Here is a 228580-nt window from a genome sequence, read left to right on the forward strand (position 1 = left end):
GAAACCATCGAGGTGGCTGTTCCAGTGCGCGAGGCGTATGAGCAGTGGTGGCTGTTTGAATCCTTTCCGCAGTTCATGTCGGGCGTTCAGTCGGTAAGGCGGGTCAGTGACAGGATCACGCACTGGGTGACGAACATCGGCGGGGCGGAACGGGAATTCGATGCAGAAATAGTGGAAGACCGCCCGGACGAGCGGATGGCGTGGCGCAGCACCGACGGCATCACGCACGCTGGTGCCGTGGCATTCACGCAGCTGGGCCCCCGCACCACGCGCGTCTGGGCCCGGTTGGAATGGTCGCCGGAAAACCTGGCAGAGAAGGTCGGGGCAGCCCTGGGCTTTGACAACATGCAGGTTCGGGCAGACCTGCTCCGGTTTAAGGAATTCATCGAATCCCGCCCCGCCGGCACCGACGCCTAGCAAGGAACGCTAAACGGCCCTGCAGGACAGTGGCGGCCGGCTCGGAGGGTTCCGGGGTTGGGTCGGACCGGCAGCGAACCGGGATTTGAAGCTGCCGATTACCGCCCGCATTGAGCACAGCCGGCTAGCGGATCGACTCGCCGGAATCTGATCGCCGATGGGCCCAGCAGCGCGCCCGTGAGCATCACCGGTCCGTTCCTCCTAACGCGCTGCTGACCGTCATCCGGCATTGCTGGACAGGTGGCAGGGCAAAGCCGACAATGAGGTTGACGTCCCGATCCTCGTTCAGGGCGGGCACGGCCGGAACGGGAAGACCCAGTGCTGGGGAGATCTTATGCGATGGACATGGTTGGGAGTGTTCGTGGCTCTTACCATCATTGGCAGCGCGTACATGGTTGGCGCGTCGGCCAGTGCTCTGGGTGACCGCGCAGCTCCTGTAGCGGAAGTTTCCTCAGCCTACGGTGTACGGCTGCAGCAGCCTTCTCCTACGGAGGCCCCCACGGGCGTGACCCCGGCGCCGACAGGAACAGCAACACCTACCGAATCCTCGCCTCCTGTACCCGGCAACACTGGCACGCAGCAGCAACCCGATGGTGGTATTGCGCCGCTGTTAATCGCGGGCATTCTGCTTCTTGTTGTTCTGCTCATCGTTTCGTATTTGTGGAGACGGCGGGGCAAAGTCCGTGACCTATGACAGCAAGCTACCTACCGTCCGCGATTGACATGTGATGTGGCCTTGGTGCAGATGAGATCAGGAAGGCGCCGCTCCTGGCTCTTTGGTTTGGCTTGTGACCATCGCGGATGGATACGGCGAGGAGCCATTCGCAGCCTCCAGTTGACCGTAGAAGTGACGGAGCGGCCGTGGGCGGCGATCCCGACCGGCTCCCGCGCGTAACGGGGGAGTCTGAGGAATGCGATAGGCCGCGGACATCTGCCCCTAGCGTCCTCACCACGTTTTGCGGGGACGGCGAGGGCCAGCAGCACGCTGAAGGTGGCAAGCCGGCAGAGGTACATCAAGAGGGCCACAGCGAGAGCCCTGCAAAGGCCAGGTTGTAAACCAAAGGTGGAGGACTCGGACGTTGAGAACCCCATGGAGAGGCAGACACCTAGGAAGGCCTCGACTGCGCCTTCGGTGGGCAGCGGTGGCCTAGGTGTACTGCCCAGGCAGGTTGGTTAAGCGGCTGATGGGCGTGTGGCCTCCGATTGCGGTGTGGGGCCTGTGGTGATTGTAGTGGTGCAGGCAGGCAGGCAGGCAGGCATGCAGGGAGGGCGTTTCTGCGGGCTGATTCAGTGGCGTAGAAGCGTTTGAAGGCCCATCCGTCGGCCAGTGTGCGGTGGAACCGTTCGATCTTGCCGTTGGTTTGCGGACGGTAGGGTCGGGTCTTCTTGGCCTTGATGTTCAGCTCCCGGCAGGTGTCCCGCCAGAGGTTCGATTTGTACGCTGATCCGTTGTCGGAAAGGACTCGCTCGACGGTGACGCCGCGCGCGGCGAACCAGGATACTGCCCTTTTCAAAACGGAGGCTGCGGTGGCCGCTGTTTCGTCATCATGGATCTCGGCGTAGGCGACGCGTGAGTGGTCGTCCACGACGGTGTGCACGTAGGCGGTGCCGATCAGCGGGTTACGGTGGTTGCTTCGCGGCTTTGCCGGAGTCGTAGCGCGGTTCCTCTTGCCTTCCTGCCGGCCAACGTAGCGCCAGCCGCCACCGTCCGGGATGTTGCCGAGCTTCTTCACATCGACGTGGATCATCGCCCCGGGTTTGTCGTGTTCGTAGCGGCGGATGACTTCCCCAGTGCGCTTATCCACGTAATGCAGCCGGTTCAGCCGGCACCGGACCAGGACCGCGTGGACCGTGGAGGCAGGCATGGCCAGCTTCGCTCCAATCGCGACAGGCCCCAGCCTTTGCTTCCAGCGCAGGTGCACGACCTTGCGAACCAGATGCGGCGGAGTCCGGTTCGCCACCCGGTGCGGGCTTGAGGATCGGTCCGTCATGCCGGCTGGGCCCATCGCGGCATACCTGGCTGCCCACCGTTTGGCGGTGGGCCAGGAGCAATTGAACTGATCGGCAGCCCGGGACACCGGCCAGCCGTGATCAACGACGAGCCGCGCGACGCGTAACCGTTGGCGTGGAGTCAAAGCAGCATTAGCGTGGGACATTGAGGACCTCCTGGTCGCTTCAGCGGTTGTCTAAGCAACTCCACTGTGCAACCGGAGGTCCTCACCCATGAGTCACGACTCCAGCGAGTCATCACATTCACCCAACCAACGTCCCTGGGCAGTACACCTAGGGAGTCTTCGCCAGCCGTCCATCACTTGGGACGCAGCCTGTTTAGCCTCCATCAGGTCGGCTAGGGGTGGGCGTGTTCCCCGGCGGAACACCATGCCTGGGGGCAGTCCCTCCACGGTCACATGGGATGCCGACACATCGAGCGTGACGCGTGCCCCGCCCACCGGCAGGTTGGTGGTGTGCATGCTTCCCCACCTTTCGGGCAATGCGGGATCGATCCAGAGTACGCCCAAGGGGACGTCGGGCTCGTAGCGCAGGAGGCTGCGTACCAGCATCACGGGTGTCGCCGAGGCCCATGCCTGGGGTGAGCAAGCAGTTGGATAGGGGAGGGGCTGGGGGCAATCCGAACGGCTGAATCCGCAGAACAGTTCGGGCAGCCGGTTGTCGGTGTATTCGGCGGCTTCCATCAGTGAGGTGGACAGCTGCCGCGCTTCCTTCACGAAGCCGTACCGCATGAGACCTGCGACTATGAGCGCATTGTCGTGAGGCCAGACAGAGCCGTTGTGGTAGCTGACCGGGTTATACGCCCCCATGTCCGTTGCCAGGGTGCGCACGCCCCAGCCGCTGAACATTTCCGCGGACATCAGCCGGCGGGCAACTTGTTGTGCCTTATCCTCGTCCACGATGCCTGACCACAGGCAATGGCCCATGTTGGAGGCGCACGCGTCGACGGGCCGCTTATCCCGGTCGAGTGCGATTGCGTAGTACCCGCGGTCCGGCATCCAGAACTGTTCGTTGAACTGTTTTTTCAGCTGTTCCGCACGTTCCCGGAGGTCCTTGCCGAGAGCCTCGTCACCGGCGTCGTAGGCAATCCAGGCCCGTGCCATGTAGGCGCTGTAGACATAGCCTTGAACCTCGCAGAGCGCAATGGGCGGCTCGGCAAGCCTGCCATCGGCGAAGCTGATCCCGTCCCAGGAGTCCTTCCAGCCCTGGTTGGCGAGGCCCTGGTCGGTGAGGCGCTTGTACTCAACGAAGCCGTCGCCGTCGCGGTCTCCGTAGTCCCGGATCCACTTAAGGGCACGGTCTGCATGGGGTACCAGCGCTGCGATGTCGTGGGCAGCAAGTCCCCAGCGGCTTGCTTCGCCGAGCAGGGTGACGAACAGGGGAGTGGCGTCGGCAGTGCCGTAGTAGGCTGATCTGCCGCCGAGGGCCAGGCTCGTTCCGACGTCGAGCCGCACCTCGTGCAGAATTCGGCCGGGTTGCTCTTCGGTCAGCGGATCCACTTTCGTGCCTTGCCGGTCGGCCAGCGTCTGCAGAGTGCCCAACGCCAGTGTTGCGTCGACGGGCAGGACCATAAAGGAGGACAGAAGGGAGTCCCGCCCGAACAGTGCCATGAACCATGGTGCGCCGGCGGCGACGACCATGCGGTCGGGATGGTCGGGGTCAACGATGCGCAGGGCCCCGATGTCGTCGTGGCTGCGCAGGAGGCTTCGTTCTACGGTTGGATTGCCCACACGGGGAAGTGGAATATGTGCATCCCATGCTTTCTGGCGCCGCTCCTGTGCTGAGATCATCTCGGCTGAGAGGACGAGGGTCGGCAGGCCCGCGTCGACTTCGGTTTCAGCTGTCAGCGGCAGCACGGTCGCCCGGGCACTCCACTTTCCGTGCGCCGGGACGATCATGTGCAGGAGGAGACCTTCCTCGCTGGCTTCGGCGTCGCGCATCCGCACGACGATTCCTTTCCGTGTTTCCTGCCATGCCGCTTCTATCGTCACGGACCCGGCTCTCGTCCGCCGGGTCTGTTCCCACAGTCGGTGGAACCGGCCCTCTTTGACTTCGAAAAGGTCCGCGAAGTCGGCGTCCACGGCCAAGGCGATCTCGCAGGAGGCGGGCTGCAGGGAATAGTTGTGAATTGTGATGTCTTCCACGATGCCGTTTCCCAGCTCGCGGTTCCGCTCGACCGTCAGCGGGGTGTCGGTGAGTCCATCGCTCCGCGCTGCCCTCCCCATGTACGTGCCCTGGTAGGGCGAAGGGGTCCACGCTCCCAGTGGCTCCACAGGCTGTCCATTTACGGTGAGCGACCATCGTGACACGATCCTGGTGTCCCGCTGGAAAACGCCGTGAGGATGATGGGGGAAGATGTCACCGTTCTGCAGCGATATACAGAAGGATGATCCTGCCACCAACGTCAGGGCTCCCTGCCCGATCGGCCCGGCCGCGTTGTCTGCATTCCATCCAGCCATCTCAGGCTCCTTGCGAAGACGCCACACCAACCTGAGCCGAATCTACGCCCATCGCAGAACGCCTGCCAGATGGGGGCCCAAGCGCTGTGGTCAGAGCGGGCTGTTCGTGACGATGAAGGAACCAGGGGGAAAAGGATAGAGCCGAATCCATTCGTGTTCATGATCACGCGGCTGTATTCGGGGGCGCTTCCGGGCCGTAGCCGGGCGCAGCCCCCTGCCGAGACATGATCGAGCTGGCGCACGGAATAGGGGCAGTACTGTTCGCCAAAGGCATCGAAAACCACGAAGAACTGACCGCCGTCACACGAGCGGGCATGGCCGCCCGGACAGGGCTACCTGCTCGGCTGGCCCTCCCTGCATTCTCTGGGCTGGAGCATTCCGGTGGGAAGCAGGACAAAAAACCCGGCCTGCTTGCCACAGGAAAATTCCAAGGCTCTTGCACCCATGGTCAAACGCCCGCCTCGAGCACCATGGGCCAGGAACTGCGGCCCGAGTGATGCCGGGCCTCTCTGGCACAAGGAGTTGATATGGGCGCGGTCGGGGTGTGGCTTTGTATGAACAGCGAGAATGCCGAGGCCATCCGGTTTCATGAGAAGAGCGGCTTCGAGCGCGTCGGCATCAAGACGTTTACGTTAGGCAACCCTGGTGAACACGAATTCGTCAAGGAGTACTCCCTGCAGCCAGCGCCGCAGCCGCTCGCTCCGGCGCGGCGTCGTAGGGGTGCCGTCGAGACTAAAAGCGGAGGGCTGCAGTGGCGAGTCCGATGAGAGTCGCATGCTCCCCGTCCTGCGCTTCATGTTCCAGCTGAATGGTGCGGCTCCGGTGTGCTGTGGCCGTGACTCTGAACTCCGCCCCGCCGGCCCGGACAGTATCGCCCACCTGTACATGCTGCAGTTGGGGTGGGGCGTCTTGCTGGTTCTCGGCAAGCATGGCGTGCAGTCCTGGTCGTGATGCCGGGTGCGGTGCAAGTGGCTGCCATCGGTTCCGGTACCGGCGGAAACGGTCCCCCCGGCCACCTGCGTGGCCGGGGGCCGCCGGGCGGGATGTGCCGTGCGCTGCTGCTGCATGTGCGCTATCAAGGCGCGGTGGCGCGTGTAGTTATACCAACCGCCCAATAGGCAGCGTTAGCGTGTAACGGCCATCCCGTCCCGGTCTGTTAGGCGCCGATCTGCTGCTGGCCGCCCTTGGTCTCGATTTCGATCTTGCGCGGAGCTGCCTGGGCTGCCACCGGGATCCGGAGCGTCAGGACGCCCGCGTCGTAATTGGCTTTGACGTTCTCCGTTTCCAGTGCGTCACCGAGGACCAGCTGCCGGCTAAAAACGCCGCGGGGCCGCTCGGACGCAAGGAGTTCGGTGCCCTCGCCCACGGGTGCCTTCCGTTCAGCTCGAACGGTCAGGGCATTCTGTTCCACGCCCAGATCGATCGAATCGACCTCCACGCCGGGCAGATCAAACGCGACGACATATTCATCACCTTCCCGCCAGGCGTCCATCGGCATCGCTGCCGGACGGGCCACGGTGCCCAGGACCTGCTCGGCGAGACGGTCCAGCTGGCGGAACGGATCTAACATCAACATGACATACCTCCTCGGTCAACGATGACCGGATCTATATCCGCTGACATAGATCTATATAGCACCGGTCACTTGGTGTGACAAGAGGTTTTCCCTCGTCGGAATCGGTTTTCCCGGAAAATTTGGGGCTGCGCAGAAGGTGACGTGGTCCCCTTCTTCAGCGCGCTGTAGGCGACGGGCCCCTCTTCCTCGATCACGTCATACCCAGTCGCGCTGCCGTCGAAGTGGCGCCAAGCGCACGTTCCAGACCGAGGACAGTCTGTTCCGCACCGGTCTCCGCCGAGCGGGGCTGCCTGTCTGCAGCTGGCAGTGAGCTGCCACGTCCATAGGGCTTTCCTCTCCTGATCTGTCAGGGCGCGCCGTACAACACTTGGCACGCGGGGAGCGCTGTTCCCGCTCGGCTGCGTGAATGCGTAGTCGCCCTGGTGGAAAGACGGGTACCTGCCACTGATGCTTGGGATACCGCCGATGCAATTCGCAGAGGGGGAACTCCAGAATCCCGCCCTCGGGCTGCCCTGACAGCGCTTAGCGTTCCCCCCATTACTCCCAGCCCAGCCATTCAATTGCCTCCTGTGTTATTTCGGGGGGAACCGCATGGCCGCCCCGGAACTCCCGGTAGGTGACGTTGTAGCCCTCTCTGTTTAGGAGCGGCACCAACCGGCGGCTGGTGCGGTCAATGGGCAGGACGTTGTCCCGGTCTCCGTGGGAAACGAAAATGTGGGGTCTGCCGGTCCGAAGCGCGGGAGGGATAAACCCGGGGGAGAAGGCAATGATCTTGGCAAAGAGGCCGCCGTTCGCCAGGCCCAGCCCCAACGCGTAGGAAGCTCCATCGGAGAACCCGCCGATCGCGATACGGTTCGGGTCAACGAAGACCAGTTGGAAGATCTGTTCAAGCGCCCGGTTTATCGCCTTGACGTCGGTGCCGAATACGCCGCGGACACCGTCCCAGGTTGAGGTTCTGGACGAGGGTGCGGCAAGGACGAGTCTGTGTTCTTCGGCATAGCCGGACAGCAGCCCCAGCCCTCCTGCCGCATCGCCTCCCGCTCCGTGAAGCAAGAGAGTAAGCGGTGCCGGCCGTCCTTGGCGCAACGCTGCGGGCACGTAGAGCAGGGTGTCCCGTGCCCGTTCAATACCTAGGTCATACTGTCCCGGGGCAGGTGCAGGGCCTGGTTCCTTGCCTGGCGCCGCGGTCAAGGCAGCGAGATTCCATGAGGCTTGCAACGGGAGGATCCATGGTTACTTGGGGGCAACGGTGAGGGCAGCCGCCGTTGGTGCAGCTACCCTCCCGAGATGGTTGGCAGGGCAACAGGCCTCTAATAGAAGGAAATGAGCTCTACAAGTTCTCCGACCCGGTCTTCCGGGTAGTTCCGGGCGATGTCGGCCTGACTGATGATGCCAATCAGGTCGTGGCCGTCGATGACGGGCAGCCGGCGGACCTGGTGCTCTCCCATGGTCCTGATTGCTTCCTCGATTGAGTCATCGGCGCCAATGGTGACCGGCTTGCCCTGCCCAAAGTCCCCCGCCTTGGCCGTGCGTGGATCGCCGCCTTCGGCGAAGCATTTGATGACGATGTCGCGGTCCGTGATCATGCCCTTGAGCCTGTTGTCCTCCCCGCAGATCGGCAGGGCGCCGACGTCCAGCTCTTTCATCTTCCGGGCCGCGGCTTCCAGGCTTTCATTTTCACCGACGCATTCGACGCCGCCGGTCATGATTTCACGTGCTGTCGTCATGGCGCTCTCCTCAAACTGGATGGCTGGTTCCGGACCGCGCCCGTGCCGCTGTCCTCTTTTGGCTCGGGCACGCCTTAACGCTAAGTATGCTGAGCGTCGGTGTCCAGAGCAGGAACGATGGCCGCCTTGGGCCAGCTGGCGACACGCGGGATGCCGTCCGCAACATCGTCACACCCCCGGAGGAGCACGGATGCATGACAGCTCCAACGGTGGAAGTGGCTATCCACGAACTGATGGATCTCGCCGGGAATCTTGTCTACGGACTGCTTTCGGAGCGGGGCCTGCTCGGTGACGGGCTGGACGTCGAGGAGTACACGGGGATCCATTCCTGGGTGGAGGGCCTCACCCGCTATACCGTCGTGCACTCCAGGACCGTGGCGGTGCTTTTCGATGACACACGCCTGGTGGATGCCATCCCGTTCCACCACGACCTGCTTGGCGCCGACGATCCGAAGAGCTTCTTCACCCTTCCGGAGTCGCGGCATCCCGATTAAGCTCCACAGTTGAACGGCTACCGAAAGGGCTAACAGATGGGCGCGTGGGGCTTTTTGCCTTTCGAGAATGATGATGCACTGGACTGGCTAGATGAGCTCGAGACCGGGGGTGCTGAGGTGGTGCGGGGTGCGCTGACGAACGCGTGCACTGGTTATCTGGAAGCACCAGAGGGCAGCGTCGCAGTTGCCGCTGCTGAAATCACCTCGGCCTGCCAAGGAAGCCCGCTAGACGATCTGCCGGAAAACGTGGCGTCATGGGTCACTGCTCACGGCGCGGAGCTTGGTCCCGAGGATGTGGAGCTCGCGCTGCAGGCGATTGCACGGGTAACCGGGGATGAATCGGAGTTGGCCGAGCTCTGGGACGACGCCGACGAACCGGAGTGGCGGGAATCCCTCACCGAACTTTCCGAGAGACTGCAAGCAGCACTGCGGTAGGTCAAGTTCACCGTGCTGTCAGGTGCCCGTCATCCTGCACTGGTAGGGTCCGGTCATGGATGAACTGCTGACTAACCTGACGGCGACCCCTGCCGCAAAGGTGACGGACTACGCCGGCCGGAAAGGCTTCGACGAGAACTTCCTGGGCTTGCCCGTTCCGTTGCCAGTCCTGGCCGGCGTGGATACGGCCCTGCTGCCCTACACACACTTCTCGGTGCTGATGCGCCTGGACAAGCGCCTCGCCGCTGTCACGGGCGTGGGTATCGACGGCGAGAAGCTGATGGACCTGGACCGGGCTGGAATACCTTGGAAGTTGGATCCCCGGCTTCCCGCAGGCCAGCAGACGGGGGAGCGGGTCTACGCCCGCAACGACATCGACCGCGGCCACCTGGTGCGCACGTCCTCCGTCGTCTGGGGCGACAGCGTGGCCGAGGCGCAGCTCGCCAACGAGGACACCTTCCACTACACGAACGCCGCCCCGCAGGCAGCCCAGTTCAACCAGGGCATCGAACTGTGGCTGGGCATCGAGGACTACCTTCAGGAACACGCCGCCCAGTACCGCAGCCGGGTCGTGGTCTTCACCGGCCCCATCTTCAGCGACACCGACCCGGTCTACCGGGGCGTGGACATTCCGCTGCGCTTTTTCAAGGTCGCCGCCTTCATCCACGAGGGGGAGCTGGCGGCCACCGGGTACGTGGTGGACCAGACACCGCAGCTGGCCGAACTGCCGGACGTACCGCGGCCCGGGGTCACCGAGGACGTCCCGCCACTGGGCCCGTTCCGAACCTTCCAGGTGCCCATCCGGGACATCGCGGTGCTGACCGAGCTGGACGTGGACCAGCTGATCGAGGTAGATCGGATGCCGATCGCCGCGACCCTCGGCGCCGCCCCGGTCGGGTCCACCTGGCGGAAGCTGGGCAACGTCGAAGACCTCGACCTGGACTTCGACCTGGAGGACTGAGGGGTACAGGAGAGGACGCCCCGAGCCACCGCCTTTTTGCCACTGCAGGATGCCGCCACTGCAGGACAAGAACCCGCAATCTCTATAGCCTTGGGATGTGGAGGGCCTATGACAGTTCGCAGCGCAGGCATTCTCCTGTACCGGCGGAGCCCGGATGGGCACTTGGAGGTTTGGATCGCCCATAATGGTGGCCCTCACTGGACCGGCATGGACACCCGCGCCTGGTCAATTCCAAAGGGACTATACCTCGACGGGGAGGACCCGCTGGTGGCCGCGCTGCGGGAGTTCGCCGAAGAAATCGGGACGCGGCGCCTCAGGCGTACTACCTTGAGCTGGGCGCTTTCCGGCAGCCTTCGGGGAAGGTCATCACCGCCTTTGCCGCCGAAGCGGATTTCCAGCCAGAGCAGATCACCAGCAACACGTTCCCGCTGGAATGGCCGAAGGGTTCCGGTGTTGTCCGGGAATATCCCGAAATCGACGATGCCAGATGGTTCAGAGAGTCCGAGGCGCGCAGCAAACTGGCGAAGGGGCAGGTACCGATCCTCGATGCCCTCGGCGAGTACCTCGGGAAGCTGGACGGGTCCTGAAGTGGGGAGCTCTCAGGCAACCTTGTTCTCCGCCGCTGGGTAGAAGCTACGAGCGCATGGCGCCGGTGTACAGCCTCGCTGTGCCGTTGAGCCCGGCGATGGCATCGTTGATCGTGCTGCGTATCATCTCGTACTGCACGTCATCCGGGACGGCCTCCACCTCTTTCCTGGCGTCCACGAAGTCGATGGCTTCCTGGGCCCGGGCCTCCAGGATGGCCCCTGCCAGGTGCACCATCTCGTGAAGGTGAGTGATGGCGTGCCGAATGTGCTCGCGCCCAGCTTCAGGGACGCCGGCCAGCAGCTCAGGGTACTCAGGGTCAACATCGTGGGCCGGGCCCGTCGCGGTGCCAACCGAGAGCCAGTGCTCCGCGGTGTCGTCCTCGTCGTCCTGCTTCCAGTAGATCTGCAGGTCCGTAATGGCGCGTGTGACCGGGTTTAAGGTTGTCGCCCTGATGTTCAGATTCCCGAACGGGCTCTCCTCCAGCATGACCCCGGCCAGGAATCCCAGCCGGCAGTGCGCGCTGAACTGGTCAGCCCACTCAAACCAGGGACGGGTGCTGGGATTCGGTTCATCCACTCCGGCGTTCATGACCATGTAGGCCACCGTGTTGAGCAGCTCGAAGGCCGTGTCCTGGTCGGCCGGGTCCAGGTCCCGGAAAATACTCTCGGCGACCTCATGAATCGCGGTCAGCTGCGCGGCAAGTTCTGCGACCATGTCCGCTTCGTCCTGGTCCTCAGCGGGAATCTCCTAGTGCGGCGCATCCATCCGCTGCACGCGCCCGGCAACATCAATCCAGTCCATGCCCTCCGAATCGGACCACACGGTCATCTGGAGCTGATCCGTGACGTCCAGGACGGTGCTGGCGGCCAACGGCTTGTCACCGGGCGCCTTGTAAGGACCGAAGTCAACGGACTCTAGGCCGCTCTCAGAGCACAGCTGCACCAGCTCGGCCACCGGGTCTTCGTCCTCATCGAGGGGATTCACCTCACTGTCCCACCCGCTGTGTCCGGTACCCTCGCGCACCGTGTCATTCAAGGCCCGGAAAACCAGGTTCGTGTCGCTGTTGCTCTGGTGGACCGGCACCGCGGTTTCGAGCAGCTTCACCATACCGGCGACACCTCCACGAAGCTGTCGCCCTCTCTTGCCATCTCCGCCAGCTCCAGCCCAAGGCCGGGGGCCTCCGAATCAACGGCCTGAATCCAGTCATCAGCGCGGCGGTCGCCCAGCCGGTCGATCCGCAGCCAGAGCCGCTGTCCGCTCTCGTCCGGGCCGCCGCCCTCGCGGTGGCCCCGCCACATGGTCAGCCACGCATCCTGCTCGCCGGCGAGGTAATTCCCCGGGAGCAGCGCCACAACGGAGACAGTGCCAGGATCGCGCTGGAAGAGCGGCTCGAAGTGGAGGTCCTCGAAGACATCTGCCAAGCCTGCTGCCAGGTCCCTGATGATGAAGCACGCTCGTGGATCCTGGGAGTCATGGCTCGGGCTGGTCACTAAGGTCTCCTCGTCGTCACTGCGCCTGTCCTCCAAGGCTTGTCGCCGCCCGGTGGCGACGGTTGTGGTCTCCGCCGTGCCATCAAAGGACCATCACACGCCTACTCGGCGATGTCCTCCGCCCACAGGTCCGGGTTTTTCTCCTGGAAGGTGCGCATCATGTCCACGCAGCGCTGATCATCCAGAACCACCACCTCAACGCCACGGGAACGCAGAAGCCCGAACTCGCCCTCGAAGGTTTGCGCTTCACCCACCACCACCCGGGGGATCTTGAACTGGATGATGGTTCCGGTGCACATGGCACAGGGGGCGAGGGTGGTGTAGAGCGTGGTGTCCCGGTAGCTCTTCTGCCGGCCGGCTGCGCGAAGGGCGGACATTTCCCCGTGCGCGATCGGATCGCCGTTTTGGACCCGTTCGTTGTGTCCGCTCGCGATGATCACACCGTCACGGGCGAGTGCTGCTCCGATAGGGATCCCGCCTTCGCTGAGGCTCTTTTGGGCGGCCTGATAAGCGGCTTCGAAGGCGGGGTCGTGGGCTGTCTGTGGATTTGGGGTGGCGGCTTGCTGCTGTTCTTGGGTCATGTGGTCATCTTCGCATGCGGCTATTTCCGACCGCTTCGGCAAACGCACTGGCCGGTGGAGGAGGTGCCATCGCGCCCGACGCTTTAGACGGCCTGGAGGTAGAGATAGTCGCCGGCGGCTTCCTCGAAGCCGAAGTCCATCCAGTAGCGCCGTAATGCGTCCGTGGCCGCCACATGCTCCGGAGACCCTTCCTCAAGCGGCACGGCCAAACCGCCGGTAAAGCTGCGATTTAACCGCCATCTTGGACTAACAGTCACAGTCATTGGTGGCTTGACGGTTTTCCTCCCGCCAGAAGGCCAGCCAGGTAAATCAGCAGTCCCCAGGAGTGACTCCGCCGCCTGCTCGGGGATGCTGTCCGCCAGCTCAATGGCCGGTGCGCATCCGGTCACGTGCGCAATTCATCAGGGCGGACAAGTCCAGCCCATAGGTCGGCCCTCCGCCGGAACCGTACTCCTCGAGTCGGGCCGCGCCGCGCTCGAAGAGACGGAGCGCGCCAATGCTGTTTCCCCCGGGCGGCGTGGGTGAGCCCGACGCAGATCTGGGCGAGACCCTGCCAGAGGTTGCGTTCTTCGGCCGGCCCGGCTTTCCAACGGGCCTCGAGTACCTCATGGGCGGCGAAGGGCCGGCCGGCCTCCACCAGACTCCGAGCCGAGACCAACGTCTGCGCCGGCGGCAGCGGCTCCTCCGAGACCGGCTCAACGCCGGCGCTTCCGTACGGCAGGGGCCGCCCAAGAGCGTCACGGGGGCGGGCCTGACGCGGGCGCCTTAGAGCGTCCCTATCCCTGTCACCGGTCATTGCAGTCTCCATCCTGGGCGTGGCTGGACCTTGTCAGGTTCATTAAACGGGCATTGGTACGGAACGACCAGCTGAACAACAAGCGGAGATCGTCAGCGTATGGCTCGCCGCGTCCTAACTCGACGGGTCTGAGCGCTTCCTGGGCCGCTCGAGTGAGTATGCCAGGAACGGCCACGGCGGCAACGTCGCACTCCGGGAACTGGGTGCCGCCGACGCCCGGCACCGGCAGCACTTCCAGTTCAGCATCTTGCAGGTCTTCTCGCCGACCACTCCGTCCGCGCAGGTGGATGCTGCCGAAGCCCAATTCAAGCGGGCGCTCCTGACCCGGCAGTCCGGCATGAACCTGAACTAAGAGCGGCCGCGCCGTTCCGAGCCGGCGTAGGTGGCGCTTGGCACACTTTGGCGGTGACATCTCTGCTGACGACCTGTCACCCCCCATAGTGATGGGCCCCGCATCTTCTGACCCATGTCAAGCGGTGCGGAGATCACTGGGTTGGTTGCGAGTGTGGATGCCCTCGAGTCGTAAACCCAGGGCGTCTACGCGGCTGTGGAATTTGCGCGCCAGTGCGTAGGCCTCCCGCGCCTCGTCCAGAAACTCCGCACCGGCAAGGTCGCCGGCCCAGTCCACCAGATCTGCGATCTTCTTCAGGTGCTACTAAGAAAACGAGGAGCGTCCTTCTCTGACAAGTGCATGCCATATCCCCCAATGGTTGTCGTCGGCGAGGCCCCAATCATGCCCGGCCAGACTGCTACATATACCAGTCGGCTTGTTTGAATAAGTTTTCTGATGGTCAGGTTTCGCGAGGCACGCAGCAGAACCGCCGTTTTTCGTCGTGCTCACACCCCGATAAGAATCGCTCAACGCGCTGCTATCCGGTATACGGATACGTGACTGCGCGCTGCCGCTGAGAATTCGCTCCGGTCCCAGTCTGCCCATCGGGATTCGAGCATAAATCCGGCCAGCCGGGCCATGAGATCCAGCTCGCTGGGCCAGATGTATCGGTGCGGTGTCCGTGCGATCCGGGCATCGCGGCCATCCGACAGCTCCGGGCCGAACCGCACATGGTGGGAGATGACGTGCTGGTGGAGCACATCGTAGGTGTCGACCAGGAGGTACCCGGGCTCGCTCACGGTTCCGCCATGTCCGGGTGGTAGCGAACGCAATTGGGGCACCCAGAGTTCAACGACGAAGCACCCGCCAGGTGCAAGGCGGCGGGCAGCATTTTGGAAGCAGCGGACCTGTTCTTCCTGGTCAAGGAGGTTGGAGATGGTGTTGAACACAAGGAATGCAAGGGAGAAACTGTCACCCGCCCGGGCCTCGGTCATGTCACCCGTGGACCACGGGAATGCGGGCTTCTCCGACCTTTTGACGGAGACGGGCGATCATCGCGTGAGACAGTTCGATACCGCTGACAGCGACCCCCGCCTCCGATAGGGGGATGGCTACACGGCCCGTGCCAATGGCAAACTCGACGGCCGGACCGTCGCCCGCGAGCTTTGCCAGGACCTCCACCGTCGGGCCCAGTACCTCGGCGGAGAACATTCCCTCGCCTGGCGTGTCGTACCGTTTCGCGGCCTCATCGTCCCATCTAGTAGACGCCGCGGGTACCGCCGTGGAGCGCTGCGATCCTGTCGGATCGACGGGATGGCGCGGGCTGCGGTGTATACGGGCGGTGAATGGAGACTCTTCAGGAGGTTCCGATGGGCATTCTCGTCGTTATCGGGCGGCTGCTTTTTGTGGCGCTGTTTCTGGTATCGGCCTACGGGCACCTCACCAGGCGGAAGATGATGGCCGGTTACGCCAAGAGCCGCGGGGTACCGGCAGCGGAGTTTCTCGTTGCTGCGACGGGCGTCCAGATGGCCGGAGGTTCGCTCATGGTCGCGCTTGGGGTTTGGCCAGACCTCGGTGCGTTGATACTGTTCCTGTTTCTCATAGTGACCGCCTTTTGGATGCACTCCTTCTGGAAGGAAAGTGAACCCCAGAACCGCGCCATGGAACGGGTGCAGTTTTATCTGGCACTGGCCGGCGCCGCACTCGTGATGTTTGCAGCGTTCGCCGCCTTGGGCCCTGGAATTAATCCCGGCATCACGGGCCCACTCTTCACCATCCGCTAATCATCCGATCGGGCCGTGAACAAGCCAGCGACGACGTCCGGTCGCTTCGTGGGTCCGGCGGCAACTAGCGATGGCGGGTGGCCAGCCAGCGTTGGCGGCCACCCGCCGCGGGTCCCACTGCGGAGTTGGTGTTACTCGAAGAACTCGATCCGCGGTTCGCCCTGGACGCCGGCGCGGTGCATGGCGTTCTTCAGGTCCGGGCTGGCGAAGAATGCCCGAGCGGTCGCAATGTCGTTGAAGTGATGGATCACCAGGAAATTGTTCGGATCATCTGCCATCCGGTGAACGGGCTGCTGGGTGACGCCACCGTTGTTCTGCATGGCGCCTAGCGTCCGCCCAGCCGGAATTCTGTCCAGAGCGGGTAGTGGTCCGAGATCCGCCAGGAGATTTCGTTCTTCGTCAGTCCGGTCAATACGTGGGGGATGAAGTCGAAGAACCCGGCCCGCTGGTTGTAGGCGATGCCGTCCAGCAGGGGCGCGCCGTCGGGTTCGGAGAACCAGGCGATCTGGTCGTAGAAGTGGTTGGCGTGCATTGACGTGCGTTTGGGCGGTCAATAGCGTGAGCGTGTCCAACAGGAGGCATCATGTGGGAGTCGGTGACCGAGGGCGGTCCCGATGAACGTTCCCTCGGCGGACCGGCTGGGTTTGCTCGGGCGATAGCCTCTCTGCCATCCTGTGCACCGCCGCTGGTACGCTCGGCGTGTCACCAGTTCGCAGGGAGCTGAGCATGCGGGAGCAGAGGGACGTCGTTGTCATTGGGGGTGGCCAGGCCGGGCTCGCGATGAGCAGCGTCCTGCAGCAGCGAGGGCGCGAGCATGTCGTCTTGGAGCGTCGGCGAATCGGTGAACGTTGGCGCACCGAAAGATGGGATTCGTTGCGCTTTCAGTTCCCGAACTGGACGCTCCAACTGCCGGGCTACTCGTTCCGGGGAAGCGATCCCGGCCGATTCGCGCACTACAGCGAGATCCTTCGGGTGGTGGAGGACTACGCGGTGAGTACGCAGGCCCCGGTGCGCGAGCATTCCGAGGTTCTCGCCCTCACAGGACGTGGCGCGGGCGAGGGCTTCGAAGTGACACTGGCCGAAGGTTCCATCCACGCGCAACGCGTAGTGATCGCAACGGGGCCGTTCCAACGTCCGCGTATCCCCCAACTGGCCCGTGACCTCCCACCGTCGGTGCTGCAGATCGACCCCACGCGTTACAGGTCACCTGAGGCGTTGCCAGCAGGCGCCGTGCTCATGGTGGGCAGCGGCGCCTCAGGCTGTCAGATCGCCGACGAACTGCTACATGCCGGGCGCCGCGTGTACCTTTCAGTAAGCCGGCACCGGCGCGCACCGAGACGCTTCAGGGGCAGAGACGTCTACTGGTGGCTAGAGGCACTGGGTCGTTTTGCGCAAACAATAGACACCTTTCCCGATCGTCAATACCCACCTTCCACGGTCGTGACCGGTGTGAACGGCGGATACGACGTCAACGTTCGGCAACTGGCCGCGGACGGCGTAACCGTGATCGGCAGGGTCATCGGCGCATCAGGCCGAAACCTCGCTGTCCAAGCCAACGCGAACCAAGTACTCGATGAGGCCGACCAGGCCTACACCGGCTTCTTGTCGGCAGCGCGTCAGTTCATCAGCACCAACGGGATCGAAGAGTGGCTCGAGCAGGAAGAGGCGGAAGAACCGATCCATCTCCCCGCCGTGGAAGAGGTCGACTCGCTGAATCTCGCCAGGGAAGGCATCACCACGATCATCTGGGCGACCGGCTATGCCTACGACTTCGACTGGGTCAAGATCCCGGTGTTCGACAACCGCGGTCGGCCCATCCAACAGCGTGGCGTCACTCCGGTTCCTGGGTTGTACTTCCTCGGGCTGCACTGGATGCACACCTTCAAGTCAGGCCTGCTCTCAGGTGTCGGCGCGGACGCAGAATTTCTCGCCGGTCACATGGCTCGAGGCTCGGACAGGTGACTCGCCAGCGCTGTCACAGTCATCTCTATCAGCAAAACCGCCAAACCAAGCCTGCTAAAACTGCCATGCTTGGGCTGACTTCTCGCCGAGCACTGCGGCGGCACATGTCGATGCAGCGAGGCCCACTTCAACCGCGCACTTCTCACCCGACAGTTCGGCATGAATCTGAACTGGGGGCTGCTATCCGGTGACGTTTTCCCCGTGACGGGCGGCGAGTGGAAGGTCGCCCATGGACGTCCTACCGGTTCGAACTGCTCTCCTACGACGTCGTTGGCGACGTGGCCTACAGTCTTCGCGGCGGTAGACCTGGGTCGCCCGCAGGACGAAACTGCGTGGTTCTCCGTCCACCGGGGCCGAGATGTGTTCCAGTCCCGGGGTGGCGAGAACGTGAACATGCCCGACCTCAAATTCACCATCACGAGCGCTCCGTCCTACGTGGCCGAAGGTGACAAGCTTCGGTTCACCGCCGAGGTTGCCGAGTACAATCCCAACTCGTGCCTGTTCTTCCTCACCCCCGTATCCACCACCGTTCGGAAGAGGCACGGTCCTCGCTAAGAGAGGGAAGCCAAAAAGTTCGGTTCCGTCAGGGCCGGGAAATCCGGGTCCTTGCAATGCCCCGTCGAGGGGCGCCTCTTGCCATCCCGGTGCCCACGGCTGAAGCGAAACTCTGACTGGAGGGCTCATGCTGTCGTTCGAACAGGCCAGAGCGATCGCTTATGAGGCCTCGCCCCCACCTGGGAATCAGGGGAGTCCGGCGAATACACGGTCGCCGACTACGGCTAGGAGGACGAGACGGCGTGGCTTCTCATCGACGGCGGGAGCAAGTTGGTCATTGACGTCGACTACTCCTGCCAACTCATCGGTCGGGGGAGCACCTTCGTTGACAAGAGGACCGGGGAGATCTTTTCCCTGACCTGCCTGGAGGACCCGGACCACTTCGACGCAATGACCTCTGTGGGACACCACGCCGACGAAGACCTCTGAGCTACAGCGGTGGTTCGATCGCGTGCAGGTGCAGGATCGTAACCTCAGCGTGGTCTGTGGAAGGAAACCCGGCTTCGGCGAGGATTCTTTGGAAGTGGTCGCTGGCGAAGCGGGCCCTGAAAAGCTCCTCGGACTCCCATACCCCGACGAGATATAGCGCTCGACAGCGCAATGATGACGCAGCTCTCCAGGCGGCCCGCCGGCCTCCATGATTACCTTGTGAGCCCGGTCGTATGCGCGGGTCAATTCTTCGACGTCACCGCGAAATCGGGCGATCAAAAGTGCGGAGGGCTTGAAGTTCCCCGCGACACAATGGCCAGCACGCTTTGAGTGCCGGCCTCTGTGTCGCACGTCGGTTAGGGAACTGCGGGCACAGAGCCTGACTGGTTTGTACCTGGCGGACAAGGAGGCCGTTGAGTCGGAGGCGAGTCGCTCCCCGGAGGTCCGGGAGATCGTGGCCTCCATCTTCTGAGAGTTTGACGAACGTGACTTGCTCGGTCCAACGCAGGGGATGCGCAGTACCGTACGCCATCGGCGCGAAATTCGGATACCCCGACCGGCCCGTGATCGCTTTCGCCGGTGACGGGGCGATGCAGATGAACGGACTCGCCGAGCTGATAACGATCCAGCGGTACTGGCAGGAATGGTCCGATCCCCGGCTCATCGTAGCCGTACTGCACAACAATGACCTGAATCATGTCACCTGGGAACTGCGGGCCATGGGCGGCGCCCCCGCCTTCCGCGAATCGCAGTCCTTCCTGATGTGGACTACGCCCGCTTCGCCTCAAGCCTCGGCCTGCAAGGCATCACCCTCAGCAACCCCGACGACGTCGGCCCTGCCTGGGAGAAAGCCCTCACTGCGGACCGGCCCACCGTTCTGGATGTGCATACCAATCCAGATGTCCCGCCGGTCCCCCCGCACACCACATTTGAGCAAGCTTTCAACACCGTCAAGGCCTTCCAAGGGCGACGAAAGCACCTGGGGCATCATAAAAGAGAGCGTTAAGACCAAAGCGCAGGAACTGCTCATGGACAAGGAACCCTAAGCAGCCGTATTCGCGGGCTAAGCCGGCGTTCTGTTCGCCGGCGGCGACCCTCTTCCGTAGCTCGTTGCCTTCCCAGGGCGAAGGTGCTTTGCTGCGTCCGCGGTGGCTCCTCGGGGCTTTCGCCAGGGCAGTGCCTTCCTGCGAGGCGGTCCATGCTGTGCACGACGAGGGTATCGCCGTCCCCGCTGAAGCGAAGGAGTTCCTCGAGCTGGAGCCGTTTGGTGTCCTTGCCCGAGGCTTTGTCCGTGTAGATCCTGTCCAGCTGGATCCCTTCGAGCATATCTGTGCGCTGCTCGGTCATATTCGATTCTGATCGAAATCCAAGGGCAGTGGGCTAGTGGGAGTACGGAACGTAGATCAGGAGTTCCTGGTCGAGGTAACCGAACGATCCGATGCACGTCTTCCGCAAACATTAATAGGTCCTTGTCGCAGCCCAAGCGCGGTGCATTGCTGTCACGGAACAGGGCTTCCTGCGGCAACGAAACGGCGACCAGCTTAGTCCGTCCCAAGGTCTTCGCAAGGTTTCCCCGTGGTGTCAGGACAACGGTGTAACCGTTCCGGGCTCGGAGTTCCATTGGGCAGCATTCGAACGCTTACGTCAGTGCATTAACGCTCGCGGTGGACATTTTTTCTTCCTCGGGCTTGCTCACGGGGCCTTTTTCTTCCAGATGACAAGGAGGTCATCATGCGCTTAATCATTCGGTTTTTCACTCCGCTTATTCTCCTTCTGGCGATGCTTCTCCCCGTCGGCGCGGTATCCGCTGCCCCCGCCGACACCGCCGTGCAGCCGATCTACATCGCCGACCTAGGCAACAGTCGGATCGTCGAGATTGCCCCGGACGGCACCCAGACCACCATCGCCGCCGGGCTTGTTAACCCGCACGGGGTGGCGGTGGATGCCGACGGAAACGTCTATATAGCCGAGGCCGGCCGTAGCCGGGTGCTCAAGGTAACCCCGGACGGCATCCAAACCACCGTTGGTAGCGGGTTTGTTTCCCCGTTCGGGGTGGCAGTGGACGCGGACGGTAACGTCTACATCGCCGACGCCGGAACCAACGAGGTTGTTAAGGTCACCCCGGGCGGCACCCAAACCACCGTTGCCACCGGGCTCTCTGTCCCCCTGGACGTGGCGGTGGACGCCGACAGAAACCTCTATATAGCCGAGACCGGCGCCAGCCGGGTGGTCAGGGTCACTCCGGGCGGTACCCAGACCACCATCGGTGCCGGGATCGTCTCCCCGCTCGCGGTGGCGGTGGACACCGGGGGAAACGTCTACATCGCCCAAGCCGGCATCAACCAGGTGGTGAAGGTCACGCCGGACGGCATACAAACTACCGTCGCGGCCGGGCTCTCCGCCTCCCAGGGGGTAGCGGTGGACGACGGCGGGAGCGTCTACACCGCCGACACCTTCAACAACCAGGTAATTAAGGTGGCTCCTGATGGCACCCAGGTCATCGTCGGCGCCGGGCTCAACTTGCCCACCGCTTTGGCGGTGGGCCCCGCCGCCGCAGATGACGCCACCCTGCTGGCTGACCTGCATGCAGCCGTGCAGGGCGTGGGCCCGGGCACCAGTCTCGCCGACAAGGTTTCTGCCGCCCAGACCTCTCTGGCCTCGGGTGATACTGCCGGCGCCTGCACAACCCTGGGCGTGTTCATCAGCGAAGTACAGGCTCAGACCGGCAAAAAGATCCCGGCCGTTCAGGCCGACGAGCTCATTGCCGACGCCCAGCGCATCCAAGCCGTGATGGGCTGCTGACCCAACGGCCGCCTGGTTGGCCTGCGGAAAGCCCCGCAGGCCAACCAGGCCGGACGGACCGCCGGCAACTTTGGCCTTGGCCGTCGCGTAAGACGATCCCTTACCCCGGAACGCTTCCGCCGATCGCGCGGCCGATACAAAAAATGTCATTTTCAGGGACGCGTTTCAACGGTTTCTCCGGCTACGTCGGCATCCACCGCGAGTTCGTCCTCGGCCGGACGGACCCGGCGGCCCTCAACAGCATCCCAACCACTGTGATCGGATAGCGGGGATTTGGCGGCGCTGGACTCCATGACGCGGTAGAGGTGGCTGGCGAGGGTGCGCTTGAGGCAGCGGCGGATGTCGCGGCGCGTTTTGCTGTGCCGAATCCGATGAGCAGGTGAGATTTGCCGGTGCCGGAGTCATGAATCAGGCACAGGGGTGCGGCTTTGCGGATCCAGTCCCCCGTCGCGAGGGTGTGGACAGTCGCCGGGTTGATGTTCGGGTTCAAATCGAAATAGAAGCCACCGAGCCACTTATCCCGGCCCAAAGTTGGCGCTGAACAGCTTTGGGGGACGGGCAACACAGGCCTGGACTTCAGCGCGAGAGTGCCCCTTCTCGGCCCTCGCTTTACGTGACGGCCGTTATCGGATCTTATGCAGGACGAGTGGAAGTAAATGAGATAACTCCGGCCCCATGACGACCCCGGCGTTTTGGCTACGGAAAGAAGGAGCAAGCCTTTTAGGGGGAAGCGGTCCTGCTTCATGGCAGTTTCAAAGTGGTCACTCTCTTGACCATTTTTCGCGGTTGATTTCATTTTGGCTTCCTCACAACAGCCAGATACGAGACTTAGCTGTAGGACCGGGCAGGCGATCCTGATGTCCGGAGCGCCTCTCAGCGCCGCGACGGGGCGTAGCCGTGAAAATTCCTGCCGGGATAACGAGGACCCAGCCGGTGCTGCCACCCCGGAGTTAGGACGACGGAGCTCCGCGTCGGGGGGACTGCGAGGGCCTGTCGGCCACCAGATTGTCGTCGACAAAGACACCGGCCAAGACTACCCTTTCACCGTCCGAGAGTGTTCCGACAATGGAGACGGAGATAGCGGAAATGGGAACCCAGGAAAATGTTGAACTGATTCGGCGCGGCTACGAGGCCTTTGACGCCGGGGACATGGATACGTTGCGCGAACTGTTCGCCGAGGATGCGGTCTGGTACGGCGCCGGCACCGGCGCACTATCAGGGATCAAACAGGGACGTGATGCCGTCCTGGCTTACTTCGGTGAACTGGCGACGCGCTCGAACGGAACCTTCAAGGTGACACTTCAGGAGCTCATTGGAGGCGACAACCACGTTGTGGGCCTGCAGCACAACCACGCTGAGAACAACGGCAAGACCCTGGACACGGACGGTGCCCTGACCTTCCAGGTCCGGGACGGCAAGGTTGCCGAGGGCCGGGAGTTTTACGCCGACACGGCGCAGGGAGACGCCTTCTGGGGGTAGGCAAAACCAAGGGGCCCGGCTGGTCCTTCGCGGAGCAGCCGGGCTTATCGCATGCAGTCAGCCGGTGATGCGCAGCCGCTCGGGAGTCCTGCGTTGCCGGCGGCGCCGCGGGCAAAACCCAACGGCAGCGGCGGGCCGAGCTCGGGCCGCACGGGTGCCGGGACCGGGGCTTCCTGGTTGGCGCGGGACATGGGGTGCCGAGCAGCTGCGTGTGGTCGCCGGTGCGCAGCCAGTGCGGGGACGCGGCGATCAGCGGTGCGTTCTCCACGACGGCGGTGTCGTCGAAGGTGTGCCAGGGCGTGAAGGCGTAACCGTCCAGCAGCGGTCGGCTCACCCATTTGGCCGCGGCCGCGTCCGTCCCCGAGCGCGAAGTCGGCGGCGAGGGTGAAGAACTGTTCGCTCACCCATATTTACTCCAGAGCATGCGGAGAGGCAACAGCCACTGTAAGGGACCCTGCCCAAACCAGGAAGCTTCTGCGTGTGGTCAGGTGGTCCAGCAGTGCTCACCATCCTTGGCAGTGCGCCTTCAATTCACAACGGCCGTCGCCTCGATAGTTCTTGTTCGGCAGCGACCCGCATTAGTCTGAAATGGCGTCTTGCCTTAGGTGCTCGCCCGGTTCCGGGGGCATCGGCGGCGTCCTCATGCTCGCTTGCCCACCGGCGCATCACTTCAATCCGAGTATGGTCAGCGGACTTCAGGTCCCGTTCAAAGTCCGACAAGGATTTCCACCATATGGTCGCGTGGTCCTGCATATTCTTGATCGCGTCTTCAATCCAATCATCCGCCCCGATGGTCACGGGCTTGCCCTGACCAAAGCCCCGGCCTTTGCCGTGCGCGGGTCGCCTCCCTCAGCGAAGCATTTGATGACAATGTCGCGGTCGGTGATCATGCCTTTGAGCCGGTTTTCCTCCCCGCAAATAGGCAGGGCGCCGACGTCCAGCTCTTTCATCTTCCGGGCTGCGGCTTCCAGGGTTTCATTTTCACCGACGCATTCGACGCCGCCGGTCATGATTTCACGTGCTGTCGTCATGGCGCTCTCCTCAAACTGGGTGGCTGGTTCCGGACCGCGCCTGTGCCGCTGTTCTCTTTTTGCTCGGGCACGCGTTAGCGCTAAGGATGCTGAGTGTAGGTGTCCAGACCCTGAAAAGTCGGACTCCCTGACGCGCCCCAGGCCTGAACCAGACGGCCGCTACGGGGCACGCCGAGCGACACGCGGGACGGCGCCGCAAGGCTGTCACTGCCCGCTGGGAACATGGCCTCATGACGGCTCCAGCAGTTGAGGCGGCGATCCACGAACTGATGGATCTCGCCTGGAATCTTGTCTACGACCTGCTTCAAGAGCGGGGCCTGCTTGACGACGGGTTGGACGTCGAAGAGTACACCGGGATCCACTCCTGGGTGGACGGGCCGACCCGGTACACGGTGGTCCACTCAAGACAGGTGGCGGTCTTGTTCCTTGACACCCGGCCGGTGGATGCGATCGTGTTCCATCACGATCTCCTCGGCGCTGACGACCCGACGAGCTTCTTCAGCATCCCTGAGTAGCCAGAAGACTGTCCGCAGCTCAGCCACTGGCAGCCTGTTTGCGGGCCAATCGAGCTCCACGGCCGGGCAAAACGTGGACTCTCGTACTAAGCTCAAGCCACTAAGGGTTATGAGACCGTGCGCGGAAGTCTCGACGTGGCGAAGACGCCGCGTTCGCATCGCTGGCGTTAAAATGCCGTGGCCCGGGACATTGGGGGACATTCCGGGCTACGGGGATCACTGTAAGCGCAATCAGGCTAAAGCGCCCAAACGCCACGATATAAAAGCCAAATGCTCGGGCCGGTTGTCGGCGGTAGGGGCCTAGAGAGGGATGATCTTGAGCCAACCTTGAGCTTGACTGTGTATATCTGATCGGTTGAGTTACGATCGGCGGGTTTGCTATTGAAAGGTAATCCCGCTTTGGATTTCGCCCGTTACCTGGTCGGCTTAGCCGCTCTCATGAGCATCATGCTCTTATCTCTGTTATGCGCGCACTTCCTTTTCAGGTGGGAGTTCAATCGCCAATACCGGTCTAAGAAGCCGGTCGAGCCCGGCCCGGTGGATTAGGCATGCCCCATACAATCCGCACCGCCGGCGGCCGAGGTGGCTCGCCCACGCGTTCCTGGGCGTTCTCGCCGCCGCTTGTGCGGTGGTCGTGTTCCTTGCCATCGCCTCGGGTTAGAAAGTGCAGCCGCAGCGGAGCTAGGGATTCGGGCCGGGCCGGGATCGGCAGAAACTCCTGTATCCAGCTCCACAACCGCCAGGCATCTTTCCTGGCTAACCCTCGCCCGGGGGGCACAGCCCAGCAGCGACGTCCCCGAACCGGCGGACCGGCCTTATAGTTCTTGGTGCTGGAGTCCGAGCATTTCTTCGACCTGTGCCCTGAGCGCGCGTGGACGGAAAGGCTTGGTGAAGACCGCGTTGGCACCGGCTGCGAGCAGCGTTTCTGACAGGTCGTCACGTCCGGTGAGCATCAAAATGTAGACCTTACTAAAGGCCCTGATCCGGGCAATGACTTCCAGGCCGCTGACATCGGGAAGACCGAAGTCCAGGATCACGATGTCAGGGGAGTGCCTGCTTACCGCTTCGACGCCACCGGCGCCTGTGGCGGCGGTCCTGACGGCCACTCCTGAGAGGCCCAGGACTGCTTCAATGAGGCCCCTCATGTCCCCGTCATCCTCAATCACAACAGCGGTGCGCGTAAACGGCATCACAACATCCCCCTCAGGCCGCCCCAGCACTGCCCTATCAACGAACTCTATCGAATCAACTCAGCCGGCGGCGAGGCCACGATGCCATCAGCTTCACTGTAGCTGCAGGAACAGAGATCGCCGACCTCCGGTCCGGGTTTGCCAATGGACGGCAGGTTGGGTGGCAGAAAAACTCAACAGGGGCGGTCGACACAGCGGATGTATGTCCTGACAATATCTGCCCGCAAGTTTTCTCTAGGTTCCCTCTGCGCAGGATGGTGCTGTGTAAAAACAATGTTGGGGAGCAATTATGGATTTCACTGAGGTTGCCGTTCTGCCGCTGAACCGTCGGCAATTCGGGCTCATCGTGGGAGGCGCGGCTCTCCTGCTGGTGGGTGGCGGGGCCTACGGCGTCGTGTCCCGCAGCAGACCCGGAGGCGGAGCCGGGCTCGCCACGGCTTTCGGCATGCTGTCCTTGGTTGACGCCGGACGCCTGGCCAGGCTTGATGCGCAGGGGCAGCCTGCTGCGAAGCCGCTCGCCTCGGCAATTTCCCAAATCACGGGCGGCCCGCGCAGAAGCGCGGGCCAGCCCGGGGTGCAGCCCGTTTCCGTGCAACAGGGCTCCAGCACCGTGGCCGATCACCATGACGGCGACCCTCTTCTGGGTTCTGACTGGCCGCAACCGGGCAACTTAACATGGGGCGACGTCGTCGTGCTCGAAGTGGCGGTGAGGAATGACCGCCGGGAACCGGTGCTGTTCAGCCCGGGGCAGTTGCGTCTCAAGCTGTTGCCCTCAGGAATCACCGTAGCCCCGCAGGACTCCGACCGCGGTCCGGGCGCGATAGCCGCCGGCGCCACCGAAGTGGTCTGGATCAGCTATCTTGCCCCGCACGAAGCGGTCGCCATGCAGATCGAATACTCGGGCCCGGAAACCGACGCGCCGCAGTCGCTCCCACTGCCGCTGCTGACCATCGCCCAGGTAAAGTCATGAGCCCCCTGGACATCCACGTCAACGACGGTTTCGTTCCGATGGTGGACGGGTCGCTGGTGTACCACCGGGGCTTCGGGGACCGCCGCACCGCCCTAAATGACCCGAGACCGGCGCTGGCGATGAGCCCGCGCGTCATCACCGCGAACGGGCGGGTGGTGGCCAGCCGCACCTATCCGCTAAGCGCCCCGCCGCCACCTCACGGCCGACCGCAGCCGCTGCGCCCCGATCCGGCAAACAGGGGGGAATACCTGGCCCGTCGAGGACACTGGGCGAGCTACTTTCCGGAGCGGACGCTGATCGCCGAGACGGGCAGCCTCATTCAGATCGTGCTGCACAACAACCTCGCCCAGCCGCATGAAATCCGGTTCCACCGTGCCGGGCCGGGCGGGGCCGACGTCGGCTCCGGACCCGTCGCCCCGGGAAAAACCAAGCTTCTGCAGTTCCGGGCGCCGCTTCCCGGGACCTATGTGTTCACCGATCCCGGTAACCAGCCCGTAGAACGGACCCTGGGCCTGTACGGCGCGCTGGTGGTCATCGATCCCGGAAACGCCTGGCGGCTTGCCCCCGGTGCGGCCGAGTTCGAGCGGCAGTGGCTGTGGTTGTGCCATGACGTGGATTCCAACTGGGCGCGCATTGCCTCACGGGGAAAGACGGTTGACCCGCTGGCCGTCCCGGCGGAGCCGGACTATTTCACCATCAACGGTTCTTCGGGGTTCCAGTCGCTGGCCGTCAGCACCGACAAGGAACTGAACGAACGCCGCGATCAGGACACCCTTGCCTCCGGGTTCCCACGGGAAACCGACGTGCGGAACTTCAGCGCCTCCCCTGCCGCCGGTGCCATCCGCACCGGGCAGCTGATGAGAATGGTCAACGCCGGCATCGTGGACCACCAGTTGCACTACCACGGCAATCACGTGTGGACCGTTCGCGCCAACGGCATCGATTTCCCCCGCTCCAACGGCCATGTCACAGCCCAAGGGGATGTCGTCCTGCAACAGTGGGAGGACACCGTCCAGCTGCAGCCGCTGGAGCGGAAGGAATCCATGCTCTCCGTCCGCCGTCCCCCGGACGTGGTGGACGCCGTCTGGAATGCGCGCAACGAGGACTGGAAATATCCGATGCACTGCCACGCGGAGCCGTCCCAGACTGCGCACGGTGGCTTGTACCCTGGCGGGCTGGTCGCGGACTGGGTGCTGGCCGGAACAACGACACCTGCGCCTGGAACACCCCCCACAGCTGCGGATCCCCACCAGCTGTTCCGAAGCCAGGTGGACTTCGCTTCAGACCAGCCCCACGAAGGTTCCCCGGAGACTGAGTTTCCGCAACGGCCGGACGTGGCCAAGGAGTTCGACTTCTTCAACCGGAAAATGACCTTCCCGGACGGCTCGGAGCACGAAGTGTGGAGCTTCGAGGCCGACAAACTGGGTCGCCAGTTGCCGGGCTCGACGCTTCGGCTGACGGAGGGGCAACTCTTCCATGGCACGGTCAAGCCGGGCAAGCGCGTCCACACCATCCACTGGCACGGCATCGAACCCGATCCCCGAAACGACGGCGTGGGCCACACGTCCTTCGAGGTCACGGGACACTACACCTACCAGTGGCGGCCGGAGTTCGGTGTAGCCGGCAACCCCAACCGCGGGGCCGCGGGCACCTACTTCTACCACTGCCACGTCAACACCCCGCTGCACGTCCAGATGGGCATGTTCGGCCCCATCGTGATCGATCCGCCCAACACTGGTGCCTCCCGGTGGCCCGTCGGTGCCCGCCGACACTCCATAGACGGCCCGCTCTACGACATCGAGACCGAAACCCTGATCGCGCCCTATTCCCTCGATCCACGGTGGCACGAACTCAACCACGCCGCAGGACTCAACGGCGAGGACGTCGGCCTGAACCGCTTCGAACCCAGGCACTTCTTCCTCCTCGGCGGCGCCATAGCCCACCGGCCAGTGGGTGACAACATCGTCTGGGCCATCTCCGCGATGAAAGCCAACGTGGCGGGAAATGGAAAACACCCAACCCTTGTGCGCATGCTGAACGTGGATTACTTCCCCACACTCACCCGGATCACCGACTCCGCGGGCCGCCCCGCAAAAATCGCCGAGCTGATCGCCCACGACGGCCGGCCCTTCTGGAACACCCCCAGCCCCACAGGACCCGCGGTCCAGCCCTCGGTGGCCGGCCAACCCCTGCTGACCAACATCATCAAATCCGGCGCCGCCGAGAAGTTCGACTTCCTGCTGCGCCCGCCGACACCCGGAAAGTACACCATCAGCATCCAATTCCTGCACTGGATCACCTCGGAGGTCCTCGCCACTAAGACCGTCACCGTCACCGCAGCCTGAATCCTTGCCCGCTGCTCATCAGACCGGTGGAACAGCTCCGACGTAAGCGTAAGCGGGACTGCATGGAAAAATTCTGAACGGCAACAGGCCTTCGTGCCCGACACCGCCCAGATGGGTGGCGCTCAGCGTCTCACCTGGGCTTCACCGCTGCCGCTTGATGTAACGCAAACCTGGCGGTTGCGCCCTGCGCACGCTCATCCCAGCGCCATCCCGGGTTAAAGGATGGAGCCCGGGACATTGGGGGGCGTTCCAGGCTACACGCCTACTGTAAACAGCCAGACGTCCACAACCTAAACGCCCGTCCAAAGCTCAAAGGGCCGGTGTTGGGATGCCCGCATGCTCTGCCCGATCTCTCATCTGACGATGCCCGACTGGAGCACAGCGGTCGTCTCATAACCCTAGGGATATGAGACGTCTCAGCCCTTCGCTGAGGGCGGTCGTGACTCCGCTGGTGAGGTCGCTTGAGGCGTGCCGAGGTAAAACGAACTTGATTTTTCCGGAGTGGTCCGGCGATAGAGGGGATCAGTTCATGGTAGAAAGAGCAGACCATGAACACGGGGGGACGTTGTGATGGAGCCGGTTAGATTTATTGATCCGTTTGAGGTTGAGGAACCGGCTTCGGTGGCGCCTGTCCCAAAACCAGCCCCCGCCCCTGGTCTTCCCGCCGGACCACCGGCGGCTCTTCTCTTTTCTTCCCAGGGCCGTGAACGCGAAGTGCAACGGCTCATCCCCGGGAACGTCCAAGCCGTCCGCAATGCGCGATGAGACTGCGGAGGGCTTCGGGCGCGATGCGCTCAATGTGGGGGAGGTCCGCCGGGATTTTAGAAGGCAGGGGCAGACTGGGTTCCATGGTCCAAGGGAATCGAAATGTCCACCCGATGCCGCGAAACCCAACGGGACCGGTTCGGAAGCGGCCGGGCAGGTCGAAGGCTCCTTGAAACGTGACCTGATCGAGGAAGCGCTGACGAGGCTGGACCGGGAACAGCGTGAGGTGCTGGTGGCGCTGCATTATCGCAAGGTCCCGGTAAGCGAACTGGCCATGCACCTGAACATCCCAACCGGCACGGTAATTACCTGTGCCCTCTCCGCGCTGAGGGCCATCCACAGATTCCTCAAGGACAGCCCCCAGCAGTAGCTGGCCGGGGGCATGCGGCAGCTGGTCAGCTGCTGCTTGGGCTTTGATGGCCCGGCCCCTGTAGTTGCTTTTGTCGCGCCGGCCGGGCCCGCTGAACGACTGGCGGGCAGACTCCTGTCATAACCGGACGGTGACCTTCCCGATGACCAGGGTGCCCAGCACAGCGGCGGCATCAACGTCCAGCACGGTTTCGGTGATGACCAGGTTGTCCCCTGCGATGACCAGGACGCTGCCTTGGGCAGCCTGCCGCCCGCGAGATCAGACACTGCGCCAAGCCTGAGACCTGATCCTGGCCGGAGCAGGTATGGACACAGGTAATCCGCGGGCCTACCGTCGGTAGAAACGGTGGCAGCCGGACTCTTGCGTTAGGGGCTGTCGCTGTGCGCTTCTGGCAGCCCGCCCCTTGATCAGGAGGAGAGCATGCAAACAGTCGAAGAAACCATTGACGTCGAGGTCCCGGTGCGCACCGCGTATGACCAGTGGACCCGGTTCGAGTCTTTCCCCAATTTCATGTCGAGGGTGGACTCGGTCACCCAGCTCACCGACGGGACGAATCACTGGGTGGTGGACATCGACGGGGTGAAACGGGAATTCGATACCGAAATCATTGAACAACGCCCCGGTGAGCGGATTGCCTGGCGCAGCACTGACGGTGAGTCGCACGCCGGCGCCGTGGCCTTCACACCGCTAAAGACCGGGATGACACGGGTGTGGGTCCGGTTGGAATGGGCACCGGACACCTTCACCGAGAAGGCCGGGGCCGCGCTGGGGTTCGACAACATGCAGGTCAGGGCGGACCTGCGCCGCTTCAAGGACTTCATCGAAGCCAGAGGCACCGAAACCGGCGTCTGGCGCGGAGAGGTCCACTAGAACCAACCCACCCAACAGGACAGAGGAGCATAGGATGACCACCGCACGCGAGATCATGACCGGCGGCGCTGAATGTGTGGGCGAAAACGAAACTCTGGAACAGGCTGCACGGAAAATGAAAGACCTGGACGTCGGATCCCTGCCGATCTGCGGGGCAGACGACCGGCTCAAGGGCATGCTGACCGACCGGGACATTGTCATCCGCTGCCTGGCCGACGGCGGAGACCCGCGCACCGCCACCGCCGGGGAGTTTGGCCAGGGCAAGCCGGTGACCATCGGCGCTGAGGACTCGATCGAAGAGGCGATCAAGACGATGCAGGACCATAAGGTGCGCCGGCTGCCGGTGATTGACGGGCACGACCTGGTGGGGATGCTCAGCCAGGCCGACATCGCCCGGAATTACCCCGAGGACCGCGTCGGGGAACTCGTCGCCTTCATCTCCTACTAAGAACCCGCCCGACGGCGAGCCTCTGGAGGCGATCAGGGGCGGGAGAGGTTCTTATCGTGTCCGGGCTGGGCGGCCTGTTGGCCTCCTGGTGTCTGGTAAAAGACTCTCAGTACGGCTCCGCTGCCATGCACGAGCGACCGACCAATGGCGGGTCGGATATCCGGGCCGGGCCCGGAGGCCCGGGCAGCGACGGTTTCCGCGCTCAAGATTGGCTCAAGAATGACTGGAATCCCTGTCTGGAGCAAACGACGTCCTGTCATGCACGGTAGGTTTATCGCTGGCGGTGCGGCTTTCCCCCAAGAGCTGCCCTGTCCGGGGAGTCCCTACCTGTTGCCGTGTGGCCCGGGCCGGGGCTCCCCGCTCCAGCCCGCCCCACCTCCCGATGGCCGAATACGCTCAGCCGTAAGTGCCCATCGCAGCGTCACACTGCATCCCATCAGGCTTCCCGCAGTTGCGCCGGCCTTCCGTTCCTCGCGATCCTGCCAGTCATTCACCTGTCCACAGTCGTCTGCACCAATGATTGGCCGGTCCTTGAGGTTGCGGTCGTAGACTGTGCAGCACGTACTACAGCCGGGGGGGTTACTGTGGGTTCACGCGGGCTTTGCCTGGTCATCGAGGATGACCGGGATATTCGTGGTCTGCTGACGCTGATCCTGACGCGGGTTGGGTTTGAGGTTCATGCGGTCGCCAATGGTGTTGAGGGTGTCGCGGCGGCGTGGGAACACCATCCCGTCCTGGTGACGGTGGACCTGAATCTGCCGGACATGGACGGCCTGGACGTTGCCGGGTATATCCGGAAAAGGTCCGAGGCGCCCTTGCTGTTCATTACTGCCCGGGCAGAGGTTGACGACGAAATGGCCGGCATGGCCTCGGGAGCGGCGGCCTATCTGACTAAGCCCTTCCGCCCCCGGCAGCTCATCGAGGCAGTGAACCGGCTCTGCCCCGCAGGCCCCCTGACCGCCCATTTCCAGGATCAGCGCAGCTAGCCGGCCCGTTATCCAAAGTCCCGTCCGGGGTCAGAGTCCTGCCTCGGAAGGCGGGATGGACTCCAGTCCATCCGGTTCCCGGTCCTCTGCGCCCTCTCGCCCTTCCCAGTCCTTCACGTGTGCCAGCAGCGCCTGTTCGGGATTTCCAGGATGCTCCCTGTCGAATGGAAGCCAGCCCGAATAGTTGCTTCAGGCAGAGAATCTGGCACTGGAACTGGTCCTTGGGGGCGCTCTTTTGCGGGGAAGGGGGCTTGAGAGAGACCGGGAAAGCTCGCTTTTTCCTAGGCAGACACTGGCAGGCTCTGGATATCTGGTCGACGGAGGCCGCGACGAATCCCGTCCAGACAGCCGGTCCCGGCAACCAGTCCACCGGGGCGGGCTAAAGCCCAAAGCCGCGGCGAGCTGCCACTTCTGTGGCCGGGGAAGGCAGGAGGCCCACAGTGAGCATTCAACGGCGGAACGCTGCGGTTCAGACGCGCGCCATTTCCGCGTTCTGGCGGTGGTGGTCAGCAGAAGGTGCCGGGCTCCTCAGTGGCGCAATCACGACAGGTGACTACCGGGACCTTCCGGACACGCTCGATGCCATGGTCAAGGCGATCGGCCCGGGGCTCGGCTGGGAGACCGGACCGGGCATCCGTGCACGGCACCAGTTCTGCGTCTCAGGCGGTGGGGACCCTGGACTGCGGGTCCTGGCCGAACGGTGGCAGCGGGCCGCTCCGCCGCCGACGCCGATGTGGGAATTCGCCGCAGCCAGACAGCACCAACCCGGCATGCTCGCCGTCACCCTCGAAGCTGCCGGAAAAACGATCAACCTTGGCCTGGCCCGGGTCTCAGTGACCCTGGATGAGGAACGGGCCCGCGCGAACGTTAGCCTCCACCACCCGGCCTTCACCCGGCTGACCCCCGGCTACCGGCACCAACTCTCCTGCCTGCTGCTGGACTGGCTGCTCGGAGAAGACAACGTCCAGCGATGGATCGGCACCATCAACGCCGCCGAAACCGAACCCCCGGACAGCCTCCCGGCAACAGCCCTTCCCGAGATCATCGACGCCTTGACCACCCGGCACGCGCACATCGGCTGGACACTGGAGGACGCCGGAACATCCTCGGGACCGCGCACGATCATCAGAGCCCTGCGCCCCCTCCGGTGGATCGACCACCCCCTGCTGGACCTGCACACAGCCCTCGAAGTCGGTTACCCGCAGACCCGCCCCGACGGGCTACCGGACTACGACGAAGCGATAGACCTGCATCGGATCGAAGAGGACCTGGGAGCAGCCCTCGGACCCCGGGGCCTGCTCGTCGCTACCCAAACATCAAATGGCCGGCGCATCCTGCACTACTACACCGACTCCGAAGACCAGAACGGCCGGGACACCATCGACCGCTTCGCCCGAACACGACCCCAGGCGGAAGTGACCCACACCCACGACCCCGGATGGACTCTGATCAGCGCATTCACTTGACCGCAGGTCCCCAACCCGAGGATATGTCCGCCGTTCCAGCAGTGTCCGCGGGACTGTAAGAAAAACGGTGTGTGAGGGTCTGGCCTGATCCGATTGTGCTGGAGACGGCGCTGGAAGCGGAACTGACCGAGCACCTGGGCCACGAGCATGGCCAGACGCCGATCGCAGCCAGCATGCGCAACGGCACCAGGTCCAAGACCGTGCTGACCGAGATCGGCCCGGTCGAGATTGCCCCGTGATCGGGACGGGTCTTTCGAGCCGGTGATTGTGCCAAAGCGGAAGCGACGTTTGGACGGGATCGACCAGATCGTCCTCTCGCTGTCCGCCCGGGGGCTGACCACCGGGGAAATCGCCGCGCACTTCGAGGAGGTCTACGGGGCCAAGGTCTCCAAAGACACCATCAGCCGCATTACGGAGAAGGTTGTTGGCGAACTCGCGGAGTGGTCTGCCCGTCCACTGGATCCGGTCTATCCGGTGCTCTTCGTGAACGCGATCGTAGTCAAGGTCCGTGACGGTCAGGTGCGCAACACCCCGTTCTACGTCGTCATGGGGGTCACCACAAGCGGGGAGCGGGAGATTCTGGGGATCTGGGCCGGCGACGGCGGCGAGGGCGCCCGGTTCTGGCTCCAGGTGTTCTGGGAGCTAAAGAACCGCGGCGTGGAAGACGTATTCATCGCTGTCTGTGAAGGGCGCAAGGGCCGCCGGAGGCGATCACAACCATGGGAGCGAACGGTGGTGCAGCAGTGCGTCGTGCACTTGATCCGCAACAGCTTCCGCTACGCTACGCCGGCCGCCAGCACCGCGACGGGATCGTCAAGGCGCTCAAGCCGGTCTACACGGCCCCGTCCGAGCAGGCGTCGAAGGAACGGTTCACCGAGTTCACGGCCGAGTGGGGCCAGCGATATCCGGCAATCGTCCGGCTCTGGGAGTCCTCCTGGGCGGAGTTCGTGCCGTTTCTGGAGTACGACGTGGAGATCAGGCGGGTGATCTGCACGACGAACGCGATCGAGTCGATCAACGCCCGCTATCGGCGGGCTGTGAGGGCCCGCGGGCACTTTCCAAACGAGGCCGCTGCGCTGAAATGTCTGTATCTGGTCACCAGGTCTCTTGATCCGACCGGCGGCGGTCGGGCACGCTGGGTGATGAGGGGGCAGCCTGCACTGAACGCGTTCGCGATCGAGAGGGAAAGGTTTCGAGACCGGGTGGGATGGATGGATCTCGGGACAGACAACAGCCGGTCCCCGGCTGCCCGTGCGGGAGCAAGAGGTGGACCGGGTTGTTCGGGTCTTAACTGGATGCGGCAGCGGACTTAGCGGGGACGTGTCCTAGGGTTGGGCTCGCAGTTAAGGAATCGAGGAAAGCCCGCCAACCCGCTTAACCGGCTTTCACCGGCATAAACCGACGGCGGCCGGGGTACGGTCAGTGCTTAGAAGGATGCCGTTGCCGCAGAACCCACGACGAAGGAGCACACCGTGATTGGATTCATCGTTGCCGGCCTCATCATCGGCGCACTCGCCCGCCTTATCAAGCCCGGCAAGCAGAACCTCAGCCTGCTCGCCACTCTTTTGCTGGGCCTTGTCGGCTCGGTGATCGGCGGAGTGGTGGCATCACTGCTGGGGACGGGGAACATTTTTGAGTTGAACTTCCTGGGCTTCATCGTGGCCGTCATCGCGTCAGTGCTTCTGGTGGGCACGGCCGAAGCGGTTGCCGGCCGCAGATCACTGCGCCGCTGACCCAGCACCGATTGTCCATTCATTGTTCCTGTACCCGCTCTATATTCTTTGCTGTTGAAGGCCCGCCGTTTCCCCCAATCGGCGGGCCTTCTCCACGGCCAGCCTGCGGAAGCGCGGAAGTTGGTGCCGCCCGCATGGGCGATTACGGCTTTCCTTCGGGTGTGGGGCCGGTGCCCCTGCGAAGCCAAGTCATGGCCTTCCTTGATGAGGTGAAGTAGCTGACCGGGTAGGGCAGCGAACTTACCCGCAGAACGAAGAGTGCAATGACATAGTCCACGGGAGACGAACCCAATAGCGCAATCCGGGAATCGCTTCCCTGCGAAGGAAAGACTTTTCGGGATTCCCGGGTGAAATTCACCCCTTCAAGGAGTATGAGCATCGGCAAGCTGATTCCCTGACCGAGCGCATCTATGGCAGCGACTGCGCAATGAGCATCCTCAACACCAATGGTTTGGCCCTCTCGCCAAGACAGCCGGAGGATTCCGTCGACACGTTCAAGAGTGCCTTTATCAGTGATTTCTATACTGCGCATGAGGCCCTTGCCGCGTTATTTTTCCGTCCCCCAAGTCATGACCCTAATCCACGGTGCGCCGCTAGCGTTGACCACTGGCGGGGGCTGACACTTTGTTTCTTGAGTTTGGTGCTGCCCCTCGTGGATACCTTCCCCAAGAAGTTCAATGGACGCACCCATGTCGAAGATCATCAACTCTCTCATCACGGGGGGGCTGCAGATTCTCAATGTTGAGGAGGACAGGACGATCCCTTGGAAGTCCGCGCCCCGCATGGTGGAGGTAGAAGGAGGCTTCGCGTGGCCAGAAGCCGAACGTGACCTCGTGCCGTGAACGTACACGATCATCGCCCGGAAAACAGGCGAGTAGAACTCATTTACGTGAAGGCTTCCTGGGCCCGCCAGCTCCATCGTTGGTTCGGCCAGCACGACTCGTCTGTATCCCTCTTCCTCCTCTGGGCCCTGTGGTAATGCGGGCGCACGAACTGAAGACAAAAGGACTCAAGCCGGCTGACATCAGAAAGATCATCGGGGCCAGCCGCGCCACCGTATACCGCTACCTGAGCATGGAATCCCGAGGCGAATGAGAGTACCCATCCCGAAAGTTACCTCTGTGACGGTCGTTCATGGGACAACATCCGGGACGGTCAGATTACGGGGCGCGAACTCCAACGGCGCAGGGGCCTGTCGCTGATCCAAGATCGGTCTTACTCACCTTCCGGGAACGCGAACGTGGAAGGCATTGTGGATGGCGGCGTGCCCCGGTAAAGCACGATTTGGTCGTGGGCCTTCAGGACGACCGAGGAGATGCTGCCGGGCCGCTTTTTGCCCTTCATGGTCGCGGACAAGCCGACAATAGCGGAGACCGGAAGGCGTTCTGACCGCCCTCGCTAAGTAGTGGGCGGGCTGTGCCGGTTGGCTGAAGACACAATCAGCATCCCCGTTAGGACCTCGCCAGGAACATAAATAAACTCGATGGAGGAAATCGTTGACGCGTAGCGGTCCGACCTCTACGCTCGGGGATAGCGGATTCGAGCCGCGTTTGTATTTGGGGGGAATCCGCCATTCGTTTGGCTGTTCATGTAAACCACTCGCATCTGTAGGAAGGTATTTCCATGCTCGCACTCACCGATTATGCAATTGCTGCGCAGGTCTCGGCGCAAAACGCAGTTGCACGGGCAGTAAACTCCGCACTCGACAAAAACAGCGAATTCCGCTGGGTCTGGCTTGTGCTGATTGGCATCTTGGTCATCGCCGCAGCGGTGGCCTGGATCTACTGCCGCAATTCGGGCTACCGTGGCTTCACCGGCCACATCGAGGCCGTCAAGGGTCCCTGGGGGATTAAGATCGGCGTCAAGCTCGGTTGCTACTAGCCTGACAACGTTTAAGGACCAATAATGGAAAACTTGCCTGACCCGCTGGCCGTCGCCGGACTCACCAAGGACTATGGAACCCGGCGTGGCGTTCAGGATCTCGACTTCACCGTGCGTGCAGGGGAAGTGACCGGGCTGCTTGGCCCCAACGGGTCAGGCAAGTCCACCACGATCCACTGCATTTCCGGCTTCATTCGCCCGACGTCCGGCGCAGTGAGCATCTGCGGCCTTCCGCACGACACCGTGGAGGCCAAGGACCGCTTTGGATTTTTCCCGGACGACCTGCCGGTCCCCGAAGCCCTGACGGCCCGCGAGCTCCTCGGTTTTCACCGGCGGCTGCGCCCGCTGTTCCATGACGGGACGGCGTCCGGCCTGGCCGACCTCCTGGGGCTCGAGCCACACCTGGACAAATATGTGGGTGACTACTCCCATGGCATGAAGCGCAAGCTTCAGCTGGTGCTGGCGCTGTCCCACCGGCCGGACCTGCTGATTTTGGACGAGCCCATGCGCGGGCTCGATCCGGAGGCGGGACTGCTGATGAACTCGCTCCTGCGGACCTTCACACGGGAAGGCGGCGCCATCCTGATCGCAACGCACGATCTCCTTGCGGCCGAACGTTTTTGCGATTCCGTGGTGATTCTCGCCGATGGCCGGAAAGTAGCCGCAGGCCGTCCCGCGGAACTTATTCGGGAAAGCGGGTCAGCGTCATTGGAGGAATTGTTTGTCCACGCGACGGGGCTGCACCAGGCCATGGCTGGTAAAGAAGAAGAATTGCAGCGCCTGCTGTCCTACTGATATTCATGCGATAAAACCTAAAGTGAAAGTGACCATTGATGAACTTTATGAAAGCACTCGGCGTCGGAATCCTCGTCTCCCTGGTTGCCCTCGTCGCAATCTTTATCACGACGTTCGTCACTAACGGCAGCTTCTCCATCCCGGTCTTTATTTCAGTGGAGTCCACCACCAACGGCTCCGGGGCCCCCGAAACAAGCATGTTCTTTAACCCTCTCGGCCCGCTGGTGCTGGCCGTGGCCGCGGCCCTCGTGGTTTGGCTGGCCTCCAAGGCCAAGCGGACCACCCGACAGCAGTGAGCCGGGTGGCCGCACCGCGGCGCGTCGGCCCGCTCGCGGTCACGGCGGCCGTGCACCGCATCACGTGGCGGATGTGGTACAACGATCTGTCCCGCTCCCTTGGTTCAAAGGCCAAAGCGAAAACACTTGTTATCGCGATCCTTGCGGCCATTGCTGCGTGGACAGCCTGGTCCAGCGTGGAGCTGGGCAAACAACTGGGCCTCGACCCGGAGACCGGGCGCGAAATTGCGGTCCCCGTGGCGAGCGTCATGTTCGCGATGCCTGCTCTGGCCACACTCATGGCGGTCCTGTACGCACCGAGCCGCACTTTGCTGACCGAGCTGCTGTCCGTCCTTCCCGTGCGCGAGGCGCACGTCCGCGGTGCAACCCGCTGGCTGACAGTGGCCGTAGGGTTCTCTGGCGGATTGCTCGTCTCCGCTCCGCTCGCCCTGCAGTTTGTGTTCACCGGAAGTGCTGCCGTGGCCCTCGTGGGCGTCGGTTACGCCGTGTTCGCCGCATTGCTGGGCTGCCTGGCCACCCAGGTGCTGACGGAACTGGCCCAAGTGGCCGCCGGACGGATACTGGGCCGCAACGGCGTGATGGTCCAGGGCATCAGCGGCCTGCTCACCGCTGCGCTGCTCCTCTACTCGTTCATGACGTCGATGCCCATGAACGGCGGGGACGGCAGGGGAGTGCTCCTGCCGCTGGGCGAGGTGCTCGCCTGGCTGCTCGGTGCTCCGGCGCCTGCCTGGTGGGTGCTCGTCCTGGTGGCCGCGTCCCCTGTGATTCTGCTCGCGGCTCTCGGCTTGCTCGAGGCGGCGCCGCGTAAGGAGTTCGCGCCGTGGCGGCCACGTTTAGGGGGGACCCGAACAGCCAAGGCCGCGAGCAAGGGGCCCACCTTCATGGTGCTTGAACTGCGCCAGTGGCTGCGGTATCCGCCCAACGCTGTACTGCTGCTGTTCATCAACGGACTGTGCGCCGCGGCCGTTGTCTCCGCCACCGCAACGGGCGGCGATGAGCTCGGTGTCTTCTACGTGGCGCTGGGCGTGGCCAGTGCGATCGGGATCGGCTGCTACGGACCCACCCGCCGGCACCACTGGATGTACCGGGTCACCGGCACCCCGACGGCGTGGATCGGGCCAAAGTTCAGGGCCGTCCTGCTGATCTGGGCGGGCATGATGGCGCTGTACGGGACGGCTTTCATGCTGGTTTCCGGTGCCGGGCCGGTGGAGTTTGCCCTGGCCCTGCCAATGCTGTTTGTGGAGCTGTGCGCCAGCTGTGCGCTGGGGCTGCTGCTCCCTGTCAGCCGGGACCAGTCCATCGGTGGCGCTGTGTCCGAGGCTGTTGCCGTGGTTGGCCTGCTGGGCCTGACCTTCGGCCTGCAGTCCATGCTCGCGGCATCCGCGAACCTCCTCATCAGCCTCGCCGTCCAGATAGCCATGATGGCGGCTGCCTATGCGTGGTACCTGCTGACCGCCCGGTGGCTGGCGCTGCATCGCACGGAAATGGCCAGCGCGTGAGTTCCGCGGCCCCTGGTCCGCCGCAAACAGATGGCAGCTTTGAGGAAGCAAAGGCGCGGAGCTGGCGGTATGGGAGCTGGAAACTTGGACGGGGCGCAGCCGGGGCGCTTCTCTCCGTCGCCAGGGCGGCGGTGTTGCCAGCAGCGGCCGTCGCCGTCCTGTTCTTCGGAGCTGGCGCGGCAGCAGCGCTGGCCACGGGCTTCTACGGTGAACCACTCTCCGCCGCCGGAACCGGATTCGCGACTTGCCTTTGCTCCCTGGTCGTTCATGAGGCCGCACATCTGATCGTCCTCCGCCTTGTGCTGCGCGACCAAACAGCCGGCGAAGCCAACCATTCGCTGGCGAATGTGTGGATCACCGGGCCGCAGATGCGGGGCGCCCAAAATGTGGCCACGGCCGCCGCCGGACCCCTTTCCGGGGCTGCGTGCTGCATAGTGTTTCTGCTGGCCGGCGCCCCGGGCTGGATCATCCTGCCGCTCGCTGCGGTCCATGCGGCCAATCTCCTTCCGGTGTTCCCGGACGGCCGGATGCTCCTGGTGGGGATCGGACAGATGTTAGTTAGCGTCCCGCCGGGCCGGCGCAGCAAGAGCCGCCTCGGTTCAGTACCCGGAGGAGAATGACCCTGCCGGCCCTGGCTTCCGCCGGTCACTGCGAATCCAGCCCCTGCGTCCTTGGTGGTCTGGATCCGATGTCGAGGGGTAGCGGCCCGTTGCGTTGACCCTAGCGATCAGCTCGTCCAGGACGCGCAGAGAGCGTGCGGAGGCCTGTGACCCGGCGTTGGCTTGATATTTGTCGGCTAGCTCCGGGTACATTGCCCTGGCGACCGTCAGATGGTGCCATTGCCCGCGTCCATCTCACCTCCAAAAATACGTGCTGGGAGTGATCTGTGTACGCATGCACTCACTCGTGCGCTTACCTGCCACCAGCGGCAATGGCAGAGCCAGGCGTTCTGGGCTTCGGCGGCTAATCAGAGCTTGTTACGCACAGTTACTTGCCCCTCGGGGACAGCTTTCGGAATACCGGGCGCTGTTGGCGAGTGGCCGGCAGGGACACCGGGCCGATCTGCAGAACGCCCCGAGCGGTACGGTTGAGCTGTGAACGCCGTCATCGATCACCTGGTCATCGCCGCCGATTCGCTGGAACAGGGCTCGGCCTGGTGCGTGGCGACGTTCGGCGTTCAGCCCTCCGGTGGTGGCAGGCACCCGTTGATGGGTACTCACAACCGAGTAATTGCCGTCAGCAGCGAGAGCTTCCCCGACTGCTACCTCGAGGTCATCGCGATCGATCCTGACGCGCCGGCGCCAGGGAGGCCGCGCTGGTTCGGGCTCGACCGCCCCGAGGTGCGCGAGGCTGTCCGCGAATCACCTCGGCTGGTGCACGCAGTGGCGCGCACGCGCAAGATCGAGATGCTGCGTCTGGACCTTGCCAACTTCGCCCTCAACCTTGGCGAGTTGCTGGCAGCGCAGCGGGATACGCCTCAGGGACTGCTGGAATGGCGAATCACAGTCCGCGACGACGGCTGCACAGAATGCGCAGGCGCGCTGCCCAGCTTGATCGAATGGGAAGGGCAACATCCGTGTGCCTACATGCCGCAAACCGATGTGGCGCTGCAGGGCCTGGTGCTGCGCGGCGTTCCGACCCAGGCGGTCGACTTGCTGAATCTTCCGGCCGTTGACACGAGCCCGATCGACGCTGTGCAGAACGCACCGCTCACCGCGACGCTGGAATCGCCGCGTGGCCGTGTTGTGCTCGATGCGTGGCACTTCGGAGGCTGAACAGCGCTGAAACGGATAGGGACCCCGAGTGCCGATGTACGGACCCGCAGCGGCCCACCTTTGCCTACCGGCGCGTATTGGCCGTTACCGGCAGTAACAGCCATGTAGAGAAAGGGCTACGAACGTCTCTCGACGCCCCCGAAAAGCGCTCCGGGATCACGGTCTTGTGATCGGTTTCCCGGCGGTTTAACGGTTGCACGAAGAACCGGAAACATCCCTCGTCTCGGGCTTTTGGCGCTCCTACGCTGGAGTCATCCAATCACTCGCACCCGAAAGGGGTACCCACATGAAAAAACTAAGCGCCTGGCTGACTGCCATCATCATGGCTCTCGGGCTGGGCCTGCTGGTTCCGGGGCCCGCCTCCGCAACCACATCCTACTGCGGCTTGGTCTGGAGCTCGCTGGGCAAGTCCAACCAGACCATGAGCGCCGCATCAGTCATCAATGTTCGCTCCGGACAGCACCACTGCTTCGACCGCCTGGTGATCGACATCAAAGGAAAGGCAGCCGGCTACAACGTCCGCTACGTCTCAAAGTTCGTTCAGGACGGGTCCGGACTGCCCATCAAGCTGAGGGGCGGGGCATTCCTGCAGGTCACGGCCCACTCGCCCAGCTATGACAACGCCACAGGCAAGGCCACCTTCGTCCCAGCAAACCGCTCCGAGGTGACCAACGTTTCCAAGTACAAGACGTTCAGGCAGGTCGCCTGGGCGGGCAGCTTCGAGGGCCACACCACCCTGGGCCTCGGCGTCCGCGCCCGGCTACCCTTCAAGGTCTACACCCTTGCCGGCCCCGGCAACGGATCAAAGCTCGTGATCGACGTAGCCCACCAGTGGTGACACCAGACGTGACGACCGACAAAACCGGGTAAACGAGACAGGTATAGCGAAGCCCCGCTCCCAGGGGGAGGCGGGGCACCGCTTTGCCCCGCACCGTGCAGCAAAGCCTAGTCGGAAACCACCAAGAGTCCCGTCGGGCTCACTGAAGCGGGCCACCGGTCGGCAAGGGTCGGGCCCCGGACAGGAACAGATCATCCGGCACCCACGCCCAGCGGTCATTGTCAGGTTCCTGGGAGGCCAGGACCGATGCCATGATGCGGCGCCGGTGTGCGCGTCCGGCCCCTTCTAGGGCCAAGGTTGCAACGCCGATATCCGTGGTTCCGTCAACCAAAGAGGGGGAGTGGCTTATCCGACTGGACTCTTGCAGCCGACGTTTCGCGAAGCAGTTATTCGGGCTATCGGGCCGCTCCGGCGTACATCTGGGTTACCAGCGTTCAGGGGCAGGTCCCCGGGCGAAGCGGCGCCCGGTGATCTTCTCAGGGGTGATGGTCACGAAAACGTATTTCACCGTAGGAATCCATGACTTCAGCGGAAGTTTCGCTGCCGCCTCGGTTTCAACCCCTTCCTGCAGAACTTCTGCCGTGCCATGAACGATAACGCTCCATGCGAAGTCGTCCGTGAAGCCGTCAGTTTCCAAGACCACGTGACGATTGATTGTCAGGTTTACCAGTTTGCTGCCCTCGGCCGTGCAGAAAAGGACAACGCCGTCGTGTGCGAGGTAATTGATGGAAAAATCTCGGGTATATCTCCCACACTGACGGCAAGTCGTCCCAGTTCGGACGCGGCCAGCAGGTTCCACGAGTCGGTTGGCCCGAGTTCGAGTATGGGATGCTCCTGATCAGGCATCATGGAGTGCTCATTTCCCGGAGTGGTTTAGTAGATACGCCCAGCCTAGTCGGGCGGGCCCCGTGGAGGTCCTCCCGGAACGGGAAATCCCCGACGGGTTATAGGACCGCGCCTCCATGCCTGCGGCCGGAGGGAAGCTCGCCAATAGCGAACCTGTCGACTGAGACGTGTCCAGACGTCCGTTCAGGGAGTGTGCTCTTCCGGCCAAGTCTGTGATCCAGCGCGCAAGCAGTATCGGCAGCCTCGGCAGGGATCAGGAAGGTAACCAGGAAGCAGGAGGACCTGGACGAAGGTCTTGGGGCCGCGGCCGTGTCAGGGGCCCCGACAGGTCGTGCAGAACAGGGTGTCCCGGACAACACTGGTGAGATCCTGTCACAAGTCCAGGAGCTTATGAGCGAAAAGGCCGGGCCAGTACGATCGAGCGATTCAATCCTCTAGGCACTGGAGCAAGTCTCGGTTTGGATGGGCGAATACTCAGCAGCGGTATCAGCTGACGCCGCCTCCAGGCGTTCAATCGCCGGACCTTCCTCGTCAGAGACATGCTCACGACAGCCCACGTCTACTTGTCGGCAATGGCCGACTACATTTCGCACGACGGGCGATCGCGCGGCTCCGTCATCTATACACATCCGGCAGGATCGCTTCCGCGCAAAGGACACGGCCCGGAACCGGAAAAAGAACTCGATTTGCCGGAGAACTTCAGGTTCCAACTGGCTAATGGCGCCCTCGACGATCAGGTGCAGGAAACCGAGCTGCTTGACGCAGAGCCTCTGCCCTGCAAAGTCGAGTTCCACTGGCGGCCCCGCCGACCGATCCCGGAAGACGACGAATTTTTTGAGAACGTCTGGCGGGACTTCCGAACCAACGGCAACGTTTACTGACCACAACACCGGGCGCGCGCTTCGCGGGCCCCCTGCCTCGGCATGTCCCAGGGGCGGATTTCGCTTCGTACCGTCCATAAAGCATGAAGACTCGCTTGTGGGATGGCACCGAGGACCGAATCGAGACGAATCTGCGCGCCGCCCACAGAACGGCTGGAGGGGGCTGGTTCAAGTGCCGCAGCGGGCATGCCCGGGACATGCGGGGCGGTTTGGCCCCGGATGTGTATACACCGTCATTCTGGGCCGGCGATGCCCGGGAAAATCGGATCACGCCCGGCCCTCCAAAGAATAGACTGGAAAGGAGCCTTGGGCTCCTCGGATGCCTTGGCGCTACTGCAATTTGTTTGTCCACCCCACGACGGAAGAACAATGATGATACGGGGAAATTGGCAGGCGCCGGACGGGCGGACGTAGGGTGAGTCTGGTCGGGGTGGCGTACCTTGTCATCGGGGTAGTGGTCGCCGCAACACACGGGTATCTTGTGGCATGGAACGTTCCCGGGAACATTCTGGAAGGTCTGGCGGCGACCGTGCTTTGGCCGCTTGTGGCCTTCTTGGGAGTGAATCTGCACACGTTGATTGCGTAGACGTTTGAGTCCCGCCTTGGCGGGGTACGCGATCAATGACCGTTACGGACTGACCCGACTGTTGGCTTAATTCCCGCGGCGGGCCAGCACGGCGGGGACCCGACACGCTAATTGTGTGCAAGCAGTGCAGGGTGTGCGCCGGACCGCTCCAGTTCGTGCCCTCCGGGACGTGCCAGACCGCCCACGTCACACCGCCATCGTCAGCAACACCTGACCAAATTACTACACCGGAAAGATGACGGCACTTCATGACAGAGAATCCCGTCCCCGCCGCAGAAGCCCCCGATGCAGCTGCCGGTGAGGAAGAAACCATTGGCAAGTCTGTAAGTCCCGGCGCTGACACATATGGAGCGTCCGAATCACCAGCAATGAATAAGGGAGCGGCACCGGAAAGCGGGGCTGTGGACAAGGACGCTGAGGGGAGCGAACCTGGCGCCCCAGTGGGGGACATGGATCTTTCGCCCCTGGGACTCAAGGATGCTCCTGCGCAGGACGAGAACGAAAACAGTCTCGTCGATCCCGGAAACAGCTGATCTGACACGCTCACTTCAGCGCCGGCACCCTGGACGCCCTGCTGTGTCGTAAGGCATTGCCGCCGGCATGCCAGCGGCCGCTGAATTTCGGTCGTTTCCCGGACGCTGGTCGGTGCCGGCACTGCGGCGTCGCCGTGATTCCATATGGTGCGAAGGGCGCGGCGCACGGCTTCCTGACCGAACAGGCTCCCGAGGATGCTGTCTTCGCTGGTTCCGACCAAGCCTGTCTGTGGGTGTACTCCCGTGACAAAAATAAGCGGTACGCACCACCGTATCTGCGTTTGCGCTTGCGCTAAGGATCGGAAATGAAGAGAGAGCTGAAGGACGCCGCTAACGCGGTCGAGGATGCATCCAACTCGAAGGCTCTCGTGATTGCCGCGAGGGCAGGTTTTGCCGTCAGCGGCCTGTTGCACCTGCTGATCGGGTTCGTTGCCATCCGGTTGGCTTTAGGCACGGCGGGAACGGCGGGACCGGCGGACCAGGCCGGTGCAGTCGCCCAACTCGCCTCCCAGCCGCAGGGTCTGCTGCTGCTGTGGGCGGGATTCGCCGCCTGCGTTGCTCTGGCTCTCTGGCAAACCAGTAACGCCGTGTTCGATTACGGTCAGCTGGAGGCCAGGAAGAAGGTCGGAAAGAAGCTTTCCGCGGCGGGCAAAGCGGTGGTGTTCGCAGTCATTGCCCTGACGTTCGCTGCCTCCGCCAGCGGAAACAGCAAGAACAGCGGAGAGACCACCAGCGATTTCACGGTCTCCATCATCAAAGCGCCCGGGGGTGCGGTCCTGCTGATCGCCATCGGGGCCGCGATCGCGATCGCAGGCCTTGTCTTCGTGGTCCTCGGAGTCAAGGGATCCTTCAAGAAGGAACTGCGGTTACCATCCTCGGGCACCGCCCGGTCCGTCGTGACGGGGCTGGGGGTGGTCGGCTATGTAGCCGAGGGCGTCGCACTGTTTCTGGTGGGATTGCTGTTCATCATTTCCACCGTTAACGCCAACCCTGGGGAGTCCACCGGTTTAGATGGCGGGCTGAGAGCTCTGCGCGAGCAGCCGTACGGGGTATACATGCTGGCCGCCGTGGGCGCCGGTCTGATCTGTTACGGGCTCTACCTGATGGTGAAGGCCAAATTCGCGCGGATGTAAGCTCCCCACACGCGGCCAGCTCCTGCTCCACTGGCTCAATGAAGCGGCCGACTCTACCGCCACAGGAAGGTCAGCGGGCCTCACCCGGAGCCGATCGGCGCGGTGCAGACGTGAGCCGCGCTGATCTTTCGGAAAGCCTCTGTTCGCACCGCATCCAGATCAATGCGGCCGCAGACGATTCCAGGACAAACGGGCCGTTGGGACGGGTCCTGCGGGACCTCGCATGCGCTGGGATCCAACTTCTCCCGTCAGGTCGAGGAGCTTCCGGCAGAGGAGCCCCGGAAATCGCCCCTGCACTCGGTCACCGTATGCGATAAACCGCATGGAGGGCCGGATCAGGAAGCACCACGCAGGTCTGGGCAGTCGCTGCTGGTCAAGTCGCGGCGCCAGCCTCCGGGAACCAGGGAGACAGTTTTACTCAGTGCAGCTCGACCTCCACGACTCCGCCGACGGTGCCTGGCTCCAGGCACCGCGGCACAGCAATGTTCTGGTCATAGGCGGGACCATCTGAACTTCACAGGCTCAGGCTTGGAGGCAATCCAAACCCATCCGGCCAGGAAGCCAACAGTGGCTGGCGGCCACCGTAGTTAATAGGAGAACGATCCGCGGGTCGTGGCCCAGTTGCTGGATTTCAGTCGCGGGTGGAGGTGCGTCACCGCGTCCCGAGTTGGAACTTAAGCTGTGCCGACGCCCCCCAACATGCACGCCGACACAGCTTCGTCTTTTCTAGCGGAGCTTTCCACAGATCCGAGACAAGAATAAATGACCAGTGCCGCGAAAACAAGGCGGTCGTCCGGTTTAGGGCTGCGCAGGCCGATGAATGTGTGAGCTTGCGGTTACAGGAGTGATCCGGGTCAGGGGAACGCGCCAGGAGATCGCGCGCGCCTGTCATTCTGCCAACGAAGCCTGACCCTACCCTGGTCCAGGGCTTTCAACGGCCACCAGACCGGAGAGGGCCTGCGGGTCCTCGTGAAAATCTTCATGCATGATCCCGGGCAGCAAGAGAGCCCACATCTCCTCGATCCGTTGCATGACATCAGCGCGACCGGTCAGGACGCCGGAGACCATCTGAACCCCGGTAAACGAGGCAACAAGGTATCTGGCAAATGCCTCGGATCCGACGGAGGATCGTACCTGCTTTTCTCTCTTGGCCCGGTCAGTGAGCTGCTCCATGACGGCGATCCAGTCCTTGTAGGGTCCTTGCACCGGCTGGCCAAATGCGGTTGCCTCCAGCGTGAGACGGATGCCGGCCCTAACAACAGGCTCATGCACTAGCTTGAGCCCGAACACGCGGCACATGAGGATCATTGTTTTCAGGGCCGGTCGGTCCTCGGCGAGGAGAGATGCGCTCTCCGCCACGACGATCCGGTGCTGCTCCTCGATGACCGCCCTGGCCAGATCCTCCTTGGACTGGAAGTGAAAGTAGAGCGACCCTTTAGTCACCCTGGCCGCCTGGGAAACCTGGGTCAGACTGGCACCGCCGTAGCCGTGCTCCTGAAAAACCGCTGCCGCCCCGATAACTATCGCCTCACGGGTGGCCTTCGCACGATCCTGAAGGACCATAAATGAACCTCAACTCAACTATTCGGCCTGGTCCCCGGACAACTACTCATTCGCCGCCCGCAGCAAGCCGGCATCCTTGTTTTGATCCTAGCAATACGCCAACCCGGGGGTTCGCGAGCCCACCCGGCAGCGGGTATTCCGGGGCATTCATTGTGCCAGTTCGGGGTGTTGCCAGATTCTAGGGGAGTAGCGTGGTGCGGCTGCCTTCTGCCCGGGTTGAGTTGCGGCTGCGCCAGGTACGAGGCGGTTGACAGATCGGCGCCTTCAACCCCTGCGTCCCTGAAGTCTGCGCCGAGCAGATCGAGACTCGATAAGGAACAAACTCGGCCAAACCTCGGCCCGGGAGACTTCACCGGCCGTAACGAAGGAGTGCTTCGTGGAGTTCTCGGGCAAATGGGGCCGGCAGTACCCGGCGATCATCCGGCTGTGGGAGAACGCCTGGAGCGAGTTCGTACCGTTCCTGGACTACGCCGTCGAAATCCGCCGGGTCATCTGCAGCACCAACGCCATCGAATCCGTCAACGCCCGCTACCGGCGCGCGGTAAGGGCACGGGGCCATTTCCCCACCGAGCAGGCGGCCCTGAAATGCCTCTACCTCGCCACCCGGGCACTGGACCCCACAGGCAAAGGCAGAGCACGATGGGCCACACGATGGAAGCCGGCCCTGAACGCCTTCGCCATCAGCTTCGACGGAAGAATCAACTAAATGCCAACCGTGGATCCACCGAAAATCGGACAGTCCCCTGGGGACATGGAACGTGAGTGCGTGGTCCTGCCGAAGCCCCCGCAGAAGTGCCGGGATCGGCGGGTGTTAGAACAGCTTCTCCACAACCGCGTGGGTGAGTTCGTGGATGACCCCGGTTCGCGCGGGGATGTCCGCCGTGCTCCTGCCCAGGGTGTACACCACGAAGGCGTACCCGCGGCCGCCCTGAACCAGGATGCTGGCGTCGTGCAGGTACCCGTTCAGCAGCCCGTACTTGTGGAACAGTGTGATGGTGGATGGAACGGCGGCGGGAATGAGGGTTTCGTAGTTCGTGTGTTGCATGTAGGAGAGCAGCTGGTTCGCGTGGGCCGTGGTGATCAGTCGCCCCGTGTACAGCAGGTAGAGCAGTGTAGCCGTCTCCGCGGGGGACAGCTCGTTCAGGGTTCGGTAGTAGGAAATCCCGAGGGCGGTGGCGTAATCGTGGATCCGTTGGTTGCCGATGGCGCGAAGAATCAGTGCCCAGGATTGGTTGTTGCTCTGCTGGATCATTTGGTGGATGTGGTAGGCCGCGGTATGGCCGCCCATCGGTGTTGTTAGGGACAGGAGGCCCCGTTCGGCGTAGTGGTAGTACGCGGCCGCGGCCAGGATCTTCCCTGTGCTGGCAGCTACGAACTTTCCCTGGACGCCGTAGGTGTGGATGACGCCGTCCGACATGTCGATCACGGCGACGCCGAGCTGGTACTGGGGGTAGGTGCTGATGATGGCGTTGAGCTGTTTCCGGAGAGCACCGTAGGGTGGTGCGGCCTGAACGAGTGGTTCAGCGGGAGTGGCCGCCGGAGCCGCCGGCGTCTTAGCAGTGGCTTTGGTCCGAGCGCGCACCGCGGGCGTTGCTGACGACGTCGGCGATGGGACCGCGGTTAACGATGGTGGGTCAGCTGATGGCTTAGGTAAGGGGGCGGTGACTGTTGCGACAGGCGGGCTGAAGGGCTTGCCCTGGATGGTCTGGTCGGGTGCCTCCGAACCGGCTGCGGCGGTCCAGCTCTTGGGGGATGATTGCTCATCGTCGGCCACGGCGAAGCTGCTCAGGGACAGTGGCAGGAGCAGCGCCGCTATGGATGCGATGAGGGCGCGCACCAGCCATGTTGTCGGCTGGGTAGTCGGTCGGGGAGACATGCGAGGTGTATGCCTTCTACTCTGGGCGGGGTTCCCGCAGGGACCTTCGGGAATGATTTTGGCGGCGGGGGTTCGGCGCTGGAGTGGGGTCCCGAACGGCGGCGCCTGTCGGGACCCCACTGTTCGGCGCCGTAGTCCAGCCCAGCGAGCGAGAAGACGTTGGAACCGGGACCCGCCCGCGGACGGGGCGATGACAACGCTCTTTCGGTCCGCCGAATGGGGAAATGGTGGTTCTGTGAGCAGGCGGAGTCCTGATTCATAGGCGATGCAGGCCCGGTCAGAGTCCGATCGGCTTGACACTGTAAATACAAGTTTCATGGTGCTCCGGGCGGTTGGAATTGTCGAGGCCTTTGGCTTGCCTCGACAGGTCCCGGTCATGTTTGTTTCCATTCTTTCGCCCATGAGATGTCCGAAGGAGGCGTAAGGCTATGACGCACATTGATTCTCAGTTTGCCACTCGCTCCTGCATGTCTGTGCTTGGAATCGAAGCGGCGAACCGAGTCCTGGGCAAGGCCCGTGACCTGGTGACATCGAGAGAACGTCGGGCCTCCGCCAGACACCTTTCGCCACGATTGAAGCGCTGCGCAAACCTCGTTGTTGTCGCATTGAAGTGCACGAAAAATAAGATGTGCACAATGTGCACATCCTGGGTTTCGGATTCGGTTGTACCGTCCTTGGACTCGGCCGGATTGGGGAGGTTTTCGGGGAAGTGGCGGTTTTTCAAGGGGTAGCGCCCGGTTCGAGTCCCACCTCGGGCACGTGTTTTCCCTGTTCAGAGGCTTGTAGGTCTCTGACTGTGGACAATTTGTTCACTTAATTTGTTCACTTGTGGGCCCCTTCGGGGGCCTTTTCTATTGGTGGCCGGCGCTGTGGCCGGTTGCCTCCTTCCCTAGTTGGAGCGACGGTTTGTCGTTCTATACCAGTTCATGGGCGTTCATCGTTCTTCGGACATGACCTGAGAACAATCTGGCGCGAGTTTCTTTATCGTATCGCTGGGTGTTCACCAGGTTCCTCCTTAGCGGCTGTTGGTGGCTGTTCTGCTTCTTCATGGTCGGTGCGGGGGAGGGCGGCATGACGTGCGCCCAACCCGTTGGGAACCGGTGTCGCCGGCGCCCACAGGCCGTCCGATACTGCCTGACGGTGAGGCAGCGCTGCTGTAGGTTGTTGCCCATGATTCTCACCGCTCTTCTTCCGTGGATTGAGGGTTTTTCCGTCGATAGCTGTTCATGGTTGCCGTCGGGGTCCACTGCATGACGACAGTGTCCACACCCGGGGCTGTGGATTCGGTTGTACCGGCGTCGGACCGGGCCGGATTGGGGAGGTTTTCGAAAGAGTGGCGGATTTTCAGGGGGAGCGGCTGGTTCGAGTCCCACCTCGGGCACGTGCTTTCCCTGTTCAGTGGGTTTTTAGCCTCTGAGTGTGGACAAATTGTTCACTTGTGGCCCCTTCGGGGGCCTTTTTCATTGGTGGCCGTTGGTGTGGCCGGGTGCCTCCTTGCCTTTCCGGATCGACGGGTTGTTGTTCGTTACCAGTTCATGGGCGTTCACGGGGCGGGCAACATGACCTGAGAAAAAGTTCGATGTGGGTTTTGTTGTTGCTTCCTTGGTGTTCATTCGGTTCCTCCTGTTCGGGCTTTTTGGTCGGCTGTTCACTTCTTCATGGTGGGTGCGGGGGAGGGCGGCATGACTTGCGCCCAACCCGTGGGGAATCGGTGTCGCCGGACACCTTCAGGCTCTCCGATACTGGCCGACGGGGATGCAACGGTTGCCCTACGTTGTAGCCCATGATGCTGGTTGCCCTTCTTCCGTGGATCGAGGGTTTTTCCGTCGATAGCTGTTCATGGTTGCCCTCGGAGTCGACGACATGACGGTGTGGATCTATACCGCGATGTCCCGAAGCGAGTCAGTGCTGGCTGGCTGGTCTTTCATGATTGTTCATTACCGGCCTGTTGGATGACTGCATGATGGAACGGTGAGACGCCGATGCACTCTTGGTGAATGGGACCTAGTCAGGCGGTGGTGTGGCTCTGTCTTCTGAGGCGACTTGCCTAATTGGTGACCTGGCGAACCCGTTCTACTTCAAGCTCGCTGCTGGGATCGAACGTGAACTTGCCACCCACGGAATGACCCTGATACTCGGGATCACCGAGGACAGCCCTGACTCGGAAGTGGATGTTGTGAACGCCATGCTCGAGCAACAGGTGCGGGCCGTTCTCATAGCGCCCGTCGCGGCGGACCAGTCGTACCTGGAGCGGGAGCGGCCATTCGGGCCCCCCATGGTGTTCGTCGACCGTCCCCCCGTGAACCTCATCGCCGACACCGTTCTCATTCGCAACAGGGAGGGGATGGCAGAGGCCGTGCGTTCCCTCATTGCACTCGGACACCGAAGGATCGCATTTGTCGCAAACCGCAGCTATCTATTCACCATTCAGGAGAGATTGGCTGGTTACCGCCAGGCCATGTTGGAGGCCGGAATCACTGACAGCTACCGCTGGGAACGCCTCACGGACATCACAGAGTCCTCACTCGATGAGGCGATGGCGGACCTGCTCAACCAGACTGACGGGCCCACTGCCATCGTGGCGGGCAACAACAGGGCCTCTCTGGCCTTCGTGAAAGCCACGTACCGATCACCGAGTGAAGTGGCATTTATCGGCTTCGACGATTTTGAGCTGGCAGACACCTTTGGCGTGTCGGTCGTTGGCTTCGACGTCACCGAGATGGGCCGTCAGGCCGCCAGACTTGCGGTATCCCGGATCTCCGCGATGGGGGGCGGCACTCCCGCCCATGTCGAAATCGAAACGCGCATCATCCAGAGAGGATCGGGAGAGCTCCGTCCCGTGTCGGCGATGACTCAGCCGTAATCTCGATCCTGCCCCCATCTCGTTCCTCGGCTCCGAGCACTTGGTGAGTGACTGAAATCACGCGGTCGGAGGCGATCTTGACGTTCAGGCTGGACGTGCTGCCACTGCCGTTCTGCCGACGTCCGCTTCGTGGATCTTGCGGGCTCGTCGTTAGCTGGCATTTGCCGTCTCTTGGCCGCACCACTCATCACCTTCGCGGGTTAACCCGTTAGGGCACCACATAGCTAAGTGACTTGTAGTCATGTCGGTGAACATAAATCCCTGACGCCGGAGCTTTGTCCCGCTCCATCGGCAGCAAGCAGCCCCCTCTTGGAGGTACGTTCTCGCTATTTAGAGGCCGATAATGGACCTTTCGTCAACCTGCGGGTGCGGGGAGTCGGGGCGAGGGCAAGGCCAAGGCTGCCGTGCGGTGGAGTTGTCACGACTGCCCGGGCATCAGTTGCCTGTCGCGCGATCGCCCCAGACGCCACGCGGTTAGAAGATGGGTTGAGTTCGAAGCCCGTGGATGGCCGGCGGCGTTGGGTGCCCATTTTTAAGCGCCGTAAGAGGGGGCCAGACACATGGAGCCGGTGGGCAAGAAACAGTTTGCATTTTCTTTAGCTTTCCACCGGGCATGGCAAGATCATCCTGGGGGAACTACGCACGTTGATCTGTACGGCTGCGCGTGAACCCGCAGATTCTGTTTCGACGACGATAGGTCCCTTCGTGAGCGTCCCCGCTGGCTGGTACAACGACCCGCAAGACCCTGCCCTTGTCCGCTACTGGGACGGCATTCAGTGGACGGCTCACATCCAGCCGATACAGCCTCAGCCGGTGCCGCCGCAGCCGCCCCAGCCGCCGCACGCCCAGGTGTCAGCCCAGCCACAGCAACAGTTCCAGCAGACGCAGAACGTGGAGAGGGACCGCGGTGGGGCAGTCCGCAAGGTGGGGTTTTCGGTGCGAAGAAGACGGCCGAGACGGCTCTGGCCGATGTGGAGCGGCTGCAGAGGATCCTGGACGAACATGGACTGCACGAGTTCGACCAGATCGAGGCCAGCCGGGACGAGCTGCGTCCGTGCCGTTCCGCTTTGACGTCCACGCGCTCTTCTACTCGGATGACGCCGTCGCCACCGAAGCCATGCTGCACAGGACGTTCGCTGAGCAGCGCGTCAACAAAGTCAACCTCCGCCGCGAATTCTTCCGCGTCACCCCGCACGAAGTCCTGGAAGTACTCAAGGAACACCACGTCGAACTCGTCGAGTTCACTGAACTGCCTGCAGCCGAGGAATTCCGCCTCAGCTCACCTGAGGCCGAAGCTTTGCCCGTATGACGCACGGAGGCCGAAACTGGCGCCGAAAGCAGGAATGAGCGACATCAGTTTCTCTAGCCAGTGGAAAGAGGATGCGGGCCTCCATTACATGTCCACGCAGGAGCTCGGTCTGCCAACATGCACCAGCATAGGTGCCTGTTACTCGTGGCGCTGCCACTCGCCGCTGTACCCGGCGGGCCGGAACCCCAGCGCCACGTTGATAGCCAGCATATGTTCGTTCTCCGCCGCGTTGAACGTCAGGATCCGTTCAACAGACGGATGTTCTGCTTCCAACCGTCGCAGATTCAGTATCTTGACCAGCATGCCGAGCCGGTTGCCGCGATGGGCCCTGGCAACCAGCGTGTCGTCCTGCACCGCTAACCAGGGCTTTGACCGGGAGTGCTGCAGGACCGAGTAGGCGGCCAGTTCACCACTCGGCTTGTGCCGTGCCACGGAGACCAGCGACTCCATGCCGGACTGCTTCCACTCGTCCTCGACGTGCCGGACGCGCTTGGCGTCCCAAACCTGCGGGTCGAAGTGGAGATCCCCTGCCGGGGTGTCGGTGCTCATCCGGGACATGAGAACGGCCATCTGATCGATGTATTCGTCGGGGCAGCGGTCCGTCCAGGTGAGGAGGTCATAGCGGTTCCCGGCGATCTGGCCTGCCGTCTGCTCCAAGTCGTCCAGCGTTCCATCCGGTACGGGAAGATCCAGGGCGCTGAACTGGGTGACCTGTTCCAGCGTGTAGCCGGCGGCCAGTGCGAACTTCACCCCACGGGAATCGGCTGGCACTCCACCCATGCCTGTTGCCGGCTTCAGGCTGTCAGGTTCGTGGGGATCAAAGCTGGCGGCATGTTCGGTGTAACTCTGCAGTGTTGTGCGGCCGTGGCCAGCCGCGATTTCCTCGGCATGAAGCAGCAGCATCTGCCCGATTTTGCTACCCGTGAACTCATTCAATACGTCAACCCGGACCAGCGCAGCCTGGAGGTTCTCCGCCTGCGGCAGACCGATACTCGACCTGGCCACCATGCGCCCATCGACGCGGACGAAGTAGAACTGCAGCTGTTTGTAGTCGTCGTCCCGCCATGATTCAAGGCGTGCTTTCCCGGGAGCGGCAAGGTCAAGATTCCCCCACGTTTCCAGTATCAGGGCGTCGCTGAGTTCGCTGAACTCCAGGAAATCTTTGGCCTCCGGCGAGTCGGTCGAGGACGGCAGGACCAGGGGTTCTATGCGGAAAGACGGCGCCATGGGATCAGCCTTCCGAGACGAGTGCGGTCTTCGACCGCAGAGATCGGTGGGACTTCGTTGCTGTCACGATAAACACAGCGTTGCTCCTCATTAGGACTCGAAAGGTTTGGCTATTTTGCGTAGCCGCCGCACACGTCTCCGTGCAGCAGCTGTTGCCGTTATTAGACTGTTTTGCCCTGCTTACAGGGGCTTCAATACCCGGAGTCCTTCTTCTCTTGGAACCGGCACTCTCAGTTTGCAACTGCGTCCAAGCCGCTCGCGTCCGTGCTACCACTGCCGTCGTTACTATCGGCCGGATTGCCGACTTCTTGGGTTGCTCGGGCGAGCGAGTAGGGGGCGACAGTCTTGCGAAGCGCCCAGTCTTTGGGCCCTGGACGTTAGCCGGTTTCCGGTATAAGACCCTTAAAGCCGGGTTGCTGTTGCTTCGAGTAGAGGATCGGCTTGCGGAACGATCGGAGAGCTCAATAGGGGACACCCACTACAGGGGCTTCCGAAGGATCTGACGAGGTCCACACTGGTCTGGCACCTGTCCCTACGCCCTTCTTGTATAAGGGTCTGCGAGGAAAGGAACGGAGGCTTTTGTGGCAGATGTCGCAAATTCATATGAAACGTGCTTTGATCACCCGGTAAAGCTGCCTTCGCCTTATTTCCTGTTACGCCGATTTCTCGATTTGGAGACCTCATGTTCCCGAAAAAGGCCAGGCTTGGACCTACCCTGAAAGAGGCAGAACACGTGGCCTCGTGTGGAGGTTACCACTCGTCATCTTGCTCATCGTGGGCGTCTATTTTGGTCACTGCGTCCAACTGGATCTTGATCATCGTCGCGGGACTTGGTCTCGGATTTTTGGCCCTCTCTTCCGCGTTGCAGCAACCTGGGAGGGCATAGCCGAACCTTGAGGAATCATGGACAAAGAAGAAACCCCGCGGCACGAGTCAGTTGCGCGGGGTTCTTCTCGGTGGTCCGAACACCTCCGCACATTGGGGGCAACGTGAAAGTGCTAAACCAACATGTAGGCAGTAGCCTTACTTTTACAAATCGGGGTCCCGCCCGGATCTGAAAGGAGCCATGCCGCTCGCCTGTGTTTAAAGTGAACCGCGGACCGAGTATTTCGAGTAACCGCTGCGGGTGACCTTGCTGGTTGATCCTGACGAACCCAGCACCGGCACGGCTTCAACAGCCGCTGGCGGCGTAGCCGCAAACCGCATAGATCCTGTTGATGTTGCTTTCGGGACCGGCACGCCTCCTTTCTCAAGGGTTGATTCGCAGAGCAGGACCCCACAGATGTGAACAGCGGGTTGGGTGAATCCGGTTTATGGCTCGGCGATTCGCCTGACCCGTCTCTGGGAGGCCGCGCTCCGCCGTCCAGAGAATCTGGACCCCATGGTGCTGTGGGGTGCCGTCGGCCGCCGGGCGAAGCGCAAGGAGGACCAGGGCCTTCTGAAGGCGTGGAGCGTGGGTTCGAGGTATCTCGAGGCGGGCGTTGGGCAGAGCTGGCCTCGGCACCTTGTGACTCCGCAGCCGCCGTCGCACAGGGAGATTTCATCAATTTGGCGGAGTACGCGCAGAGAAATAGCCTTGACACAGCACAATGAAAGGCGGGATTTCCCGTCAAGTGGGGTCCTATCGGAAACGCCAATAATCTACCTTTCGTAAAGTCGAGGGATGACTGCGACCGGGGCATTGGAATCACTTGCCGCGCACGCGCCGATCCTGGTGGAGGGCAGTGGAATTCAGCATATTCATTGCGTCGGAATCGCCAACAGTGCTGTCAAACACTCGGGCGCGTCACATGTTCGCGTCATGACCAAGGCAGGTCCAGGGCAATACAGAATGGCTATCATTGATCATGGATGCGGTGGAGCCGCCCCGGCTTGGAGGGCGCTCTTCCCGGCACGATCGGCCGGGCAGCGGCGCTGAACAGATCGGTCACCATCCACAGCCCAAAGGGGCCCGGGGGACATCTCTCACTCCGTCTTCCCTTCCGGCACGAGAATCTTCCGGCGCGAGAATATAGACGGTGCGGCATGACACTTCGTGTGGCGATTGCGGATGACTCGGCCCTGTTGCGAAGAAGCATAGCCTCACTTCTTGACGCCGAAGGACTGGACGTCGTGGGGGAAGCGGCCGATGCCTCCCAGGTGCTCGAAATTGTTGAGTACGAGCGGCCGGATGTCGCAATTATCGACATCAGAATGCCGCCCACCTACACGGTTGAAGGGGTCAGGGCCGCCGCCGAATTGCGGGAAACTCATCCACAGATGGGTGTCCTCCTGCTTTCTCAGTACATTGAGGTCGAACACGTAACTGCGCTCCTGAGCCGCAGCGCGAAAGGTTTCGGCTACCTCCTCAAGGAACGGGTATCGGACATCGATGAGTTCATCGATGCACTCCGCCGGGTCGCAGCCGGAGGCTCCGCCATTGATCCTGGTTTGGTCTCCCTCCTGGTCTCCCCGCCTCATCGCAGGCCCCCTCTGCTGGACAGTCTCACCGACCGCGAGAAAGAGATCCTCGAACTCATGGCCTCAGGCAAGTCCAACCGGGCCATTGCAGCAACCGTCTTCATGAGCGCACGCACGGTCGAGGCTCATGTCCACGAAATTTTTCACAAATTACAACTGGAGCCGGCACCAGAAAACCACCGGCGGGTACTGGCAGTTCTTGCACACCTGCAGGTAGGCGATCCCCCGACGGGCGACTGACTCAGCTCTCTCACGCCGCCCGAACCCTGTCGTGACCTGGCCAAGGCCACAGCCCGTACGGTCCCGGCCACAAAGCTGAACCCGAAGAGGATGCCCCGAAATCCCAGCGAGCCCATGTGGCGCCCCGTTGACCCTAAGTGTGAGGTCAGTAAAACGGATCCGTGCCAGCACGGGAAAGATACCGTACTGCCACGGATGCCAGCAGGGACAGCCTAGAAGGAGGATGAGCTTGTCGGCAACGGATCCAATCGTAAGACGTGAACCCGCTACTGCCCACACTCATTTCACCCTCACCCTGATAAGGAACACGAAATGTTCAGGAACAATCGTCCACTCACCGTCGCAGCCCTTGTACTGGCATGTCTCTTCACCACCACCGGCCTAACCGCCGCCGCTTCGCCCATGGCAACCCCAAGTCAGCCTGTCACACAGCCCAACGTTGCCGCGGCAGACCGCTACATCTCCTTCGCCTTCCATCCCGGCGATTATGCTGGCTGGGTGTATTGGGCGTCGTCGGCGAAAACAGCAAAACACGCCGCACTGGACAACTGCAATCGTGCTAAGTCCCACGGCAAGTATGACTGCGTTTCCGCCGGCTACGCCCGCAACGCGTACCTTGCCGTCGCGGTCTCCGGACAGCACCGGGCCTGGGGTTCGGCCTGGTCCACCGACTACACCCTCGCCGGAAAATCGGCACTCAAAACCTGCAAGTTCTACGGAGGCGGAGACGGCTGCCGCGTCATCTTCAACCGGCATTCCAGGGAAAGATAGCCTCCGGCAAGAGTCCAGCGTAAGAGCCGCCTGAACGCAGCAAGCGCGGATAACGGCCTATGCCGATAATCGGGTAAAGGCGCTCTTCGTGGAAGGATCTGGTTCTTATCTTTCCTGGGAAGCACCTCGGAAAGATAAGAACCAGAGAGTTTGCCGGGCACTAGCTGATGCCTCTAGAAGTTTGAGCTGGCCGTGGATGACCAGTGCAGCTATCGGCCAAAAACTCACATTGCCTTTACCCGATACCCTCAGCCAGAAGAAGACTACTGAGCCAGCCGGCGGTAAGTAATCAAAAACGAGCTAGCGCGTTGCCGCAAGACGGCCTCGAAACACATCCACCGTTCAAAAGGTACCCGGGCAGAATCAGCTGCAGATTCTTCCTCCTCCAGTCTGGCTAAGGGGAGTCCGCAGACTCCGCTCTCATCTGATCCACTGCTGTCAGAGAACTAGCTGCAGAGCGAGAGGCTGCGCTAATCGCATCTGAGTAGTGGCCGGCACCCGAGAGGTTTTAAGTCCCTCTGGCCGGGCCCAGCCCCATCTAATTTTCGTGAACTTAAGGAATTATTTCAATGACTAAGACCCCACGCCCGGTCCTGGGCTGTCCTCCGGTCCGACGCAACTTAGCATTGCTGTCGGTCCTTGCCCTATGCTGCATCGGGCTGCCCTTGGCCGGCGCGCACCCAGCGCCTTCCTCCAGCCGTGCGCACGCTGCGGCCCCCCGCGTTTCATACGATACGACGGTGCTGGACGATAAGCCGGCCGCCTACTGGACCATGGGCAGCCCTCGCAGCGCCACCGAAAAGGACCGCACCGGCCACGGACACACGGGCACTTACTTTGGCCGTCCTGCTGCCACCAAGCTACCTAACGGCGAGACTGCCGCGGATTTCGACGGAAAAACTGAATACATGCAGGTCCAGGACGCCGCAGCGCTAAGCACGGCCACACGCGGCGTGCTCACGCTCGAGGCATGGATGCGCCCCGACGCGCTGAACTTTCCCGTAGAAGGGGACACGATGAGATATATGCACTGGATGGGCAAGGGCGGAGCGCGCAATCAGGAGTATGTGGCACGGTTCTACTCGAATACCGATCCTGACCGACCGAACCGGATTTCTGGCTACCAGTACAACCTCGACGGCGGGAAGGGCGCGGGCTCCTACTTCGAAGGGGGCATCCGCGCCAAGACCTGGATTCACTACGTGCTGGTTATCAATGCCAATGCCAGGACCGACTCATATCCGCACGGCTACATCAGAATTTACCGGAACGGTGTACGGGAGAAAACCACCGATCTGAGCTACCGAGGGACGGTCATCATCCCCAAGCGCGGCAAGGCCCCGTTCCGGGTTGGAACCCGCGACCTGGACACGTTCTTCGAAGGTGCCATTGGCAAGGTGGCGATCTATGGGAAGGAACTGCCGGCCACCCGCATCAAGGCGCACTACGCCGTAATGACCCGGCGGTGACACCGCGTGAAGACGGACGCGCGCTTCCACTCCTCAGCTAGCATCCCGGAACCTTCGCTCTGCGCGTCGGGGTTTGTCCCTCGAGAGCGGCGCAGGGCTGCCTCGCCCCTAGCCCGTACCTCGGGGGGACGGAACGGTTCAGCACACGGTGCCGCTATGGTTCCAAGATGGGGAAAACAACGAAGACCAGGACTTCCGCCTTATTCGCAGGCCTTATGGTTGCTGCAATTTCGCTGAGCGCCGGGTGGTTGAAGGGAAACATTCCGTTGCCGGCGGTCCTCGCTACTTCAGTGATCCTCGGGGCCGCCACTTTCCTGGCAACATGCAAACTGGGATCTTAGGGGGTGGCGCAGCACAGCATGCGCGTTTACCCAGGCGCGGGGAGGCCGAGCTGCTCCAACCGCCCCTAGCCAGCATCATCCGCGACCATCAGGACGACCTCCGACACTAACCCGCACCACCCGGTCGACCCGTGGTAGCGGCCCTGGTCAGTTGAAGGTGAACCAGGCTCTTTCCCGCAGGTCAATCATGGCGGCCCTGAGATCCGGGTTGTCCCTCCAGTGCGGCAAGCTGGCGACGATGTTGGAGCCGATGAATTCCATCATCTCGTTCACCGCGAAAAGACCGACCCCTTGGGGTGACCACCGCGCGTCAGCGGGGATCGGTTCCTCCAGGCCCTTCACGGCCAGCAACGGGATCACCTGCTGTACTCCGGGGAGAGTCGCGAAGCGGCGCGCCCCGTCCGCGAGCCCTTCATGGTTGTAGCTGAAGTGCGCCTTTGGGCCGATTCCGTATCGCCCGCTCGACTTCCTCGTCCAATGTAGGGCCAGACGGGACCAGTAGTTGGCCTTCGGGTCGACCAAGTAGACCGTGGAGCCGTGAAGGACGGCGTGCTCGATGGGAAACTTCGTATTCAGGGTGACTTTCGGTGTTCCTGGGGCCCTGAGTCTGTGGAACACGGTAACTCCAGGGATCCGGCTGAGCGTGTTGAGGAGTGCGCCGCTGATCCAAATGTCACTAACTACCGAACCGTCGCTGTCCCTGCCCCAGGGTGAGGTGACCTGGCGGCCGTAGACGCGTCGTCCGGCCCAGGAGGATTCGTCTACCCGGCCTTGATAGGCGCTGTAGTCGGTTTCGTACCAGGAGTAGCTGTGCGGGTCGATTTCTCGCTTCTTGAGCTGGGTTTCGACGCTGTACGGGTCGTTCTTTTGCATGGGCGCGTGGTGCTCTTTCGCTGGTGGTGGGCTGCAATGATCCAGGGTAACGCCCGTTGTATGGTTTGCGGCTGGTATCAGCTCAGTGGGATCCGGTGCCGGTGGCGAGCCGCTTCCTTGCTCGTGTGGAATGCGAAATCCGTGTCTGCTACCGAGAAGCCGGCGCATGGCTTGTTGCGCTTGGAAGGCTTCACCTCCCTTCTTAGGGCCCTCTTGGAGGTGCAGGATGCGGACCGACTTTGATCTCCTATAGCTCATAGGAAAACTATTGATAATAGGGACGCTGGGGAATAGCCTTAAAACCACAGCACAATCAGGAGGTCAGGTGCAGCCGTTGGCTAAGCCGGTAGACCCCAGGCCGGGGCGACACGCGGCCCGGCGTGACGAAATCATCAAGGCGGCGTGGGCCGAGGCCGACAACCGCGGCCTTTCCGCCATATCGCTGACCGACGTTGCCCGCCGGGTGGGCCTTCGTCAGCCCTCCCTCTATTCCTACTTCCCCTCCAAGAACGCACTGATCGACGCCATGTTCATGGAGGCCGCCAGCGCCTTGCTCCACGCGGTGGAAGAGGCCGACTATCCAAACTCGCCCCGGGAGGCGGCGAGGCTGATTGCCCGCACCATACTGGATTTCGGGGTCGCGAAACCCACCCAGAGCCAACTCATCTTTCAGCGCACCATCCCAGGCTATAAACCATCACGTGACGCTTACGAACCCGCGCTGCGGATGCAGGAATGGTACGTCCGGAAACTGGCCGAGGCCGGGGTTGCAGCATCCACGGACGTGGATATTTTCACTGCTCTCGTTGCCGGCCTGGCCAGTCAGCAACTCGCCAATGAGCCAGGCGGCGACCGGTGGGCGTCGCAACTGGACACCGTACTTGACATGTTCTTTGAGCATCTGGACGGGCGGAACACTACCTAGCCGGGTCCAGGAGAAAGCAGGGATCACATGCCTGCAAGAGACTTTCCGAGGGAGGCGGCGGCGCTCAACCGGATCGCCCACCACGAAGCGATGGAGCTCGCCGCAGAGGAAAACCGGCGCTTCCGCACAATACTGGAACAACTCAGGTCCGAGGACTGGCAGAAGGCAACGGACTGCAGCCGCTGGACTGTCCGCGACATCGCCTTGCACGTCACCGCCTCAGCGGAAGCCCAGGCCTCACCCGTAGAGTTCCTCCGTCAGGCATGGCAGGGGCGCAGGCTCACAGCCGACATCGGAGGCCGGCACTGGGTAGACGGGCTCAACGAAGCCCAGCTTAGAACCAGAATCGGCCTCTCAGGGCAGGACCTGCCGGCCCGCTGGCACAGTGCTGCCGATGCCGCGCTCAAAGCACGCAAGCGGATGCCCGCCATTGTCAGAGCGCTGCCCCTGCTGCCGTTTGGAACAGTGGACGGCATAGATTTCGGTTGGCAGCCCCTGGGCTACCTCTTCGATGTCGGGTTCATGTCAGCGATGGTCGAAAAGTGAGCCTTTTCGTGCCGACAACAACGTCACCCGGATGACATCGGTCCTGAACGAGGAGACCAACGCTTACGAGGTGCTCACCGAGGAAGACCTCAAACTGGAGAAGAACTTCAAGTCCCTCGGCGTCATCGTGGAGAGCATCGTCCAGGACATTCTTTGCATCCGCGGCTACGAGCTGGCGGCGTGATGAGGGGAGACAGGATCGCCGCACACGTTGTGAGCATGAGCTTCACCATGGGTCCCTGCAGATGGGCCGGACTGAAGACGAAACCCGAGTACAAAGGCCTGGCCGAAGCGGTCAGTCTGGGAATCGCCGTGCTCATAAAGGCCAAGCAGAACACCTGAGCCGAGCTCATCGAGGGCATGGACTCCGGCAACCTCCTGGTCATCAAAGCCTTCAAGGCCCTCGACCTGACCGACGCGCAGCTGGAGGCTGTGAACTCCTGGCAGCCTGTTCTGAACCTGGTCAAGATCAACCCGGCAGTCATTCCTGTGGTCTGCCCTGTATGTGAGTACTACGTCCTGACCGCCGACACGGCACCCTCCCGCTGCATGGTCATCGCCGGATGCGAAGTCAAGCCCTTCAAGGTCGCAGCCGCCACGGGAGTGCCCGCCACAAAGACATCTGCTGCTGCAAGCACGGCCGCTCCCGCAGCGACTGCTGCCGGAACAACGGTGCCCCCGAAAGCCACTCCCGCTGAGACCCAGGCCGCTCCGGCCAAGCGGGCGGCTAAAAAGTCGACCACCCCATCTGATCCGATGATCGAGCACATGCCCGACGACGTTCTGGAGCCGCAGCCTGTGGCTGAAGCCGAACCACCCCGGGACCCTCGATGGACGAAGCGCCGCCTGCGACATCCGCTGACCCCGCGAAAGAGCCGGTCCTGGACATCGTGCATGTGGCGGCGGATGAGGACCCTTTTGCCTGACAGGCCCCGGGAAGCACTCTGAGCTCCTCCGCTGCCGGCGGGAAACACCAACTCTACGATTCTCCGCCAGCTTGCAGCCCTCTAGACCGATGCTGCGTCAAGTCCTACTCTGATCCTTTCGGCGGTACCGTCAGTATTGGGGGCATCATGAGTCACTTGGCTGCAAACCGACCATCCGGGCTTAGGATGCGTGTTTCATCAAGTGCCCGGATGGAGGCGGCGGAGCTCCGCACCCTTCTGTTTCGGCCTGAAATGCTCCAGAGATGGATAGGTCCGGGAGTCAACCTACCCTTTCGCAGATGCGCGTTAGCGACCCTCCCCGCGCCAGACGGTTCGCTGACCGAGAGCCTGGTCACCAGAGTGACGGAGGCAAAGGACGCCTGTTCCTGGTCCATAACAGCAGAGGGTGCCGGAACGCGCTTGACGATAAGCCTCTCGTCCGGGGTCAGCGCAGGCATGAGCGTTGTCCGAATAACCGTTGGTCAAATCAAAACGGATATGGACGTCAGGAGAAGCCTGGCGTTCTGGCAGAGGGCATTGAACCGGCTCGCAGCAATTGTCCGAGACATCCGGCATCGGCGGAACTCCCCCAAACAGGCCCTGATCGTAATCCACGGGATAGGCGAACAACAGCCTGGACAAACACTCATGGCCTTCGTAGACGCGGTATTTGGCAAAGCAAACGAAGGCCCACGATGGGTGAAACAGGACACCTTGTCGGGCTCCTTTGAAATGAGAAAAGTCACTATCCCGGCCGCTGCTGGAACCGAAGGCAGGGAAGGAAGACCGACGACCCACGTCTACGAGCTGTACTGGGCCCATCTCATCGTGGACAGCACCGTCGGGCAGGTGTTGGCCTGGATGAAGAGTCTGCTGATGCGCAGGGATGTACCCCCACTATTGAGGCTCCAAGTGTGGATTGCGCGGGTTCTGGCGGCCGCTGTGGTGGCGGCCGTCCTGTGGCTGCCAGTGCTCGCTCTGCGGGGGGACGCTAAGACGGCCGCCGTGAGTGGCGGTGTGATGGCAGTAGCTGCGGCACTGGTCGGGGCTGCATGGAAGCTCTTCAAACCAGCTGGAACGAAACTCTTCACGGGTTTCTTGGGCGATGCGGCACGTTACTTCCAGCCGAAGCCTGAAAACGTAGCCCATCGGCAGGAGATTCGTGAAGAAGGCGTCCGCCTGCTGGAAAGGCTGCACAAATCCGGTGAGTACCAGAGGGTCATCATCGCGGCTCACAGTCTGGGCAGCGCTATCGCGTACGACATACTTACGTTCGCATGGAACAGTATCCGCAAACAGGATGCAGCCCCTGATGCCCGGAGCTATAGCGCGTTCCGGGCAGTCGAGGACGCACTCCCGGATGCATCTGAGGACGCATCCGAGGACGCGATGTCAGATGGCGCTCGAAAGCTTCAGTTTGCCGCCTGGCAGGAACTGCGGAAGAACACCCAGCCGTGGCTGGTAACGGATTTGATCACCATGGGCTCGCCTCTGACACACGGACCGTTCCTAATGGCGGACACCAAGTCAGATTTCTCCGCGCTGGTAGAAAGCCGGATATTTCCAACGTGTCCGCCAATGCGGCAAGGAGATAGGGGCCGTCCCCTCAGCTACGCCATGCCGAATCTATCAATCGACGGAACCAGGCAAGGCAGTTCTATCATCCCGGACCATGGCGCTTTATTCGCCTTTACGCGCTGGACCAACTTGTATTTTCCCGTACACGGTTTCATAGGTGGGGACCCGGTCGGAGGGCCACTGCAACGATTCTTTGGCCGCTGGATCTCAGACCGACCCGTCAGGGCACGGAAAGCCGGCTTTTGGGGCTTCGCCCACACTTACTACTGGACTATGGACGGCCCGTCCGGAAAATACATAGGGCGTCCCGGGGAGGATCACATTAGCTGTCTCCGGGATTCATTGGACCTGCGCGCAGACCGCAGGCTGCGGGCTCTCGCGAATCAGATACCTGCACACGCATACCTGCGGCCCGTCCCGCCTTCGTCGCGCCAGGAATGAGTGGAACGGGGGTGCGTCCTTTATCCCCCTAAATGGGTTAGAGACATGCTCGGGCTACACACCCCGTCCACAAGCGCCATGGTAGCCCTGCGGTTCTGGTTGGAACAGCCCATCGGCCTTCAGGCAGCGAAGCGGCGTTGCCTCGTGGGGCCATTCTGGGAGATTCGTATCCGTCTGGCCAGCTCCGGGCCCGGACACGCCTCGCCGGCCCATATGTTCACGGACGGCTTCGGCGAATTCGCGGGCTAAAGGCCCCGGCGGGTCAATTGGTCCCCTTGGCATCGGCTCTGCCGGTCCCTGGGGCTGCATATGGTTTGGACTGCCCTAGGCTTCTCCTGTAACGAGTTGCCGCCGTTTGACCTCGGATGGAAACCCTCTGGGTTGCTGGGGCGGTGCGCTGCTGGACGGAAGGCAACCTTCTCTGTCCCGGCCGCAGGGGACAGGCTGATGTCGTTGGCTCCCGGGACCGGCGCCCCCGGTTAGGCTCATATCGCCCGTCTGCGCATGATTGTCGACGGATGGAAAGCGGAACGCGGGGGACCATGGAGAAGACCATTGCGGTAGCGCAGGCTGTCACACAGCCGTGCTCAACCGACGGCTGCATGAACTCAGCGGCCTACAAGACACACAGCAAGCCGGCGCAGTGCACCGACTGCATCGACAGGACTCTTCGCGGAGGCGGCCTTTCGGCCGATGAACCAATCATTGGGCCCAAGGAATGGCGGCTGACCACCTGCCTGGACTGCGGCGTGCAAGCGCACTACAGACTGTATTCGCGCGAGGAGATCATCGAGCACCTCCACAGGAACGGTTTCGACCTGGTCGCCGCCACCGTGGACGTCAACGACGGCAATGACCCGATCATTACGCGCTGCCGGTCCTGCGAAAAGCTCCGCCGAGCGGATGGGCGACATCGGCCGGGGCTGCACCTGCACCCGCAACGTCCGTTCTGCCAGCCCCACATCCGAGGCGGCACCGGCGCCGGCCCGGAACATCCGGTCCACGAATCCTGCAACCGCAAAGACCACCAAAGCCCTCCTAGCCGACTCCGACGACCCGGCCCGGGAATGGTGGGACCACGAACGCAACGACGAGAAGGCCTTCCGCACCGTCACGCTGCGGGCCACACGGACCTGCCACTGGGTGTGTCCCGAATGCCAGGTTTCCTTCAGCGCGAAGGTCCTGGACATGACCGCCGGCCGGCATGCCTGCACTGACTGCAGTGCGATCCGGCAAGCGGAGTGGCATGAGGAACTCGAACGCTGGAGGATCACTCCGGTCGCCGACGTTCCCGAGCTCGCCGCTGCCTGGGCCGATGAGGCTGATCCGCGATCGGTCATGGTTGCCGGCAGCTGGGAGTTGCGACGGTTCCGCTGCCCCGCCGGCCACCACCCCAGGATCAGCCCCCTCACTTTCCTCCAGTCCGGGTGCCCGAGCTGCCGTGGCGCGGAGACGCGCAAGGCGCAAAAGAACTGGTTGGCTCACACCCTGCCCGAGATCGCTTCCCAGTGGCACCCGACGCGCAACGGCAAGCTCACGCCGGCTGACGTGGTGTGGGATTCCCAACGCACTGTCTGGTGGCTGGCCGACTGTTGCGGGCATGAATGGCAGGAGACCCCGCGGTCCCGGGACAAGTACGACAGGCTGCCCTGCCCGCAGTGCCGGACCATCCTGGGATCGCTCGCCTGGCAGGACCCAGGGCTGGCCGCCGAGTGGAGCCCGGCAAATCCTCTGACCGCCTGGGACGTCCGCCCCCATGCGTCAACTCCTTTTGTGCCCGAGTGGATCTGCGCCACCAACACGGTGCACGTTTGGCAGAGTGCTCACAGCGGCCGCTCGAACGGGGCAGAGTGCCCGGAGTGCAAGGTGGCGGGCAAGTCGAAGGTCGAGCTGGCCCATCACGCTGCCGCAAAGGAAGTCTTCACCGGTGTCCGCTCCGGCGCCGTCTTCCGGGCCAAGACCTTCACCACCCGCCGCTCATGGACCGCCGACATCAGCGCCGACTTAGACGGCCGGACCCTGGTGATCGAATACGACGGGGCCTACTGGCATCCTGCGCCGGCCAAGGTGCTCATCGACGAACGCAAATCCGCCGATCTGCTGGCCACCGGCTACCTTGTGGTCCGGCTCCGCGAGGATGACCTGCCGCCGCTGCCCGTCCCGCATCCCACTACAAGGAAATCCGGTCTATTCCACGGCGCCGCGGCCCGAAGCGGTGGTGGCAGAAATCCGGGCCTGGCTGGCAGGACTCGATCAGGGTTAGCGGTCCGCTGCCGGGCGGGCTGGCGGCCACCCCTCATTGTGGCGGCCATGGGCAACATTCTTGCGCTGTGGTTTCCCACCTATTCCCAAGCCGTGTTTCTAAGGGCTAGTGGAAAGCAGTGCTAGCACGGAAGTGCGGAACGGGTGCCCGGATTCACCATGGAGACATCGGAACGCACGGAAAACCTTCGGCGGATCCGGAGCCCCCGAGTCGGGCAGACCACATCCCCAAACCGCACCTTTGACCCAGGAGTACCCCTTTGTTCAACGCATCCCTTACCCAGAAGTCCCGCCCTTCCGCCCGCAAGCTGGCCACGATTGCCGCGCTCGGGTTGGGCATGGTCGCGGCACCGTTCGCTCTGGCCGCCCCGGCGCAGGCGGCCGGCACCAGTTATGCCTGCTCGGTCACCCCGCTGAAGCCGGTGTTCGCCGGGTTTAGCTCCTCGGGCGTGAAGCTGCTGGACTACCAGATCCGTGTTTACTGCAACAGTGACCGCTACGTCAACATCACCCAGCAGCGCTGGGAGGAAGACGACTGGCCCAACGGTGATGACCACCTCGGAACGACCTACTTCAGCCGGCACCTGAACCAGTACAGCGGCACGGTGACCATCCATAACGTCCGCACCCTGGTGGACGGCGAGGTCGGCAACGAGGAGGTGTACCAGCAGGTTTCCTACCGGGAAGGCAGCAACGGCGTGTGGTCCCCGTACACCGGCTGGTACTACAGCCCCGTCACCTCAATGTCGAACTGACGTCCATCCTGTAGAGCCGCTGCCACAGCTCCTCAAACGCCCAAGGTCCGGAAACCTCACCCGGGCCTTGGGCCTCTTTAACGTGGGTGCGAAACTTGGCTTCGACAGGACCACCCGTCGGAAGGTTCAACCATTCGACGTCGTAAACACCGTCCAGGAGATCACCGACAAATCATCAAGAACAACCATGGTTTGATCTTCGCGGCCATGGGTTCAGCTACCATGCAGAGAGAAAGCAGAGGATGAAGCCCGCTTCCTGACGCACGCGGAGTTCGGGCTCATCCTCGAGGGCATGGGGCAGAGGTACGAGGCTTTCAATGAGTTCCTGGTCATGACTGGAACTCGCTTCGGCGAGGCAACTGCGGCAACCGTGGCCAACGTCGACCTCATGTCCAAGCCGACATCCGGACCACCGAGGCCTGGAAGCGCGGGAAAGATTCGGAGTGCCATATCGGCGCTACAAAGACTGGGCCGGGAAGAGAACAATCTCGCTCAACCCGCAGTTGGTAAAAATTCTTGTTCCCCTAGTTGCCAGCCGTACGGGGAAAGACATGCTGTTCACAACGCCCGAGGGTAAACGGATCATTCACAAGCTTTACTGGCATCAATACTGGGTTCCTGCTGTAAAAGCGGCGCAAGCCCGGGGGCTAGACAAGCCGCCGTGGATTCTAGATCTGCGCCGTACGCAGGCGTCTGGCGTTGAACTCGGACGCGAGCAGGACATCCTGGCCGACCGGCTGCCGTCTTCGCCGAGGCGTTCGATGAGCCGGAGCCACTGAACTGGATCCCCTCTGCGCGGTCGGTATCGCCGCGGCGGTACATGCCGTCGGCCTCGAGATACTCTACCTGAAGCCGGGCGGCGAAGGCCGGGCCCGTCATGCAGGACTTGCCGCGGCTCAAACGCTAACGCACTCTTCTGGCGAGAGCACCAAAGTAGTCAAAAAAGTGGGTGCGCACATTGTCACACCCGGGCTTCGGACTCGGTTGCATCGGCATCATCGGCCCGGGCCGGACTGGGGATGTTTTGGGGGAGTGGCGGGTTTTCAAGGGTTGGCGCCCGGTTCGAGTCCCACCTCGGGCACATGTTTTCCCTGTTCACGGGCTTTTTGCCCCTGAGTGTGGGCAATTGTGGTGTGAAGGGCCACTTCGGGGGCCTTTTTCATTGGTTGCCGGTGCCTCGTTGCTTGCTTCGCTGATCGACCCTTTGTTGTTCGTTACCTGTTCATCGACGTTCGGCCTGCTCAACATGACTTGGGGAAGATTCAGTGCAAGTTTCTTTACTGCATCGTTGGGTGTTCACCAGGTTCCTCCTGCTCGGCTTTTGTGGCTGTTCACCTTCTTCATGGGGGCCGGTGGAGCGCATTCGCCTGATAACAATCCGGGGCAGATTCCCTTGTGCTCGTCGCTGGTTATTCACCAGGTTCCTCCTGCTCGGCTTTTGGTGTCAGTTCTGCTTTTTCATGGTCGGTGTCGGTGACGGTCGAGAACTGAGCCAACCACGGCCCTGCTCCAGTGGTTCGGCGACGGCAAGCCGGTGACCGGAACCGGTGCACTCCGGACAATGAACATCGAAGCCGCAGCGGCGTGCTTGGGCTCACGGTCCGGGACGGTCCCAAGCTTGCCGGAGCTGCGGACGCCGGAAGCGGCGGTTCCGAAGTACCTGTGCCGACGGTCCGCAGCATGTATGAAGTGCCGCTTCTGGCACAGGTGTGGGAGGCGCGGGCCAGCACTCAACTCGTCAATACGGGCTCAATGAAAGGGGCGGGTCGCTGGCCTCCGCCGTATTGCAGGCCGGCGGCACATTGAACCGGATGGAGGAGCTTGTGTTCTTCGTTGACTGGTTCCTCACAGCCTCCGTGCTCGGCTATGACCCTGAAGAGCCATGGGAAGTTCTCGTTGCCGCGACGGTGGCCTCGATCCTGCTGGCAGCATTAACGGATGGTCCTCCGCGGAGGGACACCTTGCTGGTCGGCTTGACAGAGGCGCCGCCGGGAGAAAGGGCCGCCGTCGATGCCTTGAAGTACCTGCCTCTAAGCCAAATCGAAGGCTTCGCCGAGCAGCGGAATCCTGACGGCGGACACATTTCCGGTCACCGCCCGCATTTGTCCGCTGCGTTGCCAACACCCACGAGGACGGGGCGGCTCTGGAGGATCTGGGTCTGCTGGAATATTCCCGTCCTCGATCTGGATTCCGAGGACGCGTAGTACCTACTAGAAAACCGCGGGACCCGTGAGTAGGTGTATTGCAGAGCCTGGCACCCGATGGTACAACTGAGTCACCGCCGACTACGTTGGCCATGTTATGTCTCTGGAAACCGGGCTCAGGAAAAGTACCCGCGAAAAATACGGAGTCGGCCTGCTCCCTCCGTTATCTCAACTAGCAATAAGTCTTCTCTTAGCGGTCCTCTTTGAGGGGAATCTCAGCAGGGAGATTGGCTGAGGCCATGGATCTGGTCTTCACCATAATGCATCCGCCCCTAGGCCAGGTTCGAGGGGAAGTGCAATGACTCCACGCCAGCTCATTTGTGTGTTGGGGGTAACCGCAGGCGTCCTGGTCCTTGTCTTGGCTTCTGTTGATTGGTCGCCCACGGCACTTCAAGATCCCGCACGAACCATAGGCCTCAATGCCCAAGGCGTGGTCCGATGGGGCGAGAACCCGAACCGGGCACCGTTCTCAGCTCTTGAGTTGACGTTGTTTATAGGCGTGGGGCTTGCTTTTGTGGTGGCCGGAATCACCGCGTGGCGGAGCCGGCCGACGCGGAACCCGGGTGTGCTGTTGTGCGCTGCGGGCTGGCTGTGGCTGGCGGCGGGTATACGTCGCTCCAGTGACCCGCTGGCTTTCACGCTCGGGGTGACACTCACGCTCATGTATCAGCCGCCTTTGCTGCATCTGGCGCTCAGCTTTCCCTTGGGTGTGCTGCGCACCAGAGCCGAGAAAGCTGCGGTCGGTTTCTTCTTCGGTTCCTGGCTGGTGGCCTCCGTTCTGGGCTGGGCGTTCTTTGACCCGCGATTGCACGTTGCGGTGGGGGAGTCTACCTCCCGGAACCTGCTGCTTCTATGGGACAGCGCGGAGATGATGACCACAGTTGGTAATGCGATCCGCACGTTCCAGATCGCGGTGGGAGTTGCGATCGTGGTGGTTCTCGTCGGCCGCTGGCGCAGAGGGACGAAAGCATACAGGTCGTCATTCTTGCCGCTTTGGCTTGCGGTCATCGTAAAGACGGCGGCCACCGTATGGGTGTCGCTGGCTGTGATCCAGCTGTCAGGGTCTTTGTCCATGGAGGCGCTGCTCTGGCAATATCCGGCAACAGCAATTGTGCCGCTCTCAGTTCTGTTCGGGCTCTGGCGCTACCGGTTTGCACGGGGCACGTTGGGCGATCTGATGGTCGAAGTCGGCTCCGCCCCGATGAGTGACAGGCTGGTGGCGGCGCTTCGTCGATCCGTTCATGATCCCACCCTCACACTGCTCCTTTGGTTACCGGACAAGGCCTCTTTTGTCGACACCGCGGGAGTCCCTCAGCCGTTGCCGGACGGTTCAAACGGGCGCGCCTCCATGGTGTTGGAGCGTCATGGGACACCGGTAGGGGCATTGGTTTTTGACGGCGCTCTCCAAGACCAGCCGCAATTGCTTGCCGCTGTGCGTAGCGCAACTTCCCTGGCACTGGAAAACCAGCAGATGGAACAACAGCTCAGGGAGCAGCTCGTTGAGGTCCGCCGGTCCCGGGAGCGGATCGTCACGGCAGGAGACTCTCGGCGTCGTCAGCTCGAACGGGATCTTCATGACGGCGCCCAGCAACGACTGGTCGCCGTGTCAATGGAGCTCGCGCGAGCCAAACGCGCGACAGATCCGCAGGAGTTACGAAGCCTGGTTGAGCAGGCAAGGGTCGAGCTTTCGCACGCTCTTAATGAACTGCGCGAATTGGCCAGGGGTGTGTATCCTCCGTCGTTACGGGAAAGAGGTTTGGCGGGCTCCATCACCGCGCTGGCCGAGCGGTCAGCATTGCCGGTGGAGCTGGATGTCCGCTCATGCAGCGGGCTGCCGGCTCACGTGGAGTTGGCCGCCTACTTCATCTGCGTCGAAGCCGTCACCAATGCCACTAAGTATGCGGAGGCGTCCTCGGTGCGTGTCTGCATCGACGCAAATGAAAGAGAGCTGCGAATGGAGATAGTGGACGACGGCATTGGTGGTGCGCAGCCCGGCCCCGACGGCGGACTGCTGGGGATTGCCGACCGGGCCGCGGCACTCGGCGGAACCTTGTCAGTCGACAGTCCTGATGGTGGTGGTACGACGATACGCGCCATCCTCCCTTTCTCCACAGACCCGGGGCGTGACCTGCCATGACACTGCGTGTTGCCATTGCTGATGACTCGGCTTTGCTGCGCCGAGGACTGTCCGCCTTGCTGCAGTCGGAGGGACTGGAAGTCGTGGGAGAGGCTTCCGATGGAGCTAAATTGTTGGACCTGATTGACACATACGGTGCCGATGTCGCGGTTGTGGACATCCGCATGCCTCCCACGTACACGGTTGAGGGCATCCAGGCCGCTGAGACCATAAAAAGCAGGTACCCCAAGACAGGCGTTCTCCTGCTGTCCCAGTACGTGGAGACGGAAAACGCGATGTCACTCCTGAAGAACGGAGCCAAAGGGCTGGGTTACCTGCTCAAGGAACGCGTGTCTGATGTTGACGAATTCGTTGACGCACTCCGGCGCGTTTCTGCTGGAGGCACGGCCATTGACCCTGATCTTGTGTCACGGCTCGTGACCCGCCCACATGCAGGTCACACTCCAGGGGATGACCTTACGAGCCGGGAGCGGAGCGTCCTTGAACTGATGGCCGAAGGGCGTACCAATCAGGCAATAGGAAAGTCACTTTTCCTGGGGGAGCGGACGGTAGAGGCTCATATCCGAAGTATCTTCCTCAAACTCGACCTGAGGCCCGAACCCGAGGACCACAGGCGCGTGCTTGCCGTTCTCACGTACCTTCGGGGCGGCGGACTTCGCCGGGGGTGACGAATAGTCCGCCGGGGCCGTGGTTCCTGCGTGGGAACGCCGCCATCAGGCATCGAACTCCACTTCCGCTGAAACGTTGTCGGTCGCTTCCCGGGCCATCTCGGCCGCCTTCAGCGGTGCCAGGAGGAGGGACCGCTGGGTTGGGGACAGCGCATGGGGCAGCGCCATTGCCAGATTTGCCAGGTGTAGCGCGGCCACGATGTAATGCGTGCCCGCGGCGCCTCCGAGCGACCGCACCACGCTGGCCTTGATCCGTTCGAGGCTCGGGGAGTTCGCGTGATTGGCCAGAGCCATCCGGGCGAGCATGTGCTGCGGGTGCCTCTGGACGCGCTTGTCCATCTCGGCCAGAGCCTGCAGCTGTCCCGCGGTCCAGTCACCGTCCAAGGGTATAGCGGGATCCTCCGCAGCCGTGCAAAGCGCCAAATGGATCGCGCGGACCGGTGCAGGTGTTGTGGACAACATTGACGTACTCCTTCGGACTGCTGGGGGCCTGGCAATGGAACCTGTCGGTGAATCCTTGCCGTTTGATATGTGGATATTGCCTTCGGGCGGGACGGGTCAGCATCCGTGCCAGTACGCATTTTGGCCGGAAAAAGATTGAACGTCTCGTTCCATCCGCCGCCGGTTTCTCCCGGTATTGCCCGGTGTAGCTAGATGAGGACCAAGAGGATGGCCATCAACCCGTCCATGTGAGCTGATTCCTGCCAACGGCGGTGGCAGTGCTAGCACGGACGCGATGAGGAAATGTACTGCCGGATTCTGGTAGTGCCGGTCGGAGACAAGAACGAATTGCTGCCGCTCCCTCCTGGGGGTCGGGCCTGCACCACGATCCATTCAAATCACTGTTCAGGAGCATTTGTCTTTTCAGAAAGCCTGGCGGGACCCACCGGCGGTTCACGCGGAGGGCAATGATCCGCCGCTCGGTACGCGTTGCAGTCCGCCGGGGCGAGGACTGCGAATTGGACTCTAGACAAGCCCCACTCCACCCGGAGGTCTTCTTCATGTCACCGAACCGCGCCGAGCGTCACTAATGTCCGTGGTCAATACAGCTAGCATGGTGTTACTCAGCTCGACACGAGAAGAGGGGTTAGATGCCCTACCAAATACTGACTCGGGACCAACACTTCCTCAGTGACGGTAAGCCGAAGCGCATTCTTTCACTCGACGGCGGCGGGCTGAGGGGCATCTTGAGCCTCGGCATTTTGGGGAAGATCGAGGGCCTGCTACGCGAACGCCATGGCGGCGGCAACGACTTCCGTCTCTGCCACTACTTTGACTTGATTGCAGGCACATCCACTGGGGCGATCATAGCAGCAGCCCTTGCCCAGGGCTGGACCGTCGGCGAACTCACAGACAAGTACTTCAGTCTCGGGCGCCGAGTGTTTGAACGAGGCCTCATCCGTCAAATTCTTCTGCGGGCTAAGTACGACGAGCAGTCCCTGGTTGCCGAGTTGAAGGATGTCTTCGGCGCGGACACGACTTTGGGCGGTCCCAAGCTGCTGACCGGCCTGCTGATAGTCATCAAACGCTTGGACAGCGGCAGCCCTTGGCCGGTGTCCAACAACCCCCACGGTAGGTACTTTGTGGCTGCCGACAACGGCAGGATGGGAAACGGAGACTATCCCCTCTGGCAGGTTGTCCGGGCTTCCACCGCCGCGCCGTCCTATTTCGAACCGGAAACCATCTCCATCACGGGTGGACGAAATGTGAGCCCCGTGACTGGCAGTTTCATCGATGGTGGGGTCAGTCCTTTCAACAACCCTGCACTTCAGGCGCTAATGTACGCCGTTCTGGAAGGTTACCGAGTGGTCTGGGAGACCGGTTCAGACAAGCTGCTGCTCGTATCGGTTGGTACAGGTGCGGCCGATCCCGCCGTCAGTAAGGCCAAACTGACGGCAAGCCACGCCCTGCGGGCGCTGAAATCTGTGCTGCAGGACTGCGCGGTTCAGCAGGAAACAATGCTCCAGTGGATGTCCGCCAGCCCAACCGCAAGGATCATCGATCGGGAACTGGGCGGGCTGGAGGGCGATCTGCTAAGCGGTGCTCCAGTGATGAGTTATCTGCGTTATAACGTGGACCTGCGGCCGGAGAGTGTCCGGAGGCTGGACGGAACCCTTGCCACGATGGACACCAGCGCTCTTAGCGCCATGGATGCCCCGGGCAATATGGAGGTCCTGCACCGGCTGGGCAGGCTGGCCGCTGCACAGGATGTGCGGGACACTGATTTTGATGCGGTTTTTGACCTGCCACCGGCGTAAACGGAAGGGACGACTCATGAGCGAGCTCCGCCGCTACAGACGCCTACCGGACCAGTACGTCGTCGCAATTCCTTTGCGCCTGGACACAGATGGGTTCAGCTACCGCAAGTGGGGCGGCGAGCAGCATTGCAAGCCTGGTGACTGGCTGGTGGACGACGACGGCGATATCCACACCGTCGACGCGGACGTCTTCGCTGCCACCTACCGCCAGATCCGCCGAGGTGCCTACGTTAAATCCACCCCCGTTTGGGCCGAATTTGCGCGTGAAGCGGGCAGTGTGGCCACCAAGGAAGGCCGCACCAGCTACAACAAGGGCGACGTCGTCGTGTTTAACAACGAAGACGGGACCGACGGTTACGCCATGACCGCCGAAAGATTCAATTCACGGTACGAACCGGACCAATGAGGTTTCACGGCTGGTTAGCCGGTCAGCAGAAGACTAAAGAAAAGCCTCGGGCGTGCCAGCTGCAACTTATTTCCATGCATTCCGGATTGCTGAGCGCTGCAGTGCCCAAGCCGCCAATGCGAGAAATGCCACGGCCTGGAGCCTCAGAAAGGCAACGTCGATGAGCCACTGCTGGGCCGTTGGGTCGTACAGCTGGTCTGCTTCGGCTACAGCGGCTTCTGGAGGCCTGTGGTCGTGACTGTGGCGGCGTACCCAAAGCGCGCAGGCAGCAGCCACGACACTTGTTCCAAGCCGACGCGTCCGGATAGTGCGAACAGCCCACCACGCAGAACAACCTGCGCCACGACCAAGGCGAGGAGTGCTGGCATGGTTTGCACCGTCGACGTGGACTTGGCTGAGCAGATATGCGCTAGGAGACAGGCCGGCTGCCAGCTCCCGCCGGTAGATGGGCGGTTCTGCCTTTGCCGCGCATTTCCCAGATGCCGTGGTCCATACGGTTGAGGTTGTTTTCGACGAACCAAAGCATGTTTGTCTGGAGCGGCCAGGAGAAATGATCCTCATGCACGCCACGCTCGCGGAGTTTCGCTAGGGCCACCATGACTTCACCAACAATGTCGCCTTGGTATTGGTAGACCGCCCGATTGCCGATCCCCACTGGGCCATGGAAGCCATCGGTCATCCTGGCTTCCAAGGCCAACGCACGTAGCGAGCAATAGCGGTAGTCCCACTTTCGTTGGCCACCGAACTGTTCGGTCAGCGATGTGGTGGGGGCAGCCACAATACCCCCGGTCCTCTCGTGCGTCAGCGCGCGCAAGACGAGCAGCGAGCGTTGTACTTCCTCGTCGTAGTTACCTTGCGAGACGTAGTTGCTGGACCATCTTCTCCAGGAGGTGCCGGTCGTCTGCAGCGCGAGTTCGACGTCGGCTACCGCCGGCGGAACCTCGTGGGAGGAGAAGGCATGCAACTGCAGATCAATGGTCTGACCAGCCTACACAGTGAATGTCCCCAGGCGAATAATCGGAGGCGGCGCGGGGGAGAACTTCCGCCCTCAGCATGACGGTCTGGGGCCCGGCGACGGCCAGCAGCACCTCTCCGTCGTCGTCGTATATTCGATGGACCCAGGGCGGAATCTTTCCGTACCCGAACGGCAGTTGCAGTCCTTGGCGCATCAGAACGCAACCCTCAAGCCCTTGAATTCTGCGAACCAAGGTAGTGCCGCTTCCAGCGGGGCCGGGTCGCGGAAGAACCGCACTGACCGTTATTGGTGTTCATCAATGCCGAGCATCCGCATGCCAGGGCATCGTCGGGCAGGGCCAGCGCCGCGGAATCCGCTGGACCCACCAGGAGACACCGAACAAGGAGGCAGCAGCCTCCGCCGCGGCCCGTCCTGAACCGATTGCTCCCAAGGCCAAGAATCGATGACCCCCCGGCCTCAACAGGGGATTGCTTAAGAGATACAAGTCCCCAACCGTGCCAGCACGGAAGCGCGAACCACAACAAGACCACACTATTGATTTACCGGATCAAAGACAGATTCGGCACATAAGGCCCACAACAAAGATCGCCACAAGATGACGGGCGCCGGGTCTGACAAAGTCGAATATCACCTTTCAAGATTGGAAATTCCAGTGTTTCAGAATCGCACTCCTGCAACAGGAATACCTTCCCCTGCCAAGCCTCGCCGACTGATTACCAAAATGGCTGCAGGTGCCTCTCGCTAAGTGTCGGAGCGCTTTCCGCCATGGCGGCCGCCCCTGCCGCGCAAGCGGCGATGTCGGCCACCAACGGCCATTCCGGAGGCCTCATTGTTCCGTTCGTCTCGCTCTGCGCGGCACTTCTTGAAAAGTGAAGCTGGTCCGGACGCAGATGTCCGCCACCCTTCACACACAACCACCTTTTACAAACAAGCTGGCAGGAAGATCCCCAACCCTGGCCAGGCTCATGGCAGGGGAACGAGGAAGAACATGCCGATTATCAAACACCCGCACCTGTTCAACGAGCAGAGCCTGTTCGTCGACCTGGAAGGCGTGCTGGGCTGCCGCCTCTTTCTGAAGATCGAGGGGTTCAATTTCGCCGGCTCAATCAAGCTCAAGCCCGCACGGGAGATGGTTGAGCGCGCCGAGCGGGAGGGGCTGATCGGCCCCGGCTCCATCCTCGTGGAGTCCTCCTCAGGCAACCTCGGCGTCGCGCTCAGCATGATCGCCGCCAGCAAGGGATACCGCTTCGTGTGCGTGATCGATCCGCGCTGCAACCCGGCAACCCGGCAACTCATGGAGTCGCTCGGGGCACAGGTGGACCTGGTCACCGAACCGGATCCCGTCGACGGCTTCCTCGGAGCCCGGCTTAACCACGTGCGGGATCTGTGCGCGTCCGACGAGCGGTACATCTGGCTCAACCAGTACACCAATCCCGGCAACTGGGGAGCGCACTACCGTTGGACTGCACCCGAGATCTCCAATCAGTTCCCCGACCTGGACGTGCTCTTCGTGGGAGCCGGGACAACGGGGACCCTGATGGGTTGCGCGCGGTACTTCCGTGAGCACCGGCCCGATGTCCGGATTGTCGCGGTCGACGCCGCAGGATCGGTCTCTTTCGGCGGCCAGCCGGGCACCCGCCTGATCCCGGGACTGGGCATGAGCGTGCGGCCGCCGCAGCTCGATGAGTCCTTGATCGATGACGTGGTGATGGTCGAAGAACTGGACACGGTGCGCGCCTGCCACCGCCTCGCGGCGGCCGGCTTCATGCTCGGTGGCTCCACCGGGACCGTGGTCCACGGCGCCATGTCCTGGCTCGCGGACCACAATGCCCAGGACCTGACGGCGGTGGCCATTTCCCCGGACATGGGCCGTCCCTACCTGGACACCATCTACAACCCCGACTGGGTGCACGATCATTTCGGGGCCGCAGCGCTGGCAACCGCCGGACTGGCAGAGGCCACGGGCGATTTGACACAGGCCCCGGGCCGACAGTCCGACCGGGTGCTGGAGCCACAGCGCCCGGCACGCGTACCGGTGGCCGCGTACGTGGCCACCGCCGCACTAGGGAATTTCCTGAAGTGAAAATGCGACTCGATAACCTGCAGAGCCCTCCGCATTCCACCTCTACCATCGATCCCCCCATTCCTGAGATAACCGCGCCTCCGGCCGGGGACGGCTCTCCGGCCGCGCCGGCCACGGGTGCGGACATTGTCCTGGAACGCCGGCTGGCGGAACTGCTCGCATCTGTGGTGAAGAAGGACGACGTTCCCGTGGACGCCAACTTCTTCTACGAATTAGGTGCCGACTCGCTGGTGATGGCGCAGTTCTGCGCCCGGGTGCGCAAGCAGCCGGACCTGCCCGCGGTGTCGATCAAGGACATCTACCAGAACCCCACGATCTCGGCGCTGGCCGCGGCCCTGGCACCGGCGGAAGAGGCGACGGCGACGGTGCAGGTGCAGGACCGGCTGGCCGAGGTGCTCGCCGGCGTGCTCGGTATTGAGCACGTGCCGGTGGACGCCGATTTCTTCCAGGACCTGGGCGCGGACTCGCTGGTCATGGCGAAGTTCTGCGCCCGGATGCGTAAGCAGCCGGACCTGCCAGCGGTGTCGATCAAGGACGTCTACCAGAACCCAACCATCTCGGCGCTGGCCGCGGCCCTGGCACCGGCGGAACAGGCGACGGCGCAGGTGCAGGTGCAGGACCGGCTGGCCGAGGTGCTCGCCGGCGTACTCGGCATCCAGCAGGTCCCGGTAGACGCCGATTTCTTCCAGGACCTGGGCGCGGACTCGCTGGTCATGGCGAAGTTCTGCGCCCGCTTGCGTAAGCAGCCGGACCTGCCGGCGGTGTCGATGAAGGACGTTTACGGTAACCCGAGCGTCTCGGCCCTCGCCGCGGCCCTGCAGGTCCCCTCCCAGCACTACCGGCATCAGGAGCCCTCGCCGGTCGCGGCTTCAGTGCCGGAGGCTCCGGCGCCCATGGACGCCCGGACTTGGGAGTACGTCGCCTGTGGCGCCCTGCAGGTGCTCGTCTACCTCGGCTACTGCCTCCTCGCTGGCTGGCTCGCGGTCGTGGGGTACCAGTGGATATTCCCGGAAGCGGGGCCGGGTAACCACAATTGGTTGGGCCACGGCACGAGCCTGTTGGAGATCTACCTGCGGTCGATCGCCTTCGCCGGGGCGACGTTCGTGCTGCTGAGTATCCTGCCGGTGGCCGCAAAGTGGATTATCATCGGGCGCTTCCGCCCACAGGAGATCCGCATTTGGAGCCTTGCCTATTTCAGGTTCTGGCTGGTCAAGACCCTGATGCGAACCTCCCCGCTGGTGTTGCTGAACGGCTCCCCGCTGACAACCTTCTACCTGAGGGCCATGGGTGCCAAGGTGGGCCGCAACGTCACGATCATGACCAAGCGCCTGCCGGTCTGCACCGACCTGCTCACGATCGGGGAGGGGACGGTGATCCGCAAGGACGTCGTCGCAAGCGGCTACCGGGCCCACGGCGGCGTCATCCAGTTCGGTGCGGTGACGCTGGGCCGTGACGTGCTCATCGGCGAGGGCAGCATCCTGGACATTAACACGGCCATGGGAGACGGCTCGCAGTTGGGCCACCGGTCCAGCCTGTACTCTGGCCAGTCGGTGCCCGTGGACGAGCGCTGGCACGGTACGCCGGGCAGGCGCACGGATGTGGACTTCCGCACGTTTGACGCCACGCCCTACCGGCCCTGGCGCCGGGGATGGTTCGCCTTCACCCAGTTCTTGACTGCGCTCGGCTTGGGCCGAGCCATGCTGACCATAGCCATCGCCCTGGTCGTCCTGGCGTTTCCGCGGGTGGCGGCGCTTCTGGAGCCGCAGCCGTTGGCGTTCACTGACTGGTCCTTCTACGCCCACGCCGTTGGCCTCGCCGGCCTGACCGTCTTCGGTGGAACGGTTATGGCCTTGGTCCTCGTAACGACCGTGCCGCGGCTGCTCAACCTCGCTCTGAAGCCCGACACGGTGTATCCGCTGTTCGGACTGCGTGACGCGGCGGCGCGGGCGCTGGCGAGGTTGACCAACAATTCCATGCTTGCAGGGTTGTTCGGCGACAGCTCGTACATCGTGAACTACCTGGGGGCCATCGGGTACGACCTGGGGCAAGTCCAGCAGACCGGCTCGAACATGGGCACAGTGTTCAAGCACGACAACCCTTTCCTTTCGTCGATCGGCACCGGCACGATGATCGCCGACGCGGTGTCGTTCATGAACACCGACCACTCGGCGACGTCATTCAAGGTCAGTCGGGCGACGATCGGCGCCCACAACTTCCTTGGCAACGGCGTTTTCTACCCGGCCGGTGCCAGGACCGGGGACAACTGCCTGCTCGCGACGATGGTGGCGGTCCCCATCGACGGACCGGTGCGGCATGACGTGGGCCTGCTCGGGTCACCGCCGTTCGAAATCCCCCGCTCGGTCCTGCGGGACGCCCTGCCCGAGGAACATGCGACCCGTGCGGGCTTCCGCCGTGACCTCTCGGCCAAGAACAGGCACAACCTGCGCACGATGGCCCTCCTCATGCTGGTGCGGTGGCTCAACGTCTCGCTGGCCATGATCGTCATGTTCGCTGCCGTCGAGCTGTCCGACCAATTCGGTTTCCTTGCCTTGAGCGCGGCCTTCGTCGTCGAGATGCTCGTGGTTGGCTTGCTTATCCCCAGCGGCATCGAGCACATCGTGACGCGGTCCCGGGGACTTCAGCCCCAGCTCTGCTCCATCTACAACCCCTACTTTTGGTGGCACGAGCGGTACTGGAAGCTGCAGCTCCAGAGCCGGTACCTGACCATCCTCGACGGGACGCCGTTCAAGCCGCTGGTCTGGCGTCTGCTCGGCGTGCGGATCGGGTCCCGGGTCTTCGACGACGGCTGCGCGTTCCCAGAGCGGAGCCTGGTGACGATCGGCTCCCGCTGCACACTGAACGCCGGCTCCGCTGTCCAGTGCCATTCCCAGGAGGACGGAATGTTCAAGACCGACCACAGCATCCTTGGGGACGGCGTCACGCTCGGCGTCGGCTGCCTTGTCCACTACGGCGTGACCGTCGAAGACGGTGCCGTCGTCGCCGCCGACTCCTTCGTGATGAAGGGGACGACCCTCCCCCGGGGAAGCGTGTGGGGTGGCAACCCGGCCGAAGAGGCCCGATCCGCCGCCACGTCCCCCCTCGCGCTGGAAAGGCCCGTGTCATGACCATCATCTCTGCGTTGACCTGCCGGGCCGCCGCCTCGTCCGCCCTCGCGCTGGAAAGGCCCGTATCATGACCACCACCTCTGCGCTGACCTGCCGCACCGCCGCCGACCGCTCGTCGGGCCCGGGCAACGGCCGGACCGCCCCCGCGGGTGCAGCGCCGACGGTGATTCCCAGGTGGACGCAGGAGCGCCAGCCGGGTCAGGGGCGGATCGAAGTGGCTGTGCCTGAGGACCTGCGCCAGGCCGTGCTGATACTGTCCCGCATGTTGGACGCGACCCCTGCATCGATCTGGATGGCAGCTCATGCAAGGGTGCTCCAGGCGTTGTCCGGCGAAACAGAGGTCACGACCGGCTGCCAGGACGCGTCGGGGACCTGGCCCTGCGAACTCAATCTGGGACAAGGCTCATGGCATGCGCTGGTCTCCTCGGCGCGCATCCGGCAGGTCCAGGCCCACGCCGAGCGAGCCGGGGGGCCGCAGGCTTCCGGGACGTACGAGGTGGTACTCAGCACAGACCATGACGAGGATTCCGAGCTCGCGGAAGGCCTCGTCCTGGGAGTGTCCCTCCGTGGCGCCGCAGGTGGCGAAGCGTTGAGCCTGCGCTACCGCCGCGACGTCCTCGACGAGGACGCAGCCCTCCGGATCGCCGGCTATCACCTGAGCGCAGTCCGCCATCTGGTCGCCGACCCCGAGTCGGACCCCGACGACGTTGATCTCGTCGGTCCCGAGGAGCGGCGCCTGCAACTGGAACAGCTGGCCGGACCCGAGCGGCCCCGGCCCCAGCGGCGCTTCCACGAGCTGTTCGAGGAGTGCGTCCGGCAGCATCCCGAGCGCATCGCGGCGGTCCAGGACGCGCGGGAGTGGACGTACTCGGAGCTGAACGCCCGCGCCAACCGGGTCGCCCGTGCCCTGCTCGCGCGCGGGCTGCGCGCGGAGGACATCGTGGCGGTCGTCGCCGAACGGGATCTGGAGTGGATGGCCGCTGTGATCGGGATCCTCAAAGCCGGAGGCGCATACCTGCCGATCGAGCCGCACTTCCCGGCCGACCGAATCGCCAGAACGCTCACGCGGGCCGGGGCCCGGGTAGTGCTCACCGAAGGCGGCAGCACCACCACGCTCGATGAGGCACTGGAAGGAATGCCTGCAGTGATGAAGCTTCTGTTCGAGGACATCGAGGCCGAGGGGCACCCCGCCGACGACCTCGGCATGGAGATTCGTCCCGATCAGCTGGCTTACGTCTATTTCACCTCCGGGTCCACTGGCGAGCCGAAAGGTGCGATGTGCGAGCACGACGGGATGGTGAACCACCTGTACGCCAAGATCGAGGACCTGGGGATCCGCCCTGGGGACGTCGTCGCCCAGACCGCCCCCCAATGCTTCGACATCTCGCTGTGGCAACTGGTCTCGGCGCTGCTCGTCGGCGGCCGCACACTCATCGTCGGGCAGGACCGCATCCTCGACGTCGAGCGGTTCATCGACACGGTGGAACGGGGCGCGGTGGCGGTCTTCCAAGTCGTCCCGTCGTATCTGGACGCCGTGGTGGCGTACCTGGGCGGCAAGCCTCGCGCCTTGCCGCATCTTCGCTGCGTCTCGGCGACAGGGGAGGCTTTAAAACGTGAGCTGGTCCGCCGCTGGTTCGACGTGATGCCGAACGTCAAGCTGGTCAACGCCTACGGGCTGACGGAGACCTCCGACGACACGAACCACGAAGTGATGAGTGCAGCGCCCGCGGGCGGCTCCGTGCCACTGGGCCCGCCAATCCCGAACGTCCGGATCCACATCCTCGACGAGCGGCAGCGGCTTGTGCCGCTTGGAGCGCCGGGTGAGATCGCCTTCTCCGGGGTGTGCGTGGGCCGCGGCTACATCAACGACCCGGAGCGTACTGCGCAGGCCTACTCCACCGATCCCTATGTGGACGGCGCGCGGCTCTACCGGGCTGGGGACTACGGCCGCTGGTCCCCGGACGGCAAGCTGGAGTACCTGGGCAGGCGGGACAACCAAGTCAAAATCTCCGGGTTCCGCATCGAGATCGGTGACATCGAGAACGCGCTGCTGCGGGTTCCCGGCGTCCGCGACGGCGCCGTCGTCGTAGGCGAGGGCGCCGGGCAGTCCAAGTTCCTCGTTGCGTTCTACTCCGGCAATCTGCCGCTCGAGGTTGACGAAATCCGCAGCGAGATGGCCGCGCGCGTACCGGGCTACATGGTTCCGTCGGCGTACAGGTGGCAGGAGAGCCTGCCCCTGACCGGCAACGGAAAGATCGACCGGAAGGCTTTGACCCGCATGGCGCTGGAGGTCGTCCCCGAGGCCGGCATCGCCGGGGAAGCCCTCTCGGCGACGGAGCAGCGGCTCGCCGAGGCATGGGCGACGGTGCTCGGCCTGCCGGTGGGCCGGATCGGTGGGCAGGACTCGTTCTTTGCGCTGGGCGGGACTTCGCTGTCCGCGGTGAAGCTCGCCGTCCTGCTCAAGCGCGCAGTGTCGATCAAGGACATCATGCAGACGCCCATCCTGGCGGACCTGGCGACCCTGCTTGAGGCCTCGTCCCTGGCGGACGCTGCCGTTCCGCCCGCCCCACGCGCGGCGGGATCCGCGGCGGAGCCCGACTCGATGGCCCCGGTGGGAGGACCGGTTGGCCACTCCCACCAGCTACCCATGAAACGAAAGGACCTCTGATGTCGTCTCCTACACCCAGGATCCAGTTCGACGTGGAACTCCAAGCCGGTCAGGCGCCGATGCTCACCGTCGAGGATGGCCACGACCCCGTGCGGTGGGCCGAACAGAACCGTGAGGCGCTGCGTGCGGCCGTGGATGAGCACGGCGCCGTCCTGGTCCGCGGTCTGGGCCTCCGAGATCCAGCCGAAGTGGCCGATGCCTTCCAACGGCTGGTTTCTGGTGGCCTCATGCCGGACCGGGAGGCGTTCGCCACCAGGCAGCCCTACTTCGACGGCGTGTACTCATCCCTCACTTGGCCCGCGAACCAGCCAATGTGCATGCACCATGAGCTCAGCTACGCGCTCGAGTTCCCCGGACTGATGCTCTTCGCCTGTCTCCAGGCACCCAGCGTCGGTGGGGTGACCGGCGTGGCGGACGCCCGTGCGGTGCTCGATGCCATACCCGCGGACATCGTCCGGCGTTTCGAAAACGAGGGGTGGCTGCTCGCCCGCAGCTACAACGAGGACATCGGCGCCTCCTATGAGGAGGCGTTCGGGGTCTCCGACCGCGCCGACGTCGAGAACTACTGCCGGGCGCACGAGATCGAGTTCGAGTGGCAGCCCGACGGGGAGCTGCGCACCCGGCAACGGCGCCCCGCCGTGGTCCGGCATCCGGTGACCGGCCAGCGCTGCTGGTTCAACCAGGTGGCGTTCCTGAGCGAATGGACGATTGCGCCCGAGGTGCGGGAGTACCTTGTGGACGTCTACGGTCCCGACGGGCTGCCCTTCAACACCCGCTTCGGCAACGGCGAGCCGATCGGCGAGGAAATCATTGCCCTCCTGAACGAGGTCTACGAGGCCCACACCCTTCGAACCCCCTGGGAGGCAGGGGACCTCATGCTGGTCGACAACATCCGCATGGCGCACAGCCGCGAGGCCTACGAGGGACCTCGGGAAATTCTTGTCGGCATGGCGGAGCCGCGCAACATTTTCGATCTCGATACGCACACCCAGGACGGTTCAAGATGACAGATCTAGCCACTTCCCCAGTCGCAGCGGCCGGAGAGCCGAAGACAGTTCCGCCCTTCGCGGTCATTCCAGGGGCCCAGGTGCAGCAGGTGCTCCAGGGACGGGAAAAGCAGGTCATCGAGCTGGTCGAGCAGACCTACCGCGTGCATGCAGCCGGAGATTCGGTGAACCCCCCGTCTTACTTCCTGCGCTTCCCGGACCGGCCCACCTCGCGCATCATCGCACTGCCGGCCTCGATCGGCGGACAGGTGGCGGTTGACGGCATCAAGTGGGTCTCCAGCTTCCCGAACAACGTGTCGTCGGGGCTTCCGCGCGCATCAGCGGTGTTGATCCTCAACAACCGGGTGACGGGCTACCCCTTCGCCTGCATGGAGGGCTCCATTATCAGCGCCTCCAGGACGGCTGCATCGGCCGCCGCGGCAGCCGACTGGCTCAGCCGGGGCCGCGGGCGTCCAAGAAGGATCGGGTTCTTCGGCGTTGGCCTCATTGCCCGTTACATCCACACCTTCCTGAAGGCCACCGACTGGTCCTTCGACGAAATCGGGGTGTTCGACCTCTCGGACGAGAGTGCGGAGGGTTTCAAGGGCTACCTTGAACGCAGCGACACCGGAGCCCGGGTGACCGTGCACGACGGCCCCGAGCAGCTGATCAAAAGCAGCGACCTCGTCGTGTTCGCCACGGTGGCGGGCCAGCCGCACGTGCACGATACGACGTGGTTCGACCACAACCCGCTGGTGCTGCACGTGTCCCTGCGCGACCTGGCCCCTGAGATCCTGCTGGCCTCGACCAACATCCTCGACGACATCGACCACTGCCTGAAAGCCGGGACGTCGCCCCACCTCGCGGAGCAGATGATCGGCAACAGGGACTTCGTGGACGGCACCATGGCCGACGTCATGGAAGGCAAGGTCTCGCTGGCGGATGACCGCCCCATCGTGTTCTCCCCGTTCGGCCTGGGCGTGCTCGACCTGGCAGTGGGCAAGTACATCTACGACGAACTTGCCCGCAGCGGCCAACTCCGGGTGGTCGAGGATTTCTTTTCGGAGTTGCGTCGGTACGGCTAACCCTGCGGCGCAAACCGCATTCATCGATTCGCACTCAATGAGGAGTGACACAATGCTCTCCCTACCGCAGATGCTGGGAAATGTCTCCAAAGCGCACGTCCAGTCCGCTGAGGACTGGGCACGGTCGGTCACCGACGTCCTCAGGGACGCCGCGATCTACCACCAGGCCGGAAACGGCTTCTACCGCGCCCAGTGTGACGCGTTGGGAGTCGATCCCGCCGCGATCAACGACATCAACGACCTGCAATCCCTGCCACTGTTGCCAGTCGGCATGTTCAAGCGTCCCGACGCCCAGGTGCTGCTCACCTGCTCCCTGGCCGACGTCGAGACCGAAACCCGCTCCAGCGGAACCCGCGGTGCCCAGTCCGTCGCCCCCCGCAACAGCGAGACATTGACCCTGGCGCTGATCGGCCTGATCAGGACCTACCGGGAGTTCTTCAACCTGTCCGGGGGCGCGGGACTTTTCCTGAACCCCTCGGACCCCGAAGCCTCGGAAATGGGACTGCTCAAGGACCTGAACATCCTAAACAGCGTCTTCGACCACCACGCATACCTCGTTGCCGACGAGGCGTTCGACACCAGGGAAGCCCTGGAACAGCTGCGCCGGTGGAAAGGCCATATGACACGCCACATCATCAGTCCGCCGTTCCTCATCGGCCGACTCCTCCGGTTCCTTGAACGCGAAAATATCAAGGTGCCCCTGGACCCCTACAGCATGATCATCACTCTGGGCGGCTGGAAGCGGCACACGGCCGAGGCCATCCCCGACGAAGACTTCCGGGAGCGGTGCCACGACCTGCTCGGCGTGCGCACGGTGAACGTGCGCGACATGTACGGGATGATCGAGTCGAACATGCTCGCTGTCGAATGCCACCTGCACCGCAAGCACGTTCCCCCGTGGTGCTACATCTCCATCCGGGACCCTGGCCAGAGCGGCAAGGAGCTCGCCCCGGGGGAGACCGGCGCCATCGCCGTACTGGACGCCCTCAGCACCAGCTACCCCGGTTTCCTCCTCACCGACGACATGGGCGACATCGAGACCGGCACCTGCGGGTGCGGCAGAACCGGCCAGGTCATCAACTTCCGCCGCCGGGGGCAGGGCGGTCTTGGCCACTGCCCCGTCAGCATCGAGCGCTACCTCGGTTCGGGCACCACCGCCGGGGCCGAGGTGGCGGCACCGCAGGGCCCTGTCATGGTGATGGAAGGGACAGGCCCATGGAAGCGCCGTCATCCATGGCCGGAACCCGCCCGTTCCTGAGTACAGCCACCGCCCAGCAGGAACCGGTACCGACGATGGTCAGTCAGATGCATGAAGTAACGACGGGCAGCAGCACGCCGCCCGCAGTGCAGACGCATCCGGCCGCTAATATGCGGGCCGGCGTCACAGTCTATTTTCTCGGCGGCGAGCAGAACCTGCTCTACGTTGAAATCAACGGGCAGTGGGTGGAATACATCAAATCCGCCCCGCCGTCTGAGGATCAAAAGCCGGTAGCTCAAGCGCCCCCGACCCAACCAAATCCTCACACAAATACAAGCCAAAATGCCCGGCCGGGCCCTGACGCATGGCCTGACCCTGTTCACTGGGCAGGCTACACCTGCCACAGCCCGTACGAAATTACCCCGGAACGGAAGCGGCGGGCCTACCACGACCCCGCCGCCCGGCCGGACCTGTTCCCCGCTTTCGACGGGCAACCGCCCACCCAGCCCCTGCCGGTCTTGGAGCTGACCGGCGACCCGCAGGACCCAGCACCCTGGCTCGATCCCGACACAGGAGAGCGGTTCTCCTCCGACCGGGCAAGCCTGACCCTAAGACTCTTAAGGTACTCCCCCCGAAAACCGTCTACCACAACCGCTGTTCGGCAAAACACCGCCCCCTCACACGGAGGTTCCTGGCGAAATAGCCTGATAAGAGCGCCGTCCCGACAGCATCGCCCCCTATCAGGGACGGCATAATAGGGCTGACACGCATCTGGAGTTGAAAACGATATTCGGAATTGTGGATGTGACTGGGGAAACGGAATCAGCGGGGGGTGGGGAGGGGGTACGGGCTTCGTATGTCGGCTCCTTCTCTGCAGAGTCTGTGGGCCTCCGCACCGTGATCGTGAGGCCGATGGGCCCTGATTCCCTCGACTTGTTCCTTGTCGAACGCGACGTGAGCAGTAAGTGGCGGGGCCGACTCTTCCGCCCCACCTGGGACGCTGCCCACTGCTGAAGTGGGAGCCACCCTGCGAGCCTTAAACAACTTCAACCGATTGTTCGGCTAGACGGCGCACCTCGGTTGTAGTCGGCGGTAACCACCTGCGTAAGACCGTCTAGCCGAATACCCCCGCCATAGGGCAAGATCCACTGAGGACGAGTGTGCCCGAAAGGGACCCCGAGGCAGACGACGGCATCATCGTTGTAGCGCGCAATCTCACCAATTACTGCCTCGTAATGACTCGTCCGGAGCTGTTCGCGATCGTGCGGAGGCGGCACAACCCCATGGTTGCTCACTGGAGGTCGCGCGACTATGACTCCGTCAACAGCAGCGAGGACACCCCTTTCCCCGAGACCTCGTACCCACCTCCTGATCTGCACTGCCGGGGGAATCTCTTCGCTTTGCTTCGAGAAGGAGGATTTTGCCCTGAAGGCGCTCGAGCGGCGGCAGCCGGTTCGCAAGCGCAAGCTGGTCTATGATCTCGAAGCACCCGCCCCAAGTGCCGCCTTCTGCTATACGCCTTGGTCCCGCCCACAGCCAAGGCTCACTGCGCTCACGCGAACCGAAATCCGTCAGAGCGCTGGGCGAACGCCAGTCCGGTCCAAAATCTTCTGACTCACCTGGGTCGAAAATATTCAGACGGGTATCTTCGAAGAGGGCAGCGCGTAGTGAGGTCAGGTGAACCTCGTCCATATGGGGGCCCGGCCCGATGTGCACTTGAGTTGACCCGCCGTAATATCCTGGGATGCTCAGAGACCATAACCAGTTGAGAATATTGGTGTTGTCGCTATAGCCGAAGAATGGCTTCGGGTCCGAGAGGGCGAGTTCAGCATTGAGGTGAGCCACGACAGTAATCTGGTCGTCGCCGCCCACGGTTGTGAAGATGGCTCGGATGCTGGGGTCAGCGAACGCAGCGTTTACGTCGGCGGCGCGTTCTTCAGCCGAAGCTCCCAGGGTGCGGGTCGTCGCATACTCCACGGGCACGAGTCCCGTCACGGAGAAGAGCCGCTGCATGGCCCGCTCGTGAATCGCCGGCGCGAACCCGGGCGCTGCAAATGACGGGGACAGAACAGCCACTCGATCACCCGGCGCAAGCTTAGGAAGGGGCACGAAGGCCGCGGACTGTGGCACTCACCGATTCAACCACCTCCAGGCCCGCTGAGGCAGCCACTGCCATCCGGAAGATACCGGCGGAGTTTGCCACGCCGGAGAGAAAGTGAGCCGCTCTTCTTGCCCAGACAGGCTGGCAGCAGACGGTTCGTCAGGCCGTGGTCAGGGGATTACTGGCCCGGCCGGATACAGCAGATGCGGGTCTGCCGCATTACACCCGATTACGGTGTCGTGAAGTTTGCCCGGTGTGGGACCGATCAGTGTGTACTGCAGATTCACGGTCGCGAGTTCGGGCATGATCAATCCATCCACGTGACATACGCCGCTACCGTTCGCTGGCACGCCTAAACTGGGCGGAGTCAAACTTGAGGCACCCATGCGCCGTCACCAAGCTTTTGAACGCGGGGCTGGCATCACCTCGTGCACAGGCGTAGCGTCGTTTTGACAATCAAGGCAGCGATCGCCTGGTTCGACCGAACACAAGGGCATCGTCTGCTGAGCCCGTTGCAGTCAATCCTTGGAGGAGCCGATGGCTGGATGGAATGCTGACACTGCTGCCGGGCCCCTCGGTTCCGCAACGATCACCTTGATAGAGGGGGCCTCCTTTTGCATCTCATCGGATAGCGGAGATCTCCAGCCTGAGTCCCCGCACGGGGTTTTCGTCGAAGATACACGTATCCTATCCCGCTGGAATCTGACGGTTAACGGCCAGCCGCTGGAGCCCTTGGCCGCCAAGACCAAGGAGCCTTACCGTGGTTTTTTCGTCGGCCGGGTACATCGCTCGGATGGATACGCAGACAGCCCGCTGATCGTTGAACGACTCCGTGAGGTAGGTGCCGGAATCCTCGAGCAGATCACTGTCAGAAACTACTTAGCAACCCCTGCCGAGTGCATTGTTTCCTTTAAAGCTGAAGCGGACTTCGCGGACCTCTTCGAGGTGAAAGAAGCACGCATACAGCGGCGTTGGGATGAAATCCGCCAGATTGATGGCGACGCACTCACTATCCGGGCCGGCTGGCAGGACATCCGGAAGGGTGTGGCCATCCAAGCCCCGGGAGCAGACATTACGCCGGAGGCGCTCACGTACCGCGTGACCGTCCCGCCGCACGGCCATTGGACGGCGGTCCTGACCGTGATACCCAGCATCGAGGGGGCCGATTGCGCGACTGCATTTGTCCACCGAGACGGGGACGGCTTGTCGCCCAGGGACCGGCGCCGGCAGGCGTGGGTGTCCAGTATCCCGGTCGTGCAGATGGGTAACCGCTCCATTGAGCGGACGCTGCGGCGCAGCTACGACGATTTGGGTGCGCTTCGCATCGAGGATCCTGACCACCCGGAACGGGTCGTGGTTGCTGCCGGCGCACCATGGTTCATGGCGCTGTTCGGGAGGGACTCGTTATGGGCTTCGATCATGGCGCTGCCTGTCGACCCATCCCTGGCTGTCGGTACTATCCAGACGCTGGCTGACCGCCAGGGCAGCGTCGTGGATGAGATGAGCGAGGAGGAGCCGGGCAAGATCCTGCACGAAGTTCGGTTCGACGTGTCCAGCAGGTTGTCCTTGGGCGGCAAGTCCTCGTACTACGGGAGCGTCGACGCCACACCGTTGTTCGTGGCTTTGCTCGGGGAAGTCAGTCGCTGGGGATTCGCCGCGGATACCATTGCGTCACTAATGCCCAACGTGGACCGGGCCATGGACTGGATCCAGGACTACGGGGACAAGGATGGGGACGGTTTCGTGGAGTACGAGCGTCTCAACGACCGCGGGCTGATCAACCAGGGATGGAAGGACTCCTGGGACGGCATCAACTTTGCTGACGGCAGGCTGGCCGAGCCTCCGATCGCGCTGTGCGAGGTGCAGGCCTATGTCTATAGCGCGTACCTGGCGCGCTCCTGGATAGCCTATGATGCCGGTGACGCCGACTTGGCCGTGAAGTACCGAGACCGCGCTGCACGGCTGAAGAGTCAGTTCAATGAACAGTTTTGGCTGCCTGAGCACGGCTACTATGCCGTTGCCCTGGACGCCAGAAAGAGACCGGTTGATGCCTGTGCTTCCAACATGGGTCATGGTCTGCTGTTCGGACTCATCGATGAGGACAAGGCCCCGCTCGTAGTGGAACGCCTGATGTCCCCTGAGATGTTCAGCGGATGGGGTGTCCGCACTCTGGCCAGCGACATGGGCGCCTACAACCCCGCCAGCTATCACAACGGGTCGGTGTGGCCGCATGACAATGCGATCATCGCGGCCGGTCTGCTTCGCTACGGCTTCGTAGCCGAGGCACAGCGGATCGCAACTGCCCTGCTTGAGGCGGCCGAATATTCGGATGGGCGACTGCCCGAACTGTTCTGCGGCTTTAGCCGGGAGCACTACGACGAACCCGTGCCGTACCCCACAGCCTGCTCGCCCCAGGCCTGGGCTGCCACCACCCCCATTATGCTTGTCAAGAGCCTGATGGGTTACTACCCAGATGTCGCCCTCGGCGGCCTATGGATGGATCCCGTCCTCCCGGAATCCTACGGCGGTGTGCACATCACCAACGCTCCTATGGCAGGCGGCCGTATCACCATAGACATCGCCGGATGCTCTGCGTCTGTCCGGGGGCTACCCGAAGGTATGGTGCTCCGGCAGGGTTCGCGCCCTTGGGCGCGGGACCTCGTGGAACGTGCTACAAGGCGCGGAAAGGCGTAGCAGGATCGATGCGGGGTGATTTCTCGTGAATCCGAAATTCACTGCGCCTTGTTTCGGCACGGCCACCCGGTCGCGTTGAAGTCCGGAGACATCAAGGAGTACTTACCAATTTGGTCTACGGAACGGATTGCGAAACAGCAGTGCAAGCCCGGTGACTGGCTGGTGGACGACGACGGCGACACCAACACCGTCGACGCAGACGTCTTCGCCGCCACCAAGGAAGGCCGCACCAGCTACAACAGGGGCGACGTCGTCGTGTTTAACAACGAAAACGGGACGGACGGCTACGCTATGACCGCCGAAAGATTCAATTCACGCTACGAACCGGACCAATGAGGCAGCGAGGCTGACTAGCGGGTCAGCACAACAGCTGACGGAAACATGGGGGAGCCGTCAGCTGCAAACTCATTTCCAGGCATTCCGGGTCACTGAGCGATGCAGTGCCCAGGCCGCCAGTGCGAGGAATGCCAAGGCTTGGATGCCCAGGAACCCTATGTCGATGAGCCACTGCTGGGCGGTTGGGTCATACAGCGGGTCGGCCTCGGGTACGGGCGGCTTCTGGAGGCCCGTGGTCGCAGCTGTCGCGGCGTAGCCAAAGCGTGCAGGCAGCAGCCACGACACTTGTTCCAAGCCGGCACGTCCGGCTATTGTAAACAGCCCACCGCACAGGACAAGCTGCGCCATGATCAAGGCAACTAGTGCGGGCATGGTTTGTTCTGTCGACGTCGCAGCGGCAGAGACGACGAGGCCGGCTACGGTCATGGTGATGCCAACAGCCGCCACCGCTACCGCAACTTCGATGTGTCCGTTACCCAACACGAGGGCGTCGTCCGGACCGGGGAGTCCAAGAAGCGCGAGCACGGTGAAGACCGCGCACTGGCACGCGACCAGCACTCCGAGAACCAAGACTTTGCTGAGCAGGTATGCGCCAGGGGACAGGCCGACTGCCCGCTCTCGCCGGTAGATGGGCCGTTCTGCAACCAACTCCCGTACTGCGAGCGCCGTGCCCATGAGCGTGGCCCCGACGACGAGGACAATCAGCCGCTGCTGGATCTGGTTGAAATCGCCCTTGGCCTCGTTGACGGAGAGACCTGCCTGACCAGGAAAAGCATGTGCCATCAACGCCAGCAGCATCGGCATGCCAATGAGAAGAACGACGAAGAGCCGGTCCGCCGCAACGACGGCCGCGTTGCGGCGGGTCAGCGTCCACAGCTGGCGCAGAGGAGCCGCACGTGGCGGCGGGGGCGAGTCACCTGCCGGAAGCGAAACCGCTGCGGAAGTCGTACGCCCCAGGTAAGCGTCCCGGGCGGGCGAGCGCGCGTACCGGCCTGCCCACGTCTGGTCCTCCAACGACGCGAAGGCCGCGGGGTAGTTGTCCACGCCGAAGAATGGGAGCACCTCTGCAGGTGGTCCGAAAAACGCTACTCGTCCGCCTCGGGCAAGGACCAGCACGCGGTCGCACACGTCCAGGGCCAGGACGCTGTGGGTGACCACCAGCACGACGCGGCCGGCGTCGGCGAGTGAGCGCAGGCTGCCCATGACTTGCTTGTCGAGTCCGGGATCGAGCCCGGAGGTGGGTTCGTCCAGGAATAGCAGCTGGGGGGCGGTGAGCAACTCTAAAGCAATCGACGTCCGCTTGCGCTGCCCTCCGGACAGAGAGTCGATCCGCTGGTTCATTTGCTTTGTCAGGTCCACCTCTGCGACGACCTGGTCAACCCGCTCCTCCAGTTCCCTGGTGCTCGTGTCGGGTGGGAGGCGCAGTTGCGCCGCGAAATGCAGGGCGCGCCGGACCGTGAGCTGGCGGTGAAGGATGTCCTCCTGAGGCACGAGTCCCACCAGAAACCTGAGTTGTGCGTACTCCGCGTAGAGGTCGCGACCGTTCCAGGTCACGCGTCCTCGGGTTGCTGGTTGCAGGCCGGTCAGTGCACCCAGAAGGGTAGATTTTCCTGCACCCGACGGCCCGATGACCGCTACGAGTGTGCCGGCGGGCACGGTCACGGCCACGTCGTCCAGTAGGTGGTCGCCCGCTTTCGTCGTGACTTCCAAGTGGCGGGCGCTAAAGACCGGACGATGGGCTGAGGGCGCCGCAATGTCGGCGCCGTTCCAGATAAGCGTGCTCGAGCCTACCCCGATGTGGTCACCGGTGTGGAGTTCGGCTTCGCCACGGAGCCGCTCCCCATTCAGGAAGGTGCCGTTGAAGCTGCCTTCGTCGCGGAGGACTGTTGATTCCTGGATCGCCACTGTGGCGTGGCGCCGCGACACCAGGGGGTCGTCCACAACAATGTCGGACGATCGCGACCGCCCTATGGTGAGTACACGCTGTTTTGTGGGCTGCCGCCCCGGTTCGGCACGGAGGAGCAGCTCCGGTCCATCCAGCGCGCCAAGGCGCAGTCGCAGACCCTCTTGACGGAGCGGCACGGGCTGGTCCATGGCCTGCTCCCTCCCCACAATCCACGTGCCGTTTCGGCTGGTCTGATCGGCTACCCACCAACCGTCGTCGCTATGCCATATGCGCACGTGTCCGCGGCTTACACGTTCGTCATCGAGGCGTACATCGGCTTCAGGTCCTCTACCCACTTCGATGGCCCGTGCAGGCGGGAAGCTCCAGTCATGCCCATTCAGGCGGATGTGCAGCGAAGCTCCGCTCATGGATGGAGTTGTGCGGTCAGTCATGGCATTGCCTCACCTTGTTCGACGCAGGGAATCGGCGACCTTGTCGAAGACCGCGCTGTTCTTCTCGAAGAGTGACGTCGGCGCGAAGAACACGAGGAGTTGGCGCGGATCCGTCTCCAAGATGCAGACGCGCACCTGCAGGGTAACGGAGGACGAGAGGGGAAGCGTCCCTTCCATGACCTGTGCTTTAACCTCCCCGATTTTGGCGGGACCACGGTCTGCCAAGCGGGGGTCCTTGCCGGGAAGAAGTGCCTCGGCGACGCTGACGCGGGTAGCTGGGGATTGGCCACTGACCACAGCGGCCTGGTGGTAGATGGTCAGCCCTACGACGCTGGCGGGGTCCTGGCCTGCGATGCGGGCGACAACTGCAGGGGCGTCCGGCTCGTCAGCGAATAGCGCAGTGACGTCTGCGGGAGACAGAACGCTGACCGTACTATCACCCCCCATTCGGCTGCGGGGTGTCCAGCTTCTGGGGACTTCGAGCGTGTATGGGATGTCACTGGCGCGGAAGGTCACTCGCTCTTCAGCGGAGAGCAACTGTGGCAGTACCAGAGCAGCCGCGAGGATCAGGACGAGCACGGCCACCACGGATCCGAGCATCCAGGCGCGGCCCCGCTTCAGTGCCAGTGCGCGGTGCCTCGACCCGGTTGTCGTTCGACTGCGAGGGGAGGCTTCTCCCGTGGCTCGGGCTGTGCCGTCGTAGTCTGTGTCCGGCAGGAAGCCGGCAGGACTGGCAAGGGCCTCGGGCGGCGGCTGCGTCGGCGGACTTGGAACGGGGTCCATCATGCCGATGAGGGCGCCGCATGAGGCAGGCCGGTCGTCTCGTTTTTTTGCCATGCCAGCTTGGACGGCGACCCCGATGAGGGAGGGGAGCTCCGGCCGTTCCGCGCAAAGGAACGGCGGTTCCTCGGTCATGTGCGCCCACAGTTGGGCGGAGTCGTCGTCGTGCTCAAACGGTGGGTGGCCTGCTAGCAACGTGTATGCCACGCATGCCAAGGCGTAAACGTCTGCCCTGTTGTCAACGTCCTCGCCGCGTATCTGCTCGGGGGCGACGTAATCCAGCGTGCCAAGGAAGTGGCCCGCCGTCGTTACGCCCGTGGCAGAGGTAGCACGCTTTGTGAGCCCGAAGTCGGTTAGATAGACGTGCCGGTGGCCATAGGCGCGGTCGTCGGAAAGCAGGATATTGCCTGGTTTGATGTCCCGATGCACGAGCCCTGCCGCGTGTGCGGCGTCGAGGGCGGAAGCCGTGTCTGCGAGGATGCGCATAACTTCGGTCAGCGGAAGGGCGCCGCGGGTGTCCAGCTCCTCTTTGAGATCCGTGCCACGCACGTAGCGCATGGCAATGTATAGCAACCCGGACGATTCTCCGGCGCCGTAGATGGGAAGAATATTGGGGTGGTCTACGGAAGCTGCCAGCCTAGACTCGCGGACGAACCGTTGGCGGAACTTATCGTTTGCCGCGAGTTCTGGCGCTAGGAGCTTCAGGGCCACGGGGCGGCTGAGTTGGACGTCAAGTGCCCTGTACACAACACCCATGCCGCCGCGGGCGATCATTGACTCAATCCGGTAGCCAGCCAACTCCGTCCCTGGATCGAGGTAGTTGGGCGTCAAACCCATGGCTCAACCCATCCGTTGACCGCAACTGACACAAAATCGCCATTCCGGCTGGACCTGCCGGCCGCACCTGAAACAGAACGCGGCCACCTCACCGACGGCACCACCCACGGCACGAGGGGCAAGCGGGCCTGCAAAGCGGGTTTCGCCCGCGCCTGGCTGTGCGCTTGCGTGGGTGTTAGAGTCCGACCCCGGGGCCGGAGGTGTAGCGAAATGAGTGCGCGCCTGTGGCTGCGCGGGGCTGTGATGCTCTCCCGCGTCAGTTCGAACGGAGTGGGAGCTACCCCGGCTGGCATGCCGATCATTGTCCCCTGCAGCTTTCGTCAACTCGGTCCGCTCTACGCTCGCTCGGGAGTGGTCTGAGGCCTGTGGCGCAGCCCTGAGGGCCCCGGAGGCCGGAGGATGAGAGGCCGCGGGTCGGCTGCCGCTGGCGGCAGAAGCAGTGGCCGACGCAGCTCTCCGCCGCACCAGCACCATGGCTCCCCCGATAACCGCTAGAAGCAGGGCGCCCAGGAGGACGGGAACGAGCGCCCCGGGCGACGAGGTTGCGGTCTCTTTGTCCCCCGCTGCCTGTGCTTGGCCTTTCGAGGCCTGTTTGGCCCCCAATGCCCGGGCTTCGGCGAGCCGGTTCGTTGCCAGGGCTGAGTCGAAGTAGGTCAAAGACTCCTCTAGCGCGCTTTCGGCTGACCCGCCCTGGTTGCCTGCCACCAGATGGTCGATGCCCCGGCGGAATACCGCGTCAAACCGCGAAGGCGACGTTTGGAGGCCGGTCTTCACCAGCGCGGCCCGGATGGCGGCAGCGGGTACGAGAGTGGCCCCACCATCAGGTTGTCGCGAACCTGCGAGGCCGAGGACCTGTCCGGTCGCACGATCGACAACCGGACCGCTCGCCACGCCGGCGAGCAGTGGCGCGGCGAGGTTTGTAGCGGACTGAATGCGGGCAGCTGTCGCGTCTACTTTGGTGGGAAGCTGAACGGGAGCCACTTTCGGGGTCGGGCGCTGCGTAAAGCCAAGCAGCATGCCGTCGACCTTAGACGCTGCGGCGGTCGGGGCGAGGCTGGCGGTTGGCGCAGCGCCACCCCCGCTGATTCGAAGAAGGGCCACGTCGTTGGGCTTAGACGGCGCGTTGAGCAGCTCGGCGACGACGTCTCCGGGCTTGGACGTGTATGTCCGCACGTGGTACTGCGCCACGCTGAAGAGGACGCAGTGCGTCACCTGCTTATAGCAGTGTTGAAGGTGTGGTCCCCAGTGAGCGTCCGGAGTGTAGCCCCGACGGGCGCGGTTCCCGTTGTTGCCGAGAATCGGTACGTGCATTTTTGAGGCAAAGAGCTCGTTTGCGGCGTATGCGGCGACGGTGTCCTTGTCGAGGGCGAGGCTCTCCCAAGTAGTCGCCACGATCCCGTCAGCAGAGAGCAGGATCCCGGTGGCGGACCGCAACGGCACTATGGACCGGCCCCGGGCGATTTCCACCTCCCCGCTGGAGTGGTCAATGTGTGCGATCTCCGCCACTGCCACGAGCTCGATCCGGACCAGGGCCGCCTTGGATCCCTCCATGCCGCTTTGCATAGTTGGCGTTGGCGATGGCGTTGGCGATGGGGCGGGGCTACTGGCGCCGGTCAGGCCTGCCGCGATGACGACGGCAAGCAATACTTTGAGCAGCAAATCGAGCGAGTGCACGACAGGAAGTCGGAGCACGGTTTCTCTGTTCAAGTCCACAGTTTCCATTGGCACGCGCCTCGTTCCATTGACGGTCAGGGTGACCCGGACCGTATGGTGAGACCGCTAGATGAAACTATAGGGGTGAGGCTAGCACGCGCCGCAGTGCACCGGAAGATGCTGCGTGGACTCATGCGAAAGGTCCGCGTAGCGGGATACGTTGCCTCATTGGAAAAGGTCCGGGAAGAGGCAAGGCGCGGACATCCTTGAGGGGGACTGACGATAAGCCAGCGCAAGGCCGTCACGGTGATCAAGGCGCGGGCGTATGCCCGCGGGAGCCGGCTGGAGAAAGTGCGGATCCTTGATGAACTGGTGGAGCTGACGGGCTGGAACCGGGATTATGCGCGGCGCGCCTGCACCCCAGTGCGGGCGCGGGCGCTTCGGGCCCAGGATTATTGAGGCTCTCGATCTGGTCGGGCATGAGGGCGGGGTGGCCTCGGGGCAGTTTTGCCTCACGCTGACCGTGACGGATATCGCGACGGAGTGGACCGTGAACCGGTCGGTGCCGAACAAGGCCAGAAATGGGTGTTCGCGGCGCTGCAGTACGCACTGGGCCGGTTCCCGTTCCCGGTGTTGGGGATTGATTCGGACAACGGATCGGAGTTCATCAATGACTACCTGTTTTGCCTATTGCCATGCGCAGCAGATCGCGTTCACCCGGTCCCGGCCCGGGAACAAGAATGACGGGGCTCATGTGGAGCAGAAGAACTGGGCCAGGGTGACCTGCTACCGCAGCAGAAGCTGGTGTGCAAGGAACGCCACGGGGCAGAGTGGTGAAGAAACACGACGCCGCGCTCACGCCACATCAACGCGCCATCACAAACCCGGGACCCGGAAGTGCCGCGTCATCGCCATGAACGCCCAGTCCAACGCCTCAAACCCGCAGCATTGTCCCAGCAGATCCTGGCCTCACCTGCGAATTGGAAACCCCACCCAAGCAAAAACCCGCCCCTGCGACAACTGATATGTAGATCGGTTGTGTCAAGAGGCAGGGCGAAGCGGTCCCGGGCTGGTTGCCTGGGACCGCTTCGTTTGTTTGCTGCCAGGGACGGGCCGTGCTGGTGTCAGTGGTTAGCGTGTCGTTGGCGACGGCGCGGTCAGACTGATATGCGCGGGTTGGTTACCGCAGGACGAGTTGTTCGGCTGGAGGTTACCGCTGGTCTAGGAATCACGGGCGTGGCCGTTAGGGCTGCTCATAGTTGGTTCGCGGGTTTATTCCACGCGCTGCAAGGTGAACCACGTGGACAGTCAGGGGGCGTCCTCGGCAGGTTTTCCGTGCCCCCGGAGGGGAACGGAATCTTTAGTTATGTGGATGTAGGTGTCTCGAGCTGTCCGGTGGCCAGGGACCAGCACCAGCCAGATAATTCTCGGGCGATGGCGACGTTGGCGATGACCGGTCGTTTGCGGCGTTCGAGGTAACTGATCCAACGGTTGTGCAGGCGCCGGTTTCCGGCATGGCCGCGGGTTCTTGCCTCCGTGGTGGCTTCCTCCCAGCGGGGGCGCATCAGCCGTGAGGGGCTGTTGTATGGTCGACGGTGATGCCAGGCGGCCTCGACAAGAAGCCGGCGGGCGTGGGTGTTGCCTGTCTTGGTGATGGAGCCCAAGGATCGGGACGCGCCGGAGGAATGCTCAGTCGGTACCAGGCCGAGATAGGCGCCGATCGTGGAGCCAGTAAACCGGTCCCAGTCACCGATCTCCACGGCGAGGCCGAACGCGGTCAAGGTTGAAATGCCGCGCAGGCACTGCAGCGCCCTGACGACCGGGGTGTAGTCACTGCCGTAGGCCATCGCGGTGATCGCCTCGTCAAGACGGTCGCGCCGGTCCGAAATCTCATGTAAGGCCTCCAGGGAGGACTCGTAGGTCAGTTGCCTTGCGGGGGCATCAAAATGTTGCCGGGCCAGCCAGAGGTCGTGGATACCGGTCCACGCTCTGCCGCCGGAATAGACGATTCCCTGCCGCAAAAGGAGTTTCGAGATCCGGTGCCGGGCACGCATCAGATCGCCCCTGACGTCTTCCCGGGAGCGGACCAGATCCCGGGCCGCTTCCTGATCCGCAGAGGGGATCCGGACCGCGGTGATCTCGCCCAGCTTCAGCAGGCGGGCCAGATGCAGCGCATCTTTCGCATCGGTCTTCACCCTGTCCCCGGACGGGCGCTGAAGTTTGGACGGGGCCGCCACAAGCGTGTCGATGCCGGCAGTCAGCAGGAACCGGGCCAACCCGAACCCCGTGGGCCCGGCTTCATAGACAACTCTCACCGGCGACGGGAGCGACACGATCCAACCGAGAATTTCGGCATAATCCGGAGTCATGCGGTGCGGGATTACTTCACCGGTCTGCGCGTCCAATGCGCCGGCAACGACCGTTCGGGCATGGACATCCAGGCCAACGCTTGTACGCTCGAACATAGCTGGAACCTCCAATTTTCAAATGTGGCTCTACCTGTCCGCCAAGTGTGGCAGGCAACCCACGTCTTGCTTTGAAAGGAGGTTCCAGCCCCGGGCACATCCTCCCCGAACCTTCTGATAGAGGCCATCAGCGCCGGGTAATACACGATCCGGAACGCCACCACCCCACACATGGCACAACACCCCCTGGCAGGCTGGCGGTCCGGATCGGCCCCGGCGAAAATGGACTCCAGAAGGTTCCGGGCTTCACGAGGGCCGGGTCCTCCTACCTCATATCGTCTAGGTCAACACCTGGTTCAACCCGCCCCCTAAACGGACCTTTTCATATGAGGCAACGAAGCAGCCTTCCGGCACCTATTGACGTGAGGTAACAGGGATGCCTTATTGTCTCAGCTTGTCCGGCTCGGTCAGGTGCATCCGGAACTCGGAGGACTTTCAGAGTTCCCTTCTAGCGACATGTAGCCATGCACGAGATTAGGCATTAGCCATGTATCCATCCGCAGGAGCAGTTTAAGCCGGGCGTCTCCGCTCCCACTCATTGCCGTGAAATGGTCGCGGGTGCAACATTGACGCCATGGGAAGAAGCTTTTCCCGGTTGGACGATGTGCTCGGACCCGAGCGGATTCACGGCGTGACCTATTACCTGTTGCCGCGGTTTTTTGCGGTGATCCGAATCGTGGGCGCCCGTGGGCTCGTTACTGTGGTGTCGGATTTCAAGGCATTACCGAGCCGGCCTTCGAGTCGATGACGCCAAGGGCTTGCTCATCCGCCGAGAATAATCTTGAAGCGGGGGTGTTGATATGTCACGCGTATTCCTTAGTCATTCGAGTCGCGACACTCTTCAGGCTGTCGCGTTGAAGCGTTGGCTGGTCGAGCAGGACCTTAGCCTCGAAGGTGAGATCTTTTTGGATTTGGATCCTGTAACCGGGATCCAGCCCGGCGAGCGGTGGAAGGAAGCACTCAGGCGGTCTAATGCACGGTGTGAGGCAGTGATCTGCCTGCTCTCGCGAGACTGGGAAGCTTCGGCCGAATGCAGAACCGAGTTCCGCACGGCGGAGTCCCTCAACAAACTCATTCTGTGTGCCCGGCTGGAGCCCCTTACTGAAGGGGGTATCACTGGGGAATGGCAGCGATGCGACCTCTTCGGTGAGGGCTTAAGCACAAAGATTCCGGTTGATGGCATGGACCGTTTCGTCTCATTCCAGACAGAAGGCCTCCAGCGGTTATACAGGGGTCTTCGCAAGGCAGGGATCGGTGCTGAGCATTTTGTCTGGCCTCCAACGAATGATCCGGACCGGGCACCTTACCGAGGCTGGCAACCGCTGGAGGAATGGGACGCGGCGGTGTTCTTTGGCCGCGACGGACAGATTGTCAGGGGCTTAGATGAGTTGCGTGGTATGCGCAGTTCCGGCATCGAGTCGCTGTTCATGATTTTGGGTCCTTCCGGCGCCGGGAAGTCGTCGTTCTTACGGGCAGGCCTATTGCCCCGGCTAAGACGGGACGACCGCCACTTTGCGGTGTTGGAGATCATGCGCCCCGAGCGCAATGCACTGACCGGGGAGCGTGGCTTCGCCCACTCACTCCATGCTCTTCGCAGCAGTCTGGGATTGGACCGACCAGTACTTGCGGAAATCAAGGATGCTTGCGTCGCCGTCGACTCGGAACCGCTCCTGCAGTGGTTGGAAGAGGCGAGATCGGCGGCAGCGTCCCGGCTGCCGGCGGACGTGCCAACGACGCCGAAACCAACGCTGGTTTTGCCGCTGGATCAGGCGGAGGAACTATTCAGTGTGGATGCGGGACCACAAGCAACCCAGTTCCTACGGCTCCTAGGCCGGCTACTACTCCGCACTCGGGACGGGGCCGCGCCCGCGCTGATTGTGGCGGGCACTATCCGGGCCGACCGGTACGAGATGATGCAGACTGCTCCAGAGTTGGCGGACCTAGGCAGTCGGGTATTTGATGAGCTGAAACCGATGCCCGTTGCCCAGTTCAAGGAGGTTATCCTCGGACCCGCCGCACGGTCCACGGCGGCAGGACGGCCCCTGCGGGTGCAGCCTGATCTAACTGAGCGGCTTCTGGCTGAGTCCGCCGAGGGCGCGGACACTCTGCCGCTGCTCTCATTGACCCTAGCCCGGTTGTACGCCGACTTCGAGGGCGCCGGTGAGCTGACCTTGGACGGATACGAGGCCATTGGCGGCATGAGCAGCGTAGTGCAGACCGAAATCGACGCCGTGCTCGCCCGTGACCCCATCGCGCGTGAGTCCCAGCTTGCGAACCTGCACTCGGCGTTTATTCCATGGCTGGCTACCATAAACCCCGACAATGATCAGCCAACGCGCAGGGTGGCACGTCTGGTGGATCTTCCGGCGCAGGCCCGTCCGCTGATTGACACGTTAGTGGCCAGGCGCTTGCTGATTGAAGATGTACGGGGCGGCGAGATCGTTGTTGAGGTGGCGCTGGAGAGTTTGCTGCGCCAGTGGAAGGAGTTGGCCCAGTGGCTGGCAACTGAACGGGAGGATTTGAAGGAAGCCGACAATCTTGAACGCGCCGCAGCGGCGTGGGAGGGCAGCGGTCGGGGCCACGCCTGGCTACTGGAGGGCGCCCGGCTGACCGGTGCAGAGTCGCTGGCCTCGAAGCCCGCCTTCAGGAACCGCCTAAAGAATGTGCGGAGTTTCCTGATCGCCTCCAGACGACGGGAGAACGATCGAATTGTCGCAGCGAAACAAGCCGAACTAAAGGCCGCGAGAGACAAGCAGGAAGCGGCAGAGAGGCAAGCGGCGGAACTGCGGAAAGGCGCCCGTGTGCTTAGAGCAGTGCTGGCGGTCGTGACCCTGATAGCAGCGGTTGCCATTTTCGGTTTCGTGCAAGCGTCGATGACAGCGGAAGAGGCAACTGCGGGAACCTGCCAGGCAACGTCAATGCTGCCGGCATCTGAGGTCCAGCCGATACTGCGCGGAGCCAGGTTTGGCGGCGGAATGCCCGGTGCGAAGCAAGTCCTTGCCTCGCACGTACTGACAGAACCCGTTCGCAACCCCATGACGAGGCAGACAGTACTGCCAGGAGCGCTGCTGCAGTCGCTCCGGATGGCCGCTAGATAGCATCTGGCAGACTGACCGTACAGCGCGGTTGTAGATCCCGCCAACGAAGGTCACCTCATAATCTGAAGGGCATAATGTCATGCCGCTAGTTGCGCCTTCAATGACGTGTCATCCGCTGCCTCTATGAGCATTTCGGCGGCGTGGAGCAGGCGCCCGACCACGCCCGCCTGCCCGGTGGATGCAATGAAGACGTCTATGGCGGCCATGGGCCCATTCTGCGGGCAGGTTTCTACATCCGGAAGGCCTGACAGCGGCACCGGGTGGCGGAGCAGGGGGATTCTGTCTGCGGCTATCGCAGGACCGGGGTGCAGGCTAGTCTCGCGGTATGAAACCGCTGATCCTGCTGGACATTGAGGGAGTGCTGAATCCTGTGGCGCATCCGAACGACGACGGCGAGAGTTCCGAGCGGTCACTGCCGGAGGCGAAGGCGTCGCTGGTCCGGAGACTCGCCAAATGCGGACAGATCGCGTGGGTGTCGACATCACCCGAGGACCTGACCGAGGAGCTGGAGTCGCAACTGCAGCTCGAGACGGAACCCGTGCGCGTGGAGTTGGAGATGCGTGAGAGCGACGTCGATGAGCCCACACCGAAGCTGCGGGCGGTGACCGAGTGGCTTGCCCGGAAGGACGCTGACGGAGAGGCCGGTTGGGACGCGCTGGTGTGGATCGACGACGTGCTCGGCCCGGACGCACACGAGTGGGCGGACGGATTCAGCCAGCCGGTACACCTGGAGAAGACGTCGCCGGAGGAGGGGCTGACCAAAGAGCAGGTCGCATCTGTCGAGTCATTCGTGGATGGCATCTGACCCGCCCGGTTTCGTATTTCATGCCGCTCTTAAATGAATCCGCGCCCGCGGCCGTGTTCAGCGCTAACGGTCTGAAGCAAGGGTAGCCGCGGGTGAATTCCCGGGAGGCGAAGATCGGGTACGCCTGGTGCACGTGGCCCCGCCCATGCTTGCTCTGTGTAGACGCGTAATCGTGCGGAAAGGAAAACAGGTACCACCCATGCGTGCCGTCCGCCCCGCTCGGGAGTTAAATCAAAGTGGGCGGAAGTCGTGTTGAAGCCCATCCGGTAACTCAGGTTGTCCGGAGTGAGACGGGGCCGGCGACGTGAGTGCCCTCTGAGACCGGGGCATCTCCCCCCAGCCGTCGCCGGCCCTGCACACAGATCAGGACCGAGGAACCACCCTGCTGCGCCCAAGCTGGGCGATGGGACCATGAGTTACGGGAAAGGACAGGCAGCTACCGAAAACACCCCCGCCATCCCCGAGCGGCCTAGGGAATCACGAGCAACCCGCTTATGGATGGGGAAACCAGTGGATCGTCCGTCGCCGATCAAGGACTGACGAAGCCGCCTAGATTCACGGTTGTCCTTGGTCTACAACCTGACACCCGAACTTCCGGCTACAAGTGTCAGGTTAGGTTCTGAGGCTTTCGAGAGCGGGCGTCAGGAAATGAGATTTTAGTTCCTATTCTGACGCTCGCTTTCCTGGTGGTGGCCTGCCGTCAAGTTGAGATGTAGCTCAATGGAACGAAAGGGCGCGTGGTCCGGACCGGGTTGACCCGCACTTGTCTACGAGGCTGGACGAAACGTCGAGAAGATGTCCGTCAACTAGGGACCAGCAACCAGTTGGTAAGTTCGTCCGAGTTCATTTTGCGCTATTGCCTTAGACATCATTTTGTTTCTGGGTGTTGAAAAAGGACCGGGGTTGCCTATGCTGAGCGCATGTCCGACAGGGACCGCCTTTGGCTACCGTCCGCGTCGAAGTTCCGCGGTTCAAGCCATGCCCGGAAAGCGTTGCCAATCTTCGGCCATTCGTAGTCAACGATGGAGTACCAGGCAGTATCGCGGTTACGCCCCTTGTAGACCAAGGCCTGGCGGAAGATGCCCTCGAAAGTGAAGCCGAGTCGTTGTGCAGCTCTCCTGGACGGGGCGTTGAGACTGTCGCATTTCCACTCGTAGCGCCGGTAGCTGAGCCTTTCAAAGACGTAGGACATCAAGAGGAATTGCGCTTCGGTGGCCAGCGGAGTTTGCTTGAGCCGGGGCGAGAATGCAACGTAACCAACTTCGATGACCCCATTGGTGGGATCCTGACGCATTAAGGCGAGCGTACCTACCGCTTTACCGCTGTTGAGGTCGATCACTGCGAAGTGCATGGGGTCATCCGCTTTTATAGCGGCCGCTACGTACGTTCGATAGTCCTCTTTGCGATTGAACGGGCCGACCGGCATGTATGTCCAGTCCCTGCCGTCAGCAGCGAGAGAGTAGGCGGCATACAGGTCTTCCGCGTGCCGGTCTGCGCTTAGTGGCTCCAGGCGGCAAAATTGTCCTTCGATAGTGACACGTCCGGGTGCGGGACGCGTGGTCCAATCGGGCATGGGCTGACCGATGGGCTGAGCATATTCGTTCATTTGCGTAGACATGTTTCTCCTGATTCATGACAACGGTGCTGTTGTATAGCCGATTGTCGACCTGGCGGGAGCTGCATGGAGGGCCCTCCAGCAGTCGCCGTCGCCGGGACCATCATCCTGGTCAGCTACTTGGCTCCCACAGGGTTTTACTAGGGTAAGTTGTCGGCAAAGTGAATGCTTAGCAAGAGCCTGCTCCCGTTGGCAATGGGAGCGGAGGGGGCGTGAAGGCTCCTGGTTCCCGAAGGAGATAAGAACGCACGATGCCCGCTGCTCCTCGAAACGCGCCGGACCGCACCGCCAGCATCGGTTTCGCCTTCATTGGCGTTCTGCTCATTGCCGTAAACCTTCGGGTGTCGTTTGTCAGCGTGGGACCGGTCCTCGCGAACATCAGCAGCGACCTGGGCCTGTCCGGCGCAGCAGCAGGATTTCTCACGGGTCTTCCGCTCATTGCTTTCGCCGTGTTCTCACCCGTGGCGCCCCGTTTCGCTGCCCGCCTGGGCTTGGACCGCGCGCTGTGGATGTCCCTGTTGATCCTCGCCCTGGGCATCGTGGCCCGATCCCTGGCCGTGCCGGGCTTCATTTGGGCGGGCACAGCATTGATCGGCCTGGCGATCGCGTTTCTCAATGTCCTGGTCCCCTCGCTCGTGAAGCGTGACTTTCCAACGACGGTCAGCCGGGTCACCGGAAGCTATACGGCCACACAGGCTGCCTTCGCCGCAGTGGGCGCCGCCGTCGTGGTTCCCGTTGCCCAAACATCCCCGGCAGGATGGCGGCTTGCGCTCGGAATCTGGGTGGGGCTGGCCCTCATCGCCATGGCCGTACTCATGCCGTGGCTGCGCCGGCACAGGACAGCCACCATGCATGGCAGCGCGACGGATACCTCCTACCGGTCGCCCTGGGCCTCAGCATTGGGCTGGCAGGTGACGATCTTCATGGGACTGCAATCGATCGCCTTCTACGTCCTGATGGCATGGCTTCCAACCATCGAGCAGAGCCGCGGGGTGCCCGCCAGCACCGCTGGCATCCACCTCTCCGTTTTCCTGCTCATCAGCGTCTTTGCCAGCCTTGCCACAGGGGGCATCCTTCACCGGGGTTCGGACCAGCGGCTCGTATCCTTCACGAGTGCCGCGCTCACGTTCGTAACATTCTTGGGGCTCGCACTCGCGCCCGACCTCGTATTGCTGTGGGTCCTACTGGGGGCAATTGGGTGCGGGAGCCTCATTGTCATCGCCCTGTCTCTGTTCAGCCTCCGAACCGTGAACTACCCGCAGGCAGCCTCGCTATCAGGCATGGCGCAATCCGTAGGTTACGGCCTGGGCGCAGCGGGCCCAGTCATTTTTGGTGGTCTTCGCGACCTGAGCGGAGACTGGGCACTTCCGCTGTTCCTCACCGCCGGCGTTATGGCGGTCCTCGCCGTGACAGGCCTGCTCGCCGGACGTGACAAGGTAATCAGCAGCCCATCAGGAATCCATTCGGCTTCCCAAATCTGAATTTGATTCGCTACCTATGGGACATTCTTGGTACGCAGCTGGTAGCCGTCCCCTTCGGTTCTAAAAAAGCCGATAGGACCTTCCGTCAAGCTACGCGCTCAGGGCAAAGGTACGACGACTGCAGGTAGGAGGGGAGCGGTTTAATTCAGTTTGGCGGCGCAGGTACTGGTAGACGGTTTCCCTGCTGATTCCGTAGTCACGGGCAAAGTAAGGCTTCCGGTACACCGCTGCCGGCGCGCTGGACCAGTTCGGCGGCCCGTTCTGGTGTCAGGGTCTTTAACGTCCTTTGTAGGCCCCAACGTTGCTTAGCGAGGGCGATGCCTTTCCGCTGTCGTTCCCTGATGAGGGAGCGTTCGAATTCGGCGAAGGCCCCCATGACGGAGAGCAAGAGGTTGGCCATGGGGGAGTCCTCGCCGGTGAAAACCAGGCTCTCTTTGACGAACTCCACCCGCACGCCCTTGCGGGTTAGGCCTTGGACGAGGGCACGTAAGTCGTCGAGGTTGCGGGCGAGCCGGTCCATGCTGTGCACTACGACGGTATCCCCGTCTCTGGCGAACCGCAGCAGTTCCGTGAGCTCCGGCCTGGCGGTGTCCCTGCCGGAGGCCTTGTCCGTGAAGACCCGGTCCAGAACCTGGACCCTCGAGCTGACGTCTGTCGTTCTGGTCCAACGTGCTCACCCGCACATACCCGATCCGCTGTCCGGCCACTGCTGCCTCCAAACCTCCGCTTGTAAGGTTGAGTTCTAGAGCCGTCCTACAAGGAAGTCAAGGCCCCGGATACTCCGTTGTCAGACTGGGGTGTGCTTCAACGTGACGTCTGAATAGGGAAGCATCCCTAGGCGCTGAGCTGCCCGGCAATTTTCGCCAAGGCCAGGTGGGTCCTGCCACGCGTGTTCCGGCCGGCCGACAATGGATAGTGGCAGTGATAGCGACACGAGCAACGAGCATGACTTTTAACCGGTTTCAGCCTTGAGTGCTTCGGCGATGACCTGGACGAGGTGCCGGCTCTCGAGCCCGGCGAGATCCTGGACCTGGGTGCGGCAGGAGAAGCCGTCGGCCATGATCTTCCGGTCCGGTGCGGCGTCTGACTTAGCAAGGATCCCGGCGCGGGCGATGTTTTCGGAAACCTCGTAGTGGCCTCTTTCCATTCCGAAGTTCCCGGCCAAGCCGCAGCAACCCGATGAGGTTTCGACGTCGCAGCCCATGGCTTCCAGCAGCGCCTGGTCCGCGCCGTACCCCATGACCGAGTACTGGTGGCAGTGGGGCTGGACGAGGAGTTTCTCCGCGACCTGAGGCGGGGTCCAGTTGATGGAGGTCAGGAACTCCGCGACGGTCTTCACGGACCGTGCGAGCTCGGCTGCGCGGGGGTCGTCGGGGAGCAGTTCGAGCAGGTCGGAGCGCAGGGTGGCGGTGCAGCTGGGTTCGAGTCCGACGATGGTGCGGCCTTCCCGGACGTGCGGGATGAGCAGGTCAAGGGTTTTCCGGAGCTTGGCTTTGGCGGCCGTGAGCTGGCCGGTGGAGATGAGGGTGAGGCCGCAGCAGGCACCGGGGCCGGCGATTTCGACGTCGGCACCGGCCGCCGCCAGCACCACAAGGGCGTCGCGGGGAATGCCGGGGGCCATGGCGTCGGAGAATGAGTCGACCCAGACCAGGACTTTTGGGCCGTGTTGAGGGCCGCTGGCGGCGGCCGGTGTGAGGGAGCGTCGGGCTGGTCTGCTCCAGCGGAACGGCACCAGTGGAAGCGGCGGCAGCGATCGGCGGGTGTCTGCGCCCATCATGGTCATCATCAGCTTCCGCAGCGCCGGCACCCGGCTGACGAGATTGATCAGCAGGGCGGCCGGTGCAGCGAGTTTCAGCCACTGCGGGAGCCTGCCTAGCGTGTAGTGGCTGAGCGGGCGGAGGCGTCCCTTGTAGGTCTGGTGTAGCGTTTCGGACTTGAACATGGCCATGTCGATCCCGGTGGGGCAGTCATTCGCGCAGGCCTTGCAGCTCAGGCACAGGTCGAGGGCGTCGTGGACCTCGGGGGAGCTCCAGCCCAGGGTGACTACACCGCCGTTGAGCATTTCCTGCAGTGTGCGGGCCCGGCCGCGGGTGGAGTCCTTCTCGTCCAGCGTGGCAATGTAGGAGGGGCACATGAAGCCGCCTTGTGGGCGCAGGTCGGCGCGGCATTTCCCGACGCCGACGCAGCGGTGCACCGCCTTGGTGATGTCGCCGTCGTCGTGGGCGAATGCAAAGCCGTCGGTGGCCTTCAGCTCCAGTGCCTGGGGCCGGCGCAGGTCGGCGTCGAGCGGCGCCGGACGGACCACGATGCCCGGGTTCATCAGGTCCTCGGGATCAAGCAGCGCCTTGAACTGTTCCATGGCCTTCAGGGCTTCCTGGCTGTACATGGTCTTCAGCAGTTCCGACCGGGCCCGGCCGTCGCCGTGTTCGCCGGAGAGGGAGCCGCCGTGATCTGCAGCGAGGGCGGCGGCGCGTTCCAGGAACCGGCGCATGAGCACGACGTCGCGCTCCAGCGGAAAGTCGATGCGGACGTGCACGCACCCGTCCCCGAAGTGGCCGTAGGCCAGACCGGAGAGGCCCTCCTCGGCCATGAGCGCTTCCATGCCGCGCAGATAGCCGCCCAGTTTTTCGGGCGGGACGGCGGAGTCCTCCCAGCCGGGCCAGGCCTGCTCCCCGGCAGCCGTGCGCCCGGCGAGGCCTGCCCCATCGGCACGGATCTGCCACAGCCGGACGGCTTCGGGACCGGCGGGCAGGACGATGGCCTCGATGGCGCTGGCAGCGGCGACGAGCTTGCCGGCTGCTTCGATGGCCTCTTCGGAGGTGTCCCCGCCGACCTCAGCCATCAGCCAGCCGCCGCCGGCGGGCAGGTCTGGAACGCCCGCTGCGCCATGGGCGCGGCGCACCACGTTCACGAGCTGGGCGTCCAGCCCTTCGAGCGCGAGCGGGCGGAAGGGCAGGAGGTTGGGCACGTCGTCGGCAGCGGTGGCCATGTCGCTGTACCCCAACACGGCCAGTGCAGGCGCGGTGGCGCGGGGGACAAGCTTGACGGTGGCTTCCAGGAGGATGCCACAGCTGCCTTCAGTGCCGACAAGTGCCGCGGCCAGGTTGCGGCCGTTCTCCGGCAGCAGGTGCTCCAGGGAGTAGCCGGAGATCTGGCGGCCGAAGCGGCCGAACTCCGTGCGCAGCACCGCCAGGTGGTCGTCCACGAACGACGCCAGTCCCGGGACGGCGTCCAGGGCATCGGCTCCGGAGTCAACCGTAACGACGTCGCCGCGGCCGGTCAGCCATGTCATGGACACGACGTTGTCTGCGGTGCGGCCGTAGGAGAGCCCGTGCGGGCCGCAGGCGTTGTTGCCGATCATCCCGCCGAGGGTGCAGCGGGTTGCGGTAGACGGGTCCGGTCCGAACCTGAGCCCGAACGGCTGGGCTGCTGCCTGCAAGGTGTTCAGCACGACGCCGGGTTCCACGACCGCCGTCGAACTCTCCGGGGTGACCGACAGGACCCGGTTCATGAACCGGGAGAAGTCGATGACCACACCCGGGCCGACCGCGTTGCCGGCACACGATGTGCCGGCCCCGCGGACGGTAACAGGAACCTGGTGCCTGCCCGCCGCCTGCACCGTGGTGATGACGTCCCCCTTCGATCGCGGAAGAACCACCACCTCCGGCACCACCCGGTAATTGGAGGCATCGGTCGAATACAGGCCCCGCGTGAGGGACGAGTCGTCGACGGTTCCTTCCAGCCCCAGACGCCGCAGCTCGTCAACGAGCGCCTCTGCTGCCGCGTGACCGGCTCGGTTTATTGACGGGGCCATTGCTCATACTCCTGGTTTGGTCTTGATGGCTGATGCTAGTGCGGCAACGGCTTGCCGCGCAGCAGCATGGCGGCGCGGACACGTTCCTGGGCAAGGCTCCGGGCCGCTTCGTGGCTGGTCACCGAACGGCTCTCTGCCGCTTCGAGCACCGTGACGGTGTTGGCGCGAAGCTTCTCCGACACCGTGGTGAAGATGGACTCCGTCGCCGCCCGGAAGGGCGAATAGCGGGCATCCATGGCGAAGGCCGCGCTGACCACGCCGCCGGCGTTGGCCACGAAGTCCGGCACCACGGTGACGCCGCGCCGCAGCAGCACTTGCTGGGCTTCGGGACTGGTGGGCAGATTCGCGCCTTCGACGACGAGGCGGGCACCCATCCGCTCCGCGGCGGACGCGTCGATCACGTCCTGCAGGGCCGCCGGGACCGCGATTTCTGCGTCCACGAAGAGCTCGTCGCCCGGGTCGATCTTCAGCTCAGGGACATCAGCGACCAGGGCGTCTCCGGACTCGCTGCGGCGGCGCAGCAACTCGGGGATGTCCAGCCCGGACGGGTCCGCGATGGCGCCCTCGGCAGTGGATATCGCCACCACCTGGTAGCCCAGCTCATGCAGCCGCGAGGCGGCGGCGTGCCCCACGGCACCGAAGCCCTGCACAGCCACACGCGAACCCTGCAGCCCCTGCCGGCTCGCGGCCTGGTCAACGACTTCGGCCACGCCATACCCGGTGATGCCCAGCTGGTCGTAGGGCACGCCGCCCAGCTCGTAGGGGGTGCCGACGGCGGAACCCCGGTCTCCGAGTTCGTCCACAATGATCGCGGCATCGTTCTCGGTGAGGCCCATGTCCAGGCCGAAGACGTATTCGCGGGGAACTTCGTTGGAGAGCCGGCGGACGAAGGACCGCAGGATTTCCTCCTTGTAGGGGGAACGCGGATCGGCCTGGATGCCGGCCTTCGCCCCGCCGTAGAACAGGTCGACGCCAGCCCACTTCCAGGTCATGACGCGGGCGAGGCGGGCGATCTCCTCGACGGTGACTCCCGGCTGCATCCGGGTGCCTCCCTTGCCGATGCCGCGGGAGGTGTTGTCGATGACGAGGACGCCTTTCATCCCCGTCTTGGCGTCGCTGACCGCGACGATTTTCTCAGGACCCCATTCGTCCATGAGGTCGAACATGCTTGCCATCGGCGGTGCGCTCCTAGATGTGCTGTGCGAGAAAGGACGGCTGTGGCCCGGCCGGCGTGACCGGGCCACAGCGGCAGGGGTCAGAGGAACTTGACGCCCTGGGCGAGGGGGAGTTCGCCTGAGTAGTTGATGGTGTTGGTTGCCTGCCGCATGTACACGCGCCAGGAGTCGGAACCGGACTCGCGTCCGCCGCCGGTCTCCTTTTCGCCGCCGAACGCACCGCCGATCTCGGCACCGGAGGTTCCGATGTTGACGTTGGCGATGCCGCAGTCCGACCCGGCGGCAGAGATGAACCTCTCGGCTTCGGCCTGGTCATTGGTGAAGATGGCGGAGGACAGGCCCTGCGGCACGCCGTTCTGCAGCGCGATCGCCTCGGAGAAGTCGCTGTAGGTCAGCACGTACAGGATGGGTGCGAAGGTTTCGTCCTGGACCACCTCGCTCTGCTGGGGCATCCGGACGATGGCGGGTTCAACGTAGAAGGCGTCAGGGCGCTCGTCGGCGAGGACACGGCCGCCGCCGGTCACGACGGTACCGCCCTGGGCCTTGGCGTCGGCGAGGGCGCCCTGCATGTCGTTGAAGCTCTTCTTGTTGATGAGCGGGCCCACCAGGGTGGACGGGTCCGTCGGATCGCCGATGCGGAGCGTGCCGTAGGCGCTGATGAGCTTCTCGGTGAGCTCGTCGACGATGGACTCGTGCACGATCAGACGGCGCATGGTGGTGCAGCGCTGTCCGGCGGTGCCGGCGGCGGCGAAGACGATGCCGCGCAGGGCGAGGTCCAGGTCGGCGCTGGGGGCGACGATGGCTGCGTTGTTGCCGCCGAGTTCCAGCAGGGCGCGGCCAAAGCGGGCGGCGATGCGCGGGGCGATCTCCTGCCCCAGACGGACGGAGCCGGTGGCGGAGACCAGTGCCACGCGCGGGTCGTCAACGATCGCCTGGCCCGCATGGCGGTCCGCGATGACCAGCTGGTGGATATCGGCCGGTGCGCCGGTGTCCTTGATCGCGCGGGCCAGCAGGGCGTGGGCGCCGAGGGCGCTCAGGACCGTGATGCCGGACGGCTTCCAGACAACGGAGTCACCGCAGACCAGGGCAAGGGCGGTGTTCCAGGAGTACACGGCAACGGGGAAGTTGAAGGCGGAGATGACACCCACCACGCCCAGGGGGTGCCACGTCTCCTGCAGCCGGTGGCCCGGGCGCTCGGACGGCATGGTCTTGCCGTAGAGCATGCGGGACTGGCCGACGGCGAAGTCGCAGATGTCGATCATTTCCTGGACCTCGCCGAGAGCCTCGGAGGTGATTTTTCCCGCCTCAGCCTGGACGAGAACCGCCAGGTCCTCCTTGTGCTCGGTGAGCAGTTCGCCCCACCGCTTGATGACGTTGCCGCGCACGGGAGCCGGGACCTCGCGCCAGGTCAGGAAGGCTTCGTGGGCCTTCGTGATGGCTTCGTTGACCTCGTCAGCGGTGGCACTGGGGACGGTGAGCAGCACTTCGCCCGTGAGCGGGCTGCGCGCTTCATGGTCGCCGCCGAGCGCATCGGCGGTTACGCCGCAGGCCTCAAGGGCGCGGCTGACGGATGCTGCGAGGGCGGTTTCCTGGATGGTCTCAGTCATTTTTTGTCTCCTCAGTGTTCGTGTTGTTTGCGGGTCAGACTTCGACAGTCGTGCCCAGGTCTTCTGCCAGCGCGGCAACGGAGGCGTCCTGCTGCCGCTGGTAGAGCTCATTCGGATCGGCCACGGTGCGGCCGACGATCGTGGACATCACGGTGATGTCGTAGTCGGTGCCGGCCTGCGCGTCGTCGCGGGAGCCTTCATCGGTGAGGTTGGACTGGAAAATCCCGGCCGCGGAGCGGGGGAGGAAATCCTCGTAGACGATGGGCTCCGGAACTGCGACGCCCCGTTCGATCAGTTCCGTCAGTGAGACGGTCCCGCCACGAAGGGAGTCGCCGTAATGGCTCCACAGGGCGTCGCCGTCCACGGTGAATGTGAAGTAGGCGAGTTTCTGCAGGGCCAGTTCCTTCTCGGTGCGGGGGAGGTTTTCCTCCCAGACCCCCCGGGCGACGTCGACGCGGATGCCGTTGCCCTGGCCGGCGGCCAGCCGGCGGTCCGTTTCGGCGACCATCCTGTCGTACAGGTCGCGCCCTGCGGGAGTGAGGGCAATGCCGCGCTGCTCGACCTCGCCGAAGCGGACCCGAAGTTCCCCGGGGCCGACGGTGCCGTCCTCAAAACGGAAGACCCGGTCCTCCGAGAGTGCCCGGAACGAGGTCTGCCGCAGCAGGACGTCGGGTCCGTCCCAGCGGGGCGGGCCCTGGATCTCGTCGATCATGGTGATCCCCTGGGCTTCCATCCGGCTGTAGAGGTCGTCGATGTCCAGCACGCGGGGGGTGAGGTGGTTGATGTGCGTGGTGCTGACCCCGCCGATGTCGGAGGCAACGGCGGAGACCGCCTCGAGCTTCTTGTACCAGGCGTGGTCCACGGGGTCGTCCGACAGCTTGAATGCGGCGGTGGCCAACTCCAGGAGCCGGTCCGCCTCGTCGTCCTCAAGGCCGCCCGCGGCCGCGGCCTTGTCCGCCAGGTTCAGCAGCTCTTTTGGGAAAAGGGTGCGGGAACCGATGAACCTTCGCAGTTGCTCCTGCAGTTCCGCGCTGAAGAAGCGGGGGTCGTCGGCGGCCAGCATGGAGGTGAACACGCGGAACGGGTTCCGGGCCAGTTCCTCCGGGTCGACGGGGCGGAATGCGGTGGAGACGACGGGCACGGATGATTTGGAGGCGTCCCGCAGGTCGTAGAAGCCCACCGGGTGCATGCCAAAGGCGGCGAAAACGCGGGCAACCTGGGCCATTTCCGCGGCGGATCCGACCCGGATGGCGCCGTGCCTTTCGGCCGTGACCCGGGAAATGCTTCCGAGGCGTTCCGCTTCGGCGCCCTTGCTGCTCAGGTAGTCTTCGTTGACCGCGGTGGAGACGTCCACCAGGGTGTTGTACGCCGGGACCTCCTCGCCGTACATCGTCGATAACCTGCGGGCGAATTCAGCCCGGAGCTGCCAGGGTTCTCGGAAAGACATGGATGGTTCCTTTCTGGTCGGGTGGTCAGTGCCTGTTTCGGTGGTCAGATGATGTTGACTTCCCGCAGGGCTGTTTCAGTCCCTTTGAAGCGGTCCGCTGAGAAGTGGGAAGGGTCGAGGAAAGTCGGCTTGCCGAGGTATAGGTCGGCCACGAGTTCACCCACGGCCGGGCCCTGGAGGAAACCGTGGCCGGAGAACCCGGTGGCGTAGAAGAACCCGGGAAGTTCCTCCGCCTGCCCAATGAGGGCGTTGTGGTCGGGGGTGTTCTCATAGAGTCCGGCCCAGCCCCACTCCAGGTCGGGATTCTCCAGCTCGGGCGCGCAGACCGAGGCGGCCGCGTTGAACTCCGGCAGCCAGTCGTAGTTGAACTCGCGGGAGAATCCGCCCTCCTGCTCATGGGAGATACCCACGAGCAGGCCATTGAGGTAGTTATGGAAGTACATGGTGGTGGACAGGTCCAGGGTGAAGGGAACGCGTGGAAAGGGCCGGGCCCGCTGCCGGGTCATGCCGATGAGCCGCCGCACAGGCGTGACCGGCAGGTCCACGCCGGCCATGTCGCCAATCCGGGCGCTCCACGCACCCGCACAGCACACCACCGCACCGGTGCGGATGGTGCCACGGTTGGTAATCACGGTTTCAATCGACCGGCCGTTGCGCTGGATCTGGACCACCTGGGTGCGGTTGAGGAAGGTCACCCCGCGTTCCCGGGCTGCTGCGGCATAGGCTTCAACGGCCAGGCCGGGCTCGGCAAACCCGTCACCTGGAGAGAAAGATGCGGCCGCGAGAACCGACGGATCCAGCAGCGGATTGATCTTGCCGGCCTCGGACGGGGACACCATGCGGCTGTTCACGCCCATGGAGTTTTGGATCTCCGTGGCCCGCTCCAGGTCGGCGACCTCGCCTGCGGAGCGGCACAGGAACAGGTACCCCACGGTCTGCAGGCCGATATCGGCACCGAACCTTTCCGGAAACCTGGCGTACTCGGCCAGCGACCGCTGTCCCAGGATGATGTTTCCCGGATCGGAAAAATTCGCCCGCACGCCGCCGAGAGGCTTGGCGGAGGATCCGCTGCCCAGTTCGGCCTGTTCGATGACGACAATGTTTTTCACTCCGCGGTCTGCCAGGTGCCATGCCGTGCTGACACCCATGATGCCGCCGCCGATAATGACGACTTCTGCTTCCGTCGGCTGGGAATAGGCGTAGCTCAAGTCCAGCGGAACAACCTGATTGGCCATGAAATCTCTCCTAACTGGGCCCCGCACCCCCTGAGGGCGTAGCGAAGAGCGATCGGTAATGGGTTATGGATTACCTATATCGTGACTGGTGTCACGATGGCCGTCAAGAGGCTGGCAGAAGATTAATCTTTTGGCCGTTGGACGACGACGGATGCTCACGGTCGCGCCGAAAGAAAAGCCCGCCCTGCTGGCGCAGGGCGGGCGGAGGTCGTGCTTGGGAGAGCTCAGTCCTTTCCGGTCTCCGGGCGCGCGTAGTCCAGGTGGCGTGACATTCGCTCGCCAGCGAGCTTCTCGTCACCGGCGAGGACTGCCTCGAGGATGCCTCGGTGTTCCTCGGCGCTGCTCATGAGCAGGCCGCGCTCCTGCAGGTGATAGGAGCCGGTGATCCGGGACTGGTCCCTGAGGTTTTCAACAATGGCGGTCCACCGGCGGTTTCCGAGCAGGCCCACCAGGTGGGAGTGGAATTGCTGGTCCGTTTCCAGGTACTCGAGCATGTTCTCGGTCTCCGCAGCGTCGATGGTCTTGTCCGCCAGGGCCTTCAGGGCCACGGACTCGGACTCACCGATGCCTGCAGCGGTCACGCGTCGCACGGCTTCGACTTCGATAAGAAGGCGGAGGTCATAGACCTCCTGCTTGTCGCGATCGGACATCTCGACCACGCGGAAGCCGCGGTTGCGCACTACTTCCAGGAGTCCCTTGCCGGCAAGTGCAAGCATGGCCTCGCGGGTGGGGCTGTTGGACACGCCCAACTGGGCGGAGAGGCTGTTGGCCGAGTAGATCTGCCCGGGCTTCATGGACCCGCTCAGGAGTGCACGGCGGACGATTTCCTCGGCGGAATCCTTCAGGGTCAGATGCTGGAGGGCTGACGGGTCGACGTGGCCGCCCCAGGATGATATGGGCTGCATGGTTTCCTCCCGAGTGTTGTGTAATCCATTGTCCAGCACCCTTCGCGCTTACTCCTAGTCGCTCTTCCGGCGTGGCCCGAAATCGCAGGGAACCCGCCTCGCAACCACCGGGCGTCGCAAAAGTAAGGGCCTCTTGACAGGGGAGCTGAACTGATCTGTTATTAGTAATCGACAACCGATTAGGTGTCGCGCCTCACATTCCCATTCCCCAGTAGAGGATCTCTCCATGAAGAAGTCTGTTCTGACAGCTGCGGCCCTTGGCGCCCTCGTCGTCTCCTCGATGACCGCATGCGGCAATGACGCCGCAAAGACGGTGGCAGCCGACTGCAAGCCTGCGGCTTCGTTCCAAACCCTTAGTGCCGGCACGCTCACGGTGGCCGTCCCGGAACTGCCGCCGTTCTCCACCTACGCCAACAGCCAGCTGGCCGGCGTGGACGGTGAACTCATCAAGGAATTCGCGAAGCGCAACTGCCTCGAAATCAAAGCCGAGCCAACGTCTTACGCGGGCACCATCCCGGCGGTGCAATCCAGCCGTGCTGACGTCGCCATTGGCGCCTACTACCGGACCTCGGAAAGGGACAAGATCGTCGGACTGACGAGCCCCGTCTACACGGACGAGATGGCCACCGTCAGCATCGAGGGCATCGATCAGGTTTCCGCACTCGAGAGCCGCAAGGTGGGCACTGTTGATGGATACCTCTGGGTTCCCGACTTGAAGGCCTTGCTCGGCGACAAGCTGACCATCTACCCGTCGGCCGTGGAAATGCAGGCCGACCTGAAAGCCGGCCGCATCGACACGGGGATCGACAGCTACGGATCCGCCGTTGAGATGTACAAGGGTGACTCCAAGTACAAGGTGACTGCCGTGCAGCCTGATGCCCGCGTCAAGGCGTCCAAGGAGCCAGCGCAGATCGCCTTCCCCTACATCAAGTCCAACAGCGGGCTGGGTGCTGCGCTGGACGCAACCATCACCTCAATGAAATCCGATGGCACGATCGGTTCTGCGCTCAAGGGGGCCGGCCTCCCGGAAACCGGTGCCGACACGGGCGCACCCCGACTCATCGGCTGAGCCACATGCCCATCAGTGCGGCACCGACCGTTGTGGATCCGCCCCTCACCGTGCTCGGCCCGGACCACGTCATGGCATTGCCGCCCATGGCAGCCGTCCAGGCCCTCAGCGACGCGCTGTCCAGCGGCGTCGACCCCGAGCGCGACGGCGTCCGGAGCCGCCTGGAAACACCGCATGGCCAGTTGCTCCAGATGCCCGCTGCCTCACAGGACTACGCCGGAACAAAAATCCTCACTCTGACGCCTGGCAACACCTCAAGGGGCAGGCCCGGCATCCAGGGCGTCTATGTCCTCTTCGCCGGCGATACCCAACAACCCGCTGCCGTCATCGACGGCGCGGCCCTGACCCGGATCCGCACACCGGCCGTCTCAGCATTCGGCCTTCGGCTGCTGGGGCACCGGACAATCCCGCGGATAGTTGTCTTCGGTGCCGGTGTCCAGGCCTGGGAACACATCAGGGTCTTCCACGCGGTCTTCGGGCTGCAAAAAGTCGCTGTCGCCGCGCGGAACCCCGGCGCCGCCGCGGGCCTGGCGACGAAGGCAACAGAGGAACTCGGGCTCGAGGCATCATCGCACGGCCTGGCGGAGGCAGAGGCGCTGGTGGGCGGCGCGGACGTCACGGTCTGCTGCACTGCCTCGCCTTCCCCGCTGTTCTCCGGGCGTTCCGTGCGGCCCGGTGCCACCGTCGTGGCCACCGGCTCCCACCAATCAGGCAACAGGGAACTGGACCGGGAGCTTATGGCCAGGGCACGGATCTGCGTTGAGTCCGCCAACACCGCCCTGGCAGAGGCCGGCGAGGTCATCGACGCCGTCGCCCACGGGGAGCTGAACCCGCAGAACCTGATCACCTTGGCCCGCCTGCAACAGAACGGCCCGCCCGCACCGTCTACCAGCAGGCCAGCCGTCTTCAAAACCACGGGAATGCCCTGGCAGGACCTTGCCATCGCGGCAGCCATCCACCGGCTGTGGCTCTCCGGTAATGGTTCGCCGGCGCTTCCGCCGGCTGAGCCCAATTGACCCACCGAAAGGACTTCAGAATGCAAAGCATCGCTAAGGACCCCCTCACCACAGGGCAAACGGCTGTGAGGGTAACCAACTTGGCCAAGGCCTACGGAGACCACGTGGTCCTCAGGGACGTCACCCTGGAGGTCGCGCCCGGCACAGTGACCGCCATGATCGGTCCGTCCGGCGCCGGCAAGTCCACACTACTTCGCTGCATCAACCTGCTGGAAAGGCCGGACAAAGGCCAGATCGAGATCTGCAGCCACCGCATCGACGCATCCAAGCCGCTCTCCGCCAAGAGCCTGGCGCCCTTGCGGCGCAGCGCCGGCATGGTTTTCCAGCACTTCAACCTGTTCCCGCACATGACCGTGCTGCGCAATATCAGCCTGCCCCAGCAGCGCATCCTCGGCCGCAGCCGTGAGGAAGCGGACACCAAGTCCATGGAGCTTCTGGGCCGCATGGGGTTGGCAGACAAGGCGAAGCAATACCCGTCGCGGTGCTCCGGCGGGCAGCAGCAGCGCATCGCCATCGCCCGCGCCCTGGCGCTCGGACCGCAGGTGATGCTCTTTGACGAGCCCACGTCCGCGCTTGATCCGGAGGTCGGCGTCGAAGTCCTGGAGGTCATGAAGGAGCTGGCCTCCGACGGTATGACCATGATCGTGGTGACCCATGAAATGGGCTTCGCCGCGAATGTCTCCGACACCTTGGTTGTCATGGCTGACGGCGGCATCATCGAACAGGGGGATCCGCACCGGATCATGCGCGAACCGGAGCACGAGCGCACCCGCCGCTTCCTTCGCGCTGTACTGGAGCGCTGAGCACATGGATATCCTCAAAGCCATCGCCCTCGGCCTGCCAATGACGCTCCTGGTGACCGCGGTTTCCCTAGGCATCGGCAGCCTGGTGGCACTGCCCCTGCTGGCGGGCCTCCGTTCCGGCCGGACCGCCGTCCGATTCCTGACCCGGGCCGTCATCGACATCCTGCGGGGCATCCCGCCCATCGTCTGGCTGTTCATCCTCTTCTACGGAATCAGCGTCGGCACCTTCAAGCTCAGTGCCTTCTGGGCCGGCGTCATCGGACTCGGCGTCGTTGCCGGCGCCTACCTGACCGAGATTTTCCGTGGCGCCCTTGGGGCAGTCAACGCCGGACAGTGGGAGGCCAGCGAAGCCCTTGGCCTGGACAGGTTCACCCTGTGGACCCGGATCATCGGTCCGCAGGGACTTCGTGTGGCCATCCCCGGCTTTACCACCTACGGCATCGGCCTGCTGAAGGATTCCTCCGTCGTGTCCACCATCGGCGTCGCGGAGATTGTGTATCTCACCCAACAAAACGCCCGCATGTCCGGGCAGGGCATCGTGGTGTACTTCATCGCCGCAGCCATCTACATCATGCTCAGCATGCCGCTGGGCATGCTCTCCCGGAACCTGGACATCAAAATGCGGAAGGCCGTGGCCCGATGAACACCATCCTCCAAGACATCATCGACTACGGCCCCACCCTGCTCGGCGGCCTGAAAATCAGCCTCGCCCTGACCGGCCTCAGCCTGCTCTTCGGCACCGTCTTCGCCCTTGTTTTCGCGCTCGGCATCACGTCCAGGAACACAGCCTTGCGCTGGACCTCAACCTTCTTCGTGGAGGTCGGACGCGGCGCCCCCGCGCTGGTGCTCCTGCAGCTGATGTACTACGGGCTTCCCAACGCCAGCATCACATTGACTGCCTTCGCCTCAGCAACGCTCGCCCTGACGTGGACCGCCGCTGCCTACATGGCCGAGTACATCCGCGGCGGCCTCGCCGCGGTTCCCGGCGGTGAGATTGAAGGTGCCCAGGCGCTCGGGATGAGCCACGCGGACACGCTGCGCTTCGTCATCATCCCACAGGGCTTGCGGATTGCGCTGCCGGCCCTGATGGGATTCGCCGTCCTGCTGTTCCAAGCGACGTCCCTTGCATACTCCGTGGCTGTTCCCGAACTCATGAGCCAGGCCTACTCAGCGGGCTCATCCTCCTTCAAATACTTGAATCTGTTCATCATTGCCGGTGCCATCTATGCAGCGATTTCGATTCCCGCCACTTGGCTTTCCGTGGGCGCAGAAAAGCACCTAGCCAAACACCTTTAGAGACGGAAGCCGGATATGAGCTTACTCCTTCAAAGAGCACCAGAAACCGCGGAAGCTACGCGCATGAAGGCTGCGCGCGGATTTCTTGCAGACGAGTGCGAGGCCGGATGCGACCACTGTGTCGGCTCGGAGACAGACTGAATAAACGAGCACCCGCCTTCAGGCAGTCCGGGACGCCACTGCCTGTCCCACGCCTTCCGGCCCGCTTCGCCGAGAACCGGTAGGTTGGAGACCGAAGGCCGGAGTTCATCGACGGCGTGCGTGAGGAATGGGTGCCAGCGTAATCAATGCTCGACCCAGCGGCCAGTCTCGGGATTTTCGAACGCCGATAAGTGGTGGCGCGTCTCCCGCTTGGCCTTACGTCACGAGGGTCGCAAGTCGCTTCCGCAAAAGCCGCCTCGGAAGCAGCCGGTTAGGAGAAGGGCATTACGACGAGAATATCTCCGCCCTGCCCGGCCTCCAGCGCCTGAGCTCCACACTGGTCATGAAGAACCTCATAGAGAACCGGACACGGCCACTCTGAACGAGCAGCGCCAAGTATTGGTGCTGGCGTCGATCACAGACCCGTCATCTGGCCAGGGGACGACTGCAGCCTGACGAAATCCCAAATATCAGCCATACGGAATCAGCGTCGCCGGCCTGGGTGCCGGCGCCGCTGGTGCCGCCTTTGTGAACGACGCGGCACCTGCAAAGACCCAGGCACAGGAAGCACGCGCATCAGCTACGAACAACACCTTCGAAGCAGAGTAGTCCCGTGCTGGATAGGGAGAGGTTCGGGTCATGCCTTCTTCTGTGGTCTCCGCCCATGAGATGCTCGAAGGAGGTCCCAAGGCGATGACGCTCGTTGAACCCCAACTCTCGGCTTGCTCAGTGCATCTCTGCTCACCCTTGTCGTGCGTCGGATTCCAGCTGAACCGGAGAACGCTGTCACAGCGGCGCGGCAACAGGCGGTGGAAAGGGATTCCCAACGCCCCAAGGGACCGTCACACTCGGATGGGTTGCGACCGAAAATGCTCACAAAAGAGGGTGTGCACAATGTGCACACCCTGGGCTTCGGATTCGGCTGTACCGGCGCCGGACTGGGCCGGATTGGGGATGTTTTCGGGGGAGTGGCGGGATTTCAGAGGTTGGCGCCCGGTTCGAGTCCCACCTCGGGCACGTGTTTTCCCTGTTCAGAGGCTTTTTAGCCTCTGAGTGTGGACAAATTGTGGTGTGTGGGCCCCTTCGGGGGCCTTTTTCATTGGTGACCGGCTGCCTCCCTGCCTTCCTGACTCGACGGTGCGTCCTTCGTTACCAGTTCATGGACGTCCGTGGCCTGGGCAACATGACCTGAGAAAAATCTGGCTCGGACTCCATTTCCGCATCGTTGGTCCTTCACTGGGTTTCTCCTGTCCGGTTCGTAGTGTCTTCCTGTTTCTTCATCGTTACCTGCGGCGTCTACTGCATGACGCTGTGCATTTTGGTGGGTGTTCCGACGTGAGGTGCAGCTACCAAGAAAATCCTTCCTTGCATTGTTCATCCCGCTGATACGCTGAAGGCAGTCGAACGGCGGCATGGGGGCGCATAGTTAGACGATGGCAACTTTTGATTCCAGGAGTTTTTACACACGTGGTGACTCCCTCAGCGTTGGGGCTTCACGGGAACATGTCGAGCGTGCGCTCCTGGACTTTGGGGCGACGGATGTTCGTTTCAGTCAGCGCGGGCGCCTCAGCGCCATCGCGTTCAGGGCCTGCGGAAGGCAGTTCCGCATTGTGATCACTTTGCCGCAGCCCGACGGAATCCCTGCTGTCCCGGGTGGCGCGGCGGAGGTCCCTGGCCGAGAAGCTACAGCAAAAGTCCTGGAGCACAATGCCCGCAGGGTTTGGCATGCCTTCGCCCTATCGACTGAGGCCAAACTCGCAGCGGTGGCAGCCGGGGTTGCCACGCTCGAATCGGAATTTCTCGCCCATGTGGTTCTCCCCGGGAACCGTACCGTGATCGACGAACTCGAACCAGTCATCGCGTCTGCCTACCGGTCCGGGCAACGTCCCTCAATCAGCAATGCCGCTACACCGCGGGCCGATTAGATGTACTGCCCATGGGTATCCGTTGGGTGAACGCGGTGACTCGTGGGAGTTGTTTACGCAAAAAGTGAGGACCTTCGTTTCGCAGCGGATTACGGAGATAAGGCAGCGCCTCAAGGCCTGTGCCTGGTTCAGCTGTCGGAATGCGTCAGCACTTCGGGTGATGCGAGAGGGACGTAACGACGGGTGCTTCATGCTGGCCTGCTAACCATTGGCGGTAGTTCTTCGCAGCCGCGTCGTTGCGAGTGGCCGGCTGAAGCCCCGCACCTACGAGACAAAAACGGGGGAGAAGCGCACGGTAATCGAATTCGAGATCGACGAAATCGGGCTGTCTCTTCGCTATGCAGCTGCGGCGGCCAAGGGCTCACAGCCAAAACGACATCGCTTTAGGCGTGCCGAGGTAAAACGAACTTGATTTTTCCGGAGTGGTCCGGCGATAGACGGGACCAGTTCATGGTAGACAAAGCAGACCATGAACACGGGGGACGTTGTGATGGAGCCGGTTAGATTTATTGATCCGTTTGAGGTTGAGGAACCGGCTTCGGTGGCGCCTGTCCCAAAACCATCCCCCGCCCCTGGTCCTTCCGCCGGACCACCGGCGGCTCTTCTCTTTTCTTCCCAGGGCCGTGAACGCGAAGTGCAACGGCTCATCCACGACCTCGCCATCCTGGCGACCAGGCAGCAGCAGCATCCGCCCGTCGGGTAGGGCACGGGCAGTTGGGTTCGAAGTGCGATGGATGATCCCCGAACGTTAGGACTTCTCGTGGCGTTTCTGGGCACGTTCACGGTAGCGGCGCTGATGTTCCTGCTCTATATCACTGCTCTTTGCGTCTTGCTCGCTCTGGCGGGGACAGCCCAACTGCTCACCTGGGTCTTCAGGGCCAGCAAGCCGGCATACGAAGCAGGAAGGGCAGAGCGCCCGCTGTCACGCAAGAGGGGCGACATTACCGCTCGGCGGGAGCTGGAAGCAACAAGATCAGATAGACGCTTCGCATCGATTGCCCGTCATTGTGGGGTCGGCGAAGACGCCCATTGGGACGTTGTACTGAAAGCCCCCGTTTGGCGGCGGCACTGACGAGTGCGGCAGCAACGCTTGAGAAGGTTCCTTTGCGGGCAGCAGAACTTTTCTCCTAACAGAGGTGTGTCTCATCACCCAGGTGGCTCGAAACGCTAGAGATTGCCGGGGCGGACGCAGTTGACCCATGATCGCGCCGCTGTACCCCGGGCGTTTCCCAAGCAGTTTCACGGCGTCGCTGTCACAGATCGGACGCGGGCGGTGTCTTCATGTCGTAGAACCCAGAACCGACCGCAGGAGGAGACATGACCACCAGGATCCCGTCCGCAGAAATCACCGGTTTCTACGGCGCACTCATCAAGAAGTTCAGCGCGAAGATGTTCGGCAAAGTCCCGGAATCGCTGGGCGTCATGTGGCACAACCAGCCCGTTCTCAAGGCATCCATGGGCTTCGGACAGAAGCTGCAGAAGTGGAACAGCTGCGATGAGTCGCTGAAGTCCTACGCTCACATGGCCGTGGCCTCCTTCATCGGCTGCACTTGGTGCCTGGACTACAACTACTTCATGGCGCACAACCACGGCCTGGACCTGGAGAAGGCCCGGCAGATCCCGCGCTGGCGCGACTCCGGGGTCTTCACGCCCCTGGAGCGGGACGTCCTGGAATATGCCGAGGCCATGAGCACGACTCCCGTAACCGTCACGGACGAGCTTGCTGCCCGGCTGCTCGAGCAGCTCGGCGCACCGGCCCTGGTTGAGCTGACCAGCGTCATCGGCTACGCCAACCTCACAACCCGCGGCAACGTCGCGCTGGGCATCGAGTCCGAAGGATTCGCGGATGCCTGCGGCCTGAAGCCGCTCGCGGTACCAAGCGGGCGCGGAGTAGCCTGACCGACATGGGCAACTCCGGGACCACCGACAAATTGGACCTCTTCGTCGCCCACCGCAGCCTGCTCTTCACCGTCGCCTACGAGATGCTCGGCTCCGCCGCCGATGCCGAGGACGTGGTGCAGGAGGCCTGGCTGCGGTGGTCGGACCTGGGCGGCGGGGCCCGCGCGGAGGTGCGTGACCCGCGGGCCTATTTCGTCCGTGTCGTCACCCGCCAGGCGCTCAACCGCCTCCGCGCGCTGTCACGACGGCGGGAGGATTACGTCGGGGAATGGCTGCCCGAGCCCCTGCTCACCGTGCCGGATGTCGCCGAGGACGTGGAACTGGCCGAAAGCGTCTCGATCGCCATGCTCACGGTTCTCGAATCGCTCACCCCTGTGGAGCGGGCGGTCTTCGTACTGCGGGAGGTTTTCGACGTGCCCTACGAGGAGATTGCCGAGGCCGTGGGCAAGTCAGCGGCCGCCGTGCGCCAGATCGTCAGCCGTGCGCGCTCTCATGTGGCCGTCCGGCGCCCCCGCATGCGCGTGGGCCGCAGCGAGCAGCAGGAAGTCGTCGAACGGTTCCTGGCGGCGGTCACCACCGGAGATGTGCAGGGCTTGATGGACGTGCTGGCGCCTGACGTCGTACTCATCGCCGACGGCGGCGGCGTCGCCCAGGCCGTTCGGGTGCCGGTCTACGGCGCGAAGAAGGTGACAAATCTGCTTCGGTCCTTCCCACAGGCCGCGCTCAACCCGAAAATCGCTCTGCTCTGGCTCAACGGCGCCCTCGGCATCCGGATCGACGACGAAGCAGGCGGTCCGTCACTCATCAGCCTGGTGGTGGAGGACGGCAGGATCGCACGGATCTTCGCCATGCGGAACCCGGACAAGCTCGGCCACTTGGAGGAGGAGACCCGGCTGGCACGTTAGCCGCTCAGACCCTCCAGAGCGAACTCGGTGCCAGGCGTAACGCGCTCCAGAGCATTATGGTGGCTTGGACGCTGCGGTACCGACTTGATGAGAAGGCCCAGGAACTCGAGGTGGCTTCGGAAGTGACTTGGCCATGGGTAACGGGAAGCGGACCCATGCTCCAGAACAGTCTCGAAGACCGGGCCCAAAGGGTGTGAAGCCCGGCCAATTCCGTACATCTATGTCCGGCAGTGCCTTGTCCGGTGTCAGGCGGCCAACCCGGGGGAAGGCAGCCTTGCCTGCAGCTTCCCTTCCTTCCTGGGTGGACATGTCCACGGCGGGGGCGAGCTCAGTGGTGGATCCATCGCGGTAGAACACGTTCGGCGCCAAGACCACATAACCCCAGTTGGCGATGCGCTGGGCCATCTCCTAGATTCGGGGGCGCAGGCCAAAGGCGTCCATGTAGAGGATGACGCCAGGCAGAGGGCCTGTTGTGGTGGATGGACGGGCCACCAGGGCCTCTCCGGTGCCTTCAGCGGCGGGGATTTCGATGGGCATGGGCCCACACTATCGGAGCTCACGGGTAGCGCAGTCTTAGGTTCCCGGCTCTGAAGTGGAAGATGTCTCCCGGGGCGCTTCCTGCCACTACGCGCTGATCTGCGAGGGCCAGGAGCGGAAGATCACCCGGCTCGGCCAAGGAAGTGTCAGGCGCAAGCCGTCCCGTCGTTGAGAAGCTCAGACAGGGCCTCCTCGGTCTGGATGGTGTGCAGGAGGAGCCGGTCGGCGGTGAGGTTGTAGCCAATCCGTCCACGGGGGACGGCCGCGTCATAGTGAGAGGTTCGAACGGCAAACTTTGGCACGAAAACATCAGCGCGGAGGATAGCGACAACACTTTTGGATTCGATGAGCCTTGGATAGCCATCCGCAGCAGCGCCCCTATGTTCCAGCCGCAATCAAGGGCGAAACCGCAGGAAAAGCGCAGGATCCCCGCCAAAGCTCAAGAACGGAACAACTTCTAGGTTAAAGTTTTGGCGGGGGCCGGCCGTTCAGAGGACTCGTGTTTCCCGCTATGCCCGTCCGCCGGTGCCAGCACCGGCCATGTCCCTGAGGACCACATGCCAGCACCGCGCCTGACCAAGGCCGTCGCATCATTCAGCACCGCCGCTGTCCTGCTCAGCAGCCTGTTCGCCCTTCCCGCGGCAGCAGCCCAGGAACCGGCCATTGACCCGGGGCCGGTCGCGCCGCCCTCAACCAGCCAAGAGCTGCCCGCCCAGGCCGCCAGCCGCTTCGTCGTGAAGTTCAAGTCCGGAACCGCCGGGACAGCCAGCGCACGGGCCAAAGCCTACGGCCAGGCTGCCCGCACCGCCGGCGTCTCCGTCAAGGAGCTCCGCACCACCGGGACAGGCGCCAGCGTCGTTCAGACCAGTGAGATTCTGACCCCCGGTGAGCGCGCCAGCGTCGTCGCCTCACTGCGGAGCCAGACCAACGTCGGATCCGTCGTGCCGGATACCTTCGTCCGTCCCGCGGCGACCGTCTCCGACCCCTACTTCCAGTACCAGTGGGACTACACCGAATCCACCGGCGGCATGCGGGTGCCTGCCGCCTGGGACGTGACCACCGGCCGCGGAGCCACCGTTGCCGTCATCGACACCGGCATCACCACGCACAGCGACCTGGCGGCCAACATCGTCCCCGGCTACGACTTCATCTCCGACCCGGGCATTAGCAACGACGGGGACGGCCGGGACGCCAACGCGACCGACACCGGCGACTACTGCAACGGTGCCGCCTCGTCGTGGCACGGGACCCACGTGGCCGGCACGATCGCGGCGGTCGGCAACAACGGCCGCGGAATCGCCGGCGTCGCCTACGGCGCCAAGGTCCAGCCGCTCCGCGCCCTCGGAGCCTGCGGCGGCTACATGAGCGATATCGCCGACGCCGTCGTTTGGGCAGCGGGCGGAACCGTGGCCGGTCTGCCCGCCAACCCGACCCCGGCGCAGGTCATCAACATGTCCCTGGGTGGCTCCGGACAGTGCGAGCCTTACTTCCAGTCCGCGCTGGACTTCGCCGCTTCCAAGGGCGCGGTCGTGGTCGCAGCCGCCGGCAACGAGAACTCCCCGGCCTCCGGATCCACCCCGGCCAACTGCGACAAGGTCATCACCGTCGGTGCCACCGGCCGGGACGGCAGCCGCGCGTTCTACTCCAACTACGGCCCCGAAGTGGACGTCAGCGCACCCGGCGGAGACGCCACCGCCAGCGCCTTCAACGCGATCCTGTCCACCTGGAACGACGGCGAGACCGCCTTCGGCAGCGAAGCGTACGGCTTCATGCAGGGCACTTCGATGGCAGCACCTCACGTAGCAGCCCTTGCCGCTCTCATGATGACCTCCGGCTCCACTCTCGCCCCGGCCGACGTGGAAGCGAAAATGAAGGCCACAGCCCGGCCATTGCCCGGCACCTGCGACACCGGCGGCTGCGGCAGCGGCCTGGTTGACGCCTGGGTGGCTGTCCGCGCTTCCATGTCCTCGGCACCCACACTCACACCGGGCGAGCCAACCGTCCTTGGTACTCCGGCCTACGGGCAGACCCTGACGGTCGGCGAAGGAACCTGGACGCCGACAGCCACGTCCTACGACTACCAGTGGCTGCGCAACGGCGACGCCATCGCGTTCGCTACACAGCGGACCTACCAACCTGACCTCGGAGACCTCGGCGCGTCGATCAGCGTCCGCGTCACCGGCCACCGGACAGAATGGGCTTCAGCCGTTGCGGTGTCTGACCCGGTGGTCGTCCCGGAACCGATGCCCATCGGTACGATCGCCCCCGCGCCAAGTGACACACCGGCGCCGGATCCCGCCCCGACCGAGACTGTGGCGCCGGCACCGGCCTACGCTCCCACGATTACGGGTGAGGCCAAAGTCGGCTCAACGCTGACGGCAGAGGAAGGCAAGTACGGATTCTGGACCTACCAATGGTCCAATAGTGACGGCCCCATCGACTGGGCGACCAACAAGACGTATACCCCAAAACCTTCCGACCTTGGCAAGACCATCTCGGTCACAGTTACGGTGCACAGCCTGACGCCTGAAGAGGACACGGTGACAGGCGCGTCTGCTGAAACAGCACCGGTTGGCGAAGGTGCGCTGACTGCCGCCAAGCCGACCGTCACCGGTTCACCGGCCGTCGGTGCAACTCTTACGGCCGTACCGGGGGCCTGGACAGATGACGCAACGCTTCGCTACCAGTGGCACAGGGCCGGCATGTCCATCCCGACAGCGACGGCGAGCACTTACACGCCAACCGTTGGGGATCTGGACCAGCCGCTGTCGGTCAGCATCACGGGAACCGCCCCGGGCTACACGCCGCTCACCCTCGAATCCGACGCGACGGAACGGGTTGTTGTCGGAACATTGACTGGAGCTACTCCGACGATCGCCGGAACGGTCACTGTGGATCAGAAACTGACGGCAGTCGCGGGGACGTGGACGGCGGGCACAACTCTCAACTACCAGTGGTACCGCGCCGGAAGCGCTGTTCCGGGTGCGACTGGTCAGGCATACATGCTGACACCTGCTGATGTGGGGCAAACCATAAGCATCCGGGTGACCAGGGCTAAGGACGGGTATGCGGGGCTTGCCAAGGAGTCGGAGCCTACAGCCACCGTCGCCGCAGCAACCTTCAGTCAAGTCAAGACCCCTGTGATTTCCGGTGCCGCTATGTACTTGGAAACGCTGTCGGTGCCGCGGTACACCTACGAGTGGTTCTCGACCCCGGCGGCACTTAGCCGAAGTGTTCAGTGGTATCGCGATGGCGTGGCGATCGCGGGAGCAGCAGGCTACAGCTACTCGCCGAGTATTGCCGATATTGGCCATGTAATGAGTGTCAGGCTCACCATCACGAAGCCGGGGTACGTCGCGTACGTCTCCGAGTCTGCCCCGACGGTGAAGGTCGGGCCTGCTGCTTTTGTGGCACCGACTCCCGTGCTGAGAGGGACAGCGAAAGCGGACAACGTGCTCACGTTTGATACGACGACGTGGAGCACAGGCAGGTACACGCTCGGCTTCGATTCGCAGCTGGTGAAGCGCTACCAGTGGTACCGGGCAGGCGTCGCCGTGCCGATGGAGATTGGCCCGGGCTACCGTCTCTCCGCCGCCGACGTCGGCAAGAAGGTGAAATTGCGGGTCAGCATTTCCAAACCCGGGTAAGCCTCCGTCACGAAGGACTCCGCTGAGGTACTCGTGGCCCCCGGCACGCTCACGGCCCCGACGCTCACGGTCAGTGGTACCAGGAAGGTCGGCTACGCGCTGACCGCCGCTCCCGGCACGTGGACCGCCGGCGCCACGCTGAAGTACCAGTGGTACCGGTCGGGCGTCGCCATCGTGGGAGCCACCGCCTCCAAATACACGCTGGGAGCTGCAGACCTGGGCAAGACCATGAAGGTCCGGGTCACCGGGTCCAAGCTTGGCTACACCACCGTCGCCAAGGACTCGGCATCAACGACCGCCGTCGTCGCCGGCACCCTGGTGGCCCCGACCCCCTGGATCTCCGGTACACCGCGCTACGGCTACACACTGACCGCCAACACCGGCACATGGACCTACGGGACGACCCTGCGGTACCAGTGGTACCGGTCCGGTGTCGCCATCGCCGGGGCCACCGCCAGGACTTACCGGCTCGTGTCCGCAGACCGCTACGACACCCTCAAAGTCCGCGTAGTCGGGTCCAAGGCCGGGTACACCACGTTTACCAAGTACTCCGGTTCGACCGTCCGGATTCCTTAGCAGCCAGGCGGTCCCGGCCTCAGCCCTGAGGCTGGGATAGCTTTGGTGAGGGGATTAGAATGACGATGCATTGGACTGGCTGGACGAACTCGATTCCGGTGGCGCCGAGGTCGTGCGCGTTGCCTTGACGAATGCCGGCCGCTATTTGGAAGCGTCGGAGGGGAGCGTCGCGATTGCCGCGGCGGAGGTGACCTCGGCCTGCCAAGGAAACCCGCCAGGTGACCTTCCAGAGAACGTGGCGTCATGGGTGACCGCTCACGGGGCGGAGCTTGGCCCCCGAGGATGTGGAACTCGCGCTGCAGGCGGTTGCACGGGTGGCCGGTGACTACTCCGAGCTGGCAGAGCTTTGGGACGACGCTGATGAACCGGAGTGGCGGGAATCACTCACCGAGCTTTCGGAAAGGCTGCAAGCGGCATTGCGGTAAGCCAGCATTCACCAACCTGCCTGCGGACCGTCACCCTGCACTGCTAGTGTCCGGTCATGGATGAACTGCTGCAGGACCTGACCCTGACCGTGAAAGACTACGCCGGCCGGAAAGGCTTCGACGAGGACTTCCTGGGCCAGCATGTGCACCTGCCCGGCCTGGCCGGGGTGAAGACGGTCTTGCTGCCGTACACGCACTTTTCAGTGCTGATGCGACTCGATAAGCGCCTGGCGGCCGTCACGGGTGTGGGCATCGACGGCAGCACACTCATGGATCTGGACCGGGGCGGAATCTCCTGGAAACTCGATCCCCGGCTTCCCGCCGACGAGCAGACGGGGGAGCGGGTCTACGCCCGGAACGACATCGACCGCGGCCATCTGGTGCGCAGGTCCTCGGCGGTCTGGGGTGACACCGTGGCCGAAGCCCAGCTCGCCAACGAGGACACCTTCCACTACACCAATGCCGCCCCACAGGCGGCCAGGTTCAATCAGGGCATGGAGCTGTGGCTGGGCATCGAGGACTACCTGCAGGAGCATGCCGCCCAGTACCGCAGCCGGGTCGTGGTCTTCACCGGTCCGATCTTCAGCACCCTCGATCCGGTGTACCGGGGCGTGGACATCCCGCTGCGCTTCTTCAAGGTCGCCGCGTTCATCCACGAGGGCGAGCTGGCGGCCACCGGGTATGTGGTGGATCAAACCCCGCAGCTGGCCGATCTGCCGGGGGTGCCGCGGCGCGGGATCACCGAGGACGTCCCGCCATTGGGTCCGTTCCGGACCTTCCAGACGCCTATCAGGGACATCGCCGAACTCACGGGCCTGGACCTGGACCAGCTGGTTGAGGTCGACCGGATGCCTATCGCCGCAACCCTCGGTACTGCCCCGGTGGGCTCCACCTGGCGGGAACTGACCGACGTCGAACACCTGGACCTGGACTTCGACCTGGAGGACTGAAGTGGGTCAAGGTGTTTCCTGTTTGGGTTTTTTCGGGCGTAGTCGATCATGCCGGTCAGCGTCGATCCAACAAGTCGTTTGTAGCTGTTGGACAGGGGCTGCCCGTCGCCCCTGGTCATGCCGGCCAGGGCCTGTGCCAGCACCTTGCCGTGTTCCCGGGTCAGTTCGGATGCGTTGGTTGGCTTGGGGATATTCCGCACCGTGCGTTGAACGACAAAATCGGTGCAGAGCCGTGCGACGTGAGTGATCAGGGTTGTCGGGGAGGTCTCCGTGGTGGACCGCTCAAGGATCCACAGCTTGGTCATTTGCCGCGCCCAATCCAGTCTGATGGGCCGGAAATCCAGGGCCGCCATGGAGCGTGTGGACGCGCGCCGGTCGGACGATGTCGTCAGCAGCCCGAATGGGACGAGGTCGGATTGGAGAAGATCACCGTTGGTCCACCAGGGGACGTAGCCTTCCAGCAATCTTGCCCGGACGACGGAGGCGGACCTTTCACCTTGCTGTCATTTGGCGCTGGTAGGGACCCCACCGCTACCACCCAAGCCCTCGCTGGTAGGAGTGGCTACGACCAGGGCTTCCTGGGTGTTCAAGTGCCGCTGCCGATTCTGGCCGCGTTGCGGGGGAACCATCGGAAGCGGGAACCTTGGCTGAGCGACGATCCCAAAATGCATCGTCAGACGTGACGGACGCCCGACCGCGATCTGCTTGTCAGGAGCGGATGGCGACTAGGCGTCCGTTGACCTCGCCACGCTCGAAGCGTCGGATGGAGTCGTAGATCTCGTCGAAGCCTATTGTCTCGACGTGCGAGGACACAGTGCCTTGGGCAATGAGGTTGAGAACTTCTGCGCAGTCCTCGTTGGTACCTCCATTCGAACCGAGATAGCGCAACTGTTTGAGGATCATCGTCGTGGTCGAGATATTCGTCCGCTCCGTTCCCATGCCGACCTGAACGACAGCACCCCGGAACCCGACAGTTTCAATAGCATCATCGGTCGTGGTATCGAACCCCGCGTAGTCAACAATCACGTCGAGGTCCTCATCGGCGAAGTCGCGAATGTTCTCGGCAAGCCCATCGACCCCGAAGCCGCCGGAGATGCGTTCCCAAGCTGCCCGGTTCACCTCCGCCACGTAGATCTTCGCGCCGAGGGCCTTGGCGAACTGGATCGCCAAGCTGCCCAGCCCGCCAGCACCTATGATCCCCAGCTTGGTCCCCGACTGAACACCGCCTACCTTGAGCGCATGGTAGGACGTCATGCCCGCGTCGGTGGCCGGCGCAGCCTGCTCCCACGCCACGCCGTCCGGAACCGGGATGACCTGATAGTCGAAGGCCTTAACCTTGTCCGCGAAGCCACCGTCGGTGCCCGTCCCGGGGCCTTGGATGGTTGCAGGGATGGCTACTCGCTGGCCTAAGGACAGGCCGGTGACTGCGTCTCCCAGTTGTGCCACTACCCCTGCGATTTCGTGTCCGAGAGTGATGGGAGTGAAGCCCAGAATGCCAGTGAGCGTGCCGTCCAGGTATCCCACGTCCGTGTGGCAGATTCCCGCGGCCTTGACATCGATCACCACCTCGTTGGGCCCTGCCACGGGGTCAGGTACGTCCATGAGCTTGAGTGGTTCGTTCGCAGCAGTCAGCCGCCATGCTTGCATGAAAAGCTCCCATCGTTGAAAACCCGTGTTTTGCGTGCCGCCTCGTGTTGGTGACCCGATCTGCGCGATTTCCTAAGCGGCGACGGCGGCGAAGCCGAGGCAATCGATAAGTTCCATGGCCTCGATATTAGCGGTAGAGCCACAGACCCGAGCCGGAGTAATCAGGGTGTCGTCCGTTAGCTATGTGTGATTTCGCAGGATGCACAGCACGTTATGCGGTCCGGAAGCCCCAGACGACCCCTTTTGATGTCGTTGGATCCGTGACGATGCTTTGGTCCTGGCGATGAACGATTGAGACGCCCTCGTGTTCGAGGTGTGCTGCTGCTGCTTTGACGTCCAGGACGTCAAAGGTGATGCCGAGATACTGATCGGTGTGGGTCGGTTCGCCGGTGAGCACGTCCATGATGGGCTCGGTGCGGGGTACTGCGAAACGGAGCACGGACTTTGCGTACGCTATTTCGACACAGTCGGCGTCCATCTCCGGGTCGTGGAATTCGTCGACGACTTTGCCGTCCAGGACATCGGTAAAAAGCTTCTTCGCTCGGGCGTGGTCCTTCGTCAATATGGTGTGATAGGCGGTGCGCACGATCCCGAGAGGATCGTCTTCAACGACCCGATCCGGCCTCCAGTTTGGGCTCAGACGGGGATCGGCATGTTCGGAGTATTTGTCCCAGTGGCGTCGGGCCATGTCGTAGAACTCGTATGTTAGGCCTGTATCTTCTGGAAGGGACCAGATCATGGGGCAATCGGCGACGAGGTTGGACTCTGGGACCACGCCGTCGTGGATGATGTTGCCTTCCTGGTCCCGCGTCCGGAAGCCGTGGGTTTCAAGTTGCCGGGAGACTTCCTCGATGCGGTCGGTGTACCAGGCGATGTCGGAGAGGCCCTCACCTTCGGGGTATACGGCCTTTTTCCCGCCGGGGAGAACCAGGAGGGAGGGGCACAGGACATCCAGGCTGACATCGCCCAGGACATAGAAGTATGAGTAGTTGATGGGGTAGGTCGGGTTGAGCAAGGTCAGGTCCCACTTGTTTTCCCAGCGCACCTCGGGCCGGCCAAAGACGCGGCTGAACCAGGCGGAGGACTGTTCAAGGTCTTCGACGATCAGTGTCGGGTGGAACATCATGGGAAACGGGTTCCACATGGGTGGTACTCCTTCATGTCAGGGCGGGTTGTTTCACAATAGGTACTCGGTCCCGTCGGTATGCGCGTTTCTGGCTGGTGGAAACCGGTGCCGGTGCACGCGGCACGGCGCACGGGAATGAGGCCGTGGCTGGCCGGGCGACTAGGCAGCCCGGTAACCGAATGCGCGGCGGGGTACTTAGCGCCAGGTTCTCACAAACTCACCGCCGGCGGCTCAGGCCTTCGCTCCTTGACGGTCGTTGAGGGGCTGGGCCCGCGTGCCGCTCATGCGTGCTCGTCGGCAGGCCAGGTTAATTCAGGCACAAATAAGGACGGCTGTTTGCGAACCCTGCTCAGGCATTCATAAGTGCGGGGGACATGACGGTGTCCTTGGACTGCCGCTACTTTGGGTGTGGCCGGTGGGCCTTCTAGGCGCCGAGGTCCGCGGGATTCATGTTCTTGAAAGCCTCGGCAACGGAAGGATTTGCCGCAATCATCTCGTCAGCGAACTGTTGGCCGGTGACACGGTACTGGGTGAGGTCCTCGGAGTCCGCGCTCAATTGGTCAGCGACTGCGATCCATCCCTCGGGGGTGTTCTCGGTGGACTGGACCCGTGGCAGGCCCGTCAGAACCATCCGACTTGCTCGGCCGCCGCTGACCTGAAACATGTCCCCGTGCACCGTGGTGTCCTGGTGCGAGAGGTAGGCAACGAAATTTGCGACGTGCTCGGGACCGAGCCCGTCGCGTAGTGTACGGATGATGTTCGGGTCGCTATAGGCGCTCTCGGTCATGGGTGTCCATGCCGTGGGCATCAGCGTTGAAACCTGTACACCAACCCGGTCTCCCTCCTGGGCGAGCGTGTTGCCCAGCGCCCAGATCGCGCCCTTGGCGGCGCCGTAGGCCGCGGCGCCGGGATTGGCCAGAATGCCGCTGGAGGAGACGAGGATCAGGCGGCCGGAACCGGATTTCACCAGGTGTGGCCATGCAGCTTGGGAAAGCTCCGCCGTGCCCCTGAAGGAGACATCGAAGACCTTCCAGAATTCCTCCATGGGTTGCTCTCCAAAGAGCCCGACGCGGATGATACCTGCGTTGTTGACCACGATGTCCAGTTGCCCGAAAGCGTCAAGGGCGGTTTGGACGATCCGGGAGGCCTCGTTGGCAACATCATGTACGTCGATGACAGCGGTTCCACCAGCGCCTTCGATCTCCTTCACGACCTGCTCGGCGTGCTCGCGGGAAACATCGTTGACCACTACCCGGGCACCACGGGAGGCGAGAGTGACGGCGTGGGCCTTGCCCATTCCTTGACCGGCACCGGTAACAATGGCAACGCGCCCTTCGAACTTCATCAATTCCTTCATCTCCTTCTGGTTAGGCTTCGGCTGTCCTATGAGAATCATCGGCTCTTGGCCAGGGGCCGACAAGATCATCACGGGTTCCGGGCCGGAGCCACACACGAAGGCGCGACCCCGGCCCAGCGTCGTCTATTTCAAGCCCCGACGTGGGCTACCAGTTATGCGGGCGCTGCCTCCTGGGCATGGAATGGTTCGCGCAATGTGGATTCGGGGATCCAAGTGAAGCGGTCCACTTCAAAGATTTCGAAGTGGCTGCAGAACCCGATATCGTCTGCCGCAGCGTCCGTCCATGCTTCCGACTCAGCGATTTTGGCCTTGGATTCTTCGGAATCGAACATCATCACGACGATTGCGTCGGGCTTGGCGGCTCCTCCGATCACGGGCCAGCCCTCCTGCGAGTTCTTGTTCATGAAGGATTCGTACCAAACGAGGCCCGGGATGCGCATTCCAATCTTCGCGTGTACGTCCTTGTAGTGCGTTTGGAACTCTTCGGCGCTTGTGCCGGCCCAGCGGTATACCTCGAAGGCGAGGACAGGTCCGTTGTTTGCCATGGTTGTGTTTCCTTTCAGTGGGTTATTTGTCTCGGAGCGGTGGCTTGGTGGGACGTCTTGCATCCTGGCGGGGCTATGCAGGCGTGATCCGAACGGGCAGGGTTTTGGGGCCGGACAGGAAATTCGCGGCCACGAACTGCGGTTCCCCGAGTAGCTCGACCTTCGCCAGACGGGGCAGGAGTTCCTCGAGGAGGATTCGCATCTCAAGCTTGGCCACGTGCTGGCCGATGCACTGGTGCGGGCCAAAACCGAAGGCGAGGTGCTTGTTCGGCTTGCGTGTGATGTCAAACTCGTTCGGGCGCTCGAAGACTTCCTCGTCGCGGTTCGCGGACGGGTACAGCAGCATGACCCCGTCGCCGGCTGACAGCTTGCGGCCGCGGAACTCGGTGTCCTCCGCCACGATCCTGAAGAAGTGCTTGACGGGCGATGCCCAGCGAAGGGCCTCGTCGACGACGCCGGGGATCAGGCTCGGGTCGGCGTGCACTGCGTCGAGCAGTTCGGGATGGCGCGCGAATTGCTCGATGGCGCCCGAGATCGTCGACGAGGTGGTGTCGTGTCCGGCCGTGGCGATCGCGACGTAGTAGCCGTTGACGAAGGACTCCGGGAGATCCTCTCCGTCGACCTTGGCGTTGGCGATAAGGGAGGCTAGGTCGTCCGTCGGGTTCTTCCTGCGGTCGGCCGACAGCTCGTTGAAGTAGCGGAAGAAGTCCTGCAGCGTTGCCTTCCAGGCTTTCGCGCTCGCGCCCTCGCCATCGTCGGCGTCGCTGCGTTTGGAGTCTTCATCGGTCGTACCGAACAGTGCCTGTGTGAGGGTGAGCATCATTGGTTCGTCCTCGGGCGGAACGCCGAAGAGGGTCATGATGACCCGCAGCGGGTAGTACAGCGAGAAGTCCTTGACGATGTCGACTTCACGATCGCCGGTCAGGAGCTTGTTCACGGATGCTCGGGCGAGTTCGCGGATCGCCTCCTCACGTTTGCGGACGTTGGCCGGCATGAACCAGGCGCTCGTCACGTTTTTGATCTTCGTGTGTTCCGGGGCGTCCATGTATGCGAGCGTGTCCTGCGTCCGCGCGCCGTTGTTTGCCGTCTTCAGATATTCGCGTCCGGCCCGGTCGACGAGGAACGGGTCGGCCTTGCCGCTCGAGAAGATCTTGGGATTGCGTTCGATCTCCATGATGTCTGCGTGCTTTGTTGCCAGCCAGACGGGATCGTAGCTGTCGATCTTGGCCAAGCCGAAGGGGTTGTTGGCCCTAAGCCAGGCGAGTGCCGGATACGTTCGCGTTTGCTCTTCGGCGTAGGAGGCGGGGAGCATCACTGCTTCCGCTATGTGGTTTGGGACTATTGCTGTGTCAGTCACGGTCTCGGTCATGGTGTCCTTCCGGTGGTCGGAATATGGGTTCTCGCGGGACAGGTGCGGGCGGGAGGCCCGCCCGCACCTGCTGACATGGTCAGGCGTTGGCGCCCGCGGTGGCGGCCAGGTAGGGGCAGCCCGAGGCTGCAGCCTCGTCCTGCGCTGAGGTGAGGCCGCGGAGCAGGTCCGCGGCTTTCTCACCGATCATGATCGAGGGCGCGTTGGTGTTGCCGCTGGTGATCTGCGGCATGATCGAGGCATCCGCGATGCGGAGCCCTGCTATGCCGTGCACGCGCAGCTCAGCGTCGACGACGCCTGTCTCCGGCGTGCCGATCCGGCAGGACCCGGCGGCATGATACATGTGCTGCGTGTCGGCGCGTACCCACTGCTCCCGCAGGGCGCCGGTGACCGAAGTGCCGGGGTTTACCTGCTCCCGCAGAATCGACCGGAGCGGTGATTGCTGGGTAAGCTCCGAGACGAAGTCGAGTGCCCGGAGGACAGCGTCGACCTCATGCTGCTGGCTGAGCAGGTTGCTGACAATGCGCGGGGGAGCCGCTGGGTCTGCTGAGCGAAGGGTGACGGCGCCTCGCGAGCTTGGTCCGTTGTAGGACAGTCCGATGGACATTCCGAGGGTGTTGGGGGACCGGAATCCATGCTCCCAAAACCAGCCTGGGACGAAGATCATCTGAAAGTCCGGGCTGGCAAGGGCAGGGTCGGAACGCCAGAAGATCGCGGCTTCGCCGGCGTTGGATGTAAGCACGCCTGTGCGGGATGTGCGCCATTCTTCTGCTGCGGCGGGGTCGCTGGCGACGGCGAGGGTGTTGTCGGCATCCGTCGCGTAGTGGGTCAAGGTGAATGGATGGTCCTGAAGGTTTCGTCCGACTTGGGGGGAGTCGAGTACGACGTCGATTCCGAGGGCGCGGAGTTCGTCTGCGGGCCCGATGCCCGAGAGCATCAGGAGTTTGGGGGTGTTGTAGGCGCCGGCAGAGAGCACGATTTCACGTCCTGCGCGGGCGGTGACGACGTCTCCGTCGTGCTCGAACTGGACGCCGACGGCGCGTCCGGATTCGACGAGGATGCGCTGCACGTAGGCGTTGGTCACCAGCACGAAGTTCTGCCGGGCCAGTGCCGGGCGCAGGAATGCGTCCGCTGACGAGCAGCGCTGCCCGTCGCGGCCGGTCACCTGGAGCCGGCCGACGCCGGCCTGCTGTGCACCATTGATGTCGTCGTTCCGCTCGATGCCGAGCTGGACAGCGGCGTCGATGTAGTTCTGCTCGTACCCGGAGAACCAGCGCTTTGTCGTGACACCCATCGGTCCGTCGGTGCCGTGGTATTCGTCCTGGAGGTCCGTGTTCGCTTCGGAGCGCTTGAAGTAAGGCAGGACCTGGTCATAGGACCATCCCGTGGCCCCGTGTTCGTTCTCCCAGGCATCGAAGTCCCCGCGGGCGCCGCGTACGTAGAACATGGCGTTGAGGGAGGAGCTGCCGCCGAGCACCTTGCCGCGCGGCAGGAACAGCCTTCGACCTGCAAGACCGGGCTCGGGGTCGGAGTTGTAGTTCCAGTCCTTTTCACCTTGGAAGAGGCCGGCGAACAGAAGCGGGGTGCGGATCAGGTCGTCGTCGTCGCTTCCGCCAGCCTCGAGGAGCAGGACGCTGTAGCCGTCCTCGCTCAGGCGCCCGGCGACGGCACAGCCGGCCGACCCGGCGCCGACGATGATGTAGTCGTAGTCATACTCTTTCATGATGGTGTCCTCAGTTCCTGAATCGTGGACGATTGTCTGTCATTAGGCGGGTTCACGGCGCGTTGTAGATCGTCTTGAGGTTCTGGTAGGCGGCCAGTCCCTCCGGGCCTTGTTCCCGGCCCAGTCCGCTGGCCTTGACGCCGCCGAACGGGGAGCCGATGTCGTGGCTGTAGAAGTTGATGCCGACGCCGCCGGTCTGGATGCGGCGTGCGACTTCGAGGGCGCGTTCGGTGTCCTGTCCCCAGACCGAACCGCCGAGGCCGAACTCGCTGTCGTTGGCCATCGCGATGGCGTCATCGATTGTGTCGTAGGGAATGACGGCCAGGACCGGGCCGAAGATCTCTTCCCGGGCGATTGTTGAGTCGTTGGTGACGTCGGCGAAGACCGTGGGCTCGATGAAGTAGCCCCGGTCGAGGTGGGCAGGGCGCTTGCCGCCGGTGGTGATTCGGCCACCTTCGGCCAACCCCACCTCGATGTACTTCTCGACGCGGGCACGTTGCCGTTCCGAGACGAGCGGTCCCACCTGTGTGGCCGGGTCGAGGGCGTCACCGACCCTGAGTGAGCTGACGATGTCAGTGATCTGGTCGACGAATTCGTTGTATTTGGCACGTGGGGCGAAAATACGCGTGCACAGGTAGCAGGTCTGGCCGTTGTTCTGCAGCGTCGCGTCAACGAACTCCGCCGCCAGTGATGGAAGATCTGCATCGTCGAGAAGGATCGCGGCGGACTTGCCTCCGAGTTCGAGCGTCACGGGGCGAAGCAGTTGGCCGCAGGTGGAGCCGATGCTGCGGCCGGCCTCGGTTGAGCCCGTGAAGCCTACTTTGTCTACGCCGGGGTGGCCGACGAGGTAGGCTCCGACTTCACGGCCGGCAGGGACGATGTTCAGGACGCCTGCGGGAATGCCTGCCGCCTGGGCGGCCTCAGCCAGGGTGTAGGAGTCGAGGACTGTCTCGGGCGACGGCTTGATGACCATCGTGCAGCCTGCTGCCAGGGCGGGGGCGATCTTGACGAATGCCAGAGCCTGGGGAAAGTTCCACGGGACGATTGCTGCGACGACGCCGACGGGCTCGTGCCGCACGCGGGTCGGACGGCCGAAGATGCCGGCACGCTGCTCCTCGATGCCCTGTTCACGGATGAGGCCGGCGTAATAGCGCAGTGCAACGGCAGGGAATCCGCCCTCAACGGGCCCGGACATGGAGATGGGCATGCCGTTCTGGCTGCTGACCTGACGCGCGATTTCGCCGCCCCGTTTTTCGAGTTCGTCCGCGAAGCGTTCGATGATCTCGGCTCGGCGGCCGGCGTCCCATGAGGCCCACCCCTGGGGCTCGTCGAATGCTGCGCGGGCCGCCTCGACGGCGCGGTCGACGTCTTTCTCGTTGGCTTCGGGGACCTGCCCGACGGGTTCCTCCGTCGATGGGTTGACGGGCTGAATCACGTTGTTGGTTGAGGGGTCGACCCATTCCCCGCCAATGTACAGCTGGGTTTGAGTGGTCGTTTCGTCAGTGACGATCATGGTATTTCTCCTCATCGTGGTGCTAAGTGGTGGGTTGACGGAAGCTGCAGGTGTGCGGTTCAGCCTTGGGAGGGTGGGGTGCGGACGCAGAGGCCGTCGTGTTCGGCGCCGAGCAGGAGCTGGCAGGAAAGGCGGGATGTCGGCCGGGCTTCGTCCAGGAATTCGATGAGGGCTTCCTCCTCCGGTGCCGGTTCTTCGAAGGTGTTGTGCCAGGGTGCGTCGACGTATACGTGGCAGGTGGCGCAGGAGCAGCCGCCGCCGCATTCGGCGACGATGCCGTCGATGCCGCGCAGCGTTGCGACTTCCATGAGGCTCATGCCGGGTTCGACTTCAACGGGCTGTTCTTTTCCGTCAGCGGTGACGTAGGTGATCTTGATCATGGGGTTTCCTCGGTGGATCAGGCGGGAACGAGGTCCCGCAGGGGAATGGAAAGATCGGGGAGGAGATCGATGGAGGGGGAGGCGCCGGAAGCGATCCATTTCTTTCCTGCCATGAAATCTCCGGGTGCGTTGACTGCCTCCACCGCGAGTAGCCGATCGGCGTCGTCCAGGTGGTAGATTGCGAACGAGGCCGAGGAAGGGTTGCCGCGCACTATCGTGCGGGATGACCCGGCGAGCAGCCCGGCGATCTTGAGGCTGACGTCGTACTGATCTGACCAGAACCAGGGCACCTCCGCGCGGGGTTCAGCCCGGCCGGTGATGGCCGCCGCGGCCTGCTTGGCCTGCTCCGTGGCATTCGGTATGCTCTCCAACCTGATCCGCCCCGGGTAGCCCGGCACCTCCCGGCGAGTTACGTCCCCCACGGCGTAGACACCCGGCAGGCTCGAGCGGGCCGACGCGTCGACGACGACACCGCCGTCGCACTCCGCTCCAAGTTGCCGCAGCAACTCGTCCCGGGGCTCGGCTCCGACTCCGATGACGATGGCGTCGCAGGGCAGCCGTCTCCCGTCTTCGAGAATGACAGCCTCGACTGCACCGTCCTCGCCGGCCACCACCTCTTTCAGTGCCGCGTTGACGAGGATGTCGACGCCCTTGTCCCGGTGGAGCGCGGTCAATGCGTCCGAGAGGAGTGGGCTCGCAACGCGCTGCAGGAGGCGCTCCTCGCGTTCGATGACAGTGACCTCGCACCCGCGGCTCCGTCCCGCGGCAGCGACCTCGAGTCCGACGAAGCCGCCGCCGATGATGACGACACGTGAGCGTGACTGAAGCACAGAGCGGAATCCGATGGCGTCGCGGTAGGTCCTCAACGACCAACAGCCGCGTTCGGGCAGCGCATGCGGCAACGTGCGGGCGCGTGCACCAGTCGCCAGGACCAGCTCGTCAAAACCAAGCTCCGTCCTGTCATCAAGCGTCGCAGTACGGGTGGGCAGGTCCAAGGACTCAACCCGGCGGCCAAGCTTCAGCTCGATGTTCTGGTCCGTGTAGTAGGACGGGGCACGAAGCAGATCGGCGTCAGCCTCCCCATGGAGGTACGCCTTGGAGATCGGCGGGCGGTGGTACGGGTACTCGTCCTCGTCGCCGACAATAGTGATGGTGCCTGAGTGCCCGTACTGGCGCAGCGTTGCGGCCGTAGCGGCCCCGGCATGGCCGGCACCCACAATGAGGACGCGTGACTGCAGGGAATCAGACTGCGTTGCCGTGTCGTTGGCACTCATGGTCAGGCCGCCTCGAACCGGATCGGAAGGGTCTTGGGGCCGGACAAGAAGTTGGCCTGGACGTAGCTGACGGGACCGGCCAGCTCGATCGACTTCAGGCGCGGCAGTAGCTCCTCGAAGAGGATGCGCATTTCGAGTTTCGCCACGTGCTGTCCGATGCACTGGTGGGGGCCGTATCCAAAGGCGATGTGCCTGTTTGGTTTGCGCGTGATGTCAAAGGAGAACGGATCGGTGAAGATGTCCTCGTCACGGTTGGCTGACGGGTACATCAGCATGAGGCTGTCGCCTTCGCGCAGCTGGCGGCCGCGGAACTCGATGTCTTCGCCCACGATGCGGTGGAAATGTTTGACGGGGGAAGCCCAGCGGAGAGCCTCGTCCACGAGTCCCGGAATGAGGGAGGCATCTTCGCGTACCGCCCTCAGCTGCTCCGGATGGGCCGCCAGCTGCTGGATCGCTGTGGCCGTCGTTGCCGAGGTCGTGTCGTGGCCAGCGGTGGCGATGGCAATGTAGTAGCCGTTGACGAATGAGCCGGGCAGTGGTGCGCCATCGACCTCTGCATTCGCGACAATCGAGGCGAGGTCGTGGGTAGGGTTCGCCCGTCGGTCAGCAGACAGTTTGTCGAAGTACTGATGGAACTCGAGAACCGCTTCGCGCCAGGCACGTGCCGCAGCCTCCGGCGTGGCGGGGACGTCTGTGCGCTGGTGCTCCGGGTCCGAGTTGCCGAACATCTCCTGGGTCAGCTTGAGCATCGTCGGTTCGTCCTCTTGCGGAACACCGAACAGGCTCATGATCACGCGAAGCGGGTAGTGGAGCGCGATGTCTTTGACGAAGTCGACCTCCCCGTCGTAAGAGAGCAATTTTTCCACCGACTGTCGGGCAATGGCCCGGATCGCCTCTTCCCGCTTACGGACATTCGCCGGCATGAACCAGGACGCCGTGACGTTCTTGATCTTGGTGTGTTCGGGGGCGTCCATGTTGGCCAGAGTGTCCAGGCCCCGCCTGCCCTCGTTCATTGTTTTGAGGAATTCGGTGTCAACGACCGCATTGATGTAGGGCTCGCCGAGACCGCTGCGGAAGATCGTCGGTGTGCGTTCGATCTCCATAATGTCGGCATGCTTCGTGGCCAGCCAGATGGGAGCATAACCTTCAACCTCTGCACGGGCGAAAGGCATGTTTTCGCGCAGCCACTTCAGTGCCGGGTGCACGATGCCGGTCTCATCGCGGTAGGAGGCTGGAAGGATCACGGATTTGGCGATGTCATCCGGGATGATGGCCTGGTCTTGGGTGACGGCAGTAGACATGAGGGATCTCCTGGTGATGGGTCCCCACGAGTGTGGGGCGAACGGGGTGGGTTGGGAGCTGAAGAAGGCGGCTGGCGTGATCAGCCGAAGACGCTCTGTTCCTGGTCGCCCTGGGTCCAGACGACGCGCAGGTGCATGCGGGACAAACGCCAACCTTCGGGAGTGAGGCGGAAAGTCCATTCGTAGGGGCCGCCGATGTCGTAATGCTTTGAGGGATTCTGCGGATCCTGTACTCCAGCGAACCAAAGGTAGGCCGTGCCGGTGGCGGTATCGCCGTCGATCTCGAACTGCATGTTCGTCATTGAATGCTGCATTGAGAGGTACGGCTCTTCCGCGGCCTCGCATACCTCGCGGATCTTCTGCCGGCCATGGTGTGTACCGAAAGGTCCGAATTCGAATTCAGCGTCCTCGACGAAGCAAAGGCTCCAGGCGTACCAATCCTTCGCGTCGGAGGTGCGGCAATAGCGATTCATGAGAGCCCCGAGGGCTTCCTTATCTTCGAGGACCCTGAGGCGGGCTTCGAGTTGCCGGACGTAGTCGGTCAGCGCAGCGTCAGTTCCTGTGGTTGGGTTCACTTCTTGAGTAGTCATGGCATACCTTCCGTTTCTCCCGTTGCAGACGTCGATGTTTGCGATGGGTGCTGTTCTCGTTTTCCGGTGTAGCTACTGCGCCTTAGTGGATTGGGGGAGCATCACCGGATGGAAAAAGGCTATTGTTGTGATTCGGCTCACGGTAGGGCTCAGTTCGCTATTAGATGATGCTTCCTTGGCATCACCCCCTGCGAGGGTTCAGACACGATCCGAACTTCTCATCGTCGTGTCAGGATTTTTTGAAGGGTTAGTCATTAAGTGAGCGCGAAGAAACCTGGAGCTTGGATTTCAAGGACGCTGAGGCGAATGGCTGTTAGCCAAGCAATTCTGCCGCGGTTGCGGGACCAAGAAGGGCGAAGCTGTCGCCTTAGGGAGCCAGTCTTGTGGGCATGTAGTTCGAACGCTTGATGCCGATGATTGGGCTCTGCGGCAGAAGACACATGCCTGTCGAGGCCTTCCAGGTCGGGGCTAAAGCCTGCTGCGGAGCCTGTCGGGTGAGCAAACGAAGAACGTCGGCTGCTCCACCTGGGCGAACGGCACCACGAGCCATCGGCCGCCGTAAAATTCGACATACGAGTCAGGGGAGCATTTTGCGAAGGCTTCTTCACGTGTCATCCGCCTGTCCTTTCAGAATCCAGCGAGCGGGAATGTCCATCGTTGTCAGACTGGGTTTTTTATTCATAGTGCAGCCCCGACCAGGGAAGGGCAGCTAAAGTGCTGCCCACCTCGGCAGGCTGGTGGTCGTCCTCAAGCCGACTGGCTTGAGCCACTGCCTCCCACGAGTCGGCAAAGGGGCATTGGGATTGGTCCGTCATGGATGCTCCTTGAATGTTCAGCGGTGGTTCAGCCTTGGGAGGGTGGGGTGCGGACGCAGAGGCCGTCGTGTTCGGCGCCGAGCAGGAGCTGGCAGGAAAGGCGGGATGTCGGCCGGGCTTCGTCCAGGAATTCGATGAGGGCTTCCTCCTCCGATGCCGGTTCTTCGAAGGTGTTGTGCCAGGGTGCGTCGACGTATACGTGGCAGGTGGCGCAGGAGCAGCCGCCGCCGCATTCGGCGACGATGCCGTCGATGCCGCGCAGCGTTGCGACTTCCATGAGGCTCATGCCGGGTTCGACTTCAACGGGCTGTTCTTTTCCGTCAGCGGTGACGTAGGTGATCTTGATCATGGGGTTTCCTCGGTGAGTCAGGCGGGAACGAGGTCCCGCAGGGGAATGGAAAGGTCGGGAAGGAGATCGATGGAAGGGCGAGCCGGGGGCGTTAACCGCTGACGAAGCTGTCCACGGTCGCCAGTGCGCTTTCCCGGACCTCCCGATCGATGCGTTGGCTTGCTTGGTATTAAATTTATGGCCGTGATCTGGGTCACGGTAGGCGCCGGTTTGCTATCAGGTGATGTGTCCGGGAGATCACCCCTGTGGGGCAACTCGGCGCGCCCGCTGCGGCCATATTCCGGATGCTCCTTGAGGACGAGGATGGCGCGGCTCTGTGTCGCGCTGGACGGTGCATTCCTGACTTCTTTTAGCTGGGAGGGGAACATAGACTGGATGGAAACATGTGTTCCATCGCACACTGCTGTGCGAGAAGGAGATCGCCCATGGATGTGCGGCAACTTCAGCTGTTTATCGCTGTGGCCGAAGAAGGCAGCATTCACGGCGGTGCCCGCCGGATGATGCTGGCGCAGCCGGCCGTGTCAAAGTTGTTGCGCGCTCTCGAAAGACAACTTCAAACACAGCTGGTCCAGCGTTCGCCCCGAGGTATTGAACTGACGGTGGCGGGGAAGCTGCTGCTCGAACAGGCCTACGAGATTGTCCGCTCGTTGGAGCGGACCGTCGACATCGTCCAACAGGCCGGTAGGAGCCAGAAAACCCTGACCGTAGGGTTGATTTCCGGGGCTGCTTCGGCGTCGGAGTTGACTGCCGACATTATCCGGGGCTTTCAGCGTCTCTGTCCGGATGTCACGGTCGGGGTGCGGGAGCTGGACTTCGCTGACCAATTTACAGCGGTCGTGGACGGGCATGTCGATGTTGCCCTCGTCCGCGCTCCTTGTGGAGACGAACGGGTGAGCACTACGCCGCTTTTTGGCGAGCCGTTAGTTTTGGCGCTCAGGTCAGATCACAAACTGGCAGAGGCATCGATGGTGTCTGCTGATGCAATCATGGACGAAACGATGCTGGCCATGGGCGACGCTCCGCCGTCGTGGACGAGTTTCTGGCATCTGGATGACCTTCGCAGGTCTGCCCCGAGAACGGGCCAATCCGTACGCACGCTCGCGGAGCTGCAATTTGCGTTGATGAGCAACAGAGAGGTGGTCATGCCGATGACGCTCACCGCCTGGCGGATGAGTGCCCAGTATTCCGATTTGCGGGCACTGCGAATCGATGGGGCACCTTCCTCAACCGCGGTTGCCATGACGCGTCAAAATGACGACCGCGAGCATGTCTTGGCCTTTACTGCTCACGCCCGTGAAGTCTCGCGCCAACTTCTGACAAAGGTCCCTGAAGCTGTGTTGCCAACGTAGTCGGAGTCAAGGTGATAGGGGCGCGTTATCCCGCCTGGTGCCTGCCCTGGTCCGGCCTATTGTCGTTGTTTCGGTGCAGGCGTACCAAAATAGTCGAATGGGGCTAGCTGCCGAGTACCGCGGGGTTTGGCCCCCGGCGCCGGAAGCCGGGCAACTGCTGGTCGGGAAGGTGGGAGCTGGCTTATGCCACACGGAGCTGACCATCATCCACGGCCCGCGCCGATTTTGACCGGACCCGCCTTTTAATCTCGTCCAGAGAGCCCTAGCTGGGCGGCCAGTTTAGACGCCAACGTCTCCCGTTCGAAGAGGGACCACGCGTCCTCATTCCCGCTGTGTACTTCTGCAACTACTGCGGCAAGTGCGCCTGGGATTTTGCGATAGCAGCGCGGCAACATTGGGCTGCCGGGCTGCGGCGTAGGGTACGACGGCGGCCCTCGCCGCACGTATGCGCCTTGAGGCGGAGCACCCCGCCCATCTCTGCAGATTCGGTTGCTTAGCGGCAGCCCGTGTCGCAGACGCTGCGGCCGGCCGCTTCGTTCATGCCGACCGCCTCACCATTGCCGAGCGGCCGGGGGGCAGAATCGGCCTTCATTTTTGATGGGAAATCGCCGGGAAGATGCGGGGATTGGCGTGGGCGTGCAAACACCGTTTGCAAGATTGTCGGCGATATGCCACTGGTGGGGAGTTCTCTCGAGTGGAAAAGGAAGTTTCATGAACGCGGCCTTCCATACCTGTGAATTCGGCGGCCGGTGCATCGCCATGCTGAGGTGATGCACCGGCCGCCGCGCCGCGTTCGGGGACCGAGGGGTCCGCGGTGCGGCTCACGCGGCCGCGGCCCCACGGAACGGATCTCGGCGCTGCCGTCCTAGAATCGTGCTGGCCGGCGTTCTGCCGCCGGGTATGGCAGCTCCGGGATAAAGCGCCATTGCGCCCCGAACCCGTTGGCTGGTTCGATGACCACTGACCCGTCGTCGTGCGTGAAGGGAACCCCGACCTCCGCCAGGTGCGTGCGTACTCTCTCGGGGTCCGTCACTAGGAAACTGACGCCGTAGTACAGGTCGCGGTCGTCAGAAAGTTTGAACGAGTAGGGGCTTTCCTGGTTGGGAACGGCGCATTCGAGGACAGTGTCCGCAAGCCGGATGAATGTGCTTTCCGCGTTCAGCGCGGCGTTGTGGCCCCCGGCAATTACATGCCCGTCCAGTAGGTCGACGTACAGCTTTGTCAAGCGTTCGGGGTTCAGCGTGAGGATCGTGTGGTGTGACGTCAGCTCGATGGAGAGCGGGTCGTCAGGGTCCGGCGACGGACCGGTCCAGTCGGGGCGCAGACGCGGATCCGCCTGCCTCGAGTAGTTCTCCCAGTGCCGTTTGCCTGTTTCCTGGAATTCGTACCGGATGCCCGTGTCCTCGGGCATTGTGAAACCGGTGAATACGTCCGAAGCGAATGAGGAGGTGGGGGGTTTGGCGCTGGTGATGATCTGTCCCTGCTGGTCGTGGGCCCGAACGCCGGCATCTGCCAGTTTTTCGAACATTCCAACGGCGTCGTCGGTGTACCAACCCATCCCGATCATCCCGTCGGAAACGCCCTTGTACCGGGTTTGGCCTGCGAGGGCACCTTGCGCGTGGAGCGCAGGGCATAGGAAAACCCAATGAACGTCGGTGATGAAGGCGAAGAACGAATAGTTCACCGGGTAGTCGGGGTTAAGCAGGCCAAGATCGAGTGTTTCTTCCCAGCGCAGAGCTGGACGGGCGAAGACCTTGCGGAACCAGGCGCGGGCCTCTTCAAGATCGGGAACGGCCAAGGTCGGGTGGTACAGGGCTGGAACATTCGGGGCCATGGTTAAACCTTTCGTTTTCAAGCTTGTGGGGTAGCTTTGTCAGATGCCGCGTGGGCGGTGTTTGGGGGGAGTGTCAGGACTTGAGGGCCAACTGGGTGGTTGCTTGACGTGCGACGACACGGCCGAAGACTGCTCCCTTGCCCAGCGATGTGCCGGTCATATAGGCGGCGCCATGGAACCCGCCGGTGACCTCGCCGGCCGCGTAGAGGCCTTCTATGACCTGCCCGTCGACGTCGGTCACTTCACCGCTGGTGTTGATGGTGACCCCGCAGTAAGTCGTGGTCATCAGCGACTTGGCAGGGTAGGCGTAGAACGGCGCCTGATCGATTGGCTGCAGCTCACCCACCCCGTTGCACAGGCTGGTCCGGCCTACCTCGTCCTCCTGCCGCCCGATGGCAGCAGCGTTGTACCGTGCCACGGTTTCAACGAGCGCGGTTGGGTCGATTCCGGCCACCTCGGCCAGTTCTTCAAGGGTGTCGGCGCGGTGGACGTGGCCGATGTCCTCCAGCGTGTCGATGTCCTTCAGCGGGATGCCCCGGTGCGACATGGCGCGGACCTTGGCGTCGAAAATCTCGAAGCCGAGGCCCTCGGGTTGGTCAAGCACTTCCCGTCCGAGGGTCTTGTAGTCCTGTGACTCGTCCATAAAACGTCGGCCGTGCTTATTCACAATGATGGCGCCCATGTAATAGGCAGTGAGTAGTTCGTGGAACTCCTCACCTGTCTCGGGATGCGAGCCGTAAGTGCCGGAGATGAACGACATGTCCGCCATGCCGGCACCGAGCTTCCACGCCATTCTCAGCCCGTCACCTGTGTTTCCCTTGCCGCCGTAAGGGATGGCGGCGAGCTGTTCAGGGGCGAAGATCTTCAGCAGATCGGTACCCCGGCTGAACCCGCCGGTTGCCAAAACGACTCCCGCACGCCCTGCGAATAGCTGCTTTCCTTCGGGGGTCTCAGCCACCACGGCGGTTACCCGGCCGTCGGTGTTGCGGATCAGCTTCTGCGCGCTGCTGTAGAGCCGGGTCTGCCCGCCCAAGGCGGTGTAGTCCCGGTGCAGCGTGGCCAGGACTTCTTTGATTGACGAGTTGTGGCTGCGCCGGGCGGACTGGCCGGAGCTGATCTCAACTTCCCGGAAGACCACCCCGTGAGCCTTGAGCCAGCGGTAGGTTTCTTTCTGTTGGGCCAGGTACGCATCCAGCAGCGACCGGTCGTTGCGGTGTTCTCCCACCTCAAGCAGGTCCTGGAGGAATAATTCAGGGGAGTCGTCGATGCCTTCCGCGGCCTGCTCCTCGGTGCCTGTGAACGCGAACCAGCCGCCGCTCATGGCCGAGGAGCCGCCCAGTTGCCCGGTCTTCTCTAGCAGCATCACGGACAGGCCTGCCTCCGCTGCGGAAGTCGCGGTGGATTGCCCGGCGATGCCGGAGCCGATAACCACCAGGTCATAAGTGTATTCAGGAACAGTCATTCTCGACTCTCGCTTTCAGATGTTTCGGGGGCGGGACGGCTCGGATCTTCGCGAGGTGTCCCTGATCGACCTGCATCCCAATGGGGGCGCATGGGTCTGTCGCGGTCAGTTCGTCGGTTCCGCGACCGCCATCTGGGCGGGACCATCTCCGCCCGTGGTCACACTGTCCGCGGGCAACCGATCCGTTTGTGGCAGCCCGAGCTCTTCCAAGGGAGTGCGATACGTTTCGCGGGCGGTGAGCGCGGCAACCGCGGCGATAATGAGTGCACCTGCCACCATGCAGGCGACGGGCATCCAATTGGTGGGGACACCTTGGGTCAGGACGGTTGCGATTGAAGGTGCAAACCCGGATACGACTGACCCGATCTGGAGGCCGACCGCCATCGAGGTGTACCGGACCCGCGCCGTAAACATCTCTGCGTAGAAAGCTGGATAGATTGCACCGCAGAACGCCAGGAACAAGCCAACCATCAGCGCGTTGGTGACAAACATCAGCGCAATGTTGCCTGCCGATACTGCCGCGAAGAACCCGAACGTCATGACCCCGGTGCCGAGTGCACCGATCACGAATACAGGCCGGCGTCCGATCCTGTCAGCGAATATCCCCGCCAAGGGGCGAACAATCAGCGCAACGATCTGCGTCACGACGGCGGACCACAGGACTGTGGTCCGGTCGATCCCCACCGAGATGGCGAACGCGACACCGAAAACATTCATGATGGAATCGGGGACGAAGTAGAGAGTCGCCAACGCCACCCGGCTGATACCCCGCCAGCTGCTGCGGAGTGCGTCGAAGAGCGGCACCTTCGCCGTCTCGCCCTTCTGTTTGACGTGCTCGAACACCTCGGGCTCCTCAAGGGTCCGGCGGACAAAGAACGCGATAAGGAGGACGATGATGCTGGCCAGGAATGGCAGCCGCCAACCCCATGAGAAGAGGATCTCGTCGGGCATCGCTGCGACGGGAATGAGGATGAGGGTAGCTAGAAGCATGCCGGCACCCACGCCCTCGACAGTCCAGCTGCCCCAGAACGCCCGGCTGCGGTCGGGTGCGTGTTCGATGGTCAGCGAGCTGGCGCCTGCCACTTCTCCACCGGCAGAAAAACCCTGCAGGAGCCGCATGGCGACCAAAAGCAGTGGCGCCCAGGGGCCGATCTGGTCGTAGCCGGGAAGAAGCCCTATGACGAATGTCGCCAGCCCCATGATGAGCAACGTGGCCAGTAGGGCGCTCTTGCGCCCAAACTTGTCACCGAAATGACCGATCACGACGGCACCCAAGGGGCGGGCGAGGTAGGCGACTCCGAAGGTGGCGAATGACATCAAGGTCGCGGCCTGCGAGCCGGGGAAGAAAACGACAGGGAAGATAAATGCGGCAGCCGAAGCGAACAGGACGAAGTCGTAGTACTCGAGTGCGCCGCCGAGGAACGCGGAGAGGGCTGCCTTTCTGGTCTGAGCGGTTGCTCCGGTCTTGATCATTGGTGAAGACTCCTAGTTTGCGGACGCCCGGCGGACAGTGCGTGCTGGTGTGGTTATGGGGTTGGCGCCGCAGTCTTGTTATCGCACCGTCCCCTCCGGTTCGATCCCAATCGGGCGCTCCCTCGAGAATGGCCGTGAGCAGGGTCACGGTCGAGAGCATTTCTCGCTGAGTGAGAAGGAAGAATTCGCCTGCCCGTGGCGGTTGCAGGGATATGATCTGCTGTGCTGGCAAAAAAGTTGGCTCGTTGGGGCAGCCAGCGAACCGGGCCGGACACGGAGGTCGGAGGCGAATGCCAACGCAGAACGAGACGATGATTGAACGGGTCATACGCATCCTCGAGGTTTTCGGCGCCGGCGAGTATGCCTTGACAGCATCAGAGATCGCCAGAAGATCCAAACTTCCGCAGGCAACCGCTCACCGCATCGTCCGGGAACTCGTGGCCGCAAGGGTGCTGGAACGTGAACCGGACCGCCGAGTCCGCATCGGCTTGCGTCTGTGGGAACTCGCAACCCGGGCTTCAAGCGCAATGTCGCTGCGGGACATTGCTCTCCCGTACATGGAGGATCTCCACGCAGTGGTCAGACAACACGCCCAACTGTCGGTTCTGGACCGATACGACGTGCTCTACCTCGAACGGCTCTCATCCACGGACGCCACGTCCGCCAACACCGCAACGGCAGGATCACGCCTGCCCGCGTTGCAGTGCGCACCAGGCATCGTCCTTGCTGCGTACTCATCGCCGCCTGTTCGGGACGAACTACTCGCCTGGGGCCGGCTCACAGCGTTCAACAATCAAACCGTCATGGACCGCGACGAGCTGAGGAAGATCATCGCTGAAGCGCGCCGGGCGGGCTATGCTGTGGCTGCGGGCTGGATCCACGCCGACGTCTCTGGAATTGCCGTTCCGATCCTGGCGGCAGACGGCGGGGTTATCGCAGCTCTCTCCATCACGATTAAACGCGGCGGTGTTGATGAACTCACCTACCTCCATGCGCTGCACACCACGGCACGTGCCATCTCCCGGGCCATGAACGTCGAGAACCTTGTGGCAGACCCGCGCCTGAACCTGCTTAAACAACAGATCCGCAGAGCCACCGACGGCGACTGAGATGACCCGGGGAGGCCGGCATTTCGCATCAATGACTTTTCGCTCAACGGGACGGGGCACCATAGGGCCGACATGCGCTGCCGAGAACGTCTCACTAGTCTCGGCGCGGCCTCGCCACCGGGTAGGTAACTCGCCACCACAACCAGCCTGGGAAAGTTGTGAAAGCTACGGCCCTGATGAGTACCGCTGGCCAGGTAGCCACACAAAACATCGAGGGGGGTACACGGACAGTCCCTACAAATTGGCGGCCCTTGCACTAACGGGGGAGTGTCTGAATAAGGGTGTATGGGGTCCGGCCTGATCCGAAAAGGATTCCCAGCACTCGGCTCGTTCCTCACAGAAATGCTCGGCCAATGTTGTGCGTCGCATTCCGGCTGAGCCTGGAAGCATCGGTGGACGGCCGAATGATGGAGGGCGTGAAGAAGGATTCTCCACGTCCTCCGGACTGCGCACTTCGTTGCCTGGTGCTCCAAAAGGCTCAAAAAAGAAGGTGTGGACAGTGTCCACACCTGGGGCTTCGGATTCGGTTGTACCGGCCTCGGACTGGGCCCGGATTGCGGATGTTTTCGAAAGAGCGGCGGATTTGCAAGGGGAGAGGCTAGTTCGAGTCCCATCTCGGGCACGTGTTTTCCCTGTTCAGGGGCATTTTTAGCCTCTGAGCGCAGACAAATTGTGTTTTGAGGGGCCCCTTCGGGGGCCTTTTTCATTGGTGGACGGTGGTGTGGCCCGGTGCCTTCTTGCCTTTCTGGATGGACGGGCTGTCGTTCGTTACCAGTTATGGGCTTCCTTGGCTTGGGCAACATGACCTGAGAAGAATTCGGTGCCGGTTTCTTTTCTAGGTCGTTGGGTGTTCACAACGCTTCTCCCTCCCGGCTGTTGTTGGCGTTGTTGCTTATTCATGGTGGGTGCGGGGGAGGGCGGCATGACTTGTGCGCAATCTGAAGGGACATATTCCTGCGCGGAAGCTAACAAGCGGTCTGACAGGACTACTGTGCCCGACGGGGAGGCATGGCCGCCGTACACGAGCCCATGAAGCTCACCGCCTTTCTTCCCTGGCTCGAGGGTTTCCATCGATGCCTCTTCCTGGGGCTACTTGCAGCGTCGACTACCTGACGCTGTGGATTTTCACCGCGGTGTTCCGAAGTGGGGTTCCTGCCGCCAGGCCGATCTTTCATATCTGTTCATTCCATCCCTGATGGATGACTACCTGACGGAATGGTGAGACGTCGAAGCATCCTTTGGCCGATAAGAACCCTTTCGTCACCTTGAACGATGACGAGTCCGGCCACCAGGGTCTGCCAGGGCCCACGGCGCGGGCAATTCGGCTGGTGCGGCAACTGTCGACCAGCCCCGGCCGGGCCATGCCCGTCTTTCGCTAGCCGCGAGCGGGACATTCACCCCTCGTGGACCGCACAGGAGTCAGTGCTCAAGGTCGTCCTTGCGGTCGGGGCGGGGGTTCCCGGGCAGTTTACGCGAGCGTTGAGTCTACGAGGTAGCTGCAAGGTGGACGGGCGCTATTTGCGGACCCCACCCGTCAGGAGGAGCCCCGATGACTTAGCTGCCGGCGCGGGTCAGGCCCGGGCAACCCCACGGAGTTCCCCACCACCTGCTGCCGATCTGGCTACAGGGTCAGCCGCACTGGAGCTTGTTGTCACCGGAGTTCCGGGAGTTGCTCAGTACCCGACCGTAGTAGGGGGTACCCGAGATTGCCTTGCACGCGGCTTCCTGGCCCGACTCGACGGAGTAGACCGCATACACATATGCACCCTCGCTGCTTGCTGTCGAAGGACCGGTGAAGGCTCGGCAACTGAGGTCGGTTCGCATATATGAAGACCCGGGGTGTGCATCGAGAAGATTCTGGACGGCGTCGGCGTTCGTCGCGCTGTTCCATGACGTGCCGTAGACGATCATGACGCTGTCGTCACAGACGGGATAGGAAATTGGCGTGCTGATGTCCAAGTCACCCGGAGAGCTCAAAGACGATGCGTTGCCAGCCTCCCACTCGGTGGTGGGTTCAGTGAAGGTCTTTGACGCCGTGGTGATGGTGACGGTTCCCTGGCCGTACGAATACTCAGTGCCGTCCGGCGCGGTGGCGCTGAACGAGCTGGCGTCGGACCGTGCCGGCAGGGTGACATTGCCGCCGACATCGTTGGCCATGCTGATGAGTGTCGGGAATCCGTCAATCGAGCACAGGGCCCCGCGATAGGTGGCAGAACCCGCTAGCCAGAGGAGGACGCCACGGTTCTGGCAGTAGGCCCGGTCCGCGTCGCTCACCGGGGAGGACGAGGCCGGCTGGGCCACCCCAGCTGGTCCGACAGCGGCAGAAGCCGTGCTGTACTGCGGGACGGCATATGTAGCATCCGAACCGTAGATGGGCTGGGAGCTGTCGGCCGGCGCCGAATAGTAGGGCTGAGGGGTGCTGTTGTAGTACGGGGTGGGGGCGGCGTAGACCGCTCCGCCACTCCCGAAAGACGTTGATGCGGCGTGCTGGGCGTTCAGGGCCGTCACCCAGATGACGCCGACAGCTGTCAAGGCGGCCACGACCGAGAGATAGGAGATCCAGAGACCTGCCAGGGCAAGGCCACGCCCTCCCTCACCCGTCCGCTTGATCTGGTTCAGCGCTACGTGGCCGAAAATGATCGACAAGAGGGTCACGACGAAGGCGAGCACAAACGACGCAATCGCGAGCTGGTTCGTCCTGGCGGGCGGCGCGGCATACCCCTGGGGGGCGAAGCCGTGTTGGTTGGGCTGTAGGTTGCCGTTGCTCATGGTTCAGTACCCCCTGTAGGAAACGGCTGCGACAATCATGCTGATGAGGACAATGGCGAGCAGCGCGGTCCCCGCGTAGCCAAGGATGAGTCCGGCGGTTGCCAGGCCGTTCCCCTGTTCACCGGTGCGCCTGATCTGCGCCTTGGCGATGTGGCCGAAAATGACGGCCAGGATGGACCCGCCGACCAAACCCAGGATGAGAGCAGTGATGGCGAAACCGTTTGTGCCGGTGTGCGGAGGCGCCGGCCGGTACACAGGCGCTGTGTACTCTGCGGTCTTGACCGGCGACGCGCGGGTTTCAATGCCGGCAGCGCGGCGTTCCGCAATCGTCATTCGGCCGTCCCGCCTTGAGATGGTAGCGGGAGCGACGCTGTTCCCTGGCGACGTCTTGAGAGTTGTTCCGCATGTACTACAGGAGCCCGCCGATGAGACGTTGGGCGAGTGACAGTTCGGGCAGTTCATATGGTTCCCCCAAGTTTGAAGTCGCGGCGGGTCGGAGCTCCTGCGCGAGTTGTGCTGCGATGAGAATCCACGGACAGGGCGTCGCCGGTCAAGTGAATGTACTTATATCGTCCTAATGTTTCGGCCGACGGGCACCGCCCGGGGTACCGGGCCGCGACGCGATAAACCGCACTCTTTAGGTCACCGGTGACGTGGTGTACCCGAACGGTCCAGGGATCAGGACGCCATGGCGTCCTGGAGCTTCCTCGGCCGCCGAGTGCGGTGCGTGAGTTCCGGGACGTCCCCGAGGGCCTTTTGCAGGTGGGGAAAATGGAGTTCGATGTCCCGTGCGACTGCTGCTGCGGCGTCCCAGTCTGCCAGCGCCAGGGCCAGCTCAAGTTCACCGCACAGCTGGTTCATTCTTAGCGCCCCGATCAGCCACGATTTCGTCTTCAGCCTCCGTGCGGCATTCAGCACCAGATCGTTGTCCTGGGCGCCAACGGTGCGCACGATCCGTTCAACGAAGCGGGGGAGGAGAGTTACGTACTCCGCGGTGAAGGACTCGGCCGCCTCCGGCGATGCCTCGTCTGCGAGCTTCTGAAGGTGCTGTGCATCCAGCGTCTTTGCTCTCTGATCCAGCCGTTTCCCTCTGCGCATCGCCCGACTCCCTCCCCGCCCCTACTGGGTGCACCACGGCCTGAACCGCCGGCGCCATGTCGGCTGCTTCGGCTCGATAACCTGCTTCCTGCGACCAGAATGGATCGTCGGCGTCAAGGATGGCGCAGCAAAGAGGCAGCTTGGGATCAAGAAAGTGCAAACCCCGGCGGCGGGTGCGAATGCAAGCCGGGCCAACGCGCTCTGGTGGCTTGCTTTAGAGCCACGGGACGATCATCCCGCTGCTCCGTGGGAAATTCCCGGTGCTAATCCGGCTGCCGCGGGGGTTGACGCGGGGGTCGTTTAGGGAATGTTTTGTTATGGACACCCTTGGTATTGACCGCAAATTATTTGCCTCTTATCCTTAAGCAAAATCCCAGAGGGTTCGCACTATGGGAGGGCCCATGTCCTCGGCGCAGCCTGGTAATAATCGTCCTCAGGGGTCGACTGACACCACTACCAAGGCGTTATGGCGAAAGCCCTTCGTCTGGATCGGCGGCATCATTTTGGCCGCCCTGGCGGGTTGGCTGACGGAAGTCTTCACTGGCGCCCTTACTATGCTCTTCGATCCTGATCGATATGGGGACCCGGTTAGTGTGCAGGTGGACACGGAGGCCGCGAGGAGCGACCGGGCGATTTCACTGCCACCTGAAGTCCTGGTGTCGAAGGATGACGAGGCCAAGGTTTACCCAGCCGGGGCGCAACAACAGGCGGATTTGTTGGCGGCACGTGGAGGCATTGTCATCGGACCACGCTCCATAATGGTGACCATCACCGGAAAGCGACCCGACGCCGTGAGAATCACTGATATCCGGGATATCTCCGACTGCAGTTCCCCCTCCCGGGCAAGGCTTGTTTGGCTTAATGCGCCGTTTAGGGGGCATATCGATCCGACTATCAGAGTAGGAGTCGATGTTGGGGGCCCGACCCAAGACGTGTATTTGTTGGACCCCGGCTCAACTGAAAAGAAGCCTTTCTTCCCGGAGAAGACAATCTCACTCAAAAAGGGCGAAAGCCATGTGTTGCTGATTGACCTGCATCCACCAGCGGGCAAGGTCTGCCAGCCGCAACTGGAAATGACAGTCCAGGAAGGCGACACTACACACAAACAAAACTTGGTGCCGGAGGATCAAATGACCCAGATAATGGATGAATTTCCCGACGAGAGCCAATACCAACAAGTTTATTTGTGGGGAAATGTCTGCCAGAACTTGGTCTCCGCCCCTCCTAACTGGCAGGAGAGTCGGGACCCCTGTACAACTCGGGGCTAGCTGACAGTCGAGCATGCGTGTGGACCGGACCGTGAACGAGCTCGACGTACTGCCGGTCGTCCTTTGATGCCGAGGCGTATTCTGCGCCGGCTGAGGGGGAAGTCCTCCTTCGCTGGTGTCCGGCGTAGGGCCCACCGCTCACCGGCACAAGGGACAACAGCGTCAGAATTCGTAGGACCGACGACGGAGCGGGGGCCAGTTGGCAACAAATCGCAGATAACTGCACCGACTATTGGCGGCGCAGCTGAGTTCATCGACGGCCGCCAGATGCGGGAATCTCTCATCCAAAACGGGAGTCAGGACCGAACGCCGATAACTGGCGTTTCGTCATTCTGGACCGCGCTGGGGCCTTGGCTGTCCGGTGCTCGATATGGGGAAGTTCTGGTTAGGGCCTTTTCGACGTTTTCGCCCCATGAGATGTTCGAAGGAGGTCGCAATCGCTATGACGTTCATTGAACCCCAGCCCTTGGCTTGCTCCGCCACCACTGCCCTGCCAAGCTCGGGCGGCGGGTTCCGGCTCAACCCGGAAATCGGTGCCACGGGGGGCTGCAGTGCGCGGTGACGCGGGACTCTCGACTATGAAGGGCGGCTGCGGCTCGCTTGGCAAAGCAGCAGAAATGGTCACAAAAAGAGGGTGTGGACAGTGTCCACACGCTGGGCTTCGGATTCGGTTGTACCGGTATCGGACTGGGCCGGACTGGGGATGTTTTCGGGGGAGTGGCGGATTTTCAGGGGGAGTGGCTGGTTCGAGTCTCATCTCGGGCACGTGTTTTCCCTGTTCAGGGGCATTTTTAGCCTCTGAATGTGCACATATTGTGTTGTGAAGGGCCCCTTGGGGGGCCCTTTTTCAATAGTGCCCAGGTGGCTCCTTCGTTGCCTGGTCGGCGGTCTTGGTGCTTGTTAACTGTTCATGGGCGTGACTGGCTGGGGCAACATGACCTGAGAAAAATTCTGGTGGGATTTCTTTGCTTGGTCGTCGCGTGTTCACCAGGTTTCTCCTTATCGGTTCGTGGTTGCTGTTCTGCCTGTTCATGGTGGGTCCGGGGGAGTGCGACATGACTTGTGCCCAGCTGTTCGAGAATCGCTTCTGCCGGACTCCCGACGCTGCTCTGACACCGGTTACCGTGCCTGACTTGGAGCCGGCATCGCCGTATATGTGGCCCATCAAGGTCGCATCACCTTTCATCCTGCACCCTGTGTTTTGGGGACGTTACCTGTTCATGGCTAACGTTCGGCGTCTACTTCATGACGTCTGTACTCTCGTTGCGCGCCGTCCAGTCTTTGGTCCGCTGCTGGATGGATGCTCTTTCATCTCCGTTCATGGCCAGCCTGCTAAATGACTACCTGACGCCGGTGGACTGTTGCCGCGTCGAGACGCGTGGGTAGCCGATTAGCTTCGGCATGGCGCTCTCACGTGTCTCACAACCAACGATGGGCGAGTTCAGGTGGTGAGTGCAACACCCTGAATTGTGTGGGGTGTCGTCGATGGGCAGGCCGTGGTCGCCGTTGAGTGTTCGTTTAGCGTTCTGGGAAGGGCTGGATGCCGGGCTGTCGGTAGCCGTAGCGGCGCGGGCCGCGGGGGTGTCGCGACCGACTGCGTACCGGTGGTTGAGCGACCATCAGAAGGTGTTGCCATCACCGGTTCAGGATTTCAGTGTGCCCCGTGCAGGGCTTTTGTCGTTGCGTGAGCGGGAAGAGATCGGGTTTCAGCTTGCCCAGGGTCATGGAGTGCGGCGTATCGCCGGCTTCCTCGGCCGGGCTCCGTCGACGATCAGCCGGGAGATCGCGAGGAACCGCGTCAGTGACCGGTATTCGCCATCGCTCGCGCAGGAGCAGACGTGGGCTCGTGCCCGCAGGCCGAAGCCGCGGAAGCTGGACGGGTTAGCGTTACGGGAACAGGTCACCACGATGCTCACCGACCGGTTCAGCCCGGAACAGGTCGCTGGCCGACTGAAGGTGGAGCATCCGGAGAATCCGGAGATGCAGGTGTCACACGAAACGATTTATCAGGCCCTCTTCGTCCAGGGCCGCGGATCCTTGCGCCTGGAAGTTGCGACGGCGCTGCGGTCCGGGCGGGTGCGTCGGCGCCCGCAAAGGCCGGAGGGTCCTCGCCCGCAGCGGTTCCAGGAGATGGTGATGATCTCTGACCGGCCGGCAGAGGTCGAGGACCGCGCCGTTCCCGGCCACTGGGAAGGGGACTTAATCATCGGTTCGACGGCATCGAAGTCCGCGATCGGGACCCTCGTCGAACGCACTACGGGATACGTGATGTTGCTGCATCTGCCCGAGGACCATACTGCCCGCACCGTCGCCGACGCCATGATCACCGCGATGAATACCCTCCCCGAGCAGTTGCGCCGATCGACGACCTGGGATCAAGGAGCTGAGATGTCACGGCATCAAGAAATCACGATGGCGACCGGTATGCCGATCTACTTCTGCGACCCGCATTCACCCTGGCAGCGCGGCAGCAACGAAAACACCAACGGGCTCCTCCGCGAGTACTTCCCGAAAAGCACCGACCTGTCATTCCACGGGCCCGGAATCCTCGAAAACGTCGCCGCTGAACTCAACCGCCGGCCACGCAAACGACACGGCTACCGAACGCCCGCAGAAGTCCTCGCTGAGCTAGTCTCGAACCCAGTCAACTAAATCCGGTGTTGCAGGCACCACTGGAATTCGCCATGAATCCGCCACACATCGGTTATGCGACACAGCAAGTGGGACATTTGACCTGGTTCGCCGTATAAAGGGTCTCCAGCGGGTGTCGTGTTTAGGAGTCGTCCCAACAGAGGTCAGAAGTCGTTTGCAGTGGGTCGTCGCTTTTAGCCTGCTCCTCGTTCAAGATCAGCGAGTTCTGATTCGAGTTGCTGGGTCAGGTTTCGTAGGCGCCGGAGGTGCTCTTGGGAGACGCGTCCCGGTTGGGTTGTGACTTGTGCGTCGACGTCGAAGACGGTGTTGGGGCTGTGCCAGACATTGAACCATTCGAGACCATGGCCGAGAGCGTCCCGGGTTACGCCTTGGAGCAGGAGCAGTGGTTCCCGGGTGTTGATGTTCAGTTTCCGCGCCAGGTCAGGATCTGAGGACACGGCCTGGACCTGACGGGGTCCTCCGGCGGGGTGGTAACCGTGGTCGCGCATCAGGCTGAGGAGTGACGCGTTTTCGAGCAGTTCCACGGTGAAGTGCGGGAAGAAGTCGCGCGGGACCCAGGTCCGCATGAAAGCAACGGGAAGATCATCGAGGTAGCGGACCCGCTCGATTTTCCAGGTGTTGGTGGTATTGAGGGCCTCGATGCCTGCCTGGGGCGGCTCGGATGGTTCTACGGTGAGGACGTGAGTGCGCAGGCGCTGGCCGTGTGCGGCTGCCTGTTCATCCAGGCCGCCCGCGCGCTGAACGTGCCGGCGGAGGACGGGCGTTGCGGCTACTACGCTGCCGCGGCCGCGCTGGCGTCGGATCAGGCCGAGGTCGGCAAGGCCTGACAGGGCCTGACGCACAACGCTGCGGGAGACACCGAACTGCCTTTGCAGTTCCTCTTCAGTGGGCAGAGAGGAGCCCGGGGACAGTGCAAGGTCCACGATCTGCCGGTGCAGGATGTCCCGAATTTGAGCATGGAGCGGGCCTCCGGCTTCCCGGTTCAAACCACCGCTACGTCCCGCCGGCTCCGACGCTGTTTCTGCTGGTTCCAAACTCACGCTAACTCCTCTGCCGCTGTGCAAATCTTAGCCCTCCCGCCGCCTGCCTAGCCCGTGTAGTGACATAGCCGGCCTTGACGTGACCCACACCACCCATTATTGTACGTATCAAAGGTACGTACAACTTCGGGCTAGGAATCACAGGAGATGCCGTGGACCCGAAGTGCGAGTCACCTGCTTGAGCCCGCATCGGCGCGTGAGCGACGTGAAAGTACCTGCAGGTGACAGCCGGATACGTGAGTTTCAAAAACCCCTCGAATTGGAGAATCCATGCGCGACCCGCGCTCGGTGCGTTGCACCTACTACTTAGAGTCCGAGATTGACCCCGGGAAGGCCGCCGCCATCATGGCGGGCGAGCAGTCCAGCGGCACCTTCCTGCCGGTCCCGGGCGAATCGGCCCGGATCCGGGAACGGCACGCCGCCCGGATATCCGATGTGCAGGAGCTTGGTTTTTGCCGGCCTTCCTTGCCGTCACGGGCTAACCCGGAGAAAGTCCGCGCTGCTTTGGTGACCGTTGATTTCCCGATGGAGAACGTAGGCACTGACCTGGCGACCTTGCAGACTGCCATTGCAGGCAATCTCTTCGAACTGGGCGACCTTTACGCGTGCCGGTTGCAGGACATTGTTCTGCCTGAGGACTTCGTGGCCGCCCACCCTGGCCCGGCTTTCGGCATCGAGGGGACGCGCAAGCTCATCAGTGACGTTCAGGGCGTGATGGTCGGCACCATCGTCAAACCCAATGTCGGGCTCTCAGAAGAGGAGTTCCGGCTGGTGGTCCGGGATCTGGCGGTGGCGTCCATTGACCTGATCAAGGACGACGAGCTGATGACTGATCCGGCGTACCTGCCTCTGGAACGTCGGGTCGCGGTCGCCACCGAGGAAATTCGCGCCGCCGAGCAGGTCACGGGCCACTCGACCATGTATGCCTTCAACATCACCGGTGACCTCGCCGGCCTGCAAAAGCGCCACGACCTGGTTGTTGAAGCCGGTGGCCGCTGCGTGATGCTGAACATCCCCGTGATGGGGCTCCCGGCTCTTGCCTTGCTCCGCAGCTTTGCCGAGGTACCGATCCACGGCCACCGTGCCGGCCTCGCCGCCTCCATGCGGTCCAAGGCCCTGGGCATGGACTACCGGGTCTGGCAGCAGATGGCCCGCCTTGCCGGCGCCGACCACCTGCACGCCAGCGGGCTCGGCAGCAAGTTCTACGAACTCGACGACGAAGTCGCCGCGAACATCCGCAGCCTGCTCGAACCCCTCGGGCAGACCATTGCACCACTTCCAGTGTTGTCCTCAGGGCAGAACGTCACCACCCCCGGCCCCACCTTCGACGCGGTGGGGTCCACCGACCTGATGATGCTCGCCGGCGGCGGCGTCGCAGCTCACCCGGACGGCCCCGGCGCCGGAGTGCGGAGCCTGCGCCAGGCTTGGGAAGCAGCCGTGAACGGAGTGCCGCTGCAGACCGCAGCGGACAAACTCGCCTCAACGGGGGACGATGCTCTCCTGCACGCAGTCCAGACTTTCGGGAAAGGTGCCTGACATGCCAGCCTTTGGTTTCGTCGCAGACGACCTCACCGGAGCCGCCGACGTCCTTGCCCAGTCCCACCGCTACGGCCTGGAAGCTGCGCTGGTCATCGGGGACGCGCCGCTGCCCACGGACACCGACGTCGTCGGGTTCGCAGGACCGGCCCGCTCCCTGTCCGGAACAGCGTTCGACAACCTGGTAACCCGTGACCTCGCCGGGATTGCGGCCCTGAACCTGGACGTGCTGCTGTACAAGGTCTGCTCCACCTTCGACAGCTCCGTCACTGTCGGGAGCATCGGCCGCGGGATCCAGCTGCTCCATCAGCAATTCCCCCTGCACGGCCCCATTCCCGTGGTGCCCGCCCAGCCGGGCTTCGGCCGGTACACCGCCTTCAGCAACCACTACGCCACCTACGCCGGCAAAATCTACCGGCTGGACCGCCACCCGGTCATGTCCCGGCACCCCTCCACCCCCATGTCCGAGGCGGACCTGCGCCAGGTCCTGGCCGAACAACTCGGCGGCACCCAGGTGCCCGAGGCGATCCACCTGCCCGCCTATAATGACGGCACCTTCAAGGACTCCTGGGCGGACCGGCGCCGGGACCTCGGAGCACAGGCCTTTGTCGTCGACGCCGTGGACGAACACCAGATGAACACCATCGCAGAAGCACTCACGCGGGAAGAACACGGCCACGGACCCTCGATCGTCGTGGGATCCGGCGGCATCATGGCAGCCCTGGCACGGTCAATCTCGGACCAGGCCCCGCGCACACCCGGACCCCAGCGCCCGTCCGGACCGGTTCTCGCCGTAAGTGCTTCAGCGTCCAGCACCACAGCCGAGCAAATCAACGACGCCATCTCAAATGGCTGGGAGGACGTTCCCGTGCCTGCCGAACTGCTGCAACGCGATGACACCACCCTCGTGGCCGCCCTCGATGAACGGGTCTCCGCTGCCCTTCAGGCAGGCAGGAACGTCGTCGTTCACACCACCCGCGGATCGGCGGACACCCGCTACGGCGCCGGTAAACCGGTGGACGCCGGCTACGTCGGCACACTGATCGGCGGCATCGCCGCCAGGATGGCCGATGCCGGTCTCACCCGCGACATTGCCGTCTGCGGTGGCGACACGTCCAGCCACGCACTCATCGCCATGGGTGTACGCCAGCTGCGCGTTTCCGACCAGTTCGTCACCGCAGGGCCCATCCTGTGGGCCGACGGCGCCTCCGCTGTCGGCGGGTGCCGGCTGCTGCTCAAGGGCGGACAGGTCGGCCCGACCGACATCCTGGCCCGCTTCGCCGGCCAACTCCCCAGCTGATCCCCCCAACACAATTCCTCCACGCATCACCAGAACCAACGAAAGGCGGCCCCCATGCGGGCAGTAGTCAAGAACGCAGCCGAACGAGGCGTCACCTACATCACCGACGCCGGCGACCCCAAGGCCACAGAAGGCTCCGTCGTCATCGAAGTAGGAGCTGCGTCCCTGTGCGGCACCGACCGTGAACTCTACGAATGGACCCCCTCCGCCCAGGCGTTCAACCTCAACCTCCCGGTCATCCTCGGCCACGAAGGCGCAGGCACCATCGTCGAGGTCGGCCCCGGCGTCACCGGACTGCAGGTTGGCGACCAGGTCGCCCTCGAAAGCCACCTGACCTGCGGACAATGCTTCCCCTGCCGCACCGGAGACGCCCACACCTGTGAACGCACCGGGATCCTGGGCATGCACATCGACGGCGTCTTCGCCGAGTACGCCGCTGTACCGCAGGACATCTGCGTCAAGCTCCCCACCGGCCTGTCCCTCGAATCCGGAGCACTGCTCGAAGCGGCCGGCGTCGCCGTCCACGCCATCCAGCGCGCCAATTACTCCGTCGCAGGCCGGGCCGTGCTCGTCAGCGGCGCAGGCCCGGTCGGCCTCGTCGTCGTGAACCTGGCACTGCTCATGGGCGCCATCCATGTCATCGCCGTCGACCCCAACCCCTACCGTCGCGCCCAAGCCGAAAAGCTCGGTGCGACCGCCCTGCACCCCAACGACGGCATCATCGAACGCTGCCGCGAACTGACCGGCCGCCGCGGCGGCTTCGACGTCGCCTTCGAATGCTCCGGCGCCCCCGGCACCCTGACAACCCTCTTCGAGGCCGTCCGCCGCGAAGCCACCGTCATCACCGTCGGCCACCCCAGCCGCCCCGCCGAAGTCGACATTGCCGCCTACATCAACAAAAAAGGCATCACCCTTCGCGGCATCTTCGGCCGCCGGCTCTGGGAAACCTGGGAACAAAGCCTGCTGCTCCTGGACTCCGGAAAGCTGGAACTGGACTGGCTCATCACCCACCGCAAGAAGCTCAGCGAAATCGACGAAGCCGTCGAACTGCTCACCGGAGACGCCTGCAAAGTCCTGCTCATCCCAGGCCTCGGCTAACCCCAGCCCCCACCGGAACTGACGGTCCGACCCGTGCAGCTCCCAACCACCCAGCTATTCACAGGAGAAATCAATGTCGATTCCCATCAAGAAAGCCCTGGAAAGAATCCCCGGCGGAATGATGCTGGTGCCCCTGGGCATCAGCGCCGTCATCCACACCCTGGCACCGGACGCCGGTAAGTTTTTCGGATCCTTCACCGGAGCCTTCTTCACCGGCCTTCCGCCCCTCCTGGCCGTGTTCTTCGTATGCCTCGGCGCAACACTCGAAGTCAAATCAACCCCCTACATCCTCAAAAAGGGTGGCGTGCTCCTCGGCTCCAAAATCCTTTTCGCCATCCTCATCGGCATCATCGCCGGACGCTTCCTCGGCGAAGCGCCCATCGAAACCGGGATCCTGGCTGGCCTCTCAACCCTCGCACTCGTCGCCGCCCTGAACGACACCAACGGCGGCCTCTACATCTCCCTGATGGGACAGTTTGGCCGCAAACGCGACGCCGGAGCCTACTCCATCCTCTCGCTGGAATCCGGCCCCTTCCTAACCATGGTCACCCTCGGCATCGCCGGCCTCGCCGCCTTCCCCTGGCAGGCGCTCGTCGGCGCGATCCTCCCACTGGCGCTGGGCATGCTCCTCGGAAACCTGGACAAGAACATGCGGCATCTCCTGGCCCCGCTGGTACCGGCAATGATTCCGTTCCTGGGCCTGGCCCTCGGCCTGACCATCAACCTCAACGCCGTCGTCGAAGCAGGACTGCTCGGCATCGCCCTTGGACTGTTCGTGGTCTTCATCGGCGGCGCGGTACTGCTGCTCGCCGACAAACTCACCGGCGGCGACGGCGTAGCAGGCCTCGCCGCAGCAACCACAGCCGGCAACGCGGCCCTCGTCCCCGCTATCGTCGCCACGGCCAACCCCGTCTACGCGCCGGCGGCAGAACACGCCACCGTCCTGGTCGCAGCGTCGGTCGTCGTCTCCGCGGTACTTTGCCCAATCGTGACTGCCTCCTGGGCGCGCAGGGTGCAGAAGAAACTGGTCGCAGCAGAGATGAACAAGAGCCCGGCCGAGGTGGCAGCCGTACCCAAGCACGCGTAGAACCTCAAAACTGACCCAGGTAGTACCAAAGGCAACCGGGCGGGGCATGCACACAAATGCATGCCCCGCCCGCTCTCTACATAGAAGCTTGATTAAAGCCGGGAAGGAGCAACATGAACGGGGACACTCAGATGCCGAACGTCCTGACGCTTGAGACCAAAGCCCGCCCGCTCAGCTACCACAGCTGGGTCCACCTAAACCCGGGGGACCGAGTCACCGTCAAACGGAGCGGGTTCGCGCAAGAGCACGGCACCGTGGACGACGTTGGCGAGGACGCCACATACTTTTGGGTCTGGTTCGACGGGCAAAGCCGAATCCTGATCTTTCACGGTGACGGCTCAGTCATCCACAAAATCCTCCCCTAGCGATCACAGCAAGAAGAGACCAAGGCGGCCAGTAGAAGAACAACCTGCAGAAGCATTCACTAATGAAAACCGGCCGGACCCACACACCGTTTATCGGACAGTCCCTCGAACTAGGCCGGTGAATGGCCGGGGGAGTGGCCTACTCTTCTTCCAAGTCAGGCCGAGCCTTGCGAAGGCGTGCTTGGAAGCGTGGCCGTCACTCCCGGGCAGAAGGTGTTCTCGCCTATGAACACCCTTACGGCCCGCTGCATGGCGTGCTCACCGAGCGTTTCGAAGCGCAGGGTGAGCTCTGCGGGCGGTCGGGAGGGTGAACTGTTTGCGGATGCGGTCCCAGATGTGCTCCGGGACTGTCGGCCACAACCGCTCAGCCTTCACATTCGATGCAGTAGCCATGGCCGTCCTTCTCCCCCACCTTCTGGGAGCGGTGGCGGACCAGGAAGCAGGAATAGCAGGTGAACTCGTCATCGGCTTGGGGGATGACCTGGACGACGAGCTCTTCGGCGATGAATTCGCCGCCGGGGGTCAGGCCGTCCAGGACGTCGGCTTCATCGAGTTCCAGAACCACAGATTTCGCGTCCGGAGCCTTAGCGGTTTTGAGGGCCTCCAGGGAGTCGTTCTGGGATTCCTTGACGTCGGTCCGAAGTTCGTCGTAATCGGTTGCCACTGTGGGGCTTCTCATTTCTCTTGTTCTGGGTTTGTCGCGATAGCAACATACAGCATCCACCCCTTATTCCCCTGGGCGGGCAGAAAGGGGCACGACCGGTGCACGGTGATCATTTTGCGGGACCGCTTCGCCGAGTGACTGGATTCTGACCTGACCGACCAGGGTGACATCCAGCACTTGGTGGACTCCCTCCCGGAGCCAGGCCTGATCCGGCGGTCGGCAGCCCGCGTGTGAACAGCGTCAGGAGCCCGGGCCTGAATTGATCGAGCCGGGCAAGGGCGGTTAACGAGTAGGTATTGTCGGGCAGCGCGACCGGATCCAGCTTCTCCCGGCATTCACCCCCATCTGGACAATTGGGGCTGGGTGGGCACCGAACACATCCAGGCTAATTGGACAACGGCGTCCTCCGGTTCAAGAGGGTTCAGGTGTAGAGGTGGCTGTCGAAGACCGATCGGGGCTTTTCTGAGGGATCGGGGTGGGCGACCATGACGGGAATTCCATCAGGGTCGCGGCCTTCCACCACAGTGATTCCTCCGGTTGTGCGGGTCTCCGTGTATCGCCCCATCTCTTTCAGAGTCTGCTCGAAATATTTCAAGCCTTCGGCGGTGTCTGTCGCCCACATCAGCAGGTGATGCCCGAGGCCGCCGGAGTGGCGCTCCTCCCGCTTGCCACGCTCGATGAGGTAGAGCTGGAAGCCTCCGGGTGCGAGGAGGAGGGCCGCCTCGCCCGAGCGGATGGTCTCCTCACACCTGAACAGGTCCCGGTAGAAGTTCACGGACCTGTCCAGTTCTGCCACGAACTGGACAGATGACGCGACCCTTGCTGAATACCCCATCCAGCCATTGTTGACCTGCCCGCGGGATATGGCCAGTGTTCCGGACGGCACTTCAGCTTCCGCTGCCCCGCCCCTGCTGACGGCCGTGACGGAGTGAGCGTGTCCCTCGTCCGCCAGGACGGCACCAATGCATCCACCCTCGGCGACTGAAAACGAGCACAAAAAACCTGCCGGGAACTGGAAACCAAGTACGGCCTCGAAGAGCTCTCCAGTATGCAGGGCACCCGCGGCTACGACCGGGCAGAGAAGGCCACCGCCGTCCGGCCGTCGCCCGCGACACCGGACTGCTGGTACGCCCCGCGATATGCCAAGAACACCACTGACGTCATCGTTGGGTACTCCGTATCGGAACGCCCCAAGCAAGGGGAGCGCCCGTTCTGGTTCGGCGGCGGCATGCTCGCCTCCGATTTGAAGCTCGGTGCCCTGCGTGAAGAATGGACGGACTCACCGCACCTGGCCACCGAGGCCGCCGCGGAAATGGAACGCCTCCGCGCGCAACAAACGCAAGGTCTCCAGAACCGGGCCCGCGAACGCAACACCTTCAGCAAATGTGTGGGTGGAGTACACCCGCAACGCAACAGCGCTGGTTGAAAAGCTGCGCGTACTACCGCCGGAATAAGAACCGCCGCCACAATGTTCGTTTCCTGTGTGAAGAACATCGGGTTCCTGTCCTTCGGCCATTGGACCGACCACCCGGAGTCGGGCACGCGCACAGCGTCGGACGCGCTGTTGCAGGCGATCGACCTCGCGGTCGCGGCCGAGGAGCTGGGGGCGGACGGCGCCTACTTCCGCGTCCACCACTTCGCGCAGCAATACGCCTCCCCGTTCCCGCTGCTTGCTGCGATCGGGGCACGGACAAGTCGCATTGAGATTGGTACCGCTGTGATCGACATGCGCTACGAGAACCCGCTTTACATGGCGGAGGAGGCCGGCGCGGCCGACCTGATCTCGGGCCGCCGACTGCAGCTGGGTATTAGCAGGGGTTCACCCGAGCAGGTCATCGATGGGTGGCGTCACTTCGGCTTCGTCCCGGCCGAGGGCGAGTCGGACGCGGACATGGGCCGCAGGCACACCGAGCGTCTGCTTGAGGTGCTCACTGGCGAGGGCTTCGCGGCGCCCAATCCCCGCCCGATGTTCCCGAACCCGCCGGGGCTGTTGCGCGTGGAGCCGTACTCGGAGGGCCTGCGTGATCGTATCTGGTGGGGTTCGGGCTCGAACGCCACGGCCATCTGGGCCGCGAAGCTCGGGATGAACCTGCAGAGCTCCACGCTCAAGGACGACGAGAGCGGCAAACCGTTCCACGTCCAGCAGGCTGAGCAGATCGAGCTCTACCGGCAGGCCTGGAAGGAGGCCGGGCACGAGCGGGAGCCGCGCGTCTCGGTCAGCCGCAGCATCTTCGCACTGACGGACGAGCGCGACTGGCAATACTTCGGCCGCGACCGCTACAGCTCTGACCAGGTGGGCAACATCGACGAGAAAACGCGCGCGGTTTTTGGCCGGTCCTACGCGGGTGCCCCGGACGAGCTGGCCGCGAAGCTGGCCGAGGATGAGGCGATCGCCACGGCAGACACACTGCTGCTCACGGTCCCGAACCAGCTCGGCGTTGACTACAACGCTCACGTCATCGAGTCGATTCTGAAGTATGTGGCGCCACAGCTGGGCTGGCGCTGACCCCTCGCGGCAGATTCCCCCCAGTACGGAAGTTGCGGTTAATTTGGCTGTGTTGACGCTCCAACCAGACTCGCGACCCGGCCGGCATCCCCTACGTTCCGCGCCAGCAGTACTTCGGCAAGGCCAACGCTGCCGAACGTATCCCCGGCCAAGTACAACAAGGGGAATTAGTTAGGCCGATGGGTAGGCAAGCTGCCGCGCAAGCCTGCCCCCGAGAGTTCGTGGGGGGCCCTGCACCCTGGCGCGGGTCTCGGAAAGCTGGTGGCTTACTTGCGCGAGGCGGGGTGCTCATCGCCGATGTGCCGGATGGTGGGCTTGTCTCGGTCTTCGACGCGGACGTCGCCGGGTGCGTGGAGGGTGGTTGCGCGCATGAGGAGATAGGGCCTTCCAGGGTTACTGAGCTTGTTACAAGAGGGGTGAAGCGGGCCGGTTCAGCGGCCTTCGAACTCGTCGTCGGTGATCTGTTCGCCCCACCAGGAGGCGATCTCGGCGCCGTCGTCGGCTTCCAGGAGGACAAGGTGTTCCATGAACACGCCGGGAGCCGCGGCGTGCCAGTGCTCTTCGCCGGGGGCGTGTAGAGGGTCTGGCCGGGGTGGACTTCGATGATGTTCCCGTCACGGTCCCCGAACCTGGCGATCCCGTCGGTGACATGCAGGTACTGGCCGCGGGCGTGGGAGTGCCAGGCGGTGCGGGCGCCGGGCTGGAAGCGTACCTTGGCCATGGTGGCGCGCTGCTCGGGCCCGTGCGGGGCAGCGATAACGTCCAGCCACACTCCGCCGGGGAACTGTGCTTCCGGGTTCAGGATGGTCTCGCGCTGGGGTTCGATGATCATGATTTTTCCTTTCAGCCGGTGCTATTTAGTGAGGATGCGCTGGGCGAGGGTGAGGGCGGAGACCGCGCGCGGCCAGCCGGCGTAGAACGCGACGTGGGTGATCGCTTCGATGATCTCGTCCTTTGTCAGGCTGTTTGCGATGCCCATGGGGATGTGCGCTTCGAGCTGCTCGATGTTGCCTGCCGAGACGAGGCTGCTGATCGTGGCAAGGCTGCGGTCGCGGCGGGAGAGTTCGGGCCGGGACCACACCTGGTCGAAGAGCACGTCGTCAGTGAGGGATACGAAGGTGGGGGCGAAGTCGCCCATCATCTTCTGCATGGGGGTCTGTTCGTTGTCGGTCATCACGGTTTCTTCTTTCTGACGTGTTGGGCTGGAGCCTAGATTTTCGGCTGTTGGCGTCCGTCGCCCGATGCGAACTGCTTCTTTCCGTCTCCAACGTTGACGTTGGTAACCAATGTAGTACTGTTGAAGCAAGAAAGCAACGCCAACGTTGGAAAAATGGGAGGAGTCTCCATGGCATGGGACGTTGAAGGCACTAAACGCAAGATCATCGATGCGGCGACACGGGAGTTCACCGTCCGCGGCCCCGACGGGACCACGATGGAGCGGATCGCGAAGCTCGCGGGCGTGAACAAGGAGCGCGTCTACAACTACTTCGGCAGCAAGCCGGAACTCTTCGAAGTCGTCCTGCGAGAGAAGCTGGCCGTCGTCGCCCAGACCGTGCCCGTGGACTCCTTCACTCCCGACGGAATCGGTGAGTACGCCGGGAGACTCTTCGACTACAACTGCGAACATCCGGAACTCGTCCGCTTGGTCCTTTGGGAGGCGCTCTCATTCACGACCCAGGTTCCCGAGGAGCAGCAACGCCACGACTATTACGCGCAGAAGACCCGTGCATTCGGTGAGGCGCAAACGTCCGGAACCGTCCAGAGCAATATCCCGCCGGATCATCTGAATTTCCTGCTGCTCGCTCTCGCAGGATACTGGGCGGTCTTACCGCAGGTCGCGCGGATGATGACCGGCGCTGACGTCACCGACCAGGCCGAGACGACGCGCCGCCGCGCCAGCGTCGTCGAGGCCGCCCGCCGGCTCGTGGAATCCTAGGCCTCCACGCCGCCAGCCAGTTACGCAGCGAAGGAAAGACGCTAAAAGAAACGGCGCAGCGGCTTAGCGAAAACACCTCATCATTAACCGGGCGTTGAGCCGAGCCGACGAGTGTTAGTTAGCTGACCGTACTCTTTCCTGCTGCCACGGACTGATCACGGAAGACCGCCAAAGAGCGATCAAATGTACATCTTGCGGAGGCATGCCGGGCGCAGTGAACTGGTTTTTGCGCCGCTTTCGTACGGGAATCAAGGTCACGGATGCCATTTAGCGCTGCGAAAACACCGCCGTTTACTGCTGCAACATACGGTTAACCGGCAATGGCGGCTAAACGGCCGCGCAAGGACGTTATCGGACGGGCGCGGACTCTTGGGGTGTGTATGACTGGAGTGTTTCGGCGAGGGCTTTAGCGATGGGGGTTGCCGTCAGGCCGAGCTTGTCAGCGATTTTCCTGCTGCCGACGATGAAAGGCTCCTCGAATTGGTACTGCATCTTAAGGTGTTCACGGCTGAGGCCGCGCAGGAGCAGCGGCGGCATGGATCGGAGCCTGATGCGGGGCTGGCCGGCAAGTTTGAAGATCATGTCGACGAGTTCCCTGGTCGGCGTTGTTTGCGCGGGTTTCCGTTAGCGGGTGTCCGTCGGGGCGCCCGTACACATAGACGTTTTCCATGCTGACCAGGCGGGCGCCAGTGCTTTCGGCGGCGGCGAGAACGCCGGATTGCAGGGCGGGGAACTGTGTGCCCCATTCAGGGTACGGCGGGTTCAGGGTCTGATAAACGACGGCGGCCCCGCGGGCTGCGTCGGCAGCAAACGTGGGATCGCTGGCGTCCCCGCGGGCAACTTCGATGCCATCGGGAACGCGTGCCTGTCCTGACCGGTTCACGAGCCGGACGGCCTGGCCGCGGCGCCGGAGTGCATCGAACGTGGCGAGACCGATGGCTCCGGTGCCGAAGATGACATGCAGTCCCGTGCTCATGCTGTTGCCGCCGCGGCCGGTCCGCGGCGCTGTTTCATCGCGGACCCGACGGGTATGAGGACCTGGAGCAGGAGGCCCGCGATCGCGGTAACGACGAGTGCTCCGCTGGCACCGAAGACGATGAATTGCTGGCCGACCTGGATCATGAAGAGGGTGGTGACAGTCCACCCCAGTGCCCACAATGCTGGCATGGCCGCGGCCCAGACCCAGCGCCGGTGCGCCCGGCGGGGCAGCGCCAACGCCTGTGCGGAACCGAGAACGAGGCCGTTGATGGCACCCATCAGGGCAAGATCAGTGAGGGAGGTGCGGTAGTTGACGGCGACGGCGCCGAGGAAAAGTCCTGCGCTCATGCCGATGGCAGTTGCGGGTATCCACTTGAGGGCCTGCAGCCGGTGACTGCTGGTGTGCGTCTGGCCGGCGCCGATGATGAGCCCGGCGATCGCTCCGCCGGCCAGGGCTGCCAACGGACCGTCCACGCGTCCCACGACCGCGCTTCCGGCGAACCCGGCCAGCGGCAGGGCAAGGAACCCTGCCGTCCAGAATAGCCAGCTGCGAAGGAACGTCGTTCGGGATTCTTGGATGCGGTTCATGGGGCTAATTCCTTTTGCCGGTCGTTGGCTGCCGGGGTTCTGGTGGTGCTGAGGGTGAGGGAGTGACGGAGGGCGCGGTGGCTGTGGGGCTAGCGCGGCGGGCGGAGCGGATCAGGATGCAAACGCCCAGTGCGGCCACCCACAATCCCCAGCCGGTGCTGCCGAGGAGGCCGGCCAGGTCCCAGACGGGGAATCCTGGGACTGCTGTGGCAAGGATGTCGCCCTGGTTGAGCAGGTAGATGATGCTGACGAGGAGTCCGGCGGCACCTAGCCACCGCGGGAAGATCCCGCTGCGCAGGATGACCACGCTGAGGGTGACTGACCACGCGATGATCAGCAGCTGGCCCAGGTGTTCTCCCAGCAGCGCCCCGCCGAACTGGTGCTGGGCCGTCCAGGCGGCGTCCACCGCCGCCCGTGTCGGGGCATCTCCCGTGACGTAGGAGCCGGCGAGGGGCGGAACGACGAACACCCAGCGCAGGAACCCGATCAGGGACAGGAGCACCGAACCGGCACCAGCGTAGGTGGCGACGCGCAGGGCCGGATGATCGCGGAGGCCGAGTGCCGCGGGTAGCAACAGGACCGGTACGGCAAGCAGCCCGTACGTCCAGGCCGTCGCGAACCAGGTCCAGACCAACCCGGGTCCGCCGGCCGAGAAGGCCGGCAGCACAACGCTGGTCGGTTCCCGCAGGATGTCCGGCCAGTCAAACGTCACCGAGAGGGTCGTGGCAGCCGCGGCAAACGCAAGGGAGCTCACGACAAACAATGCACCGGTAACCCGTAGGAGGTTCCTGCCCGCGTAAGTGGTGGTCATGATGTCCGTCTTCCAGAGAATGTTGCACGCCGTACAAATACTGTACGGTGTACAAAGACTGTACGCCGTGCAGGAGATTGTCAAGAGAGGACCCGAAACGATGACGTCACCAGCCCGCAGATCCAGGCCCGGACCCCGCCGTGCCCTCACGGAAGAGGAGATCCTGGAGGCCGCACTGGGCCTTCTGGATGAGGGCGGCATGAAGGCGGCCTCGATCCGGGGCATCGCTGCGCGGGTGGGGGTGGCCCCGAACGCGGTCTACACGTACTTTCCCGACAAGGCCGCGGTGGTCCAGGCGATAGTCGAGCACCTGCTCGGGCAGGTGGATCATGCGGTCTTCGCGGACCGTGAGGTGCCATGGCGGCAAAGAATTGAAGCTCTCGCCCTGGAGCTGCGGGAACGTCTCACCCCACACCCTGGAGCGGTCAGCCTGATGATCGGCGGGCCCATGCACGGCGCGCACGCACTCGCTCTGAACGAACGCCTCATTGGGATTCTCGTGGGCACCGGCCTCACCCCGGAGGACGCTGCGAAGGCGGCCTACCTGCTGATCGTTTACGTCTTCGGCTCGATCGCCCTGGAAGTCGCGGAGGCCGGAGAAACGCACAGGTTGCCCCCGGAAGCAGAACGGATAGCAGCACGCCAAGCCGGCTTTTCCGCCATCCCGGCCGAAACCCACCCGCACTCCTCCGCGGCAGCAGCCACGATGGCCGGCTACATCTCCACCGAGCAATACATATGGGGACTCCGTAAAGTGCTGGACGGCATCAGTGCTGGGCTAACTTCAGAGTCGGCCCCGCTGATGACCTTGGAGCGTTGACTGGGTTGAATAGCCAGAGCGCCAACCAGAGCACGGATCCTGCAAGGACCGCAAGTGCGGAGTCGAGGACAATCTCGGGCGCCAGGTTGCGTAATCCGATGGGAATCGACGCCAATGCATAGGCCGCGGTCGGAATCTTAGGTGCTGCTCCATCTCTGAAGAGCGCGATGCAGAACAGCAGCGAGCCTGCGAGGAACACCACCGAAGCAACCAGGAACGCAATCCCCAGCGGACCGGACCGCAAGGACGTGATGGTTGAAGCGTCGAGTTGTGCGAAAACCAGGTTGATCACCCATTCCGTTCCGGTGGCCGCCGCGAGTCCCACAAGATTCACGCCGACTGCGATCGCGGCAAAGCGTCTTGTCGTGCGTAACGCGACCTGCGCTATCCCGACGATCAGGACAATCGCGAGGGCCTGGGCCAAGGGCGCTACCAACTGGGTGAGCGGACTGAGGGGTATCAATCCGGCCCGCTTGCCGGCATTGACGAAGAGGATTGCGGACGCGAGTATGCCCGCGATTGCTGCAAACCTGAGAGGAAAATTGGTGGAACTATTCTTGGGTGTAGTCACGAGCGTTCCAATGCCTTTCTAGGTTCGGCTCGCCGTCGGTGAGCGACGAGGTTCGCACTGTTCGTACCGCAGGTACGCGGCGGTGCTCATCGCGCAGGTTCTGGTCGGGGCTCAACGGGTCGGCGGGAAGGCCGGGACACGCCCGCGGATCCCTGGGTGCGGCGGTAGATGAAGTATTCGGCAACCGCGAGGCTGATCACCCAGGATGCCCCTATTAGTAGCGCGCGGGTCAGCTCGTCAACCGGTCCTACCAGCAGGATCCAGGGAATGGTCACTACAACAATGGTTCCCTGGGCAATGCCGATGGCGTACGCCCGGGACATCCACTCACTGTGCCGGACGTAGTTCCGGCGCCGTATGGCGATGAATCCCAGGACAATGCTCACCACCATGGCCGAGCCGAAGACCAGCCGAAGGACGAGAAGAAACGGCCCGTCCAGGGGCGGGAGGTCGTAGAAGACCGCCATCCACAGACCGGACAGGGCAGCAAGGAGGCCGGCGGGGGCAAGGATGCGTCCGGCGATGCGGTGCCAGCTGGTCCGGCCGTGCTTGCCCCGGCGAAGTGAGGGAACGAACTGAAACGCGCCAAGCAGCAGGTACACGGTGACGGTGGGTATGTGGATCAGTACGGGGATGGGCGAGTCGAAGAACCGGGCGTTATCCGGTGTGACCTCGCCTCCTGTGAGGCTGGTCAGGCGTACTGCCCCGGCGATTACCGGGACGAGGCTGAGGAGGATCAGGGCGGCGGGCACGAGCCAGCGGGCCCGAGGCTTTCGACGGGAGCGGAGAAGGGTTTCGGGTGTCATGATGTCGCTCTCTGGCTGGTGCGCTCACGCACTGTCCGGGGTTGTCCGTCCAGGAACCCCCAGAGTCCCTTCGCTCGTACTGGAAACGGGTGCGGCCGTTGCGAGCCCCGGTTTCATCACACGGCCGTGGGCGAGGTCGCAGGCGTCAGCGGGGGATCGAGTGGGCCTTGGTCGAGCCGGAACGGCGGGTACTTGTCGCTCATCAGGGCCGCGTAGGTGATGGTTCAAAGGGTCCATCGGTTGATGCCCATGAGCAGGTCGAAGATGCCAGGACGGTAGACGCCAGTGAAGAGCAGGATGACCGCGGCGATGCACACCAGCAGGCTAAGCAGCGAAATGCTCGCCGTCGATGAGGATGTCAGGCTTCCGGTGAGGGCGGCGACGATGAGCAATTGCGGCAGGGCGAACAGCCAGGACTTGAACAGGACCTTCCAGCGGGAAAGCTTCAGCGGGTAGGCAACATCTAATTCCGCCGGGTAGTCGCTGCGGGCGAGCGTGAAGGGCGGATAGTGATCCGTTCCAAGGACGCCATAGGCGTAGAACGTCACCCGCCAGTTCCAGCGCAGGACTCCGACCGTGAATTGGAAGAGCGAGGCCGGGTATCGGCCGGTGAACAGGATCGCAAACCCGGCTGCCACTGTCACGACGAGGAACGCGATCCACAGCAGCGCCAGGATGATGTAGTGGGGGATGACCAGGATCCACTTGACCAGCCAGAGCCACCGCGAAAGGTCGGGGTCAAGGTGCCCGGTAAGTTCGGATGGCTCGTTTCCGCCCCGGTCCGCTTCCTGGGAAGCCCCGGGCGCGATCCCTCCTCCCAGGCCTGCTGCCCCCACAATGATCAGGAGCAGGGATACGCCGACTGCGAGTAGCGCGGCAGTGAGACCTTCCGGTCCCCACGGAGGTGAACGATAGGCCGACAGCACACCCACCGCGGCGAGTCCGAGCAGGACCCCCACAGTCAGGACAGCCATGGGGAGCGCGGGCATTCTGGCTACTGGCGAGTCGGGACCCCGGGGAGAATTGCCGGGCATTGACGTGGACATGGCGTGCTTCTTTCATAAGGGCTGACGGCTGGAGTGCCAGGAGCCGGTGACCGGACTAGCGGTTCCCAACAGCACCCACTTCGTACGCCGTACGATCACCGTAGCGTACTTAGTACGAAAAAGCGATAGGCAGAGGTGTTTTCGACCGGGTGAAAGGTCGGTGGCAGTTGGGAGGGAGTCGCGCCCCGGTCAGTCCGGGGCTGCGGACCAGAAGCCTCTGCGGTGATGGTAGATTTCCGTGCTCGTGCACACGGCAAGGACGCGGACCGCCTTCACCTTGGGACAGCATCGCTCTGCACTGCCCCTGATGCCGGGTGCCCGATTAGGAGAACGCCGGTGACACTTTCCAATGCCGGCTGAGGCGCACGTGTCGTCGGCGTATCGGCCCTGCGGCGGCCGGGAGCTTCGCTTCACATGCCGGCCGGCTGATCGCCGGCATCAGTGCCGGGACCGGGGATCGCCCGGGCGAGTCCGTCGAGTATGACGTTCAGGCCGAAGTCGAACTCGTCCCCGAAGTCGTACCCGGCTTTGAGGACGTGCTCGGTGGCGATCTCCACGAGATGAGGGTACTGCCCCTGGGAGAAGAGTTCGACGATGGATGCGGTCACCTCGGCAGCGGCGTCCGGGCCGTGGAACGGCAGGGCGGCTTCCTGGAGCGCGGCTCCGTAGATGTAACTGTCAAGCAGAGCATAGGCGTGGGCTGTCATCTGCACCGAGAATCCCGCGGCCCGCAGGGTGGCGAGGGTCGCCTCATGGTGGCGAAGGGTGGCAGGGCCGGGTGAGGTGCGGGTCTCCAGCAGTCCGACGGCCCACGGGTGGCGCTTGAGCGCCTGCCGGACCGAGTGCGCTCTTTCGTGCATTTCTTTCCGCCACTCGCCGGCAGGGGAGGGGGGATCGATTTCACTGAAGACGGCATCCACGATGCCGTCCAGAATCTCTTCCTTGTTGGCCACGTAATGGTAGAGCGACATGGGTTTCGTGCCCATGCTGGCCGCCAGTGACCGGATGGTCAACCCGGCGATTCCTGACTCATCCGCGAGGACCAGGGCGCAGCCAAGCACCCTTTCCCGACTGAGCGGAATGCGTTGCGGGGACAGGCTTTGCGTGGTCGTTGACATCAGGGGGCTCCGGCCGTATCGGTTTAGTACTATGTACGCTACCATGGCCGTACAGTGTACGAAACAGGCGCTGTGAACCCATATCGAAGGGAAAACGCCATGGCATCCCACGGTCAGAAGGTCAGGCAAAGTCCACACCCAGCGTCCGCAGGGGAAACGCCGATGCGGGCCATCGTGCAGGAGGCCTACGGGTCCGCCGACGTCCTGCACTTGGCACACATTGCCCGCCCGGCCATCGGCGAGAAGGAAGTTCTGGTCCGGGTGCACGCGGCGGGACTGGACCGGGGCACCTGGCATGTCACCACCGGCCTGCCCTATGCGTTACGGATGGTCTACGGGATCCGCGCCCCCAAGAACCCCGTCCCCGGGCTGGATCTTGCCGGCACCGTTACGGCAGTCGGAGCAGCAGTGACCAGGTTCTCCGTAGGGGACGAGGTCTTCGGCTTCGGAAAAGGTCCGTTCGCCGAGTTCGCTGTCGCGCGTGAAAACAAACTCGCCCGCAAACCGGTCAACCTCACTTTCGAACAGGCCTCGGTGGTCCCGGTCTCGGCCAGCACCGCCCTGCAGGCACTCCGCGCCGCGGGTCCTGTAACCCGGGGACAGAAAGTACTGATCCTGGGCGCCTCCGGCGGCGTCGGCAGCTACGCCGTGCAGCTGGCCAAGGCGGCCGGGGCCGAGGTGACCGGGGTGTGCAGTACGACCAAACAGGACCTGGTGCGCTCCTTCGGCGCTGAGCACGTCATTGACTACACACGGCAGGACTTCGCCGACGGCACCGAACACTATGACCTGATCCTGGACATCGCCGGGAACCCGACTCTCGCCCGCCTCCGCCGTGCGCTCACCCGCACCGGCACGGCCGTCATCACAGGCGGGGAAGAAGGCGGATCCTGGACCGGCAGCATGGACCGGCAGCTCCGCGCCCTGGTCCTGTCTCCGTTCATCAGCCAACGGTTGACCATGGTCATGGCCAAGCAAAGCGCAGCGGACCTCGAGCACCTTCGCGGACTCATCGAAGCCGGCACCCTCAAATCGGTCATCGACCGTACCTACACCCTGGACCAGGTCCCGGAAGCCATGCGCTACTTCGACGCCGGCAAAGCCCGCGGAAAAATCGCCATAACCATCTAAGCCCCACCCCGTCAGAGCCTCGTAGACAGCTCCTGACAGATCTTTGTTCCAACGGTAGAGCCGTATTGCGTCCAAGAGGGTGCCGGCTTCGCCTGCTACGGATTACTGAGGGTTTCGCGGCCAGGCGCTGCGGAGCCTTCAGCCGTTAAACCAAGAATGCAGGAGTCTTACCATCGGTCTACCGCTGGCGGATTTGGTCGAGCAGAATGAGGCAAATGGGCCAGATGTTTGCGCGCCACAAGCTCACGGGACTGCCCGATGAGGAAGCGGACGGGGCGGTCAAGCTCGGAGTTCGAATCCGGTTTTGAGAAGAGATACCGCATGCCTGCGGCTATCCAGAGTGTGGCGGACTGGCAGTTGTGAAACCTGCCGGAAGCCGTTCCTCGTCCCCTCGGAAGCTCGCCGCGAACGGCAATCAGCACCAAACTGCTGCTCACGAACCAAATGCAAGCTTCGGTCGAGAGTGCTATCGGCCGGGGGACCGTTGGCTATTCTGCAGATTAAGGCGCATGCTGATCAGGAGGACAGCCGTGAGATTGAAGCCGAAAATGTATTCGTAAGTGGCGGTCTCGCGCAGTACCCAGGCCCCCTGGCCAGCCAATCACCGGTCCGGGCTCCGTTGGAGCCGTCATGCAGTCGGCGGTTTCGATGGCGGTAAACACGCTGCGGCCTCCGGAGCATACATCCGCTTCTGACAGGCACCTCCACGATAAGACTCCAGGTAGTTGTCGTGGACCCTCTAGAAAACGAAGCGATCCTCGCGTCGTGTCCTGCGTGGGCCGTCGGCGAAAGTCTTTCCCACCTTCAGTCGCTGCCCCCGTCCCCGCGACCTGACTGAACCCAGGACTCAAGCCCTTGCCCTACATCGCCGTAACCCGGTTCTGCCCCCAGCTCTGACGTTCCCGTGACAGAGAGCCGAAATGTTCGGAGAGATGACTGTGTCCGTTTCATGCTGGCGGACAAAATAGGGAAAGCCCCTGGGGAGGGGCTTTCTGCGTGTTGGACAGGTGATGTTTGGTATTGGCCAGGGTGATGCGTTCCTCCTCCCTGGGCGCTGTGCGCCCTGCCGGTTTCCGTAGTTAGAGACTTTAATATTTGCCGCGTTGATCGTCCAGCGACACGACCAAGAATTTCCGGCGCCAATGCTTGGACTTCCCTCTATCGCGCTTCTGGGCCGAAGTCGCGCTGTCAGGCTCAGCCGGGCGCACTGGGATCAGCGGACAACTGTTCCGACGCCGGACCTACCCTCGGTCGTCAAAAACGGCGCCGTTTCTGACCTGTGCCCGGCACGCCTCCCAAAAATTTTGTGGAGTTTGGCGATAAATGTCAGCCCTCATCTGGGCGAGAGCATCGAGGAGGATGCGCGCCGTTCCGTCGACCGGCTTACGGACGCCCGTCCATCTGTGATTCCCTGCTGTTCCCCGGCAATTAGGCTCGTCAATATGGGGAATGAATCTATCCGAGCCGCATACGGGGCACGTGCCGCCGAGTACACGCGCATTCTTGGTTCCATTGAGGACGCGCACGAGCTGGATCGGCAACGCATCCGACGTTGGGCAACGGGTTGTGACGGCAAACTCATCGACGCCGGGTGTGGTCCCGGTCACTGGACCAACTTTCTGTACCAACATGGCGCGACTGTGGAAGGGGTTGACCTTGTTCCCGAATTCATAGAGAACGCCCGAGTACGCTTTCCCGATGTGCCTTTTCGTGTTGCCTCCTTCCACAACCTGGGCGTGCCAAATGGATCACTGCACGGATTGCTGGCCTGGTACTCCCTAATTCATATGCCACCGAATGAGTTGTCCGTGGCGCTCAGAGAGATCGCTCGTGCTCTTGTAGGAGGCGGGCGGCTACTCGTTGGTTTCTTCGAGGGTGCCCCGGCGGAACCTTTTTCACACGCGGTTACAACGGCGTACCTCTGGTCTGTCGAGCAGGCGCGGCATCTGCTGAATGAAGCAGGCTTCGATGTGCTCGAAGTGGAGAGCCGCCAAGACCCCGGCAACCGGCCCCATGCCGCGATAGCGGCCACCCTTCGGTAAGGGATGGGTGAACGAGGCGTTCCCGGAGTTTCAAGGGAAGCTGGCCTGCTTCGGCTTTGATTGGCTGGGACGGCAATTCGCGCTCGATCCTTTTCGTGGATCCGCGCCGGACCTCGAAGTGCTCATGCTTGAACCTGGCACCGCGGAAGCCCTCGAAGTCCCGGTCGCCTTTTCCCGGTTCCATGATGCTGGCCTGGAAGACTACTACGACGCCTGCCTGGCGCCGGAATTTTTTGCTGAATGGATGGCAGCCAGACAGGAGCCGCTGCGCTTCCCTGAATGCGCCGGCTACAAGGTTCCGCATTTTCTCGGAGGCGAAGACAGCACTTCGAACCTCGAAGTCTCGGACACCGAGGTCTACTGGTCACTGATGGGCGCCCTGCGGCTGGCCACCCGGAACCTCGAACCAGGGACGCCGATCCTTGGAGCCGACCTCTCGGATTGAGTCGCGGGCCCGATGACGGTCCCGCGGATGCCTAGCCGGCTCTGGGGCCCGTCGCCCTGCTCTTTCGCAGAAGGACGGCGAAGAATGCTGCAACTATGGCGCCGAAAATCCCTGCAAGCAGGCTCGACCAATGGATCACTGGGAGTTTGGTGAGTACGAAGTTGAGATTCGTCAGGGAGGAAACTGCTGCGAACGCTGCCGTGGGAATGAAGACTCTGGTCTTACACGTCCTCTGAAACCCCCCATTATTTCGGCTACCCACGCAACCGACGTCGAGCCAAGCCTACCGGGGGTCGCAGCCGGCGCCGGCCGGGATTGCCGTTACATTGCTGGGTTCGGAGTTTCGCGTTTACGGTTCTGGCCACATGATCGAGCAGGCCGATCTGCCGGAAGGAGTACGGCGTCCGCGCTGCGACCATCTCAACGACGACGAGACGGCGGGAGTGTTCGACGTGATCAGGTCGGAGAGTGGCGGCCTCGGGGAGCTCTCGGAAAGGCTGCGCGCCGCCCTGCGGTAGATCCACTCGTTTAGCGATGTGGGATCGATGGTGAGAAACTCATGGACCTGGACCGGGCAGGCATCTCGTGGAGGCTGGATCCCCGGCTTCCCGCGGACCAGCAGGCGGGGGAGCGGGTCTATGCCCGGAACGACATCGACCGCGGGCACCTGGTGCGCCGCTCCTCTGCCGTCTGGGGCGACACCGTGGCTGAGGCCCAGCTCGCCAATGAGGACACCTTCCACTACACGAACGCCACCCCGCAGGCCGCCAAGTTCAACCAGGGCATGGAACTCTGGCTGGGCATCGAGGACTACCTCCAGGAACACGCCGCCCAGTACCGCAGACGCGTCGTGGTCTTCACCGGCCCGATCTTCAGCGCCCTTAATCCGGTCTACCGGGGCGTGGACGTTCCGCTGCGCTACTTCAAGGTGGGACAGGGTCCCGGGGGCGGTATTTCTTCAAGGGCCATCACCTTTGGCGTTTGTTGGTGTGCATGGTGGTTCGTAACCTTGTCATGGGGGTTCCCGGGCGTTAGGGCATGACTTCGCTGACGAGGCGGCCGTCTTCCCTGCGGAATGTCTGCCGTTCATCCATCAGGGGCGTCGTTGCGACACGGATCGCTTGCCGGTCAGGGTGGCGCGTGCGAGCGGTGGTACCGGCTTGGCGCTACGTTGGCATTATTGAGTATGGTCAGCAATCTCCGCGTAGCCGAAGACCTTGACAGCCGGTTGGAGCAGCTTGCGGCTGAGGAACACACCTCCAAGTCCGCGCTCCTGCTTCAGGGGCTGAATTGGTTTTGCAGCGCCACGCGCATCGTCGTGAGATCGGTGAAGTTCTGGACGTTGTACTGCTCTCCAGTCTTGATGATGGGTGACAATGTACTGCGCATTGAGGACGCGCTCCAGGTTGTTGCCCGGCAGAGCTGATAAAGGATGACCGGACACTGCTCGGCGCTCCTCAGGTGCATTCCACCGCCGGTGCTCCCTTTGTGCCGGAAGTTACTCGGCGATGTCCTCGGCCCACAGTTCGCGGTGTTTGTCCTGAAAGGAGCGCATCATCTCGACGCACCGGGCATCATTCAACACCACCACTTCGACGCCGCGTGAGCGCAGAAGATCGAATTCTCCTGGGAACGTCCTGGCCTCGCCCACCACTACGCGCGGAATCTTGAACTGGATAATGGTCCCAGTACACATCGCACATGGCGCCAGGGTGGTGTAAAGCGTAGTGTCCCGGTAACTCTTCTGGCGTCCGGCGGCTCGCAGCGCGGACATCTCGCCGTGCGCGATTGGATCGCCATTCTGGACACGCACGTTGTGTCCGCTGGCAATCACTTCGCCGCCCCGGGCCAATGCAGCTCCGATGGGAATGCCGCCCTCCCGGAGGCTCTTTTGTGCGGCTTCGTATGCAGCTTCGAAAACCGGGTCTGTGGTGGTTCCCTGAGTTTCGTTCATGGTGCAGTCTAAAGCGGGATGTATCTGGATTGCCGGTGGATCCTCATGTGCGTTTCCCCGCAGGTGCACCCGAAAGTCCAACAGGCTGTTGGACACCCCCCGGGGGCCGCACTCCGTTTGCCCCTGTCTCGGCCACGTACGGGGTAGCAGTGGAGCGTCGATAGGAGGGCGGCTCCAGACAGTATGAGGTACATGGACTATGGGGGATCATTCGGAGGAGGATCATAGGCTTCTGCGATTTTGGCCCGGACGACCGCGCAGCCCTTGGCCGGATGCGCCAACCGGTCCGCCGCGGTCAACGGGACCAGGACCCTTTGGTGCGCGACGAACCTGTCAGTGGCCCGGTAAAAAGAGCTCACGGCGCCCGGCCACCCGTCACGACGAAGCACCATAACAGGGTCGATCCGGAAATGACCGCGCAGGTGTCAGCGCCGGTCGCGGGCTGGGGCCAGAAAAGTGGACAGTCGATAGGGGTCACGTCTGATGCTCAAAAAGGCTTGACGATGCGCGCGTCACGCTCAGTGCCGAGTGGACAAGCCGCGCCCACCGGTCACGCCACTCTATGACCGGAGCGGCTGTTCTCTTCGCACCAGCAGCAAGATCAACGCGTAGAGTCTTCACTCCGTCACTTTGGCGAGCACAGAAACCCCACAAACCTGACGTCACTTACTTATCGGCCCTATGTCGTTCCTCTGAAGCAGTCCGGCTGAATGTCGTCGTCACGATGAAATCCAAGACTGTCACGAGATTGTGTCGCCCATCGGACTTGCGCTGGCCCATCTGCGTGCTCCGTGGACAGCCCGCCGGCCGCCACTGGTACGAGGCGGCCGAGGGTGACGCCCCCCGGGGACCTGGAGCGTGAGCGCGTGGTCCTGCCGAAGCCCCCGCAGAGCCGTGATCGGTGGGTGTTAGAACAGCTTCTCCACAACCGCGTGGGTGAGTTCGTGGATGACCCCGGTTCGCGCCGGAATGTCCGCCGTGCTCCTGCCCAGGGTGTACAACACGAAGACGTAGGCCCGGCCGCCCTGGACCAGGATGCTGGCGTCGTGCAGGTACCCGTTCAGCAGCCCGTACTTGTGGAACACGGTGATGGCGGGTGGAACGGCGGCGGGGATGAGGGTCTCGTAGTTCGTGTGTTGCATGTAGGAGAGCAATTGGTTCGCGTGGCCCGTGCTGATCAGGCGCCCCGTGTACAGCAGATAGAGCAGTGTTGCCGTCTCCGCGGGGGACAGCTCGTTGAGGGTTCTATAGTAGGAAATCCCGAGGGCTGCGGCGTAATCGTGGATCCGTTGGTTGCCGATGGCGCGAAGAATTAGTGCCCAGGATTGGTTGTTGCTCTGCTGGATCATCTGGTGGATCTGGTAGGCGGCGGTATGGCCGCCCATCGGTGCCGTGAGGGACAGGAGGCCCCGTTCGGCGTAGTGGTAGTACGCGGCCGCCGCCAGGATCTTCCCTGTGCTGGCCGCTACGAACTTTCCCTGGACGCCGTATGTGTGGATGACGCCGTCCGACATGTCAATGAGGGCGACGCCGAGCTGGTATTGGGGGTAGGTGCTGATGATGGCGTTGAGCTGTTTCCGGAGAGCACCGTAGGGCGGTGCGGCCTGAACGAGTGGTTCAGCTGGAACGGCAGCGGGAATGGCCTCCGGAGCCGCCGGCGTCTTCGCAGTGGCCTTGGTCCGGGCGGGCACCGCGGGCGTTGCTGACGACCTCGGCGATGGGACCGCGGCTAACGACGGTGGGTCACCTGATGGCTTCGGTAAGGGGGCGGTGACTGTTGGGACAGACGGGCTGAAGGGCTTGGGCCACAGGCCGCGTGCCGGGAAGGACATGCCCTGGATGGCCCGGTCGGGTGACTCCGAACCGACTGCGGCGGTGAAGCTATTAGGAGATGATTGCTCATCGTCGGCCACGGCGAAGCTGCTGAGGGACAGTGGCAGGACCAGCGCCGCAATGGATGCGATGAGGCCGCGCACCAGGTACGTTGTCGGGTGGGTAGTCGATCGGGGAGACATGCGACGTATGCCTTCTACTCTGGCCGGGGTGCCCGCAGGGCCCTCCGGGAACGATTTCGGCGGTGGGGTTCGGCGCTGGAGTGGCGCCCGAACGGGGGCGCCTGTCGGGACCGTTCTGTTCTCGGCTGTAGCCCAGCCCAGCGAGCGAGAAGACGTTGGAACGGGATCCGCCCCGGACGGGGCGATGACAACGGTCTTTCGGTCCGCCGGTTGGGAAAATGGTGGTTTTGTGAGCAGGCGGAGTCCTAATTGATAGCCGATGCAGGCCCGGTCAAAGCCCAATCGGCTCGACATTGTAAATGCAAGTTTCATGGTGCTCCGGGCGGTTGGAATTGTCGAGGCCTTTGGGTTGTCGTGACAAGTCCTGGTCATGAACGTTCCGCGGTGCTCGGTCCAGGCCGTGAGCCGAGCCCCGGCACGCGCCGTGGCGTGCGGTGACTCCGGAGGGAATGAAGGCGAGCACAGGATTCTCCATGCCCGAAGGGCTAAGCCACGTCTCTGGATGCTGCATTAGAGTGGTTAAAAAGAGGGTGTTGCACAATGTGCACACACCCTGGGCTTCGGATTCGGTTGTACTGGTGCCGGACTGGGGCGGATTGGGATGTTTTCGGGGGAGTGGCGGGTTCCGGGGCGTGGCGCCCGGTTCGAGTCCCACCTCGGGCACAGTGTTTTCCCTTTTCAGAGGCTTGTAGGCCTCTGACTGTGGACAATTTCTTCACTTGAGGGCCCCCTTGGCAGCCTTTTCTATTGATGGCCGGTGCTGCTTTGGCCGGGCGCCTCCTTGCCTTCCTGGAGCGACGGGTTGTTGTTCGTTACCTGTTCATGGACGTTCATGGCGGCCAACATGACCTGAGGAAAATTTGGTGTGGGTTTCTTTGTGACATCGCTGGTTGTTCACAGGTTCCTCCTGCTCGGCCTATAGGTGGCTGATCTGCTTATCCATGGCGGTTCTGTTGGAGGACGACGTGACTTGCATAACCGGTGGGGAACTTGTGCAGCCGGATGCCCACAGGCTGTCCGATGGTGCCCGACGGCGAGGCGTTGCCCCCTGCGTTGTGGCCCATGACGCTCACCGCCCTTTCTTCCATGGATCGAAGGCTTCCGTCGATAGCTGTTCATGGTTGCCGTCGGAGCCATTGCATGACGCTGCGGGGTTTTGCACCAGGGTGTCCCTGTCATGCTGAGATCCAAGAGTTTTCGAGAGCCGCCGTCGCAAGAGAAGGAATCGAACCCTACCCCGACAGCTTCCTGCCCGACGTCAGGTTGAGGTGTACGACAACCTGACGTGAGGCCCACGCTGCACGCCATCTCAGGAAATGTCTGGAGCCGGGCAGCAGTCTCTGGCTGTGCGGCAGCGCTAAGTTGCTTGCGCCCTAGGTGTGCCGCTCCAACTGTCAGACGGGACACTGTCCACTGTGACTTCGCCTGATCACGCTCAAGGCCTGGAGGAGCGGCTCTGCACCCGCTGGCGACGGCAGCGAACCCGAGCTGCCCCTCACCGCCGGCGTCCTCACCTACGGTGGGATGCTGCATCAATGTGTCGCCCACGGTGGCCCACCTCGTAGAAACTGTTCCGGTGCTGTCGCTCCTAGCGCGCTGGGGATGTTCGAAATCTCCGGTCTACCTTGGAGTTCAGGACCTTTAGAAGCTAAACGGGCCAAACCGGGCTACGGCTACGCCGGCGGCGAGGATGCCCAGGACGATGTTGATGATGACGTTGGGTTTCTCGTTCCGTCGGGCATGGGTGATGGCCGCCCCTGCCATGAGGAGGGCGAGCCCTGTGGCGGCGGCGGGCACGAGGAACGTCGCGATGTTCAGCAGGGCGGGCAGTATCAGGCCCACTGCTCCGAGAATCTCCACTGTTCCGATGCGCTTCACTGTGTCGTCGGAGAAGTCCTCCACCCAGCCCTGGCCCGCTGCTGCGAGCTTCGCCTTGGGTTGGGCAAGCTTCATGCTTCCGGCTGCGAGGAAGAGGAGTGCGAGTATCGCGGTGATGATCCAGAGGGTGATGTTCATGATGATGTTCTTTCTTTGATGTGGAAGTCAGACGGCCGTGCTTGAGCGCCCGCCGTCTGCGAGGATTTCGCGGACGAGAGGCACGACCTCGCTGCCGTAGAGTTCCACGGCCTTAAGGCGGGCGCTGATCGGCTGGGCTCCTGAGGTGAAGATGAGATCGAAGCGGCCGACGTCGAGGGAGGCGACGGCACGCGCGATTCTCTTGGCGACGGTCTCGGGTGAGCCGACGTACATCGAGCCATGCTGTGTCTCTGCCTCGAATTGCTCACGCGAAACAGGCGGCCATCCGCGCAGGGCGCCGATGCGGTCCCGCACTACCTTGTAGTGGGGCCAGAATATTTCCTTGGCTTCGTCGTCGGTATCGGCAATGAACCCGGGTGAGTGCATACCCACCGGCCACGCGGTGGTCCCGAATTCCCCGGCTGCCCGCTGATAGAGGTCGATGAGAGGCATGAACCGTGCGGGCTGTCCGCCGATGATGGCAAGCATGAGCGGGAATCCGTACCTCGCCGTGCGGACTACCGACTGCGGCGTGCCTCCGACGCCGACCCAGGTTTTCAGGCCGCCCTCGGTTTTGGGGTACACATCGGCGTCCACCAGGGGAGTACGCGTTGTGCCGCTCCACGTCACGGGTTTTTCGTGAAGAAGCCGGGCGAAGAGTTCAATCTTCTCTTCGAACAGGACGTCGTAATCCTTGAGATCGTAGCCGAAGAGCGGGAACGACTCCGTAAAGGAACCGCGGCCCAGGATGACCTCGGCGCGGCCCCTGGAGAGCGCATCCACGGTAGCGAACCGCTGAAAAACCCGCACGGGGTCGTCAGAGCTGAGCACCGTCACGCCGGAACCAAGACGGATCCGCTCAGTGCGGGTCGCCATCCCTGCCAAGACGGTTTCCGGCGCTGAGACCGAATACTCAGAGCGGTGATGCTCACCGACGGTAAAGACGTCGACGCCGAGCTGGTCAGCCAGCACTGCCTCGTCCAGCAACTGCCGGATTGCCCGTGCATGGCTCACTGGCGCCCCGGCGTCATCCATAGGCACGTCGCCGAACGTGTCCAGGCCAAAGATCAGTTCGCTCACGACTCTCCTTTAATTGACATGTCAATCACTTAATTGACGTGTCAATCATCTGCCCGTAGGGTTGACCTGTCAAGCGAGGGCAAGGTGGTCATGGAGCAGAGCAAGAAGGGCGCCCGGCAGAGTCCGAATCCGGACGAACTGGCCGTGTGGCGCGAGTACGTCGAGACTGCGGAGACGCTCCGACAGGCCCTGGCCGGAGGCCTGCAGGCAACGTCCAACGTGTCGCCGGGTGACTACGCCGTACTCCTGGCCCTCAGCGAGGCCGACGGACACCGGCTGCGGTCATCAGTGCTCGCGGACAGTATCGGCTGGGAGCGAAGCCGACTATCCCACCACCTTGGGCGCATGGAAAAGCGGGGACTGGTCCGGCGCCACCGATCCGGCTCCGACAGCAGGGGCGCGGAAATCGAGTTGACCGACGACGGCGCCAAGACCTTCCGCAGAGCCTCGGCATCTCATTTGCGGCTGGTCCGCCGGCTCTTCGTCGATGCGCTTGCACCGGAGGACCTGCAAGCTGCGGGCAGGGTTGCCGCGCGCTTGCGCGACCACTTGGCCGATATCGCCCTCGAATTGGAAACTGACTAGCATCCTGCCCTGCCAGAACAGTCAGCTAAGTGACATCCACCAGTGAAACCCTGCTCGCTTCCGCTTGGGCTCGCGCTACCTGAACGCCGATAACTGGCCTTCCGTCAATCTGAAGGGGTGCGGGGACGCAGAGGCCACGTCAATTGTCGGCCCTCTGAATGGTGGTGGGGGAGCGGTGGCAAAATGGGCTGTGCCAGCCATCGGATTAGGCAGGAGCAGGTGATCCGGTGGCTGCTCTTGGTCCGGCGCCAGACCAACGCGCAACGGGGCCTTGCCTGTTGGCGCGGTCTCCTCGAAGTCCGTGCGTGGACCGTGGACCCGAGGCGGGAGAGCGGCGCAAAGCCCCGCACGCTTGCCCCCGACGCTCCCACGGAGCAAACTGGCGTTGCGCCGGTGAATGTCCCGCTGGAAGGACACGCGGCAGGCCCCCTCGGGCTCTATCCGGAGGGCGCTTGACGGCCTATCGTGGTCCTGACACAACACAAGGGAAGGAACGAAGATGTTTACCCTGCAGATTGGCTATCCGGTCCGGGACTACGAGGCATGGAAGAAAGTCTTCGACACCGACCCTGCAGGCCGCGCCGCCTCAGGCGCCCGGTTTGTCCGCGTGTTCCGGGATGCAGACGACCAGAACAGCGTGGCCGTGCTCCTCGACTTCGACTCTAAGGATGCTGCGACCGGCTTTCTGGAAAAACTGCGCAGCCAGGTGTGGGATAAGCCTGATGTGATCGGGCAGCTGATGACGGCATCGCCGACAGCCAGAATTTTGGAAGAGGTGGCCCGGGAAGGCCAGGCCGCGGGCTGACCCAGCTTCAAAAAGGCGGCGGCCGAAAGTCCCCTGCGCCGCTCATCAAATGCAATGTCAACCGAACTTGCTGGTGGTATTCCGAACCTGCGAATGCCACTGCTTCAATTGCTCGACTTAGTCCCCGAGGGCAGAAGTTCGATAGGCAGTGCCCATTAGCGTGGTGTAACGGCCCGGCCCCGGGCGTGTTGTTCCCGAACGTGAGGCGGCCCGGTTATCGAGGCTTATAGACGTCCGAGCGGTGTTCGATGCGGTGGACGTACAGAATATGGGCTTCAACATCGAGGGTAAACAGCACCCTGTAGTCACCGCGACGGGCGGTGCGCAGCCCGAGAAGTTCATTCGTTAGGGGCTTGCTCAACCGGTACGGGTTCTCCGACAGGACTCCGGTGACGAACTCGACGATTGCGGCGGCCGCTTTCTCTGGCAACCGCCGGAAACCCTTCAGCGCCGGGCTCGTGACTTCAACCTTCCACCGTGCCTGCCCGGCAGATTGTTCATCACTCACCGGGGCGGCAGCCCGAATTCCCGGCGGAGATCATCGCCGCTGGTCGTGTTTCCCTCGGCTATGTCGCGCCTGGCCTGAGCCAGGTCTTCACGAATGCCCGGCTGCGAGAGCCAATGGATGGTTTCCTGCAAGGACTCCAGGTCCTCCGCGGACATCAGCACGGCCGACGGATGCCCATGCCGGGTGATCTGGATGATCTCGTGCGTCTTGTCCGCTTCCTCCACAAGCGCGGAAAGCTTGTCCTTGGCTTCGCTGAGCGGTACCGTCTTCATGGGCCAATTCTAGCCTAACTTCTGGCCGCTAGTAAGTTGCTGCCGCTTGGCTGACACCCTTGATTTCTCGCCGAGCGTTCTGTTCCCAGGCGTGCGCGGCCGAGGAAATGGCGGAGGGAAGCTCAGGCAAGCTTGGCTTGGCGGAGGTAGCGTCAGCTCGGCGGTCACAAGGTCCGGGGCTGGTCTCCGGCCTCGGGAAGGGTGCAGATGTGCCCGTCGGCGTCTATGGGGTAGCCGCAGAGCGAGCAGATCGGACGCCCGGCGCCCACGACCTCACGGGTGCGCTTGGCGAATGCGCGGGCAGTGCCGACCGGCATCCGCACCAGCAGCATTTCGTTCTCGTTAGGGCCGTTCTCATCAAGGGATTCGTCGTTGTCATCAGCATCGACATCGGTGATGGGGTAGGCCTCTATTACGACCTGCGCCGTCGTTGGGTCCCAACCTAAGCTCATGGCGCCGGTCCGAAACTGCTCCTGAACGGCCTCGAGCTGGTCATTATCGACAAGTTCAATGGGAGTACTCGTGGGAACGCTGAAGGGGTTGTTCTCGATGGTGACGAGCTGGTCGAGAATTTCGTCGATCTTCTCGGCGAGCAGAGCCGACTGCTGCTTCTCCAAGGCAATGCTCACGATCTGCGTCCCTGCGCGCACCTGCAGGTAAAACGTGCGCGCCCCGGGAAGGCCAATGGTGCCAACGACGACCCGATCGGGCCAGGCAAACTCGTGAACACGTGTAGGCATGTCAGTATTTTAGGCACGTGAGGTTCATGGTGCCTTTTGCCCTGCACCGCCGCCCACGGGTGCATCGCCAGAGTGGACGCCGTTCGACAGCCACGACAGGTCGCCCGATTCGGTGCTGGTCGCATAGACGCTCGTCGACTTACGCCGCAGGCACGATCGATACGGAGCAGGGGCCAACGGTTAAAGCGCTGGAACAGGTCAAGGTGCATGCCGAACGAGTCGGCGAGGATTGACTTGATGATCTCACCGTGACTCACCGCCACTCACACGGCCCCTAGCCCGTACTCGGCTTCGAAGGCTGTATAGGGGCATCGAATCGCTGCCACCGACCGAGCCTGCATCGCTGCCATCGATTCACCGCCGGAAAGATGACGGCGGACAGGTCGAGGACCGGCTCGGGCAGACGGATCGAATCCTGATATGCCTTCAGCCACCGGGTCTCCTGCAACTGCTGTCATGCCTCCACGGTCGCACGGAAAGCATGACGTATTAACGCCAAATCAAAGGCTAAATCACAAGCCGAAACGCCGATAATGAAGATTCCGTCAAGCTGGAGGCCCATGCAAAGGCTTCGGAGCCGACCACTTCGGTCGGTCTATGAAAAAGATACGGTCAAGAACTTGGCCTTTGAGCTGTTCCCCGTTCTGGTCCGACCTGCTTACGCGCACGTACCCGATCCGCTGACACCAGCTGCCTCGGGTCAAGACCAGGACTTCAGTTGTCAGCCAGCTGGCGCTATGTAAGCACGGCTGCAATCCATGCAGAGCTATGAAAGCTGAGGGTGCCCTTGTCGCCGTTGTCGGAGGAGGGACGGGACTCGCATCTCAGCGTGAAATGTCATCGCCCTTCTTGATTGCCCTGAGCTTCATCAACTCGTCCTGACCTAGGGGAGTCAGGGACCAGTACTTGTTGCGGTCAGTAGTCGAACGCTTTTTAACCCCGTGGGTTAGGAGACCGAGGGCGAACAGTTGCACAAGCACATCGTCGAAGCATTCTTTTATGACCCTTGCGCTGTGTGTTCGACCATGGTCTTTAGGAAGTCCTGTTTTTTCGCCGTGGACAATGACACCTAAAGCGAAGCGATCCAAAACGGCATCGAGATCCTCCTCGCTGGCTTCGTTTATAAGAGAAGCTCCGACATCGTATTAAATCTCGTTCCAAGTAACGGAAAAGCCAACTGGTTCCCTGTGGAGAATGCCAGTGGCAGCTACGATCCCCCTCTCGGTGTTAGCTTCTCCTGGGATGTGGTAGTCAGCATCATTGAGGCCAATCGCACATGCCCTGGAGCCGGTGGCGCGTTATATCCCGGGAAAGCACGACGTGGTCAGGGGAGCCCGCGGATCCATAGGGGGCAAGCCAAAGGCCGCGCGTCGCATTCTCGCACTTGTATTCTTGCCGTGAAAACTATCCCTAATGCTGTCCGGCCTGGAGCAGCTGGAAGCGGCTAGGCATTGATCACCAAATCGGTCCGCGCGGTGGAGCAGCAGGGCAGGAACTTGCCTGCATCGATTTCGCGTGCCCGGATCCCGCCCTGGTGGTTCATCTCGACCTCCCCGGAAAGCTTGACGACCTTGCAGGAGCCGCACATGCCTTCCTTGCAGTTCGCCCCGATCCTGACGCCGGCACGCTGGGCCACGCCGAGGATGTTTTCGTCGGGGTCGATGCGCACATTGATGCCGGTGCGCATGAAGGACAAGGTGAGGCTTCCCGTCCCGACCGTGTCGAAGCTCGAGGCATCAGGGGACACGGCCTCCGGCCTCACGTCCGAACTGCCGTCGGAGGCTTCGGAATAGGGCGCGCCCGAGTCGATGATTTCCAGCGGCAGCCCCGTGGCCTTCAGGGGTCCCTCGGCGTTGTAGCCGGGCTCGTAGAGCCCGAATGCTGGGGGCTGGCTTTCATAATAGTCCCCGGCGGAATCGGCGATCTCCTCGGCGATTTCCTCCGCGATGTCCTCTGCAAGCGCGATCTCCGCCTGGTATTCAAGGATCGTCTGGCGATCCCCCGTGAAGAATTCCATGTAGATGGAGGTGTCGTCGACGCCGACCTTCCCCAGTAGCTCGGTTGCGGTGTTCAGGTAACCCTTGGGGCCGCAGGCATAGACCTGGCGGCCGTTGGCATCGGGGGCAACCTCGTCGAGCATGGCCGCCGTTAGCCTTCCGCTCAGCCATTCCCACCCTTCAGGCTTGCTCCGGTCACCCAGGGAGTAGAAGACCTTGACACGCGAGTCCACGGAGGCGATGTAGGCCAGCTCCTGGTGGAAGGCATATCCTCCGGCCTCCGCTCCGTGGTAGAGCACCACGACATCGGCCTGTCCGGGCAGGGAGTGGATGGTCCGCACCATCGACATGATGGGGGTAATGCCTGCGCCGGCGGCCAGCAAGAGGTACCGTGCCCGGCGGTCGGCGTCAGGCAGGTGGAATGCCCCGACCGGTCCGAGCATCTCGAGGACGGTGCCGGGTTTGACGTTTTCGTGCACCCAGGGTGAGACGAGTCCAGTGGGGTCGCGTTTGACTGTGATGTTGAAGGTCCACGGCTGGGTGGGCGAACTGGACAGCGAGTAGCTGCGGTCCACCGGATCCTGGTCCTCGCCGTTCACGGGAAAGGCGACGTTCACGTACTGGCCCGCACGGAACGCCAACGGCGCACCGTCACAGCGACGGAACACGAAGGTCATCATGCCGCCCGCCTCGGGAACGGTCTCGACGCATTCGGCCATGAACTCCTGCGGATGCCAGGGGCCCAATGCGTGGGCGGCGCGGGCGGGTCCCTCGGTGCTGCCCATCACCCTGTTCCACGGCATCTCAAGACCGCGAATGCGCTGTGGTTCCTGGATTGCCGTGTCGGTGCGGAGTTCAATCATGCCAAGTGCTCCTGCACGCGCTGCACGTACCAGTTAATGAATGCCTCCACCTGGTACTCGCTCTTCATGTAGGGGCCGGGCTGGTAGGCGGGGCTGCCGGCGCCCTTCTGGCACAGCTCCACGAACGCCTTGTCCTGCAGATTGGTTTGCTTCCAGGTGTAGGTGAGTTTGTCCAGATCGTAGTCGACGCCTTCCTCGGCGTCGTCAGCTACCAGCCAGGTGGTGCGTACGAGGGTCTGGTGTTCGTTGATGGGGAAGACGCCGAATGTGATGACGTGGTCCCCCAGGAAGTGGAACCAGCTGTTGGGCTGCAGGTGCATCGAGCAGCGGCCAAGGCGGAAGTCCCGCAAGTCACCGAGCAGCTTCTTGGAAAGCCTGCGTCCGTCGGGAGAGAACGATTCGCCTTCACCGTCGAGCGATTCCCGTGAGATCCGGATTCCCGCGATGCGCGTGTCAAGCTCCTCGACGACCTCGTAGGGAAGGCCATAGCGGCGGCAACGCTCCTCGAGCGAGGACTGTGCTTCCTTGTTGCGGTTCCACACTTCCTCGAGATGGGCCGGGATCAGGCCCTCGGTCAGGCCCCAGGTGGGGAAGAGGGAGCAGGCGAGCTCAGGGTGGCCGTCGCAGTGGTAGCACTCACGGTTATTCTCCATGACGAGCTTCCAGTTGCCCTCTTCAATGATGTTCTGCTGGTAGGCGATTTTCGTCTTCGCCAGATCGTGGGGCGCGAGGTAGGGCTCAAAGATCTTTGAGGTTTCGTCGAAGTCCGTCGGCGGCTCATCAGCAATGCAAACGAAGATGAGTCCGGCGACCTCGCGGCCGTGGGCGCGCTTGAGGCCGAAGCAACTCTTGTCGAACTTCGTTTCTCCGGGTGCCGAGGCGTGGATCAAATCGCCGCTGGGTGAGTAAGTCCAGGAGTGGTAGCCGCATACCAGGTTTCCAGTGGACCCCGCGGGTTCAGTCAGGACGCGGGCGCCGCGGTGACGGCATACGTTGTGCAGGACGTTCACGCCGCCGTCGTCGTTGCGCAGCACGATCAGGGAGTAGGGCCCGTAGTCGACCGTGACGTAGTCGCCCGGCTCCGGCAGCTCAGCGGTGCTGGCGGCAAAGATCCAGTGCTGGCCAAAAATGGCCTGCATGTCGATGTTGAAAATCGTCGGATCGGTGTAGAAGGGGGCATCGAGGGAATATCCCACGCGCCGGAGATCGAACAACTCGGCGATTTCCGCCAGCTGCTCGGCAGGCAATGATGAAGCGAGTTTTCCGCGTGAATTGAGGGGCAAGTTCACTGGAACAGACATGTGTTTCCTCCCGGGGGGCCTGGGTAGTGTGCGATTCGTGGGGACCACGGGTGGGTGGGTGCAGCTGGCGTTGTCGAAAACGTTTCTAGTTACGAGATTAGGGAGGATCGACCTGCAACAAAAGCGCAAGATTTAGGAGATAATGGTGCACAATGGGTGCATGATTGATCCACGGCTCATAACACTTCGGGTGTTTGCCCGGTGCGGCACCGTTGGCGCAACCGCGGAGCTCACGGGTTATTCTCCCTCCGCCGTCTCCGCACAATTGCGGGAGCTCCAGCGCGTGCTTGGGATGCAACTGCTGACGAAGGACGGCCGGGGTGTGCGACTCACTGCCACGGGCCGCTTTCTCGTGGCGGGCTCGGACACCCTGATTGCGGAATGGGAGAGCCTGCGCGCCGCGGCTATGGAGGCCGGCGACCAGGTCCAGTCCCGTTTTGGGCTCGGTGGATTCTCCACGGCGGCCGCCCAATTGCTCGCGCCGCTGGCCGCCACGCTGCGCTCGACACGCCCCCTACTGGAGGTGCAGGTACTCGAGGCCAACCCGGCCCGCTGCTTCGACTTGTTGGTTGCCGAGCGAATCGACCTCGCGGTCGTCGTCGCGATGCAGTCCGACACCTATGGTGAGGACGATCCGCGCTTCGAGCAGACCGTTCTGCTCGACGATCCCTTGGACGTGATCATTCCCTCCAACCATCCACTGGCATCACGGGAAACGGTGACGCTCGAAGAGCTGGCGTCGGAACCCTGGATCACCGAGGCCACCGGTTCCACCTACCATGCCCTATTCACCGCGGCGTTCACGGCAGTCGGGGTGACGCCGCGGATTGCCCATGAGGCCGTTGAATGGGAAACCCAGATCGCCTTTGTTGGTGCGGGGCTGGGCGTGGGCCTGCTGCCGCGGCTGGCGCCCCTGCGTAGTGCCGAAAACGTGGTTCGACTGCGCATTACTGGCAAGGGGAAGCCCGCGCGCCGTATTGTCGCTGCGGTGCGCAGGGGCAGCATCGCATCGCCCCTGATCCAGGAGTCGCTCGGCATCCTGCAGGTCAGGGCCAATCATATCCTCGCCGCCCGACCCGAAGACGATCTCTGAAATCGCATGGCGCGATTCGTTGCCGACGGGCCAGCAGGTCCAGAAGGTGGCGACACGTCCGCGCGGCCGCCCTTCTTCGCCGCGCTAAACGGGCCGCCCGCTCTGGTATCACGCACCGGGTGGCGCTGAATGCCTCCGGCATAGCAGCGTCCGGTTGTGGAGCCGAGCCGGAAGGCCACCTCAACTCCTTTGGCTGCGTCATGTGTCTGCCGAGCAGCCCATGAGATGGGAGAAGGAGGTGTCGCCAGAGCCAACCTCTACAGTGTTTGGCGGGCCTCTGGGTCCGTCGCAATCGGAGGCACTCAAGACGTAGGACGGGGCATACTCGTCCATAATCGGGCACCCTTGCCAGCGCAAAAAACCGCGTTCCCACAGTAGAGAATGCAATTTTCTCTTGGGTGATCAGTGGATGAATATGGGCATGGACAATGCCCACACTTCGGGCCCGGACTGGGTAGTACCGGTGATGGTTCGGGCCGGATTCCGCATTTCCGGGACGTAGTCAGAGTCTGCTGCAATGGCACCGCTAACCAAGGCACCAGCGTCCGGGCTATCGATCCAGATTTCAAAGCGAGGGATGCGGGACAGAAAAATTCGGACCTCGCTTCATCTGCGAATCGGGGGAGCGGTGTCTTACTACCTTGTCTCGCAGCACCTGCCCTTCTCACGTAATCGCTCGAGCTTGTAAGGCACGGCACGCACGATCCCTGACAGCGGTACGAGTGCCTTGCGGACGACACGTCCGGGCGGGCGTGAGGGTCTTTTTCCGCCCTTTGTAGGCGCCCCGCTGCCGGCCCAGGGCGACGCCTTCCCGCTGCCGTTCCCGGATCAGGGAGCGTTCGAATTCGGCGGACGCATCACTGAGAGCATGAGGTTGGCCATGGGCGAGTCCTCGCCGGTGAAGACCAGCTGTTCCTTGACGAACTGCACGCGCGCTCCTTTGCGACGATGCCGGTGGTGATGTATGTGGCATCGGAGCTGGCCAGGAAGAGAACCACCCGGGCTATGTCATGGAGTTGTGTTTGAACGGGGGGGCAGGCCTGTTGTGTCGTGCGGCAGCAAAAGCAGGGTTGTCGAGTCTCTCTGGGGTGATCGTTTCGCCACAGTGTCGAATGGCGCTAGTGTCCGGCAGCGAACCGAAAGGGCCGTGTCTGAGAAGTGCGCGTCGAATCTCAAGCCCGCCCCTGCAGGTTGGACCGACCCGACCAACATTACGTGGGTCGACCACGTAGGCATATTTGGCGTCTGTTAGATAGATGTCGATGCCAGCTCTCCAGTATCCGTTTGAAGCTTTGTCTTGCGGTTGTCTTCGGTTTCGGCAACCACTCATAATGGCCGTGTGGCAATGTCGCTGCTCTTTGGCGTCGTGACTTCCAGCGCCTTGGTTCTGGGGGCATTCATCGGTGTGCGTTTCGAATTGCCCAAGCGCGTCCTGGCGATCATCCTGTCCTTCGCGTCAGGCGCCCTGATTACTGCCCTGAGTTTCGAGCTATTCGAGGACGCCTTCCAGCGCGGCGGGATCTGGCTCGCCGCTATTGGCCTGTTCATTGGTGCAGTGGTGTTCACGGTCTTGAGTGCGCTACTTGATCGCTGGGCGCAGGCGGGCCAGGACCCGGTTACAGCTGACGAGCACCGGGGCAGCGCCAAGCTTGATACGGACGCCGCCGCCACGGGGCGTGCGCCTTCCCCGGCATCCACCCGGGGTGCGGCGGGTTTGGCACTGCTTGCCGCCGCCACGCTTGACGGCGTACCGGAGAATCTCGCGCTGGGCGTCTCGCTCGGGGAGGGGACCGGAGGTTTGGCGTTGCTGGCTGCAATCTTCGTCTCCAATCTGCCAGAGGCCCTTGTCGGGGCAGCCTCGATGCGCAGCCAAGGCATGTCCACGCCCGCCATCGTCAGACTTTGGGGATTGTGCTCCATCGTGCTGGTTATCGCCGTGGTGCTCGGTGCCGGGCCCTTGTCCGGCAGCGATCCCAAGACCATCTCGTTGCCGTTGGCCTTCGCGGCCGGAGCAGTGATTGCCGCGCTGGCGGACACCTTGATGCCGGAGGCATTCGAGCATGGAGGACCGGCGGTGGCTCTGAGCACCGCGGCCGGGTTCGTGCTTTCGTTCCTTCTGTCCCTCGCTTGAGGTAAGGCCAACGTATTCTCGTGGACCTTGGGAACGTGCCGAGGCGTTCTCCTCTCCTCTCCTCTCCTCCTCACCCTGGGCGGGGTCGTCGTCATCGACGCGAATAGAAATGAAGCGCGGCCTTGCACTGGCTGCAGGTAGTGGGCTTTGAAACCGTCCGCCGGCAAGACGATCCTGCAGCGACGGTACTGCACTCCGAAGTCGAAATGGGGGACGCGGTACTCATGGCGCCAGCAACGACGCCGACTACCATCGGCCGCCCCTCATCGGCCGCTCCGTCGGCCAGGGCCTGTATCTTCTCGTCGACGACGTTCGACGGATTTCACCGGGAGGCCCTCGCTGCTGGCGGAACTTCCGTGATCGAGCCCGAAGACACAGTGTGGGGCACCAGGCGCTGCCGGGTACTCGATCCCCATGGCCACGAATGGAGCGCAGGCACCTACAAACCGGAATCACATGGTGAATCAACTCGCCTCTGGGGCGCGTCATCACCACTCTGAGCTAGTGGGTGACGTTCATCTGCGTGCTGATGTCGTAGGCGCGGTTCGCTCATCTAATGAGGGAACAAATCGAGCGCCGATAACCGTGATTCCGTAACCCTGACCGGTACCAGCGGGTTGGTCAGCCAGCATTGGTCCACTGTGCTCGCATCGCCCTTCACGGCAGATGTGCCACCGCTTATGGCACAGGCAAATTGGGTCCAGCCCTCTGGGCCTCGGATTGATTCGTCCCCGGCCAGCAGATCGGCGGTGGTTTTCCCAGCCCAGCGGGGTCCGCAGCCGTTGCCAGCTCGATGCGCGAGCTGCGCTGGCTGGCGGCCATCAGCGCGATGGGGGAGGAGATTTCGAACTGCAGATGGCGGTGGCGCAGCCAGGCACTGCCGAATCCAAGGGGCCCGCCAAGTTCGGTGATCTGCAAAGTGGAATGGTGACCCCTGGGCGGGATCCTCCGGATCGAACAGCCAAATAGGGAGGAATCAGAGCTTGCGCAAAGGACGTGTGAAGACGGTCGTGGGCTCTACCCAAGGCGTGGTTTTGGGTGCCGAGGGTTAAGTGGTGATCGTCTGTTGCCTCATGTCATTAGATTCGGGAAAAGGGTAGATCTCGGCACGCCGCTGGAGTAGGTTGAGCGCAATTATTAGCGTCGCCGGGGAGTCAACCGTGACCAGTAGCAGACACAATCACAATTGGCTTTTCCCCTCCCGCCTCCTCATCGCGCTTGGCATCGTAACCGCAACTGCGTTGGCGAGCTCCGGGTGCACGTCCACGCCCACGCAGGCCCCCGCGTCGTCCATTGCACCGCCATCGGTGGCCGCTTCATCTACCGGCACGACGGAGGGAGGAAAGACAGGATCGGCGACTCTGGGCGGACTGGACAAAGCCAAGGTCCAGGAGACTTTCCGGACTCTGGCTAAGGAGCTGCTGGTACCGGGAGCGGCCATGATGCTCCGCACCGCGCAAGGCGACATCAGCCTCACCTACGGCGTGACGAGCGCCGGAGGGTCAACATCTGTCTCACTCGATGACCACATCCGCATCGGCTCCGTCACAAAGACGTGGACTGGGACCGTCATCCTGCAACTCGTGCAGGAAGGCAAACTCAAGCTTGAGGATCCCGTTTCGAAGTACCGCTCTGACGTACCGAACGGCGACAACATCACCATCGAGCAACTCCTGACCATGCGCAGCGGAATCTACAACTACTCGGAGTCGTACGAGCTCAGCAAGGCCCTCGATACCACGCCGCAACGGGTGTGGACGCCTGAGCAGCTCGTGGCCATCGCCCTGCCGCTGCCCGCTTATTTCGGCCCGGGCGAAGGCTTTCACTATTCGAACACCAACACGGTTCTGCTGGGGCTCATAGCGGAGAAACTGGATGGGAAGGGCTTCGGGCAGATCGTGCGCGATCGGATCCTGGGACCACTTGGCCTGAAACAAACATCGTTTCCGGCGTCGGACTCTTCGGGCCTTCCCAAGCCTTTCTCCCGCGGTTACATGTACATGGACAATCTCCTCACCCTGTCCACGACCAGGCTTCCGGCGGACTTGATCGCTAAGGCACAGGACGGCTCATTGAAACCGAATGACTATACAAACGCCAACCCTTCGTGGACGTGGGCCGCCGGGCAGGGCGTCTCCACGGCTGGGGACCTCATGACCTTGGCCGAGGGCCTCACTGATGGCAAGCTGCTCAACTCGGACCTTCAAAAGAAGCGCATGGAGAGCCTTGCGCCGATCGACCCGGACAACCCAGACGCTGCGCGGTATGGCATGGCACTGGCCCAGTTCGGCCCGCTCTACGGACACACCGGCGAGCTCCCCGGCTACAACACCTTCATGGGCAGAGATCCGCAGAACAATGTGACCTTGGTGGTGTGGACCAACCTTGCCCCGGCACCGGATGGACGGGACCCGGCGTCGACGATCGCCAAGGCCATCATCGGGGACCTCTACGGCACAGCGCCTTCAGCTCCAGCCACGCGGTGAACCTCAGACACGGCGCCCGGCGGTCCCGAGGGCTTGGCACCGGAGGATATCTATCCAGAGGGAAAACAAGGCAAGCCCGGCTCAACCTGGCCCTGCTCCTTTAACGCACAGATCGCTCAGATCGGGAATCCGGTCAGTCGTTCCACGTGATCAACCAGCTCAGGTTTCGGCTCAGCATCAAAGTCGTCGGCCTCCCCCTGAGCTTCATAAGGGAGGCTCGCCTCTGTAGCTCCGCAGTTCACACACACTCCAGTGTCATCGCCCCACGGGCCCTCCTGTCTGCAGGGTCCCGGTCAGCCCGCTTCCATGCCTTCGCCCATGGGAAGAGGATTTCGCCATCGGCAATCTTCTGAGCAAGTTCCAGATTCATGTCAAACGATGCCACCATGGCCTTGCTCCCGGCCGTGGTCACTGCCTTAAGGATTGTCAGAGTGTATGGAGCACCCAGGCCGATGATTGCGTCAGCGGCGGTGGTGGCTTGTAGCTTTGCCGTCACGTCGATGACACCTGGGTCATGTCCGTCCCCATAACGTAGAGCGTCTCCGTTGCCGGAAGCTTTTCCTTAGCCCCTGCACAGCGGGCTTCGTGACCAACGTGGCCCTGCTCCAGGATTACGCAGATAGGATGCTTAAATCCCAACTCGCTGAGTTTGGAGCCGACTGCCTGCCCGGCTAGCTGTTCATTGGACCCGAAGTGGGTAAAGGCGCCAAGCTGTGCGGAGACTGATTCACCGGCGTTGATGCTGACTACCGGTATGCCCGCGTCCACTGCTTTTTTCAAAGCGCCCTTGACGGCGTCCGGCTTAGCAAGCGTGACGGCAATCCCATCAACCTTCTGGTCCACCGCCTGCTGGATGAGCTGTGCCTGCCGGCCTCCCTCCGGGTCTGAAGTGTAGAGAACCTCGACGTTATCCTTTGCTGCGGCTTCGTCAGCACCTTTACGGACGATGTCCCAGAAGGTGTCGCCGGGTGCCGCATGGGTGATTAGGGCGACCTTCATACGCGGCGTGGCGGGCAACCTGCCCACCCCCTCCGTCATTTACGACGCTGTCCGGCCTGCCATGCTGCTGTGGCGGCGGTCCGCCGCAGAGACGCTTTCTTCAAAATGAAATCTCCTTCGGTTCCAGTGGGGTCGGGAACCTGATGCTTCCGACTTGATTGAGGATGGCTGGCCGTTCAGGGCCGGATGAGCGGTACCTGCCTAGCTAGTGAAGCGACGCTGAAGTTCCTCCTCTACCTTTTCCAAGCTGCGGCCTTTGGTTTCGGGAATTGATCGGATGTAGAAGATGAGTGTTCCGATATTGATCACGGCGAAGAGGAAGAATGTAGAGCCTTGGATTGAGTCGATAAGGATGGGGAAGACCAAGGACACGATCGTGTTGGCGATCCAGACGAAGGAGATCGCGAGTCCGGTAGCGAATCCACGGATCCTCAACGGGAAGATCTCGGCCAGCAGGAGCCAGAAGATCGGCCCGATGCAGGCCTGCATGAACAGGAGGAATAGCAACATGCCTGCCAGGACGAGGTAGGAGCGAAGTGAAGACTCCGGCAAAAGGAAGAAGATGCCGATGAGAGCCAGTGCCGCGGTCAGTCCGCCTTGGCCAGTAATGATGATTGGACGCCGGCCAACTCCACGATGCAGCAGATAGATGCCCAGCAGGGTTGCGAGCACGGACACTACGCCGTTGCAGATGGTTGCCACCAGGGACGCTTGCGTATCCAGCCCCGTTGAAATCAGGACCGAAGGCGCGAAATACATGATGCTGTTGACGCCTGTTGTCTGTGAAAGGAATGCAATAGCAATCCCGAGGAAGACAAGTTTACGAATCCATGGTGTTTTGAGGTCCCGGATGCTGCCCGTTCTGCTCCCGGCGTCTTTTGCCGCCGATGCCTGCACCTCCTGAAGTTCGTCGTCGATAATGTCCGCCGGTCGCGTCCGGAGCAACGACTTTCGAGCTTCCTCAATGCGTCCTTTGCTGACCAGCCACCGCGCGGATTCCGGGACGAACAGCATGCCCAGCCAGAGGAGTACCGCGGGGACGGATGCCAGCATCAGCATTCCGCGCCAGATGCGCCCGTCGTCGGATATCGAACCGAGATATGCGTTCGAGCTGTAAGCGATGAGCTGGCCGGTAACGATCATCAGTTCGTTCACCGTGACAATCTGCCCGCGTCGTGAGGCTGGGGCGAGCTCGGCGAGGAAGACCGGCACAGTAGCCGAGGCTCCGCCCACGGCCAGACCGAGAATGAAGCGGGCAACTATGATTATGGCGGTGTTCGGAGCGATGGCACACCCGATGGCACCAATGAAGAAGATCACCGCGAGCAACATGATGTTGCGTTTGCGGCCCTGTCGATCCGAGAGGCGTCCGCCAAACAGCGCCCCAAACGCCGCCCCGAAAACGAGGGAAGCGGTCACAACGCCTTCTTGGGCGGCGGTGAGCTCCAGCCCGCCTGCGCTTCCAGGCAGTGTCATGAATGGAAGGGCGCCGCTGATGACGCCGGTGTCATAGCCGAACAGCAAGCCACCAAGGGTCGCGATCGCAGTGATCAATCCCAGCTTCGGGCCAGTGGATTCGGTAATGCGGGGTTTTCCAAGTACAGGAGACGTCTGCGTCTGCATATTGGTCCTTTGTGTGGGAGGGTCAGATGCGGGCGGGAGCCCAGTCCGGGGCATCACGGAGCAGCACGGAACTCAGGAGTTCGGCAGACTTGCGGACGCCTTCGCCGGAGTTCACAAGGACGTCCTCGTGCTCGATGTTGAGCGGGCCGTTGTAGCCGACTGACCGCAGGCTGTAAACGAAGTCTGCCCAGAATGCGGCACCGCCGGGATGGCCTAGACCAAGGGTCACGTAGTTCCAGGATCGGTCCGTGGCACGGGCCGGGGGCAACGTGTCGAGAATGCCGTTGACTGCCGTGTTGGGCGTCTCAATGCGGGCGTCTTTGGCATGTACGTGGAAAATTGAGGAGCCCAGCGCGCGTATGACCGCAAGAATGTCCGCGCCCATCCACATGAGATGGGACGGATCGAGGTTTGCACCAACGACGCCGTCACCCACAATGCCCTGCAGCCGCTTCATTGTGGCCACATTGAAGACGAGTTGCCGCCCGTGCATTTCAACCGCCAGGCGAACGTTATGGCTTCTTGCGAATTCAGCGAGCTGAACCCAGTAGGGCTCTGCTACTTCTGACCATTGGTATTCGAGGATCTCAAGCGTCTCCGGCGGCCACGATGTAGTGATCCAGTTAGGCGCCTTCTCACCCCGCGCCCCGGGAAGCCCGGACATCAGAACAACCGTGGGCACGCCCATCTCGGAGGCCACCCTTATGGTGTCGCGCACGACCCTGTCGTGGGCAGGTCCGGTCACGGGATGGAGCTGATTTCCATTCGCGTTCAGTGCGCTCAGGGTGAGCCCGCGGGAGCTGATGGCTTCAACAAGGGCCTTGCGTGCTGAGGTGCTGGAAACGAGCTGGTCGAGGTTGGCATGGGGGGAATCGGACCAGTTGCCGGTGGCGATCTCCACAGTGTCCATGCCAAGTTCGGCTGCAATATCGAGCACCTGCTCGAGCGGACGCGAACCCAGCGAGTCGGTAATTAGTCCGAGCTGCATGAGTGTTCCTTTCGTACGTCTTTGTGCGGAAATGAGGACGAGCAGGCTATCTAAAGCTTTAGATTCCGATGTTAGACTTAATGTCCTTACATATCAATAGCCTTGGAGCGTGGTACTCAGAGCATGGGAGAGGGGTCCGGGGGCAGGGCGATGTCCTGTTCGTCGCCCCTGAGATGTCGAGACGATGCCTGTCACGGTGCTGCCGATGACGTCCGATTGCGGCTCAACGTGGGCAGTGAGGCCTTTCGGTCACCCGCGCCGATCCTGTTGAAACCGCAAAGGGCTATGCCTTCGGGAACGCGGATACTGGCAGGCTGCAGTTCGAAAGCCACACTCACGGCGTTGGACGTATCGGACCCGTGCGGGCTGATGCCGCCAATGGCCGCGGGTTGCCTATGCGGGCGTTCATAGAACCAGGCGAGCTAAAGACCGGAGAACTTAGTTCCCATGTCCGCGCTGTCAGAAGCAGGAGGCGATAGGATCACTCCATAGTGCCTAGTCATCATAAGAACGCCAAGCGAGTCGGAATCATTGACGTCGCGCGCGAAGCAGGCGTGTCAACGGCAACAGTCAGCTTCGTTCTCGCAGGAAAGGCGCCGGTGGCGGACGCCACGCGTGAACGGGTCCTGGAAGTGGTTCGCCAACTGGGCTACCAGCGCAACCGGCACGCCCGCGCACTGCGCCGCGGCGCGCCGAAGTCGCTATCAGCCGTGGTGCCGGACGTCACCAACCCTTTCTATGCGGAGCTCATCGCCGCCATCGAGAATGCGGCGAGCGGCAGGGGTTTCATGCTCTCACTTATGAACTGCCAGCTGGATCGCGCCCGCGAGGTGTCTTATTTAGGCGCCGTATTCGACGAGGTGCCGGATGGGATCATCTATGTCCCCATGACAAGCGACGCTGTGCATGAAGTAGAGTCCCGCTTCAATTCCGGTCCGCCGATTGTAATCGTGGATGAGATAACGTCCCATGCGGGCGACGGCGCGGTGTCCGTTGACAACGAAGCGGGAGCCCGCATGGTGGCACGCCATTTTCGTTCACTCGGACGCCGGCGCGCGCTGGTAACCGGCCCGCCGCGGGGACTGCCGACGTCGGCAAGCCGAGCCGCAGGATTCATCGACGAAGCCGCGAAGGTGGGCCTTGAGGTAGCGCAGGCGGCGTTCGGTCAGGTCCGTACGTCCGACGCTGGTGCCGTCGCAGCCGACATACTTATCGGTGATCGAACCATCGACGCCTACTTTGCCGGCAACGACGTCCTCGCCATCCAGGTTCTCTTCGAACTGCAGCGAGCCGGCATACGCGTGCCCGAGGATATCGCCATTTGCGGCTTCGACGGCATCGGGTGGGGGCAAATGATTACACCTCGGCTAACTACCGTGCGGCAACCGATCGAACAGATCGCCAATGCTGTCATGGATCTCATCTCGATACCCCAGGGCGAACACCAAGACATCGTCCTGCCCGTCGGGTTCATGCGTGGCCAGACAACGTAGCCTGGCGGTTTCGCTGTCGGCAGGATGACGATCGAACACCCACGTCAGAAATCAGCTGCCTCTTAGGCGAGTTCGCCGCAGCGAAGACCCCGTGGAATCATCGCAGAACCCGAGAACCCCGCCCCTATCTCGGGTAACCAGGGCCTGAACCGGCACCTCCCAGGGCTCCTCCTGACTGCAGTGGCACTATGGCGGGCTGCGTAGCGCCTCTTCTGATTACGCACTGGTAACTGGCTGTAACCGAGCATTTCCGCCACGATCTGCGGGAACTTCGGTGACGGGTGCGCGGAGGGTTACGTTCCGTGGTCCCAGACAGTCTGGCGCCATGACCGAGTTGGGGTGGTGTGCCGCTTGTTGCGGCAGACGGGGAATAGCCTTTCCCTGTCGGAGCGGCCTGGGGGTTGCCGATTTGATCGTGAGCTTCTTGCGCAGGGTACCTCCAAGCCCCTCGCAAGCTACCAGCCCGGTATCACTCAGCCGCACAAAGAAGTCCGGCACATGTCCGCGGGCACGCTCGGTCCCTTTAGGCCACAGCACAGCAAAGGGCCGGGACGCGATGCCGACAACGTCCCTGTCGTGATCGGCAAGCATCGGGAAATCCCGCTCCAGCAAACTCTCAAAGCCCACATGCGAGCACGTCGTGTTGGACCACCACGAACCCCCATGATTACGCTTGCCAAGCCAAGGAAAAGAAGGAACGGATAGGCAGCGCAGACTCCAACCGCAGCGACGCCAAAGCCGAGAACACCGGCTCATCCAGCATGCGCCCTGACATCTGGACTGAAAACGGACAAACAAAGAAGTCAACCTCCCCTCTTCCCCTGTGCTTTGAAGGCCGATATCCGGCCTTCCGTCGACCTAAGTGGTTTCCGCTGTCAGCTTGGGGTGTATTTCAACCTGATATGAGGATCCGCCCCACTACGCCTGTTCCCGGTGTCGCGACGCTTAAAGGCGGCCGCCGATTCGCTTGTGCTTGTCTACAAGGACATCCAGCCCATTGCTGGCCTTGGCCGCAAAGAGGATCGCCCTCGACCGAGCCTCGGTCGAGGGCGATCCCCGAAGTGCGGGGCGTTACGCCAGCAGAGCAGCAGTGCCGTCGGAGAGCAGCCTCTAACGCTTATTGAGGCAGTTCCAGAGAACCGGTCCTCCGCCGAGGAGAAGGACCCCTACGGCTTGGAACCATTCGAGTGGATCCCGCCGGGTGCAGTCCCGGAGAGCAGGTGCTCACCCTCCAGTACCTCGGGGTCGGCCGGAGCTACGGTGACACGCCCGGCCCGGCTGCCAGTCTCCGGGAGGGTGAAGTAGACGATGAGACTGAGGGAGACAATGGCGATCATGTAGACCGCGACGTACATGGGTTGTCCGGCGCCGACGAATGCGGCGGCGATAAGTGGTGCGGTGCCCCCGAACACGGCGATCACAATCTGGTGCGCGAAACCTATGCCGGATACCCGGACTGAGGCCGGGAACAGCTCGGCCTGGATTGTCGGGTAGACGGACTGCCAGATACCGAGAACCACCCATCCGGATGCCGACACCAGAACGTACACGCCGAAGCCCGGCTGGTTCAGCAGCAGGAGCAAGGGGTAGAAGAGCACGATCATGCCGATGGCACCGATGATGGGGAAGATCTTGCGTCGGCCGAGTCGATCCGAGAGCGCGCCGCAGACCGGCACGATGACGACGAGCAAGGCCAGCCCGATGACGCTCCCGGCCAGGGTGGAGGACAGGTCCCGGCCGGTGGTCAGCTTGGCGTAGGTGGGGAGGAAGGTGGCCCAGGTGTAGTAGGCCACGGCCGGGGCAGAGAGCGCCGCTGCCTGCAGCAGAGCCTTCGGGTGTTCGCGGAGCAGGTCCATCAGGCGCGCCCAGGCGGACTTTTGATCGACGAGGGAACTTGCCTCAAACTCAGGGGTCTCATCTGCGCGGGCCCGCAGGATGAGACCGACGACGCCGAGGACGCCGCCCACCAGGAACGGGATGCGCCAGCCCCAGGCGGCGAGGTCGGCTGGAGCAAAGGACGATGTCACCATCGCCGCGCCGCCGGTCGCTGCGAGGGTCGCCAGGCCGCTTGCCATGTTGGAGAAAGAGCCGAACAGGCCCCTCCGGTTCGCGGGAGCGTGTTCGACCATGAACGCGATGGCGCTCTGCTGCTCAGTGCCGGCCGAGATGCCCTGGAGGATGCGTGCAACCAGAAAGAGAACCGGTGCTGCGTACCCGATCGTCGCAAAAGGAGGTGTGAGGCCGATGATCAAAGCACCGAGGGCCATGCCGGAGATGGACAGCGTCAGGATGAGCCGCCGGCCGAACCGGTCCGCCAGCGGAGAGATGATGATTCCGCTCAGTGGGCGTACAACAAACCCGACCGCGTAAGTAAGCAGTGCTGCGACAAGGGACGCAAACGGGGAGTCGCTCGGGAAAATCTGTGTCGAGAATACCGCTGCCAGCAGCCCGTAGATGTACCAGTCGTACCACTCCACGAAGTGGCCGATCGTGCCTGCCACCATGTTGACGGAGCGGTGAGGGCGCTCGGACACTTCAGAATGCTCCGAAGGATCCGGGCTGCCGAAGGCTTCTTTTGAGGTCTTCATTGAACTCTCCATACTTTCACGTTTGCTGGGGAGGGGTATTGGAATATCCGGGACAACCGCAACGGCGTGGTGGTCCGGTCTTGGCCGCCTGTACCTCGCTCGAAGGTATTGCTGAGCTCCAGGGAGGCCGATGCGGCTTTGGCTGGTAATGAGATCGGTTGCAGTGATCACGTCGCTGAGATCGGTTGCTGAGATCGGTTGCAAGCAACGATACGTAGGGTATGCGGGTCTGTCCACGACTTTTTTGGATTTGGAAACGGGGGTCCAGATTGCGTCAGCGGTTGATAGGAGGATCTGTTGCCGCCCTTGTTCAACGGCCCGGGCGGAGCCGGCTGGGCGGGCGGTGGCAGCCCGGTGTGTCGTTCGATGTGAGGGCTGCCTCTGGTGCTTAGCGGCAAAGGCTATTGCGTCGAAGAGGAGACGCTCCGGGTTGGATCGACCTAATGCGGTGGCCGGCCCCGACCCTCAGGGGCCAAGGTGCGCGACGCCATCGGAAGCTTGCCGATTAATCGACCGCTGTTGGCCGGGGGAGGTCAGCGACCGGGCAGGAACGCGTGGAACGTGCCCTGAGCCGTTATCCCTCGATGGGCAGGGGCTTCTCGTTGTTGAGATCAAGGAAATGGACCCCGGACCAGGCGCAGTCCAGGCTGCCGTGTGCCGCCCAGTACTCGTCCCAATGCGCAAGTTTCCACCGATCTCTTTCCAGGCCCCTTCGAATAAGTCGTTCTCGGAGAACGTCCTGGGAGACTTGCACCCGCACTACCGTGGTCTCGGAGGGGGGCCAGTGGAACTCTTCTGCGGCGCGCGCCAGGTAGTCCGGTACGCCGAAGTATGCGCCGAAAGGTGCGTCGAGTACGACCGATCGTCCCAGCCGCAGGTTCACTCCTGCGACATCCATGAGTGTCTGGTACTCCAGGGGCAGCAGATTTTCCCGGTAGAACGTGTTGGATTCCCGGTCGGTGGGGTCATGTCCGGTTGCCTCCAATGCGAACTCGACAAGACGGCCGCAGATCCGGTCCTTGTCCAGGTACGCGGCATGGTGCTCCTTTGCTGTTTGCTGGGCAATGGTTGACTTTCCGGATCCGGCAGGGCCGATGACAATGAAGACTTTGGGGGCCGTCACTGGCGGGCCTCTGCCACTGCTGAGAGAAATTCCCTGGCGGCCTCGGTGACTCGGGAGAAGTCGCCGTCAGGTTGCCATGGTTTTGTCACGGCGCTGCCGACGCCGACGCAGGTGACCCCAGCGGCGAACCATTCGGCGACGTTCCCGGGAGTGACGCCGCCCGCCGGCATGATCGGCAGGTGTGCCAGGGGGGCGAGCACCGACTTCGCATATGGAATGCCGCCGGCTTCGGTGGGGAAGAGCTTGAGGATGTCAGCGCCCGCCTCGGCCGAGTTAACAAGCTCGGTCGGCGTGTAGGCCCCGCTTACGGTGGGTACCTGGTACCGGTTTGCTGTCCGGATCATTGCCGGGTTCAGCTGGGGACTGACCAGGAAGTCAGCGCCGGCTCGGATGCACTCGTAGGCTGAGTGCTCGTCCAGGACCGTTCCGGCTCCGATCGCGACTCCGTTGGGCCCGTGCTTGGCAGAGAGTTGGCGGATTACGTCCACGGCACCCGGGATCGAGAGCGTGATTTCAAGGGCCCGAAAACCTCCGGCGATTGCCGCTTCCGCCACCTGTTCCGCAAGCTCTGCGCTCTCCAGGCGCACAATCAGGACCGCGCCGGACTCGTCAATGGTCTTCAGGGTGCGAAGTTTTTTATGCATTGCTGGCCTTTCTTCTGGCCCAGGCAGTTTCCCTTGTTCCGGGGCGCCCCTGGGCCGCTGTTGAAGTGTCGTTGACAAACTCTCCCACCATCCATACTGTTATTGCAACCGATCTCAGCAATCGATCTCATACTGAGCGATCAACAAGATCTCATACTTAGCAAAGGAGCTGGCAGGGTGAGCAAACCACGCACGATCATTCTTGGTGCTTCACACTGGCACGTTCCGCTGTACGCCCGGGCAATCGGCGAAGAACACCAGGTCGTCGCCATCAGTGACGAGGACGTGTCGCTCGTCCAGGGATTGGCGACGGCGTGGGGCGCTCCCGTTGAGGCGGACTGGCGTAGCCTGCTCGATCTGCCGGAGGTGGGGCTCGCCTATGTCTTCGGCTCGCACGATGGGATGGCGGAAAAGTGCCTGGCCCTGATCGAGCGTGGCGTTCCGTTCGTGGTGGAGAAGCCGCTGGGAACGTCCCTGGCGGAACTTGTCCAGGTGCGGAAGGCTGCGGACGCGGCCGGTGTGCCCGCGACGGTTCCGCTCGTTCAAAGGGGCGGCCCCACCGACCGGTGGCTGGCCAAGGCCGGCCGGCCGACGTACCAGAGGATCTCCTTCATCGCCGGACCGCCCTTGCGCTACCTGGCTAACGGCAATCCCTGGATGCTGGACCCCGCCACCGCAGGGGGAGGGTGCCTGGCCAACCTGGGACCGCATTTCGTCGACCTGTTCCTGCAGTCCTGTGGCGAGTCTGCGGTGAGTGTCGACTCGCGGCTCTCGTCGGCCCTGCACGGCGGAGCTGTTGAGGACCATGCCAGCCTCATCATCACCACCCCGAGCGGGCGTGAAGCCATCGTTGAGGTGGGGTACGCCTTCCCGGGTTCACCGTTGAAGCGGTACTGCAGCTACACGTCGGCCGGCGGGGCGGGATTCGCCTCCGTTAACTCGGACGGTTCTGCCACGTTCACCGCGTTGGACGGGACAACGGAGTCCGCCGTGATCGACGTGGACAGTGACCCTCTCTATGATCCCTTCGTACGCCGTGTCGCGCAGACGCTGGAAGATGGATTCCGGGGGCTGCCAACACTGGCCCAGCTTGAAGATGTGATGCGCCCGATTTGGCAGGCATATGACGACCAGCACGGAGGAAAAGAAAATGGCCGACCTTAGTATTGACGTTGTCGCGAAGGCGGCCGGTGTCCACCGCTCAACGGTTTCCCGGGCATTCTCCCGGCCGGAAGCGGTGAAAAGCGAAACCCGCGAACACATCCTCCGCGTCGCCGAAGGGCTCGGCTACACCATGAGCCCGCTCGCCCAGGCGCTCCGCCGAAAGACCAGCACCTTCGTCGCGCTGATCGTCCCTGACATCACCAATCCGTTCTTTGCAGAACTTGCAAAGACCATGACGCAGGCCGCCGATGAGCGCGGCTACCAGCTGCTGCTGTGCGTCACGAACGGAGACCCCGCCAAGACCGACGGGTATTTCACCGCGATGCAGGCCATGTACGCGCCATTCGGCATCGTCGCGCCCTCCACGAAAGTCGACACCGAGGCCCTGAAACGCTTCGATTTCGGCCACAAGGTGGTGGTGATCGACCGTGTGGAAGGCGACTCCTCGGTTCCAACGGTCACCGTCGACAGCCGCCGCGGAATCATGCTGGCCCTGGAACACCTGCGTTCCTTGGGGCACACGTCCATCGGTTACGTTTCCGGTATCGCCGGGACCCACACCGCCCAGGACCGGATGGACGCCTACCTGGAGCTGTCATCTGAAGGCAATGGCACGCCCCTTGTACTCGACAGCGGCTCCGATCCGGACGCAGGGGCGCGCGCGGCCAAACACTACCTGGAGATGGAAAATCCACCGACGGCGATTATCGCCGCCAACGACATGGTCGCCTTCGCGGTGATCTCGGCCCTGGGCCAAAGCGGCATCCGCGTACCGGAGGACGTATCGGTCATGGGCTTTGACGGCTTGGCCCTGGGGGCCCGGTTCAACCCGCCCCTGACCACCGTGCGCCAGCCGATCGCAGACATGGGAAACATCGCCATCGAACTGGCAGAAAAGCAGAACCTGGACGGCTCGGTAGACCACATCGTTCTGGAGCCTGAACTTCTGGTGCGCGCCTCCACCTCAGGACCTCGCAAATGAACGCGGCCAACGAAGGAACCCTGCGGCGGCTGCCCGGGCTGCGGCACACCGACCACGTCGGCCTGACAGTTCCGAACCTCGAGGACGCCATCAGGTTCTTCATCGAGGTACTCGGCGCCGAGGAGCTGTACCGCTCCGACCGAGGACCCGACGAAGAATTCATGCCGACGAACTTCGACGTCCCTGCCGATGCCCGGCTCACCCTCGCCATGCTCCGCCTGCCCCCGAACCTGAACATCGAACTTTTCGAATGGAGCAGCGCTGAACGGCGGGAGACCCCGCCCCGGCACTGCGACGCGGGCGGGCACCACCTGTGCTTCGTTGTGGACGACGTCGACGAAGCGATCGGGGTGCTGCAGGAAACCCCGGGAGTCAGGGTGCTCGGGGAGCGCAAGGAAGTCGCCGGCGACAGCCCGCGCGTGGCCGGCAATCGCTGGACCTACTTCATAACCCCCTGGGGGATGCTGATGGAAATCGTCGACCGGTCCCGCGTCGCATCCCCACCCCGGCTCGTCGGTCCAACCGACTGGTCAGCCACACAAGACACTTCCAGGAAGGACAATCAACAATGAGGCTTGCAGGTCACACACTAGGCACTCCGGACCATACGGTCCCCCAGGCACTAAAGCTTTTTCGGGCCGCGGGGCTCGACGCCGCCGAAGTCATCTACCAGGACGGCTACACCTCAGGTCTGCCACAAGGCGACCGGCGCGCCGCACTGGAGGCACTGAAGGCCGCGGAGGGTGAAGGGCTGCCCATCATCGGCCTCACGCCCTACACCACAGCCATCAATGCCCTGGACGAGAATGAGTGGCGCGGGGGAGTCGACGAATTCCGTGGCGCAATTGAAACCGCGCATCTGCTCGGCGCCGACCGCGTACGCGTGTACGCGGGGTCCTGGCATCCCGGTGACACCGATCATGACCGGCGATGGGCGAAACTGCGGGAGGCCCTGCAGACCCTGGCCCCCGAGGCGGAACAGGCCGGCGTGCGGCTGTGCGTGGAGAACCATTTCGGCACCATGACCCAGACCGCGGCAGAAACCGCCGCGCTCGTGCAGGAGATTGCCCACCCGGCCGTTCGTGTTCTCTACGACCAGGCCAACCTCACGTTTACCCACGACGAGACGTTCGAGGAGGCCTTTGCCGTCCAAGGCGAGCTGATCGGCCACGTCCACGTGAAGGACCTCGTCTTCACCGATCCCAATGCGGCCTTCCGCGCAACGGAAACGGCCCGCGTCGACGCGTCCGAGCGCGCCGTCCGGTCACGGGTCATCGGTACCGGCGTCCTTCCCTGGCCCCAGATCCTCGCGGCCCTGCTGCGCCACGGCTACGATGACCTGCTGAGCATCGAGTACGAGTACCGCTGGCACCCGCAGGACCTCCCCACCCCCGAGGACGGATTCCGGGAATCTGCGGCCGCACTGCGCGGGATGCTCACGGAAATTGCAGAAATGGAGAACGCCCGATGAACGGCCAGCGCCTTCGCGTCGGCGTCGTCGGCGCGGGCAACATCGCCACCATTGCCCAATTGCCCACACTCGTACAGCGCGATGATGTTGAGTTGGCTGCCTTGGTGTCCCGGCGTGAGGACCCGGGAAACCTGGTCCGGCGCTGGGGTTTCGGCGCCGCCTACCGGTCTGTGGAGGACATGCTGGACGCGCAGGATCTGGATGCCGTCTTCGTCCTCACACCCCGGTCCGAGCATGCCCACGCGGTCCAGCTGTGCCTTAATAATGACGTCGACGTGTTCTGCGAAAAACCCCTGGCCCCCGCCACGGAAGAAGCCGAGCATTTGGCGGACCTCGCCGATGAACGCGGCCGCATCCTGATGGTCGACTTCAACCGCCGCTACGCACCCGTCTACACCGCCGGCCGGGAGCTGTTCGGCGCGAAAGGCGCTACCTTCTGCGTCGCGCAAAAGAACCGCCCCGGGTCGGAATACCGCGCGACATTCGAGAACGCCATTCACATGGTCGACCTGCTCCGCTGGTACTGCGGCGGTGAACCCGTGGACGTGGCCGCACACGCAGCGGGCGACGATCCCTGGGAAGAAGACGGCGTCGCAGCCATGATCCGTTTCAGCACCGGCAACACCGGGGTGCTGATGGCTGCCCGAACAGCGGGTGCCTGGAACGAAAAGCTGGACGCCTACGGCGACGGCAAGACCGTGGAGGTACGCGCCCCCGAAACAGTGTCGACCACCGTAAGGGGGGTCACCACATCACGCGAGCTCAGTGCCGAGGCCTACGGCTGGGCAACAGCGACAGACACGCTCGGATTCTCCGCCGCCGTCCACCACTTCATGGACCGGGTCGCTGACCGCGCGCAGCCACTGACCTCCGGTCGCGAAGCCGTCCATACCCAGCGCCTGCTGGACCGGGTCCTCGCCGCCTCCGGACTGCCCACAGAAGAACAAGAGGGCCGGCAATGGGCAAGCCACGCCACGAGCGGCAACAGCTAGTCAGCACGGACACGCGCTCCACCCAGGACCGGGGCTGGCAGACAACCCAGGCTTTGGCACACCCTTTGAAACACCTCAAGTAAGGACCTAGAAAGATGAAACGAGCAGCCCACCAGCCGACCGCAGGGCAGCGACGGACAAGCGGAGTTATCAGATGAGCCTTAAAGACCAAGTCGTTCTGGTAACCGGATCAAGCGGCGGAATCGGCGATGCAGTCGTCGACGCATTCACAGCCGAAGGGGCCCTCGTCATAGGTGCCGACCGCGCCCCGAAAGAGGGCCAGGAACTGGCCGGCTTCTTCCCGCTCGACATCACCTCCGAAGAACAATGCGCCACAGTTGTCCGTGACATCACAACCAGGTACGGGCGCATCGACGCCCTCGTCCATGCAGCTGGAGTCCTGGGCACCACGCCGGACATCATGAATACAACGACCGAAGAATTCGACTCCATCATGCGGATCAACGGCTCCGGTACGTTCTCCATGGTCCGGGAAATCGCACAATCAATGATTGGGACCGGAACTCCAGGTGCCATCGTGATCCTCTCCTCCGTTGCAGCAAAAGAAGCCCGCCTTAACTACTTGCCCTATAACGCAAGCAAACTCGCCGTGCTTCACATCATGTGGTCCTTCGCCGAGCTGCTCGGTCCCAACGGCATATCGGTCAACGCCATCGCACCAGGCCCGGTAAACACTCCCATGTGGGCACAGTTCGCAAAAGACTCAGGACCGGATGCAGCCGCCAACCGGGCCAAGCGCGCCGCGCAACTTCCCATGCGCCGGTTCGCCGAACCAGACGAAGTCGCCCGCGCCATCCTTTTCCTTGCCGACCCAAACAACCGCTACATCACCGGCGTATCCCTCGATGTTGCAGGCGGAGCGCACCTCGGCATGGGGACCTGACCGGGACTGTCTGAATAACGGTGTGTGGGGTCCGGCCTGATCCGAAAGGAGACGGCCGTGTCAGAGTCCACGACCGAGATGACAGGGGTGATGATCGATCCTGTGACGGGAGAGATCATCGATCAGAAGGAGCTTGCGGAGCGGTTGCTCGCGCAGGCCAAGGAGCAGGGCGTGGGCCTGGTGGGCCCGGGGGGTGCCTCTATGGTTTTCGTCAAGCTGCTGAGGGCAGATTTCGTGGTTCCGGGTCCTGGTAGAGGGTTCCGTCTCGGAGCATGGCGAAGAGCACGTCTGAGCGGTGGCGTGCGAGGGCGATGAGGGCCTGGTTGTGGCGTTTGCCTTCCGCCCGTTTGCGGTCGTAGTAGGCGCGCGACGGCGGGTGGTGCAGGGCCGCGAACGCGGAGAGGAACAGGGCGCGTTTGAGTTTCTTGTTCCCGCGCCGGCTCGAATGCTCGCCCCGGATTGACGTCCCGGAGCGCCGGGTGACCGGTGCGATCCCGGCGTAGGAGGCCAGATGGGCCGCGCTGGCGAAGTGCTTGCCGGTCACTTCGGTGAGGATGCGGGCGCAGGTCCTGACGCCGATGCCGGGCATCGAGGTCAGGACCTTGTGAAGAGGGTGGGCCTCCACAAGGGCTTCAACCTGGGCTGCGACGTCGTCGCGCTGGTGCCGCAGAGCCAGCAGCTGCTCAGCTAGCTTCGGCAGCACGATCCCGGCCGCGCTGGTGCCCACGACCACAACTGTCTGTTCGCCGAGCGCAGTGAAGACGGCATCGGTGAGCCGTTCGGCAGCGCGGGGCGCGTGTTTCTTCAGCCGGGCTTTGACGTGTCCGCGACCGGCTGTCTTCAGTGCGGCCGGTGTCGGATAGCGCGTGAGCAGGTCCGCCACGGCAGGGTGATCGAGATGCGGACCGAGTGCCCGCTCGAGGGCCGGGTGGATCTGGGTGAGCAGCCCGCGGATCCGGTTCGAGGCAGCGGTGATCTGGCCAGCGAGGTCGTCGTCGAAGCCGCAGAGCACGCCGAGTTCGGCCAGGGTCTCATCGTCCAAGGCAATCGTCCGCAGCGTGTGGGGCATGCTCCTGGCGGCTTCGGCGATGATGGCCGCGTCTCTCGCGTCGGTTTTGGCCTGTCCGGGGTGCAGGTCCGCGATCCTGCGCATGGCCAGGCCCGGCAGGTAGCCGACCGCTGCGCCGGCCGCCTGGGCGACCGCAACAGGCAGTGCTCCGATGGTAGCCGGCTGATCCACGACGAGCAGGATATTCCCGTGCCCGGACAAGGCATCGAGGATCTCCCGCAGCCGGGCTTCGTCGTTGGGCAAGGCCCTGTCGAAGAGCTTCTTCCCGGCCTTGTCCAGGGCCACGGCATGGTGGCCGGACTTCCCCACGTCAAGACCGATGAACACGTCAATGTCCTGCTGATCCAGAATCACCGCCATACCCGCTCCCTTGTTCGCACGTCACTGACCTGTGCTGGCTGGTCACGGCGGCAGGCGTCGGCATCCACGTTACGAAGGACCCGTCGTCGTGCCTCTATCAGCGATCAGCTGCCGCCAAGCCGGTCCCGGTGACAACACCCCCCGGATCATGAACGACTGGGGGCAGAAACCATGCCGGAACCGACCGGCCAACACACCCTCATCCTGCAACAGGAACCGGGCTACGAAAAAGGTAACGGGGGCTGCTGAACCGGCTTACGAGGAATGTGCTGGAGTCCGCGCTGGAAGCGGCACTGACCGAGCACCTGGGGCACGAGCATGGCCAGACGCCGATCGCAGCCAACATGCGCAACGGCACCAGGTCAAAGACCGTGCTGACCGAGATCGGCCCGGTCGAGATTGAGGTGCCCCGGGATCGGGACGGGTCTTTCGAGCCGGTGATTGTGCCCAAGCGGAAACGGCGTCTGGACGGGATCGATCAGATCGTGCTCTCGCTGTCCGCCCGGGGATTGACCACCGGGGAAATCGCCGCGCACTTCGAGGAGGTCTACGGGGCCAGGGTCTCCAAAGACACCATCAGCCGCATCACGGAGAAGGTCGCCGGGGAACTGGCCGAATGGTCGGCCCGGCCTTTGGACCCGGTCTATCCGGTGCTGTTCGTTGACGCGGTCGTAGTCAAGGTCCGTGACGGGCAGGTGCGCAACACCCCGTTCTATGTCGTCATGGGCTCACCACAAGTGGGGAGCGGGAGATCTTCGGCATCTGGGCCGGCGACGGTGGCGAGGGTGCACGGTTCTGGCTGCAGGTATTCTCCGAGCTGAAGACCGGGGTGCGGAGGATGTGTTGATCGCCGTCTGCGACGGGCTCAAGGGCCTGCCGGAGGCGATCACGACCACGTGGGAGCGAACGGTTGTGCAGCAGTGCATCGTGCACTTGATCCGCAACAGCTTCCGCTACGCCGGACGCCAGCACCGCGACACGGCATAGTCAAGGCGCTCAAGCCCGTCTACACGGCCCCGTCCGAGCAAGGCGAAGGACCGGTTCGCCGAGTTCACGGCCGAATGGGGCCAGCGGTATCCGGCAATCGTGCGGCTCTGGGAGTCCTCCTGGGCGGAGTTCGTGCCGTTCCTGGAGTACGACGTGGAGATCCGACGGGTGATCTGCACGACGAACGCGATCGAGTCGATGGGTCTGAATTCACAGCGGTTTAGGCCTGTGAAGGCGGGGGCCGGCTCTAGACTGGCTTGGCCTGGCACAGGTACTGGGACACCGTTTCCTTGCAATGCCGTAGTCATAGGCCATGGCGACTCTTGATACTCAGTTGCCTGCTAGAGGGCTGTGCGGGGCTCCTCTGTGGACGCACCCGGAGTTTCGGTCTCTCAGGTGCGCCGCCACTGAAGATGCTGGTGTCGTTGAAGCCGCAGCTTCAGGAACCGGCAGCATTGCGGCTGCCCGGCGGACGGCCAGATAGACGCGAAGGCAATCCTGCGGCCGGCTACAAGCTTCGCGCGCGGACCTTGCGGATAGCCGGTTAACCCTATGCCTGAACAAGGAGCCGCTGGCTGGCGTGTAAGGGGCTGATCATCCGGCAGAAACTTGAGGTGGGAGTCATATACTGACGCTGATACGTGCACACGTGTCACATAGCACCACCAAGGGGGAACCTCGCGATGAAAAAACTTGCCGCCACACTTCTGATGACCGGCATTCTCGCTGTAGCAGGGTTTGCCGCTCCGGCTAACGCCGCACCGAAGGATCAGGACAGCACCACGTCCTCCTCTTCGACTACCTCGACCAACCACGCAACCATCGGCTGGTGGCCGAACTAACTTCGGCGGAATCTGGCTAGCCAAAAGACCGCCCCTACCTCCCGGTTGGGGCGGCTTTTTGCCGCCGCGGCGCCGCTCGATTCCACCAGTTCCGCCGAAGAATGATGGCCCCACCTTGGACGCCGGCTCCGCTGCTCGGCGAAAGGGTGCCCAAGGAACCGCGGTTGGCGTTCCGACCCGTCAAGGGTTGGGCGCCTGGGATGGGGGAGGTACCCTCGCCGTGACGCTTCACGGATTACGAGCCGGATGTTGGCAAAGGGGGCTGCCTGAACGGCTGAGGTGTCCGGGTCGTGGCCGTCCTTAAGCGCGTTCTCCAAAGTGCGGCAGTACTCTTCAAGCCGCAAAGCGCCTGCCATCGCGGAGCTGACCTTCAGGCTGATGAGTGCTTCCAGGGTCGGCTCAACGTCCCTGCCGGACAGGCCTTTGAAGATCTTCGCGGCACGGACGGGCAGCATCCGGAAGTACTCCTCCATAAATGCCCCGGCGACAGCCTCTCCGGCGTCTTCCGTCAACTCCTGAAACAGGCCGTCGGCCAGGACAGGAAGATCCCGGTCATCGATCACCTTAGGAACCCCTCATTTTCACATCGTCAACAGGTGGTTTTCGTTGATAATGCTCCGATACCGGCCTCAAGGACCGACCACCATCACCGCAGATTTCAATCAAGGGTTCACTGGCCCTTCTTTGCGCCGCAGGATTGGTAGCACCGCAAAGCCCTTGTTTTCGCGGACGGGCGAAGATGCTCTGACCGGCGCTTGGCTCAGCCGAGGCGGGGACCGCAAACGCCAACCGTGCCCTGCATCAGGTCGACCTGGTCCGCATGGCATCGTCTCCGTGAACCAGGGGCTGCGTGGACAAACGCACCGCGGAAGGCAGGAGCAAACGTGGAATCATCCGCTCTCTTAGAAGCTATGCCGCCCGGGAAGTCTACCGCCGATGACCGAACAAGCAACCAGCACCAGTCGTTCTCATGGTTAACCTTGTCGCTCTCACCTAGCTGTGTTCAGGCGGGTTGAGTGTGGGCTGCCTTTTTCTGGGTTCGGAGCGGACGCGCCAGACCGCCACGGCGACGATCGCGATGATGACGGCGACAGCGGTGACGTCCCTGCCGGCGGTTTTGGCCACGGCTTCGTACGAATTGCCGGCCAGGTAGCCGAGCAGCACAAGGCCCGTACCCCAAGTCAGTCCGCCGACGGCGTTGATGGCCAGAAACCGCGGACAGTGCATGCGGGAAATGCTGGGGCCTTATGGGTGTTCCGTGCTAAATAGAGCGAAGTCTTGGTCATGCTTTTTTCTGCTGTCTGCGCCCATGAGATGGTCGAAGGGAGGTCGCAACGCTATGACGTTCAATGAATCCGAGTCCTCGGCTTGCTCTGCACATCACTGCTCGGCCCATTTCGTGAGTCGGATTCCGGCTGAGCCCGGGAACGCCGTCTCGTCTCAGTTGGTCTGCGCGGCAGCTGGTGGTGGAGAGGGATTCCCAGCGCCGCAAAAGGATCGTCACACTCGTATGGGTTGGGGCTCAAAGTGCTCACAAAAGAGGGTGTGGACAGTGTCCACACCCTGGGCTTCGGATTCGGTTGTACAGGCCTCGGACTGGGCCGGAGTGGGGATGTTTTCGAAAAAGTGGCGGACTTTCAGGGGAAGAGGCTGGTTCGAGTCCCACCTCGGGCACAGTGCTTCCGCAGGTCAGAGGCGTTTTGGGGCCTCTGACCCCGTGTGCAATGTACACACCCCGCTCCGCGGGTCTTCATGACGGTGTGTTGGTCACGCCGTATTTATCGGTGGACGTTCTTGTGGCCGGGTGCTCCTTTCCTTGAGCGTGGCGATTTTCCGCCTTGTTGCTACTTCATTGCTCGGCAGGGTCGTTCCGACATGACCTGTTTCGAACAGGGGGAGCGGGACCGAGGCGGCCTGTTCTCTTTGTTTCTCGTCTCATGCATGTTCATGGTTGTGGTCGTGGGCTACCGCATGACCAAGGAGTTGATTCGACTTATTAGTCTAGGTACAAATCTTTGGCTATCTGCGCCAGCGGCGCCTCGCCCTTGCGGGCCACATCAATAACATCCTGGCGGAACTCCGCGCCGTAAGCCGTCGGCATGGGCAACATCCTTCCACGAGCACCCGCTGGCTAGGTCAAGGAGTCACCGCCTGGCGTTCTGGGTCCCCTCCACGTCAAGACGAGCAGTATCCCGGCCAGCTGGATCTGGGACGTCCCGACTTCCCGTCCGCCCACGTGGAGGAGATGGTGCACCAGGGGGAAGTCAAGGATGCCGCGTCCGCATTCAACTGATGAGGCGCTGCCAATAGATATTTAGAGCAGTTTATGCACCAATCTGACGGGGAGCACTCGCGCGGTTTTCCCGAAATTGCTGTGGACTGCCTCGTTCAAGGCTGAGTCGTCGGCTCGTCACACACAAGGCCAGCAGACACCAAGCCGCGGTTCGACCCAACCAAGTTCGACAGCTCCACAGTTACCTTTCTGGTAAGGCCAACGACAGCGCCGGCCATCTTGTCATGGCCATGACCAAGTCGGCCCTATCAAGTCGAAAGTAACGAGCGCAAAATGGGTGGTAGCTGTACCCGCTCGCTCCCACCGTAATGTCGGCCCGCCTGAAGTCGGCGTTACCTTTATCCAGTCAGCAGGAGATGCAAATGCAAGACAAATTGGAACCGTTTGCGGTGAAACCAGTTACGGGAACGTTTTCCCTGCAAGACCAGGAGGACAAGGCAAAGGCGATCCCTCTTACGTACCACGTGGATATCTGGCCTGAGGAAATAATCGAATCGCCTTGGGTGGGTCTCCACTTCATGGATGAGTATTCCGGACCCGCCAGTGGGCTGGCCGGACAGACTCTGCCGCATCCTAAGGCATAGAAATTTGGACCTGGCGACTTACACAATCGCCCTTGGAGCATCGTCTAGATTGACGACTGGCACATCTGCGGCCAAATAGGCGTCTACGGCATGCGGAGCGAAGAGCTCCTCTATGGCGAGGCGGGCTGTGCCCACGGCTCCGTTTCGGTCCCCAAGCTGGCTGGTGAGGATTTGGAGCTTTCGTGTAGCCAGCGGCTGCGTCGGCTGGTAAAGGTGTTCTCGCAGGCCGGACATGAAATGGTCCTCAGCCGCGAAGCAGATCGCCGCCGATCGTGAGTATCCGAGGTTGAGCAGACTGACGGCGGTGGCAAGAACCTCGCCGTGCAGTTGCCCCGATTCCCGGACGAGCTCGACGGCTTTGGGGTGTCCACTGCGTGCCAAATTGACCGCGTCACGGCTTGTTTCGACCTCGAGTCCTTGCTCTCGCAGACGACGCGCGAGTGCACCGCCGCTAGCCGAAGCAACGCCTGACCTGCGAAAGCATGGCAAAACGCCTACGGACGGGTTCTCGCATCTGTTTGAACTCGTCCTACTTCACGGCCGATATCGAGCCCTATGTCGGCCGCAGATCCCATCGGTGGCAGTTGACGTGCCCATCGCCTGCTGGAGACTTCTACTTGCTGCATCGGCATCAACTTCTCAGTACGAGATGTCGTTTCTTCTGTCACAAGTTTGAGGGCTGTCCGGTCTTAGTTGGTGATGGGACCGGAGGACAAGCTGCGCCGATGGAATCCAAGATGACATACCCGCGCGCGCCTCAAGGAATCTTAACTTTAGGTATCTCGAGTGAATGGAATGTAGTGATGGAGTCTCAGGAACTGCACGTGTCGACGTCCGTGCTGGTCATTGGCACCGGAGGCGCCGGCCTCCGCGCCGCCATAGAGTTGGCCGAGCTGGGGGTAGATGTGCTCTCTGTGGGCAAGAGGCCCAGAAGCGACGCCCACACCTCGCTCGCAGCGGGAGGCATCAACGCCGCTCTCGGCACAATGGATGCCGATGACAGTTGGCAGCAGCACGCCGCCGACACAATCCTCGAAAGCTACCATCTCGCGAACCCCGAAATCGTCGAGATCGTCACCAAAGGGGCCGAACAGGGTATCAGCGACCTGGAACGCTACGGCATGCCGTTCGCCCGCGAGGAAGACGGCCGGATCAGCCAGCGTTTCTTCGGTGCTCATACGTTCCGCAGAACCGCTTTCAGCGGCGACTACACGGGGCTTGAAATTCAGCGCACGCTTGTTAATCGCGCCGCCCAGCTCGACATTCCGATACTGGACGATGTTTACATCACGCGCATTCTCGTAACCGACGGTCGGGTCTTCGGTGCCTACGGCTTCCGGCTTTCGGACGGGACGCGCTATCTGATCCATGCAGACGCCGTGGTGCTCGCCGCCGGCGGACACACCCGCATCTGGCGGCGCACGTCCAGTCGGCGTGACGAGAACACCGGTGATTCCTTCCGCCTGGCGGTGCTCGCAGGCGGCCGCATCCGCGATCCGGAGCTGGTCCAGTTCCATCCCTCAGGCATTCTTGAGCCAGAGAACGCTGCAGGAACGCTCATCTCGGAAGCCGCACGCGGAGAGGGCGGCATCCTCACCAACGCCATCGGTGAACGATTCATGGCGAAATACGATGCAGAGCGCATGGAGCTCTCCACCCGCGATCGGGTCGCGCTGGCCTGTTACACCGAGATTCAGGAGGGCCGCGGCACGCCCAATGGCGGCGTGTGGCTGGACGTGTCGCACCTGCCACGGGAGACCATCATGCGTCGCCTGCCGCGTGTGTACCAGACCATGCTCGAACTGCAGATGCTTGACATCACGACGACGCCGATAGAAATCGCACCGACCGCGCATTACTCCATGGGCGGCGTCTGGGTCCGTCCCGACGATCACAGCACTGATGTCGCGGGTCTCTACGCAATCGGGGAGGCGTCAAGCGGTCTTCATGGCGCTAACCGTTTGGGAGGAAACTCGCTGATCGAGCTGCTGGTCTTCGGAAGGATCGTCGGCAATGCCGCCGCCGAGTACTCGGAGTCCCTCACCGCACACGTGCGCTCGGCGGACGCGGTGGATGAAGCTAGAAAAGAGATAGATGATCTGCTCTATGCCAACGGGCACGAAAACGTCCGCGTATTGCAGCGTGCCATCCGTGACACCATGACCGAGCATGCGGGTGTCGTGCGGAACGAAGAAGGTCTTACGCAGGGCCTCGCCGAACTCGACGTGATTGAAGCCCGCCTCACAGAGGTTGGTGTGCATCCCGACATCGCCGGATATCAGGATCTTGTACACGCCTTCGATCTGAAGGCGTCCG

General features: G+C 62.9%; 204 protein-coding genes and 14 pseudogenes (2 of these 218 cut by a window edge). 117 read left to right on the forward strand and 101 right to left on the reverse strand.

Annotated elements, in window-relative coordinates:
- A protein-coding gene (locus QF036_RS11340; protein ID WP_307101848.1) for an SRPBCC family protein crosses the window boundary here: on the forward strand, positions 1-417 show its 3' portion. 15 nt of this gene lie to the left of the window's left edge; 417 of the gene's 432 nt are visible here — the last part of the coding sequence; its start codon lies beyond the left edge, outside the window; its stop codon occupies positions 415-417.
- Between the two features lie 1147 nt (positions 418-1564).
- On the opposite strand, the pseudogene QF036_RS11345 reads toward QF036_RS11340, so the two are convergent.
- Positions 1565-2573 (reverse strand): annotated as a pseudogene (locus QF036_RS11345) (IS481 family transposase).
- Between the two features lie 72 nt (positions 2574-2645).
- The gene (locus tag QF036_RS11350) at positions 2646-4886 is read right to left on the reverse strand and encodes an amylo-alpha-1,6-glucosidase (RefSeq protein ID WP_307101850.1); all 2241 of its coding nucleotides are present in this window, start codon (positions 4884-4886) and stop codon (positions 2646-2648) included.
- A gap of 224 nt (positions 4887-5110) precedes the next feature.
- Here QF036_RS11350 and QF036_RS11355 point away from each other — a divergent pair, with 224 nt between their 5' ends.
- Positions 5111-5383 carry a hypothetical protein gene (locus QF036_RS11355; protein ID WP_307101851.1) on the forward strand — a complete coding sequence of 91 codons (273 nt, stop codon included), beginning with the start codon at positions 5111-5113 and terminating at the stop codon, positions 5381-5383.
- 135 nt (positions 5384-5518) lie between these two features.
- Here the strand turns inward: QF036_RS11355 and QF036_RS11360 are convergent, their stop codons facing one another.
- On the reverse strand, positions 5519-5662 hold the full coding sequence (locus tag QF036_RS11360; RefSeq protein ID WP_307101853.1) for a hypothetical protein: 144 nt from the start codon (positions 5660-5662) through the stop codon (positions 5519-5521).
- Here QF036_RS11360 and QF036_RS11365 point away from each other — a divergent pair.
- The gene (locus QF036_RS11365) at positions 5661-5837 is read left to right on the forward strand and encodes a hypothetical protein (RefSeq protein ID WP_307101855.1); all 177 of its coding nucleotides are present in this window, start codon (positions 5661-5663) and stop codon (positions 5835-5837) included. The genes QF036_RS11360 and QF036_RS11365 overlap by 2 nt on opposite strands.
- Positions 5838-6042: 205 nt before the next feature.
- On the opposite strand, the gene QF036_RS11370 is transcribed toward QF036_RS11365, so the two are convergent.
- From QF036_RS11370 to QF036_RS11380, 3 genes are all read right to left on the reverse strand, one after another.
- Positions 6043-6462 (reverse strand): Hsp20/alpha crystallin family protein, encoded by a 420-nt coding sequence (locus tag QF036_RS11370; RefSeq protein WP_307101857.1) that lies wholly within the window; start codon positions 6460-6462, stop codon positions 6043-6045.
- Positions 6463-6999: 537 nt separating this feature from the next.
- Positions 7000-7653: a hypothetical protein gene (locus QF036_RS11375; protein WP_307101859.1), complete on the reverse strand. Its 654-nt coding sequence runs from the start codon at positions 7651-7653 to the stop codon at positions 7000-7002.
- Positions 7654-7772: 119 nt separating this feature from the next.
- Positions 7773-8189 carry a CBS domain-containing protein gene (locus QF036_RS11380; RefSeq protein ID WP_307101861.1) on the reverse strand — a complete coding sequence of 139 codons (417 nt, stop codon included), beginning with the start codon at positions 8187-8189 and terminating at the stop codon, positions 7773-7775.
- Between the two features lie 194 nt (positions 8190-8383).
- Here QF036_RS11380 and QF036_RS11385 point away from each other — a divergent pair, with 194 nt between their 5' ends.
- The 4 genes and pseudogenes from QF036_RS11385 (at position 8384) to QF036_RS11400 (ending at position 10666) form a co-directional block, all read left to right on the forward strand.
- A complete protein-coding gene (locus tag QF036_RS11385; protein WP_307101863.1) occupies positions 8384-8683 on the forward strand; it encodes a hypothetical protein in 300 nt (99 codons plus the stop codon).
- A gap of 36 nt (positions 8684-8719) precedes the next feature.
- A complete protein-coding gene (locus QF036_RS11390) occupies positions 8720-9118 on the forward strand; it encodes a DUF4259 domain-containing protein (RefSeq protein WP_307101865.1) in 399 nt (132 codons plus the stop codon).
- A 55-nt stretch (positions 9119-9173) separates the two neighbouring features.
- Positions 9174-10079, forward strand: coding sequence for a DNA/RNA non-specific endonuclease (locus QF036_RS11395; RefSeq protein ID WP_307101868.1), 906 nt, complete (start codon positions 9174-9176; stop codon positions 10077-10079).
- 108 nt (positions 10080-10187) lie between these two features.
- A pseudogene (locus tag QF036_RS11400) lies at positions 10188-10666 on the forward strand (NUDIX domain-containing protein).
- A 46-nt stretch (positions 10667-10712) separates the two neighbouring features.
- Here the strand turns inward: QF036_RS11400 and QF036_RS11405 are convergent.
- The 6 genes and pseudogenes from QF036_RS11405 to QF036_RS11430 form a co-directional block, all read right to left on the reverse strand.
- Positions 10713-11381 carry a hypothetical protein gene (locus QF036_RS11405; RefSeq protein WP_307101870.1) on the reverse strand — a complete coding sequence of 223 codons (669 nt, stop codon included), beginning with the start codon at positions 11379-11381 and terminating at the stop codon, positions 10713-10715.
- Between the two features lie 33 nt (positions 11382-11414).
- Entirely contained in the window at positions 11415-11774 is a 360-nt protein-coding gene (locus QF036_RS11410) for a hypothetical protein (RefSeq protein ID WP_307101872.1), read from the reverse strand.
- Positions 11768-12157, reverse strand: coding sequence for a hypothetical protein (locus tag QF036_RS11415; RefSeq protein ID WP_307101874.1), 390 nt, complete (start codon positions 12155-12157; stop codon positions 11768-11770). The genes QF036_RS11410 and QF036_RS11415 overlap by 7 nt, the downstream gene beginning before the upstream one ends.
- 101 nt (positions 12158-12258) lie before the next feature.
- Positions 12259-12738, reverse strand: a complete 480-nt coding sequence (locus QF036_RS11420) for a nucleoside deaminase (protein ID WP_307101876.1) — start codon at positions 12736-12738, stop codon at positions 12259-12261.
- A gap of 385 nt (positions 12739-13123) precedes the next feature.
- Complete coding sequence (locus tag QF036_RS11425) at positions 13124-13546, reverse strand: DUF309 domain-containing protein (protein WP_307101878.1); 423 nt, start codon at positions 13544-13546, stop codon at positions 13124-13126.
- 846 nt (positions 13547-14392) lie between these two features.
- Positions 14393-15122 (reverse strand): annotated as a pseudogene (locus tag QF036_RS11430) (class I SAM-dependent DNA methyltransferase); the annotation flags it as partial.
- Between the two features lie 113 nt (positions 15123-15235).
- Here QF036_RS11430 and QF036_RS11435 point away from each other — a divergent pair.
- Entirely contained in the window at positions 15236-15649 is a 414-nt protein-coding gene (locus QF036_RS11435; protein WP_307101880.1) for a DoxX family protein, read from the forward strand.
- A 131-nt stretch (positions 15650-15780) separates the two neighbouring features.
- Here the strand turns inward: QF036_RS11435 and QF036_RS11440 are convergent, their stop codons facing one another.
- A complete protein-coding gene (locus QF036_RS11440; protein ID WP_307101882.1) occupies positions 15781-15969 on the reverse strand; it encodes a hypothetical protein in 189 nt (62 codons plus the stop codon).
- Between the two features lie 5 nt (positions 15970-15974).
- Positions 15975-16181, reverse strand: a complete 207-nt coding sequence (locus tag QF036_RS11445; RefSeq protein ID WP_307101884.1) for a hypothetical protein — start codon at positions 16179-16181, stop codon at positions 15975-15977.
- Between the two features lie 194 nt (positions 16182-16375).
- Between QF036_RS11445 and QF036_RS11450 the strand changes: the two genes are divergently transcribed.
- The 4 genes from QF036_RS11450 to QF036_RS25450 all read left to right on the forward strand — a co-directional run bounded on the left by QF036_RS11450 (position 16376) and on the right by QF036_RS25450 (position 19641).
- A complete protein-coding gene (locus tag QF036_RS11450; protein ID WP_307101885.1) occupies positions 16376-17611 on the forward strand; it encodes an NAD(P)-binding domain-containing protein in 1236 nt (411 codons plus the stop codon).
- A 159-nt stretch (positions 17612-17770) separates the two neighbouring features.
- On the forward strand, positions 17771-18166 hold the full coding sequence (locus QF036_RS11455) for a DUF4839 domain-containing protein (protein WP_307101887.1): 396 nt from the start codon (positions 17771-17773) through the stop codon (positions 18164-18166).
- Positions 18167-18436: 270 nt separating this feature from the next.
- Positions 18437-18595, forward strand: a complete 159-nt coding sequence (locus QF036_RS11460) for a hypothetical protein (RefSeq protein ID WP_307101889.1) — start codon at positions 18437-18439, stop codon at positions 18593-18595.
- 485 nt (positions 18596-19080) lie between these two features.
- Positions 19081-19641, forward strand: coding sequence for a thiamine pyrophosphate-dependent enzyme (locus tag QF036_RS25450; RefSeq protein ID WP_444875986.1), 561 nt, complete (start codon positions 19081-19083; stop codon positions 19639-19641).
- On the opposite strand, the gene QF036_RS11475 is transcribed toward QF036_RS25450, so the two are convergent.
- A complete protein-coding gene (locus QF036_RS11475; RefSeq protein WP_307101890.1) occupies positions 19622-19942 on the reverse strand; it encodes a recombinase family protein in 321 nt (106 codons plus the stop codon). The genes QF036_RS25450 and QF036_RS11475 overlap by 20 nt on opposite strands.
- A gap of 384 nt (positions 19943-20326) precedes the next feature.
- Here QF036_RS11475 and QF036_RS11480 point away from each other — a divergent pair, with 384 nt between their 5' ends.
- Positions 20327-21397, forward strand: coding sequence for a virginiamycin B lyase family protein (locus tag QF036_RS11480; protein WP_307101892.1), 1071 nt, complete (start codon positions 20327-20329; stop codon positions 21395-21397).
- Positions 21398-21540: 143 nt separating this feature from the next.
- Entirely contained in the window at positions 21541-21663 is a 123-nt protein-coding gene (locus tag QF036_RS11485) for a hypothetical protein (protein ID WP_307106074.1), read from the forward strand.
- A gap of 89 nt (positions 21664-21752) precedes the next feature.
- On the opposite strand, the pseudogene QF036_RS25305 reads toward QF036_RS11485, so the two are convergent.
- A pseudogene (locus QF036_RS25305) lies at positions 21753-21920 on the reverse strand (ATP-binding protein); the annotation flags it as partial.
- Between the two features lie 563 nt (positions 21921-22483).
- Here QF036_RS25305 and QF036_RS11495 point away from each other — a divergent pair.
- Positions 22484-22876 carry a nuclear transport factor 2 family protein gene (locus QF036_RS11495; RefSeq protein ID WP_307101894.1) on the forward strand — a complete coding sequence of 131 codons (393 nt, stop codon included), beginning with the start codon at positions 22484-22486 and terminating at the stop codon, positions 22874-22876.
- A 794-nt stretch (positions 22877-23670) separates the two neighbouring features.
- On the opposite strand, the gene QF036_RS11500 is transcribed toward QF036_RS11495, so the two are convergent.
- Complete coding sequence (locus tag QF036_RS11500) at positions 23671-23907, reverse strand: CBS domain-containing protein (RefSeq protein WP_307101896.1); 237 nt, start codon at positions 23905-23907, stop codon at positions 23671-23673.
- A 230-nt stretch (positions 23908-24137) separates the two neighbouring features.
- Here QF036_RS11500 and QF036_RS11505 point away from each other — a divergent pair, with 230 nt between their 5' ends.
- Positions 24138-24422 (forward strand): hypothetical protein, encoded by a 285-nt coding sequence (locus QF036_RS11505; protein WP_307101898.1) that lies wholly within the window; start codon positions 24138-24140, stop codon positions 24420-24422.
- A gap of 815 nt (positions 24423-25237) precedes the next feature.
- Here QF036_RS11505 and QF036_RS11510 read toward each other — a convergent pair.
- A complete protein-coding gene (locus tag QF036_RS11510; RefSeq protein ID WP_307101900.1) occupies positions 25238-25612 on the reverse strand; it encodes a response regulator transcription factor in 375 nt (124 codons plus the stop codon).
- 289 nt (positions 25613-25901) lie between these two features.
- Here QF036_RS11510 and QF036_RS11515 point away from each other — a divergent pair, with 289 nt between their 5' ends.
- From QF036_RS11515 to QF036_RS11555, 9 genes and pseudogenes are all read left to right on the forward strand, one after another.
- Entirely contained in the window at positions 25902-26582 is a 681-nt protein-coding gene (locus QF036_RS11515; protein WP_307101902.1) for a hypothetical protein, read from the forward strand.
- Entirely contained in the window at positions 26579-28927 is a 2349-nt protein-coding gene (locus QF036_RS11520) for a multicopper oxidase domain-containing protein (RefSeq protein WP_307101904.1), read from the forward strand. Before QF036_RS11515 ends, QF036_RS11520 begins: the two co-directional genes overlap by 4 nt.
- Positions 28928-29681: 754 nt before the next feature.
- Complete coding sequence (locus QF036_RS11525) at positions 29682-30062, forward strand: sigma factor-like helix-turn-helix DNA-binding protein (protein WP_307101906.1); 381 nt, start codon at positions 29682-29684, stop codon at positions 30060-30062.
- Between the two features lie 420 nt (positions 30063-30482).
- Entirely contained in the window at positions 30483-30932 is a 450-nt protein-coding gene (locus QF036_RS11530; RefSeq protein ID WP_307101908.1) for an SRPBCC family protein, read from the forward strand.
- 34 nt (positions 30933-30966) lie between these two features.
- Complete coding sequence (locus QF036_RS11535) at positions 30967-31380, forward strand: CBS domain-containing protein (protein ID WP_307101910.1); 414 nt, start codon at positions 30967-30969, stop codon at positions 31378-31380.
- A gap of 584 nt (positions 31381-31964) precedes the next feature.
- Entirely contained in the window at positions 31965-32366 is a 402-nt protein-coding gene (locus QF036_RS11540) for a response regulator transcription factor (RefSeq protein WP_307101912.1), read from the forward strand.
- Between the two features lie 440 nt (positions 32367-32806).
- Positions 32807-33832: a DUF695 domain-containing protein gene (locus tag QF036_RS11545; RefSeq protein ID WP_307101914.1), complete on the forward strand. Its 1026-nt coding sequence runs from the start codon at positions 32807-32809 to the stop codon at positions 33830-33832.
- A gap of 95 nt (positions 33833-33927) precedes the next feature.
- A pseudogene (locus tag QF036_RS11550) lies at positions 33928-35034 on the forward strand (IS256 family transposase); the annotation flags it as partial.
- 270 nt (positions 35035-35304) lie between these two features.
- Positions 35305-35565: a GlsB/YeaQ/YmgE family stress response membrane protein gene (locus QF036_RS11555; protein WP_307101916.1), complete on the forward strand. Its 261-nt coding sequence runs from the start codon at positions 35305-35307 to the stop codon at positions 35563-35565.
- A 142-nt stretch (positions 35566-35707) separates the two neighbouring features.
- On the opposite strand, the gene QF036_RS25455 is transcribed toward QF036_RS11555, so the two are convergent.
- Positions 35708-36097: a DUF7793 family protein gene (locus tag QF036_RS25455; RefSeq protein WP_444875982.1), complete on the reverse strand. Its 390-nt coding sequence runs from the start codon at positions 36095-36097 to the stop codon at positions 35708-35710.
- Between the two features lie 157 nt (positions 36098-36254).
- On the opposite strand from QF036_RS25455, the gene QF036_RS11560 reads away from it, so the two are divergent.
- From QF036_RS11560 to QF036_RS11595, 8 genes are all read left to right on the forward strand, one after another.
- On the forward strand, positions 36255-36407 hold the full coding sequence (locus tag QF036_RS11560; RefSeq protein WP_307101918.1) for a hypothetical protein: 153 nt from the start codon (positions 36255-36257) through the stop codon (positions 36405-36407).
- Positions 36408-37188: 781 nt separating this feature from the next.
- Entirely contained in the window at positions 37189-37446 is a 258-nt protein-coding gene (locus QF036_RS11565) for a hypothetical protein (RefSeq protein ID WP_307101921.1), read from the forward strand.
- A 24-nt stretch (positions 37447-37470) separates the two neighbouring features.
- Entirely contained in the window at positions 37471-38241 is a 771-nt protein-coding gene (locus QF036_RS11570) for an ABC transporter ATP-binding protein (RefSeq protein WP_307101923.1), read from the forward strand.
- 38 nt (positions 38242-38279) lie between these two features.
- Positions 38280-38537 carry a hypothetical protein gene (locus QF036_RS11575; protein ID WP_306923165.1) on the forward strand — a complete coding sequence of 86 codons (258 nt, stop codon included), beginning with the start codon at positions 38280-38282 and terminating at the stop codon, positions 38535-38537.
- A gap of 5 nt (positions 38538-38542) precedes the next feature.
- Positions 38543-40036, forward strand: coding sequence for a hypothetical protein (locus QF036_RS11580; RefSeq protein ID WP_307101925.1), 1494 nt, complete (start codon positions 38543-38545; stop codon positions 40034-40036).
- A 134-nt stretch (positions 40037-40170) separates the two neighbouring features.
- Positions 40171-40656, forward strand: coding sequence for a hypothetical protein (locus tag QF036_RS11585; RefSeq protein ID WP_307101927.1), 486 nt, complete (start codon positions 40171-40173; stop codon positions 40654-40656).
- Between the two features lie 474 nt (positions 40657-41130).
- A complete protein-coding gene (locus QF036_RS11590) occupies positions 41131-41811 on the forward strand; it encodes a VOC family protein (RefSeq protein WP_307101929.1) in 681 nt (226 codons plus the stop codon).
- 286 nt (positions 41812-42097) lie between these two features.
- A complete protein-coding gene (locus QF036_RS11595; protein WP_307101931.1) occupies positions 42098-42649 on the forward strand; it encodes an AMIN-like domain-containing (lipo)protein in 552 nt (183 codons plus the stop codon).
- Positions 42650-43073: 424 nt separating this feature from the next.
- Here the strand turns inward: QF036_RS11595 and QF036_RS11600 are convergent, their stop codons facing one another.
- Entirely contained in the window at positions 43074-43448 is a 375-nt protein-coding gene (locus tag QF036_RS11600; protein WP_307101933.1) for a pyridoxamine 5'-phosphate oxidase family protein, read from the reverse strand.
- Between the two features lie 619 nt (positions 43449-44067).
- Here QF036_RS11600 and QF036_RS11605 point away from each other — a divergent pair.
- The 3 genes from QF036_RS11605 (at position 44068) to QF036_RS11615 (ending at position 46628) form a co-directional block, all read left to right on the forward strand.
- On the forward strand, positions 44068-44376 hold the full coding sequence (locus QF036_RS11605) for a hypothetical protein (RefSeq protein WP_307101935.1): 309 nt from the start codon (positions 44068-44070) through the stop codon (positions 44374-44376).
- An 834-nt stretch (positions 44377-45210) separates the two neighbouring features.
- Entirely contained in the window at positions 45211-45495 is a 285-nt protein-coding gene (locus QF036_RS11610; protein ID WP_307101937.1) for a hypothetical protein, read from the forward strand.
- Between the two features lie 305 nt (positions 45496-45800).
- Positions 45801-46628 carry a DUF1206 domain-containing protein gene (locus QF036_RS11615; RefSeq protein ID WP_307101939.1) on the forward strand — a complete coding sequence of 276 codons (828 nt, stop codon included), beginning with the start codon at positions 45801-45803 and terminating at the stop codon, positions 46626-46628.
- Between the two features lie 912 nt (positions 46629-47540).
- Here QF036_RS11615 and QF036_RS11620 read toward each other — a convergent pair.
- Positions 47541-48191 carry a ScbR family autoregulator-binding transcription factor gene (locus tag QF036_RS11620; protein WP_307101941.1) on the reverse strand — a complete coding sequence of 217 codons (651 nt, stop codon included), beginning with the start codon at positions 48189-48191 and terminating at the stop codon, positions 47541-47543.
- 292 nt (positions 48192-48483) lie between these two features.
- Between QF036_RS11620 and QF036_RS11625 the strand changes: the two are divergent.
- Positions 48484-48897, forward strand: a pseudogene (locus QF036_RS11625) (transposase); the annotation flags it as partial.
- Between the two features lie 105 nt (positions 48898-49002).
- Here QF036_RS11625 and QF036_RS11630 read toward each other — a convergent pair.
- Both QF036_RS11630 and QF036_RS11635 read right to left on the reverse strand, forming a co-directional pair.
- Positions 49003-50067, reverse strand: a complete 1065-nt coding sequence (locus QF036_RS11630; RefSeq protein ID WP_307101943.1) for a serine hydrolase — start codon at positions 50065-50067, stop codon at positions 49003-49005.
- 1460 nt (positions 50068-51527) lie between these two features.
- Positions 51528-51680, reverse strand: coding sequence for a hypothetical protein (locus QF036_RS11635; protein ID WP_307101945.1), 153 nt, complete (start codon positions 51678-51680; stop codon positions 51528-51530).
- Positions 51681-52087: 407 nt separating this feature from the next.
- Here QF036_RS11635 and QF036_RS11640 point away from each other — a divergent pair, with 407 nt between their 5' ends.
- From QF036_RS11640 to QF036_RS11650, 3 genes are all read left to right on the forward strand, one after another.
- Positions 52088-52930: a substrate-binding domain-containing protein gene (locus QF036_RS11640; RefSeq protein ID WP_307101947.1), complete on the forward strand. Its 843-nt coding sequence runs from the start codon at positions 52088-52090 to the stop codon at positions 52928-52930.
- 705 nt (positions 52931-53635) lie between these two features.
- On the forward strand, positions 53636-54001 hold the full coding sequence (locus QF036_RS11645; RefSeq protein WP_307101949.1) for a DUF2510 domain-containing protein: 366 nt from the start codon (positions 53636-53638) through the stop codon (positions 53999-54001).
- A complete protein-coding gene (locus tag QF036_RS11650; protein ID WP_307101951.1) occupies positions 53985-54239 on the forward strand; it encodes a GIY-YIG nuclease family protein in 255 nt (84 codons plus the stop codon). Before QF036_RS11645 ends, QF036_RS11650 begins: the two co-directional genes overlap by 17 nt.
- Positions 54240-54377: 138 nt before the next feature.
- Here QF036_RS11650 and QF036_RS11655 read toward each other — a convergent pair whose 3' ends face one another.
- The gene (locus tag QF036_RS11655) at positions 54378-55466 is read right to left on the reverse strand and encodes a GNAT family N-acetyltransferase (RefSeq protein ID WP_307101953.1); all 1089 of its coding nucleotides are present in this window, start codon (positions 55464-55466) and stop codon (positions 54378-54380) included.
- A 2025-nt stretch (positions 55467-57491) separates the two neighbouring features.
- On the opposite strand from QF036_RS11655, the gene QF036_RS11660 reads away from it, so the two are divergent.
- From QF036_RS11660 to QF036_RS11670, 3 genes are all read left to right on the forward strand, one after another.
- Positions 57492-58166 (forward strand): response regulator transcription factor, encoded by a 675-nt coding sequence (locus tag QF036_RS11660; protein ID WP_307101955.1) that lies wholly within the window; start codon positions 57492-57494, stop codon positions 58164-58166.
- A gap of 312 nt (positions 58167-58478) precedes the next feature.
- Complete coding sequence (locus QF036_RS11665) at positions 58479-58937, forward strand: DUF4189 domain-containing protein (RefSeq protein WP_307101957.1); 459 nt, start codon at positions 58479-58481, stop codon at positions 58935-58937.
- 740 nt (positions 58938-59677) lie between these two features.
- A complete protein-coding gene (locus QF036_RS11670; RefSeq protein WP_307101959.1) occupies positions 59678-60406 on the forward strand; it encodes a LamG-like jellyroll fold domain-containing protein in 729 nt (242 codons plus the stop codon).
- 488 nt (positions 60407-60894) lie between these two features.
- Here QF036_RS11670 and QF036_RS11675 read toward each other — a convergent pair whose 3' ends face one another.
- A complete protein-coding gene (locus tag QF036_RS11675; protein ID WP_307101961.1) occupies positions 60895-61620 on the reverse strand; it encodes a hypothetical protein in 726 nt (241 codons plus the stop codon).
- A 325-nt stretch (positions 61621-61945) separates the two neighbouring features.
- Between QF036_RS11675 and QF036_RS11680 the strand changes: the two genes are divergently transcribed.
- From QF036_RS11680 to QF036_RS11735, 12 genes are all read left to right on the forward strand, one after another.
- On the forward strand, positions 61946-62545 hold the full coding sequence (locus tag QF036_RS11680; RefSeq protein ID WP_307101963.1) for a TetR/AcrR family transcriptional regulator: 600 nt from the start codon (positions 61946-61948) through the stop codon (positions 62543-62545).
- Between the two features lie 27 nt (positions 62546-62572).
- Positions 62573-63091 (forward strand): maleylpyruvate isomerase N-terminal domain-containing protein, encoded by a 519-nt coding sequence (locus QF036_RS11685; protein WP_307101965.1) that lies wholly within the window; start codon positions 62573-62575, stop codon positions 63089-63091.
- A gap of 31 nt (positions 63092-63122) precedes the next feature.
- The gene (locus QF036_RS11690; protein WP_307101968.1) at positions 63123-63275 is read left to right on the forward strand and encodes a hypothetical protein; all 153 of its coding nucleotides are present in this window, start codon (positions 63123-63125) and stop codon (positions 63273-63275) included.
- A 35-nt stretch (positions 63276-63310) separates the two neighbouring features.
- Positions 63311-63433, forward strand: coding sequence for a hypothetical protein (locus tag QF036_RS11695; protein WP_307101970.1), 123 nt, complete (start codon positions 63311-63313; stop codon positions 63431-63433).
- Positions 63434-63451: 18 nt separating this feature from the next.
- Complete coding sequence (locus QF036_RS11700) at positions 63452-64039, forward strand: hypothetical protein (protein WP_307101972.1); 588 nt, start codon at positions 63452-63454, stop codon at positions 64037-64039.
- A gap of 338 nt (positions 64040-64377) precedes the next feature.
- Positions 64378-66036, forward strand: coding sequence for a hypothetical protein (locus tag QF036_RS11705; protein WP_307101973.1), 1659 nt, complete (start codon positions 64378-64380; stop codon positions 66034-66036).
- An 852-nt stretch (positions 66037-66888) separates the two neighbouring features.
- The gene (locus QF036_RS11710) at positions 66889-68424 is read left to right on the forward strand and encodes a zinc-ribbon domain-containing protein (RefSeq protein ID WP_307101975.1); all 1536 of its coding nucleotides are present in this window, start codon (positions 66889-66891) and stop codon (positions 68422-68424) included.
- Between the two features lie 134 nt (positions 68425-68558).
- Positions 68559-69053, forward strand: a complete 495-nt coding sequence (locus QF036_RS11715) for a hypothetical protein (RefSeq protein ID WP_307101977.1) — start codon at positions 68559-68561, stop codon at positions 69051-69053.
- A 443-nt stretch (positions 69054-69496) separates the two neighbouring features.
- Positions 69497-69832, forward strand: coding sequence for a hypothetical protein (locus QF036_RS11720; protein WP_307101979.1), 336 nt, complete (start codon positions 69497-69499; stop codon positions 69830-69832).
- 1032 nt (positions 69833-70864) lie between these two features.
- Positions 70865-71257 carry a hypothetical protein gene (locus tag QF036_RS11725; RefSeq protein WP_307101980.1) on the forward strand — a complete coding sequence of 131 codons (393 nt, stop codon included), beginning with the start codon at positions 70865-70867 and terminating at the stop codon, positions 71255-71257.
- A 298-nt stretch (positions 71258-71555) separates the two neighbouring features.
- Entirely contained in the window at positions 71556-73394 is a 1839-nt protein-coding gene (locus tag QF036_RS11730) for a sensor histidine kinase (protein ID WP_307101982.1), read from the forward strand.
- Positions 73391-74062, forward strand: a complete 672-nt coding sequence (locus QF036_RS11735) for a response regulator transcription factor (protein WP_307101984.1) — start codon at positions 73391-73393, stop codon at positions 74060-74062. The genes QF036_RS11730 and QF036_RS11735 overlap by 4 nt, the downstream gene beginning before the upstream one ends.
- Positions 74063-74107: 45 nt before the next feature.
- Here the strand turns inward: QF036_RS11735 and QF036_RS11740 are convergent, their stop codons facing one another.
- Positions 74108-74524 (reverse strand): hypothetical protein, encoded by a 417-nt coding sequence (locus tag QF036_RS11740; RefSeq protein ID WP_307101985.1) that lies wholly within the window; start codon positions 74522-74524, stop codon positions 74108-74110.
- Positions 74525-75153: 629 nt separating this feature from the next.
- Here QF036_RS11740 and QF036_RS11745 point away from each other — a divergent pair.
- Together QF036_RS11745 and QF036_RS11750 are read left to right on the forward strand one after the other, a co-directional pair.
- Positions 75154-76320 (forward strand): patatin-like phospholipase family protein, encoded by a 1167-nt coding sequence (locus tag QF036_RS11745; RefSeq protein ID WP_307101987.1) that lies wholly within the window; start codon positions 75154-75156, stop codon positions 76318-76320.
- A gap of 16 nt (positions 76321-76336) precedes the next feature.
- Positions 76337-76726, forward strand: a complete 390-nt coding sequence (locus QF036_RS11750; RefSeq protein WP_307101990.1) for a hypothetical protein — start codon at positions 76337-76339, stop codon at positions 76724-76726.
- A 409-nt stretch (positions 76727-77135) separates the two neighbouring features.
- On the opposite strand, the gene QF036_RS11755 is transcribed toward QF036_RS11750, so the two are convergent.
- Entirely contained in the window at positions 77136-77690 is a 555-nt protein-coding gene (locus tag QF036_RS11755) for a glycoside hydrolase family 15 protein (protein ID WP_307101992.1), read from the reverse strand.
- A gap of 1000 nt (positions 77691-78690) precedes the next feature.
- On the opposite strand from QF036_RS11755, the gene sbnA reads away from it, so the two are divergent.
- The 6 genes from sbnA to QF036_RS11785 all read left to right on the forward strand — a co-directional run bounded on the left by sbnA (position 78691) and on the right by QF036_RS11785 (position 88907).
- Positions 78691-79785 (forward strand): 2,3-diaminopropionate biosynthesis protein SbnA, encoded by a 1095-nt coding sequence (gene sbnA / locus QF036_RS11760; protein ID WP_307101994.1) that lies wholly within the window; start codon positions 78691-78693, stop codon positions 79783-79785.
- A 2-nt stretch (positions 79786-79787) separates the two neighbouring features.
- Positions 79788-82910, forward strand: a complete 3123-nt coding sequence (locus QF036_RS11765; RefSeq protein ID WP_307101997.1) for a Pls/PosA family non-ribosomal peptide synthetase — start codon at positions 79788-79790, stop codon at positions 82908-82910.
- 67 nt (positions 82911-82977) lie between these two features.
- Positions 82978-85578 (forward strand): non-ribosomal peptide synthetase, encoded by a 2601-nt coding sequence (locus QF036_RS11770; protein ID WP_307101999.1) that lies wholly within the window; start codon positions 82978-82980, stop codon positions 85576-85578.
- On the forward strand, positions 85578-86585 hold the full coding sequence (locus QF036_RS11775; RefSeq protein ID WP_307102001.1) for a TauD/TfdA family dioxygenase: 1008 nt from the start codon (positions 85578-85580) through the stop codon (positions 86583-86585). The genes QF036_RS11770 and QF036_RS11775 overlap by 1 nt, the downstream gene beginning before the upstream one ends.
- Positions 86582-87649, forward strand: coding sequence for a 2,3-diaminopropionate biosynthesis protein SbnB (sbnB, locus tag QF036_RS11780; RefSeq protein WP_307102003.1), 1068 nt, complete (start codon positions 86582-86584; stop codon positions 87647-87649). The genes QF036_RS11775 and sbnB overlap by 4 nt, the downstream gene beginning before the upstream one ends.
- A 52-nt stretch (positions 87650-87701) precedes the next feature.
- Positions 87702-88907, forward strand: a complete 1206-nt coding sequence (locus QF036_RS11785; protein ID WP_307102004.1) for a LuxE/PaaK family acyltransferase — start codon at positions 87702-87704, stop codon at positions 88905-88907.
- A 986-nt stretch (positions 88908-89893) separates the two neighbouring features.
- On the opposite strand, the gene QF036_RS11790 is transcribed toward QF036_RS11785, so the two are convergent.
- Both QF036_RS11790 and QF036_RS11795 read right to left on the reverse strand, forming a co-directional pair.
- The gene (locus tag QF036_RS11790) at positions 89894-90226 is read right to left on the reverse strand and encodes a hypothetical protein (protein WP_307102006.1); all 333 of its coding nucleotides are present in this window, start codon (positions 90224-90226) and stop codon (positions 89894-89896) included.
- Complete coding sequence (locus QF036_RS11795; RefSeq protein ID WP_307102008.1) at positions 90168-90923, reverse strand: LD-carboxypeptidase; 756 nt, start codon at positions 90921-90923, stop codon at positions 90168-90170. The genes QF036_RS11790 and QF036_RS11795 overlap by 59 nt, the downstream gene beginning before the upstream one ends.
- Before the next feature lie 562 nt (positions 90924-91485).
- On the opposite strand from QF036_RS11795, the gene QF036_RS11800 reads away from it, so the two are divergent.
- Both QF036_RS11800 and QF036_RS11805 read left to right on the forward strand, forming a co-directional pair.
- Positions 91486-93642 (forward strand): amylo-alpha-1,6-glucosidase, encoded by a 2157-nt coding sequence (locus tag QF036_RS11800; RefSeq protein ID WP_307105897.1) that lies wholly within the window; start codon positions 91486-91488, stop codon positions 93640-93642.
- A 15-nt stretch (positions 93643-93657) separates the two neighbouring features.
- Entirely contained in the window at positions 93658-93978 is a 321-nt protein-coding gene (locus QF036_RS11805; RefSeq protein WP_307102012.1) for a hypothetical protein, read from the forward strand.
- A 69-nt stretch (positions 93979-94047) separates the two neighbouring features.
- Here the strand turns inward: QF036_RS11805 and QF036_RS11810 are convergent, their stop codons facing one another.
- From QF036_RS11810 to QF036_RS11820, 3 genes are read right to left on the reverse strand one after another with little or no spacing between them, the layout of a single operon-like run.
- Positions 94048-96315, reverse strand: coding sequence for an ATP-binding cassette domain-containing protein (locus tag QF036_RS11810; RefSeq protein WP_307102014.1), 2268 nt, complete (start codon positions 96313-96315; stop codon positions 94048-94050).
- 9 nt (positions 96316-96324) lie between these two features.
- On the reverse strand, positions 96325-97932 hold the full coding sequence (locus tag QF036_RS11815) for a serine/threonine-protein kinase (protein ID WP_307102016.1): 1608 nt from the start codon (positions 97930-97932) through the stop codon (positions 96325-96327).
- Positions 97933-97935: 3 nt separating this feature from the next.
- Positions 97936-99483, reverse strand: a complete 1548-nt coding sequence (locus QF036_RS11820) for a zinc ribbon domain-containing protein (protein WP_307102018.1) — start codon at positions 99481-99483, stop codon at positions 97936-97938.
- 645 nt (positions 99484-100128) lie between these two features.
- Here QF036_RS11820 and QF036_RS11825 point away from each other — a divergent pair.
- Complete coding sequence (locus QF036_RS11825; RefSeq protein ID WP_307102019.1) at positions 100129-100329, forward strand: hypothetical protein; 201 nt, start codon at positions 100129-100131, stop codon at positions 100327-100329.
- 620 nt (positions 100330-100949) lie between these two features.
- Here the strand turns inward: QF036_RS11825 and QF036_RS11830 are convergent.
- Entirely contained in the window at positions 100950-102050 is a 1101-nt protein-coding gene (locus tag QF036_RS11830) for an IS110 family transposase (protein ID WP_307102022.1), read from the reverse strand.
- An 800-nt stretch (positions 102051-102850) separates the two neighbouring features.
- Between QF036_RS11830 and QF036_RS11835 the strand changes: the two genes are divergently transcribed.
- On the forward strand, positions 102851-105148 hold the full coding sequence (locus tag QF036_RS11835) for an nSTAND1 domain-containing NTPase (RefSeq protein ID WP_307102024.1): 2298 nt from the start codon (positions 102851-102853) through the stop codon (positions 105146-105148).
- Positions 105149-105225: 77 nt separating this feature from the next.
- Here QF036_RS11835 and QF036_RS11840 read toward each other — a convergent pair whose 3' ends face one another.
- Entirely contained in the window at positions 105226-105354 is a 129-nt protein-coding gene (locus QF036_RS11840) for a hypothetical protein (protein WP_307102026.1), read from the reverse strand.
- A gap of 119 nt (positions 105355-105473) precedes the next feature.
- On the opposite strand from QF036_RS11840, the gene QF036_RS11845 reads away from it, so the two are divergent.
- Complete coding sequence (locus QF036_RS11845) at positions 105474-105953, forward strand: HAD domain-containing protein (protein ID WP_307102029.1); 480 nt, start codon at positions 105474-105476, stop codon at positions 105951-105953.
- Positions 105954-106860: 907 nt separating this feature from the next.
- Here the strand turns inward: QF036_RS11845 and QF036_RS11850 are convergent.
- Positions 106861-107571 carry a GNAT family N-acetyltransferase gene (locus tag QF036_RS11850; RefSeq protein ID WP_307102031.1) on the reverse strand — a complete coding sequence of 237 codons (711 nt, stop codon included), beginning with the start codon at positions 107569-107571 and terminating at the stop codon, positions 106861-106863.
- A 248-nt stretch (positions 107572-107819) separates the two neighbouring features.
- Here QF036_RS11850 and QF036_RS11855 point away from each other — a divergent pair, with 248 nt between their 5' ends.
- Positions 107820-109049: an MFS transporter gene (locus QF036_RS11855; RefSeq protein ID WP_307102033.1), complete on the forward strand. Its 1230-nt coding sequence runs from the start codon at positions 107820-107822 to the stop codon at positions 109047-109049.
- Between the two features lie 90 nt (positions 109050-109139).
- Here the strand turns inward: QF036_RS11855 and QF036_RS11860 are convergent.
- The 7 genes and pseudogenes from QF036_RS11860 to QF036_RS11890 all read right to left on the reverse strand — a co-directional run bounded on the left by QF036_RS11860 (position 109140) and on the right by QF036_RS11890 (position 119232).
- Positions 109140-109756, reverse strand: a pseudogene (locus QF036_RS11860) (recombinase family protein).
- Positions 109757-110001: 245 nt separating this feature from the next.
- Positions 110002-112863 carry an FAD-binding and (Fe-S)-binding domain-containing protein gene (locus QF036_RS11865; protein ID WP_307102035.1) on the reverse strand — a complete coding sequence of 954 codons (2862 nt, stop codon included), beginning with the start codon at positions 112861-112863 and terminating at the stop codon, positions 110002-110004.
- 35 nt (positions 112864-112898) lie between these two features.
- Complete coding sequence (locus QF036_RS11870) at positions 112899-114038, reverse strand: Glu/Leu/Phe/Val family dehydrogenase (RefSeq protein WP_307102037.1); 1140 nt, start codon at positions 114036-114038, stop codon at positions 112899-112901.
- 80 nt (positions 114039-114118) lie between these two features.
- On the reverse strand, positions 114119-115645 hold the full coding sequence (gene amaB / locus QF036_RS11875) for an L-piperidine-6-carboxylate dehydrogenase (RefSeq protein ID WP_307102039.1): 1527 nt from the start codon (positions 115643-115645) through the stop codon (positions 114119-114121).
- A gap of 34 nt (positions 115646-115679) precedes the next feature.
- Positions 115680-117092 carry a 2-oxoadipate dioxygenase/decarboxylase gene (gene hglS / locus QF036_RS11880; RefSeq protein ID WP_307102041.1) on the reverse strand — a complete coding sequence of 471 codons (1413 nt, stop codon included), beginning with the start codon at positions 117090-117092 and terminating at the stop codon, positions 115680-115682.
- Between the two features lie 44 nt (positions 117093-117136).
- The gene (locus QF036_RS11885) at positions 117137-118327 is read right to left on the reverse strand and encodes an NAD(P)/FAD-dependent oxidoreductase (protein WP_307102043.1); all 1191 of its coding nucleotides are present in this window, start codon (positions 118325-118327) and stop codon (positions 117137-117139) included.
- Positions 118328-118551: 224 nt separating this feature from the next.
- Complete coding sequence (locus QF036_RS11890) at positions 118552-119232, reverse strand: GntR family transcriptional regulator (protein ID WP_306920308.1); 681 nt, start codon at positions 119230-119232, stop codon at positions 118552-118554.
- Positions 119233-119458: 226 nt separating this feature from the next.
- Here QF036_RS11890 and QF036_RS11895 point away from each other — a divergent pair, with 226 nt between their 5' ends.
- From QF036_RS11895 to QF036_RS11935, 9 genes and pseudogenes are all read left to right on the forward strand, one after another.
- Positions 119459-120301, forward strand: coding sequence for an ABC transporter substrate-binding protein (locus tag QF036_RS11895; protein WP_307102045.1), 843 nt, complete (start codon positions 119459-119461; stop codon positions 120299-120301).
- Between the two features lie 5 nt (positions 120302-120306).
- Positions 120307-121317, forward strand: coding sequence for an ornithine cyclodeaminase family protein (locus tag QF036_RS11900; RefSeq protein WP_307102047.1), 1011 nt, complete (start codon positions 120307-120309; stop codon positions 121315-121317).
- A gap of 20 nt (positions 121318-121337) precedes the next feature.
- Positions 121338-122120: an amino acid ABC transporter ATP-binding protein gene (locus tag QF036_RS11905; protein WP_307102048.1), complete on the forward strand. Its 783-nt coding sequence runs from the start codon at positions 121338-121340 to the stop codon at positions 122118-122120.
- 4 nt (positions 122121-122124) lie between these two features.
- Positions 122125-122763, forward strand: a complete 639-nt coding sequence (locus QF036_RS11910) for an amino acid ABC transporter permease (RefSeq protein WP_307102051.1) — start codon at positions 122125-122127, stop codon at positions 122761-122763.
- On the forward strand, positions 122760-123416 hold the full coding sequence (locus QF036_RS11915) for an amino acid ABC transporter permease (RefSeq protein WP_307102053.1): 657 nt from the start codon (positions 122760-122762) through the stop codon (positions 123414-123416). The genes QF036_RS11910 and QF036_RS11915 overlap by 4 nt, the downstream gene beginning before the upstream one ends.
- A gap of 1751 nt (positions 123417-125167) precedes the next feature.
- Positions 125168-125482 (forward strand): hypothetical protein, encoded by a 315-nt coding sequence (locus QF036_RS11920; protein WP_307102055.1) that lies wholly within the window; start codon positions 125168-125170, stop codon positions 125480-125482.
- 229 nt (positions 125483-125711) lie between these two features.
- Positions 125712-125849 (forward strand): annotated as a pseudogene (locus QF036_RS11925) (single-stranded DNA-binding protein); the annotation flags it as partial.
- Positions 125850-126799: 950 nt separating this feature from the next.
- Positions 126800-127381, forward strand: a complete 582-nt coding sequence (locus QF036_RS11930) for a carboxymuconolactone decarboxylase family protein (protein WP_307102057.1) — start codon at positions 126800-126802, stop codon at positions 127379-127381.
- A 5-nt stretch (positions 127382-127386) separates the two neighbouring features.
- A complete protein-coding gene (locus QF036_RS11935; protein ID WP_307102059.1) occupies positions 127387-128286 on the forward strand; it encodes an RNA polymerase sigma-70 factor in 900 nt (299 codons plus the stop codon).
- 54 nt (positions 128287-128340) lie between these two features.
- On the opposite strand, the gene QF036_RS11940 is transcribed toward QF036_RS11935, so the two are convergent.
- The 3 genes from QF036_RS11940 to QF036_RS11950 form a co-directional block, all read right to left on the reverse strand.
- On the reverse strand, positions 128341-128691 hold the full coding sequence (locus tag QF036_RS11940; protein ID WP_307102061.1) for a hypothetical protein: 351 nt from the start codon (positions 128689-128691) through the stop codon (positions 128341-128343).
- A 3-nt stretch (positions 128692-128694) separates the two neighbouring features.
- On the reverse strand, positions 128695-128823 hold the full coding sequence (locus tag QF036_RS11945) for a hypothetical protein (protein WP_307102063.1): 129 nt from the start codon (positions 128821-128823) through the stop codon (positions 128695-128697).
- Positions 128824-128969: 146 nt separating this feature from the next.
- Positions 128970-129125: a hypothetical protein gene (locus QF036_RS11950; RefSeq protein WP_307102065.1), complete on the reverse strand. Its 156-nt coding sequence runs from the start codon at positions 129123-129125 to the stop codon at positions 128970-128972.
- Between the two features lie 255 nt (positions 129126-129380).
- Between QF036_RS11950 and QF036_RS11955 the strand changes: the two genes are divergently transcribed.
- The 5 genes from QF036_RS11955 to QF036_RS11970 all read left to right on the forward strand — a co-directional run bounded on the left by QF036_RS11955 (position 129381) and on the right by QF036_RS11970 (position 134421).
- Positions 129381-132470, forward strand: coding sequence for a S8 family serine peptidase (locus QF036_RS11955; RefSeq protein WP_307102067.1), 3090 nt, complete (start codon positions 129381-129383; stop codon positions 132468-132470).
- Between the two features lie 33 nt (positions 132471-132503).
- Entirely contained in the window at positions 132504-133046 is a 543-nt protein-coding gene (locus QF036_RS11960) for a hypothetical protein (protein WP_307102068.1), read from the forward strand.
- Positions 133047-133116: 70 nt separating this feature from the next.
- Complete coding sequence (locus QF036_RS25310; protein ID WP_373460133.1) at positions 133117-133371, forward strand: DUF4259 domain-containing protein; 255 nt, start codon at positions 133117-133119, stop codon at positions 133369-133371.
- Positions 133316-133471, forward strand: a complete 156-nt coding sequence (locus QF036_RS11965) for a DUF4259 domain-containing protein (RefSeq protein ID WP_307102069.1) — start codon at positions 133316-133318, stop codon at positions 133469-133471. The genes QF036_RS25310 and QF036_RS11965 overlap by 56 nt, the downstream gene beginning before the upstream one ends.
- 56 nt (positions 133472-133527) lie before the next feature.
- Positions 133528-134421, forward strand: coding sequence for a DNA/RNA non-specific endonuclease (locus QF036_RS11970; protein WP_307102071.1), 894 nt, complete (start codon positions 133528-133530; stop codon positions 134419-134421).
- 708 nt (positions 134422-135129) lie between these two features.
- On the opposite strand, the gene QF036_RS11975 is transcribed toward QF036_RS11970, so the two are convergent.
- From QF036_RS11975 to QF036_RS12040, 14 genes are all read right to left on the reverse strand, one after another.
- Positions 135130-136023 carry a zinc-binding dehydrogenase gene (locus tag QF036_RS11975; RefSeq protein ID WP_307102073.1) on the reverse strand — a complete coding sequence of 298 codons (894 nt, stop codon included), beginning with the start codon at positions 136021-136023 and terminating at the stop codon, positions 135130-135132.
- A 256-nt stretch (positions 136024-136279) separates the two neighbouring features.
- Positions 136280-137212 (reverse strand): VOC family protein, encoded by a 933-nt coding sequence (locus QF036_RS11980; RefSeq protein WP_307102075.1) that lies wholly within the window; start codon positions 137210-137212, stop codon positions 136280-136282.
- A gap of 406 nt (positions 137213-137618) precedes the next feature.
- A complete protein-coding gene (locus tag QF036_RS11985) occupies positions 137619-138539 on the reverse strand; it encodes an SDR family NAD(P)-dependent oxidoreductase (protein WP_307102078.1) in 921 nt (306 codons plus the stop codon).
- A 164-nt stretch (positions 138540-138703) separates the two neighbouring features.
- On the reverse strand, positions 138704-139096 hold the full coding sequence (locus QF036_RS11990) for an EthD domain-containing protein (RefSeq protein WP_307102080.1): 393 nt from the start codon (positions 139094-139096) through the stop codon (positions 138704-138706).
- Positions 139097-139169: 73 nt separating this feature from the next.
- Positions 139170-140465 (reverse strand): cytochrome P450, encoded by a 1296-nt coding sequence (locus tag QF036_RS11995; protein WP_307102082.1) that lies wholly within the window; start codon positions 140463-140465, stop codon positions 139170-139172.
- Between the two features lie 79 nt (positions 140466-140544).
- Positions 140545-142188: a GMC family oxidoreductase gene (locus tag QF036_RS12000; protein WP_307102083.1), complete on the reverse strand. Its 1644-nt coding sequence runs from the start codon at positions 142186-142188 to the stop codon at positions 140545-140547.
- A 52-nt stretch (positions 142189-142240) separates the two neighbouring features.
- Entirely contained in the window at positions 142241-143701 is a 1461-nt protein-coding gene (locus QF036_RS12005) for an aldehyde dehydrogenase (RefSeq protein WP_307102085.1), read from the reverse strand.
- Between the two features lie 59 nt (positions 143702-143760).
- Positions 143761-144081: a 2Fe-2S iron-sulfur cluster-binding protein gene (locus QF036_RS12010; RefSeq protein WP_306922799.1), complete on the reverse strand. Its 321-nt coding sequence runs from the start codon at positions 144079-144081 to the stop codon at positions 143761-143763.
- A 17-nt stretch (positions 144082-144098) separates the two neighbouring features.
- Positions 144099-145355: an NAD(P)/FAD-dependent oxidoreductase gene (locus QF036_RS12015; RefSeq protein ID WP_307102088.1), complete on the reverse strand. Its 1257-nt coding sequence runs from the start codon at positions 145353-145355 to the stop codon at positions 144099-144101.
- A 2-nt stretch (positions 145356-145357) separates the two neighbouring features.
- Positions 145358-146656 carry a cytochrome P450 gene (locus QF036_RS12020; protein WP_307102090.1) on the reverse strand — a complete coding sequence of 433 codons (1299 nt, stop codon included), beginning with the start codon at positions 146654-146656 and terminating at the stop codon, positions 145358-145360.
- An 80-nt stretch (positions 146657-146736) separates the two neighbouring features.
- Positions 146737-147246 (reverse strand): nuclear transport factor 2 family protein, encoded by a 510-nt coding sequence (locus QF036_RS12025; protein WP_307102092.1) that lies wholly within the window; start codon positions 147244-147246, stop codon positions 146737-146739.
- 468 nt (positions 147247-147714) lie between these two features.
- Positions 147715-147861 carry a hypothetical protein gene (locus tag QF036_RS12030; RefSeq protein ID WP_306922807.1) on the reverse strand — a complete coding sequence of 49 codons (147 nt, stop codon included), beginning with the start codon at positions 147859-147861 and terminating at the stop codon, positions 147715-147717.
- 59 nt (positions 147862-147920) lie between these two features.
- Positions 147921-148061 carry a hypothetical protein gene (locus tag QF036_RS12035; protein ID WP_307102095.1) on the reverse strand — a complete coding sequence of 47 codons (141 nt, stop codon included), beginning with the start codon at positions 148059-148061 and terminating at the stop codon, positions 147921-147923.
- A 28-nt stretch (positions 148062-148089) separates the two neighbouring features.
- A complete protein-coding gene (locus tag QF036_RS12040) occupies positions 148090-148410 on the reverse strand; it encodes a 2Fe-2S iron-sulfur cluster-binding protein (protein WP_307102097.1) in 321 nt (106 codons plus the stop codon).
- Positions 148411-148835: 425 nt separating this feature from the next.
- On the opposite strand from QF036_RS12040, the gene QF036_RS12045 reads away from it, so the two are divergent.
- Entirely contained in the window at positions 148836-149759 is a 924-nt protein-coding gene (locus tag QF036_RS12045; RefSeq protein WP_307102098.1) for a LysR family transcriptional regulator, read from the forward strand.
- Between the two features lie 865 nt (positions 149760-150624).
- Here the strand turns inward: QF036_RS12045 and QF036_RS12050 are convergent.
- From QF036_RS12050 to QF036_RS12060, 3 genes are all read right to left on the reverse strand, one after another.
- Positions 150625-151593 (reverse strand): VOC family protein, encoded by a 969-nt coding sequence (locus QF036_RS12050; RefSeq protein ID WP_307102100.1) that lies wholly within the window; start codon positions 151591-151593, stop codon positions 150625-150627.
- A gap of 73 nt (positions 151594-151666) precedes the next feature.
- Positions 151667-153055 carry an FAD-dependent oxidoreductase gene (locus tag QF036_RS12055; protein WP_307102102.1) on the reverse strand — a complete coding sequence of 463 codons (1389 nt, stop codon included), beginning with the start codon at positions 153053-153055 and terminating at the stop codon, positions 151667-151669.
- Positions 153056-153160: 105 nt separating this feature from the next.
- On the reverse strand, positions 153161-154528 hold the full coding sequence (locus QF036_RS12060; protein ID WP_307102104.1) for an MFS transporter: 1368 nt from the start codon (positions 154526-154528) through the stop codon (positions 153161-153163).
- A gap of 290 nt (positions 154529-154818) precedes the next feature.
- Here QF036_RS12060 and QF036_RS12065 point away from each other — a divergent pair, with 290 nt between their 5' ends.
- Complete coding sequence (locus QF036_RS12065; protein WP_307102106.1) at positions 154819-155637, forward strand: IclR family transcriptional regulator; 819 nt, start codon at positions 154819-154821, stop codon at positions 155635-155637.
- A gap of 1629 nt (positions 155638-157266) precedes the next feature.
- Here QF036_RS12065 and QF036_RS12070 read toward each other — a convergent pair.
- From QF036_RS12070 to QF036_RS12080, 3 genes are all read right to left on the reverse strand, one after another.
- Positions 157267-158406 (reverse strand): DUF4190 domain-containing protein, encoded by a 1140-nt coding sequence (locus tag QF036_RS12070; protein WP_307102108.1) that lies wholly within the window; start codon positions 158404-158406, stop codon positions 157267-157269.
- A gap of 3 nt (positions 158407-158409) precedes the next feature.
- Positions 158410-158739 carry a DUF4190 domain-containing protein gene (locus tag QF036_RS12075; RefSeq protein WP_307102110.1) on the reverse strand — a complete coding sequence of 110 codons (330 nt, stop codon included), beginning with the start codon at positions 158737-158739 and terminating at the stop codon, positions 158410-158412.
- 345 nt (positions 158740-159084) lie between these two features.
- Entirely contained in the window at positions 159085-159504 is a 420-nt protein-coding gene (locus tag QF036_RS12080) for a hypothetical protein (RefSeq protein WP_307102112.1), read from the reverse strand.
- A gap of 401 nt (positions 159505-159905) precedes the next feature.
- Between QF036_RS12080 and QF036_RS12085 the strand changes: the two genes are divergently transcribed.
- Together QF036_RS12085 and QF036_RS12090 are read left to right on the forward strand one after the other, a co-directional pair.
- On the forward strand, positions 159906-160772 hold the full coding sequence (locus tag QF036_RS12085; RefSeq protein ID WP_307102114.1) for a hypothetical protein: 867 nt from the start codon (positions 159906-159908) through the stop codon (positions 160770-160772).
- Positions 160773-162257: 1485 nt separating this feature from the next.
- The gene (locus QF036_RS12090) at positions 162258-163424 is read left to right on the forward strand and encodes an IS30 family transposase (RefSeq protein ID WP_373460289.1); all 1167 of its coding nucleotides are present in this window, start codon (positions 162258-162260) and stop codon (positions 163422-163424) included.
- A gap of 173 nt (positions 163425-163597) precedes the next feature.
- Here QF036_RS12090 and QF036_RS12095 read toward each other — a convergent pair whose 3' ends face one another.
- Positions 163598-164464 (reverse strand): GntR family transcriptional regulator, encoded by an 867-nt coding sequence (locus QF036_RS12095; RefSeq protein ID WP_306922933.1) that lies wholly within the window; start codon positions 164462-164464, stop codon positions 163598-163600.
- A gap of 270 nt (positions 164465-164734) precedes the next feature.
- Between QF036_RS12095 and QF036_RS12100 the strand changes: the two genes are divergently transcribed.
- The 5 genes from QF036_RS12100 to QF036_RS12120 all read left to right on the forward strand — a co-directional run bounded on the left by QF036_RS12100 (position 164735) and on the right by QF036_RS12120 (position 169850).
- Complete coding sequence (locus QF036_RS12100) at positions 164735-166000, forward strand: RuBisCO large subunit C-terminal-like domain-containing protein (RefSeq protein WP_307102117.1); 1266 nt, start codon at positions 164735-164737, stop codon at positions 165998-166000.
- Between the two features lies 1 nt (position 166001).
- Positions 166002-167300 carry a four-carbon acid sugar kinase family protein gene (locus QF036_RS12105; RefSeq protein ID WP_307102119.1) on the forward strand — a complete coding sequence of 433 codons (1299 nt, stop codon included), beginning with the start codon at positions 166002-166004 and terminating at the stop codon, positions 167298-167300.
- Between the two features lie 54 nt (positions 167301-167354).
- Positions 167355-168398 (forward strand): zinc-dependent alcohol dehydrogenase, encoded by a 1044-nt coding sequence (locus tag QF036_RS12110; protein ID WP_307102120.1) that lies wholly within the window; start codon positions 167355-167357, stop codon positions 168396-168398.
- A gap of 73 nt (positions 168399-168471) precedes the next feature.
- Positions 168472-169485: a 2-keto-3-deoxygluconate permease gene (locus tag QF036_RS12115; RefSeq protein WP_307102122.1), complete on the forward strand. Its 1014-nt coding sequence runs from the start codon at positions 168472-168474 to the stop codon at positions 169483-169485.
- 113 nt (positions 169486-169598) lie between these two features.
- Complete coding sequence (locus QF036_RS12120; RefSeq protein WP_307102125.1) at positions 169599-169850, forward strand: hypothetical protein; 252 nt, start codon at positions 169599-169601, stop codon at positions 169848-169850.
- A gap of 364 nt (positions 169851-170214) precedes the next feature.
- On the opposite strand, the gene QF036_RS12125 is transcribed toward QF036_RS12120, so the two are convergent.
- The gene (locus tag QF036_RS12125; protein ID WP_307102127.1) at positions 170215-170514 is read right to left on the reverse strand and encodes a DUF4193 domain-containing protein; all 300 of its coding nucleotides are present in this window, start codon (positions 170512-170514) and stop codon (positions 170215-170217) included.
- Between the two features lie 421 nt (positions 170515-170935).
- Positions 170936-171349, reverse strand: coding sequence for a VOC family protein (locus QF036_RS12130; RefSeq protein ID WP_307102128.1), 414 nt, complete (start codon positions 171347-171349; stop codon positions 170936-170938).
- A gap of 213 nt (positions 171350-171562) precedes the next feature.
- Here QF036_RS12130 and QF036_RS12135 point away from each other — a divergent pair, with 213 nt between their 5' ends.
- Both QF036_RS12135 and QF036_RS12140 read left to right on the forward strand, forming a co-directional pair.
- Positions 171563-171940, forward strand: coding sequence for a hypothetical protein (locus tag QF036_RS12135; RefSeq protein WP_307102130.1), 378 nt, complete (start codon positions 171563-171565; stop codon positions 171938-171940).
- 42 nt (positions 171941-171982) lie between these two features.
- Entirely contained in the window at positions 171983-173020 is a 1038-nt protein-coding gene (locus QF036_RS12140; protein WP_373460134.1) for an LLM class flavin-dependent oxidoreductase, read from the forward strand.
- A 625-nt stretch (positions 173021-173645) separates the two neighbouring features.
- Here QF036_RS12140 and QF036_RS12145 read toward each other — a convergent pair.
- Positions 173646-173852: pseudogene (locus tag QF036_RS12145) on the reverse strand (cupin domain-containing protein); the annotation flags it as partial.
- A gap of 21 nt (positions 173853-173873) precedes the next feature.
- Positions 173874-174194, reverse strand: coding sequence for a carboxymuconolactone decarboxylase family protein (locus QF036_RS12150; RefSeq protein WP_307102132.1), 321 nt, complete (start codon positions 174192-174194; stop codon positions 173874-173876).
- Between the two features lie 171 nt (positions 174195-174365).
- Between QF036_RS12150 and QF036_RS12155 the strand changes: the two genes are divergently transcribed.
- Positions 174366-174956 (forward strand): TetR/AcrR family transcriptional regulator, encoded by a 591-nt coding sequence (locus QF036_RS12155; protein WP_307102134.1) that lies wholly within the window; start codon positions 174366-174368, stop codon positions 174954-174956.
- A gap of 348 nt (positions 174957-175304) precedes the next feature.
- On the opposite strand, the gene QF036_RS12160 is transcribed toward QF036_RS12155, so the two are convergent.
- The 4 genes from QF036_RS12160 to QF036_RS12175 are packed head-to-tail and all read right to left on the reverse strand — an operon-like array spanning position 175305 to position 177333.
- Positions 175305-175448: a hypothetical protein gene (locus QF036_RS12160; RefSeq protein WP_307102136.1), complete on the reverse strand. Its 144-nt coding sequence runs from the start codon at positions 175446-175448 to the stop codon at positions 175305-175307.
- A gap of 10 nt (positions 175449-175458) precedes the next feature.
- Entirely contained in the window at positions 175459-175932 is a 474-nt protein-coding gene (locus QF036_RS12165) for an NAD(P)H-binding protein (protein WP_307102138.1), read from the reverse strand.
- Positions 175929-176522 (reverse strand): hypothetical protein, encoded by a 594-nt coding sequence (locus QF036_RS12170; RefSeq protein ID WP_307102140.1) that lies wholly within the window; start codon positions 176520-176522, stop codon positions 175929-175931. The genes QF036_RS12165 and QF036_RS12170 overlap by 4 nt, the downstream gene beginning before the upstream one ends.
- 4 nt (positions 176523-176526) lie before the next feature.
- The gene (locus QF036_RS12175; protein ID WP_307102141.1) at positions 176527-177333 is read right to left on the reverse strand and encodes a DUF4386 domain-containing protein; all 807 of its coding nucleotides are present in this window, start codon (positions 177331-177333) and stop codon (positions 176527-176529) included.
- A 100-nt stretch (positions 177334-177433) separates the two neighbouring features.
- Between QF036_RS12175 and QF036_RS12180 the strand changes: the two genes are divergently transcribed.
- Positions 177434-178153: a TetR/AcrR family transcriptional regulator gene (locus QF036_RS12180; protein ID WP_307102143.1), complete on the forward strand. Its 720-nt coding sequence runs from the start codon at positions 177434-177436 to the stop codon at positions 178151-178153.
- Here the strand turns inward: QF036_RS12180 and QF036_RS12185 are convergent.
- From QF036_RS12185 to QF036_RS12200, 4 genes are all read right to left on the reverse strand, one after another.
- The gene (locus QF036_RS12185; RefSeq protein ID WP_307102144.1) at positions 178101-178724 is read right to left on the reverse strand and encodes a hypothetical protein; all 624 of its coding nucleotides are present in this window, start codon (positions 178722-178724) and stop codon (positions 178101-178103) included. The genes QF036_RS12180 and QF036_RS12185 overlap by 53 nt on opposite strands.
- 86 nt (positions 178725-178810) lie before the next feature.
- On the reverse strand, positions 178811-179530 hold the full coding sequence (locus tag QF036_RS12190; protein ID WP_307102146.1) for a DUF2306 domain-containing protein: 720 nt from the start codon (positions 179528-179530) through the stop codon (positions 178811-178813).
- A gap of 224 nt (positions 179531-179754) precedes the next feature.
- Positions 179755-180504: a DUF4389 domain-containing protein gene (locus tag QF036_RS12195; RefSeq protein ID WP_307102148.1), complete on the reverse strand. Its 750-nt coding sequence runs from the start codon at positions 180502-180504 to the stop codon at positions 179755-179757.
- 482 nt (positions 180505-180986) lie between these two features.
- Entirely contained in the window at positions 180987-181694 is a 708-nt protein-coding gene (locus QF036_RS12200) for a TetR/AcrR family transcriptional regulator (RefSeq protein ID WP_307102151.1), read from the reverse strand.
- Between the two features lie 162 nt (positions 181695-181856).
- Between QF036_RS12200 and QF036_RS12205 the strand changes: the two genes are divergently transcribed.
- From QF036_RS12205 to QF036_RS12225, 5 genes are all read left to right on the forward strand, one after another.
- Positions 181857-182825: an NAD(P)-dependent alcohol dehydrogenase gene (locus QF036_RS12205; RefSeq protein WP_307102153.1), complete on the forward strand. Its 969-nt coding sequence runs from the start codon at positions 181857-181859 to the stop codon at positions 182823-182825.
- Between the two features lie 1442 nt (positions 182826-184267).
- On the forward strand, positions 184268-184867 hold the full coding sequence (locus tag QF036_RS12210; RefSeq protein WP_307102155.1) for a class I SAM-dependent methyltransferase: 600 nt from the start codon (positions 184268-184270) through the stop codon (positions 184865-184867).
- Positions 184868-184874: 7 nt separating this feature from the next.
- Positions 184875-185312 carry a hypothetical protein gene (locus tag QF036_RS12215; protein WP_307102158.1) on the forward strand — a complete coding sequence of 146 codons (438 nt, stop codon included), beginning with the start codon at positions 184875-184877 and terminating at the stop codon, positions 185310-185312.
- A 365-nt stretch (positions 185313-185677) separates the two neighbouring features.
- A complete protein-coding gene (locus QF036_RS12220; RefSeq protein WP_307102159.1) occupies positions 185678-185830 on the forward strand; it encodes a hypothetical protein in 153 nt (50 codons plus the stop codon).
- A gap of 41 nt (positions 185831-185871) precedes the next feature.
- Complete coding sequence (locus tag QF036_RS12225; RefSeq protein WP_307102161.1) at positions 185872-186354, forward strand: DNA/RNA non-specific endonuclease; 483 nt, start codon at positions 185872-185874, stop codon at positions 186352-186354.
- Between the two features lie 456 nt (positions 186355-186810).
- On the opposite strand, the gene QF036_RS12230 is transcribed toward QF036_RS12225, so the two are convergent.
- The 5 genes from QF036_RS12230 to QF036_RS12250 form a co-directional block, all read right to left on the reverse strand.
- The gene (locus QF036_RS12230) at positions 186811-187266 is read right to left on the reverse strand and encodes a nucleoside deaminase (RefSeq protein ID WP_307102163.1); all 456 of its coding nucleotides are present in this window, start codon (positions 187264-187266) and stop codon (positions 186811-186813) included.
- Positions 187267-188174: 908 nt separating this feature from the next.
- Entirely contained in the window at positions 188175-189281 is a 1107-nt protein-coding gene (locus QF036_RS12235) for a serine hydrolase (RefSeq protein ID WP_307102165.1), read from the reverse strand.
- 935 nt (positions 189282-190216) lie between these two features.
- Positions 190217-190369 carry a hypothetical protein gene (locus tag QF036_RS12240; protein ID WP_307102167.1) on the reverse strand — a complete coding sequence of 51 codons (153 nt, stop codon included), beginning with the start codon at positions 190367-190369 and terminating at the stop codon, positions 190217-190219.
- 553 nt (positions 190370-190922) lie between these two features.
- On the reverse strand, positions 190923-191297 hold the full coding sequence (locus QF036_RS12245) for a DoxX family protein (RefSeq protein WP_307102169.1): 375 nt from the start codon (positions 191295-191297) through the stop codon (positions 190923-190925).
- A 27-nt stretch (positions 191298-191324) separates the two neighbouring features.
- On the reverse strand, positions 191325-192377 hold the full coding sequence (locus tag QF036_RS12250; RefSeq protein ID WP_307102171.1) for an LLM class flavin-dependent oxidoreductase: 1053 nt from the start codon (positions 192375-192377) through the stop codon (positions 191325-191327).
- 90 nt (positions 192378-192467) lie between these two features.
- On the opposite strand from QF036_RS12250, the gene QF036_RS12255 reads away from it, so the two are divergent.
- Together QF036_RS12255 and QF036_RS12260 are read left to right on the forward strand one after the other, a co-directional pair.
- A complete protein-coding gene (locus tag QF036_RS12255) occupies positions 192468-192962 on the forward strand; it encodes a MarR family winged helix-turn-helix transcriptional regulator (protein ID WP_307102173.1) in 495 nt (164 codons plus the stop codon).
- A gap of 499 nt (positions 192963-193461) precedes the next feature.
- Positions 193462-193767 carry a hypothetical protein gene (locus QF036_RS12260; protein ID WP_307102175.1) on the forward strand — a complete coding sequence of 102 codons (306 nt, stop codon included), beginning with the start codon at positions 193462-193464 and terminating at the stop codon, positions 193765-193767.
- A 214-nt stretch (positions 193768-193981) separates the two neighbouring features.
- Here QF036_RS12260 and QF036_RS12265 read toward each other — a convergent pair whose 3' ends face one another.
- From QF036_RS12265 to QF036_RS12290, 6 genes and pseudogenes are all read right to left on the reverse strand, one after another.
- Complete coding sequence (locus tag QF036_RS12265; RefSeq protein ID WP_307102177.1) at positions 193982-194275, reverse strand: type II toxin-antitoxin system RelE family toxin; 294 nt, start codon at positions 194273-194275, stop codon at positions 193982-193984.
- Complete coding sequence (locus tag QF036_RS12270; RefSeq protein ID WP_307102179.1) at positions 194272-194547, reverse strand: type II toxin-antitoxin system Phd/YefM family antitoxin; 276 nt, start codon at positions 194545-194547, stop codon at positions 194272-194274. The genes QF036_RS12265 and QF036_RS12270 overlap by 4 nt, the downstream gene beginning before the upstream one ends.
- A gap of 164 nt (positions 194548-194711) precedes the next feature.
- The gene (locus tag QF036_RS12275; protein ID WP_307102181.1) at positions 194712-195287 is read right to left on the reverse strand and encodes a DUF3090 domain-containing protein; all 576 of its coding nucleotides are present in this window, start codon (positions 195285-195287) and stop codon (positions 194712-194714) included.
- Positions 195288-195311: 24 nt separating this feature from the next.
- Positions 195312-195649 (reverse strand): annotated as a pseudogene (locus QF036_RS12280) (histidine phosphatase family protein); the annotation flags it as partial.
- Between the two features lie 1082 nt (positions 195650-196731).
- A complete protein-coding gene (locus QF036_RS12285) occupies positions 196732-198147 on the reverse strand; it encodes a ferredoxin reductase (RefSeq protein WP_307102183.1) in 1416 nt (471 codons plus the stop codon).
- Positions 198144-199448, reverse strand: a complete 1305-nt coding sequence (locus tag QF036_RS12290) for an aromatic ring-hydroxylating oxygenase subunit alpha (protein ID WP_307102185.1) — start codon at positions 199446-199448, stop codon at positions 198144-198146. The genes QF036_RS12285 and QF036_RS12290 overlap by 4 nt, the downstream gene beginning before the upstream one ends.
- A gap of 160 nt (positions 199449-199608) precedes the next feature.
- On the opposite strand from QF036_RS12290, the gene QF036_RS12295 reads away from it, so the two are divergent.
- The gene (locus QF036_RS12295; RefSeq protein WP_306923084.1) at positions 199609-200541 is read left to right on the forward strand and encodes a LysR family transcriptional regulator; all 933 of its coding nucleotides are present in this window, start codon (positions 199609-199611) and stop codon (positions 200539-200541) included.
- A gap of 742 nt (positions 200542-201283) precedes the next feature.
- Here the strand turns inward: QF036_RS12295 and QF036_RS12300 are convergent.
- Positions 201284-201486: pseudogene (locus tag QF036_RS12300) on the reverse strand (recombinase family protein); the annotation flags it as partial.
- 394 nt (positions 201487-201880) lie between these two features.
- Here QF036_RS12300 and QF036_RS12305 point away from each other — a divergent pair.
- Both QF036_RS12305 and QF036_RS25315 read left to right on the forward strand, forming a co-directional pair.
- Positions 201881-202672, forward strand: a complete 792-nt coding sequence (locus QF036_RS12305) for a ZIP family metal transporter (RefSeq protein ID WP_307102186.1) — start codon at positions 201881-201883, stop codon at positions 202670-202672.
- Between the two features lie 140 nt (positions 202673-202812).
- Positions 202813-203172, forward strand: coding sequence for a VOC family protein (locus tag QF036_RS25315; RefSeq protein ID WP_373460290.1), 360 nt, complete (start codon positions 202813-202815; stop codon positions 203170-203172).
- A gap of 216 nt (positions 203173-203388) precedes the next feature.
- Here QF036_RS25315 and QF036_RS12310 read toward each other — a convergent pair.
- Positions 203389-203639, reverse strand: a pseudogene (locus tag QF036_RS12310) (LLM class flavin-dependent oxidoreductase); the annotation flags it as partial.
- 193 nt (positions 203640-203832) lie between these two features.
- Here QF036_RS12310 and QF036_RS12315 point away from each other — a divergent pair.
- A complete protein-coding gene (locus tag QF036_RS12315; protein ID WP_307102188.1) occupies positions 203833-205158 on the forward strand; it encodes a serine hydrolase domain-containing protein in 1326 nt (441 codons plus the stop codon).
- A 292-nt stretch (positions 205159-205450) separates the two neighbouring features.
- On the opposite strand, the pseudogene QF036_RS12320 reads toward QF036_RS12315, so the two are convergent.
- From QF036_RS12320 to QF036_RS12330, 3 genes and pseudogenes are all read right to left on the reverse strand, one after another.
- Positions 205451-206191 (reverse strand): annotated as a pseudogene (locus QF036_RS12320) (substrate-binding domain-containing protein); the annotation flags it as partial.
- 167 nt (positions 206192-206358) lie between these two features.
- Positions 206359-207834, reverse strand: coding sequence for a sugar porter family MFS transporter (locus tag QF036_RS12325; RefSeq protein ID WP_307102190.1), 1476 nt, complete (start codon positions 207832-207834; stop codon positions 206359-206361).
- Complete coding sequence (locus QF036_RS12330) at positions 207803-208768, reverse strand: sugar phosphate isomerase/epimerase family protein (protein WP_307102192.1); 966 nt, start codon at positions 208766-208768, stop codon at positions 207803-207805. The genes QF036_RS12325 and QF036_RS12330 overlap by 32 nt, the downstream gene beginning before the upstream one ends.
- Before the next feature lie 491 nt (positions 208769-209259).
- Here QF036_RS12330 and QF036_RS12335 point away from each other — a divergent pair, with 491 nt between their 5' ends.
- Positions 209260-210261 (forward strand): LacI family DNA-binding transcriptional regulator, encoded by a 1002-nt coding sequence (locus QF036_RS12335; protein ID WP_307102195.1) that lies wholly within the window; start codon positions 209260-209262, stop codon positions 210259-210261.
- Between the two features lie 1166 nt (positions 210262-211427).
- Here the strand turns inward: QF036_RS12335 and QF036_RS12340 are convergent.
- The 3 genes from QF036_RS12340 to QF036_RS12350 form a co-directional block, all read right to left on the reverse strand.
- The gene (locus QF036_RS12340) at positions 211428-212849 is read right to left on the reverse strand and encodes an MFS transporter (protein WP_307102196.1); all 1422 of its coding nucleotides are present in this window, start codon (positions 212847-212849) and stop codon (positions 211428-211430) included.
- A 574-nt stretch (positions 212850-213423) separates the two neighbouring features.
- Positions 213424-213972, reverse strand: a complete 549-nt coding sequence (locus QF036_RS12345; protein ID WP_307102198.1) for an AAA family ATPase — start codon at positions 213970-213972, stop codon at positions 213424-213426.
- A complete protein-coding gene (locus tag QF036_RS12350; protein WP_307102200.1) occupies positions 213969-214616 on the reverse strand; it encodes a bifunctional 4-hydroxy-2-oxoglutarate aldolase/2-dehydro-3-deoxy-phosphogluconate aldolase in 648 nt (215 codons plus the stop codon). Before QF036_RS12350 ends, QF036_RS12345 begins: the two co-directional genes overlap by 4 nt.
- Positions 214617-214793: 177 nt before the next feature.
- Between QF036_RS12350 and QF036_RS12355 the strand changes: the two genes are divergently transcribed.
- From QF036_RS12355 to QF036_RS12380, 6 genes are all read left to right on the forward strand, one after another.
- Positions 214794-215780 carry a Gfo/Idh/MocA family protein gene (locus QF036_RS12355; protein WP_307102202.1) on the forward strand — a complete coding sequence of 329 codons (987 nt, stop codon included), beginning with the start codon at positions 214794-214796 and terminating at the stop codon, positions 215778-215780.
- A complete protein-coding gene (locus QF036_RS12360; protein WP_307102203.1) occupies positions 215767-216762 on the forward strand; it encodes a LacI family DNA-binding transcriptional regulator in 996 nt (331 codons plus the stop codon). Before QF036_RS12355 ends, QF036_RS12360 begins: the two co-directional genes overlap by 14 nt.
- Positions 216759-217334, forward strand: coding sequence for a VOC family protein (locus QF036_RS12365; protein ID WP_307102205.1), 576 nt, complete (start codon positions 216759-216761; stop codon positions 217332-217334). The genes QF036_RS12360 and QF036_RS12365 overlap by 4 nt, the downstream gene beginning before the upstream one ends.
- The gene (locus QF036_RS12370; protein ID WP_307102208.1) at positions 217331-218233 is read left to right on the forward strand and encodes a sugar phosphate isomerase/epimerase family protein; all 903 of its coding nucleotides are present in this window, start codon (positions 217331-217333) and stop codon (positions 218231-218233) included. Before QF036_RS12365 ends, QF036_RS12370 begins: the two co-directional genes overlap by 4 nt.
- Entirely contained in the window at positions 218230-219225 is a 996-nt protein-coding gene (locus QF036_RS12375; RefSeq protein WP_307102210.1) for a Gfo/Idh/MocA family protein, read from the forward strand. Before QF036_RS12370 ends, QF036_RS12375 begins: the two co-directional genes overlap by 4 nt.
- 154 nt (positions 219226-219379) lie before the next feature.
- Positions 219380-220129, forward strand: coding sequence for an SDR family NAD(P)-dependent oxidoreductase (locus tag QF036_RS12380; RefSeq protein WP_307102211.1), 750 nt, complete (start codon positions 219380-219382; stop codon positions 220127-220129).
- Between the two features lie 211 nt (positions 220130-220340).
- Here the strand turns inward: QF036_RS12380 and QF036_RS12385 are convergent, their stop codons facing one another.
- The gene (locus QF036_RS12385; protein WP_307102213.1) at positions 220341-221558 is read right to left on the reverse strand and encodes an IS110 family transposase; all 1218 of its coding nucleotides are present in this window, start codon (positions 221556-221558) and stop codon (positions 220341-220343) included.
- Positions 221559-221824: 266 nt separating this feature from the next.
- Between QF036_RS12385 and QF036_RS12390 the strand changes: the two are divergent.
- Together QF036_RS12390 and QF036_RS12395 are read left to right on the forward strand one after the other, a co-directional pair.
- A pseudogene (locus tag QF036_RS12390) lies at positions 221825-222872 on the forward strand (IS256 family transposase).
- Positions 222873-223228: 356 nt separating this feature from the next.
- Positions 223229-223387 (forward strand): hypothetical protein, encoded by a 159-nt coding sequence (locus QF036_RS12395; RefSeq protein WP_307102215.1) that lies wholly within the window; start codon positions 223229-223231, stop codon positions 223385-223387.
- Here the strand turns inward: QF036_RS12395 and QF036_RS12400 are convergent.
- From QF036_RS12400 to QF036_RS12410, 3 genes are all read right to left on the reverse strand, one after another.
- Complete coding sequence (locus tag QF036_RS12400; protein WP_307102217.1) at positions 223384-223950, reverse strand: Hpt domain-containing protein; 567 nt, start codon at positions 223948-223950, stop codon at positions 223384-223386. The two genes, QF036_RS12395 and QF036_RS12400, sit on opposite strands and share 4 nt — an antisense overlap.
- A gap of 430 nt (positions 223951-224380) precedes the next feature.
- On the reverse strand, positions 224381-224614 hold the full coding sequence (locus QF036_RS12405) for a hypothetical protein (protein ID WP_307102219.1): 234 nt from the start codon (positions 224612-224614) through the stop codon (positions 224381-224383).
- Between the two features lie 1668 nt (positions 224615-226282).
- Entirely contained in the window at positions 226283-226753 is a 471-nt protein-coding gene (locus QF036_RS12410) for an ROK family protein (RefSeq protein ID WP_307102221.1), read from the reverse strand.
- 314 nt (positions 226754-227067) lie between these two features.
- On the opposite strand from QF036_RS12410, the gene QF036_RS12415 reads away from it, so the two are divergent.
- On the forward strand, positions 227068-228580 hold the 5' portion of the coding sequence (locus QF036_RS12415) for an L-aspartate oxidase (protein ID WP_307102223.1). Its footprint extends 221 nt past the window's final position; the window shows 1513 of its 1734 coding nt (coding positions 1-1513); its start codon is at positions 227068-227070; the stop codon falls past the right edge of the window.

The sequence above is a fragment of the Arthrobacter globiformis genome, from assembly GCF_030817195.1.
In the GTDB taxonomy this organism is placed as follows: Bacteria; Actinomycetota; Actinomycetes; order Actinomycetales; family Micrococcaceae; genus Arthrobacter; species Arthrobacter globiformis_D.

Coding starts and splice junctions, on each gene's coding strand:
- QF036_RS12060 (WP_307102104.1), bottom strand. CDS start 154,528: ATGATCAAGACCGGAGCAACCGCTCAGACCAGAAAGGCAGCCCTCTCC.
- QF036_RS12370 (WP_307102208.1), top strand. CDS start 217,331: ATGAGGCTTGCAGGTCACACACTAGGCACTCCGGACCATACGGTCCCC.
- QF036_RS11655 (WP_307101953.1), bottom strand. CDS start 55,466: ATGGCGCCGTCTTTCCGCATAGAACCCCTGGTCCTGCCGTCCTCGACC.
- QF036_RS11935 (WP_307102059.1), top strand. CDS start 127,387: ATGGGCAACTCCGGGACCACCGACAAATTGGACCTCTTCGTCGCCCAC.
- QF036_RS12405 (WP_307102219.1), bottom strand. CDS start 224,614: ATGCACTGTCCGCGGTTTCTGGCCATCAACGCCGTCGGCGGACTGACT.
- QF036_RS12325 (WP_307102190.1), bottom strand. CDS start 207,834: ATGCCCCGGACTGGGCTCCCGCCCGCATCTGACCCTCCCACACAAAGG.
- QF036_RS12115 (WP_307102122.1), top strand. CDS start 168,472: ATGTCGATTCCCATCAAGAAAGCCCTGGAAAGAATCCCCGGCGGAATG.
- amaB (WP_307102039.1), bottom strand. CDS start 115,645: ATGACTGAGACCATCCAGGAAACCGCCCTCGCAGCATCCGTCAGCCGC.
- QF036_RS11845 (WP_307102029.1), top strand. CDS start 105,474: ATGAAACCGCTGATCCTGCTGGACATTGAGGGAGTGCTGAATCCTGTG.
- QF036_RS11890 (WP_306920308.1), bottom strand. CDS start 119,232: ATGCAGCCCATATCATCCTGGGGCGGCCACGTCGACCCGTCAGCCCTC.
- QF036_RS11910 (WP_307102051.1), top strand. CDS start 122,125: ATGGATATCCTCAAAGCCATCGCCCTCGGCCTGCCAATGACGCTCCTG.
- QF036_RS12270 (WP_307102179.1), bottom strand. CDS start 194,547: ATGAAGACGGTACCGCTCAGCGAAGCCAAGGACAAGCTTTCCGCGCTT.
- QF036_RS11510 (WP_307101900.1), bottom strand. CDS start 25,612: ATGCCGTTTACGCGCACCGCTGTTGTGATTGAGGATGACGGGGACATG.
- QF036_RS11905 (WP_307102048.1), top strand. CDS start 121,338: ATGCAAAGCATCGCTAAGGACCCCCTCACCACAGGGCAAACGGCTGTG.
- QF036_RS12080 (WP_307102112.1), bottom strand. CDS start 159,504: ATGCGCAGAGGGAAACGGCTGGATCAGAGAGCAAAGACGCTGGATGCA.
- QF036_RS12245 (WP_307102169.1), bottom strand. CDS start 191,297: ATGAACATCACCCTCTGGATCATCACCGCGATACTCGCACTCCTCTTC.
- QF036_RS11810 (WP_307102014.1), bottom strand. CDS start 96,315: ATGACTGACCGCACAACTCCATCCATGAGCGGAGCTTCGCTGCACATC.
- QF036_RS11370 (WP_307101857.1), bottom strand. CDS start 6,462: ATGTTGATGTTAGATCCGTTCCGCCAGCTGGACCGTCTCGCCGAGCAG.
- QF036_RS11440 (WP_307101882.1), bottom strand. CDS start 15,969: ATGCAGAACAACGGTGGCGTCACCCAGCAGCCCGTTCACCGGATGGCA.
- QF036_RS11505 (WP_307101898.1), top strand. CDS start 24,138: ATGACGGCTCCAGCAGTTGAGGCGGCGATCCACGAACTGATGGATCTC.
- QF036_RS11700 (WP_307101972.1), top strand. CDS start 63,452: ATGGACTCCGGCAACCTCCTGGTCATCAAAGCCTTCAAGGCCCTCGAC.
- QF036_RS12075 (WP_307102110.1), bottom strand. CDS start 158,739: ATGACGATTGCGGAACGCCGCGCTGCCGGCATTGAAACCCGCGCGTCG.
- QF036_RS12290 (WP_307102185.1), bottom strand. CDS start 199,448: ATGTCTGTTCCAGTGAACTTGCCCCTCAATTCACGCGGAAAACTCGCT.
- QF036_RS12220 (WP_307102159.1), top strand. CDS start 185,678: ATGATCGAGCAGGCCGATCTGCCGGAAGGAGTACGGCGTCCGCGCTGC.
- QF036_RS11535 (WP_307101910.1), top strand. CDS start 30,967: ATGACCACCGCACGCGAGATCATGACCGGCGGCGCTGAATGTGTGGGC.
- QF036_RS12230 (WP_307102163.1), bottom strand. CDS start 187,266: ATGAACGAAACTCAGGGAACCACCACAGACCCGGTTTTCGAAGCTGCA.
- QF036_RS11985 (WP_307102078.1), bottom strand. CDS start 138,539: ATGAAGTTCGAAGGGCGCGTTGCCATTGTTACCGGTGCCGGTCAAGGA.
- QF036_RS12350 (WP_307102200.1), bottom strand. CDS start 214,616: ATGCATAAAAAACTTCGCACCCTGAAGACCATTGACGAGTCCGGCGCG.
- QF036_RS11480 (WP_307101892.1), top strand. CDS start 20,327: ATGCGCTTAATCATTCGGTTTTTCACTCCGCTTATTCTCCTTCTGGCG.
- QF036_RS12200 (WP_307102151.1), bottom strand. CDS start 181,694: ATGTCAACGACCACGCAAAGCCTGTCCCCGCAACGCATTCCGCTCAGT.
- QF036_RS11485 (WP_307106074.1), top strand. CDS start 21,541: ATGTCATTTTCAGGGACGCGTTTCAACGGTTTCTCCGGCTACGTCGGC.
- QF036_RS12365 (WP_307102205.1), top strand. CDS start 216,759: ATGAACGCGGCCAACGAAGGAACCCTGCGGCGGCTGCCCGGGCTGCGG.
- QF036_RS12210 (WP_307102155.1), top strand. CDS start 184,268: ATGGGGAATGAATCTATCCGAGCCGCATACGGGGCACGTGCCGCCGAG.
- QF036_RS12135 (WP_307102130.1), top strand. CDS start 171,563: ATGCAGGGCACCCGCGGCTACGACCGGGCAGAGAAGGCCACCGCCGTC.
- QF036_RS11595 (WP_307101931.1), top strand. CDS start 42,098: ATGAAAAAACTAAGCGCCTGGCTGACTGCCATCATCATGGCTCTCGGG.
- QF036_RS11605 (WP_307101935.1), top strand. CDS start 44,068: ATGGCCGACTACATTTCGCACGACGGGCGATCGCGCGGCTCCGTCATC.
- QF036_RS12110 (WP_307102120.1), top strand. CDS start 167,355: ATGCGGGCAGTAGTCAAGAACGCAGCCGAACGAGGCGTCACCTACATC.
- QF036_RS11775 (WP_307102001.1), top strand. CDS start 85,578: ATGTCGTCTCCTACACCCAGGATCCAGTTCGACGTGGAACTCCAAGCC.
- QF036_RS11425 (WP_307101878.1), bottom strand. CDS start 13,546: ATGGAGACTGCAATGACCGGTGACAGGGATAGGGACGCTCTAAGGCGC.
- QF036_RS11530 (WP_307101908.1), top strand. CDS start 30,483: ATGCAAACAGTCGAAGAAACCATTGACGTCGAGGTCCCGGTGCGCACC.
- QF036_RS11365 (WP_307101855.1), top strand. CDS start 5,661: ATGCTCCCCGTCCTGCGCTTCATGTTCCAGCTGAATGGTGCGGCTCCG.
- QF036_RS11745 (WP_307101987.1), top strand. CDS start 75,154: ATGCCCTACCAAATACTGACTCGGGACCAACACTTCCTCAGTGACGGT.
- QF036_RS12275 (WP_307102181.1), bottom strand. CDS start 195,287: ATGCCTACACGTGTTCACGAGTTTGCCTGGCCCGATCGGGTCGTCGTT.
- QF036_RS11750 (WP_307101990.1), top strand. CDS start 76,337: ATGAGCGAGCTCCGCCGCTACAGACGCCTACCGGACCAGTACGTCGTC.
- QF036_RS11900 (WP_307102047.1), top strand. CDS start 120,307: ATGCCCATCAGTGCGGCACCGACCGTTGTGGATCCGCCCCTCACCGTG.
- QF036_RS11955 (WP_307102067.1), top strand. CDS start 129,381: ATGCCAGCACCGCGCCTGACCAAGGCCGTCGCATCATTCAGCACCGCC.
- QF036_RS11410 (WP_307101872.1), bottom strand. CDS start 11,774: ATGGTGAAGCTGCTCGAAACCGCGGTGCCGGTCCACCAGAGCAACAGC.
- QF036_RS11710 (WP_307101975.1), top strand. CDS start 66,889: ATGACCCGATCATTACGCGCTGCCGGTCCTGCGAAAAGCTCCGCCGAG.
- QF036_RS11475 (WP_307101890.1), bottom strand. CDS start 19,942: ATGACCGAGCAGCGCACAGATATGCTCGAAGGGATCCAGCTGGACAGG.
- hglS (WP_307102041.1), bottom strand. CDS start 117,092: ATGTCTTTCCGAGAACCCTGGCAGCTCCGGGCTGAATTCGCCCGCAGG.
- QF036_RS11815 (WP_307102016.1), bottom strand. CDS start 97,932: ATGGGTTTGACGCCCAACTACCTCGATCCAGGGACGGAGTTGGCTGGC.
- QF036_RS12360 (WP_307102203.1), top strand. CDS start 215,767: ATGGCCGACCTTAGTATTGACGTTGTCGCGAAGGCGGCCGGTGTCCAC.
- QF036_RS11620 (WP_307101941.1), bottom strand. CDS start 48,191: ATGGTCCTTCAGGATCGTGCGAAGGCCACCCGTGAGGCGATAGTTATC.
- QF036_RS11435 (WP_307101880.1), top strand. CDS start 15,236: ATGGGCATTCTCGTCGTTATCGGGCGGCTGCTTTTTGTGGCGCTGTTT.
- QF036_RS11615 (WP_307101939.1), top strand. CDS start 45,801: ATGAAGAGAGAGCTGAAGGACGCCGCTAACGCGGTCGAGGATGCATCC.
- QF036_RS11725 (WP_307101980.1), top strand. CDS start 70,865: ATGGAGGAGCTTGTGTTCTTCGTTGACTGGTTCCTCACAGCCTCCGTG.
- QF036_RS12150 (WP_307102132.1), bottom strand. CDS start 174,194: ATGACCGACAACGAACAGACCCCCATGCAGAAGATGATGGGCGACTTC.
- QF036_RS11690 (WP_307101968.1), top strand. CDS start 63,123: ATGACATCGGTCCTGAACGAGGAGACCAACGCTTACGAGGTGCTCACC.
- QF036_RS11660 (WP_307101955.1), top strand. CDS start 57,492: ATGACACTTCGTGTGGCGATTGCGGATGACTCGGCCCTGTTGCGAAGA.
- QF036_RS12015 (WP_307102088.1), bottom strand. CDS start 145,355: ATGAGTGCCAACGACACGGCAACGCAGTCTGATTCCCTGCAGTCACGC.
- QF036_RS11520 (WP_307101904.1), top strand. CDS start 26,579: ATGAGCCCCCTGGACATCCACGTCAACGACGGTTTCGTTCCGATGGTG.
- QF036_RS11420 (WP_307101876.1), bottom strand. CDS start 12,738: ATGACCCAAGAACAGCAGCAAGCCGCCACCCCAAATCCACAGACAGCC.
- QF036_RS11895 (WP_307102045.1), top strand. CDS start 119,459: ATGAAGAAGTCTGTTCTGACAGCTGCGGCCCTTGGCGCCCTCGTCGTC.
- QF036_RS11980 (WP_307102075.1), bottom strand. CDS start 137,212: ATGTGGAACCCGTTTCCCATGATGTTCCACCCGACACTGATCGTCGAA.
- QF036_RS12105 (WP_307102119.1), top strand. CDS start 166,002: ATGCCAGCCTTTGGTTTCGTCGCAGACGACCTCACCGGAGCCGCCGAC.
- QF036_RS11515 (WP_307101902.1), top strand. CDS start 25,902: ATGGATTTCACTGAGGTTGCCGTTCTGCCGCTGAACCGTCGGCAATTC.
- QF036_RS12050 (WP_307102100.1), bottom strand. CDS start 151,593: ATGGCCCCGAATGTTCCAGCCCTGTACCACCCGACCTTGGCCGTTCCC.
- QF036_RS12340 (WP_307102196.1), bottom strand. CDS start 212,849: ATGAAGACCTCAAAAGAAGCCTTCGGCAGCCCGGATCCTTCGGAGCAT.
- QF036_RS11990 (WP_307102080.1), bottom strand. CDS start 139,096: ATGGCAAACAACGGACCTGTCCTCGCCTTCGAGGTATACCGCTGGGCC.
- QF036_RS11975 (WP_307102073.1), bottom strand. CDS start 136,023: ATGGACGTACCTGACCCCGTGGCAGGGCCCAACGAGGTGGTGATCGAT.
- QF036_RS12240 (WP_307102167.1), bottom strand. CDS start 190,369: ATGGAAGAAAGGGCGGTGAGCGTCATGGGCCACAACGCAGGGGGCAAC.
- QF036_RS25455 (WP_444875982.1), bottom strand. CDS start 36,097: ATGCGCAGTATAGAAATCACTGATAAAGGCACTCTTGAACGTGTCGAC.
- QF036_RS11740 (WP_307101985.1), bottom strand. CDS start 74,524: ATGTTGTCCACAACACCTGCACCGGTCCGCGCGATCCATTTGGCGCTT.
- QF036_RS11355 (WP_307101851.1), top strand. CDS start 5,111: ATGATCGAGCTGGCGCACGGAATAGGGGCAGTACTGTTCGCCAAAGGC.
- QF036_RS11870 (WP_307102037.1), bottom strand. CDS start 114,038: ATGGCAAGCATGTTCGACCTCATGGACGAATGGGGTCCTGAGAAAATC.
- QF036_RS11930 (WP_307102057.1), top strand. CDS start 126,800: ATGACCACCAGGATCCCGTCCGCAGAAATCACCGGTTTCTACGGCGCA.
- QF036_RS11855 (WP_307102033.1), top strand. CDS start 107,820: ATGCCCGCTGCTCCTCGAAACGCGCCGGACCGCACCGCCAGCATCGGT.
- QF036_RS11850 (WP_307102031.1), bottom strand. CDS start 107,571: ATGTCTACGCAAATGAACGAATATGCTCAGCCCATCGGTCAGCCCATG.
- QF036_RS11995 (WP_307102082.1), bottom strand. CDS start 140,465: ATGACCGAGACCGTGACTGACACAGCAATAGTCCCAAACCACATAGCG.
- QF036_RS12025 (WP_307102092.1), bottom strand. CDS start 147,246: ATGACTACTCAAGAAGTGAACCCAACCACAGGAACTGACGCTGCGCTG.
- QF036_RS11835 (WP_307102024.1), top strand. CDS start 102,851: ATGTCACGCGTATTCCTTAGTCATTCGAGTCGCGACACTCTTCAGGCT.
- QF036_RS12235 (WP_307102165.1), bottom strand. CDS start 189,281: ATGTCTCCCCGATCGACTACCCACCCGACAACGTACCTGGTGCGCGGC.
- QF036_RS12330 (WP_307102192.1), bottom strand. CDS start 208,768: ATGCAGCTCGGACTAATTACCGACTCGCTGGGTTCGCGTCCGCTCGAG.
- QF036_RS11455 (WP_307101887.1), top strand. CDS start 17,771: ATGAATCTGAACTGGGGGCTGCTATCCGGTGACGTTTTCCCCGTGACG.
- QF036_RS11765 (WP_307101997.1), top strand. CDS start 79,788: ATGCGACTCGATAACCTGCAGAGCCCTCCGCATTCCACCTCTACCATC.
- QF036_RS11800 (WP_307105897.1), top strand. CDS start 91,486: ATGGCTGGATGGAATGCTGACACTGCTGCCGGGCCCCTCGGTTCCGCA.
- QF036_RS12190 (WP_307102146.1), bottom strand. CDS start 179,530: ATGACACCCGAAACCCTTCTCCGCTCCCGTCGAAAGCCTCGGGCCCGC.
- QF036_RS12085 (WP_307102114.1), top strand. CDS start 159,906: ATGTCCTCGGCGCAGCCTGGTAATAATCGTCCTCAGGGGTCGACTGAC.
- QF036_RS11360 (WP_307101853.1), bottom strand. CDS start 5,662: ATGCGACTCTCATCGGACTCGCCACTGCAGCCCTCCGCTTTTAGTCTC.
- QF036_RS11785 (WP_307102004.1), top strand. CDS start 87,702: ATGCTCTCCCTACCGCAGATGCTGGGAAATGTCTCCAAAGCGCACGTC.
- QF036_RS11500 (WP_307101896.1), bottom strand. CDS start 23,907: ATGACGACAGCACGTGAAATCATGACCGGCGGCGTCGAATGCGTCGGT.
- QF036_RS11405 (WP_307101870.1), bottom strand. CDS start 11,381: ATGGTCGCAGAACTTGCCGCGCAGCTGACCGCGATTCATGAGGTCGCC.
- QF036_RS11730 (WP_307101982.1), top strand. CDS start 71,556: ATGACTCCACGCCAGCTCATTTGTGTGTTGGGGGTAACCGCAGGCGTC.
- QF036_RS11695 (WP_307101970.1), top strand. CDS start 63,311: ATGAGCTTCACCATGGGTCCCTGCAGATGGGCCGGACTGAAGACGAAA.
- QF036_RS11560 (WP_307101918.1), top strand. CDS start 36,255: ATGTCGAAGATCATCAACTCTCTCATCACGGGGGGGCTGCAGATTCTC.
- QF036_RS11565 (WP_307101921.1), top strand. CDS start 37,189: ATGCTCGCACTCACCGATTATGCAATTGCTGCGCAGGTCTCGGCGCAA.
- sbnB (WP_307102003.1), top strand. CDS start 86,582: ATGACAGATCTAGCCACTTCCCCAGTCGCAGCGGCCGGAGAGCCGAAG.
- QF036_RS12120 (WP_307102125.1), top strand. CDS start 169,599: ATGAACGGGGACACTCAGATGCCGAACGTCCTGACGCTTGAGACCAAA.
- QF036_RS12040 (WP_307102097.1), bottom strand. CDS start 148,410: ATGATCAAGATCACCTACGTCACCGCTGACGGAAAAGAACAGCCCGTT.
- QF036_RS12005 (WP_307102085.1), bottom strand. CDS start 143,701: ATGATCGTCACTGACGAAACGACCACTCAAACCCAGCTGTACATTGGC.
- QF036_RS11830 (WP_307102022.1), bottom strand. CDS start 102,050: ATGTTCGAGCGTACAAGCGTTGGCCTGGATGTCCATGCCCGAACGGTC.
- QF036_RS12100 (WP_307102117.1), top strand. CDS start 164,735: ATGCGCGACCCGCGCTCGGTGCGTTGCACCTACTACTTAGAGTCCGAG.
- QF036_RS12010 (WP_306922799.1), bottom strand. CDS start 144,081: ATGATCAAGATCACCTACGTCACCGCTGACGGAAAAGAACAGCCCGTT.
- QF036_RS11495 (WP_307101894.1), top strand. CDS start 22,484: ATGGGAACCCAGGAAAATGTTGAACTGATTCGGCGCGGCTACGAGGCC.
- QF036_RS12065 (WP_307102106.1), top strand. CDS start 154,819: ATGCCAACGCAGAACGAGACGATGATTGAACGGGTCATACGCATCCTC.
- QF036_RS12035 (WP_307102095.1), bottom strand. CDS start 148,061: ATGACGGACCAATCCCAATGCCCCTTTGCCGACTCGTGGGAGGCAGTG.
- QF036_RS12170 (WP_307102140.1), bottom strand. CDS start 176,522: ATGAACCGCATCCAAGAATCCCGAACGACGTTCCTTCGCAGCTGGCTA.
- QF036_RS12020 (WP_307102090.1), bottom strand. CDS start 146,656: ATGTCTACTGCCGTCACCCAAGACCAGGCCATCATCCCGGATGACATC.
- QF036_RS11940 (WP_307102061.1), bottom strand. CDS start 128,691: ATGGCCCAGCGCATCGCCAACTGGGGTTATGTGGTCTTGGCGCCGAAC.
- QF036_RS12395 (WP_307102215.1), top strand. CDS start 223,229: ATGAAAAAACTTGCCGCCACACTTCTGATGACCGGCATTCTCGCTGTA.
- QF036_RS11380 (WP_307101861.1), bottom strand. CDS start 8,189: ATGACGACAGCACGTGAAATCATGACCGGCGGCGTCGAATGCGTCGGT.
- QF036_RS11575 (WP_306923165.1), top strand. CDS start 38,280: ATGAACTTTATGAAAGCACTCGGCGTCGGAATCCTCGTCTCCCTGGTT.
- QF036_RS11445 (WP_307101884.1), bottom strand. CDS start 16,181: ATGCACGCCAACCACTTCTACGACCAGATCGCCTGGTTCTCCGAACCC.
- QF036_RS12090 (WP_373460289.1), top strand. CDS start 162,258: ATGGGCAGGCCGTGGTCGCCGTTGAGTGTTCGTTTAGCGTTCTGGGAA.
- QF036_RS11610 (WP_307101937.1), top strand. CDS start 45,211: ATGACAGAGAATCCCGTCCCCGCCGCAGAAGCCCCCGATGCAGCTGCC.
- QF036_RS12380 (WP_307102211.1), top strand. CDS start 219,380: ATGAGCCTTAAAGACCAAGTCGTTCTGGTAACCGGATCAAGCGGCGGA.
- QF036_RS11635 (WP_307101945.1), bottom strand. CDS start 51,680: ATGAACACCAAGGAAGCAACAACAAAACCCACATCGAACTTTTTCTCA.
- QF036_RS11395 (WP_307101868.1), top strand. CDS start 9,174: ATGGATGAACTGCTGACTAACCTGACGGCGACCCCTGCCGCAAAGGTG.
- QF036_RS12205 (WP_307102153.1), top strand. CDS start 181,857: ATGCGGGCCATCGTGCAGGAGGCCTACGGGTCCGCCGACGTCCTGCAC.
- QF036_RS11770 (WP_307101999.1), top strand. CDS start 82,978: ATGACCACCACCTCTGCGCTGACCTGCCGCACCGCCGCCGACCGCTCG.
- QF036_RS11350 (WP_307101850.1), bottom strand. CDS start 4,886: ATGGCTGGATGGAATGCAGACAACGCGGCCGGGCCGATCGGGCAGGGA.
- QF036_RS11665 (WP_307101957.1), top strand. CDS start 58,479: ATGTTCAGGAACAATCGTCCACTCACCGTCGCAGCCCTTGTACTGGCA.
- QF036_RS11685 (WP_307101965.1), top strand. CDS start 62,573: ATGCCTGCAAGAGACTTTCCGAGGGAGGCGGCGGCGCTCAACCGGATC.
- QF036_RS11675 (WP_307101961.1), bottom strand. CDS start 61,620: ATGCAAAAGAACGACCCGTACAGCGTCGAAACCCAGCTCAAGAAGCGA.
- QF036_RS12165 (WP_307102138.1), bottom strand. CDS start 175,932: ATGAGCACGGGACTGCATGTCATCTTCGGCACCGGAGCCATCGGTCTC.
- QF036_RS12225 (WP_307102161.1), top strand. CDS start 185,872: ATGGACCTGGACCGGGCAGGCATCTCGTGGAGGCTGGATCCCCGGCTT.
- QF036_RS12180 (WP_307102143.1), top strand. CDS start 177,434: ATGACGTCACCAGCCCGCAGATCCAGGCCCGGACCCCGCCGTGCCCTC.
- QF036_RS11945 (WP_307102063.1), bottom strand. CDS start 128,823: ATGCCCATCGAAATCCCCGCCGCTGAAGGCACCGGAGAGGCCCTGGTG.
- QF036_RS11840 (WP_307102026.1), bottom strand. CDS start 105,354: ATGGCCGCCATAGACGTCTTCATTGCATCCACCGGGCAGGCGGGCGTG.
- QF036_RS11630 (WP_307101943.1), bottom strand. CDS start 50,067: ATGTCTCCCCGACCGACTACCCAGCCGACAACATGGCTGGTGCGCGCC.
- QF036_RS12140 (WP_373460134.1), top strand. CDS start 171,983: ATGTTCGTTTCCTGTGTGAAGAACATCGGGTTCCTGTCCTTCGGCCAT.
- QF036_RS12295 (WP_306923084.1), top strand. CDS start 199,609: ATGATTGATCCACGGCTCATAACACTTCGGGTGTTTGCCCGGTGCGGC.
- QF036_RS12160 (WP_307102136.1), bottom strand. CDS start 175,448: ATGCAGTACCAATTCGAGGAGCCTTTCATCGTCGGCAGCAGGAAAATC.
- sbnA (WP_307101994.1), top strand. CDS start 78,691: ATGCCGATTATCAAACACCCGCACCTGTTCAACGAGCAGAGCCTGTTC.
- QF036_RS11570 (WP_307101923.1), top strand. CDS start 37,471: ATGGAAAACTTGCCTGACCCGCTGGCCGTCGCCGGACTCACCAAGGAC.
- QF036_RS12155 (WP_307102134.1), top strand. CDS start 174,366: ATGGCATGGGACGTTGAAGGCACTAAACGCAAGATCATCGATGCGGCG.
- QF036_RS11820 (WP_307102018.1), bottom strand. CDS start 99,483: ATGGAGGGATCCAAGGCGGCCCTGGTCCGGATCGAGCTCGTGGCAGTG.
- QF036_RS12030 (WP_306922807.1), bottom strand. CDS start 147,861: ATGACACGTGAAGAAGCCTTCGCAAAATGCTCCCCTGACTCGTATGTC.
- QF036_RS12175 (WP_307102141.1), bottom strand. CDS start 177,333: ATGACCACCACTTACGCGGGCAGGAACCTCCTACGGGTTACCGGTGCA.
- QF036_RS11970 (WP_307102071.1), top strand. CDS start 133,528: ATGGATGAACTGCTGCAGGACCTGACCCTGACCGTGAAAGACTACGCC.
- QF036_RS12385 (WP_307102213.1), bottom strand. CDS start 221,558: ATGGCGGTGATTCTGGATCAGCAGGACATTGACGTGTTCATCGGTCTT.
- QF036_RS12375 (WP_307102210.1), top strand. CDS start 218,230: ATGAACGGCCAGCGCCTTCGCGTCGGCGTCGTCGGCGCGGGCAACATC.
- QF036_RS12070 (WP_307102108.1), bottom strand. CDS start 158,406: ATGAGCAACGGCAACCTACAGCCCAACCAACACGGCTTCGCCCCCCAG.
- QF036_RS11450 (WP_307101885.1), top strand. CDS start 16,376: ATGCGGGAGCAGAGGGACGTCGTTGTCATTGGGGGTGGCCAGGCCGGG.
- QF036_RS12055 (WP_307102102.1), bottom strand. CDS start 153,055: ATGACTGTTCCTGAATACACTTATGACCTGGTGGTTATCGGCTCCGGC.
- QF036_RS12260 (WP_307102175.1), top strand. CDS start 193,462: ATGTTTACCCTGCAGATTGGCTATCCGGTCCGGGACTACGAGGCATGG.
- QF036_RS11865 (WP_307102035.1), bottom strand. CDS start 112,863: ATGGCCCCGTCAATAAACCGAGCCGGTCACGCGGCAGCAGAGGCGCTC.
- QF036_RS11735 (WP_307101984.1), top strand. CDS start 73,391: ATGACACTGCGTGTTGCCATTGCTGATGACTCGGCTTTGCTGCGCCGA.
- QF036_RS11390 (WP_307101865.1), top strand. CDS start 8,720: ATGGGCGCGTGGGGCTTTTTGCCTTTCGAGAATGATGATGCACTGGAC.
- QF036_RS12285 (WP_307102183.1), bottom strand. CDS start 198,147: ATGATTGAACTCCGCACCGACACGGCAATCCAGGAACCACAGCGCATT.
- QF036_RS12000 (WP_307102083.1), bottom strand. CDS start 142,188: ATGAAAGAGTATGACTACGACTACATCATCGTCGGCGCCGGGTCGGCC.
- QF036_RS11885 (WP_307102043.1), bottom strand. CDS start 118,327: ATGGCCAATCAGGTTGTTCCGCTGGACTTGAGCTACGCCTATTCCCAG.
- QF036_RS12255 (WP_307102173.1), top strand. CDS start 192,468: ATGGAGCAGAGCAAGAAGGGCGCCCGGCAGAGTCCGAATCCGGACGAA.
- QF036_RS11385 (WP_307101863.1), top strand. CDS start 8,384: ATGACAGCTCCAACGGTGGAAGTGGCTATCCACGAACTGATGGATCTC.
- QF036_RS11525 (WP_307101906.1), top strand. CDS start 29,682: ATGCGCGATGAGACTGCGGAGGGCTTCGGGCGCGATGCGCTCAATGTG.
- QF036_RS11915 (WP_307102053.1), top strand. CDS start 122,760: ATGAACACCATCCTCCAAGACATCATCGACTACGGCCCCACCCTGCTC.
- QF036_RS12195 (WP_307102148.1), bottom strand. CDS start 180,504: ATGGCTGTCCTGACTGTGGGGGTCCTGCTCGGACTCGCCGCGGTGGGT.
- QF036_RS12045 (WP_307102098.1), top strand. CDS start 148,836: ATGGATGTGCGGCAACTTCAGCTGTTTATCGCTGTGGCCGAAGAAGGC.
- QF036_RS12130 (WP_307102128.1), bottom strand. CDS start 171,349: ATGGGGTATTCAGCAAGGGTCGCGTCATCTGTCCAGTTCGTGGCAGAA.